Annotated in this window: 162 protein-coding genes, 1 tRNA gene, 7 pseudogenes and 1 riboswitch; of the genes and pseudogenes, 124 read left to right on the top strand and 46 right to left on the bottom strand. The window is 37.3% G+C overall.

The genetic code is table 11. The annotated features are described in order from the left end of the window. The 38 genes from ACIGHG_RS07705 to ACIGHG_RS07890 form a co-directional block, all read left to right on the top strand. The coding region (locus ACIGHG_RS07705) for an NADH-quinone oxidoreductase subunit C (RefSeq protein WP_396547893.1) at nucleotides 1-865 on the top strand (865 nt) is incomplete at its 5' end. A gap of 3 nt (nucleotides 866-868) precedes the next feature. Continuing rightward, nucleotides 869-1,969 carry an NADH-quinone oxidoreductase subunit D gene (locus ACIGHG_RS07710; RefSeq protein WP_336471901.1) on the top strand — a complete coding sequence of 367 codons (1,101 nt, stop codon included), beginning with the start codon at nucleotides 869-871 and terminating at the stop codon, nucleotides 1,967-1,969. Beyond that, a complete protein-coding gene (nuoH, locus tag ACIGHG_RS07715) occupies nucleotides 1,969-2,970 on the top strand; it encodes an NADH-quinone oxidoreductase subunit NuoH (protein WP_336472102.1) in 1,002 nt (333 codons plus the stop codon). The genes ACIGHG_RS07710 and nuoH overlap by 1 nt, the downstream gene beginning before the upstream one ends. 23 nt (nucleotides 2,971-2,993) lie before the next feature. Next, the gene (gene nuoI / locus ACIGHG_RS07720) at nucleotides 2,994-3,413 is read left to right on the top strand and encodes an NADH-quinone oxidoreductase subunit NuoI (RefSeq protein WP_336471902.1); all 420 of its coding nucleotides are present in this window, start codon (nucleotides 2,994-2,996) and stop codon (nucleotides 3,411-3,413) included. Then, a complete protein-coding gene (locus ACIGHG_RS07725; RefSeq protein WP_396547896.1) occupies nucleotides 3,410-3,934 on the top strand; it encodes an NADH-quinone oxidoreductase subunit J in 525 nt (174 codons plus the stop codon). The genes nuoI and ACIGHG_RS07725 overlap by 4 nt, the downstream gene beginning before the upstream one ends. After that, nucleotides 3,927-4,241, top strand: a complete 315-nt coding sequence (nuoK, locus tag ACIGHG_RS07730) for an NADH-quinone oxidoreductase subunit NuoK (protein ID WP_396547898.1) — start codon at nucleotides 3,927-3,929, stop codon at nucleotides 4,239-4,241. Before ACIGHG_RS07725 ends, nuoK begins: the two co-directional genes overlap by 8 nt. A gap of 29 nt (nucleotides 4,242-4,270) precedes the next feature. Then, nucleotides 4,271-6,136: an NADH-quinone oxidoreductase subunit L gene (nuoL, locus tag ACIGHG_RS07735; RefSeq protein ID WP_396547900.1), complete on the top strand. Its 1,866-nt coding sequence runs from the start codon at nucleotides 4,271-4,273 to the stop codon at nucleotides 6,134-6,136. Next, nucleotides 6,133-7,635 (top strand): NADH-quinone oxidoreductase subunit M, encoded by a 1,503-nt coding sequence (locus ACIGHG_RS07740; RefSeq protein WP_396547902.1) that lies wholly within the window; start codon nucleotides 6,133-6,135, stop codon nucleotides 7,633-7,635. The genes nuoL and ACIGHG_RS07740 overlap by 4 nt, the downstream gene beginning before the upstream one ends. 9 nt (nucleotides 7,636-7,644) lie before the next feature. After that, nucleotides 7,645-9,165, top strand: a complete 1,521-nt coding sequence (gene nuoN, locus ACIGHG_RS07745; RefSeq protein ID WP_396548058.1) for an NADH-quinone oxidoreductase subunit NuoN — start codon at nucleotides 7,645-7,647, stop codon at nucleotides 9,163-9,165. A 134-nt stretch (nucleotides 9,166-9,299) separates the two neighbouring features. Next, a complete protein-coding gene (locus ACIGHG_RS07750; RefSeq protein WP_090917823.1) occupies nucleotides 9,300-9,536 on the top strand; it encodes a DUF1146 family protein in 237 nt (78 codons plus the stop codon). A 70-nt stretch (nucleotides 9,537-9,606) separates the two neighbouring features. Continuing rightward, nucleotides 9,607-10,305 carry a YwmB family TATA-box binding protein gene (locus ACIGHG_RS07755; protein ID WP_396548059.1) on the top strand — a complete coding sequence of 233 codons (699 nt, stop codon included), beginning with the start codon at nucleotides 9,607-9,609 and terminating at the stop codon, nucleotides 10,303-10,305. Nucleotides 10,306-10,339: 34 nt separating this feature from the next. Next, nucleotides 10,340-11,644, top strand: a complete 1,305-nt coding sequence (gene murA / locus ACIGHG_RS07760; protein ID WP_336471907.1) for a UDP-N-acetylglucosamine 1-carboxyvinyltransferase — start codon at nucleotides 10,340-10,342, stop codon at nucleotides 11,642-11,644. A gap of 200 nt (nucleotides 11,645-11,844) precedes the next feature. Beyond that, nucleotides 11,845-12,867, top strand: a complete 1,023-nt coding sequence (gene spoIID / locus ACIGHG_RS07765) for a stage II sporulation protein D (protein WP_396547904.1) — start codon at nucleotides 11,845-11,847, stop codon at nucleotides 12,865-12,867. A gap of 516 nt (nucleotides 12,868-13,383) precedes the next feature. Next, a complete protein-coding gene (locus tag ACIGHG_RS07770; RefSeq protein ID WP_396547906.1) occupies nucleotides 13,384-14,994 on the top strand; it encodes a long-chain fatty acid--CoA ligase in 1,611 nt (536 codons plus the stop codon). Nucleotides 14,995-15,183: 189 nt separating this feature from the next. Beyond that, on the top strand, nucleotides 15,184-16,191 hold the full coding sequence (locus tag ACIGHG_RS07775; RefSeq protein ID WP_336471910.1) for a LytTR family transcriptional regulator DNA-binding domain-containing protein: 1,008 nt from the start codon (nucleotides 15,184-15,186) through the stop codon (nucleotides 16,189-16,191). A gap of 222 nt (nucleotides 16,192-16,413) precedes the next feature. After that, entirely contained in the window at nucleotides 16,414-17,256 is an 843-nt protein-coding gene (locus tag ACIGHG_RS07780; RefSeq protein WP_396547909.1) for an ABC transporter ATP-binding protein, read from the top strand. Beyond that, nucleotides 17,256-17,963 carry an ABC transporter permease gene (locus ACIGHG_RS07785; protein ID WP_396548061.1) on the top strand — a complete coding sequence of 236 codons (708 nt, stop codon included), beginning with the start codon at nucleotides 17,256-17,258 and terminating at the stop codon, nucleotides 17,961-17,963. The genes ACIGHG_RS07780 and ACIGHG_RS07785 overlap by 1 nt, the downstream gene beginning before the upstream one ends. Nucleotides 17,964-18,125: 162 nt before the next feature. Continuing rightward, nucleotides 18,126-19,181, top strand: a complete 1,056-nt coding sequence (gene spoIIQ, locus ACIGHG_RS07790; protein ID WP_336471912.1) for a stage II sporulation protein SpoIIQ — start codon at nucleotides 18,126-18,128, stop codon at nucleotides 19,179-19,181. Nucleotides 19,182-19,323: 142 nt separating this feature from the next. Further along, nucleotides 19,324-19,458 carry an ABC transporter ATP-binding protein gene (locus ACIGHG_RS07795; RefSeq protein ID WP_090917838.1) on the top strand — a complete coding sequence of 45 codons (135 nt, stop codon included), beginning with the start codon at nucleotides 19,324-19,326 and terminating at the stop codon, nucleotides 19,456-19,458. Nucleotides 19,459-19,779: 321 nt separating this feature from the next. Continuing rightward, on the top strand, nucleotides 19,780-20,052 hold the full coding sequence (spoIIID, locus tag ACIGHG_RS07800; protein ID WP_020061467.1) for a sporulation transcriptional regulator SpoIIID: 273 nt from the start codon (nucleotides 19,780-19,782) through the stop codon (nucleotides 20,050-20,052). Nucleotides 20,053-20,210: 158 nt separating this feature from the next. Next, on the top strand, nucleotides 20,211-21,212 hold the full coding sequence (gene mreB / locus ACIGHG_RS07805) for a rod shape-determining protein (protein WP_090917842.1): 1,002 nt from the start codon (nucleotides 20,211-20,213) through the stop codon (nucleotides 21,210-21,212). 485 nt (nucleotides 21,213-21,697) lie between these two features. After that, nucleotides 21,698-22,132, top strand: a complete 435-nt coding sequence (gene fabZ / locus ACIGHG_RS07810; protein WP_035430592.1) for a 3-hydroxyacyl-ACP dehydratase FabZ — start codon at nucleotides 21,698-21,700, stop codon at nucleotides 22,130-22,132. A 360-nt stretch (nucleotides 22,133-22,492) separates the two neighbouring features. Continuing rightward, nucleotides 22,493-23,167 carry a CpsD/CapB family tyrosine-protein kinase gene (locus ACIGHG_RS07815; RefSeq protein ID WP_396547912.1) on the top strand — a complete coding sequence of 225 codons (675 nt, stop codon included), beginning with the start codon at nucleotides 22,493-22,495 and terminating at the stop codon, nucleotides 23,165-23,167. A gap of 113 nt (nucleotides 23,168-23,280) precedes the next feature. Continuing rightward, nucleotides 23,281-23,829 carry a GNAT family N-acetyltransferase gene (locus tag ACIGHG_RS07820; protein ID WP_336471914.1) on the top strand — a complete coding sequence of 183 codons (549 nt, stop codon included), beginning with the start codon at nucleotides 23,281-23,283 and terminating at the stop codon, nucleotides 23,827-23,829. 401 nt (nucleotides 23,830-24,230) lie between these two features. After that, entirely contained in the window at nucleotides 24,231-24,974 is a 744-nt protein-coding gene (locus ACIGHG_RS07825) for a YveK family protein (RefSeq protein WP_336471915.1), read from the top strand. Further along, the gene (locus ACIGHG_RS07830; RefSeq protein ID WP_336471916.1) at nucleotides 24,964-25,668 is read left to right on the top strand and encodes a CpsD/CapB family tyrosine-protein kinase; all 705 of its coding nucleotides are present in this window, start codon (nucleotides 24,964-24,966) and stop codon (nucleotides 25,666-25,668) included. The genes ACIGHG_RS07825 and ACIGHG_RS07830 overlap by 11 nt, the downstream gene beginning before the upstream one ends. Nucleotides 25,669-25,732: 64 nt before the next feature. Continuing rightward, the gene (locus ACIGHG_RS07835) at nucleotides 25,733-26,500 is read left to right on the top strand and encodes a tyrosine-protein phosphatase (protein ID WP_396547915.1); all 768 of its coding nucleotides are present in this window, start codon (nucleotides 25,733-25,735) and stop codon (nucleotides 26,498-26,500) included. Nucleotides 26,501-26,752: 252 nt separating this feature from the next. Continuing rightward, on the top strand, nucleotides 26,753-27,634 hold the full coding sequence (galU, locus tag ACIGHG_RS07840; protein ID WP_336471918.1) for a UTP--glucose-1-phosphate uridylyltransferase GalU: 882 nt from the start codon (nucleotides 26,753-26,755) through the stop codon (nucleotides 27,632-27,634). A gap of 81 nt (nucleotides 27,635-27,715) precedes the next feature. Continuing rightward, nucleotides 27,716-28,330 (top strand): sugar transferase, encoded by a 615-nt coding sequence (locus tag ACIGHG_RS07845; RefSeq protein WP_396548063.1) that lies wholly within the window; start codon nucleotides 27,716-27,718, stop codon nucleotides 28,328-28,330. Between the two features lie 37 nt (nucleotides 28,331-28,367). Further along, complete coding sequence (wecC, locus tag ACIGHG_RS07850; protein WP_336471920.1) at nucleotides 28,368-29,609, top strand: UDP-N-acetyl-D-mannosamine dehydrogenase; 1,242 nt, start codon at nucleotides 28,368-28,370, stop codon at nucleotides 29,607-29,609. Beyond that, the gene (locus ACIGHG_RS07855; RefSeq protein ID WP_336471921.1) at nucleotides 29,606-30,592 is read left to right on the top strand and encodes a glycosyltransferase family 4 protein; all 987 of its coding nucleotides are present in this window, start codon (nucleotides 29,606-29,608) and stop codon (nucleotides 30,590-30,592) included. The genes wecC and ACIGHG_RS07855 overlap by 4 nt, the downstream gene beginning before the upstream one ends. A gap of 1 nt (nucleotide 30,593) precedes the next feature. After that, nucleotides 30,594-31,868, top strand: a complete 1,275-nt coding sequence (locus ACIGHG_RS07860; RefSeq protein ID WP_336471922.1) for a lipopolysaccharide biosynthesis protein — start codon at nucleotides 30,594-30,596, stop codon at nucleotides 31,866-31,868. A gap of 78 nt (nucleotides 31,869-31,946) precedes the next feature. Further along, nucleotides 31,947-34,154: an alginate lyase family protein gene (locus ACIGHG_RS07865; RefSeq protein ID WP_396547918.1), complete on the top strand. Its 2,208-nt coding sequence runs from the start codon at nucleotides 31,947-31,949 to the stop codon at nucleotides 34,152-34,154. Nucleotides 34,155-34,357: 203 nt separating this feature from the next. Next, nucleotides 34,358-35,638, top strand: coding sequence for a polymerase (locus tag ACIGHG_RS07870; RefSeq protein ID WP_396547920.1), 1,281 nt, complete (start codon nucleotides 34,358-34,360; stop codon nucleotides 35,636-35,638). Then, a complete protein-coding gene (locus ACIGHG_RS07875) occupies nucleotides 35,610-36,761 on the top strand; it encodes a GumK N-terminal domain-containing glycosyltransferase (RefSeq protein ID WP_396547922.1) in 1,152 nt (383 codons plus the stop codon). The genes ACIGHG_RS07870 and ACIGHG_RS07875 overlap by 29 nt, the downstream gene beginning before the upstream one ends. Before the next feature lie 10 nt (nucleotides 36,762-36,771). Then, entirely contained in the window at nucleotides 36,772-37,869 is a 1,098-nt protein-coding gene (locus ACIGHG_RS07880) for a glycosyltransferase (protein ID WP_396547923.1), read from the top strand. Beyond that, nucleotides 37,866-38,990 carry a glycosyltransferase family 4 protein gene (locus ACIGHG_RS07885; protein ID WP_336471928.1) on the top strand — a complete coding sequence of 375 codons (1,125 nt, stop codon included), beginning with the start codon at nucleotides 37,866-37,868 and terminating at the stop codon, nucleotides 38,988-38,990. The genes ACIGHG_RS07880 and ACIGHG_RS07885 overlap by 4 nt, the downstream gene beginning before the upstream one ends. A 54-nt stretch (nucleotides 38,991-39,044) precedes the next feature. Continuing rightward, nucleotides 39,045-40,418: a sugar phosphate nucleotidyltransferase gene (locus tag ACIGHG_RS07890; protein ID WP_396547925.1), complete on the top strand. Its 1,374-nt coding sequence runs from the start codon at nucleotides 39,045-39,047 to the stop codon at nucleotides 40,416-40,418. A 100-nt stretch (nucleotides 40,419-40,518) separates the two neighbouring features. Here ACIGHG_RS07890 and ACIGHG_RS07895 read toward each other — a convergent pair whose 3' ends face one another. Further along, on the bottom strand, nucleotides 40,519-41,502 hold the full coding sequence (locus tag ACIGHG_RS07895; RefSeq protein WP_396547927.1) for an LCP family protein: 984 nt from the start codon (nucleotides 41,500-41,502) through the stop codon (nucleotides 40,519-40,521). A 316-nt stretch (nucleotides 41,503-41,818) separates the two neighbouring features. Between ACIGHG_RS07895 and tagU the strand changes: the two genes are divergently transcribed. From tagU to ACIGHG_RS07965, 14 genes and pseudogenes are all read left to right on the top strand, one after another. Continuing rightward, entirely contained in the window at nucleotides 41,819-42,736 is a 918-nt protein-coding gene (gene tagU, locus ACIGHG_RS07900; RefSeq protein WP_396547929.1) for a polyisoprenyl-teichoic acid--peptidoglycan teichoic acid transferase TagU, read from the top strand. 98 nt (nucleotides 42,737-42,834) lie between these two features. Beyond that, nucleotides 42,835-42,946: pseudogene (locus ACIGHG_RS07905) on the top strand (SGNH/GDSL hydrolase family protein); the annotation flags it as partial. 38 nt (nucleotides 42,947-42,984) lie between these two features. Next, a pseudogene (locus tag ACIGHG_RS07910) lies at nucleotides 42,985-43,629 on the top strand (SGNH/GDSL hydrolase family protein); the annotation flags it as partial. Nucleotides 43,630-44,023: 394 nt separating this feature from the next. Further along, entirely contained in the window at nucleotides 44,024-44,692 is a 669-nt protein-coding gene (locus ACIGHG_RS07915) for a response regulator transcription factor (protein WP_396547931.1), read from the top strand. A 10-nt stretch (nucleotides 44,693-44,702) separates the two neighbouring features. After that, nucleotides 44,703-46,133, top strand: coding sequence for a sensor histidine kinase (locus ACIGHG_RS07920; protein ID WP_396547933.1), 1,431 nt, complete (start codon nucleotides 44,703-44,705; stop codon nucleotides 46,131-46,133). A 66-nt stretch (nucleotides 46,134-46,199) separates the two neighbouring features. Beyond that, nucleotides 46,200-46,982, top strand: coding sequence for a DUF3919 family protein (locus ACIGHG_RS07925; protein ID WP_396547935.1), 783 nt, complete (start codon nucleotides 46,200-46,202; stop codon nucleotides 46,980-46,982). Next, a complete protein-coding gene (locus ACIGHG_RS07930) occupies nucleotides 46,979-48,013 on the top strand; it encodes an ABC transporter substrate-binding protein (protein WP_396547937.1) in 1,035 nt (344 codons plus the stop codon). The genes ACIGHG_RS07925 and ACIGHG_RS07930 overlap by 4 nt, the downstream gene beginning before the upstream one ends. Nucleotides 48,014-48,032: 19 nt before the next feature. Next, the gene (pgtP, locus tag ACIGHG_RS07935) at nucleotides 48,033-49,373 is read left to right on the top strand and encodes an MFS transporter (protein ID WP_396547939.1); all 1,341 of its coding nucleotides are present in this window, start codon (nucleotides 48,033-48,035) and stop codon (nucleotides 49,371-49,373) included. A gap of 202 nt (nucleotides 49,374-49,575) precedes the next feature. Then, the gene (locus ACIGHG_RS07940; RefSeq protein ID WP_396547941.1) at nucleotides 49,576-49,968 is read left to right on the top strand and encodes a hypothetical protein; all 393 of its coding nucleotides are present in this window, start codon (nucleotides 49,576-49,578) and stop codon (nucleotides 49,966-49,968) included. A 463-nt stretch (nucleotides 49,969-50,431) separates the two neighbouring features. Beyond that, entirely contained in the window at nucleotides 50,432-51,619 is a 1,188-nt protein-coding gene (locus tag ACIGHG_RS07945; protein WP_396547942.1) for an efflux RND transporter periplasmic adaptor subunit, read from the top strand. Next, a complete protein-coding gene (locus ACIGHG_RS07950; protein WP_336471940.1) occupies nucleotides 51,616-52,296 on the top strand; it encodes an ABC transporter ATP-binding protein in 681 nt (226 codons plus the stop codon). Before ACIGHG_RS07945 ends, ACIGHG_RS07950 begins: the two co-directional genes overlap by 4 nt. Further along, complete coding sequence (locus tag ACIGHG_RS07955; protein WP_336471941.1) at nucleotides 52,293-53,492, top strand: ABC transporter permease; 1,200 nt, start codon at nucleotides 52,293-52,295, stop codon at nucleotides 53,490-53,492. The genes ACIGHG_RS07950 and ACIGHG_RS07955 overlap by 4 nt, the downstream gene beginning before the upstream one ends. A gap of 216 nt (nucleotides 53,493-53,708) precedes the next feature. Further along, complete coding sequence (gene yknW / locus ACIGHG_RS07960) at nucleotides 53,709-54,395, top strand: YknW family membrane protein (RefSeq protein WP_396547945.1); 687 nt, start codon at nucleotides 53,709-53,711, stop codon at nucleotides 54,393-54,395. A gap of 235 nt (nucleotides 54,396-54,630) precedes the next feature. After that, entirely contained in the window at nucleotides 54,631-55,107 is a 477-nt protein-coding gene (locus ACIGHG_RS07965; RefSeq protein WP_396547947.1) for a sigma-70 family RNA polymerase sigma factor, read from the top strand. Between the two features lie 84 nt (nucleotides 55,108-55,191). On the opposite strand, the gene ACIGHG_RS07970 is transcribed toward ACIGHG_RS07965, so the two are convergent. Beyond that, entirely contained in the window at nucleotides 55,192-55,698 is a 507-nt protein-coding gene (locus tag ACIGHG_RS07970) for a competence protein ComK (RefSeq protein ID WP_336471945.1), read from the bottom strand. A gap of 229 nt (nucleotides 55,699-55,927) precedes the next feature. On the opposite strand from ACIGHG_RS07970, the gene ACIGHG_RS07975 reads away from it, so the two are divergent. After that, nucleotides 55,928-56,317: a DUF4359 domain-containing protein gene (locus tag ACIGHG_RS07975; protein WP_090918074.1), complete on the top strand. Its 390-nt coding sequence runs from the start codon at nucleotides 55,928-55,930 to the stop codon at nucleotides 56,315-56,317. A gap of 29 nt (nucleotides 56,318-56,346) precedes the next feature. Here the strand turns inward: ACIGHG_RS07975 and ACIGHG_RS07980 are convergent, their stop codons facing one another. Together ACIGHG_RS07980 and ACIGHG_RS07985 are read right to left on the bottom strand one after the other, a co-directional pair. After that, a complete protein-coding gene (locus ACIGHG_RS07980; protein ID WP_336471947.1) occupies nucleotides 56,347-56,562 on the bottom strand; it encodes a DUF2922 domain-containing protein in 216 nt (71 codons plus the stop codon). 19 nt (nucleotides 56,563-56,581) lie between these two features. After that, nucleotides 56,582-56,806 carry a DUF1659 domain-containing protein gene (locus ACIGHG_RS07985; RefSeq protein ID WP_336471948.1) on the bottom strand — a complete coding sequence of 75 codons (225 nt, stop codon included), beginning with the start codon at nucleotides 56,804-56,806 and terminating at the stop codon, nucleotides 56,582-56,584. 111 nt (nucleotides 56,807-56,917) lie between these two features. Between ACIGHG_RS07985 and ACIGHG_RS07990 the strand changes: the two genes are divergently transcribed. Continuing rightward, nucleotides 56,918-57,403, top strand: coding sequence for a VanZ family protein (locus ACIGHG_RS07990; protein ID WP_336471949.1), 486 nt, complete (start codon nucleotides 56,918-56,920; stop codon nucleotides 57,401-57,403). A gap of 74 nt (nucleotides 57,404-57,477) precedes the next feature. On the opposite strand, the gene ACIGHG_RS07995 is transcribed toward ACIGHG_RS07990, so the two are convergent. The 4 genes from ACIGHG_RS07995 to ACIGHG_RS08010 all read right to left on the bottom strand — a co-directional run bounded on the left by ACIGHG_RS07995 (nucleotide 57,478) and on the right by ACIGHG_RS08010 (nucleotide 63,412). After that, entirely contained in the window at nucleotides 57,478-60,234 is a 2,757-nt protein-coding gene (locus ACIGHG_RS07995; RefSeq protein WP_396547949.1) for a DEAD/DEAH box helicase, read from the bottom strand. Next, nucleotides 60,218-61,837 (bottom strand): SWIM zinc finger family protein, encoded by a 1,620-nt coding sequence (locus ACIGHG_RS08000; protein ID WP_396547951.1) that lies wholly within the window; start codon nucleotides 61,835-61,837, stop codon nucleotides 60,218-60,220. The genes ACIGHG_RS07995 and ACIGHG_RS08000 overlap by 17 nt, the downstream gene beginning before the upstream one ends. Before the next feature lie 322 nt (nucleotides 61,838-62,159). Beyond that, a complete protein-coding gene (locus tag ACIGHG_RS08005; protein WP_396547953.1) occupies nucleotides 62,160-62,474 on the bottom strand; it encodes a DUF3910 family protein in 315 nt (104 codons plus the stop codon). 89 nt (nucleotides 62,475-62,563) lie between these two features. Then, entirely contained in the window at nucleotides 62,564-63,412 is an 849-nt protein-coding gene (locus ACIGHG_RS08010; protein ID WP_090918061.1) for a 3D domain-containing protein, read from the bottom strand. 703 nt (nucleotides 63,413-64,115) lie between these two features. Here ACIGHG_RS08010 and ACIGHG_RS08015 point away from each other — a divergent pair. Then, nucleotides 64,116-64,250 (top strand): hypothetical protein, encoded by a 135-nt coding sequence (locus tag ACIGHG_RS08015; protein WP_090918060.1) that lies wholly within the window; start codon nucleotides 64,116-64,118, stop codon nucleotides 64,248-64,250. A gap of 414 nt (nucleotides 64,251-64,664) precedes the next feature. Here ACIGHG_RS08015 and ACIGHG_RS08020 read toward each other — a convergent pair whose 3' ends face one another. From ACIGHG_RS08020 to ACIGHG_RS08035, 4 genes are all read right to left on the bottom strand, one after another. Continuing rightward, nucleotides 64,665-65,873: a NupC/NupG family nucleoside CNT transporter gene (locus ACIGHG_RS08020; RefSeq protein WP_336471953.1), complete on the bottom strand. Its 1,209-nt coding sequence runs from the start codon at nucleotides 65,871-65,873 to the stop codon at nucleotides 64,665-64,667. Between the two features lie 553 nt (nucleotides 65,874-66,426). Next, nucleotides 66,427-68,145 (bottom strand): C40 family peptidase, encoded by a 1,719-nt coding sequence (locus tag ACIGHG_RS08025; protein WP_396547955.1) that lies wholly within the window; start codon nucleotides 68,143-68,145, stop codon nucleotides 66,427-66,429. A gap of 211 nt (nucleotides 68,146-68,356) precedes the next feature. After that, nucleotides 68,357-69,229, bottom strand: a complete 873-nt coding sequence (locus ACIGHG_RS08030) for a D-amino-acid transaminase (RefSeq protein WP_396547957.1) — start codon at nucleotides 69,227-69,229, stop codon at nucleotides 68,357-68,359. 259 nt (nucleotides 69,230-69,488) lie between these two features. Further along, the gene (locus ACIGHG_RS08035; RefSeq protein ID WP_090918054.1) at nucleotides 69,489-71,411 is read right to left on the bottom strand and encodes an LTA synthase family protein; all 1,923 of its coding nucleotides are present in this window, start codon (nucleotides 71,409-71,411) and stop codon (nucleotides 69,489-69,491) included. A 641-nt stretch (nucleotides 71,412-72,052) separates the two neighbouring features. On the opposite strand from ACIGHG_RS08035, the gene ACIGHG_RS08040 reads away from it, so the two are divergent. Together ACIGHG_RS08040 and ACIGHG_RS08045 are read left to right on the top strand one after the other, a co-directional pair. Then, nucleotides 72,053-72,415, top strand: a complete 363-nt coding sequence (locus tag ACIGHG_RS08040) for a YkvA family protein (RefSeq protein ID WP_336471955.1) — start codon at nucleotides 72,053-72,055, stop codon at nucleotides 72,413-72,415. Between the two features lie 32 nt (nucleotides 72,416-72,447). Beyond that, nucleotides 72,448-72,939 carry a metal-binding protein gene (locus ACIGHG_RS08045; protein WP_336471956.1) on the top strand — a complete coding sequence of 164 codons (492 nt, stop codon included), beginning with the start codon at nucleotides 72,448-72,450 and terminating at the stop codon, nucleotides 72,937-72,939. A gap of 263 nt (nucleotides 72,940-73,202) precedes the next feature. On the opposite strand, the gene ACIGHG_RS08050 is transcribed toward ACIGHG_RS08045, so the two are convergent. After that, nucleotides 73,203-73,376 (bottom strand): hypothetical protein, encoded by a 174-nt coding sequence (locus ACIGHG_RS08050; RefSeq protein ID WP_170857764.1) that lies wholly within the window; start codon nucleotides 73,374-73,376, stop codon nucleotides 73,203-73,205. Nucleotides 73,377-73,797: 421 nt separating this feature from the next. Here ACIGHG_RS08050 and ACIGHG_RS08055 point away from each other — a divergent pair, with 421 nt between their 5' ends. Beyond that, nucleotides 73,798-75,459, top strand: coding sequence for a lactate permease LctP family transporter (locus ACIGHG_RS08055; protein ID WP_396547960.1), 1,662 nt, complete (start codon nucleotides 73,798-73,800; stop codon nucleotides 75,457-75,459). A gap of 58 nt (nucleotides 75,460-75,517) precedes the next feature. On the opposite strand, the gene ACIGHG_RS08060 is transcribed toward ACIGHG_RS08055, so the two are convergent. Together ACIGHG_RS08060 and ACIGHG_RS08065 are read right to left on the bottom strand one after the other, a co-directional pair. Next, entirely contained in the window at nucleotides 75,518-76,213 is a 696-nt protein-coding gene (locus ACIGHG_RS08060) for a DUF2642 domain-containing protein (protein ID WP_396547962.1), read from the bottom strand. A gap of 199 nt (nucleotides 76,214-76,412) precedes the next feature. Beyond that, nucleotides 76,413-77,771: an arsenic transporter gene (locus ACIGHG_RS08065; RefSeq protein ID WP_396547964.1), complete on the bottom strand. Its 1,359-nt coding sequence runs from the start codon at nucleotides 77,769-77,771 to the stop codon at nucleotides 76,413-76,415. 199 nt (nucleotides 77,772-77,970) lie between these two features. Further along, nucleotides 77,971-78,086, top strand: a riboswitch (TPP riboswitch). 247 nt (nucleotides 78,087-78,333) lie between these two features. Between ACIGHG_RS08065 and thiC the strand changes: the two genes are divergently transcribed. Beyond that, complete coding sequence (gene thiC, locus ACIGHG_RS08070) at nucleotides 78,334-80,094, top strand: phosphomethylpyrimidine synthase ThiC (RefSeq protein ID WP_396548065.1); 1,761 nt, start codon at nucleotides 78,334-78,336, stop codon at nucleotides 80,092-80,094. Nucleotides 80,095-80,521: 427 nt separating this feature from the next. Here the strand turns inward: thiC and ACIGHG_RS08075 are convergent, their stop codons facing one another. From ACIGHG_RS08075 to ACIGHG_RS08085, 3 genes are all read right to left on the bottom strand, one after another. After that, on the bottom strand, nucleotides 80,522-81,880 hold the full coding sequence (locus ACIGHG_RS08075; protein ID WP_396547966.1) for an arsenic transporter: 1,359 nt from the start codon (nucleotides 81,878-81,880) through the stop codon (nucleotides 80,522-80,524). Between the two features lie 460 nt (nucleotides 81,881-82,340). Continuing rightward, nucleotides 82,341-83,360 (bottom strand): cytochrome d ubiquinol oxidase subunit II, encoded by a 1,020-nt coding sequence (locus tag ACIGHG_RS08080; protein ID WP_396547968.1) that lies wholly within the window; start codon nucleotides 83,358-83,360, stop codon nucleotides 82,341-82,343. Then, on the bottom strand, nucleotides 83,353-84,708 hold the full coding sequence (locus tag ACIGHG_RS08085; protein WP_396547970.1) for a cytochrome ubiquinol oxidase subunit I: 1,356 nt from the start codon (nucleotides 84,706-84,708) through the stop codon (nucleotides 83,353-83,355). Before ACIGHG_RS08085 ends, ACIGHG_RS08080 begins: the two co-directional genes overlap by 8 nt. A 298-nt stretch (nucleotides 84,709-85,006) precedes the next feature. Here ACIGHG_RS08085 and ACIGHG_RS08090 point away from each other — a divergent pair, with 298 nt between their 5' ends. The 9 genes and pseudogenes from ACIGHG_RS08090 to chbG all read left to right on the top strand — a co-directional run bounded on the left by ACIGHG_RS08090 (nucleotide 85,007) and on the right by chbG (nucleotide 90,899). Then, the gene (locus tag ACIGHG_RS08090; protein WP_242216789.1) at nucleotides 85,007-85,150 is read left to right on the top strand and encodes a hypothetical protein; all 144 of its coding nucleotides are present in this window, start codon (nucleotides 85,007-85,009) and stop codon (nucleotides 85,148-85,150) included. Nucleotides 85,151-85,491: 341 nt separating this feature from the next. Further along, the gene (locus tag ACIGHG_RS08095) at nucleotides 85,492-85,794 is read left to right on the top strand and encodes a PTS sugar transporter subunit IIB (RefSeq protein WP_336471963.1); all 303 of its coding nucleotides are present in this window, start codon (nucleotides 85,492-85,494) and stop codon (nucleotides 85,792-85,794) included. Nucleotides 85,795-85,808: 14 nt separating this feature from the next. Then, on the top strand, nucleotides 85,809-87,113 hold the full coding sequence (celB, locus tag ACIGHG_RS08100; RefSeq protein WP_336471964.1) for a PTS cellobiose transporter subunit IIC: 1,305 nt from the start codon (nucleotides 85,809-85,811) through the stop codon (nucleotides 87,111-87,113). A gap of 6 nt (nucleotides 87,114-87,119) precedes the next feature. Continuing rightward, the gene (locus tag ACIGHG_RS08105) at nucleotides 87,120-87,437 is read left to right on the top strand and encodes a PTS lactose/cellobiose transporter subunit IIA (protein WP_336471965.1); all 318 of its coding nucleotides are present in this window, start codon (nucleotides 87,120-87,122) and stop codon (nucleotides 87,435-87,437) included. A 131-nt stretch (nucleotides 87,438-87,568) separates the two neighbouring features. Next, a complete protein-coding gene (locus tag ACIGHG_RS08110; RefSeq protein WP_090918026.1) occupies nucleotides 87,569-88,015 on the top strand; it encodes a LytTR family DNA-binding domain-containing protein in 447 nt (148 codons plus the stop codon). A gap of 4 nt (nucleotides 88,016-88,019) precedes the next feature. Further along, on the top strand, nucleotides 88,020-88,424 hold the full coding sequence (locus ACIGHG_RS08115; RefSeq protein WP_336472106.1) for a DUF3021 domain-containing protein: 405 nt from the start codon (nucleotides 88,020-88,022) through the stop codon (nucleotides 88,422-88,424). Between the two features lie 65 nt (nucleotides 88,425-88,489). Further along, nucleotides 88,490-88,582 (top strand): annotated as a pseudogene (locus ACIGHG_RS08120) (PTS lactose/cellobiose transporter subunit IIA); the annotation flags it as partial. Nucleotides 88,583-88,637: 55 nt separating this feature from the next. Further along, entirely contained in the window at nucleotides 88,638-89,963 is a 1,326-nt protein-coding gene (locus tag ACIGHG_RS08125) for a 6-phospho-beta-glucosidase (RefSeq protein WP_396547973.1), read from the top strand. Between the two features lie 231 nt (nucleotides 89,964-90,194). After that, nucleotides 90,195-90,899 carry a chitin disaccharide deacetylase gene (gene chbG / locus ACIGHG_RS08130; protein WP_336471967.1) on the top strand — a complete coding sequence of 235 codons (705 nt, stop codon included), beginning with the start codon at nucleotides 90,195-90,197 and terminating at the stop codon, nucleotides 90,897-90,899. A gap of 165 nt (nucleotides 90,900-91,064) precedes the next feature. Here the strand turns inward: chbG and ACIGHG_RS08135 are convergent, their stop codons facing one another. From ACIGHG_RS08135 to ACIGHG_RS08160, 5 genes and pseudogenes are all read right to left on the bottom strand, one after another. Next, complete coding sequence (locus ACIGHG_RS08135) at nucleotides 91,065-91,763, bottom strand: hypothetical protein (RefSeq protein ID WP_396547975.1); 699 nt, start codon at nucleotides 91,761-91,763, stop codon at nucleotides 91,065-91,067. A gap of 201 nt (nucleotides 91,764-91,964) precedes the next feature. Beyond that, a pseudogene (locus ACIGHG_RS08145) lies at nucleotides 91,965-92,654 on the bottom strand (RNA-guided endonuclease InsQ/TnpB family protein); the annotation flags it as partial. Between the two features lie 91 nt (nucleotides 92,655-92,745). Further along, entirely contained in the window at nucleotides 92,746-93,936 is a 1,191-nt protein-coding gene (locus tag ACIGHG_RS08150) for a chromate transporter (protein WP_396547977.1), read from the bottom strand. A gap of 705 nt (nucleotides 93,937-94,641) precedes the next feature. Next, nucleotides 94,642-95,406 carry a polysaccharide deacetylase family protein gene (locus ACIGHG_RS08155; RefSeq protein WP_336471970.1) on the bottom strand — a complete coding sequence of 255 codons (765 nt, stop codon included), beginning with the start codon at nucleotides 95,404-95,406 and terminating at the stop codon, nucleotides 94,642-94,644. 153 nt (nucleotides 95,407-95,559) lie between these two features. After that, complete coding sequence (locus tag ACIGHG_RS08160) at nucleotides 95,560-96,630, bottom strand: glycosyltransferase family 4 protein (protein ID WP_306199092.1); 1,071 nt, start codon at nucleotides 96,628-96,630, stop codon at nucleotides 95,560-95,562. Between the two features lie 410 nt (nucleotides 96,631-97,040). On the opposite strand from ACIGHG_RS08160, the gene galE reads away from it, so the two are divergent. From galE to wecB, 3 genes are all read left to right on the top strand, one after another. Next, nucleotides 97,041-98,027: a UDP-glucose 4-epimerase GalE gene (galE, locus tag ACIGHG_RS08165; protein WP_396547980.1), complete on the top strand. Its 987-nt coding sequence runs from the start codon at nucleotides 97,041-97,043 to the stop codon at nucleotides 98,025-98,027. Between the two features lie 114 nt (nucleotides 98,028-98,141). After that, nucleotides 98,142-99,467 (top strand): UDP-glucose dehydrogenase family protein, encoded by a 1,326-nt coding sequence (locus ACIGHG_RS08170; RefSeq protein ID WP_396547982.1) that lies wholly within the window; start codon nucleotides 98,142-98,144, stop codon nucleotides 99,465-99,467. 96 nt (nucleotides 99,468-99,563) lie between these two features. After that, nucleotides 99,564-100,679 carry a non-hydrolyzing UDP-N-acetylglucosamine 2-epimerase gene (wecB, locus tag ACIGHG_RS08175; protein WP_090918008.1) on the top strand — a complete coding sequence of 372 codons (1,116 nt, stop codon included), beginning with the start codon at nucleotides 99,564-99,566 and terminating at the stop codon, nucleotides 100,677-100,679. A 60-nt stretch (nucleotides 100,680-100,739) separates the two neighbouring features. On the opposite strand, the gene ACIGHG_RS08180 is transcribed toward wecB, so the two are convergent. Further along, a complete protein-coding gene (locus ACIGHG_RS08180) occupies nucleotides 100,740-101,984 on the bottom strand; it encodes an LCP family glycopolymer transferase (protein WP_396547984.1) in 1,245 nt (414 codons plus the stop codon). Between the two features lie 23 nt (nucleotides 101,985-102,007). Beyond that, complete coding sequence (locus ACIGHG_RS08185; protein ID WP_396547986.1) at nucleotides 102,008-102,649, bottom strand: YigZ family protein; 642 nt, start codon at nucleotides 102,647-102,649, stop codon at nucleotides 102,008-102,010. Between the two features lie 340 nt (nucleotides 102,650-102,989). Between ACIGHG_RS08185 and ACIGHG_RS08190 the strand changes: the two genes are divergently transcribed. From ACIGHG_RS08190 to ACIGHG_RS08210, 5 genes are all read left to right on the top strand, one after another. After that, nucleotides 102,990-103,832: a DegV family protein gene (locus ACIGHG_RS08190; protein ID WP_396547988.1), complete on the top strand. Its 843-nt coding sequence runs from the start codon at nucleotides 102,990-102,992 to the stop codon at nucleotides 103,830-103,832. A 111-nt stretch (nucleotides 103,833-103,943) separates the two neighbouring features. Further along, nucleotides 103,944-104,258, top strand: a complete 315-nt coding sequence (locus ACIGHG_RS08195; protein ID WP_020062835.1) for a winged helix-turn-helix transcriptional regulator — start codon at nucleotides 103,944-103,946, stop codon at nucleotides 104,256-104,258. Between the two features lie 472 nt (nucleotides 104,259-104,730). After that, nucleotides 104,731-105,930 (top strand): C40 family peptidase, encoded by a 1,200-nt coding sequence (locus ACIGHG_RS08200; protein WP_396547990.1) that lies wholly within the window; start codon nucleotides 104,731-104,733, stop codon nucleotides 105,928-105,930. 129 nt (nucleotides 105,931-106,059) lie between these two features. Next, nucleotides 106,060-107,406, top strand: a complete 1,347-nt coding sequence (locus ACIGHG_RS08205; RefSeq protein WP_396547992.1) for an ATP-dependent helicase ComFA — start codon at nucleotides 106,060-106,062, stop codon at nucleotides 107,404-107,406. Beyond that, nucleotides 107,406-108,113: a ComF family protein gene (locus ACIGHG_RS08210; protein ID WP_396547994.1), complete on the top strand. Its 708-nt coding sequence runs from the start codon at nucleotides 107,406-107,408 to the stop codon at nucleotides 108,111-108,113. The genes ACIGHG_RS08205 and ACIGHG_RS08210 overlap by 1 nt, the downstream gene beginning before the upstream one ends. A 1,763-nt stretch (nucleotides 108,114-109,876) precedes the next feature. On the opposite strand, the gene ACIGHG_RS08215 is transcribed toward ACIGHG_RS08210, so the two are convergent. From ACIGHG_RS08215 to ACIGHG_RS08225, 3 genes are read right to left on the bottom strand one after another with little or no spacing between them, the layout of a single operon-like run. After that, on the bottom strand, nucleotides 109,877-111,100 hold the full coding sequence (locus ACIGHG_RS08215; RefSeq protein ID WP_396547996.1) for an MFS transporter: 1,224 nt from the start codon (nucleotides 111,098-111,100) through the stop codon (nucleotides 109,877-109,879). After that, nucleotides 111,097-111,372, bottom strand: coding sequence for a nitroreductase family protein (locus ACIGHG_RS08220; protein ID WP_336471979.1), 276 nt, complete (start codon nucleotides 111,370-111,372; stop codon nucleotides 111,097-111,099). The genes ACIGHG_RS08215 and ACIGHG_RS08220 overlap by 4 nt, the downstream gene beginning before the upstream one ends. Further along, nucleotides 111,318-111,503: a hypothetical protein gene (locus tag ACIGHG_RS08225; RefSeq protein ID WP_396548073.1), complete on the bottom strand. Its 186-nt coding sequence runs from the start codon at nucleotides 111,501-111,503 to the stop codon at nucleotides 111,318-111,320. The genes ACIGHG_RS08220 and ACIGHG_RS08225 overlap by 55 nt, the downstream gene beginning before the upstream one ends. Nucleotides 111,504-111,953: 450 nt before the next feature. On the opposite strand from ACIGHG_RS08225, the pseudogene ACIGHG_RS08230 reads away from it, so the two are divergent. Next, nucleotides 111,954-112,154, top strand: a pseudogene (locus ACIGHG_RS08230) (IS4 family transposase); the annotation flags it as partial. A 27-nt stretch (nucleotides 112,155-112,181) separates the two neighbouring features. Here ACIGHG_RS08230 and ACIGHG_RS08235 read toward each other — a convergent pair. Both ACIGHG_RS08235 and ACIGHG_RS08240 read right to left on the bottom strand, forming a co-directional pair. Next, a pseudogene (locus ACIGHG_RS08235) lies at nucleotides 112,182-112,324 on the bottom strand (DUF3967 domain-containing protein); the annotation flags it as partial. A gap of 51 nt (nucleotides 112,325-112,375) precedes the next feature. Beyond that, nucleotides 112,376-112,597, bottom strand: a complete 222-nt coding sequence (locus ACIGHG_RS08240) for a hypothetical protein (RefSeq protein WP_336471980.1) — start codon at nucleotides 112,595-112,597, stop codon at nucleotides 112,376-112,378. 1,895 nt (nucleotides 112,598-114,492) lie between these two features. On the opposite strand from ACIGHG_RS08240, the gene ACIGHG_RS08245 reads away from it, so the two are divergent. The 14 genes from ACIGHG_RS08245 to ACIGHG_RS08310 all read left to right on the top strand — a co-directional run bounded on the left by ACIGHG_RS08245 (nucleotide 114,493) and on the right by ACIGHG_RS08310 (nucleotide 129,985). After that, a complete protein-coding gene (locus ACIGHG_RS08245; RefSeq protein WP_396547999.1) occupies nucleotides 114,493-116,091 on the top strand; it encodes a lipase family alpha/beta hydrolase in 1,599 nt (532 codons plus the stop codon). A gap of 119 nt (nucleotides 116,092-116,210) precedes the next feature. Next, nucleotides 116,211-116,411, top strand: coding sequence for a cold-shock protein (locus tag ACIGHG_RS08250; RefSeq protein ID WP_336472107.1), 201 nt, complete (start codon nucleotides 116,211-116,213; stop codon nucleotides 116,409-116,411). 321 nt (nucleotides 116,412-116,732) lie between these two features. Further along, complete coding sequence (gene hpf / locus ACIGHG_RS08255) at nucleotides 116,733-117,275, top strand: ribosome hibernation-promoting factor, HPF/YfiA family (RefSeq protein WP_090920283.1); 543 nt, start codon at nucleotides 116,733-116,735, stop codon at nucleotides 117,273-117,275. A 275-nt stretch (nucleotides 117,276-117,550) separates the two neighbouring features. After that, on the top strand, nucleotides 117,551-120,061 hold the full coding sequence (secA, locus tag ACIGHG_RS08260) for a preprotein translocase subunit SecA (protein WP_336471982.1): 2,511 nt from the start codon (nucleotides 117,551-117,553) through the stop codon (nucleotides 120,059-120,061). 440 nt (nucleotides 120,062-120,501) lie between these two features. After that, nucleotides 120,502-121,603 (top strand): peptide chain release factor 2 gene (gene prfB, locus ACIGHG_RS08265; protein WP_336471983.1). Its coding sequence is split into 2 segments (ribosomal slippage): nucleotides 120,502-120,573 and nucleotides 120,575-121,603, totalling 1,101 coding nucleotides; the frame shifts between segments, so codons are not numbered across the junction. A 548-nt stretch (nucleotides 121,604-122,151) separates the two neighbouring features. Continuing rightward, nucleotides 122,152-122,481: a cytochrome c551 gene (gene cccB, locus ACIGHG_RS08270; RefSeq protein WP_336471984.1), complete on the top strand. Its 330-nt coding sequence runs from the start codon at nucleotides 122,152-122,154 to the stop codon at nucleotides 122,479-122,481. 481 nt (nucleotides 122,482-122,962) lie between these two features. Next, nucleotides 122,963-123,649, top strand: a complete 687-nt coding sequence (gene ftsE, locus ACIGHG_RS08275; protein WP_090920293.1) for a cell division ATP-binding protein FtsE — start codon at nucleotides 122,963-122,965, stop codon at nucleotides 123,647-123,649. Then, the gene (ftsX, locus tag ACIGHG_RS08280) at nucleotides 123,639-124,532 is read left to right on the top strand and encodes a permease-like cell division protein FtsX (protein ID WP_090920296.1); all 894 of its coding nucleotides are present in this window, start codon (nucleotides 123,639-123,641) and stop codon (nucleotides 124,530-124,532) included. The genes ftsE and ftsX overlap by 11 nt, the downstream gene beginning before the upstream one ends. 123 nt (nucleotides 124,533-124,655) lie before the next feature. Next, nucleotides 124,656-126,086, top strand: coding sequence for a S41 family peptidase (locus ACIGHG_RS08285; protein WP_396548003.1), 1,431 nt, complete (start codon nucleotides 124,656-124,658; stop codon nucleotides 126,084-126,086). A gap of 333 nt (nucleotides 126,087-126,419) precedes the next feature. After that, a complete protein-coding gene (locus ACIGHG_RS08290; RefSeq protein ID WP_336471986.1) occupies nucleotides 126,420-127,622 on the top strand; it encodes a PDZ domain-containing protein in 1,203 nt (400 codons plus the stop codon). 208 nt (nucleotides 127,623-127,830) lie between these two features. Then, nucleotides 127,831-128,163 carry a DUF1904 family protein gene (locus ACIGHG_RS08295; protein ID WP_336471987.1) on the top strand — a complete coding sequence of 111 codons (333 nt, stop codon included), beginning with the start codon at nucleotides 127,831-127,833 and terminating at the stop codon, nucleotides 128,161-128,163. A 158-nt stretch (nucleotides 128,164-128,321) separates the two neighbouring features. After that, nucleotides 128,322-128,636, top strand: coding sequence for a heavy metal-binding domain-containing protein (locus ACIGHG_RS08300; protein ID WP_090915904.1), 315 nt, complete (start codon nucleotides 128,322-128,324; stop codon nucleotides 128,634-128,636). Nucleotides 128,637-128,746: 110 nt separating this feature from the next. Then, entirely contained in the window at nucleotides 128,747-129,163 is a 417-nt protein-coding gene (locus ACIGHG_RS08305) for an RrF2 family transcriptional regulator (protein WP_336471988.1), read from the top strand. A gap of 114 nt (nucleotides 129,164-129,277) precedes the next feature. After that, nucleotides 129,278-129,985: a nitroreductase family protein gene (locus ACIGHG_RS08310; protein WP_090915908.1), complete on the top strand. Its 708-nt coding sequence runs from the start codon at nucleotides 129,278-129,280 to the stop codon at nucleotides 129,983-129,985. A 100-nt stretch (nucleotides 129,986-130,085) separates the two neighbouring features. Here the strand turns inward: ACIGHG_RS08310 and abc-f are convergent, their stop codons facing one another. The 4 genes from abc-f to ACIGHG_RS08330 form a co-directional block, all read right to left on the bottom strand. After that, entirely contained in the window at nucleotides 130,086-131,723 is a 1,638-nt protein-coding gene (gene abc-f, locus ACIGHG_RS08315) for a ribosomal protection-like ABC-F family protein (protein WP_396548007.1), read from the bottom strand. Between the two features lie 281 nt (nucleotides 131,724-132,004). Continuing rightward, the gene (locus ACIGHG_RS08320) at nucleotides 132,005-132,541 is read right to left on the bottom strand and encodes a flavodoxin family protein (protein WP_396548009.1); all 537 of its coding nucleotides are present in this window, start codon (nucleotides 132,539-132,541) and stop codon (nucleotides 132,005-132,007) included. Between the two features lie 6 nt (nucleotides 132,542-132,547). Next, on the bottom strand, nucleotides 132,548-132,907 hold the full coding sequence (locus ACIGHG_RS08325) for a MerR family transcriptional regulator (RefSeq protein WP_090915914.1): 360 nt from the start codon (nucleotides 132,905-132,907) through the stop codon (nucleotides 132,548-132,550). 50 nt (nucleotides 132,908-132,957) lie between these two features. Continuing rightward, nucleotides 132,958-133,851 (bottom strand): LysR family transcriptional regulator, encoded by an 894-nt coding sequence (locus ACIGHG_RS08330; protein ID WP_396548069.1) that lies wholly within the window; start codon nucleotides 133,849-133,851, stop codon nucleotides 132,958-132,960. Between the two features lie 448 nt (nucleotides 133,852-134,299). Between ACIGHG_RS08330 and ACIGHG_RS08335 the strand changes: the two genes are divergently transcribed. The 5 genes from ACIGHG_RS08335 (at nucleotide 134,300) to ACIGHG_RS08355 (ending at nucleotide 137,341) form a co-directional block, all read left to right on the top strand. Further along, nucleotides 134,300-135,313: a YeiH family protein gene (locus tag ACIGHG_RS08335; protein WP_396548071.1), complete on the top strand. Its 1,014-nt coding sequence runs from the start codon at nucleotides 134,300-134,302 to the stop codon at nucleotides 135,311-135,313. Nucleotides 135,314-135,428: 115 nt separating this feature from the next. Continuing rightward, nucleotides 135,429-135,626, top strand: coding sequence for a helix-turn-helix transcriptional regulator (locus ACIGHG_RS08340; RefSeq protein WP_336471993.1), 198 nt, complete (start codon nucleotides 135,429-135,431; stop codon nucleotides 135,624-135,626). A 13-nt stretch (nucleotides 135,627-135,639) separates the two neighbouring features. Continuing rightward, nucleotides 135,640-135,864 carry a hypothetical protein gene (locus ACIGHG_RS08345; protein ID WP_336471994.1) on the top strand — a complete coding sequence of 75 codons (225 nt, stop codon included), beginning with the start codon at nucleotides 135,640-135,642 and terminating at the stop codon, nucleotides 135,862-135,864. 107 nt (nucleotides 135,865-135,971) lie between these two features. After that, nucleotides 135,972-136,730, top strand: coding sequence for a MerR family transcriptional regulator (locus ACIGHG_RS08350; protein ID WP_336471995.1), 759 nt, complete (start codon nucleotides 135,972-135,974; stop codon nucleotides 136,728-136,730). Beyond that, nucleotides 136,730-137,341 carry a hypothetical protein gene (locus tag ACIGHG_RS08355; RefSeq protein WP_396548012.1) on the top strand — a complete coding sequence of 204 codons (612 nt, stop codon included), beginning with the start codon at nucleotides 136,730-136,732 and terminating at the stop codon, nucleotides 137,339-137,341. The genes ACIGHG_RS08350 and ACIGHG_RS08355 overlap by 1 nt, the downstream gene beginning before the upstream one ends. A gap of 18 nt (nucleotides 137,342-137,359) precedes the next feature. On the opposite strand, the gene bcaP is transcribed toward ACIGHG_RS08355, so the two are convergent. Beyond that, nucleotides 137,360-138,769, bottom strand: coding sequence for a branched-chain amino acid transporter BcaP (gene bcaP / locus ACIGHG_RS08360; protein WP_336471997.1), 1,410 nt, complete (start codon nucleotides 138,767-138,769; stop codon nucleotides 137,360-137,362). Nucleotides 138,770-139,024: 255 nt separating this feature from the next. Between bcaP and uvrB the strand changes: the two genes are divergently transcribed. The 16 genes and pseudogenes from uvrB to ACIGHG_RS08440 all read left to right on the top strand — a co-directional run bounded on the left by uvrB (nucleotide 139,025) and on the right by ACIGHG_RS08440 (nucleotide 154,934). Then, nucleotides 139,025-141,007, top strand: a complete 1,983-nt coding sequence (gene uvrB, locus ACIGHG_RS08365; protein ID WP_336471998.1) for an excinuclease ABC subunit UvrB — start codon at nucleotides 139,025-139,027, stop codon at nucleotides 141,005-141,007. Nucleotides 141,008-141,012: 5 nt separating this feature from the next. Next, nucleotides 141,013-143,883: an excinuclease ABC subunit UvrA gene (gene uvrA / locus ACIGHG_RS08370; protein ID WP_396548014.1), complete on the top strand. Its 2,871-nt coding sequence runs from the start codon at nucleotides 141,013-141,015 to the stop codon at nucleotides 143,881-143,883. A gap of 222 nt (nucleotides 143,884-144,105) precedes the next feature. Beyond that, nucleotides 144,106-144,417 carry a magnetosome magnetite crystal formation protein family gene (locus ACIGHG_RS08375; RefSeq protein WP_336472000.1) on the top strand — a complete coding sequence of 104 codons (312 nt, stop codon included), beginning with the start codon at nucleotides 144,106-144,108 and terminating at the stop codon, nucleotides 144,415-144,417. A gap of 150 nt (nucleotides 144,418-144,567) precedes the next feature. Beyond that, complete coding sequence (locus ACIGHG_RS08380) at nucleotides 144,568-144,942, top strand: phage holin family protein (protein WP_090915932.1); 375 nt, start codon at nucleotides 144,568-144,570, stop codon at nucleotides 144,940-144,942. Between the two features lie 172 nt (nucleotides 144,943-145,114). Beyond that, on the top strand, nucleotides 145,115-146,044 hold the full coding sequence (gene hprK, locus ACIGHG_RS08385) for an HPr(Ser) kinase/phosphatase (RefSeq protein ID WP_090915934.1): 930 nt from the start codon (nucleotides 145,115-145,117) through the stop codon (nucleotides 146,042-146,044). A 52-nt stretch (nucleotides 146,045-146,096) separates the two neighbouring features. Continuing rightward, nucleotides 146,097-146,909, top strand: a complete 813-nt coding sequence (gene lgt, locus ACIGHG_RS08390; RefSeq protein WP_336472001.1) for a prolipoprotein diacylglyceryl transferase — start codon at nucleotides 146,097-146,099, stop codon at nucleotides 146,907-146,909. A gap of 153 nt (nucleotides 146,910-147,062) precedes the next feature. Then, nucleotides 147,063-147,710, top strand: coding sequence for a pyrophosphatase PpaX (gene ppaX / locus ACIGHG_RS08395; RefSeq protein ID WP_396548017.1), 648 nt, complete (start codon nucleotides 147,063-147,065; stop codon nucleotides 147,708-147,710). Between the two features lie 15 nt (nucleotides 147,711-147,725). After that, nucleotides 147,726-148,238 (top strand): acyltransferase, encoded by a 513-nt coding sequence (locus ACIGHG_RS08400; protein ID WP_090916134.1) that lies wholly within the window; start codon nucleotides 147,726-147,728, stop codon nucleotides 148,236-148,238. A gap of 122 nt (nucleotides 148,239-148,360) precedes the next feature. Continuing rightward, nucleotides 148,361-149,872, top strand: a complete 1,512-nt coding sequence (locus ACIGHG_RS08405; RefSeq protein WP_336472003.1) for a tetratricopeptide repeat protein — start codon at nucleotides 148,361-148,363, stop codon at nucleotides 149,870-149,872. An 84-nt stretch (nucleotides 149,873-149,956) separates the two neighbouring features. Then, nucleotides 149,957-150,907: a thioredoxin-disulfide reductase gene (gene trxB / locus ACIGHG_RS08410; RefSeq protein ID WP_139207673.1), complete on the top strand. Its 951-nt coding sequence runs from the start codon at nucleotides 149,957-149,959 to the stop codon at nucleotides 150,905-150,907. Nucleotides 150,908-150,966: 59 nt separating this feature from the next. Continuing rightward, nucleotides 150,967-151,092, top strand: a pseudogene (locus tag ACIGHG_RS08415) (LUD domain-containing protein); the annotation flags it as partial. Nucleotides 151,093-151,279: 187 nt separating this feature from the next. After that, nucleotides 151,280-151,738, top strand: coding sequence for an NUDIX hydrolase (locus tag ACIGHG_RS08420; protein WP_028411235.1), 459 nt, complete (start codon nucleotides 151,280-151,282; stop codon nucleotides 151,736-151,738). A gap of 18 nt (nucleotides 151,739-151,756) precedes the next feature. Continuing rightward, entirely contained in the window at nucleotides 151,757-152,638 is an 882-nt protein-coding gene (gene rapZ / locus ACIGHG_RS08425; protein WP_090915944.1) for an RNase adapter RapZ, read from the top strand. 3 nt (nucleotides 152,639-152,641) lie between these two features. Further along, the gene (locus ACIGHG_RS08430; RefSeq protein WP_396548020.1) at nucleotides 152,642-153,595 is read left to right on the top strand and encodes a gluconeogenesis factor YvcK family protein; all 954 of its coding nucleotides are present in this window, start codon (nucleotides 152,642-152,644) and stop codon (nucleotides 153,593-153,595) included. 109 nt (nucleotides 153,596-153,704) lie between these two features. Next, on the top strand, nucleotides 153,705-154,655 hold the full coding sequence (whiA, locus tag ACIGHG_RS08435) for a DNA-binding protein WhiA (RefSeq protein WP_090915945.1): 951 nt from the start codon (nucleotides 153,705-153,707) through the stop codon (nucleotides 154,653-154,655). Nucleotides 154,656-154,676: 21 nt separating this feature from the next. Beyond that, on the top strand, nucleotides 154,677-154,934 hold the full coding sequence (locus ACIGHG_RS08440) for an HPr family phosphocarrier protein (protein WP_090915947.1): 258 nt from the start codon (nucleotides 154,677-154,679) through the stop codon (nucleotides 154,932-154,934). Between the two features lie 533 nt (nucleotides 154,935-155,467). Here ACIGHG_RS08440 and clpP read toward each other — a convergent pair. The 8 genes from clpP to ACIGHG_RS08480 form a co-directional block, all read right to left on the bottom strand. Further along, on the bottom strand, nucleotides 155,468-156,049 hold the full coding sequence (gene clpP / locus ACIGHG_RS08445) for an ATP-dependent Clp endopeptidase proteolytic subunit ClpP (protein WP_090915949.1): 582 nt from the start codon (nucleotides 156,047-156,049) through the stop codon (nucleotides 155,468-155,470). 377 nt (nucleotides 156,050-156,426) lie between these two features. Then, complete coding sequence (locus ACIGHG_RS08450; RefSeq protein WP_336472007.1) at nucleotides 156,427-157,302, bottom strand: DUF421 domain-containing protein; 876 nt, start codon at nucleotides 157,300-157,302, stop codon at nucleotides 156,427-156,429. A gap of 20 nt (nucleotides 157,303-157,322) precedes the next feature. Continuing rightward, complete coding sequence (locus ACIGHG_RS08455) at nucleotides 157,323-157,529, bottom strand: DUF1657 domain-containing protein (protein WP_090915953.1); 207 nt, start codon at nucleotides 157,527-157,529, stop codon at nucleotides 157,323-157,325. 11 nt (nucleotides 157,530-157,540) lie between these two features. Continuing rightward, the gene (gene spoVAE, locus ACIGHG_RS08460) at nucleotides 157,541-157,891 is read right to left on the bottom strand and encodes a stage V sporulation protein AE (protein ID WP_090915955.1); all 351 of its coding nucleotides are present in this window, start codon (nucleotides 157,889-157,891) and stop codon (nucleotides 157,541-157,543) included. A gap of 3 nt (nucleotides 157,892-157,894) precedes the next feature. Beyond that, nucleotides 157,895-158,905 (bottom strand): stage V sporulation protein AD, encoded by a 1,011-nt coding sequence (gene spoVAD, locus ACIGHG_RS08465; protein ID WP_336472008.1) that lies wholly within the window; start codon nucleotides 158,903-158,905, stop codon nucleotides 157,895-157,897. Further along, nucleotides 158,906-159,382 carry a stage V sporulation protein AC gene (gene spoVAC, locus ACIGHG_RS08470; RefSeq protein ID WP_090915958.1) on the bottom strand — a complete coding sequence of 159 codons (477 nt, stop codon included), beginning with the start codon at nucleotides 159,380-159,382 and terminating at the stop codon, nucleotides 158,906-158,908. Nucleotides 159,383-159,416: 34 nt separating this feature from the next. Then, nucleotides 159,417-159,911 (bottom strand): YhcN/YlaJ family sporulation lipoprotein, encoded by a 495-nt coding sequence (locus tag ACIGHG_RS08475; protein ID WP_090915960.1) that lies wholly within the window; start codon nucleotides 159,909-159,911, stop codon nucleotides 159,417-159,419. 117 nt (nucleotides 159,912-160,028) lie between these two features. Continuing rightward, a complete protein-coding gene (locus ACIGHG_RS08480) occupies nucleotides 160,029-160,235 on the bottom strand; it encodes a DUF1657 domain-containing protein (protein ID WP_090915962.1) in 207 nt (68 codons plus the stop codon). Between the two features lie 326 nt (nucleotides 160,236-160,561). Here ACIGHG_RS08480 and ACIGHG_RS08485 point away from each other — a divergent pair, with 326 nt between their 5' ends. Together ACIGHG_RS08485 and ACIGHG_RS08490 are read left to right on the top strand one after the other, a co-directional pair. Further along, nucleotides 160,562-162,475, top strand: coding sequence for an APC family permease (locus tag ACIGHG_RS08485; RefSeq protein WP_336472009.1), 1,914 nt, complete (start codon nucleotides 160,562-160,564; stop codon nucleotides 162,473-162,475). A 296-nt stretch (nucleotides 162,476-162,771) separates the two neighbouring features. Next, nucleotides 162,772-162,847: transfer RNA gene (locus ACIGHG_RS08490), tRNA-Arg, on the top strand. 134 nt (nucleotides 162,848-162,981) lie between these two features. Here ACIGHG_RS08490 and ACIGHG_RS08495 read toward each other — a convergent pair. From ACIGHG_RS08495 to ACIGHG_RS08505, 3 genes are all read right to left on the bottom strand, one after another. After that, entirely contained in the window at nucleotides 162,982-164,118 is a 1,137-nt protein-coding gene (locus ACIGHG_RS08495) for a tyrosine-type recombinase/integrase (RefSeq protein ID WP_396548025.1), read from the bottom strand. Between the two features lie 30 nt (nucleotides 164,119-164,148). Next, nucleotides 164,149-164,553 carry a hypothetical protein gene (locus ACIGHG_RS08500; RefSeq protein ID WP_396548027.1) on the bottom strand — a complete coding sequence of 135 codons (405 nt, stop codon included), beginning with the start codon at nucleotides 164,551-164,553 and terminating at the stop codon, nucleotides 164,149-164,151. A gap of 73 nt (nucleotides 164,554-164,626) precedes the next feature. Continuing rightward, nucleotides 164,627-165,019: a helix-turn-helix domain-containing protein gene (locus tag ACIGHG_RS08505; RefSeq protein WP_396548029.1), complete on the bottom strand. Its 393-nt coding sequence runs from the start codon at nucleotides 165,017-165,019 to the stop codon at nucleotides 164,627-164,629. A gap of 164 nt (nucleotides 165,020-165,183) precedes the next feature. Here ACIGHG_RS08505 and ACIGHG_RS08510 point away from each other — a divergent pair, with 164 nt between their 5' ends. The 10 genes from ACIGHG_RS08510 to ACIGHG_RS08555 all read left to right on the top strand — a co-directional run bounded on the left by ACIGHG_RS08510 (nucleotide 165,184) and on the right by ACIGHG_RS08555 (nucleotide 170,287). Then, nucleotides 165,184-165,414 (top strand): helix-turn-helix transcriptional regulator, encoded by a 231-nt coding sequence (locus tag ACIGHG_RS08510; RefSeq protein ID WP_396548031.1) that lies wholly within the window; start codon nucleotides 165,184-165,186, stop codon nucleotides 165,412-165,414. 34 nt (nucleotides 165,415-165,448) lie between these two features. Next, nucleotides 165,449-165,682: a DUF771 domain-containing protein gene (locus ACIGHG_RS08515; RefSeq protein WP_396548033.1), complete on the top strand. Its 234-nt coding sequence runs from the start codon at nucleotides 165,449-165,451 to the stop codon at nucleotides 165,680-165,682. A gap of 156 nt (nucleotides 165,683-165,838) precedes the next feature. Further along, complete coding sequence (locus ACIGHG_RS08520) at nucleotides 165,839-165,994, top strand: DUF6906 family protein (RefSeq protein ID WP_396548035.1); 156 nt, start codon at nucleotides 165,839-165,841, stop codon at nucleotides 165,992-165,994. A gap of 17 nt (nucleotides 165,995-166,011) precedes the next feature. Continuing rightward, on the top strand, nucleotides 166,012-166,686 hold the full coding sequence (locus ACIGHG_RS08525; RefSeq protein WP_396548037.1) for a Rha family transcriptional regulator: 675 nt from the start codon (nucleotides 166,012-166,014) through the stop codon (nucleotides 166,684-166,686). A gap of 24 nt (nucleotides 166,687-166,710) precedes the next feature. Beyond that, nucleotides 166,711-167,589: a hypothetical protein gene (locus ACIGHG_RS08530; RefSeq protein ID WP_396548039.1), complete on the top strand. Its 879-nt coding sequence runs from the start codon at nucleotides 166,711-166,713 to the stop codon at nucleotides 167,587-167,589. A gap of 35 nt (nucleotides 167,590-167,624) precedes the next feature. Continuing rightward, the gene (locus tag ACIGHG_RS08535; protein ID WP_396548041.1) at nucleotides 167,625-167,768 is read left to right on the top strand and encodes a hypothetical protein; all 144 of its coding nucleotides are present in this window, start codon (nucleotides 167,625-167,627) and stop codon (nucleotides 167,766-167,768) included. A gap of 94 nt (nucleotides 167,769-167,862) precedes the next feature. Then, nucleotides 167,863-168,690, top strand: a complete 828-nt coding sequence (locus ACIGHG_RS08540) for a conserved phage C-terminal domain-containing protein (protein ID WP_396548043.1) — start codon at nucleotides 167,863-167,865, stop codon at nucleotides 168,688-168,690. Between the two features lie 11 nt (nucleotides 168,691-168,701). Beyond that, nucleotides 168,702-169,583 (top strand): ATP-binding protein, encoded by an 882-nt coding sequence (locus ACIGHG_RS08545; RefSeq protein ID WP_396548045.1) that lies wholly within the window; start codon nucleotides 168,702-168,704, stop codon nucleotides 169,581-169,583. Then, nucleotides 169,580-169,798 (top strand): hypothetical protein, encoded by a 219-nt coding sequence (locus ACIGHG_RS08550; protein WP_396548047.1) that lies wholly within the window; start codon nucleotides 169,580-169,582, stop codon nucleotides 169,796-169,798. The genes ACIGHG_RS08545 and ACIGHG_RS08550 overlap by 4 nt, the downstream gene beginning before the upstream one ends. Nucleotides 169,799-169,801: 3 nt before the next feature. Then, entirely contained in the window at nucleotides 169,802-170,287 is a 486-nt protein-coding gene (locus tag ACIGHG_RS08555) for a hypothetical protein (RefSeq protein ID WP_396548049.1), read from the top strand. Nucleotides 170,288-170,292: the final 5 nt, after the last annotated feature.

Here is a 170,292-nt window from a genome sequence, read left to right on the forward strand (position 1 = left end):
GGCAGCAGCGGCGGCCAAAGCAAAGGCGGCAGCGTTAGCGAAGCAGAAAGAAAAGGAGAAAGCAGCCGAGCCGGAAGATGTGGAGAAAGAGAAAGCGATCGCAGTAGCGAAGGCAAAGGCAGCAGCGGCGGCCAAAGCAAAGGCGGCAGCGTTAGCGAAGCAGAAAGAAAAGGAGAAAGCAGCCGAGCCGGAAGATGTGGAGAAAGAGAAAGCGGTCGCAGCAGCGAAGGTAGCGGCGTTAGCGAAGCAAAAAGCATCTGAAGATGGAAGCATAGATGCTGAGAAAGAAAAAGCAATTGCGTTCGCAAAAGCAAAAGCTGCAGCGGCAGCAAAGGCCCGCGCTGCTGGAGGAAAGAAAGAGGAAGAAGCGAAAGTAGACAAACCTTCGCAAAATCAGCCGTATTTAGATGTGTATGTTCAGGCAGTTACAGTGAAACTTGGCGAAGGTGTGCTAGAAGATTGCTATATTAATAGGTTGTCTAAAGATGTTCCAACGCTCGTTGTGAAATTAGCGCATTACTATGAAGTGATGGAGCTGTTAAAGAAAGATCCTGAATGTGCATTCAATTATATGTCAGAATTGCATGCAACAGATTTTGGGGCGCATATGGAAGTGTATGTGCATTTATTTTCTTACGGCAAGAAGCAATCTGTAGCGGTAAAAGTAAAACTTGACCGGGACGAGCCGAGAGTGCCTTCTATTGCATCGCTATGGAGCGGGGCAGATTGGCCGGAGCGCGAGGCGTATGATTTACTTGGTGTTATGTTTGAAGGGCATCCAAATTTAAAGAGGATTTTGATGCCAGATGATTGGATTGGTCATCCGCTGCGAAAAGATTATGAGCCGTTTGATGCGGGGGTGTAAAACATGATTCGTACAGAAGAAATGCTTTTAAATGTAGGGCCGCAGCATCCGAGTACGCACGGTGTGTTTCGGCTCGTCATTAAAATTGACGGGGAAATCATTAAAGAAGCTACGCCTGTAATTGGCTATTTGCACCGCGGCACAGAGAAAATTGCGGAAAGTTTGCAGTATACGCAAATTATTCCGTACACAGACCGAATGGATTATTTAGCAGCGATGACCAATAACTATGTCATCTGTCACGCAGTTGAGACGATGATGGCGCTTGAAATACCAGAGCGTGCTGAATATTTGCGCGTACTTGCAATGGAGCTTGGTCGCGTGGCGAGTCACCTCGTTTGGTGGGGGACCAATTTGCTTGATATTGGAGCAGTCAGTCCATTTCTATATGCATTTCGCGAACGCGAGATGATTATTAACCTACTGAATGAATTATGCGGAGCGCGTTTAACATTTAATTATATGCGTGTTGGTGGGGTGAAGTGGGATGCGCCGGACGACTGGATTGAAAAAGTGCGTGAGTTTGTTCCATATATGAGAGAGCAGTTAAAGGGATATCACGACCTTGTGAGCGGCAATGAAATTTTCTTAAACCGTGTGAAGGGAGTCGGTATTTACTCGGCAGAGGATGCCCTGCAATATTCGTTAAGCGGAGCAAACCTGCGCTGCACAGGCGTGAAATGGGATCTTCGCAAAGATGAGCCGTACTCTATTTATGACCGTTTTGATTTTGACGTTCCGATTGGTAAAGTGGGCGATGCTTGGGACCGTTATATTTGCCGAATGGAGGAAATTGAAGAGTCACTGAAAATTATTGAACAAGCGGTAGAGCAGTTTCCGAAAGAAGGAGCCATTTTAGCGAAGGTGCCAAAGATTATTAAACCACCAAAAGGTGAAGCATTCGTGCGAATTGAGTCACCGCGCGGCGAGATTGGCTGTTACATTGCAAGTGATGGAAAGAAAGAGCCGTATCGCTTAAAGTTCCGCCGCCCATCTTTTTATAATCTGCAAATTTTACCGCATATCTTGAAAGGTGAAAATATCGCAAACTTAATTACCATTTTAGGTGGCATTGATATTGTACTTGGGGAGGTTGATGGGTGATGATACAAAACCTCTTAGAGTCACCCGCAAGCTGGACGAATTTTCTTATCTTTTTCGGATTGGCAACGTTGTTGTTGTTTGTTGTTCTTGGCTTTGTTACATATGGGATTTTAGCAGAACGAAAAGTAATGGGATTTATGCAAGGGCGTATAGGACCGAACCAAGTGGGCGGCCGTTTTGGACTCTTGCAAACAGTAGCAGACGTGCTAAAACTTTTGCTAAAAGAAGATACGATTCCGAAATTAGCCGATAAACCGCTCTTCATATTAGCACCGGTCATTGCGTTTGCGCCGGCATTTATGGTACTCGCAGTTATTCCGTTTACAGATAAGTTGCAGTTTGCCGATATCGGCGTTGGCTTACTGTATTACATTGCAGTCTCAGGTATTACAACAATTGGTGTTGTAACGGGAGGCTGGGCGTCCAACAATAAATATTCGTTACTCGGCGGAATGCGAGCTGCAGCACAAATGATTTCCTATGAAATTCCACTTGTGATGAGCGTAATTGGGGTCATCCTTCTAACGGGTAGCTTGAATTTAAATGATATTGTAAAAGCGCAAGAAGGGGTTTGGTACATTTTCGTGCAGCCAATTGGTTTTATTGTCTTTTTAATCGCAGCTGTTGCTGAATTGAACCGAACGCCGTTTGATTTACCGGAAGCCGAATCGGAGCTCGTCTCTGGATATCATACGGAGTATTCGGGATTTCGCTGGGCGTTCTTTATGCTTTCGGAGTATGTGTATTTCTTTGGAATGGCATCGCTTATGACGGTACTATTTTTAGGAGGTTGGCAGCCAATTTCGTTTCTAGCGTTTATTCCAGGAGCTGTTTGGTTTGCGCTCAAATTTAGCGCGGTTGTCTTTCTATTAATTTGGTTCCGCGTGACGTTCCCGCGTATACGAGGCGATCAATTAATGGAGTTTGGCTGGAAAGTATTATTGCCGGTAGCACTTGCAAATATTTTCTTAGCAGCATTGATAAAAGAGTTGTTCTTCTAATCTAAAAGGGGGGCAGGAGTACAATGAAGGGATTACTTAAAGGTTTAAAGTATACACTTAGCAATTTAAGTAAGAAAAAAGTAACGTACGACTATCCAAATCAACCACTACCACTCCCAGATCGCTTTCGCGGTATTCAAAAGTTTTATCCAGAAAAATGTATCGTTTGCAATCAATGCGCAAATATTTGTCCAACAGATTGTATTCAACTAACAGGGAAAAAACATCCAGATCCAGAGAAGAAAGGGAAAATCATTGATACGTATGATATTAACTTTGAAATTTGTATTCTTTGCGATCTTTGTACGGAAGTTTGCCCGACAGAAGCGATTGTGATGACAAATAACTTTGAGCTAGCCGAATATTCGCGTGATGATTTATTCAAAAACTTACAGTGGCTTGATGAAAATAATCAACATGTGAGAAAGGAGAATAAAGCATGAGCGGCGAGTTAGTAGCATTTTTGGCATTAGCCCTGCTTGCGATTATGGGCGGTGTACTTATGCTGAACTTAACGAAAGTGATGCATATGATGCTCGCTCTAGTGTTTACCTTCCTTAGTATTGCTGGGCTTTATTTTATGTTATCAGCAGAATTTGTTGGGGTTGCTCAAATTTTGATTTATTCCGGTGCGATTACGATTATTATGATTTTTGGCATTATGTTAACGAAACATAATGATGAAGAAGAAGCACGTTTCGGCTTTCGTAAATTGATTGTTTTTCTTGCTGTTGTAATCTTTGGTGTGGTGATGTATTTTGCGGTGAATAATGTGGACTTTGAAAATGGACGTGTTCAAGATGGTATCGTACTTCATGAACAAAATACACGTCATATCGGTGAATTGTTGTATTCGAAGTATATAATACCGTTTGAGTTAACATCTGTTGTATTACTTGTTGCTCTTGTTGGTGCAATTGTACTTGCGAAGAAGGATGAGAAAAAGGAGGATTCGCATGAATAGTATTCCAGCTTCTGCATACTTGACGCTTGCGATTATATTGTTTTGCATCGGCTTATTTGGAGCGTTAACGAAGCGTAATACAGTAACTGTATTAATTTGTATTGAACTTATGTTAAATGCGGCGAACTTAAATTTAGTTGCCTTTAGTAAATTAGGAATGTTTCCAAATTTAAAGGGACAAATTTTTTCATTGTTCACAATGTCCGTCGCTGCGGCAGAAGCAGCGGTGGGTTTGGCAATTTTAATTGCTCTATATAGAAACCGCGAAACGGTCAATACAGATGAAATGGATTCGTTAAAGCATTAAGATGATGATCGAAAAGGGGGGAGGAATTCATGATGGATTATGCATGGCTAATACCGCTTTTCCCGCTTGTGTCTTTCGTTTTACTCGTGATGTTTGGCAAGAAGTTAAAAGAAGGAAGCAGCTGGCTCGGCATCTTGCTCACCTTTCTTTCATTTGTGGGTGCGGTACTTGTATTAATAGAACGGCTATCATCAGAAACAGTAAAGCAGCAATGGACTTGGCTCCAAATTGGGGATGTGAATATTTCTTTTGGCTTTGAAGTAAATGCATTAAATGCATTAATGCTCTTTATTGTCACACTTGTGAGTTTGCTCGTTCATATGTATTCGAAAGGGTATATGCATGGCGATGAAAGACTCCATATTTTTTATGCATACTTAGGGCTGTTTACATTTGCGATGCTTGGACTTGTCATCTCTACTAACTTATTACAGCTTTATATATTCTGGGAGTTAGTAGGGCTCGGCTCCTTTTTATTAATTGGGTTTTATTTCTTTAAAGAAGAGGCAAAGGCAGCTGCAAAAAAAGCGTTTATTATGACGCGTATCGGGGATGTCGGCTTGTTTATTGGAATGATTCTATTATTCTGGCAAGTTGGCAGCTTTGATTATGAGGTAATCTTTCAGGCCGTACAAACTGGAGAGATTTCGGGGACGATGATTACATTAACGGCGATTTTAATCTTTGTCGGTGCAATTGGGAAATCAGGTCAGTTTCCGCTGCATACGTGGCTTCCAGATGCGATGGAAGGCCCAACACCAGTATCGGCGCTAATCCACGCAGCGACGATGGTTGCTGCTGGGGTATATTTAGTTGCTACTATGTTCCCGCTTTTCGCAGCGAGCGAAGCAGCGATGCAAACTGTTGCAGTTATTGGCGGTATTACGGCAATCTTTGCGGCATCTATTGGTATCGTACAAACAGACATTAAGCGTGTATTAGCCTACTCCACGGTGAGTCAGCTTGGTTATATGATGCTTGCGCTCGGTTCTGCTGGGTACGTGGCGGGGGTTTTTCATTTAACGACGCACGCTTTCTTCAAGGCATTATTATTCTTAGCTGCCGGAAGCGTCATTCATGCGGTGCATACGCAAAACATCGAGGAAATGGGCGGTCTGTTTAAGAAGATGAAAGTGACCGGCTTATTGTTTTTAATTGGTACGTTTGCGATTAGCGGCGTTCCGTTATTTTCTGGATTTTTTAGTAAGGATGAAATCTTAGCGGTGACGTGGGAACGCGGCAATTACGGTTTATTCGTCCTTGCGGTAATCGCAGCTTTCTTCACTGCTTTCTATATGTTCCGCTTGTACTTCCTTGTCTTCACGGGAGAGGCGCGCGGGGAGCAGAAACATGTGCGTGAGTCTCCAAAGATAATGACAGTGCCAATGATGGTTCTTGGCGTCCTAGCGATTGTGGCTGGTTATGTGAATACACCTTGGTTCGGAACTTTTCTTGGGGATTGGCTTACAAAAGACGCGGCGTTTCAAGTGAGAGAGGTTCATGGCCCGGCCTGGATTATGATCGTGGCAACGCTCGTTTCAGTGGCTGGGATTGGTTTAGCATATTTGATATATGGAAAACGTACCATTCCACATGATTGGCTTGGCGGGAAGAATACTGCCATGTATAGCTTGCTCCAGGAGAAATATTATATTGATGAATTGTATAGCAAAACGGTGCTTCCGCTCGTTAAAGGAATTGCATATGTTCTATATTTCTTTGAAACGTATATTGTGGAAGGAACCATGCAGTTTATTAGCGGCATCGTAAAAGGTGTAAGTACGATTGGCTCGAAACTACAAAACGGACAAGTGCAAATGTACGGCACAGTTACAGCGGTTTGCTTAGCTGCACTCGTAATGATTCTGTTATTGACAGGGGGGTATGGACAATGAGTTCCTTTCTATTATCTTTCTTCATTTTCTCCCCGCTGCTTTGTATCATACTGCTGGCATTTGTACCGAAGAAAGAGGAAAGAGCAGCGAAGATTGTTGGTTTGCTTGGAACATTACTTCCGCTTGGGTCCGCGCTCTTTATCGCAAGTACATACGCATCGGGAAAAAGTTTAACGATGTTTGCAGAAAAGGTAAAGTGGATTCAATTTGGAAACTTTCCAAGTGTAGAGAAAGAACTGTTTACCATTTATTACGAACTTGGCATTGATGGCTTCTCACTCGTTATGATGTTTCTTACGGCATTATTGGCGACATTGGCAGCTATTACAGCCTTTTCCGTTACAAAGCACGTAAAAGGTTTCTATATGTTACTGCTTATGCTTGAAATCGGTATGCTTGGCGTCTTCGCTGCAGAAAACTTGCTACTGTTCTTCATGTTCTTTGAAATTACACTGCCAGCTATGTTTTTACTTGTTGGGAAATGGGGCAAATTTAGTAGTGAAAAAGCGGCGTACAGCTATTTAATTTATAACGGCATCGGTTCAGCGATTTTACTTATTGCTTTTTCCATTTTATTTGCAAGAGCAGGTACAACGAATATTGCAGAGCTGCAAGTCGTTTTAGCAGGAAAAGAAATGACGACGGTTGGTGAACTGTCTAACTCCTTGCAGCTTGGTTTATTTCTAGCGATTATGATTGCGTTCATGATTAAACTTCCAGTCTTTCCGCTGCACCGCTGGATGGTGAATGTCCACGTGGAGGCGCACCCAGCGGTAGTCATGCTGCATGCAGGTGTTCTCTTAAAGATTGGAGCATACGGAATTGTGCGTTTTGGAATGGGACTTTTCCCGGAGCAGTTTGAAAAATTCGCGGTGTTCTTAGGAGTTTTAGGAGTTATCAACTTGCTGTACGGGGCACTCTTAGCACTTGTTCAAACCGATTTCCGAAAGGTGCTCGCATATTCAAGTATTTCGCATATGGGAATTGTATTAATCGGTTTAGCTGCGCTGAACACGGCGGGAATGAAGGGGGCATTGTTCCAAGTCGTTTCCCACGGTTTAATTGCGGCGCTGTTGTTTTTCCTGCTTGGTATAATCGAGCAGCGCTTTCATACTTCTGATATTACAAAACTTGGCGGCTTAGCGAAGCAAGTGCCGGTGCTTAGCGGATTCTTGTTAGCGGGAAGTATGGCTTCGCTCGGACTTCCTGGAATGTCCGGCTTTGTGAGTGAATTTCTCGCATTTCTTGGCTTGTTTCAGGAGCACCGGGTATTAGCGGCAATCGGAGTAATCGGGATTATTTTAACAGCAGTGTACGTACTCCGGGCAGCTATGCAAGTTATATTTGGAAAAAGCGAATGCGAAGCGAAGGGCGATATACACGGGTGGGAATATATTCCGGTGGTGATCTTGCTGGCATGTATTCTCATCATTGGTATTCTGCCAGATGTACTAGGTGAACCGCTTCGTGACACATTACAATCGTTAGGAGGTAGGTAGAAGATGGATATGAAAACATTACTAGACTTATCATGGCATCTAATGACGCCGGAATTCATCCTGCTTGGCGGGGCTATTCTTCTATCACTTCTTGATTTGTTTGCAAAACAAACGTTTGAGCGCCGGAATTTATCGTACGGGGCAATTGGTGTGGTCATACTCGCACTTGTGGCGCTTGTTACATTATACGGTGCACCGGCTGGAGAGATTTTAGATGGATCTTTTGTATTAGACGGATTTTCAAAAGCATTTAAAACGCTCTTATTGCTCGGCGGCATTCTTGTATTACTTCTTGCGGTAGAAGATGATGATAAGCAGCCGATTGAAGACCTGGGAGAGTATTATTACTTATTTTTAACAGCACTTCTTGGTGCGATGTTTATGGCATCTAGCAGTGATCTTATTACACTGTTTATCGGTCTTGAATTATTGTCGTTGTCTTCGTACATTTTAGTCGGTATTCGTAAGAAGAATAAAGCTTCGAATGAAGCGGCAATGAAGTATGTAATAAATGGTGGTATTTCTACGGCAATTACGTTGTTTGGAATGAGTTATTTGTACGGACTGACGGGTTCAACAAATATTTTAGATATGCAGCGTTTATTTATGCAAGGTGTGAGCGGCGATATACAACTGTTGTTGTCACTTGCGTTTATCCTGCTTTTTATCGGTTTGTCTTTTAAAATTGCAACTGTCCCATTTCATATGTGGGCACCTGATGTGTATGAAGGAGCAGTAACGCCTGTTACGGCATTGTTAGGAACCGTATCGAAAATTGCTGGATTTGTAATGATTGTTCGCATTTTTTTAGTCATTTTCGCAGCTATTCCTGTGCAAAATGGGGCAGCATCACTATTTAGCAATATGAGCATCTATATTGCCGTTCTTGCAAGTGTAACGATGATTGTTGGGAATAGCGTTGCTTTAAAACAGCATAGTATAAAACGGATGCTTGCGTATTCAGGAGTGGCACATGCTGGTTATTTACTCGTACCGCTTGTTGCGATGTCGCCATTTCTTATGGATAGTATGTGGTTTTATATGTTTGCCTATGTACTGATGAATATCGGAGCATTTGCAATTATCCACGGAATAATTTTACGAACAGGGCAAGAAAATATATCTGCTTTTGCTGGTTTATATAAACGATCACCGTTTGCTGCAATCATGATGACAATTTTTATTTTGTCACTTGCTGGTATTCCTGGGACAGCTGGATTTATCGGGAAAATTAACATCTTTTTAGGGGCCTTTATCGTTCAGCCAGCTCATTACGTGCTAGCATCGATAATGATGGGAACAACGGTTATCTCATTCATCTACTATTTTCGCATCTTGCAGCAAATGTTTTTTCGCCGGGCAGAAAGTGAGGAGCGTATCGTTCTTCCGGTTAACTTGAAAATCGTTGTAAGCCTTTGCGCAATTGCAACAGTTGTGCTCGGGATATTACCAGCCAGCGGTTACAATTTCTTTTATAATTATTTTCCGCTTATGAAAGATTTCTTCTTTCTTGGGAATATGGTACAATAGTACAAATTGAAAGTGTAGAGCATAAACTCTGCACTTTTTATTTTGGTAAATTTTCTTTTACTACATAAGTAGTAAGCAGTCTGGTTCATACGGGGAGTTGCCCGTTAGAGCAGGATAAAAGGGGTCGATTTGTTATGGCACAAATTTTAGGGCAACAAGCACTCATTGCAATTGTGTCGCATTTACTGTTTATTACCATTACGTGGTGGGCACTGCAAGGTCTTCACCTAGAACGCTTAATGAAGCCGGGAAAAGTACTGCAAATGAAGGTGCTTCTTATTTTTGTAACGATTGCCATCGGTGCATCTGTAAGTAATTTTCTCCTTGATTATTTAGGCTATTCAAAGAGTTTAACGTACCTTGTAAAGTAAAAAAGTACAACGTATAGAACCATCCTTCTCCGTCAACAATGGGGACTAGGAGGGGATGAACGTGAAAAAAATGCAAGCCATGATGTTGATTATCGTGAGTGTGGTTGTATTTTTAGCTGGATATAGAGAGATGAAACCTGTGAGCGACCAGGAAAAAATGGAGAGCATGATAGCTGTTTTAGAGAAGAACGGTACTAATGTTCAGCGTTGGTCTTGGTTAGCAAGGGAAACGAAGACAATTTCAAATATACATACGTTTGAAGAGTTACTAAAGCAACTGAAGGAACGTGCAAATGTAGAAGAATGGGAAATTGAGCAGTCTAAAGATGGCTACAAGGCAACTGCACAAAAAAAATTTTCTTCTTATGAAGAAAGACTGGTAGTTACATGGACAATGGAAAATACTAAAGAAAACACTTTCATTATATATGAAGTGAGCGGAGAAAAATGGAATCCTAAATATATTAATAAAATGAATCAAATTTTTGATACAAAACCAAAAATTTATACTTGTATTCAAGGGGCGCTCAATGATAAGATTGAAGGTGTTTTGCAAGATAAAGTAAATGAAGTTTTGAAAGATCTTTCAGCAAAAATGATTGAAAAAGTAGAAGAAAGAGCATTTGTGTCAGTCTCCGCATATAATAAAAAATGGAATGACGCTCTTTCAACAAATAAAGAGAAAATCAATGTGCAAATAGCAATACGTTCTACAAACAACAAGAATACAATTGTGGTTGGCACACCGATCATAACTTCTGAGTATTGAATAGATGTGAAAAAAGGACACGGAGGGGAATAACTTGGAAAAGATCATCGTCCGTGGCGGAAAGCGGTTGAACGGCACAGTGCGCGTAGAGGGCGCAAAAAACGCTGTATTACCTATAATCGCTGCAGCCCTATTAGCGAGTGATGGAAAGAATGTACTATCTGAAGTACCAGAATTATCAGATGTATACACAATTAATGAGGTATTACGTCATTTGAATGCAGAAGTATCTTTTGCAAACAATGAAGTAACAATTGATGCATCAAAAGAATTAAACATCGAAGCACCGTTTGAATATGTACGTAAAATGCGTGCGTCCGTTCTTGTAATGGGGCCGCTTTTAGCACGTAATGGTCGTGCACGTATTGCACTTCCTGGCGGATGTGCAATTGGTTCACGTCCAATTGACCAACATTTAAAAGGCTTTGAAGCAATGGGAGCAAAAGTAAAGGTTGGTAATGGATTTGTTGAAGCATATGTAGACGGTAAGTTAACTGGTGCGAAAATTTACTTAGATTTCCCAAGTGTAGGGGCAACAGAAAACATTATGTCTGCCGCTGTATTAGCAGAAGGGACAACAATTCTTGAAAACGCAGCAAAAGAACCAGAAATCGTAGACTTAGCGAACTTCTTAAATGCAATGGGAGCAAAAGTACGCGGTGCTGGAACTGGCACAATTCGTATTGAAGGTGTCGATAAATTATATGGTGCAAACCATTCGATTATTCCTGATCGTGTTGAAGCAGGAACATTTATGGTTGCAGCAGCAATTACAGGCGGAAACGTGTTAATTGAAAATGCTGTACCAGAACATTTACGTTCTATTACAGCAAAAATGGAAGAAATGGGTGTTACAATTATTGAGGAAAACGAAGGTGTACGCGTTATCGGCCCTGAGAAGTTAAAAGCGGCTGATATTAAAACGATGCCACACCCAGGATTCCCAACAGATATGCAATCACAAATGATGGCATTATTATTGAAAGCAAACGGCACAAGCATGATTACAGAAACAGTATTCGAAAACCGTTTCATGCATGTGGAAGAATTCCGCCGTATGAATGCAGATATTAAAATCGAAGGTCGTTCTGTAATTATGAATGGGCCAGGTAACCTGCAAGGCGCTGAAGTAGCAGCAACAGATTTACGTGCTGCAGCAGCGTTAATCTTAGCCGGTTTAGTATCTGAAGGTCATACGCGCGTAACGGAATTAAAACATCTTGACCGCGGATATGTAAACTTCCACGGCAAGTTAGCTGCATTAGGTGCAGATATTGAACGTGTAACTGAACAAGTGGAAGAAGTAGTAGAACAACAAGTATCTGATCTTCACGCTTAATAGGGATAGCTTCTATGCAAAGGCATGGAAGCTATTTTTTATGTACTCTTATTGTTATAGTCAAGAAACATAATATTTATGCCTGTTTCATTAAAAATTCTAAAAATTTAAATAAGAATTAGGTAAAAAAGAACGTGTTCTAAATGCTTGTCTTACTCCATAAGAATGAAATGAGTCTAATTTCATAGTGGAGGAAGATAATGAAAACGACAAAGCCCATTATCGTCATCATAGTGCTGTTAGTAGCGTTAGTGATTATTGTACCAAGCGCGCTTGTTTTTCCGTTTGGAAAAGTTAAAGAAGGCAAGAATCATTCACCTTCTGCTCCCAAGTCCACACAAGACATGCCAGCTCCCTCTCCTACAAAAACTGATGTGCAAGTATCTGTGTATCGCAGTCAGCAAAAAAAGACCGAAACTGTTTCAATTGAAGACTATGTTGCCGGCGTTGTTGCTGCAGAAATGCCGGCAAACTTTGAAATGGAAGCATTAAAGGCACAGGCATTAACAGCGCGTACATTCGTTGTGAAGCGTATGTTAAGCGAACAAAGGCTTCAAAGTAAAGCGGACGTAACAGATACGGTAGACAATCAAGTGTACAAAAGTAAAGCGGAGCTAAAAGAACAGTGGGGCAAAGAGTACGAAGGCAAAATGAAGCGTATTGAAGAGGCGGTATCAAAAACAGCCGGACAAGTTTTAACGTATGAAGGCAGCCCGATTACAGCGTCATTTTTCTCGACAAGCAATGGCTATACAGAAAATGCCGCCGATTATTGGGGCAGTGACTATCCGTATTTAAAAAGTGTAAATAGTCCTTGGGATCAACAAGCACCAAAATTTACGAGTGAACAAACTTTTACTGTTGCTGACTTTCAAAAGCGTCTTGGTGTAAAAGTGTTAGAAAATGGAAATATTGGCAACATTAAAGAACGCACAGAAGGAAAGCGTGTTAAGGAAGTTGACTTTCAAGGAAAGACATTAACAGGAAAAGATGTGAGGGACAAATTAGGCTTACGTTCCTCTGATTTTACGTGGAAGCAGCAAGGGAATCAAATTGTTATCACAACGAAAGGATATGGTCACGGCGTTGGAATGAGCCAATACGGTGCAAACGGAATGGCGAAGGAAGGGAAGGTATATACAGATATTGTTGCGCATTATTATAAAGGTGTGGCAATTTCACCGCTGAATCAGTATGAGGGGAAATTGACGGCGAAGAAGTGAAAGCATAGTGCGGCGGCGCTATGCTTTTTTATATATGGATGTTTCGTTTTATCGAACGATCTTTACAGTGTGTCGAACGGTAGCCCTGATAAGAATACATTGCCTTAAATAAAGTGAAACTTTAATCAGTGGGGGTTTTCTTCATCCCCCACTGATTATTAGCCCTCCCAATCGGGCTTTTACGGGCAGTTTATCTCCCACCTAACTTCTTAAAAAAAGTGGAAGTGGCTCGTTCAGAATGTGAGGGGGATGGAGCTTCTGACGTAGAGGGTTTTTTTACCTCGTAGGAAGAAGCGAAGCCACCGAACATTCTAGCCACTGGAGCTGGACAATGCTTTTGCTGAATTTTGAGGCGGGAGTATTACTGCCCACGAATAGCGGGATAAATAGAATTGTTGTAATTCTGTGTCAGACTTTGTAGAAAAGGTAGGAAAGATTGTTGATTTTTGCACATGTTTGTCATGTTATAATACAGTTGTATCTTTAAATATACAATGATAACAGGGGGCATGTAAGATGATGATGGATGTACCGCTTCTCATTCCGGCAATGATGGAACGGGCAGAGAAGTATTTTTCAAAAAAGGAAGTTGTCTCGCGTACGGCATCGCGCATTCAAACATTGACGTACGGAGAAATTGCAAAGCGGACAAGAAAGCTTGCAAGTGTATTAAGGAAAATGGGAATTGAGACAGGAGATAAAGTAGGAACAATTGCCTGGAACCATCACCGCCATTTAGAAGCATATTTTGCGATTCCAGGAATCGGAGCTGTATTACATACAATTAATTTGCGCCTTTCTGCAGAACACATTTCCTACATTATTAACCACGCCGACGATAAAATTATTTTCGTAGATGAAGATATGGTTCCTATATTAGAAAGTATTCGAAACGAAATTCCTCATGTGAAAGCATTTATTATTATGACAGATGACGATGCACTACCTCATACAACATTATCACCAGCATATCACTATGATAAACTCCTCGAAGAAGGCGATGAAACATTTCAATTTGTAACAGATTTAGATGAGAAAGCACCTGCCGGCATGTGCTATACTTCCGCGACGACAGGAAAACCGAAAGGCGTCGTGTACACGCATCGTAGCATTGCACTCCATAGCTATACGCTTGGACTTGTAGACGGAGGGGGCATATCAGAAGCAGATACGTGTATGCCTGTTGTTCCGATGTTCCATGTAAATGCGTGGGGACTTCCATTTGCAAGTACATGGTTCGGTACAAAGCTTGTCTTACCAGGACCGCACTTTACTTCGGAAATTTTAGCAGAGTTAGTTGAACGTGAGAAAGTAACGATTACTGCTGGCGTCCCGACCATTTGGATTAGTTTACTGCAAGAGCTTGAAAAGTATCCGTATGATATTAGCAGTATTCGTACGATATGGTCAGGCGGATCGGCAGCACCAAAAGGTATGATTCGCACATATGAAGAAAAATATGAAATTGCGTTCAGACAAATCTACGGAATGACGGAAACAAGTCCGGCTGTTGTCATTAACTGTCCGAAATCGTATCAACGTGATTTACCGAAAGAAGAATATTATGAGCTTCGTTCTCGCCAAGGTTATTTATTCCCAGGCCTTGAAATGAAGGTAATTGGTCAAAACGGTGAGATTAAGTGGGACGGTGAAGAAATGGGAGAGCTTTGCCTTCGCGGATCATGGATTGCCGGTAGCTATTATAATGATGAACGCACTGAAGAATCGATGAAAGATGGTTGGCTGCACACCGGCGATATCGTAACAGTGGACCCGGAAGGCTTTATTAAAATTGCTGATCGCACGAAAGATTTGATTAAAAGCGGCGGCGAATGGATTTCTTCCGTCGATTTAGAAAACGCTTTAATGACACACGAAAAAGTATTAGAAGCATCTGTCGTTGCTGTTCCACATGAAAAATGGCAAGAGCGTCCTGTTGCATGTGTCGTTTTAAAAGAAGGAGAAATGGTCAATCAAGAAGAGCTCTACGATTTATTAGAAAGTCAATTTCCAAAATGGTGGATGCCAGACGATATTTTATTTGTAGAAGAAATCCCGAAAACATCTGTCGGGAAGTTTTTGAAGCGAGCACTTCGCGATCAGCTGAAGAGTTATATGGTGAAGTAAAAAGGTAAAAGTAGGCTACCTCGATGTGAGGTAGCCTATTTCCATGAAAGGAATAGATGATGTGGTTTTGCAAATCTGTTCCCCTCGCATTATGTATGAATTGTAATCTTATAATATTGGGAATTTTATCACAGATTTCCATATAACGTCTGATATAATGGAACAAAAAACCAACATAGGGGTGAGAGGATGGCGTTATTAGAACTGAACCAATTGGCAAAGACGAATGTTTTGCCATCTATTCAGTTAGAAATCGAGAATGGACAGTGTGTTGTGCTGCAATGCAATAATCATATTGGTAAAACGTTGCACCGCATTATTATGGGAGAAGAAGAAGCATCGACGGGGACTGTGTTATTTGATGGACAGCCGCTTGGGAAACATTCTTTTTCTCGAATCGGCTTTTGTTTTTTAGATGATGAGGCGTACGAACGCTTAACGGTAAAAGATTACTTTATTTTTTTGAGAGGATTATATGGTAATGGATTATCGGTAGATGAAGTTGTCCAGCTTGTGGGTCTTCTAGATAAAAAAGAGGTGAAGATAAAGGAATTAACCTTTTCTGAGAAACGTCGCCTTCATATTGGAAGGAGTATGATACATAATCCAGACCTTGTTATTTTGGAAGAACCAGAACAAAACGTAGATATTGAAAGTACAATCATTATTCGAAATGTCATTACAAAATTAAAAGAGACAGGAAAAGCGATTTTTATTACTTCTGCCTTTCTTTCGGATGCTTTATCTTTAACGGAGGACGTGTATGTGTTACATCAAGATGGTGTGAAAAAAGTGGAAATCGAGCAAGAGGAACAGGGGGAAGTGGAAGACGAAAAGGTAATCGAAATGATTCCGCAAATGAAATTAGAACGTATCCCAGCAAAAGTAAACGATAAAATTATTTTATTGGATCCAATGGAAATTCAATTTATTGAAACACAAAATGGAATTACACATATTCATGTGCGTGATGGAAATTATATTTGCGCGCTTACGTTAAGTGAATTAGAAGAGCGTCTAAAAGGATTCGGATTCTTCAGGTGTCACCGCTCTTACCTCGTGAACTTACAACGTGTGCGAGAAGTGATTACATGGACGCGAAACAGCTACAGTTTAATTCTTGATGATGAACGAAAAACATCGATTCCGCTGTCAAAAGGAAGAATGGATGAATTGAAAGATGTAATTGGATTGTAAACGTATGCTGCGTTAACCCCAATAATTATTTCACTCGCCTTTTATGTTGTTTCAATGAGCTAAAACTATGCTCCATTCACCGGTAAAAATACTCCTTTTACCGGTATTTTACTGCAAGGCCCCTTTGTTTTTCATATGATTGACTCAAGAAAAACGAAACGAACAAACGAAATTCGCTGAAGCGAGTTTCATCTATAAATGAAAAGCAAAGGGGATGACGTAATGACGTTGGCAATTGAAATGAAAGACGTGATGAAAACATTCGACAGCAAAACAGCGCTTCGCAATGTAAATATTGAAGTGAAACAAGGAGAAATCTTCGGGTTTCTTGGTCCGAGTGGATCTGGAAAAACAACAACTGTAAAAATCTTAACGGCTCAGTTACTTCATAGTGTAGGAACGGTAAAAGTGCTAGGACATGATATTGTAGGACCAGAAAGTATTGATTATAAACGAATTGGTATTTTAACAGATAACAGCGGTCTATATGAAAGACTTAGCATTTATGATAACTTACTATTATTTTGTGACTTATACGACTGTCCAAAAGAACGAATTGATGAAGTGTTAGCACAAGTGAACTTATTAGACGATAAAAAAACACAAGTGAAAAAGCTGTCAAAAGGAATGAAGCAGCGTGTAATGCTAGCAAGGGCGATTCTTCATAAGCCGGATATTCTCTTCTTAGATGAACCAACTTCTGCACTTGATCCAGCAAATGTTCAAAACATTCATAACATCTTAAGAGATTTAAATAAAGAAGGGACAACAATCTTCTTAACAACACACAATATGGATGAGGCAGAAACACTTTGCGAGCGCATCGCATTCTTATGCGGCGGGGAAATTGTCGCGCTTGATACGCCAGAAAACCTCCGTTTACAATACGCGAAAGATAAAATTGAAGTTGTGTTAAAAGATAAGAAAAAAGAAACAGTGCAAAAAGATGAATTAGGAGCAAAACGTATTTCAGAATGGATGAAAAAAGGTGAATTACTATCGATTCATTCTTATGAGCCGACGCTCGGGGATATTTTCATTGAAGTAACTGGGAGGGGATTATGATGACATTTTCTATGAAGAGGTTTTCGGCGATTTTACGGAAAGAGATGCAAGATTTAAAAACGAATGCACAAGTATTATTAATGGCGATTTTACCACTTGGTTTAGCGTTATTTTATCAACAAATGAGGGGCGAGAAAGAGCTTCTAGCGGGAATTGTAGTTATTATGGTATTGAGTATGGTGACAACAATTACACAAGCGACTCTGATTGCAGAAGAAAAAGAAAAACATACTCTTCGCGTTATGATGCTATCACCAGCTTCTCCTATAGAAGTCATTTTAGGGAAGTCTTTGCCAATTATGGTTTTATCGTTCTTTTTAAGTATAATAAGTTTATTTTTGTTAGATACGTTAAAGGGAAATGTCTTTTTATTAATGATCGTTATTTTATTGGGAGTACTGCTATTTATTATAATAGGGACAATGATTGGTCTTTTAGCTAAAAACCTAGTGCAAGTTTCTGTACTTGGCACACCGATTATGATGATTTTTTTTGCAGGGCCTTTATTGCATCTCTTTGTGAAGAATGAAATCGCAAAAAAAATTCTCTATCATATCCCGACAAATCATATTTTTAATGCAATTACAGGTGTATTAGAGGGAAAAGGCTTTTCTGCATTGAGTGAAAATGTAATAAATATCTCCGTTTGGATTTTGATTACGTTTATTCTGCTTCTCCTCGTCTACAAAAAGAAACAACTAGACTAAAAAACTGAGCCGAAAATGCTCAGTTTTTTCTTTTTTCATCATTTCCTCGGAAATTTTTCGTTTTTTATGCATAATTTTACAAACTTTGTCGAAAAGTAATTAGTTGTAGGTTGTATAGGATGCGTGAATCTTGTTCAAAATGATTGCTGAGGTGATGATAGAATGAGAGAGAGGGAAAACAAGAAGTCTTCTCGAAAAGTAGTACATTTATTTCAAAAGCGTTGGGTATTCCCGACACTATACATTGTGTGTGCAGCAGTCATTTTAACAGTTGCATTATGGTATCAGGCAACGAATACGAAAAAGATGCCTGAGAAAAATGAAGCAACGCAGCAAAGTCAAGGTGAAAATCCAACAATGCCAGTAATCAAATCTTCAGAAGTCGTGAAGATGCCAACTGCAAATGGTATAGAAGTTGTTGTAAAGAAGAAGTTTTACGAAGATAAGGCAGCAGCTGAGGAGCAAGAACAAGCACTTGTTTTTTATAACAACACATACTCTGCGAATACAGGAATCGATATCGCAGCGAAAAATGGTAAAGAATTTGATGTAACGGCAGCATTAAGCGGAACAGTTACAAAAGCGGAAAAAGATCCACTTCTTGGCTATGTTGTAGCAGTTGACAACGGCAATGGTATTACAACGTTTTACCAAAGCTTAGGAAATGTAAAAGTGGAAAAAGGCGCGAAAATTAATCAAGGTGAAGTGTTAGGAAAAGCAGGATTAAGTGAAGTGAATAAAGATGCAGGTTATCATGTTCATTTCGAAGTTCGTAAAGATAATGTTGCTGTAAACCCAGAGCGTTACTTTGACAAATCTGTTGCGGATATTAAAGTTGAAAAACAAGAAAAGAAAAAAGAAGAGAAATCAACAAGCGGCTCAGCTGAAGATAAGCAAAAAGAAGAGAAATCAACAAACGGCTCAGCCGAAGATAAGCAAAAAGAAGAAAAATCAACAAGCGGCTCAGCTGAAGATAAGCAAAAAGAAGAAAAATCAACAAGCGGCTCAGCCGAAGATAAGCAAAAAGAAGAGAAATCAACAAGCGGTTCAGCTGAAGATAAGCAAAAAGAAGAAAAATCAACAAGCGGTTCAGCTGAAGATAAGAAAAAAGAAGAAAAATCAACAAACAGCTCAGTTGATGATAAGAAAAAAGAAGAAAAATCAACAAATAGCTCAACAGAGAACGAAAATACATCTTCTCCTGAGCAAGCAGAGTAATATACAAAACCATCAACTCTTTATGCGAGAGTTGATGGTTTTATTTTTATATAAAAATAAAATGTATCTCTAAAAAACCTTGTAACGGCAAGGAAATTGGACAGAATTCTCGAATATATATTACTAAAAGGAGGGGATTGTGTTGTCGTTATTATTTGTTGTGTCAATTGCACTTATTTTATTATTTGTTTTATTTTCCTTATATTATTTAATTGCAAGTAAGAGAGAAGTCCCCCATCAAAGCCTTTTGGAAGAAGAATTTGATCAAGAGGAATGACGCTTTTTAGAAGGCGTCATTTTTTTGTTGCCTGTGTACAAAAAGGAAAACTTTCATTTTTCACCGATTTCTCAAAAAAAAATGTAATTTTTGTCACTGTAGTCCGCAAAAATGGAGAACTTGTAGCATATAAATACAGTGCGGGCAATACAATGGTATAAACCAAAGCAAAGAGAGTGTTTGAGGTGAGAAATCGTGGATCATTTCATTATAAATCCCAGAAAGTGTAGCGCTTACAAACAGCACTCGAACTTACAGCCTAGTCACATGCAGCGAGTCTCATTTCACCCTTCTCACATCCAATTTAGGGAGGCGAGTGGTGTGCACGATTACATCAAAGAGAGAACAATCAAGATTGGTAAGTATATCGTGGAGACAAGAAAAACAGTTCGTGTTATTGCGAAGGAGTTTGGTGTATCAAAAAGTACTGTGCATAAAGATTTAACAGAACGATTACCAGAAATTAATCCAGAGCTCGCAAATGAAGTGAAGGAAATTCTTGATTACCATAAGTCAATTCGTCACCTTCGAGGCGGCGAAGCAACGAAGCAAAAGTATCAAAAAGAGGATACAGAAAAAATCGTGCGTCAATAATCTGACACTTAGCAAACATTCCTAAGAAAAGAGAACTTTTTTAATATAATTCAATTCTTCAATATTACGTTTCAGAAAAGAATATGATAAAATTAGGAATTAGGTGCAAAAGAATACGGGGTTAACCTGATTTAGATATTGAGGAGGAAAACATAGGGATGTTTGCAAGAGATATCGGAATTGACCTTGGCACGGCCAATGTATTAATTCATGTAAAGGGTAAAGGAATTGTATTAAATGAACCTTCTGTTGTGGCAATTGACCGCAATACAGGAAAAGTATTAGCGGTAGGTGAAGAAGCAAGACGTATGGTAGGGCGTACACCTGGAAACATTGTAGCGATTCGTCCGCTTAAAGATGGTGTAATCGCTGACTTCGAAATTACAGAAGCGATGTTAAAACATTTCATCAACAAACTTGACGTAAAAGGCTTTTTATCAAAACCGCGCATTTTAATTTGCTGTCCAACAAACATTACATCTGTAGAACAAAAAGCAATTCGTGAAGCTGCTGAGAGATCTGGTGGTAAGAAAGTATACTTAGAAGAAGAACCAAAAGTAGCTGCTGTTGGTGCTGGTATGGAAATCTTCCAACCAAGTGGAAACATGGTTGTAGATATTGGCGGAGGTACAACGGATATTGCAGTACTTTCTATGGGCGATATCGTTACCTCCTCTTCCATTAAAATGGCGGGCGATAAGTTTGATATGGAAATCTTAAGCTATATTAAACGTAAGTATAAGCTATTAATTGGGGAACGTACATCAGAAGATATTAAGATTAAAGTAGGTACAGTGTTCCCAGGTGCACGTAGTGAAGAACTTGAAATTCGCGGTCGTGACATGGTAACAGGCTTGCCTCGCACAATTACAGTATGCTCTGAAGAAATCACAGAAGCATTGAAAGAAAACGCAGCTGTTATTGTACAAGCTGCAAAAGGTGTATTAGAACGTACACCACCTGAATTATCTGCTGATATTATTGACCGCGGCGTTATTTTAACAGGCGGCGGTGCATTATTACACGGTATTGACATGCTTCTTGCAGAAGAGTTAAAAGTACCTGTATTAATTGCGGAAAATCCAATGCACTGTGTAGCGGTTGGAACAGGTATCATGCTTGAGAATATCGACAAATTACCACGCCACGCTTTGCGATAAGAACGTAATTTAATCAGTGGAACCAATCGAAAGAATGAAAAACGTTAGGTATACATCCTAACGTTTTTTTAAAATTTATATATTTATTTATCTGTTTTTAAAAATATAGAACTTTTATGAAAAATAAAGAAAGATAAAGAAAAAAAGAGAAAAGTCGACCTAAATTGAAAAAAATGTAGAATTCCGTCGTTTTTAGATTGTAAATAATTATAATATAATGAATTCAAATACGACAAATGAGGTAAATATGCCTTTGGTATATTGACTTCTCCTAACTTGGGCATATGCTTTTTCTATCTCCGTGTGAACTGTAATTATGCTTGTTATACCAAAGCTTGTGAGAAGAAAGAGTGTATGCATTTTTTTGAAATGATACGAAGCAGAAAAGTCTGCTTCGTTTTTTTGTAATGACAAATAATAAACAAAATGGGATAATATATATAACCTAGTACTAAGACTAGTAACTAAAAAAGGGGCGAGATGTGATGTTAAACATAGAGCAAATTAAAGAAATTATCCCGCATCGCTATCCATTTCTACTTGTTGATCAAGTTCTTGAAGTAGAAGAAGGAAAACGTGCGGTCGGTATTAAAAACGTATCTGCAAATGAAGAATACTTTAACGGTCATTTCCCTGACTACGCAGTAATGCCTGGTGTACTCATTGTAGAAGCATTAGCACAAGTTGGCGCAATTGCTGTTTTAAAGAAAGAAGAAAATCGCGGCCGTCTTGCCTTCTTTGCTGGCATTGATAACTGCCGCTTTAAAAGACAAGTACGCCCAGGTGATCAGCTTCGCTTAGAAGTAGAAATGACACGTGTACGCGGTCCGATTGGCAAAGGAAAAGCAGTTGCAACTGTAAATGGTGAAGTAGCATGTGAAGCGGAAATTACATTTGCGCTTGGAGATAAGAAAGAGTAAAACCGTCATAACGATGACGGTTTTTTATTTATCCCGCTATTCGTGGGCAGTAAGATCCCTACCTCAAGATTGAGAGGGAAGCAAAGAAGATAAGTGGGGGGATGAAGAAAACCCCCACTGCCGGAAGTTTCACTTTATTTAAATTTTTTAAATTTAAACTATATTCAAAAATATCGTTGTTAATATAAGTAAAATATTGTATGATTTGGTATGCGATGTTTTCTTAGGAAGAAATTGTTGAGTAGCTTGCGATTTCTTATGCTAGGGAAATGCATATTTCGCTATTGTCACCTTAAGAATAGAAAGAACTTCTAGTATGTGCTGATGAAGGTTTCACTTTATATGAGGAGGATGTCGTATATGTTTTTTCGTAAACGTCTGCAATCGAAGCGGAAACTTATTGCATATGAAAAGCCGCAATCTGTTCTTGCTGAACAATATCGTAATATCCGAACAAATATACAATTTGCTTCTATTGATCAAAAGATTCGTTCTCTTGTCGTTACATCGGCAAATCAAGGAGAAGGAAAAACAACGACGGCTGCCAACCTTGCTATCGCTTTTGCACAGCAAGGAGAAAAAATATTACTTATAGACGCGGACTTACGAAAACCAGTTCTTCATCAACTATTTCGAGTTGATACTGTTTTTGGATTAACGAGTGTATTATCGAAACAACGAACGTTACAGGAGTGCATTGCAACAACAGATATAGAAAATGTACATTTGTTAGCATGCGGACCTATCCCGCCAAATCCAGCAGAATTATTAGGATCAACGATGATGGGTGAATTATTACAAGAAGCAAAGGAATATTATGACCTCATTCTGTTCGATACACCACCTGTTCTTGCCGTTACAGATGCTCAAATTATTGCAAATCAATGTGAAGGTACAATACTTGTACTACGCAGCGAAAAAACTGAAAAAGAGCAAGCGCTAAGAGCAAAAAATGTATTACACCATGCAAACACAACATTGCTCGGCGTTGTGCTTAATGCGAAACCTCAATCCGAACATACATATGGATATTAGTAATTAAAAGGCTCTGTTAAAGGATATTATTGATTTTTGAAGCCTTTCTGTGGTTTTGATATAAAATTGAAAACAAGGGAAACTAATCGATTTTAGTACAAGGGGGAGCAAATATGGCTATAAAATTAAAATCTGAGCGTCTATGTATAGAACCCTTTACCAAGAATGATGCATGTAGGATCAAAGAATTGGCTAATGACAAGGAATTAGCAGATATTCTTGGGCTTCCGTACCCATATGAATTGAAGTTCGCACAAGATTGGATTGATATTCAACCAGAACTTATAAGGCAAGGAGTCGAATACCCTTTAGGAATCATTTCTAAAGAATCAGGAGAAATTGTAGGTACGATTACTCTAAGAATTGATAAGGTTAACAATAGAGGGGAACTTGGCTATTGGATTGGTCAGGACTATTGGGGAAAAGGTTTTGCAACCGAAGCTGTAACCAGAATGATTAATTTTGGTTTTATCGAACTGGGTTTAAACAGAATTTGGGCATCTGCTATCTCCAGAAATAAATCATCAATAAGGGTGTTAGAGAAGTCTGGCTTACGCAAAGAAGGAACTTTGAGGCAGAATAGACTTTTATTAGATACATATGAAGATGTTGATGTTTATGGACTTTTAAAGACAGAATACAACGTTATAACTCGCAAATAAAATTGACAATGTGATGACAAAGGAAAGCCATTCAGAACTGGACTTCCCTTTGTATCTCTTAAAAATCAACATTGTAATTTAACAGAGCCAATCAAAAAGTAAGAAACCTAGGTGAAATCCATTGACTCCTAGGTTTTTTGTATATATAAATATTATAGATATATAAAATATACGATATTTTATTAGACGTTTATTGACAAATTCACGAGAGGATATTGTCAGATTTAATCGGATTTTGTAATATTAAATTAGGTTTGTTTAAAATTGCAAAATGGATACAAGTACCATGAGTAGACAATGACGTAAAGGTTTTTATAAAAATCTTATGTTTTTATAAAAATCTTATGTTTTTTTTATGTTATACTCTTTGTTATGTAAATTTATGAGAGCTGGAGGAGCTTATGGAAGAAACGGTTAGTTTAAAAGAGTTATTTCAAGTTTTACGAAAGCGCTTCGCGATGATCCTTTCTATTACATTTGGAGCAGCAATCATTAGTGCGATTGTGAGCTTTTTCTTTATGACACCAATCTATCAATCTTCAACGCAAATTCTTGTTAACCAAAAGAAACAAGAAGGAGCAGCGATTCAATTTAATGAAGTTCAGACGAATGTTCAATTGACCAATACATATAAGGTTATTATTAAAAGCCCTGTTATTTTAGATCAAGTGAAAGAGAAGCTAGGTTTACATATAACAACGCAAGAATTAAATGAAAAGATTGAAGTTGCTAATGAGAAAGATTCGCAAGTAGTAACGGTAACAACACAAGATAAAGATCCAAAAGTAGCACGTGATATCGCAAACGCAACAGCGGAAATATTTAAAGTTGAAGTTGCTAAAATTATGAGGGTAGATAACGTAACTGTTTTATCAAAAGCAGAAGTGGCAGAAAATCAATCTCCAATCAAGCCGCGTCCGATGATAAATGTTGCAATTGCGCTTGTCGTAGGATTAATGGCATCTGTTGGACTAGCATTCTTACTAGAATATTTAGACAACACTGTAAAGAAAGAAGAAGACGTAGAGAAATTACTAGGATTACCAGTCCTCGGTATCGTTGCACGTATGGATGAGGAAGAAGTAGGGAAGAAATCACGTGCAGCGTCAGCGAAGAAAGTGAGGGGACAAACAATTGGTTCTTAAAAATTTATTTCAGAAAAAGAAACATCATCGTCAACGTCGTCAATTAATTGCATACCATCAGCCAAAATCACCAATCTCTGAGCAATATCGCAACATTCGTACAAATATTGAATTTGCCTCAGTAGATATGAAAATTCATTCTTTAATGGTGACGTCTGCGAATCCAAGTGAAGGGAAAACGACGACAACATCAAATATTGCCGTTGTATTTGCCCAGCAAGGAAAGCGCGTATTACTTGTCGACGCAGACTTACGAAAACCAGCAACGCACCAAATGTTTCAAATTGAAAACATTTTTGGTTTAACAAATGTATTAACAGCTGGTGAACAATTAGAAAAATGCATTCAAAAAACAGCAGTAGATAAATTAGATTTTCTTCCATCTGGTCCGATTCCGCCAAATCCTGCAGAACTACTTGGATCAAATGCGATGAAAGAACTGCTTAGTCAAACTTTCAGCTTATATGATCTAGTAATCTTCGACTTGCCGCCAATCTTACCGGTAACGGACGCACAAATTATGGCGAGCCAATGTGATGCATCTGTACTTGTTGTACGTAGTGAACAAACAGAAAAAGAAGCAGCATTAAAAGCAAAAACATTATTAGAATCTGCAAAAGGTAAATTGCTAGGTGTTGTTCTGAACGATCGTGAACGTGAACAGAGCTTATATTATTACTACGGTGCAAACTAAAGAGACGTGCGCGCGGCGCACTTCTCTTTCATCTTGAAAAATATAAGAAGAAAGGGTGAGGACAATGATCGATTTACATTGTCATATTTTGCCTAGTATCGATGACGGGGCCGGGACGTTAACGGATAGTCTAGCGATGGCACAAAAAGCAGCGGCAGAAGGCATTCATACGATTGTTGCAACTCCGCATCATCAAAACGGCAAATATATTAATGAGCGCGCAGAGATTTTTAATCAAGTAAAACAATTAAATGAAGCGCTCCAAGAACATGATATTCCTCTAACTGTGTTACCAGGTCAAGAAGTTCGTTTATACGGGGATTTATTAGCAGATTATGAAGCTGGTAAAATTCTCACATTAAATGAAACCAATAAATATATATTAATTGAATTTCCATCCAATCACGTACCACGTTATGCTGAACAAATGTTATACGAATTACGAGTAAAGGGTATGATTCCGATTATTGTTCACCCCGAACGTAATGCCGAGTTAATCGAGCAGCCAGATAAGTTATATAACCTCGTAAATAAGGGAGCGTTAACACAAGTAACAGCAGGGAGTTTACTTGGAAACTTCGGTAAAAAAATTAAAAAATTCTCACTGCAACTCGTTGAACATAACTTAACACATATGATAGCATCGGATGCGCATAACACAACGACAAGAGCATTTCATTTACAAGCCGGATATGATGTAATTGAAAATGAATTTGGCACAAATACGCTTATTGATTTCAAAGAAAATCCTTATTTGTTAATAAGTGGTAAAAGTATCTATAAGGAAGATCCACAACAAATTCGTCGTAAAAAATTATTTGGTATTTTTTAAAGTAAACAATGGTGATGTCTCCTAACCATTATCAACGGAGGCACTCGGTTGTGCTGTGGGTAGAAATTTTATTTCAACCTACCTTAGACGCTTGTCGTCGGGAGCATGGCGTGAGGATGGGTTAGATGCCCAATATGATTTATAAAAACTCTAGCTATGGAGTTGTGTATAAGGACACTGTAGCTAGGGTTTTTATCGTTTTAATATTATTATAAATGGATATGAAAAAGAGTGTGGTTAGGGGGACTTATTTTGAAACAAGTAAAAAAAGCAATTATTCCAGCAGCCGGAATGGGTACAAGATTCTTACCAGCAACGAAGGCAATGCCGAAAGAAATGTTACCAATTGTCGATAAACCGACAATTCAATATATCGTTGAAGAAGCAATTGAATCTGGCATTGAAGACATCATTATCGTAACAGGAAAAGGAAAACGTGCAATTGAAGATCATTTCGATCATTCCTTTGAACTGGAAGAAAACTTATTAGCAAAAGGTAAATATGAAATTTTAGGAAAAGTACAGGAATCTTCAAAGATTAATATTCATTACATACGTCAAAAAGAACCGAAAGGATTAGGACACGCAGTATGGTGTGCCCGTAAATTTATCGGAAACGAACCATTTGCAGTATTACTTGGCGACGACATTGTGCAAGCGGAAACACCATGCTTACGTCAGTTAATAAATGAGTATGACGCAACAAGCGCTTCTGTCATTGGTGTTCAAACAGTACCAGAAAACGAAACACATCGCTACGGTATTATCGATCCAATTATGCCAAAGGGTCGCCGCTACCAAGTACGTCAATTTGTAGAAAAGCCAGCACAAGGAACAGCGCCATCTAACTTAGCAATTATGGGCCGTTATATTTTAACACCAGAAATCTTTATGTTCTTAGAAGATCAGCAAACAGGTGCGGGCGGAGAAATTCAATTAACAGATGCCATTGAACGTTTAAATGAAATTCAAAGAGTGTTTGCTTACGACTTTGAAGGAACACGCTATGATGTTGGAGAGAAATTTGGTTTTATTAAAACGACAATTGAAATGGCACTTCAGCATGATGAACTAAAAGAAGAATTGATGAAGTATATAAATGAATTGGTGCAGAAAGAGAATGTGCATGTATAAGGGAGGTAGATAAACTTGGAAAATCAAGGTGCGCTAAGTGAGTCTGTACAACAAAGTGCTACTGGAGTAAACAAACCTAGTATTGTGTATTTATTCTTAAAAAGAATAATAGATATTGTCGGTGGAGTTATAGGTTTGCTTATTTTTTCCCCTGTATTTATTCTTATTCCAATCTTATACATGCGAGGAGATAATAAAGGACCAGTATTCTTTAAACAAGTTCGCATAGGAAAAAACGGGAAGGTATTCCATATTTATAAATTTCGTTCGATGGTTGTAAATGCTGAACAAAAATTAAAACAGAATGAAGTATTATATAAAAAATATATAGACAACAATTATAAGCTTGAGCCAGAAGAAGATCCACGTATTACCAATCTCGGTCGCTTCTTAAGAAAAACAAGTCTCGATGAATTACCACAATTCATTAATGTGCTTAAGGGGGAAATGAGTTTAGTTGGCCCAAGACCAGTAGTGCAAGAAGAACTTAAAGAATACGGATCTAAGACATCAGATTTCTTATCTGTAAGTCCTGGGTTAACGGGTTATTGGCAAGTAAGTGGTAGGAGTAATGTAGGATATCCAGAACGGGTAGACTTAGAATTACATTATGTATATAATGCTTCTCTATTTTTTGATATAAAGATTCTATTTTTAACAGTAGTAAATGTGGTATTAAGAAAAGGGGCTTATTAAGTAGTTTTATTGGTTTAACACAGAAAGGATGTCAGATATGAACGAAAAAGTTTGTGTAGTAGGATTGGGTTACATTGGATTACCAACAGCTAGTTTATTAGCGACCAAAGGGTTTCAAGTATATGGAATAGATGTTAATACAGATGCTGTAGAAATGATTAATAGCGGAAAAGTACATATTTATGAACCAGATTTGGACATTATGGTAAAAGCCGCTGTACAAAGTGGGAATCTAAAGGCTGGAATAGAACCAGAAGTAGCTGATGTATTTATACTAGCTGTTCCGACACCTTTTAAAGATAATCATAAACCAGATTTAACATATGTCGAGCAAGCGACAAAAACAATAGCACCATATGTAAAACAAGGGGACCTAGTAATTTTAGAGTCTACAAGTCCAGTGGGAACGACAGAAAAAGTTACAAAATGGATTTTAGAAGAACGTGAAGACTTAACTATAACTGAAGAATTAAATTCAAATAAAGGTGTTTTCTACGTATCACACTGTCCTGAAAGAGTACTTCCAGGACATATTTTAAGGGAGTTAGTAGAAAACGATCGTATTATCGGTGGTATTAATTCTGAGTCTACAAAGAAAACGGTAAATTTTTATAAGAAATTTGTAAAAGGTAAAATACTTGAAACAAATGCTAGAACAGCGGAAATGGCAAAACTAACGGAAAACTCATTCAGAGATGTAAATATCGCATTTGCTAATGAGTTATCTATGATTTGTGATGAGCTAAATATTAATGTTTGGGAACTAATTAATTTAGCAAATCGACATCCACGTGTAAATATTCTACAACCAGGACCAGGAGTAGGGGGGCATTGTATCGCAGTTGATCCTTGGTTTATTGTAGATGCGGCACCAGAGCAAGCAAAACTTATTCATACAGCGAGAATAGTGAATGATTATAAACCAGGTTACGTAGTAGATAAAATACGTGAAAAAGCAGATAAATTTAAAAATCCTGTTATTGCTTGTTTAGGTTTAGCATTTAAGGCTAATATTGATGATTTGCGTGAGAGTCCGGCAGTTGAAATAGTAGAGTATTTAGCTAAGCAACAATTGGGGGAAATTATAGTTTCTGAACCGAACATCCAAAAATTACCTGATAAACTAAGCGAGTTAGGCATTGAACTAGATTCTATAGCATCTACTATATCTAAAGCGGATATTATTGTATTACTGGTAGACCATGACTCATTTAAGGATATTGATCGTTTAACATTAAATGAAAAAGTTGTTATTGATACAAGAGGAATTTGGAGATGAATCAAAAGAAATATTTTTTGATAGGGCCTTATCCCCCTCCTTTAGGGGGAGTAAGTGTCTATATTTACCGTTCTAAAAAAAGGTTAGAATCAATGGGGATTCAGGTTGAAGTAATAGATTTTTCGAGATTGTCTCTTTATGAGAAATTAAAATTTTTATTTATTACAAGCTTTTTATCGCCTTCTCATCATACATTTCATTTAGACGGTTTTAAATTCCCTTTAATGCTAATGTTGATATTTAGGCCTTTTAAAGCTCAAATTATTTTACATCATCATTCAATAAGAAGATTAGATAATCTTGGGAAGATTCAAAGATGGATTGCTAGCCTATTCGTAAAAAAAATAGATGAATGTATTATGGTAGGGGAGCATTTGAAGGATGGCTATGTGAAAAACAATTTGCCATTACCAAAGAAGATAACTATACAATCTCCTTTCGTACCTCCTCCAATGGAAGATGAAGAAAGAATTATGAATACTTATTCATATGAAACGAAAGAGTTTATAACAAAAGCAAGGCCTCTTATGGTGGGGAATGCTTCTATAATTACATTTCATGATGGATTTGACTTATATGGTTTAGATATAAGTATTAAGATGGTTGCTAAGTTGAAAGAAAAATATGAAGATATTGGATTGGTTTTTGCAATTGCAAAAATCGGTGATGAGAATTACTTTAATGAAATGAAAGAAACAATAAAGTTAAGTGGGCTTGAAAATAATATTCACTTTATTACTGGACAAAAAGAATTATGGCCACTTTTTAAACATGCAGACTTAATGATACGTCCAACATATAGTGATGGATATGGGATTAGCATAGAAGAGGCTATATACTTAGGCTGTCCAGCAGTTGCAAGTGATGTATGTAAGAGACCAAAAGGGACTGTATTGTTTAAAAATAGAGATTTAGATGATTTTGCAGCTAAAGTAGATGATTGTATAAGTAAGATGAATGAGGCATTGAAGGAGAAAGTATAAAATGAATGATCGTTTAATAGCCCTTGGCAATAAAGTCCGTAATAGTTTGGTTCAACTAGGAAAGAAGGGTTTTTTTAGTTTATTACTTACTAAATTCTTGGTTCAGTTTTTAGGATTTGGAAGTATTATATTAGTTGCTAAATTTATCACCCCCGAAAGTATGGCACAAATCAGAAGTTTACAAACGTATTTAACACTAGCGGTCATACTTGGAACTTTTGGTCTAGATACAGCTATATTAAAATTTGGTGCAGAAAAGCGAGACGATAGCCAGAAAGATAAAATTCTTGCTTATTCCGTGCGAAATAGCTTGTTGTTTTCTACGCTATCTATTTTGCTATTTAATGTATTCTTAATTTTTATTTCTAAACAATATTCGATTCATTGGAGCATATATACTTTATGCGTACCTATATTAGCTTTAACAAATATATTAATGAATTATTTACTAGCTTTAAAAAGGGTTAATAAGATGGCAAGTATGCAAGCGATTATAAAAGTACAGAGTGCATTACTCATAATCGTTGGTACTTGGTTATTTGGTGTAAAAGGTTTTATTATTGCCACTGTTTTAGGGTTAGCTATTGGGTTATATCCTCTATTTAAAGAAGTAAAACCTGCTAAGAGACTAAATGACATGAGCATAGATATACCTAAGCAATTTTGGGGAATTGCTTTTTTTAGTTTTATGGCTAATTTTGTAAACAACATAGGGAACTATGCGGATATTATTATTATGGATAACTTTGTAACTGATCGTGTTGAAATGGGATACTATTCAATTGCTACGATATTCCTGTTAGGTGCTACTCAAATTACAGCCACGCTGCAAAGTATATACACACCTTACTTAACAGAAAAAAGTAATAACTATAAAGATTTAAAGAAAATGGCCTTTAATATTCAGAAAAAGGCAATATTTTTAAGTATATTTGCAGGATTAGCGGTATATATAGTTTCCCTAGTATTTGTTCCTCTCTTTTATGGGGATACATATAAAAGCACAATCACATACACTGGTATATTAATGATTAAATATGTATTGTATTCATCGTATGCCATTATGGGTGTCACGCTACTGGCATTAGGTAGAATGAAAGAAAATTTTTATGTAACTGCTGTTTCGGCACCTATTGCTTTAATAGTTAATTATGTGATTTCGCAAAATTTTGGTGTTATAGGAATTGCATGGGCGCAAATATTTAACGGTTTTATAATGTTATGTTTACAATATGCAATCGTATTTCGTGTGTTTAATAAATTAAAAAAACAATAATGGCACAAAAATCTTTCTTTGAATTGTTACAGAAATATATTATCCAAATAGGAGAAGAGTCTTTTTATGTCTTATTATGTGAAAAAAGTTAAGGAATTAACTCCTAAAGAAATAGTAGGTAAAATTACCAGAAAAATAAAGCAAAAAGTATTAAAAAGAACGGAGGCTTTAAAAGATAGTGGAGCTTCTACATACTCGCAAACATTAAATACATACGAGATAGAGCGTATATTATCAGATTCTATAGTACATGATTTTTCCAAAATGGAAATTTTACAAACTAAAGAGTTATCAACATTGTATTTGAACCATTCTTTTGATTTATTAGGATCTGGTTGGATAAATATAAAATATAATATGATTTGTAATGGCATAGAAGAATTCAAATATAAAGCACCTATAGTAGATATCAGTGAGGATATTTCATGTCTTATTAATAAGAAAAATAAGCTATATAGTAAAAAGATAAGAAATATGATAACTAGCAACTATAGTCCAATTGACTGGCGTTTAGACTTCAAATCGGGTTACTGCTGGGATTCAAAGTTACACTATTCTCAAATTCGTTACGGTCAGGACTTAGGTGCAGACATTAAAGTTCCGTGGGAATTATCACGTATGCAACATTTAGTTCAATATGTATGGGCATATATGTTAGCTAATCAAGGAAAAGAAGATTTCAAAGAGCCAGAAATATATGTGGCTGAGTTTCAAGATGAAGTGTTAGATTTTATATCCATGAATCCACCCAAGTTTGGAGTGAACTGGGTTTGTGCAATGGATGTTGCAATTAGAGCCGCTAATTGGTTGTTAGTATATGATTTATTCAGAGCGCAAGGGGTAACGTTTACCGAAGAGTTCGAAAAAGTATTTAGTCTTTCTATATATGATCATGGGAAATTTATTTATAATCACTTAGAACGTAATGGTGAAGTGCGTAATAACCACTACTATTCTAATATTGTAGGTCTATTTTTTATTGCCGCATATCTTCCTATTACAGAGGAAACGAAGGAGTGGTTATGTTTTGCATTCCAAGAAAGTATTCAAGAAATGCATGCACAATTCTATGATGAAGGTGCAAATTTTGAACATTCCACTGCATATCATCGACTATCAGGAGAATTAGCACTATATGTTACCGCCTTAGGATATGCATTACCAGAACATAAAAAGAATATACTAAAGAATTATAATGTAGAGCAGCATAATATAATTTGTAAGAAAAAGGGTTTTAATCTTAATGCAAGTTGTTTTTGGAAAATAACAGATAGAAAAATTTTCCCTGATTGGTATATAGATAGATTAGAAAAAATCGCAGAATTTACTGTGGCTATAACGAAACCAAATAAGGAAATTATACAATTTGGTGATAATGATAGTGGGAGATTCTTTAAAATACAACCGATATATCAGTTATTGTCTGTAAAAAAAGCAAAAGAAGTATATTTAAATTTACAAAATTATAGTGTGCGTGACGATGGGGATTATTGGGATGAAAATTTCTTGGATCACCGTTATTTAGTAGCTGGAATTAATGCTTTTTTTGAGAGAGACGATTTTGATCAGTATGTAGAGGTTCCTTCTATAGAGAATAAGATTATTAAAGGTCTAATAAAAGGGAATTTTAATAAAAAGGATAAAAGTAATCAACAAGTAATGATTAATAATGCATTGATAAAGTCATTAAATAAAGAAGATGAGGAAAGAATACAGTCATTAAGAAAGCAATCACAATTTGTTGAATATGTATATCCATCAAATTCAAATTTAGTAGAAGATTTAAAAGTAGTTTCTTACCCTAATTTTGGAGTATACATTTACTCTTCAAAAAATCTGTATTTAGCTATTAAATGTGGACCTCTTGGAAGTAACGGGAAGGGTAGTCATGATCATAATGATCAACTTAGTCTTGAATTAGTAATTGATGGGAAAGAAATTATAAAAGATCCTGGAACATATCTATATACAGCAATTCCAGAGAAACGAAATGTATTTAGATCTACGAATGCTCACTTTACTATTCAAATTAATAACAAAGAGCAAAATGAATATTATCAAGGATTACCTGGGTTGTTTATGTTAAAAGAGGGCACAAAAAGTGAGTGCTTGGAGTTAAGTTCAATAAGATTTATGGGATGCCACAATGGTTTTGGTACGAAAGTATATAGGGTAATAGATATTATGAGTGATAGAATAGTTATCTCTGATTATGGATCTAACCAAAGAATTGCTCATTTTAATTATTATTCAAATGGTTATGGAAGAATAATGAGTTTAATTTAATATATGTTTTGAGATGAAATGATGTGGATAGAAAAGTAGAGCATTTATATAATTAACGGACTGTTGAATAGAAAGGTCATCTTTTTATAAATGAAGTATTATTCATCGCACCCATAGGTCAATATTTTATTGAAAATAACGTCCTAATTATAGGGGGATTTTTTTAATACAGTATCAATTTAAATATTTTAATTGTAGTTAGGATGATTAATTTGCAAAATCATAACGCTATTACGAACAGCTTGGTCATCAAAATATTTATACTCATAGCAGCTTTTTTAGCTTTTTTAACACTAGAGCCTTTTTTTGTATGGGGAAATAAATTAAAAGAAGTAGTAGGTGTTGTTTATATTTCCTGTTTTTTTCTAATTTCCATTAAATATAATATTATTTCTAAAAAAAATATAAAATTGGCATTTGGTGTATTTTTTTTAGTATTACTATATAGCTTTAGATATGAAGAAGTATACAAAATTTTATATAGTCTTTTATTTTTATGCGCTGTACTAGTTCCTTTTGTACTATTAACCAATGAAATGAAGTTAAAGATATATGATAATTTCATTAAAATAATAGCTATTTCGTATATTCCTGCAATAATTGTTGCTCTGTTATTGCTGATAGGTATTGATTTGAATTGGGATAATTTAGTTGCTTATTCTACGAGTAAATCATATTATCGTCAGTATTTATGGAGTGCGAATTACGCAGTGTATCATAACATTTCTGAGCAGTATTTCTTTTCGTATGGAGGAAGTATTGATAGAATGTGTGCCATGTTCAATGAACCTGGTGTAGTAGGAACCGTGAGTGCTTTAATTTTAATTTCAAAAAGATTTAAATTAAATAGATTGTACGAAAAGATAATTCTTATAGCGGGAATTTTATCTCTATCTATGGCATTTTATATGTTAATTGGCTTATATCTTCTACTAAGAAGTAAAAAATATTTCTTTTTATTTATTATTTCATATATTCTTATTTTCTCTCTTACTCCTAAAGATTCGTATCTGTATAATAGAATTCTCTATCGATTTGAAATTACCGATAATGGTTTAGCTGGGAATAATCGAACTAATGACGGGTTTACTTATGTATATAATGATTTTAAAAATAGTAGTATAAGAGAACAGCTTTTTGGGATGGGCGAGAAAAAGTATTTTGATAAAGCTTTGAATTATAAATCAGATGCTTTGTCGTGGAAAACTTTCACAATTATTAATGGATATTTCCTATTGATACTACACTCGTTATTCTTTCTTTATATATGCCTTAAAGAAAAAAATAAAACAGCAATGGTTTTTGCATTATTTTATTTCATGTCCATATACCAAAGGCCTTTTGATTTTTCATTAGGATATTGGTTAATATTCTTTGGTGGGATTCTACTTAGTTTAAATATTCAAACGAACGAGGATAAAGTTAATAATATAGAGTTACCAAGGAGAAATTTAAATGAAAAAGAAAGCATTGTTTGCAACTAGTAACTATTGGAACTCTCCATTTCAAGTAGGGACACATCACATTGCTAAAGAATTAGTGAAAAAGGGCTGGGAGATTGCGTATGTTTCGGCCCCTATTTCACCGGTTCATAGAGTATTTTCACCTACTAAGGAGTTTTATGATCGATATGAAGTGTATAAAAAGGGTGGAGAGATGTATGAAGATGGACAAGTTTGGTCGTATGTGCCGGGAGCATTATTATCACCTAATAATAAACCAATCTTAAGAAGTGAGTTTATATATAATAACTGGAATAAGCTTACTTACCCCAATATTAATAAATTAATAGGGTCCAAAGGGTTTAGAAAAGTGGATTTACTTTATTTCGATAATGGTCTTCAAAATTACCTGTTAGACTTTATTGATTGTAAAAAATCGGTTTTTAGAATGGCAGATAAAAACTCTGGTTTTTCTAATCATACGAACGCATTAGGGAATGCGGAAGCTAAGTTATCTCAAAGTGTAGATCGTGTTTTATATACGGCCCATACATTAGAAGAGCATGTAAATAGCTTAGGGCCTAAAGATACATTATATTTTCCAAATGGTGTTAATCTAGATCATTTCTTGCAAAAGCAGGAACAACCGATTGAATATAAATCAATTGATAAACCAATTGTTGTCTATGTAGGTGCTATAGAAGAATGGTTTGATTTTCATTTATTTAATGAAATGGCGAAAATGATGCCAGATATTGCATTTGTAGTTATTGGACCTGATCAATTAGCGAAAGAACATATTGATGATCGTGAAAATGTTCATATTTTAGGTAGAAGAAGCTATGATCAACTGCCAGCTTATCTTCAACATGCTAATGTAGGGATTATACCGTTTAATGTTAAAGATTATGCACACTTATTGGACTATGTGAATCCTTTAAAGCTGTATGAATATATGGTTTGTGGAATTCCAGTTGTTAGTACAAAGTGGAAAGAGCTGGAGTATATAAATAGTCCAGCTAAATTAGCTGAAAACCTAGAGGGGTTTGTGGAAGCAATCAGAGAAACGGTACAAGATACTGATAAAGATAAATATATTAGTTTTGCTAAAAAACATAGCTGGACTAGTAGGGTGGATAATCTGCTAAAAGAAGTCTTAGAATAGGTGATTAATTGTGAAAAAAAAGGTGTTATTAATAACAGTTAGGGCAGATTATGGCGGGGGACCTGAACATGTATATCGCTTAATGAAAAATATGGATAATGATATAGAATTCTATGTCGCTTGTCCACAAGAAGAACCATATTGGGATAAATATAAACAATTATTAGGTGAGGAGAAGTTAATAAAAATTCCTCATAGAAAGTTCGTTTTAAAATCCCATTTAGAAATATTGAAATTTATAAAGGACAATAATATCGATATTATTCATTCGCACGGTAAAGGCGCTGGCATTTACAGTCGCTTATTAAAGGTTCTTTCTCCTAAGAGAGTAAAAATAGTGCATACTTTTCATGGTATACACTTGGATTATAAAAATGTAATCAATAAAGTTTATATATTAATTGAACGAATTCTATCTCGCTTTACGAATGAGTTTATTTGTGTATCAGACGGGGAACAAGATAAGGTTAATACGGTAAAGTTGGTACAAAGTAATAAACTGAATGTTATTGTGAACGGTGTAGAAATTCCCGAAGATAGAGTGATTAATGAAAATAAAACTTTAAAGGTTGTATCTGTTACAAGATTTGATAATCAGAAAAATTCTAAGCATTCTATAGAAATAATGGAAGAGTTAATTAAAAAACCTGATTTTGAGAATGCAACGCTAACTTTTATAGGACAAGGTTCTCAAATGAAGGAACTGCAAGAGTATGTAAATAAAAAAAATATAAATAATAACATTTTATTTTTCGGTCCAACTCAGTATGTAATAAAAGAAATGAAAAATTATAATATTTATTTGTCATCTGCTAAATGGGAAGGGATGCCATTAGCTGTGTTGGAAGCTATGTCATTAGGATTGCCAGCTGTCTTATCTAATGTAGTTGGTAATAGAGATATTGTGGATCACGGTAAAGAAGGATATTTATATGATTTAGAAGATGTAAATGGAGCGGTTGATGGAATGATTGAGCTGCACGAGAAAGAAAAGTGGATAAACATGTCAAATGGATCTAGGGAAAAGATTGTTAATAAATATAGCGTGCAACAAATGGTAAAGTGTACAAAACAAATATATTTTAAGATTAGTGGTGTATCTAAATGAAAATAGCAATAGTACATGATTGGTTTGTGACATATGCAGGAGCTGAAAAAGTTGTAGAGCAAATGTTAGAAGTTTTTCCAGAAGCGGATTTATTTAGTGTTGTAGATCACTTAGGAGATAATAGAGAATTTATAAAGAATAAAGAAGTGAAAACTACTTTTATTCAAAAGTTACCTTTCTCGAAGAAGAAATATAGAAACTATCTACCTTTAATGCCTTTGGCAATTGAACAGTTAGACTTATCTAAATATGATGTTATTCTTTCTAGTTCCCATGCTGTAGCAAAAGGGGTTTTAACCGGACCAGATCAGTTACATATCTCTTATGTTCATTCACCTATTCGTTATGCATGGGATTTACAACATCAATATTTAAAAGAAGCAAATTTAGAAAAAGGAATTAAGGGATTCATTACAAAGACTATCCTTCATAAAATAAGAAATTGGGATTACCGTACTGCCAATGGTGTTGATCATTTTGTAGGTAACTCTAAATTTATTGGACGCAGAATATGGAAAGTATACCGAAGAGAGTCAACAGTTATTTATCCGCCTGTTGATATTACTGCATTTACACTACATGAACAAAAGGAAGATTTTTATGTAACTGCATCCCGTATGGTTCCTTATAAAAAAATTGATTTAATTGTAGAAGCTTTTGCATCTATGCCAGATAAAAAGTTAGTTGTAATTGGTGATGGACCTGATTTTGAAAAGGTAAAGTCTAAGGCAAAAGGAAATGTTGAACTTTTAGGGTATCAATCTTTTGAGGTATTAAAAGATTATATGCAACGTGCAAAAGGTTTTGTATTTGCTGCGGAAGAAGATTTTGGTATTACACCGGTAGAGGCTCAAGCATGCGGAACACCTGTTATTGCTTATGGTAAGGGTGGAGCAATGGAAACTGTATTAGATTTAAGTCATGAAAAACCAACGGGATTGTTCTTTAAAGAACAAACTGTAGAAAGTATTGTAAAAGCAGTAGATGAATTTGAACGAAACTATGATCAGTTTAGTTCTTCTAATTGTAGAGAAAACTCTATTAGATTTTCTCCAGAGAGATTTAAAGAAGAGCTAAAAAATATGGTAGAAGAACGATATAAGGAAAGATTTTCTAAGTGAAGGAAGCATATCCTTCACTCTTTTAATTTTTATGAAAAGAGGTAGAAGTATTATATGAAATTAATATTATTATCAGGTGGATCAGGGAAACGTTTATGGCCGTTATCTAATGATTCACGTTCAAAACAATTTTTAAAAGTTCTTAAGGCAGATAATAATGAGCTACAATCTATGGTTCAGAGGGTTTGGGGGCAATTAACAGCACTTAGATTGGAGAAAAATACTGTTATTGCAACAAGTAAATCTCAAGTAGATATGATTAATAGTCAATTAGGACAAAATGTACCGATTATTATTGAACCAGAACGTCGAGATACGTTTCCTGCTATTGCTTTAGCAGCTTCTTACTTATACTCAAAACAGAATGTGGACACAAATGAAATTATCGGGGTGTTGCCTGTAGACCCATATGTAGAGGATAATTTCTTCGAGAGACTATTGGATTTAGAGAAAGCATTACAATCTTCAGAAGCTGATTTGGCTTTAATGGGAGTTACTCCTACATATCCTTCTGAAAAATATGGTTATATCGTTCCTAATGTAAAGGAAAGTCATTCGAATTATATTCAAGTGAGTCATTTTAAAGAAAAACCAAAACAAGAAGAGGCGATTAAACTTATTGAATTGGAAGCACTTTGGAATTGTGGTGTTTTTGCATTTAAATTAGACAAAATTATTTCGTTATTAGATCAAAAAGGATTTCCAGTTCAATATGATCAATTATTAAAACAATATAGTGATTTGCCTAAAATAAGCTTTGATTATGAAGTAGTTGAGAAAACAAAAGATATTATTGCTCTTCCTTATAATGGATCTTGGAAAGATCTTGGGACCTGGAATACACTTACTGAAGAAATGGGAACAAGTATGATTGGAAAAGGAAATATGAGTGAAGAATGTGAGAACAATCATATTATTAATGAATTAGATATTCCTGTCTCTGTATTAGGGCTTTCCAATATTATTATAGCAGCAAGTCCAGATGGTATTTTAGTTTCTGATAAGGAAGCAAGTCCACGAGTGAAAGAGTTAGTGGGAGATTGGGATCAACGTCCAATGTATGAAGAACGCCGTTGGGGCTGGTACCGTGTATTGGATTATACAAAATATGAAAATGGAAATGAAGTGTTAACAAAACGCATTGGCATTACAGCTGGAAAAAATTTAAGCTATCAATATCATAATAATCGTAGTGAAGTATGGACAGTTGTAAAAGGTGAAGGTGTGTTTGTGTTAAATGATAAATTTAAAGTTGTTCGCCCAGGTGATGTATTAGAAATTAAACCTGGTGAAAAGCATGCCATTAAAGCAGTAACAGATTTAGAATTTATTGAAGTACAATCAGGCAGTGAACTGATTGAAGAAGATATTGTTCGAGTTTATATGCAATGGGAAGAGATTGAAAAATTTTGTTATACAATAAAGTAAGTACAGAGGGATATGAAAAACAGTGCTATTCTTATAGCACTGTTTTTCAGGCTGTGGAGAAAGCCTTCTCCACGCCCTTTTTTGTATTCTTTTTTATTGCTTAGTTCATAAAATATTGTGAAACAACTTGCTTCAATTGTTCCTTATCCATTATTAATTGATCGTTATTATTCTTTAAAATGTCATCATACATGGACTTCCACTGTCCGCTAATTTGATGATATTTTAATTGTTTTGTAGGATCAAAGTCTTTTGCAGCCATTCCCAAACTTAGCATATCTGCTGTCGTCATATTGGATGCGATTAAGAAGTTTGGAATCTGTTTAACAAATGCTGGCAGTTTCGTTACGTTTGAAGGCTGCAGTGTTTTCTTTGCGATTCCTACTAATGCTTCTTCCTGTAATCTTTGACGATCATACTCCCCGTTTTTAAGAGAATAGCGCTCATGTACAATTTCTGTTACCATTTTGCCATCCACTGAATGTGTGCCGGCATTTATCACTTTATTTTTATTTTCTGGGTACCAAGGATGTGTAAGTTTTACATCAAACGGTACATTCATTTCAATGCCACCAATTGCATCTACCATTCCTTGCAATCCTTGATAGTTTGTTTCTACGTAGTAGTTAATATTTACACCAGTTAATTCAGTAATAGCTTGTATTGCAGCTTCTATACCCTTTTGTTGCCCATCTGTCGCTTGCTTGATGTATTGTACGCTTGTCAATTTTGTATAACCGTAGCCATCAAGATGTACGCGTGTATCACGAGGAATACTCATCGCGTGATATTCTTTTTTATTTAAATCTACATGAACAATCATCATGGAATCAGAGTGACCGACGTTTTGTCCTTTTCGCTCATCTGAACCGATTAATAAAATGTTAAAGACACCGTTTTGTACTTTTGTGTCCTGACTTGAATCTGTCTTTTTATTAGAGTTGGCATTTACCACAGGAACATTTTTGAAATGGTTCTCAGGCTGCAGTTGCTTGTAGGCATAAGCGCCTCCCCCTACAGCAATAATGAGTATTGCTAGCAAGCTGAAACCAATAATTTTCCATATTTTCTTTCTTTTTTTCATAGGAGCCTCCACTGTGTTCTAGTTATCTAGATATATATAAATAAACTTGTTGAATACACATGAAATAATTCTACTATATAATGAGTGCGTTTTTCTACCTCGTTTTCTTGTATTTTGAATTTGTAATAAATATAAATATCGAAGATTCATCAAGAAAGGAAACTCTCGTGGAATAATAAAATCTGTTAGGCGTACAATAAGGAATGTTACTGGATAGTTCTATTACATATAATTTCGAAAAATAACTGTAAAATTCTTTCTTTTGCGATAAATGTTGTTAATACCCTATTAATTAAAAGGAAAGAAGGAATAAAAGATGAAAAAGAAAATTTTATTCTGGATTCTAGGCATTATAGGTCTTCTTTTAGTTGCTGGAGGAGCTTATGCGTATCATGTTTATTCCAATGTATCAAATACGTTAGAAGCAGTTCATAAGCCATTAAATCGTGAGAAATCAGAGAAGCGAGGGCAAAAAGTAGATGTTGTAGATCAAAAGCCTATTTCAATTTTATTAATGGGTAGTGATCAACAAAAAGGTGAAGTTGGCCGTTCGGATTCTTTAATGTTATTTACGTTAAATCCAAAGACAAATTCGATGAAAATTGTAAGTATTCCACGTGATTCTTATACAGAAATCATTGGCAAAGGTAAGAAAGATAAAATTAATCATGCGTATGCATTTGGCGGAATTGATATGGCTGTGAAAACAGTGGAAAACTTTCTTGATGTTCCTGTTGACCATTATATTGAAGTGAATATGGCTGGATTCAAGGATATTGTAGATGCTGTTGGTGGTGTAGATGTTTACAATGATATGGACTTTACAATTGACGGAGTTCATTATGCAAAGGGAGATTTACATTTAAATGGTGATAAGGCTCTTCTATATACTCGTATGCGCTATGAAGATCCCCGCGGCGATTTCGGACGTCAAATGCGTCAACGTCAAGTAATTCAAGCTGTAATTAAAAAAGGAGCAAATGTTTCTTCACTTGCAAACTACGGTGATGTATTACAAGCAATTCAAAAGAATATAAAGACAAGCTTAACGCAAGATCAAATGTTTGATATTCAAAAGAATTATAAAGATTGTATGAAAAACAGTGAAGAAATTCAAATTCCTGGTGATGGTCACAAAGCTGAGGATGGTATTTGGTACTACTTTGTAACAGATCAAACTCGTAAAGATTTATCAAATAAGTTAAGAGAGCATCTTGAGTTGCCTAAGAAATAATTTTCCATAAACCAACTACCCTTACAGCAGTTGGTTTATTTTTGTATGCTTTTATACTAATATATATGTTGTATTAGATGAACAGATGGGGTGAATGAATGAATAAAAAAGCATTCCTTGTGCTTTTTGTTTTTGTGTTGTTTGTTGCTTCTGTTGTGAGTGGTAAGTTGTATTGGAATAAAAAAGTTGCCAATGCAACGCAGCAAACGGCAGTAAGTACACAAAAGCAAAGTGCACAGACAGATAAGAAAAAAACGGAAACAAAAGGCTCTTTTAATGAAGCATATGCAAAGAATTTACCTGATGCGGTAAAGGAAAAGTTGAAGAAAGCAGCAGCTGATAAGAAGGCTGTGAATCTTGTGATTGTTGGGGATCAAGCTTCGGGGGCTGGTGCTTGGCCAGCGAAGGTGACTGCTAATTTAAAGCAGGCGTATGGTGAATCGCTTTGGAACGTTACTATAAAAGAGTTTAAGGATGAGAGTACAGACGATTTAATTGCGAAGAAGCGTGATAAAGAAATTGCAGAAGCAAAGCCGGACGTGATTTTATTTGAACCACCGTTTGTGACAGATAATAGTAAAATGGGTAACAGCAATTCTGTAGCGAATACGCAAAAGTTTGTACAAGCACTTCAAAGTAGTGCGAAGGATGCTACGATTATGATCCAACCGCCAAATCCAGTGTATAGTGCAAAGAATTATCCGAAAGCTATTACTGCATTGAAGCAGTTTGCAGAGCAAAACGGTTATACATATATTAATCATTGGGAAGTATGGCCGGATCCAACGACGAAGAATATCTTGCCATATTTACAAGATGAGTTTGGCTTCCCAAGTGCAAAGGGTTATGAGCTATGGGCGCAGTATGTGACGAATTATTTTGTTGCAAAATAATGATAGTTTAGCAGAATGATTATTGAATGTAATAGAGGGAATTGTCGTCAATATATAGTCGATAATTTCCTCTATTTTCATTTCTGATGTTTGCTATACTATATAAATCACAAATAAGTTGCTGGTATCTGAAATACTTTAAACCCTGTATGTGGAAAGAAAAGGGTTTTTCAATTTGTATATATGAATCCATTTCATTTTAATTTTTCGGGATATAGATTGCAGCAAGGGAGAAAGAAAGGAGCCTGCACTCGCTTTCTCTCTTTGTTTTAAACTATGCATGTGGCAGGAAAAGGCCCTGACTGCTTCAACGCGCGGTCAGATGCCCTCGTCCACCCTAAAAAGAAAAAGGTTTTTATATCTTTTTTTATATAGCTTCGAAAGGAGGAACTCCATGAAAATACTTGTAGTTGATGATGAAGCTAGCATTTGTAATTTAATTCGGATGCAGTTAGAGATGGAAGGATATGAAGTACTTACAGCGGCAAATGGAAATGAGGCGCTGCAAAGATGGGAAGAGAAGCCCGATGTATTGATTTTAGATGTGATGCTTCCTGATATAGATGGTTATGAACTTCTTCGGCTGTTTCGAGAGAAAGATTGCGATATTCCAGTGTTAATGTTAACGGCGAAGAGTCAGATGAATGATAAGTTGCTTGGTTTGCAGCTCGGTGCTGATGATTATGTAACGAAGCCTTTTCATTATGCAGAGCTGCTGTTGCGTGTGAAAAATATGACGCGGCGTGTGCAGAAGAAGGAAACAATTCATCATGAAGTGATTCGGGCCGGTGAGTTTGTCATTTGTCCAAAGGAACGAAAGCTGAATGTGAATGGAGTAGAAATTCATTTGACGTACCGCGAGTTTAATTTATGTCAGCTGTTTGCGACAAATCCTCAGCGTGTCTTTATGAGAGATGAGCTGTTAGAGAAAGTATGGGGTTTTGAATATATTGGAAATACGAGAGCGGTTGATATTATGGTGCAGCGTCTACGGAAGAAGCTTGGAAGTAGCGGAGAGAGTATTAAAACGATTTATGGCGTTGGCTATAAGTTAGATTGTTAAAGGTGATTTGATGTCATTAAAACGAAATATGGTATTTGGTATAGTGGGATTATTGATCCCCATTTTGTTCCTTCTTTACATGGTAATTTATATTGTACTTGAAAAGAATATGTATCGTAATGCTGCAGGTTCGTTAGAGAAATTAAGTGTAGAAGCACAAATATACACAATGAATTATTTAGAGAAGGAGGCGGAAGTGGAGACACTAGGGCCAAATTCATTGTTAATTGCTTCTTATTTAGCAAAGCGGATGGATGTCCGTGTCCAGATGATTGGGAAGAACGGAGAAGTTGTGGCAGATACGCAAAAAGGGGCACTGCTTTATCGGAATGTTGATATTGAGCATTCACTGCAGGGAAAGAAGGCTTATGTTGTTGAAAATAGTGATCCAGCTCCGTTGTTATTGTTTTCAAGTCCAGTTTATTATGGGAATGAAGTTATTGGGGCAATCCGGTTTGTGGATGAACTGCGTGATGAGAAGGAAGTATTAATGAATGTAAGTTGGACATTTGTAGTGACATCTATTTGTTTAGTGGCAGGCGGAATTTTCTTTGCGATTCGTTTGGCGAAGTCGCTGCATAAGCCGATTGATCAATTGAGGCAAATGGCAAAACGTCTCGCAAATGGTGATTATAAAAATAAAATTGAACTAACAGAGTATGTGGAGATTGCTCAGTTATCAGCTTCTTTTAATGCGATGGCTGATGCAATTGAGCTACATATGTCGCAATTACGGGAAGAGAAGGAGAAGCAAAAAGATTTCTTGGACCGTATTACGCATGAGTTAAAAACACCGCTTACTGCCATTATTGGTTATATAGATTTAATTCCGAAGTTACAGCAAGAACAAGAGATAAAGGAAAGTCTTCATTATGTTTCGATAGAGAGTCAGCGTTTACTCTCTTTAGTGGAGGAGCTCTTGCAATCTTCGAAGTATGGAACGAGTACGTTTGAAGTTTCTCCGACGATCGTGGATATAAAGCAAATTGTGGATGAAGCTGTTTCGATTGTAAAGCCACGCTTGCAGCAATATGAGATCAAGGTTGTGAATGAATTATATTCTACATATGTTGTGGCGGATTTTGATAAGACGAAGCAGATTTTCTTAAATGTATTTGATAATACGATTAAATATAGTGATGCCTCGCAGATGAGAATTAGCGCTGTTGTGAATGGACATGAAGTAAAGGTGTTAATTTATGATGATGGAATTGGAATGGATGAAGAGGTACTTGCAGAATGGAATCGTTCTTCTAAGGAGAAGGTGTTACCTTCTAGTTATGGGAATGGATACGGTTTGTTGATTTGTAAGGAGATTATGAATAAGCAAGGAGGGCGTATGCGTATCGAAAGCAGTGAGAATATGGGAACGATGATATATATGACATTTCTGTTGCCAAGGTATATGGAAGATATAAAAAATTTGAAAGCGATTAAATGATACATTTATGAAACATTTATGCAGTATTTTCGAAACAACGTTTTTTTATCTTGGAGGTAGGCAGAAATGAAAAGGCTATCATTTCAAGTTTTCTTGTTTGTCTGTTGTATGATGCTTTTTGTTCTTTTGTTTTATTTTATAGAAGAGCGGTTATATGGCCGCGTCACAATCGTAGATGACAAGCAAGCAGTTTTAAAAGGAGCAAATGAATCTGTTCCTACTGAAGTAAGAGTAAAGCATGAAAAGTGGGGAGAGCTCGTTGTCACAGACGAAGTTCGTCTGCATGCAATTATCTCATTTTTTGATCGAATTCGCATGGAAAAGAATCATGCAGATGCCTTAGAGAAAGTATTTACTGGAGAAATAACGTACTTGAACGGACATAAGCGTACGTTCGCAGTAGGTGATTTGTTTCAGTATGAGGCAGATGTGTACGGAAAGATTGGTACAGATCCAATGATCTCCGCGTTGCAAACGTATTTGTTAAGTTTATATTATACGCCTGAGAGAATTAGTGATTTCTTTGCGAATGCAAAGGAAGTGGTTGTGCGGCAAGGTGATGATGTGCGTGCTGCTGAGTTGGATTCGATACTTACGCGAATCCGGCAAGCGAAACAAATTACGGATTATGCAGAAATTCAAAATTTGCTGTATGCACAGAAAAAACCAATCGCTTATATAACCGCCTATCAAAATGGAAAACAAATTAAGAATAACCGTGAGGATATTCTTACAATCTCTGTATATAGAGATTATTTTGTTGTTCAATATCTCGGCGATAATAATGGAAATGTGATGTATATGAAAGGCTCCCTAGCATTGTTATTTGTAAAGGAGAATCATTCATGAAAAAGATAGCCTTTTTCTTCTTTTTGCTAGTAATTGGAGGAGCGATGTCTAGTTGCTCTCGAGACACTACCACTATTAAATATGATAAGAGCGGTCTTCCAATCTTAAAAGACCGTCATCTCGTTGCTTATGTAGCAGCCCGTGAAGAGATTGGTGAGGCCTTGTTATCGTCTTTTTGCAGGGAGCGCGGGTGTACGTATGAATTTATTCGTCTTTCTACAGAGGAGATGTTAAGAAGAGTAGAAGCGGAAGCCGATAATCCAAAAGCAGATGTCATTATTGGAGGCACAGTCGATGCTCATCAAACGATGAAGCGAAAGAACATTTCGGTTCCTGTCACAAGTCAGCATGCCAATAACATTTCAAAAGCCGTAAAGGATCAGGATGGCTATTGGTATGGCTATGAAGTAGAGCAGCTGGCGATCGCTATTAATAAGGAGCGATGGAAACAGGAAATGGAACCGCTTGGACTTTCGTATCCGTCAGAGTGGAAAGATTTATTACATCCTGCTTATACTGGGAAGATCGTCATGCCTGATCCGAATGTATCAGGAACAGCGTATACGTTGTTTCAATCACTACTGGATACGTTTGGAGAAAAAGAAGCAAACAATTTTGCTCTCGGACTTGCCAAACAAGTTGCAAAGGTAACGGTTAACGGCTATATGCCTGTGGAATATGTTGCGAGCGGCGAAGCGATCATTGGCATTAATTTCTTAGGAGACCAGCGTATGTTGCAAAAGCAAGGCTTTCCAATTGTAAGTAAGGTACCGAAGCAAACAGGGTTATCTGTTAATGCGATTTCTAAAATAGAACATGCACCGAGTGGTATTATAGCGGATTTATTTATTGATTATTGTTTATCAGAAGAAGCGGGGCATATTTTAGAAAAGGTTTCGTTTGGCGTACCAACGATGCTTACAGAACGGCAGCAAGAAGTGCAAGGTCAGCCAGTTGGAAACATGAATCAGTCAGTATCAGATAGTGGAATGATCGAGTTATGGAATAGACAACGTCTCTCTCAAAAGTGAAAAAAGGAGAAGAGATGATATGTTGAATTGGCTTAAGCCTGCACCAGCAATCGAGCGTTTGCCAGCGAATATGATTGACAAAGTATACAAACTACTACGTCTTCGTGTGTTACTGGGAATTTCGGTTGGGTATGCAGCGTATTATTTAGTTCGCAGTAACTTTACGTTATCTAGTACGTATTTAATAAAAGAATATGGTTTTACTACAACGGAATATGGTTTATTAGGTTCCGTTACGGCGATTGTGTATGGATTAAGTAAGTTCTTTATGGGAAATTTATCAGATAAAGCGTATGCGCAGCGTTTTATTGCAGTTGGTTTATTCATATCAGCAATTATAAATATTTGTTTCGGTTTTGCATCTTCATTTGGAATGATTTTAACATTATTAGTTTTCAATAATATTTTCCAAGGAATGGGAGCACCACCTTGTAGTACTGTAATGACAAAGTGGTTCTCGAAGAAAGAGCGCGGTACAAAAACAGGACTTTGGAATATTTCACATAATATTGGTGCGATGCTTGTACCACCGCTTGTTGGAATTGGTGTTGGTATTTTCGGTGAAAGTCATTGGCAAGCCGGCGTGTTTATCTTCCCGGCGATCATTGCAATGGTCATTTCAATTCTTATGTGGATAAATGCGAAGGATACACCAGAATCTGTCGGTCTTCCACCAATTGATGAATATCGTAATGATTATGAAGATCTTGAGAAAGCAGACAATGCCAACAAAATGTCACCAAAAGAAATTTTGATGAAATATGTAGTGAAAAACAAATTCATTTGGTATTTATGCATTGCGAACGCATTTGTATATTTAATTCGTTTCGGTGTTATTAACTGGGTACCAATTTATTTAACAACAGTTAAAGGATTTACAAAAACAGAGGCGCATGCAGCGTATTCCATTTTTGAATTTATGGCAATTCCAAGTTCATTAATCGTAGGTCTGTTAAGTGACAAGTTATTTAAAGGAAAACGTATGCCACTATGTGTGTTTAGTATGGTTGGTGTTGTTATCGGAACGCTAGTATACTGGCAAGCGTCGAATATACTTGTTGTAAGTGCGGCAGTTTCGATTATTGGTTGCTTAATTTACGTACCACAATTTTTAATTGGTTTAAGTGCAATGGAGTTAGTACCAAAATTCGCAGTAGGTACAACAGTTGGTATGTGCGGCTTGTTCGGTTATTTAGGAGGAAGCTTAGTTGCAAACGCAGCGATTGGTGTTATCGTTGATCGTTCTGGTTGGGACGGCTGTTTCATTCTATTATTAGCAGGCGGTATTTTATCTACTGTATTCTTATTCATCGTTCAATTTGGTCATGAGAGAAAAGAGTCTAAGAAGCAAATTGCTTAATGATTTAGGAGAGGAGAATCTATCAATGGATAGATTCTCTTTTTTAATTAAACGTTTGTTTAAAGGAAATACTACTTTTTTCGGTCATATGTAAGTCGTTTTTGTTCTGTGAAATATAGAAAAAATTACAATTCATTCACAATATCTTAACCTTTAATTGTTAAAATTAGGTAATTAACAATGTAGAAGGTGAGATGTTGATATGCAAATGTTTACTACTGAAGTGGAAAGAATTTATCGTTGTACGGCAATTGTTGTAACAGGTGAGAATATGTATGAATTTAGACTGCGCAGTACAGAAATGGGGGTTGTAGTTCACTTGTTGGATGAAGAGAAAGAAGAATGGTCACCGTTATGTATCGAAACATTTATAGATGTTTCAGGATCTGCTTTTCCTGATGAAGAATCGAAGGAACGATTTCGAGTAGAATGTAATAGTGAAACGGGTTGGATTTTACAAATGTACGGTGAGGATTTTGGAAGTGAGCATCAACGACCAATGACGCCTGGCGAATTCAAGGCGTTCGAGTTTGTGAATGAAAATATACCAGATGAGATAGTGATTGCACCGAAACAAGCGATTATGTGGCAATAAGAGAATGAAATATAAACTGAAAAAACGACATCGGTATTTTAGGCAGGCAAGAGCATCTGACCATGCGTAGAAGCGGTCAGGGCCTGTTTCTGCCACGTGCAAAGGTAAAACAGTGCAGGTCATGTTTTGCTTTGCATAGCAGCAATTTATATGTTGAAAAGTCAAAATAGATTTGTTCATATAATTAGAAAAGGGCGTAGTTTAAGGCCCTTTTTTTGTTTCGAATAACGGGGGTTCTAAAAGTGGATAAATCATTTTTCTTAATCAAACGTTTGTTTAAGAAAAATATGCATATATGCATATTAGTGAGTATTGAATTTTAAAACATGCCATTGTTTGATACAATTTATAATATATAAACTATGCAATGTAAATGCAAGAAATGTCGGATGTTTGTTGAGATATTTTGGAAAAGTTTGTATAATTTAATTATATTAACGATTTAAGTAAAAGGAGAGAGACAATGTTACCAAATACGGTTCGTACTCCGAATAAAAAGAAAAAATGGATTATCATTGGAGTTATTGCTCTTATTATTATCGTAGCTGCTGCAAATATTTTTATGATGCAGAGTAAGAAAAAAGGGAGCACAGAAGATGTGAAGTTTAGGGAAGTAACAGAACGTCAGCTCAATAATACAAAACTTGTTTCTGGTCAAGTGAAACCAGGGAATATTGAGAGTTTCTATGCGGATGCGACTAAAGGAAAAGTAAAAGATATTGCTGTAAAAGAAGGACAAGAAGTGAACAAAGGGGACAAGTTGTTCTCTTATGATAATGAAGAAATTAATTTGCAAGTGAAGCAAGCAGAAATAGAACAAAAAATGACTTCTATGCGCTATGATCAAGGGAAGAAAAAAATAGATTCATTGAAACAAGATATTAAAAAAGCGAAGGATAGCGGAGCGACGAAAGAGATGATCGATCCGTTAGAATCCCAATTAAATGAATTGGAAATGCAACAAAAAACAGCTGACCTTGAAAAAGAAAAAGTGAATCTTCATATAGAAGAATTAAAGAAAAAACAAGGTGAGCTTACGGTTTACAGTAATTTTTCCGGTGTTGTGCAAAAGTTTGATAAAGATGCTTCGCAAGGTTCTACGCCAGTAATGGGTGGACAAGGGAAAGCATTTTTACAAATCGCCTCTAAAGATCCATTCCAAATTCAAGGTACATTAACTGAACTACAAAAATCACAAATCCAAAAAGATCAAACGATTACAGTGACGGCAAAGGCAGCGCCGAAGAAGAAGTGGACTGGGAAAGTTACAGAGGTAAGTGAATATCCGACAAGTGCGGAGGCAAATATACAAGCTCCAGCAGGCGGAGAAGCAGGACAAAATATGTCTTATTATACATATAAAGCATCACTAGATTCCCAAGATGGATTATCACCAGGATATCATGTATCTATTCAAGTAAACTTAGAGAATAGGAAAATGGTTGCTGTTCCTCATAAAAGCATTGTAGAGGAAAAAGGTGAATCATTTGTGTATGTAGAGGATAAAGGAAAGCTTCGCAAGCAAATTGTGAAGAAAGGTTCAAGCGATGGAGATTGGGTTGAAGTAGCTGAAGGCGTAACAGTAGGACAAAAGGTGGTTGAAAATCCTTCCGATAAAGTGTTTGACGGAATGGAAGTGAAGAAAAAATGATTACCTTAAGCAATATTCATAAAACGTATTATCAAGGGAGTTTAGCTGTACCAATTTTACATGGTATTAGTTTAAAGATTGATAACGGTGAGTTTGTTTCGATTATGGGACCGTCTGGATCGGGGAAATCAACGCTTATGAATATTATTGGTTGTCTCGATCGGCCAACAGAAGGGGAATATATGCTGAATGATGTGAATATTTTAACGGCAGATGAGTCCAAATTGGCACTCATTCGAAATGAATACATCGGTTTTGTGTTTCAGCATTTTAATTTACTGCCTCGTCTTTCAGCGGTGGAGAATGTAGAGCTTCCGCTTGTTTACGGCGGTATAAAGAAAGCAGAGCGCCGCGAGCGGGCATTAGAGGCATTAGGGAAGGTAGGACTCGCGGATCGCGTACATCACTTGCCAAATGAATTATCAGGTGGACAAAAGCAACGCGTCGCAATTGCACGTGCGATTGCAAATAATCCAACGTTTATTATGGCTGATGAACCAACAGGTGCACTTGATACGAGGTCAGGTGAACAAGTTATGAATATTTTCACCCAGCTGAACAAAGAAGGTACAACGATTGTAATGGTTACGCATGAGGAGGAAGTAGCAGCGTATTCATCTCGCCGCATTGTGCTCAGAGATGGGAAAATTACAGAAGATAGAAGGTGTGCTGTATGAGTTTACTAGATAGTATTAAAATTGCTCTTTCTTCTATTCTAGCTCATAAGTTGCGCTCCGCACTGACAATGCTTGGGATTATTATCGGTGTTGGCTCTATTATTACTGTCGTTGCAATTGGGCAAGGCGGAGAAGCAATGCTGAAGTCCCAATTTGCAGGTATGGGTAATAATGTTATTCCAATTCAGTTTCATACGGATATCGATGATCCATTTACGCAGGGACTAGGAGAACGTCCTGCATTAACAGATGAAGATATTTTTGCACTGAAACAATTGCCAGAAATTAATCATGTTGTTACGACAAATGCGGGTATGGAACCGCTCGATATTAATGATAAAAAGGACATGACTAATATTATTGGACTTGATAGTGAATATTTTGCGGTGAATAAAATCAAATTGGTTGAAGGCCGCTCTTTAAATGAATCAGATGTTGAGCGTGGTAATAACGTTGCGATAATTAGTACGAAAGCAAAGGATACTTTTTATCCGAAAGAAAATCCTGTTGGAAAAATTATCGAGTTAAAAGGCCAGCCATTGCAAATTATCGGGGTGTATAAATCTGATAATGAATTTATGGGCATGGGGATATCGGAAATGTTAATTCCAATTTCTCTTTGGCCAACACTATATGGGAAAAGTGAAATTCAAAATATTTCGGTGCAAGTGAAGAATGTTGATCAAATGGAAGCGGCAGGGAAAAAAGCTGTTGGCGTTTTAAACGATCGGAAACCAAATGATGTTCCGGGGAAGTATGAAGTTCTCGACCTTGAGAAAATGCAAGCAAGCATTTCAAAGGTAACGAGTATTATGACGATGATTATCGGTGGTATTGCGGGTATTTCCCTTGTCGTTGGCGGCATCGGCGTTATGAATATTATGCTCGTATCTGTTACGGAACGTACGCGTGAAATTGGTGTTCGTAAAGCGCTCGGTGCAACGCGCGGGAAAATCTTGCTTCAATTCTTAATCGAGGCCGTGATGTTAACACTTCTTGGTGGCTTGATTGGAATTGGCCTTGGATACGGAGGCGCATATATCGTTTCTACCTTTGCGAAATGGCCACCGCTCGTTTCATGGGAAGTTGTGCTTGGCGGCGTCCTATTCTCGATGACGCTCGGCATTATTTTCGGACTAATTCCAGCGAACAAAGCAGCGAAATTAGATCCAATCGAAGCATTGCGCTATGAATAAAGTGAAACTTCTCTCAGTGGTGGACTTTATTCCCTGCTGAGAGAAAGCCCACCCAATCGGGCTTTTACGGGCAGTTTTCTTCCCTGCTATTATCCAGCCTTTACTGTCCACGAATAGCGGGATAACACCCAGTTCTTGTGGGTGGTGAATCCCTGTTTGAAAAAGTGGGGATTCACCACCCGTTAGAACGGGTATAAAATAAAGGAGGTTTTACATATGGAAGCGAACGTAAACACGCAGAAGGTAAGCGGAGAGAAGCCCTCATTATTTGGAATGATTACCTCACCTAGCTTGCAGTTTCAGAAAATGAGAAGTAATGCACCGGTGTGGGGCGCGTTTTTCTTAATGGTTGTATTAGGCGGTATTATGGGAGCTATTGGTACATATTTATATTCTATGGACCCTGCAATTGTCGCGAAAAATAAAGAGCTTGGCGTAGAAGTGCCTATGGCATTTACATTAGGTAGTGGGTTTGTATTTGCAGCAATTATTTTTATGTTCACATTCTTTATTAGTGCAGCTCTGTATAAAGTACTTATGATGTTTATGGGCAATGATACGTCTTATAAAAAGTTATTAGCGATTATTGTTTATTCTAGTATTATTACAGTTCTTGGTGGCATTATTAATATGGTATTAGCATGGATTTTTGGCGGAAATGGTCAAGAAATGTATACAGGATTAGGAATGCTATTTGCTTCTACTGGCGGTGTTGTACATGGCATTGCAAAGGCATTTGAAGTTTTTGCGATTTGGGGATTATTTGTAACGGGATTAGGGCTGCACATTACAGCAGGGTTAAGCAAGAAACAAGCAACAATTCTTGTTGTAGTTTTCTTTATCATATCATTGGCATTTGGCGCAATTGGTGGCTTTCTTGGTGGCTTAGTCCCAAAAATGTAATATAAGATCATGTTTATCAAAACGGCTCATGTAGAGCCGTTTTTTTATGGTGCTGAAGGTAAATTTACTATGGAATTTCACATAAGACTAGCAGAATTTTAAATACTGCATAGGTAAATTTGGAATTCTGTTAGTCTGTCATGAAATGCAGTGCAGTGAAGGGGATATCATTTTCTTATAAGGTAAAGATACCGCGGAATAACAAAGAGGTATACCTTTTAGAAGTGGGTCAAATGTGAAGCCAGTTACCTTTACGGAAACCGTAGCGCTGTATGAGAAGATGATTAAAAATCAAATAAAGAAACTGTGTATTTACCGAGATTATGAAGAGTATTATCAATGCGGGCTCATTGCACTTTGGCGGGCGTATGATAAATATGATGAGAAGAAGGGGAGTTTTCCGGCATATGCGCTTGTGACGGTGCGCGGTTATTTGTTAGCACAGTTAAAGAAGGAGCGTCGTTTTCAAGACCGTGAGACTTGTACGGAGCAGTATATTTTAGAAAGTATAAGTGGTGAAGAGAAGCGGACGGAGGTGTTTGAGTATATGAGTATGCTAGAGGAGAATGAGCGGTTTGTCTTATTTGAGCATTTCTACGGCGGAAAGAAAATGCACGAGATTGCAGATGAGTTAGGTATGACCTATCATCAAGCACGCTGGATATATAGACAAGAACTGAAAAAAATACGGGCGCATGCAGTGGAGAAATGATAGAAAAAAGAGGCGATATCGTATGATGCTGCCTCCCTTTTCTATATGTATGCAGAGTTTATTTTGCTTTAACAGAAAGTAACATTAAAGAGGAGGAAAAAAACGTTCTGCTGGCAGGAGTTTCATTTTATCTAGAAGATTGAGTTTTGCTAAAATATGACCAGCTTTTATCCACTGCTTCTCCATTTGATTGGGACTAATAGGGAAAATTTGATTTTTACCGTTACGAAAGTGTATGTTTGTGTGGCGTGAATCATGACGTTCAAGTCTCTCTATGTGAGCATAAAATATCCAGGAGCATGGCCAAGATGAAGGTGACTTTGTAGGAATGGCGCAAATGTAGTGTTGGTGGTCAATAGGGATTGGGATGTTTTGTTTAAAGTGGCAACATTCTTGAATGGCTAATCGTTTTCCTTCATAAGTAGAGTAGTTTCGCATAATGCAACTTTCACGAATGAGTTGTAACGGTGTTTTCACTGAAAAGATGATTCTTTGCGTTTCCAAAATTTTTGTTTGATAAACAGGATGAGCGTACGCCTCAAGTGCCATCGTTTGCGCTGAAATTTCATACCAATCAACTAAGTAAGTCAATGAAAAAGCCTCCTTGTATTGTAATAGATTACATTTTCTATTATAAAAATAAAACATAAAAATAACTTAAAGAATTTGTAAATTAATGTTAAAAAATGTATTTATTTACTGTTTCTTCCCGATATTTGTGGGAGGGATACCCGGCTAGAAATTTGTAACTATTTAGGTTGTCTAATTTGCAATGCGATTCCATATATATGAAAATGGAAAGGATAGGCGGTGAGGAAATATGAAATGGAAATATGTGCTTCTCGCTTTGGTTCTCGTGTTTTTCGTATATTTAGCAAATAGTAACCCGAGTAAAGGAGAATATACAGACTGGGCAGCAAAGCAATTTATGACGCGGAATGATATTCATAAGAAGTTGACGGAAGTTGAGCAAGAAGATAAAGAAGGGCTTCTTGGTGAGTTAGCTACAATTGGAAAGAAATTAGCGAAGAACTATGTAGAGCCGCAAGTTGGTTTATTAATTGATCACTATACGGAGCGCAATGACTATATTTTCTTCTCGACATATACAACAGAGTTTAAGATAGGGAAAGAAAATTATAAATATGTTTCAGTTGGTATTTCACATATCTTTATACCAGTTGAAATGCCAAAAAAGAAAGAGGAGTAGCCCATCGGTTACTCTTCTTTCTTTTTTGCTTATATGTTAATTTTTACTTCAGAAACGCTCTTCTGGATAATGCGTGCGCCTTTTTTGCGAGCATGCTGCCCAAGTGTTAGAAAAATACCAGTCGATATAATTGTGTCCATGACGCTAGTTACTGTTTGTTCGTTTACAGGTGTAACAGGATTTTCGATTGAGAAAGTTGTTGTTTTACCATCGTCTTTTAAGAAAACGAGTTCGAGTACTTCCATTTGTTATCCCCTCCTTTTGTTATAGGTTAGATACGTCAGTTGTGCTGACAAGCTGAACTGCGTCAAGCTTGTGCTGTTGTAGTGAAGCAATTGCAGCTGCAACTTCGTGTACTTTGCTTAAGTCTGCATCTGGTTTAACATTTTTAAATTGTTTGTTTTTCATGATAGCTTTTCCATTTTTGTCTGAACCACCGTTTAGGACAAGGCGTAAGCTCATATCGGATACAGTTGTTTGAATCGCCATGTTTTTCACCCCCTTTTCGTCATATATATAGGTGATAAGGTCACATTTTTGGCGTGAATTTTTTTCTTTTTTTTGATACGCTTAAAGGAAATAAAGTAAGGAGCTTTAAACATGAATCGTAAGTGGTTATTTTGGATTCCCGTTTTAGTATGGATGGGAGTCATTTTTTATTCATCATCTCAGCCATATCAAGAGCAAGATATGCGTCCAGATATTATGAAATATGTGAATGCGGAGTTTGTGAAAGAGCATTTTTCATGGGTATCCATTGATTACGGTGGGGGGACTCCTATTAGCATTGTGAACAAAGGGGTCGATGGTTTTATCGAATTTTTTATTCGTAAAGGTGCTCATTTTACTGTGTTCGGTATTCTTGGTGCACTGTCATATTTCGCGTTATTGCGGTGCGGGTTTAAGCGAAAGCAAGTTTTTTGGTTGTCGCTACTTCTCGTTGCTATGTATGCGAGTATGGATGAGATTCATCAATCCTTCACAGGTGACCGTACACCGATGTGGCAAGATTCTGTATTAGATACGTGCGGTGGCATCACAGGTATCTTAATAAGTCGTTTTGTTTGGAAAAGAAAAAGGAGCTGAAAAATAGCTCCTTTTTTATATATCGGCGTTTCGACACAATATAAAGACCCTCAGGCAACGTGCGACGCGACTACTTATACTCCTAATAGTTCTTTCAGCTCGTTTGTTGATAGTTCTGTAATCCAGTTTTCACTTGTAATAATCGCATTATTGAGCGATTGTTTTCGCTCGAGCATTTCATCAATTTTTTCCTCAAGTGTTCCTGTTGTAATGAGTTTATGCACATGGACAAAGCGCTTTTGACCGATGCGATAAGCGCGGTCTGTCGCTTGGTTTTCAACGGCAGGATTCCACCAGCGGTCGTAATGAATAACATGGTTGGCTGCGGTTAAGTTAAGTCCTGTTCCGCCCGCTTTTAAAGAGAGCAGAAAAATGCCGTGCTGTCCATTTTGAAACTGTTCAATCATTTTATCGCGTTCTTTTTTCGGTACACTTCCATTTAAGAAGATGACGCGCTCTCCGAAATGTTCTTCTAGCAATGTTTGCAGCATATTTCCCATTCGAATATACTGCGTGAAAATGAGGCAGCTTTCATGCTGATCACGTATGTTTTCAACGAGTTCTAATAATGTTTCTATTTTCATGGAACGCTTAATTAAGTTTGCGGGTAGCTCTTCTTTTAAATAGAGAGCAGGATGGTTACAAATTTGTTTTAGTTTATTTAACATGAGCAAAATAAAGCCGCGGCGCTCAATACCTGTTAATCCTTCTACATTCTTTAACGTATCTTGAACGAGTTGTTCATAGAGTGATGCTTGTTCTGCCGTTAACGCGCAGTATGCTTTTTGCTCTTGTTTATCTGGTAAGTTCAAGGCAACTGACTTATCTTGTTTCGTGCGGCGCAGTAAGAACGGTGCGATTAAGCGCTGCACTTGCTGAATCTTTGTTTCATCGCGATCTTTTTCAATTGGTGTCACAAAGCGGCGCTGGAACTGCAGTAAACTGCCAAGATAGCCGTGATTCAGAAAATCAAAGATAGACCATAATTCTGATAAACGGTTTTCCATCGGTGTTCCTGTTAAAGTGATTTTATGATTTGCTTGTAATTTTCGAACAGCACGCGATTGTTTTGTGTGCGGATTCTTTATATTTTGCGCTTCGTCGAGAATAATCGCATCCCAGCACTGTAAGCTGAGCTCTTCTTCATCAAGCTGCGTGAGTGCATAGGATGTCAGAATTACATCAGCGTCTTGCACGAAATTGGACAAATCTTCTCCCTTTGTTCGGTTGCCGCCGTAATGGAGTTTCACTCGTAAGCTCGGTGCAAAGCGCTCGAACTCTTTTTGCCAGTTACCGAGAACAGATGTAGGCGCCACAATAAGTGCTGGGCCTGTTTTTAGGTTGTGTTCTTTTATATATAGTAAGTAAGTAATGGTTTGGATACTTTTCCCAAGTCCCATATCGTCTGCTAGTAACGCACCGAATCCTAGCTCTCGTAAATAGAGAAGCCACTCGACTCCTTGTTGTTGGTATGGTCTTAATGTTGCTTGTAAGGAAGTTGGCACTTTTATAGATGGGATCTCTCCAATGTGCAGCAATCTTTCAAACAGCTTGTCATAATAATCATCGAGTTCGATTTCCATATCTGCAAATGGATTTTCTTCTTCGACTACTTCTGTTTCTGCACCTCGAAGTAATCGCTGCTGTACGACATCTTTCATTTCAAGTCCGTATTTGTCTGCTTTCTTCATCAGCTTTTTCACTTCTTCGATAAATGCAGGGTCAAGTCTCATCCATTGTCCGTTTATATGAATAAGACGTCTGTTTTGTTCAATGAGCGCGAGAAATTCGGCCTCTGATAAATCGATGCCGTTTGTAGAAATACGCCAGTCAAAATCTACGAGCGTATTCATTCCAAAGAATGCCTGTCCTGCTTTTGCATTATGTTTCACTTGGACGCGCAATTTTGGTTTATTTGCCTTCAAGCTTTGCCACCATGATGGCAGTAAAATATCAACACCAGCTGCTAGCAATTCATTGCTGGCTTCTGTTAAAAAGCGCCATGCTTCCGTTTCGTATAATTCACCTCGAAATATACCATCTTCCATTAACCAAGGTACGAGTTTGCCGAAACCTTCTTGCGTTTCAGTAATACGGGCTTCGTGGTTCAACCATCTTTTTGGCAGAGACCTGTCCTCTGTATATACGTATATTCGATGAGTGCCGCGCTTTGGTGTTAATATTGTTTCGAGCTGCCACGTTTCAAAATCATTCTCCGGTTCTTGGAGGCGGAGTCCAACTGTAAATGGTAGGTCATCTTCGAGATAGCCAATTTTACGCAGCCAATCGTTTTCATGAATGGCTGTTTCGAGCTGTCTTTTCGTAAAGTCATAATGCTCATATAAGCGTTTTGCACTCTCCCATGCCTTTTCAGAACGAGTATGATGGCGAAGTGTTTCATTAATTGCCTCTGAAAACAGTGTTTGCATCGTTTCATCTATTACTTCTTCATGAGCAATTTTCCAGGAGGGATATTGATGCCATTGTTTTATATCTGGAAGGAAGTCTCCGGTTGTATAAGCCTCCCACATTTTTTCTGCCAATGGCGCGAGTTCACTAATAGCTGCACTTGTTTGTAATTTTGTAAATGAATTTACTGGTTTTTTTGCAATATATTCAAATGCTTGAGTAGCGTTTAAAATGATACCGCTCCGCTGTTCATACGTTCCTTCTTGCAGAAGTGTCCCATAGAAAGAAGAGGAGTGCCATGTGAACGCATGTTGTTTCCAATTGATTAGAGGCAAACTGTTCCCTGTTTCATCTTCTGCCCAAAGAAACCAGTTTTGTTTCATTCGTTCAAGCCGAATGGTAATGTCAATTTGTGTTGTCATGGATCAACTTTCCTTTCCGCAGTTCTTCTTGTAATGCTCGTAGTCGTGAATGAGAGGTAGCAATGCTCATAATGAAGGACTCCCATTCGTCTATCCGTTTGAGCTTTTTGTAAAGTGTTCTTAGTTTTTTTAAGTAGCGAACAGCTCTGCGGTAAGATTTGCGATTCTTTTCCTCAATAGCTTGCATAGCAGCATAATGATAGAGCGGAAGAGCAGCTTCCGGTGCTTCTTTTTCAACTTCTTTTAACGGTTCTTTTAACAATTCAATGGCTTCAAATCCATACAGTAAATGAAGCTCTGTCCATGTGTGATATTGCTTTTTGGCGAGTACATATTGTTCATAGCTGGTAAAGCTATATGGTAATAATTCTTGAAGAATCATTTCATAGCCAGCTTGTTCGTTCGTATGCGTTGCATATGTTTCATACATTATCATAAATAAGCGGACAACATCTTTTACAAAGTATGAGTCGTGCTCGGTCGTTATCGTTTCTTTTACTCGCTTGTAAGTGAAGGACAGCCACCCTTTTGCCCGCTCCCACTGCATGGAACTTAATAAATCTTCAAGCCAATCAAAGTAAAGGCCAACAACTTGGGGTGGCTGTGCTCTTAGTACATTCATTGCTTCTTTATCTTTTCGCTGTAGAAAGAGAAGATGAGCAGATGCAAGTGCTTTTGATAAGGGATGCATTTTTGTTTCAATCCGCTGCTGTTCTTCCTCTATCCAAGCTGGTTCTACGAAAAGCTCTCCCCATAGATGGCGATAAATAAAAAATCGCTCCTGTGTATAAGAAGGGGCAGAGAAGAAGATTGTATGTAGCATTTCAGCAATGTTCTGCAGAAATGGCTGTAGTACATCTTGAAATGGTTCAGCTTTCAAATCTTGTACAATGTTTTCTATTTTATTAACAAAGAGCTGTACGATATTGATTGGCTGATGATAAGAATAGAGCTCATCTGCTTCAAAGGTTTGAATCTCCTCAAGCAGTTTTTGAAAAGAAAAGAGTGCTGCACTTAGTTTAAATAATTCATGAACTGTAACAATGCGCGGTGCTTTTCGTTCAATTTTCATATAGAACTCTGTGAAAATATTCATCAGAAAATACATTTGTTTGTATGAAAGACGTGCGTGTTCTTTAGCAAATGCATCGTACTCAGATGCAAAGTACGGAAGCCAGCTTTCATAATCTGTATCGTTAAAATCGGTCATTTGCAGCATTTGCCGTGCTGTGCGAATGGGCGGGAGCACCGGCCTCGTTTTCTTTTTAAATAAAGTTAGAATGTCTCCTACTTGTCCAAAACTTGAGGCTGCATATAGTAATACGGCGAGCATATGCTCACATTGTGTTGGTGAAAAGCAATCACAGTAACTTTCGGACACGTTTCGAATTGGAATATTTACACTATAAATATCCCCGTCATGTTCGACTGTCCCTGACAATGTATATCCATCGAAATCAACGTTATACACAAGGCCACTACGGTAAAGCTGAAGTGCATTTGATACTTGTTCTTTGTCAGTTGCTTGCTGTGGATCGAGTCCTTTTAAAAACTCATTGGCAATTTCCATAATTTCATCTTTCGTAATTGAATGTTGCAGCATAATGTTCCTCCGCGCAAAAGATTTCCTTCTTTTCTATTATAAAGTGAAACTTCCCTCAGTGGGGGTTTTGTTCTCTCCCACTGAGGGTTAGTTGAACCAATCGGGCTTTTAGGGGCAGTTATTCCCCGCCTATCTTCTTTGTCTTTCCCTGAATCTTGAGGTGGGGATTACTGCCCGTTAATGCGGGATAAAGTGAAACTTCCCTCAGTGGGGGAGTAGTTGAATTAACCAAGCTCTTATGGGCAGTTATCTCCTGATTTTCCCTTTTTCATTCCCTTAACATCTAATTGGACAGAGAAGTAATGTAAAAAGACTATCTCTTTCATGAAGAGGTAGTCTTTTGGTGTAATATGCTTTGCACATAAGAATCTTGCAAAATCATTTCGATTAAAGGAATCGTTTTATTTTTGAAGTAATGGCCAGTGTCGATTGGAAATGGCTTTTGGCTGCCAGGCTTGATGCCATATTGTATGATTTTGTATTCTACGTCCTCGCCGTGCTGTAAAATGATGAGTCTATACCGATTATCGTCATGTTCTAATGAAAAATCAATTGCAGTCGCATCGTATGTAACGGCATCTTTATATACATACGGAGCTGGTGTACCAATCCAGTCGACGTTTGCGTTTATATCCATATGAATGCCTCCTTTCTTCTATTATAAGAAAAATAAGAGCCAGCTCTCAACTGATGAGAGCTGGCTCGTTTTTTTAGTAACAATAGCAATTAGTCTAAAATTTTCACTTTTACAGTTTTACGTCCCCATTTGTTTGCAGCACTGTCAGAGCCTACTAGGACGTCGATACGATTTCCTTTAATTGCACCGCCAGTATCACCAGCAACTGCTTCCCCGTATCCTTCTACCCAAATTTTTGATCCAAGTGGAATTACTTTCGGGTCAACAGCAACCATTTTCATACCTGGATTTGCTGTTAGGTCATGACCCATTGCAGTTAATACACGACCGCCATGTGTGCCGCCATTTTCGCTTGGATGAGCTGTGTAAGCAGTTGCCACAACTGTTAATTCACGGCCATTAGCTTTCGCAGCTTTTGTTTCTGTAGCAGTCTGCGTTTCTTGAGCTTGAGCCGGTTGAGCTTTTGCTGGAGCAGGTGCTTGTTCTTGAGCTTTTACAACAGGTGCATCACCTGTTACATAAGGAACATTTACATAAGCTGTTTTTCCGTTATATTCAAATTGTAACCAATCGTTTTGAACTTGATGTGTTGTTTCGATCACATCATCTTTCTTTAATGTCCCCAGAATTTCTGAGTTTGTGTTTGCATCAGCGCGTACATTTAATACGTTTGCTGTTACATAATAGATGTTTTTCGTAAATTCTGAGCTTACGAATCCTTCTTTACCATTTAGGTTTACTTTTAGCCAACCGTTTTCTGTATTCTTAACATCTAATTTATGACCATCTAATACTTTGCCTACAACTTTTGATTCAATATTTGGGTTTTCTCGTACGTTTAGTACGTCTGTTTTAACAACTGTTTCCGCTTGTGCAGAAGAAGTGAAAATCCCAAGACCAAAAACTGCTACTGTTGCTATACCAAGTAATTTTTTCATGAATAGCCTCCAATGCTTTTGTTTTCGTGTTCTCATTATAGCAACTGATTTTTTGCGAAAATGGGAAATCACACAATTACAAACCATTCGTAACAGTTCATTAATAATCTGTAATATAAAAAGAAACATAAAAAAAATGCTTTTTTCTTATGTTTTAAGAGATTCTATTACATGTTTAAAGATTGGAAAAGCGAAATAAGATATTGCAAAGCAGTTAATCGTATTTCACTCACATTACAAGGTTATTATGGAAGTGTTGCATAAATAGAGGATTTTATTAATTTATAAGCAATATGGTTATAAAATTATAATCAATTTGTGTTATTTTTCACAATTTATAGCCCGATTTTAAGAAAAATCATCATTTAATTGTTACAAAAAAAGAAGGTGTCATAGAACAAATTTGGCTTGTTTCATTTCTGTAATAGTATGTGAATGAGATGATTGAAGGGCTTGGTTAGTAATATTTCTCAATATATGTGAGTAGATAAATGGCTTTGTAAAATATCATTTATGATTGCAAGCGAGAAGGCAGATAGAACGAATTAGAATCATCGTTAGGCATGGGATGTTTAATTTTGCATGATATTGACAAAAAAGTGTCGAAAATGTGTTGTCACTTCTTTCTATATGTGCTATATTATTTCCTGTAAGCGATTTCAATTTAAGTTTCATGGCAATCAAGGGGAGGACATCAAGAATAATGAAACGTTACGAACGAAAGTGGAAACATATTTGTTTAAAGCGTGCTACACAACGAGCGGTACATGAAAACGCAGAGCAGAAAATAGAGAAAACTACAGAAGAGCGAGAAAAGCAACTTGTCTCGCAAAAGTAGCATCCACTTTTTTTCGTATATATTATAAGAAAGTATTACGTTCATTGGGGGATGGGCGTGAAGTAACTTTCAACTAAGGGGTATTAGTTCGATATATAAGTTTTACGGCTAAAAATAAGCGCAGAGCATACGGCAGCTCTGCGCTTATTTTTTAACTTTTCCTATATATAAGTTAAAAAACGACATAAAAAACCCCTTTCTTTTTAGGGAAGGATGAGAGCATCTGGCCGTGTATAGAAACTCCTGCTACATGCGAGGTTAAAACAAATGAAGCAAGCAAGTAGCGGTTATGTTGTATTCTACATAGCAGCGATTTATATGTCGAAAAATTAAAATGGATATAGATAAGAACCAAGTGTAGATAAAAAGTCCCTCTTAAGTTAAAAATGAACTTAAGAGGGACTTGTTGATTTATTAAAACATCATACCTGCTACAGCAGCGTTTAAGAAGTTTGCTAATGTACCTGCAATTACCGCTTTAATTCCCAATTGCGCAATTTGTTGACGGCGTGAAGGAGCAAGTGTACCTGTCACACCTAATTGAATCGCAATAGATGAGAAGTTTGCAAATCCGCAAATTGCAAACGCTAAAATAATGTTTGTTTTATCAGAAAGCTCTGCCATATGCTTAGCTAAGTTTCCGTATGCAACGAATTCATTTACTGCAAGCTTTTGTCCGATATAGCCAGCAGCTTGAATCGCTTCATGAGGCGGAACCCCGATTAGTATAGCGAATGGAGAAAGGATGTAACCAAAAATTAAGTCAAGGCTTAATTTGATATCAAATAAAGAACCGATCCATCCTAGTAAACCGTTTAATACAGCGATTAATGCGATAAACGCCATAAGCATTGCTGCAACGTTAATAACAAGTTGCATCCCTTCAGATGCACCGCGTGCTGCTGCGTCAATAACGTTTGCATCTGTACGCTCTGTAGAAAGCTCTACGTCGTTATTTACTTCTTCTGTTTCAGGCATCATTAATTTTGCGATTAGTAAGCTTGAAGGTGCAGCCATAATAGCAGCTGCAAGTAAGTGTTCAAGTGGAATTCCCATTGCCGCATAACCAACAAGAACCGATCCGGCAACAGCTGTCATACCGCTCACCATAATAGCGAAGAATTCACTATTTGTTACGCGATCTAAGTAAGGTTTAATTAAAATCGGTGCTTCCGATTGTCCTAAGAAAACAGTTGTAACAGCATTTAAGCTTTCTGTTTTTGAAGTTCCAAGAAGTTTGCTTAACCCGCCGCCAATAATTGTAATAAACCATTGCATAATACCAAAATAATATAATACGGCTACGAGTGAACTAATAAATACAATTGGAAGTAATGCTTGAATAATAAAGACGAAGCCCCAAGGCCCTTTTGGGTTAGCTAAACCACCAACAATGAATCCAATTCCTTCATACGAGAAATTAATAAGAGTTTGTACGCCGTCAGCAGCATGCTTTAAAGCTGCTTTTCCTGCGTCCCATCTTAAGACGATGAAGGAGAAAGTAATTTGAAGTGCAAGCGCAATTGAAATTGTGCGCCAATTAATAGCTTTGCGATTGGAAGACAGTAAAACTGCAATTACCAAAATTCCAAGCACGCCGCCAATTCCCCATAAAACATTCATGCTTGTAAATCTCCTCTCTGAATTATCGAAACATTACAAATAGTAGAATTGCTCCGTTTCTCTGAAAACATTATCTTATGTAACTTATCACACCAGACATCAGAGGTCAAACGTCTGTAAAAAAGTCAGAATAGGAAAACAATAATTGGAGTAAACACATATACGATAAACAATTGAGATATAAATCCATTTTGATTTTTCAACATATAGGTTGCTGCTATGCAGAAGTAATTTGTACTCGCTTTCCTCCTTTGTTTTAACTCGTGCCAGAAAAACCATCTAAAAGGAAAAGGGTTTTATATCAGTTTTTCCATTTGTCCTTATATATATACTGATTTTTATTTTTCATCATCTGAATCGCTGCCACACAGAACAAAACAGGATCTGCACTCGCTATCTCCCTGTGTTTTAGCCCGTGCCCGTGGCAGGAAAAGATCCTGACCGCTTCTATGCATGGCCAGATGCTCTTGTCCATCTAAAAAAGAGGGGTTTTTCCATTTGTATATATAACAAAAGAGCCTTCTAGTAATCTAGAAGGCTCTGAAACTATTAATTAATAAGGCTTAGAATATCCTAAGAAATGGCTGCTCCAATATGAGTTACTTAATGATGCTACTTTAACTCCATTGTCCCCAGCTTGAATAAATCTGCCGCCGCCAAGGTAAATACCCATATGAGATGGACCAGATTTATATGTATTTTTGAAGTAAATCAAATCGCCTGGCTGTGGGTTAGATGTATGTTGGAAGCTGCTCCAATATCCAGCCACGCTTTGACGACTGATTGAATAACCAAACTTTTTATATACGTGATAAATGTAACCACTGCAGTCAACACCGTTTGCAGAAGTGCCGCCCCATACATATGGAACACCTTCCATTGATTGTGCGTATGCAAGTAGTGATGAAGTATCACGAGAGTTATTGCTTGTATTGTTATTATTGTTGTTGTCAGATGGTTTATTACTTTGTGCACCATTTACAAGCGTTTTAGATAAGAAGCGAGTTCCTACATAGCCAGTGCGGCCGTTATAGTTAATTTTGCTCCAGCCGTATTCGTTTGCAAGTACTTGTACTTTTTGTCCTTGCGGCAACGCGCCGATTACACTGTAGTCCATCCCAGCGCCGCCACGTACATTTAGTGCGCTTGCATTGACGTAATATTCTCCGCTTCCTTGAGATGAAGTTCCGTTGTTATTGTTGTTATCAGCTGGTTTATTATTTTGTGCACCATTTACAGGTGTTTTAGATAAGAAGCGAGTTCCTACATAGCTAGTACGGCCGTTATAGTTAATTTTGCTCCAACCGTATTCGTCTGCAAGTACTTGTACTTTTTGTCCTTGCGGCAATGCACCGATTACATCGTAGTTCATCCCAGCGCCGCCGCGTACATTTAGTGCACTTACATTGACGTAATATTCTCCGCTTCCTTGAGATGAAGTTCCGTTGTTGTTTGCTGGCGGATTAGATGTAGAAGTACCACCTTTTACAAATTTCACAAATTCGCTGCTAACATAACCTGTATTTCCGTTGTGCTTCACTTTGAACCAACCATTTTCAGCGCCAATAACGTTTAATGTTTGTCCGTTTAATACGCCGCCAATGATACTATGGTATGTAGCTGGGCCTGTACGAACACGTAAAGATGTAGCGTTTACAACATAAGTACCGCCTGTTTGAACTGTAACATTGTTGTTATTTTGTACAACGTTTGTATTAGAACCGCCTTTTGTTACATAGTCTTTGCTAACATAAGCGTTTTGTCCACCGTAGTTAATTTTGAACCAATCCTGTACTTCACCAATGACTTGTACAACTTGTCCTTTATGTATAGAGCCTAATTGTGTGTGTGACGTGCTAGGGCCTGTACGAACACGAAGGGAAGATACATTTACTGTATAGTTTCCACTTGCTTCTTTAACAGTTGAATTGCCTTGTGATTGAGAGCCTGTATTTACAAATTCGCCGCTAACGTAGCCGATTTTTCCATTATAGCTAATTTTGTACCAGCCGTTTTCTTGGCCAATTACGTTTAGTGTTTGTCCTTCATATACACGAGACGCAATGTCATAAGAGGTGCTAGGACCTGTACGAACGTGTAATACGTCTGCATTTACTGTGAATTTTGCATTACTTTTTGGAGCTGCTTTAGCTGTTTGCGTTGCGGGTTGTTGTGCATTTTGGTCAGGAGGTGCTGCTTGAGCTGTTCCCATTGCTGGGACTGCTGCACCTGCTACAGACACTGCTGCGAGACCAGCAAGATATTTTTTCATAGTTTGTCGATTCCTTTCTGTCTGTGTTTTAGGTGATGAAAAAATTACCAACTATAAAAAATTCTAAAATGGTTGTCGACTGATGTCAATGTTTATAACAAAATCCATATATGGTAAAAAAGGATATAAAAAAAGAAAGGTGCTAAATTGCACCTTATCTTGGGAATTAAATCTATATATTTACAAGAAATAGATATATCATTATTCGTTTTTAAGGTAAAAAGGCGTTGGAAGTCGAAAAGCTTTGCATAAATGTCTTTTGTAATAATTTTGTGACAGGACCTACTTGTCCGTTTTGAATAGGGGTTCCATCTAGATGGGTAAGCGGCATTACTTCAAAGGTTGTGCCTGTAAAGAAGCATTCATCTGCTTTATATACATCATGAATACTAAATAATTCTTCTTGCAGGGAAATATGTAATGTATGGGCAAGCGATATAACATATTGCCTAACAATACCATTTAAAATGAGATGGTTTGCAGGATGAGTGTATAGTATGTCATTTTTCACAAGAAAGAAGTTAGAATGACTACCTTCTGTGACAATGCCATTCCGAACGAGAAGAGCTTCTTTGCAGCCTTTTCGCTCTGCTTTTGTATTAGCTAGTATATTTGGTAACAAATTTAATGACTTAATATCGCAGCGAAGCCAGCGAATATCGGGTTCTGTAATCGCGCGAATTCCATATTCAATCCATAAAGCAGGGCGCTCTTTTTTTCGAATGTAAGCATAAATAGTTGGAGTTGTATCAAAAGAGAAGGCATGAACGCGAGGTTTGACACCGCGTGAAATTTGTAAATAAATGATGCCGTCTTCTTGAAATTGATTCTTTTCAAGTAGTTCGTATAAGGATGAGATAAGCTCAGCTTTTGAGAGAGTAAGGGATAGCTCAATTTCTTCCATAGAGCGGTATAATCTTGTTATATGTGGATCTAATAAGTGCAAAGTACCTTTGTAAATACGAATAACTTCATATATGCCATCACCGAACTGTAGAGCGCGCTCTTCTAAATCAATATGAGGTTGTTCTTTTTCTGTATCAATCATTTTTCCATTCCATAATACAAAGCGTTCAGGCTTCATGTTTTCCCCTTCCTTCTCCAAGTAGTGTTTGCACATACAAATTCGAAGGTTGAAAGACAGAATCCTGCTTTATGATACAAAAAAACAACGTTCTACTGTAGAACGTTGTATAAGGAGGGTAGCTTGTTTATTAGGGACAAAGCTTATATGTTTTATTATAGATATGTTTCGTGAATTTTATGTAAAATTTTGGTGAAGGTTGTGTAATGATTACGTAGCATTTTTCTTGAATTGATGTCACCGCATAAAAAAACGCTGATTACTCAGCGTTTTTTTCTTTAATGGTTGTTTTGACTGTACCTGTTTTTATTTTGTTGCCTTCATAGAAACGAAGTAAGTCGCCTTCAATAATTTTATCTGACATGTGCAGTTCATTTTGTGCACGGTCGATCATTGCCTGTGCTTCAGCTTTTGGTACTTGCACAACTTCACCTGTCAGGCGGTTATAGAATGTGTTATTTGTGTACGTGTATTGATCTGTGATGAAGCTTCCATCACGTAATACGACAAATGGTTTTCGATCTAGTGCAAACAAGTCATGCCCGAAGCGAATGTCATTTGTTGTATCAACACCTAGTAAGTGAAGGATTGTTGGTTTTACATCAATTTCTCCAGCAGGTGCCGTAATTGTTTTACCTTCTTTTTGACCAGGAACGTGAATGAAGAACGGTGTACGTTGTAAGTTCATATGGTCAAATGTTGTAATTTCTTCTTTTCCTAAGAACTGTGCCATTGCACGGTTATGATTTTCAGAAATACCATAGTGGTCACCGTAGAATACAATAACAGAGTTATCGTAAAGACCTTCTGCTTTTAAACGCTCAATAAAGTGTTTTAACGCTTCGTCTAAATAACGAGCTGTTACTACGTAATTGTCAAATACATCGTCACCAGAGTTATAAGGTTCAATTAATTTTGTTGCCTCATTATAATCAAATGGATAATGGTTTGTTAATGTAAGGAAACGTGTATAAAATGGCTTCTTAACATTTTTTAACATATCCACTGATTGATCAAAGTACTCAATATCTTTTAAACCCCAACCTAATTTTGTTTCAGGTGTAATTTTATAATCTAATTCGTTAAAGTAACGATCGTAACCAAGTGCTGGATACACGATGTTACGGTTCCAGAACGTTGCGTTATTTGCATGGAATACAGCCGTGTAATAACCTTGCTGACGCAAGATTTCTGGTGTTGCAATAAATTCATTGTTACCGTGTGTAAAGAATACAGCGCCGCGATCTAATGGGTATAATGAGTTGTCTACAAGAAACTCTGCATCAGATGTTTTACCTTGACCTGTTTGATGAAAGAAATTTTCAAAGTAGTAACTTTCTTTCATGAACTGGTTTAAGAATGGTGTCACTTCTTGGCCATTTACTTTTGAACCAAGTAAGAATGTTTGCATTGATTCAAGAGATACAACAATTACGTTTTTCCCTTTTGCTACGCCGAACATATTTGGATCTGGTTTTTCTTGTACTGTCTTCACATAGTTTTCTGTTTCTTGTAATTTACTTCCATCTGCAAATGCTTTTTGTGAACTTGATTTTGCTTGTAAACCAAGATCATATATTTGGTGTGTATATAAACCTAAGTTTTTCACGAGCATGACGCGGTCAAATGAACGCGTTAATAATTCAGGACGCTCTGTTTCTGCAAGTCCTAAGTTTGCAAAGAAAATTGCGATTGTTGATACAAAATATAGTGAGCGCATTGGACGTGAAACACGCTCTGTTTTTGCATAATCTTTCTTTTTCTTTAAAAGAATGAAGAAGAAGATAAGATCAGCAAACGCAACAACAATCTTGTAGTTAAAGAGCGATTTTACACTAGAACCAAGACTACCAAAGTTTGACGTTTGTCCAAGTACAGGTAATGTTACGAAGTCATTATAGAAACCATAGAACATTACGTTACCAACAAGAATAATGGTAAGGACAAAGTCTATTCCGAGTGCGATATAGTTTCGTTTCTTTCCTTTTGCAAATAATGCAAGACCCACTAGAAATAATGATGTTGCTAATGGGCTAATAAATAAAATAAATTCTTGCATGAAAGATTCTAATTTTAAGTCAAAGCTAGTACGTGTAATAATGTACGTTTTTAACCATAATGTAATGGCGATAAAGAACGTAAATCGTACGTTTTGAAATTGTAATTTCAAAGATTCCTTCATCCATTTTCACCCTTTCTCTATCAGGCTTGGTCAATTTTTGAGAGAACAATGCTAAAATAAAAAATACATAGTTTTCTTTGCCATGGATAGAGTTTTTTTCTTTCGTACATCCATATATGACTTGAACTATGCATACCTTTTGTTTTCCTGCTTCTATGTTGTTCCATAAGCACAACGTCATTTTTGTATTATACAACAAAATTTGGCTGTTAGGAACACACTGAAATCTTACATTTTTTTGTATTTTTTCCGTTGTAGCTGACAGTGAAAACTTTAACATTGGTTTATATGCTCGTCAACTAAAAAATATAACAAAAGTGGGAAAGAATATGTAGTGAGATTAAGTATTATAAATTGAGAAAAGTTTAAAAACACGAAACGAACACTTGTTCTTTTTGTGCTTATTTGTTATAATGAGAGCATATGATAAGTAACGTTGCCAAGCTAGAACCTTCACTATATTGTATGTGTGTAAAGTTTGCTTATGTTGTAAATAAACTCGGTATATATAGAAATAATGTGAAATTTCCATTAGCAGGAAATCCTCTCCTGCTAATGAAGTGCTCTTATCAAATTTCTTTATTTTGTCACAGATTGATCGCGAATAGCGGTATAAAAGAATAACGAGGGGAGATTTCATAGTGAGAGAGAAATTTTCGGTCGAAGCGTTTTGGAATAAAGTAAAATATGCGGCGATTAAGGCAGGACATTCGGTTATTTATACTAGTTTGCTCCTGTTTTATGTATTGCAAAAACGAGATGTTCCAAAACGAGTAAAGCTTGTAATTGTTGGTTCTCTTGCGTACTTTATTGCACCGCTTGATGCGATTCCTGATTTTGTAGCTGGACTTGGTTATACAGATGACTTAGGCGCATTAACAGCTGCACTCGTACAAGCTGCTATGTATGTTGACGAAGAAGTGAAAGAACAAGCGCGTACAAAACTGGGAGAATGGTTTGGTTCTGATGTGGATACGTCACTTATCGATCAAAAGTTAGATTAATGCAGTGAAACGTCTAACGGAAGGAATGGGATATGCCGTCAGGAAAAACACACACGAAGATAAACTTAGTTTCTCTTCCTATTGTATTATTTATGCTCGTTTCTTACGGGGTAACAAATTTTGATTTTTTGCTTACGTTTGCGATTGGATTTATTGTTGGAACTTATTTTTTAACACCCGATTTAGATATTCATAGTGCCGCTTATCGGAAATGGGGATTACTTCGAATCTTTTGGTATCCATATCAAATTGTGATGCCGCATCGATCACCGCTTACCCATACAATTATTATCGGTGATTTAATTCGTCTTCTCTACATGCTGCTTGTTTTCTCACCATTTTTATACATGTTAAATAAAACGGTGTTAGAGGGAAAGCTAGCAGAGATTGCAAAGGCACATGAGGTAGGGATTGTCACGTTTGTACTGGGTGTTATAGCTGCTAGCACATTACATATTATAGCGGACAGTGTGAATACAAGGCGGAAAAGGATGATGCACCGCAAACGGAGAAAGAGAAGATAGTAAAAGCACTTGCACACTGCAAGTGCTTTTATTTTTATATATACCGGATTATATTGAAAGTAAAATAGGGAGCTGACTAAAAAAGTTCATTTTTCGGTAAGATCCAGTTCAGCGGCTCGACTACTCATATGTTGAATATCATCGAAAGGTAGATATATTCTGTCGAAGTGTCGATATATCGGTGGACACGGAAAAAAGAACTGACTTCAAAAGGCACTTATGTGCCTTTTGGGCCAGCTCCTTGTTCCTTATATACAAATATACTATCTAGCTGTGACATCTTTCACTGCTTCAGAAATACGATCAACTGCTGCTTTTCCAGCATCTTCAACAGTATCGATAGCATTTTGCATTGCGTCACTTGTTGCTTCAATGCCGCGTTTTGTTTTATTACGCCCTTCGTCAATAGCAGATTGATTTCGGTCTTGCTTATCCATTCGCTATCCCTCCTAAAATCAGTTTTCAACTTTAGTATGAGAAAATATTATTTTACTATTCACGAATTAGAAAAGCTGTAAACAACACTGTTATTTGAACAAGTGCATCAGTTCCGGCTGTTATTTCCTATGTTTAGGTTATCATTTGTTGAAATTTGATAGAGGAAGATTTTCTTTATGTATTAAGTAATTAAAAAATGAACATATAATCATACCACAATTGTGAAGAAGTGAACAAAGAAATTGTGAATAAAATTCGAAAATAGGATTGTAAATAAAGGAAAATATGATAAAGTATAAATAGCACATTGATGAAAACGTTTTCTTAAACGTTTTATTTTTAGACATAAAGGTCTGATGACCTGGTGGTCTACTTATATGGTTGTTAGAGAACAGGGGATACTAGAGAGGAAGAGGGACTATGAGCACATGGACACAAATTTATGATCCGCTAGGTAACATTTGGCTTTCGGCAGCGGTTGCAATGATTCCAATTATATTTTTCTTTTTAGCGTTAGCGGTTTTTCGTATGAAAGGCTATGTTGCGGGATTTATTACAGTTGTATTAATAGTTATAATTGCACTTTTCGTTTATAAAATGCCATTTACGATGGCGATGGCAGCAACCGGTTATGGCTTTGCTTATGGATTATGGCCGATTGCGTGGATTATCGTTATGTCAGTGTTTTTATACAAAATCTCAGTAAAAACAGGACAGTTTGATATTATTCGTGCATCAGTTCTTTCTATTACAAGTGATCATCGTTTACTTGTCATCTTAATTGGCTTTTCATTCGGAGCGTTTTTAGAGGGAGCAGCCGGATTTGGGGCACCGGTAGCAATTACAGCAGCGCTTCTTGCGGGACTTGGTTTAAATCCGTTATACGCAGCCGGGCTTTGTTTAATCGCAAATACAGCGCCGGTAGCATTCGGAGCTATGGGGATTCCGATTTTAGTAGCTGGTCAAGTAACAGGTATTGACCCTCATAAAGTAGGGCAAATGGCTGGGCATCAATTGCCGCTTCTATCATTATTTGTTCCATTTTTCATCGTATTTTTAATGGATGGATTAAAAGGTGTGAAACAAACGTGGCCTGCATTATTTGTAGCAGGCGGCTCGTTCGGGGTTACGCAGTTTATTACAGCAACATACCTTGGGCCTGAGCTTCCAGACATTACATCGGCATTAGTAAGCTTAGTGAGTTTAGCATTATTCTTAAAAGTATGGCAACCAAAAGAGATTTATCGTTCTGGAAAAGGACAAGCAGAAGCTGCGGCAACGGTAGCTGCTGGTTCTACAATGAATTTAACAACAGGAAAAGTTTTAAAAGCATGGTCACCGTTTATTATCTTAACGGTAATGGTTGTTATATGGAGCCAGAAATTCTTTAAAGATTTATTTGTTCCAGGCGGCGCGCTTGAAAGCTTAGTGTTTAAATTTAAAGTTCCGGGTCTGCATAATTTAGTAATGAAGGCAGAGCCGATTGTTAATAAACCAACGCCGTATGAAGCTGTATTGAAGCTTGATATTTTATCGGCAACAGGAACAGCAATTTTGATTGCATGTATCATTACAATGTTTGTTTTAAAAATGAGTCCAAAACAAGCGGTAGCTACATTTAAAGAAACGTTGCAAGAATTAAAAATGCCAATTCTATCAATTGGATTAGTACTTGGTTTTGCATTTATCGCAAATTACTCTGGACTTTCATCAACGTTAGCATTAGCGTTAGCGGGAACGGGAAGCTTATTCCCATTCTTCTCACCATTCCTTGGATGGATTGGGGTATTCTTAACAGGATCAGATACATCTGCAAACGCATTGTTCTCAAACTTGCAAGCAATTACAGCGCAGCAAGTAGGTGTAAAGGAAGTATTACTTGTTGCGGCAAATACAACAGGTGGTGTAACAGGTAAAATGATTTCGCCGCAATCGATTGCAATTGCATGTGCGGCAGTTGGACTTGCTGGGAAGGAATCGGATTTATTCCGCTTCACATTGAAACATAGCTTATTCTTTGTAACAATCATCGGCATTATCACATATATTCAAGCTTATTATTTAACTTGGATGATACCTTAAAAGGTAAAGGAGCTGACTTAAAAGGGGGAGAATTTCCTCTTTTGAGTCAGCCCTTTCATTATTTATGATTTTGATACGGAAAATGAATTGCTTTAATATGGTGTAAATTAAAATGAAAATGCTGGTTACGTGCTGTAATAAGTTCAATTTGATTATCGGTCACTTCAACTAACTTTCCGATCTTATAATTTGTTGCACCTAAATCGAGTAAGATAATTTGTTGTTTTAGTTTTTTTATTTGCTCAGAAAACGTACGGGCAAGCGTAAGTTTGGAAGGTGCTGGCGATAGTTTCTCTCTTTCTAATCCATAAGGCGTTTCTGCTTCTTTATACGGAATAAGATATTTTACGTGATGAAATGGGATGTATAACGTTTGATAGACAGGTGAGAGGAAGACAAAATAGTCATTCATAATATGAGTGACATATCCATGTAAGAAATGTTCATATGATAATGCAAGTTCAATAAATTGTCCTTTTGCTACTTGTAATGTTTTTCGAAGCGAAATAGCGGATTCAGTTGATATCATATCTTGTGGTAATAGAGATTCTGGAATTGTCAGATTATCAAATTGTAATGAGTCAATTATCGGAGTTAAGTGTTGAATGTGTAAACTAGAGATATACATGTATTTTTCTCCATCGTACAATACAACAATATCTGATCCTTTATCAATCATAATCCCTTCAAATGGAAGGTTTCCAGACAGCGTTACTTGCACGGGTTGATTGATATATTTTTGTAAATGAAGCATAGTAATCTCCCTTCTTGTAATTACATACGTTTTTCTTCTAACTTTTAAGCTGCGAAGATAAAGTGAAACTTCCGTCAGTGGGGGTTTTCTTCATCCCCCACTGACGGTTAGTTGAACCAATCGGGCTTTTACGGGCAGTTATCCCCCACCTATCTTCTTTGTTTCTCTCTGAATCTTGAGATGGGGGTCTTACTGCCCGTTAATGCAGGATAAATGTAACCCAATAATATAAGCAAAATAGCGTGAAAATGACAGTTGGCGGAATGACGAGGAATGTAGCTTTCATATACGTGCCCCAGGTGATATTTACTTTTCCTTTCCTTGTAATAAACATCCACATTAAAGTTGCTAATGTACCGATTGGCAGTAGTAGTGAACCCATGTCACTACCGATGATATTTGCAAGATAAATCGTTTTCAATGTAATAGGATCTAGCCCCATTTCGGTAAGAGTGATTGTACCAATCATTAAGGCAGGATGGTTATTAAAAATGTTAGAGAGGACAGAGATTAAGCCTCCCATAATAAAGTTGGCATGAAATAAACTACTGGTGATGAGTGGATGAAGTTTTGTAACGAGCAGTTCAGTTAAACCGATGTTATGAAGTCCGTATACAATTACGTACATAGAAAATGCAAAAACTAACACATACCAAGGTGTTTTTTTAATCATATCAATCGGTGGGATGCGCAGTTTGTACCATCTCCACCCGAGTAAAATAATAGAGCCAATGACTGCTGTGATGGCGATGGAAAATTGAAAGTACGATGCGATAAACAAGCTGATACGAACGCATAGAACAAATAATAGAATTCTAAACATAAATCGTGTTCGCTTCCGATTTTCAGCTACCTCGGATCGTGGTTGCAAAGGATGAAAGGATTTTTTTACGAAATTTTCATCTAAATGTATCGGTAAGACCGGGAGTGTTTTCGGTAATTGTTTCTGATAGATGAGGAATAATAGGGACGCCATAAAGAGGAGACCTAAAGTGGCAGGTACAAACATCATTGCTGTATGCATGTATAAATCCATATGAACAATTTTTAAGGCAATTAAATTTACAATATTGCTTACGCCAATCGGTACACTTGAGGCAGTAGCAATGAGCGCACCGCTTACTAAGTAAGGTGTTTTTTGATTATGTGTAAGTCGTAAATGGTGTAACAAAAGCAGTAAAATGGGAGTTGTAATTAAGATGCTACCATCGTTATTGAAGAATAATGTCATGAGAAAGCATAGAAGATTTGTATACCAAAACAGGCGAATACCAGAGTTTTTTGCTTTTTTCGCAAGTTGAACGGCACACCAGTGAAAAAAGCCAAAACTCTCTAGTACGATTGCCATGACAATGGTAGCCATAATTGTTATGGCAGCGTCAATAATTTTTGAGCTAATATCACCTAAGTCGGTAAAAGAAACGGCACCGCTTAAAATGACAATCATTGCTCCAACTGTTGCTGGAATCGCTTCATTCATTCCTTTTGGTCGCCAAAAGATGATAAGCATAGTTACGAGAAAAGTGAGTATGGTTATAGTAGATTGTAGGTTTAGCAACTCTTTCACCCCCGTTCTTAAAGCGAAATGTCCGTACAAGACGTATGTCCTACACCAACTTATATTATATATGTATGAAGTGTGGATTCGGCTTGTACTAAGTGAAATAACTATTTTTTGAGTGAAAAAGAAAAAATGTAAATACCTTTGCATTTGTTAGACAATGATGTATGATAGGAGCGTAGTAAAAATTTAATCAGTGATAAACTAGGGGTGCCCAAGAGAGCTGGGCTGAGAGAGAAGCGTGTTGAAGCTTCTTAACCCTTTGGACCTGATCTGGTTCGTACCAGCGGAGGGAAGTTGTCGGCTTTACATAACAATGTCTTATGTTGCCAGGTCCTATTCTTTATTATGGGCCTGGCTTTTTTATTTGGGCATTGCTAGCCGCTAGTTCTCGTCCTTGTCGTAAGAAAGGTGGAGCCGACTGTTTAGACCCGTCGGCTAAGGTTCTTTCGCACAGAAAGCGCTTTTTGTTTTCTCGTGCGGAAGGTTCTTAGACGGAAGGGTTTAGGAGGCGAAACTGGATCTAAAGAAAAGCGAAGACACAGGGGAGGAAAAAATGATGAAACAATCTGTTTCAGCTGAGCAAATTGAGTTGAAGTCAAGTTTACCAGGAAGCAAGAAAGTATATGTAGAAGGTACGCGTGAAGGCATGAAAGTACCAATGCGTGAGATTGCACAAAGCGATACAAATGGTGTGCCAAACCCGGCTATTCGTGTATATGATACGAGCGGTCCTTATACAGATCCGAATTACAAAGTGGAGTTAGAAAAGGGATTGCAGGCGCCGCGCCGCTCATGGATTGTGGAACGAGGAGATGTAGAGGAGTATGAAGGTCGTGAAGTGAAGCCGGAAGATGATGGGGTGAAAGTAGCGTCTACACATACGCCTGTATTCCCGCAAATGGGACGGAAGCCACTCCGTGCAAAAGACGGGGCAAATGTTACGCAAATGCATTATGCGCGTAAAGGGATCATCACACCGGAGATGGAATATGTAGCAATTCGCGAAGGTATGGAGCCGGAGTTTGTGCGGAAGGAAATCGCTGAAGGCCGCGCTATTTTACCAGCAAATATTAATCACCCAGAAGCAGAACCAATGATTATTGGCCGTAACTTCCATGTGAAAGTAAATGCGAATATTGGGAACTCAGCTGTTTCATCATCTATCGCTGAAGAAGTTGAGAAGATGACGTGGGCAACGCGCTGGGGTGCTGATACAATTATGGACCTTTCTACCGGGAAAAATATTCATACGACGCGTGAATGGATTATACGAAATGCTCCTGTACCAGTTGGAACAGTGCCAATTTATCAAGCGCTTGAAAAGGTAAACGGAATTGCCGAAGATTTAACGTGGGAAGTATACCGTGATACGCTAATTGAACAAGCAGAGCAAGGAGTAGACTACTTTACAATTCATGCTGGTGTACTGCTTCGTTACATTCCGCTTACAGCAAAGCGTGTAACAGGAATTGTATCACGCGGCGGTTCGATTATGGCGCAGTGGTGTTTATACCATCATCAAGAAAACTTCTTATACACACACTTTGAAGAAATTTGTGAAATTATGAAGAAGTACGATGTTTCCTTCTCTCTTGGAGATGGGTTACGCCCTGGTTCAATTGCGGATGCAAACGACGAAGCTCAATTTTCTGAGCTTGAAACATTAGGGGAACTTACGAAAATTGCTTGGAAGCATGACGTTCAGGTGATGATTGAAGGGCCAGGACATGTACCGATGCATTTAATTAAAGAGAATATGGATAAAGAACTCGACATTTGTCATGGTGCACCGTTTTATACGCTTGGACCGTTAACGACAGACATTGCACCTGGTTATGATCACATTACTTCGGCAATTGGTGCAGCGATGATTGGCTGGTTCGGTACAGCCATGCTTTGCTATGTAACACCGAAAGAGCATCTTGGCCTGCCAAACAAAGATGACGTTCGTGAAGGTGTCATTACGTATAAAATTGCTGCACACGCTGCTGATCTTGCAAAAGGTCATAAAACAGCACACGAGCGCGATGACGCTCTTTCAAAAGCACGCTTTGAATTCCGCTGGCGCGATCAATTTAATTTATCATTAGACCCTGAACGTGCAATGGAGTATCATGATGAAACATTGCCGGCAGAAGGAGCAAAGACAGCGCATTTCTGCTCTATGTGTGGTCCGAAGTTTTGTAGTATGAGAATTTCGCATGATATTCGTGAGTATGCGAAAGAGAATGATTTAGAAACAACAGAAGCAGTTGAGAAAGGTATGAAAGAAAAAGCAGAAGAGTTTAAAGAAGCAGGTAGTCAGTTATATAGATGAGTAGAAAGACTGAAATGAAAAACCTGAAGTATATAAATGCAAATTGAAAAACCGACATAAAGATCCCTTTTTTAGGGGTGGGCGAGAGCGTCTGGCTATGCATAGAAGCGGTCAGTGCCTTATTCTGCCGTGTGCGATATAAAACAAAGGTAGAAGGCAAGTGGAGAGCCTGCTTTGTTTTGTGTGCTAGGGTTTTAAATAGATTTATGTAGAAAGTACCTTTCTGAACACCTTTTCAATCTATGATCACGTGTACCTAACCTAATATAGATAATCATCCCCCTGCTGAGCGAGAGCAGGGGGATTTTGCTTTTCTGTATACTCATTTGCGAAGGAGTGGTATCCGAAATTATCATTTTTACTTATCGCCTTACCTCTGTCACCGTTTTATAGGGCGTTAGTATACAGAGAAATAGGGTAGTTTGAGCTAATGAGTGAAGACAAGCTGTACCCAGTAGAATAAGAGGAAGAGGGTTACGATTGTGGTGAGTGGAATGACAATTAAGGAGACGTTCAAGTAATCTTTCCATTTTATTTTAATTTTATTTTGCTTTAGGATATGCATCCAAATAAGAGATGCAAGTGTACCGATTGGTAATAACAATGATCCTATGTCGCTACCAATGATGTTTGCAAGGTAGATTGTTTTGAGGGTAATAGGATCTAATCCCATTTTTGTTAAGGTAATGGTTCCAATCATTAGGGCAGGATGGTTGTTAAAAATGTTTGATAGAATTGAAACGAGTCCGCCCATGATAAAACTTGCGTGCAATAAACTTTGATTCACAATCGGTTCGCATACTTGCACAAGCCAAGTTGTTAATCCAGCGTTATGGAGTCCGTAAATAATAACGTACATGGAAAAAGCAAAAACGAGAATGTGCCACGGTGTCTTTTTTAATATATCGACTGGATTTGTTCGTAAATAATACCATCTCCATAGGAGCAGAACGAGAGAGCCGATTACGGCAACAATTTCAATCGGAACTGCAAAGAATGAGGCAACGAAAAGGAGACAGCGCATAAGAAAGACAAACAGTAACACTTTTAACATAAATTTGGAGCGTTTGCTTTTTGTATCAATAGAATCTGTCCCTTTTAATGGGTGAAACTGTTTTGTGAAAAAGACTTCTTCAATGTCATAAGCGGATGTTGGTAGTTTTTTCGGTAATTTCTTTTTCACAACCATATACATGAGCCATGACATAAAGAGGAGCCCTAACGTTGCAGGTACAAACATCATCGCTGTGTGCATATAGAGTGTCATATGAACAATATTTAGTGCAATTAAATTTACAATATTACTAACGCCAATTGGAGCACTAGAAGCAGTTGCAATTAATGCGCCGCTTAATAAATATGGAATTTGTTGATGTGGTTTTAATTGGAGGTTTTTCAGAAGCAAAATTAAAATTGGTGTTGTTATTAAAATACTACCATCGTTATTAAACAACAATGTCATGAGAAAACAGAGTAATTGAATGTACCAATATAGACGACGCCCGGAGCCTTTTGCTAAGTTTGCGAGCCTGGCCGCTGCCCAGTGGAAGAAACCAAAACTTTCTAATATAACAGCCATAACAATTGTGGCCAGAATGGTAATAGAGGCGCCGCCGATTTTACCAATGATATCTGCAATGTCACTGCGTGATACGAGCCCGGTAATAATGATAATCCCCGCTCCAACTGCAGCTGGCCATGCTTCATTTAATCCTCTTGGCCGCCAGAAGATGATGAGCATGGTGAGGAGAAAAACGAAAACCGTAATCCAAATTTCAATACCCATAGCTAGCCTACCCTTCTTGATTCTTTAGTTTGAACAAGGGGATTTCAACTTGTCCGAGACTTTCTACTTAATTATATTCAAATTGTTAAAAGAAGGCTTGAGGCATTACACTAACTATTGTAAATATGGGCGTTTGATACTTTAGGGAAAAGACATAGCATATAGGGAATATTGAATGAAAATAGGCGCATATCCAGTATGTGCCTATTAGGTATTTATAAGAGAAAAGTTGCTACGTGCATCTACCTAATTTTCTTTTGGTAGGTAAATGTGGAGAGAAATATGCTACTTATTTCGTGGTAGATGATGTTTGACTAAGTATTTTTATTATATAACCGATAAAAAACTTTTTTTTAGATGGGCGGGAGCGAGTGGAAGTTTCACTTTATATTTTGTTGAAACGCCGATATATCACAAATAACGTCGATATATCGGCAGCCTCTGTAGTGAACCGTTCGTTTCACTTTAAAAATGATCGATCTTTCAAGAATAAGTTCCAGAAGAAGATGAATCCTGGTAATAAAATTGCGATCCCGATTGCATAGAGGACGAGCAGTGCATAAAACGTTTCTGTCGTTGTAAAACTTGTGAACACGGTCACTTCTGGGTAAATAATATACGGAAGATGTGCAACGCCGTAAGCATAGCTTGCAAATCCATACTGGGCAACGACAGAAAGAACAGCGATACGCGGCCAGCCTAGTATTCCTTGTTTTTTGTTCGTCCACCAAAGTGAGGAATAGCCAATGATAAAAAAGATAATTGAGATTGTAAACCATAGGAACTGTTTAATTAAACCATCCATGAGCCAATGTGTTTCCGGTTCCATTACGACAAGTGCGATGATAGCGGTGACAAGCGTGGCAGGGCCGAGTAAGATGGCATTTCTTCGATAGAGACGATATGTATCTTGAGATCCTTGTTCGCTAGCAAAGTCAGCGAGAAAGAGTGCTGATAAAAAGAGTTCGGATGTTAAGCCAAAGAGCATGTACCAATATACGACCGGGCTTGATAATAACTTTCCATATAGTAGCGTTTCTTTCCCGTTAGCAGTCGTAATGAAAGCTCCTTCTGTTACAGGGAGAACTGTAATTAAGAGAGCCGGAATTAATAGACCTGTAATGCCTGAAATCGTGCGCAGTACACGCTCGTACTTTGGCACAGAGTAAGCGAACACCATAAAGGTACTGCGAATGGCAACGAGAATGAGAATTAAGGTAACAGGTACAAACATTGCTGTTGCAAGTGTAAATGCAGCCTTTGGAAAGAAGCCGAGAAACGCGACAACGACAAAGACTAGAAATGTATTCGTAACTTCCCACGTTGGAGACAAGTAGCGATTCGCAAGTTTTCCAGCAAGTGTTGGATGCTTTGCGTATACCATCCCCCAAAAGCCAGCTCCGAAATCAATTGAGCCTAAAATACTGTATACAAAAATGACAGCCCAGAGAATGATAATAGCGATACTTGCTTCATGCATGTGAATCCCCCCTGTTCGTTTGTAAGTCGGCCTTTAATGGATGGCGTTTAAAGAATGTTCGTAATACGAAAATAGTTAAAGCACCAAGTGCAATATAAAGGATGACAAATACGATGAATAATGGTCCGACGAAATCGGCGCGCGTGGCAGCATCTGTCGTCCGCTGAAAACCGTAAATCGTCCAAGGCTGCCGGCCGCTGCAGCTGAAAATCCAGCCGAATTCAATGCCAAGAAGCATAATCGGACCGCAAGCCGCAATGGCCCAAAGCATCCATTTTGGCAATTGTCCTCCTTTTTTTCGGTAAATGAAGTACCAATATCCAAGTGCAATTGCAGCGACGGCGAATGTAAATGTAGCCGCTCCGACCATTAAATCAAAGAATAGATGTGTGTAAAAAGGCGGCCACGTTTCTTGTGGAAATTCATTTAATCCTTTTACAACTGTATTTGGAGACAGACCGACTAACATACTGAGCAGGTTTGGAAATTCAATTGCGTATTTTAATTTGTTTGTTTCTGGATCGAGAATGCCTCCAACGGCTAGCGGTGCATGTGACTGTGTCTGAAATAATGCTTCTGCTGCTGCTAATTTCTCCGGTGAGTGCTCATGCAAGGCAATCGCAGATTCATGTCCAGAAAGCCACATAATTGCGCCTGTAATAAATGTGATGATTAAACCTAAATATAATCCTTTTTTATGATAGGTAATTTCCTGTGCACTTTTATTTCGTTTTAATAATTTAAACCCGGCAATCGAAGAGATGACAGCAGCTCCTGTTGCATAAGCTGTAATGACAACATGAATGGAGCTTGTGAAAAAGCTTGGATTAAAAAAGGCTTTCCAAGGATCAACATTATAGACTGAACCGTCTGCAGCCATTGAAAATCCCGCTGGTGTATTCATCCATGTATTTGCTGATGTAATAAGTACAGCAGATGCAGTTGCCCCGAACATCACAAAAAAGAGCGATATTAATCGCATAAATGGTGGTAATTTATCTGCAGCATACACATAAATGGACATGAACAATGCTTCTAGGAAGAAGGCAAAAATTTCAATTTGAAATGGGACGGAAATGACTTGTCCGACAATCTTCGCAAAGCCAGGCCAAAGTAAGGAAATTTGGACGCCCACAATTGTTCCTGTTGGAATGGCAACACCAAGAAGAATCGCAAATGCTTTCGTCCATCTTTTTGCCATCACAGAGTAATCGGGGTCCTTTTTCCAGTGATATAATACCTCGCTTATAAAAATCATTAAGGAAAGACCAATTCCTAGCGTTGCAAAAATAATATGGAAGGCTAATGATGATCCAAAGAAAGCGCGTGATAATGTAACAGTATCCATATGCCTACTCCTCTTCTTTTTTGCCATTATTTTCTTACCATTATGGAAAAATTATTCAAAAAAGTGACAAAAAATATGTATGTACTTTAGGAAAGATTATGATATTATAATGTTGAAATGTTCAGGGAATAAATAAAAAGAAGAATTAACATTTTAGAATTGTACTTTGAAGAAAAATATTTTATAATTCTTGTACGAACATAAGTTCTATTTGTTTGGTTTTTACAAACTATACAAGTCAGAAACGCTAATGTTTACTGGATTTAGTCTTATTCATGAAACGGAGGGGAAAGTTTTCATGTATCCAGAAATCATTAAAAAAATGGCATTTTCGAAAGAGCATAAAGATTTATTGTTAAAGCTATATAATAAAGAAATTACAAGGCGTGAATATGATCGTCTCGTACAAGCATTATATCGGCCGGCAAAAGAGAGTGTGTAAAATCCATTCCTAGTGATTGGATAACTTCATTCTATAGCAATAAAGGAAAAGAGGTAATCTGAAAAGGTTACCTTTTTTATATGGTGATGGTTGGTACCTTAACGAGGCACGTTAAAAACAGCAAGTAATGGCTACTTGCTGTTTTTTAATGCTATTTGCAAAATAGTAAGTCCTTCTTGATGGAAGCTTCACTTAATGATAAAGAAAGTGAGAGAAAGCGAATGTAGCATAGAGAATTTTTTGTTCATATGCTCGTCATATGAGAATTCCCCTAGACATATATATAGGTTAGCTTAACCTTATGGGGAGCTATAAGAGCTAATGAGAAAGGGGGGCGTCATATGAATATTTTGCTGTGCTGTGCTGCTGGCATGTCAACGAGTTTGCTTGTAACAAAGATGGAGAAAGCAGCAGAGGCGCAAGGGATAGAAGCTAGAATTTGGGCTGTATCTGGGTCGGAAGTGCGTAATCATATTGATGAAGCAGATGTATTATTACTCGGCCCGCAAGTGCGCTATCTATTACCGAAAATGCAAGAGCTCTGTAAAGAAAAAGGTGTACCCGTGAATGTCATTCAATCTGTACACTACGGACTTTGTAATGGGGAAGCGGTGTTACAAGCAGCATTGTCAATGAAGGCATAAGGGGAGTGGAGAGGATGACGGGATTTTTAGAGAGATACGTTATGCCTGTAGCAGGAAGAATCGCGGAGCAGCGTCATTTACAAGCTGTTCGAGACGGAATTATTTTAACGATGCCTTTCTTAATTATCGGATCCTTTTTCTTAATTATTAGTGCGTTGCCGATACCTGGATATAATGATTTTATGGCCAATTTATTTGGATCGGGCTGGCAAAAAGCATTAGGGTATCCGGTAAGTGCCACATTTAATATTATGTCTTTAATCGCCACTTTTGGAATCGCTTACAGATTGGCAGAACAGTATAAAGTAGATGCATTAGCATCAGGGGCGTTGTCACTTGTATCTTTCTTATTAGCAACACCATTTCAAGTTTCACATATTGCAGAAACGACGAAGGAAAGTATTTTAGTAGAAGGTGTGATTCCAACTGTACTTACTGGCAGCCAAGGTTTATTTGTGGCGATGATTTTAGCACTTATATCTACAGAAATATACCGCGTTATTATACAGAAAAATATTGTGATTAAAATGCCAGAAACAGTACCGCCAGCAGTGTCGCGTTCGTTTGTTGCACTGATTCCTGGTTTTGTTGTGATTACTGTAGTATGGATTTTACGGTTAATTCTAGAACACACTTCATTTGGAAGTATTCATAATATTGTGGGACAATTGCTACAAGCGCCGCTTAGCACACTGGGTGCTAGTATATTTGGAGCTGTGATTGCGATTATTCTTATTCAATTATTGTGGGCATGCGGGATTCACGGAGCGGCCATTGTTGGCGGAGTGATGGATCCAATTTGGCTCTCATTAATGGATCAAAACCGCGTCGCCTTTCAAGCTGGGCAGGAAGTACCAAATACAATTACAAAGCAATTCTTTGATTTATGGATTTATATGGGTGGTTCTGGTGCAACGCTCGCACTTGTCATAGCGATGTTACTATTTGCACGAAGTCAGCAATTAAAAAGTTTGGGCAGGCTATCTATTGGACCAGGTATTTTTAATATTAATGAGATGGTGACATTTGGAATGCCGATTGTGTTAAATCCCCTTCTTCTGATTCCATTTATCCTTGTTCCCCTTGTTCTAACGATTGTGACTTATTTTGCGATGGAATGGGGATTTGTGGCGCGGCCAAGCGGCGCAGCTGTACCGTGGACAACACCGATTCTGTTTAGCGGCTATTTAGCAACGGGCGGTAAGATTTCAGGTGTTGTGATGCAGTTAGTAAACTTCTGCTTAGCTTTTTTCATCTATTTCCCGTTCTTAAAAATGTGGGATAAGCAAAAGTTGGCAGAAGAAAAGGGGGAGCAATAGAGGGAAATGGATACGATAGAGACAACGGCTTTTCATTTAATTTTACATGGGGGAAATGCGAGAAGCTCAGCGATGGAGGCAATTCAATTTGCAAAACAAGGAAAACTTTCCGAAGCGGACGGAAAATTGCAAGAAGCAGACAGCGAGTTAAAGGAAGCGCATCGCTTACAAACAACATTGATTCAACAAGAGGCAGGCGGCGAACGGGTCGAACTTACGTTACTGTTCGTTCATGCGCAGGATCACCTTATGAATGCTATAACAATGAAGGAATTAGCGAGTGAGTTTGTTGATTTATATAGGAAGATGTTAGATAGAAAATAGGCCTTGCGGGTGCAAGGTCTTTTTTATGTATTGAAAATGACAAGTTAAACAAATAACTGGACCACTTATGTACATATCCATTTATTTTTTTCACATTTATGTAAAAATGAAGTAGTAAAGGGGGGGGCGATATGAAGGTTCATATTGATTTAGACCCAGCACATGAAGAACTAGAAATCGTGATAAGGACGAAAGAAATGACTGAAGATGTTCAGCACATTTTGAAAATATTAGAAGGGGGGACGATCAAGCAAATTGTTGGAATAGAAGATCAGCAGTTTTATTTATTGGAGTTTAAGGAAATATATTGGTTCTATTCGGAAGGCAGAAAGGTATTTGCCCAAACGACAAAAGGAAACCTTGAAGTAAAACACCGGTTGTATGAATTAGAGAGTGCCTTACAGCGAGAAGGATTTGTTAGGTTCTCAAAATCGACAATTGCAAATATAAAGCATGTGAAAAGTTTTGAAATGTCGTTTAGTGGCAGCATGTGTGCTCATTTTTCAAATGGGATGAAAGAGTACGTTTCGCGAAAATATGTTCCGCTTATTAAAGAAGTTTTGAATATAGGAGGTTAGTATGATGATGGATAGAATAGGTGCAAAGTTGGCAGCTGGTATGGGGATGGCGATGTTTTATAGCTTATTATTTTTGGGGATCGGTTATGCGAATGGGATGGAGACAATAGAGATAAGGACATTGTTAATTCAACTTGTTGCAGCAAATATAATTGGGATGATCTTCTCTGTTGCTTCTTTTGTTTTTGAGAGGGAAGAATGGAGCCTGTTAAAACAAACAATCATTCATTTCATTATATTACTAGGAACATTTCTTCCAGCGGCAGTATGGATGGGATGGGTTCCTAATCATGTAAGTGCCATTCTCATTTGCGTAGGAAGCTTTATTATCATTTACTTCATGATATGGTTTGCAATGACAATGTATTGGAAGAAAAAGATTGAGAATTTAAATAATCAGCTTAAATAGAAAAGAGAAAAAAGTACGCCAGGTGTGAAAAGCACTTGGCGTACTTTTTAATTGCTTTAGCTGAAGAAGCACGGGAAACGATGAATGAAGCGCATCATTTCCAATATGAGCTCATACAATCAGAAGCAAGAGGAGAAAAAATAGAAATTACAGTACTACATTGAATAAACTTTCTAGTTATAAAAAAATCAATGCGAAAGGGGAACGTGTAGTATGTGTGGAATAAAAATTACAACAATTGGCGGTGGCTCTAGTTATACACCGGAGTTAATTGAAGGTTTTATTAAGCGCTATCATGAACTTCCTGTTCGTGAAATTTGGTTAGTTGATGTGGAAAAAGGAAAAGAAAAGTTAGAGATTGTTGGTAACTTAGCAAAGCGTATGGTGAAAAAAGCAGGAGTTCCAATTGATATTCATCTTACACTAGATCGCCGCGAAGCGTTAAAAGATGCGGACTTTGTTACAACACAATTTCGCGTTGGGTTATTAGCAGCGCGCGGAAAAGACGAAGCCATCCCGTTAAAATATGATGTGATCGGCCAGGAGACAAATGGCCCTGGCGGTTTATTTAAGGGCTTAAGAACGATTCCTGTTATTTTAGATATTTGTAAAGACATAGAGGAGCTTTGTCCAAACGCATGGTTAATTAATTTTACAAATCCAGCGGGGATGGTAACAGAAGCTGTTCTTCGCTATACAAACATTCAAAAGGTTGTCGGGTTATGCAACGTTCCGATCGGGATTCATATGGGATTAGCAAAGATTCTCGATGTAGATCCAAGCCGTGTACATGTTGATTTTGCGGGTTTAAACCATATGGTGTATGGATTGGATGTCTATTTAGATGGTGTGAGCGTCATGGACCGTGTGCTGGAATTAGTAACAGATCCAGAGAAACAAATTACGATGCAAAATATTGCAATGCTTGATTGGGAACCCGATTTCATTCGCGCGCTTTGTGCAATTCCATGCCCATACCACCGTTATTACTACAAAACACGCGAAATGTTAGAAGAAGAAAAGCAAGCGTCACTGGAAAATGGTACACGTGCAGAAGTGGTGAAGAAGCTAGAGAATGATCTGTTTGAACTGTATAAAGATCCGAATTTAGATAGTAAACCACCGCAACTAGAAAAACGCGGCGGAGCATATTATAGTGATGCTGCATGCAGCTTAATTACGTCTATTTACAACAATAAAGGTGATATTCAGCCTGTAAATACAAGAAATAATGGTACAATCGCAAGTTTACCAGCTGATTCTGCTGTTGAAGTAAACTGCGTCATTACAAAGGATGGCCCAAAGCCGATTGCGGTTGGGGACTTACCAATACCAGTTCGTGGTTTAGTACAACAAATTAAATCGTTTGAACGCGTAACAATTGAAGCCGCTGTAACAGGTGATTACCATAAAGCGTTGCTGGCGATGACGATTAATCCGCTTGTCCCATCTGATAAAGTGGCAAAACAAATGTTAGATGAAATGCTGGAAGCTCATAAAGAGTATCTTCCGCAATTTTTCAAGAAAGTGGAAAACTAAAAGCGGCGCAGTTCAGCTCGCTTTTTTTCAGTTTGAATTCAAATTGAAAAAACCCCTTTCTTTTTTAGGTGGTCGAGAGGGACTGGCCGCGTGTAGAAGCGGTCAGGGCCTTTTTCTGCCACGTGTCATGTGAAAAAAAATGTAGGGAATGAGTGTAGGTGACTTTTTGTGTTGTGTACCAGGAAAGTATCTATTGAAGAATTAAAATAGATGTATATAGGAGGGGACGTAATGATTCAATTAATTGTAAACGCAGATGACTTCGGATTAACACGAGGGGTAAACTACGGTATTATTGACGCGCACGTGAATGGGCTTGTTAATTCTACAACGATGATGATGAATATGCCGGGGGTAGAACATGCAGTGCAACTAGCGAAGGAATATAAGACGCTTGGAGTTGGTGTGCATCTTGTATTAACTGCAGGAAAACCGCTTCTTTCTGATGTACTCTCTCTTGTGAAAAAAGATGGTTCGTTTCATTCGCAAAGTACCGTGTGGGAAGGAAGGATAGATCCATATGACGCCGAGCGAGAGTGGGCCGCGCAAATTGAAAAGTTTTTATCATATGGCTTAACACCGACGCATCTTGATAGTCATCATCACATTCACGCACTGCCAATTTTGCATGACGTCTTAGAGCGATTAGCAGAGAAATATCATCTTCCGGTGCGCCGCTGTGAACAAGAGTGTGCAGTACGCCCATTTTCTGATGTGTTTTTTCACGATTTTTACGGAGATGGTGTAACGAGCGATTACTTTACAAAACTAAATGGGCGTGTACAGGACGGGATAACCGTTGAAGTTATGGTGCATCCAGCTTATATAGATGCAGAGCTGGTGAAACGTTCGTCTTATGTCATGAAGCGTGTTGAAGAGTTACGTATTTTAACAGAGAGTAAGCTTCCAAGTGGGATGGAGCTTGTGAAGTTTTAGGAGTGGTAAAGGAATGAAATTGACCAAAAAAGTCCACTTTTCGGTGTGATCCAGTTCTAGTGAATGGGCGATTCGCATGTTGAACGTTGTCGTAAGGTCTTTATACCTTGTCGAATCGCCGATAAATGTATCATTTCCGCCGATATATCTGGTGTGCTCCTATTATTATTTTGTCCAAAGTTTTACTGATTCTAAATCACTAGTTGAATATTTCTTTTTTCCGTAACGGACTTTTTCATAGATCGGTATAATATTTGTTGGCTTATTAAGCCTTAATAGCCACTGCTGCAAGGTCTCACATGGTTTTCTTTTGTTATGTTTGGGTAGCTTTTTTTCCCATTTTATTAGTTCTAGTCGGATTTCATTGTGAATCGAATGGATGTCATTGTTATGTTCATCTGCTATTGTAGTAGTTTCTTTGTGAGTTTGTTGTATAGAATGTACATTAGAAATGGATTCGGCTGATTTCTTCTTTTTGAAATATAGGAAAGCAAGAATGATAGTTGATGTGATAATTATGATGGTTATCCATGATTTTTTGTTATTTTGAATGGTTTTATTAATAGTATCTAAAATCTTATCTAAAATCTTATCCTTCCACGACATTTGAATTGGGGATTCTTTATCGTTATCATCGCTTTCAATTTCTGTTGGGTCACCATGTGGTGCTGGTAGTTGTGGTGCCCGATCTACTTCATAGTCAGTGTATTGTCCCCAGCCTATGAATTTTCTAAACTCCTGTTGTGTAAATAAAGAAAATGTAGATAGTCCCCATGAAATGATTACAAACATCACAACAATAATCATTCGAGAGAACCAGAGCCGATTTTTAGGCATGCGCAATGCAACTGCTACTAAAAACATATACAAATGTATACTCTTAGAGTTTTCTTGCTTCTACGAACCCCATTTCGATACTATCTTGCTACTTTGGTTTATATGGTTCTCCACAGGCGTTAATTCCGATGTAACCCACCGTACATATATAAGTTAGTATGGTATATTCTTTTGCTTGTAAAAGGTTGATGGATGCGTTTAAATCTCTATCTATTTCATTTCCACACTCGCATGTAATTTTTGTACTCTAAGAATATTTTTATCTATATTCGCTCTTTTGTTAGTAGCAGATTTTTCACCTCTCTTTTTTAGATTTTTATACTTTCGCGATAAAGAGCGCTGCTCACGTTTTAATTTTCTTTCTAGCTTTCTTACTTTTCCTGTTTTGTTAATGTTTTCATGAACTTCCCCATTACTACAAATAGCAAAATCTTTAATCCCTAAATCAATCCCTAATCCTGTTTCTTCTAGCTTTGGTTTTACTTGTGTTTCCTCTACTTCACAAAGTATGGATACATAATATCTCCCTGCTTTTTGAGAAACTGTCCCGCTTTTCACAATGGCGTTTTTAGGGATATAACCTTACTCTTTCAATCTTACAAAGCCAAGAGTAGGTATTTTCACTCGATGTCTTTCAATCGTCCAGTCTGTTTTGTTATTTTTAGGGAAGTAGCATTTTACATCTTGCTTTTTCTTCTTTTTATACTTAGGGAATTTAGATAGTCCTTTGAAAAAGTTTTTAAATGCTTTTTCTCCGTTCATAATCGCTTGTTTTGTAGCTTTAGAAGATACTTCTTTTATCCAAGATTTATCTGGATTACTAGGTATAAATTCGTTGTTTAACCACTTGGAAAAATCCATACCACTTACAAATCTACCTTCTATTTCTAAATTTGTTTGCTGTATAGATCGTAACATAATTTGTAAGAACAATAAATTGAATATTAAGAAAACTATAATGATAAAATCCCCCATACATTTGATTGTAAGGAGGGCGTAAAACTAGCTTTTATAGTACCGACAAAATCATCCCGCTGATCGCACCAATTATAACAATAACCCCCGGCGGCATTTTCCAAAAGGCAAGCATTGTAAATAAGAGTAATGCGACAACGAAATCAGCGGGCTCTATAACCGAGCTTGTCCAAATTGGATGATAAAAAGCGGCGAGTAAAATGCCGACAACCGCTGCATTTATACCAAACATAGCTCCTTGTACGTACGGTTTGCGGCGCAGTGCATCCCAAAAAGGCAATACGCCGACAACGAGTAAGAAGGCGGGAAGAAAAATAGCAATTGTCGCAATTGTTGCCCCGGCGGCTCCGTTCATAATTGCTCCGATATAAGCGGCGAATGTAAATAATGGTCCAGGAACGGCTTGCGTCATTCCATAACCAGCGAGAAATTGTTCTTTCGTTATATAGCCATTTGACACAAATTCATTTTCTAGGAGCGGAAGAACAACATGACCGCCGCCAAAGACGAGAGAACCTGAGCGATAGAAACTATCAAACATAGCAATCCAGTGCGAGAAAGGGCGTAATATCGGTAATAGTATGAATAAGAGAAAGAACAAAGATAGGCATAGCGCTGCGACTTTGCGTGAGATGGGAATAGATATTTCTGTTTCAGTTGTTATTGTGTGCTCCCTGTATAAGAGCCATCCCACGATGCTCGCGAATAGAATAACGATGATTTGTATCCAAGATGTTTGGAATAATAGAACGATAGCCGCTGCGATAACTGCAATCGTTGCGCGGCTCCGGTCTGGTGTTAGCTTTTGCACCATTCCCCATAATGCATGAGCGACAATCGCTACGGCCACTAGTTTTAAGCCGTGAATCCATCCCGCGTGTGCAATATCAATCTGCTGCAGTAACGAAGCAAACAGGACGAGCGCAAGAACGGAAGGGAGCGTAAATCCAAGCCAAGAAACAATAGCTCCAAGTATACCACCCCGTGATAATCCAATTCCGATTCCAACTTGACTACTAGCGGGGCCGGGAAGGAATTGACAAAGTGCTACAAAATCGGCATAGCTTCTTTCATCCATCCATTTTCGCTTCTGAACGTATTCGTTATGAAAATAGCCAAGATGTGCAACAGGTCCTCCGAAGGAAGTGAGTCCAAGTTTTGTGGAAATGAGAAAGATTTCCGTTAATATTTGTAAGTGTTTTGCGATACTTTGTTTAGAATTCATAGTGATAGGAGTCACCTTTTTCTCGAATAAATTTTTCTATAAATCTAGCGACCGCTTCTATACACGGTCAGACGCTCTCGCCCACTAAAAAAAGGGGCAGTTTTCCAATTTGTACTTATATATCATATCGAATCTATGTAAATAGGAAAATGACAAGAATGTAATGAATATGTAAAATTGCATATTTGAGAAGTAACTTTTTATGTTACAGTGAAAACGTAAGAAGATAGCCTCCTAACTATCTTTGAGCCAACGGATAATAGTTCTGCAAAATGACTTGTCATTGAGAAAGAACGAAAGGAACCTCTTCATTGAGGTTTTTTTGTTTTTTTCTTCTTTCTGAACGAATTGATTTTTAATAAAGGAATTCATTATAAAAACCACTTCAATCAATTTCAAGTGCTTTTCAATTGGTTGAAGTGGTTTTTATTTTCACATGTTTTAAGGTATTTTTTGTGGTTATATCAAAATATATAAATATGATTTAATATTTCGACATATAAGTCGCTGTTATGCAGAATAATCATGACCTGCACTTGCTTGCTCCCTTTGTTTTAAAGCACTGCATGTGGCAGGAAAAGGCCCTGCCCACTCCTGTGCACGGCCAGATGCTCTTGTCCTCCCGTAAAAAGAAAGTGGTTTTATGTCGGTTTTTTAATTTATATACATATAAAAGTTGAACAGCTTTAGTAGAGGCTAAAGCTGTTACAATCTCGCATCCTTCCAAAAATTAACTTCTAAATGAGAGGAAGGATTGTAAGGGAGAAGTGTATATCCTTGTGAATGAAGATAGTCAATGACTTTTGGTAAGATTTGTACAGTGACATTTGAATCATGCATTAAAATGACTTCGACTGGATTATCACTTTGATTTATTACTCGTTCCAATACGGCAGATGGATTATGAGCGCTTTTCCAATCGTATGTATCGATTGTCCAGTCCCACATTTTATAGCGAGATGCAACGAGAGCGTCGCGATAATTTTTCTTTAAATAGGGCATGCTGCCATAAGGAACACGAACGAGGTGTGTGTCAATTCCAGTGATGACCCGAACAATCTCCCGAGCTTGTTCCATTTCAGAAACTAAAATAGAGGGATCACCATTATAGAGGTACTTTGCATTATGAGACATACTATGTAATCCGAGATAATGACCTTCTTCAATGATTCGCTTTGTTGTTCGAGGGTAACGAGAGACGCGTCCACCGATAACAAAGAAAGTTGCTTTTCCATTTTTTTGCTTTAAGATATTTAAAATTTGTGCTGTATATTTGTTTGGTCCATCATCAAATGTCAAATAAGCCACTTTTGTTTGCGGAGTAGCTGTATATTGATGAGGCAGTTGTGTTTCAAAATGAGAGATAGGGCGATTCTCATGTGAAGGTACAACAGCAGCCTGCATAGGTGATAGAAAACATAAGATGATAGTAGAAAACAAACAAATAAGTAAAAGTGTTCGCTTAATCATGATGCTCACCCTAATTTGAAGATTGTACTGTTATCTTGCTCCAAGGTGGGTATTCTCAAACGAACTATATTTTGGAAAACAAAAAAACAGGAGAATTTCTTTAGAGAGATTGTCCTGTTTGTATATTTTTATTGTGTATTGGTTATATTACTTTTATTCTTCACGTCTTTTTACTTTTTTATAGACTGAAATAATTGGTTTATAGCGATCATGGACAAGACCGATAATCTCTGCCACAATTTCAGTAATTAAAATAAGAAGGAATAGAAGAACAATGGAGAGCCATAATGTTGCTTTTGAAAAAATAATGGCATTCACACTAAAGAAAATACCAAATGCATAAATAATTAGCACCGTTGTTCGATGAGAGAACCCTATTGCGAGTAAACGGTGATGCAAATGCGATTTATCTGGTGCTGAAATTGGTTTCTTATTTACAACGCGGCGAATAATCGCAAATGTTGTATCAAAGATTGGTACCCCTAAAATAATGATTGGAACGATAAAGCTAAACAATGTTACGCTTTTGTATAGGCCAAGTAATGATAGTACCGCAATACAATATCCTAAAAACAGAGCCCCTGTATCTCCCATAAAGATTTTCGCTGGATGAAAGTTATAGAATAAAAATCCAATTGTACTTGCTAATACGATGAGTGCAAGCGGTAAAATGATTGCACTACCGGCACCAGTTACACTAGTAGCAGCCATGTAAGCTAACGTTGCAAGAACAATGGAAGAAATGCCAGCTGATAGTCCGTCAAGTCCGTCAATTAAATTAATAGCATTTGTAATACCAACAATCCAAAACACTGTAATTGGATAAGATAGCCATCCAAGTTCAGTTTCTCCTAAAATTGGAATGTAAAGCACTGGTATTTGTAAGTTTTTCACGATTAACAATGCGACTGCAAGTTGTCCGCCGAATTTTACTTTTGCAGATAATTCATACATATCATCTAATATCCCAATGATAATGATGATGACAGCACCTATACTAATCGATACGATCCGCTGTTCATACAAGCCGCTAACGAAGCATCCTATAACAACTCCGATAAAGATTGCCAGTCCGCCAAGACGAGGCATAATGTTTTGATGTACTTTACGAGCATTTGGCTTGTCTGTTGCCCCAATCTTAAAGGCTAATTTAATTACGAAAGGGGTAGCAATCAGTACGGTAATGAACGATGCCAAAACTGCATAAATAATTCGTGAGTCCATTAATACCCCACCTTTTATATTTTAACGTATTGAAATCTCTCTTTTACTTCAAAATTCAATATATGTTTTTGGCTCATAACATATGGTATCATAAAAAGAGTGGATTTCAATCTTTTTTTCGCGTGACTTTAAATTGTAATAACTGAAATATATGACATTTTTAAAGCGAATTATAGATGAAAAATTAGTCTTAATATGGATGTTTTACAGAAAAATATGTATGTTCCTTATTTAATTATATGAAGGTTATGATAGGATTGTGTAAATATATGTGTTGAGGGAATAGCAGAATAAAGGTGGATGCTTTTCGTGTTACGTGCTATTAGAAGAAGGTTGATTTTACAGGTAGGAATTGCTGTATAATTAATATAGAGCTATATAATGATATATTTTTTATAGGGGGAGAAACCATGATTTTAGTTGTTGGTGGAGCAGGATATATCGGAAGTCATACAGTAAAACAATTGTTAGATCAAAAATTTGAAGTGGTTGTATTAGATAACTTATCAACTGGTCATCGTGAAAGTGTTGATGAGAGAGCGATCTTAGAAGTAGGAGATTTAAGTAACGCGGCAGATTTAGATCGTGTATTTAGTAACTATTCTATTGATGCTGTTATGCATTTTGCGGCAAATAGTCTTGTTGGTGAATCTGTTTCCAATCCATTGAAATATTATAAAAATAACGTGACGGCAACGATTACGTTGCTAGAGAAAATGATGGAGCATGGGGTAACATCATTTATTTTCTCTTCAACAGCGGCAACGTATGGAATTCCGGAGACAGATATGATTACAGAAAAAACTGCAACAAATCCAATCAATACATATGGACGCTCTAAATTAATGGTTGAGCATATTTTACAAGATTTTCATGCTGCTTATGGCATGAAATATGTTGTACTTCGCTACTTTAATGCAGCGGGAGCTCATGTATCAGGAACAATTGGAGAAGATCATACGCCAGAGACACATTTAATTCCGCTTGTGCTGCAGCACTTATTAGGAAAACGTGAATCGATTGCTGTCTTTGGTACGGATTATGATACACATGATGGTACTTGTGTTCGCGATTATATTCATGTGACAGACTTAGCGGAAGCGCACATTTTAGCGCTGCAAAGTTTACAAAATGAACAAAAAACAAATGAAGTATACAACTTAGGAAACGGAAAAGGCTTTTCTGTAAAAGAAGTAATTGAAACGTGTGAACGTGTAACTGAGAAGAAAGCAAATGTGATTCACGCAGAGCGCCGCGCGGGAGATCCAGCAAGGCTTATCGCTTCATCAGAGAAGATTTATAACGAATTAGGTTGGAAGGCAAGGTATTCGCTTGAAGAAATGATTCAAACAGCTTGGGAATGGCATACATCCCATCCGAATGGATATAGTAAGTAAAAACAAGTCAGCTGCTTACCTGCAGCTGACTTGTTTTTTTACAAAAGCTTAAAAATGAAGCGAAGGATGTCTCATATAATAAAGTGAAACGAACCATAAGGAGGAGGTGTGTGTATGAAAATTACGGTGGTAGGTACTGGATATGTCGGGTTAGTGACAGGGATTGGATTAGCGACACTCGGGCACTCTGTGACTTGTTTTGATATTGATGAACAGAAAATACGGTTGTTAGAGGAAAATGAACTGCCGATATATGAACCGGGGTTACAAAAATTATTGGAAGATGCTGTTTTAAAGCAGAAGCTATCGTTTACTTCAAAGAGAGAAGAAGCTTACGAGGCAGTTGAGTATATTTTTGTGGCGGTTGGTACACCTTCCTACTCAGATGGATCTGCAAATTTAACACATATTGTAAATATGTGCAGTGATATTGGGATGTATGCTAAACAAGATGTGATCGTTGTGACAAAAAGTACGGTTCCTGTTGGAACAAATGATGCTATGAAAGAATGGATTCAGGCGGCATTGCAAACAGATATAAGTGTCCATCTTGTATCAAATCCGGAGTTTTTACGAGAAGGCTGCGGCGTGCACGATTTCTTTCATGGTGATCGTATTGTAATTGGAGCGGAAAAAACAGAGATTGCGAAGCGGGTTGCGAATCTTTATAAGTCGTTGTCAATTGAAGTGTTTACAACGGATATACGTAGTGCGGAGATGATTAAGTACGCATCGAATGCCTTTTTAGCGACGAAAATTAGCTTTATCAATGAAATTTCAAGTATATGTGAAAAAGTACAAGCTGATGTGACAGAAGTGGCAGCTGGGATGGGGATTGATAAACGAATTGGTCCTCATTTTCTGCAAGCGGGTATTGGGTATGGCGGTTCTTGTTTTCCGAAAGATACAAATGCACTTGTGCAAATTGCAGGTAATGTGGCTCATGATTTTAGGTTGCTAAAAGCGGTTATTGAAGTGAATAATAAGCAGCAAGCTTCACTTGTGGAAAAAGCAGAAAAGGTCATGAATTTACAAGGGAAACGAGTTGCTGTTCTCGGTCTTTCGTTTAAACCAAATACAGATGATATACGAGAAGCTCCGTCTCTTCTAATTATTGAGCAGTTATTGGCACGAGGAGCTCATGTTATTGTGTATGATCCGAAGGCGATTTTACATGCAAAGCGCATCTTTATGAACCGAGTACAATATAGCATGGATATAAGCGAAGCAATTATAAAAGCGGACGTAGCATTTATTGTAACGGAGTGGGAAAGTATTCGAACGTATCCGATTGCGAAATATGTACAGCTTATGAATGAGCCAATTGTATTTGACGGAAGAAATTGTTATGCATTAGAAGAAGTGGAGCAATATGCTGTTGATTACTATTCCATTGGTAGAAGGGTAATTCGAAAGCGAGATGTTTCACATATCTTTTAGGAAATATTTCCTTTTGTCATTTCAGATTCTCATATATAATAACAATTGTTATCGTACATGATGAATTGAGACATTGAAAGAAGAGAGGAATTGAATATGACAGAGCGCATTAAAGTAATGACGATTTTTGGAACGCGTCCGGAAGCTATCAAAATGGCTCCTCTCGTGTTAGAATTGCAAAAACATTCACAGCAAATTGAGTCTATTGTGACAGTAACAGCGCAACATCGTCAAATGCTGGATCAAGTGTTAGATATTTTTGATATTAAGCCGAATTATGATTTAAATATTATGAAAGACCGTCAAACGTTAATTGATATTACAACTCGTGGTTTAGAGGGTTTAGATAAGATTATGAAAGAAGCGAAACCAGACATCGTTCTTGTACATGGTGATACAACGACAACATTTATTGCAAGTCTTGCTGCCTATTATAATCAAATTCCAATCGGTCATGTGGAAGCTGGTCTTCGTACGTGGGATAAATATTCTCCATATCCAGAAGAAATGAACCGTCAATTAACAGGGGTAATGGCAGATCTTCATTTTGCACCAACAGCGAAGTCTGCAACAAACTTACAACAAGAGAATAAAAAAGAGACAAACATTTTTATTACAGGAAATACAGCAATTGATGCGTTAAAAACGACAGTAAAAGAATCGTATACACATCCGGTGTTAGAGAAGGTTGGAGATGATCGCCTTGTTCTCATGACAGCACACCGCCGTGAAAATTTAGGTGAGCCGATGCGTAATATGTTCCGTGCCATTAAACGTCTTGTTGAGACACATGAAGACGTGCAAGTTGTATATCCAGTACATATGAATCCTGTTGTTCGTGAAATTGCCGGAGAAATTTTAGGGAAGCATAATCGCATTCATTTAATTGAACCGCTTGATGTCATTGATTTCCATAACTTTGCAGCACGTTCATACTTAATGTTAACAGATTCTGGCGGTGTGCAAGAAGAAGCACCATCACTTGGTGTGCCAGTTCTTGTTCTACGTGATACAACAGAGCGTCCAGAAGGTATTGAAGCAGGTACATTAAAGCTTGCTGGTACAGATGAAGAAACAATTTTCAGCTTAGCAAACGAGCTACTATTAGATAAAGAAGCGCACAGCGCAATGGCAAAAGCATCGAATCCATACGGTGATGGTCAGGCGTCAGGGCGTATTGTGAAAGCAATTGTAGAATATTTTAATAAATAATAAATTTTATTTTTGGTAAGAGGAAAAAACAGCTGCCCCTGGAGAGGAGACAGCTGTTTTTTAGTGTGCGGACATTTGCCATTCTTCATCTGACTCATGATTGGATGGAGGTGTCTTTTGTGTATTTGAATTATGATTCGGTTTAGTTGTTTCTTGTTTTCCAGCCTGTGTATTTGAATTGTGATCAGGTTTAGTTGTTTCTTGCTTTCCAGCCTGTGTATTTGAATTATGATCAGGTTTAGACAGCTCTTGCTTTCCCTCGTCTGTATTTGAGTCATTAGCTGGTTTAGCTGGTTCTTTTGTTTCAGGTTGTTTTTGTGTATCCGGAGCAGGAGCTTGTGCTTCAAGTTCTAAGTTTTGCATAAAGGTCTGGCGAATTTCTTGAATGCTTACTTCGTTTGGAACGAAATAATAAATGCCATCTATTTTCGTATCTTCGCCTTCCAATTTTACGGTTTGAATGTTAGATGGATTAAAGCCAGAGAATTTCTTATAGAGTGCAAGACCATCGGATACAGGTATGTCAGTTTTGACATATTTCCCAATTGCTTTTGCGAGATCATTTATTTTAAATACAGTAGAAGCTGAATTTAACTCCTGTACGACCGCTGCAAGTACTTGACGTTGACGAGCGGCGCGTCCAAAATCACCATTTGGATCTTGCTTTCTCATCCGAACATAAGCTAATGCTTCTTCTCCGTTTAAATGCTGTTGTCCTTTTTTAAACTCAATCTTTTTGTAATAGTTCACATCAGATCGTTCCCAAAAATCAAACGGAACATCCACTGTAACGCCGCCAACAGCATCGACAATACCTTTGAACCCTTTAAAATCCAGTTTTACATAGTGATCCACAGGTACTTTTAAAAAGTTTTCGACCGTGTCTTTGGCCATTTTTTCTCCGCCATAGGCATGAGCTGCGTTTATCTTATCTTTTTTATCACGCCCCACGACTGTCACACGTGAATCACGCGGGATGCTCATTAAAGATACTTTTTGTGAATTTGGATTAATTGTCGCAAACATTAAGGAATCAGTTCGTCCATTTTCGCCGCCTGTTGCATAATCTTCAATTCCCATAATTAAAAGACTAAATGGTTTTTTTGTAATTTCTACATCTTCTGTACGGAGTTTAGATTTATCGTGCTGCAACCCGCTGTAAATTCCCATTAAGGAAGAATAGGAATTATAAGCATAAACTCCTCCGCCTCCAATAAGGAGAGCGAAAAAGAGGTATATAAGCCCTCTGCGTCTTCTTTTCTTTTTTGTTCTTCTATTTTGGAGATGACGATAACGATCTTCCATAAATAATCTCCTTTAAGTATAAATTAGTGTTGCACTATATCTTGTTCTAGATATAGCATCTCATCTTCGTTAATTGTACATTTCCCATTTGTGATTTCAATCATCCATTCTGTAAATGATTGTTTTTGATCTTCCTCCACATATGTATCGAACGTGACGTAATCTAAGTAGTGTATGTCTTTAATAGCATATATAGAGTTGCGTAGTTCATTTTCAACTTTTCCAAGCAATGTATAATCAATTTTTGTTTTCATGACGCGCATCAATTTTCGTTCAACGATGCCGACATAATTGAGACCTTCACTTGTACATTTCCCGTATGCACGAATTAAACCGCCTGCTCCTAGTTTAATGCCGCCGAAATAACGTGTGATAACGACCACAGTATCTTTTAAGTGCCGCTTCTTTAATACTTCTAGAATGGGTACACCAGCTGTGCCGCTCGGTTCTCCGTCGTCGTTTGCTTTTTGGATTTGGTCATGTTCACCAATTAAGTAAGCGGAGCAGTTATGGGTTGCATTCCAATTTTGTTTTTTTATTTTTTGGATGAATTCTTGTGCTTCTTCTTCTGTTGTTGCGCGGCTTACATAGCAAATAAAGCGAGATTTTTGAATAGCTATTTCATGTTCGCCATACCCTTTTACTGTGAAATATTGTAATAGCAATGATATACGCTCCTATCTTTGTAAATTGCAACTTTGACCCAAGCTGATCGTTAATCCTATGAAATCGGACTTTGATTCTATCTTAATTTTTTTCATTTCCTAGAAGGTGAAGGACTTACAAGATAAATAATCAGCACTTTTTATTCTAAAAGGGCTAGTTTTGAGTTTCAAATCTTTTTTGTAGAAGTTTAACTATTTCTATTATAATTTGAATTTTTTTATTGTAAATTGATGAGATAGTATTTATAATTTTAACCTCTCGTTTTTTCGTCAGTTAATGCACCTTTTTCCATTTTCATGTACAATAAATAATAAAACTGTTTATAAGGTAGGTACGAAAATGAAAATAGCTATTGTAACTGATAGTACGGCATATATACCAAAACATGTACGTGAAGAATTAAATATATATATGATTCCTTTAAATGTTATTTTAGGAAATGAATCTTATCAAGAAGAAGTGGAAATTACAGCAGAAGATTTTTACGAGAAAGTCAGGGGCCAAGAAGAACTGCCGAAGACATCACAACCAGCTATCGGGAAGTTTGTTGAGTTATTTGAAGAACTAGGGAAAGAGTATGATGCGGTGATTTGCATACATCTTTCTAGCGGTATTAGTGGTACATATCAGACGGCAACGACAGCGGGTCAAATGGTAGAAGGAATCGATGTATATACATATGACTCAGAAATTAGCTGTGAAGTACAAGGGTTTTATGCACGTGAAGGTGCAAAAATGGCGAGTGAAGGAAAAAGTCCAGAAGAGATTATTGCTCGTTTTAATGAAATGAAGAAAACAATAGAAGCGTACTTCGTTGTTGACGATCTACATCATTTGCAGCGGGGTGGACGTTTAAATGGTGCACAAGCATTTCTTGGAAGTTTATTACAAGTAAAGCCGGTATTATATTTCCGTGATAAAGTTATTATTCCATTTGAAAAAATCCGTACGCGTAAAAAAGCATTAAAACGTATTGTAGAAATCTTTGATGAACAAGCAAGTAAAGGTGTCCCGGTGGAAGCTGTTATTATTCATGCGAATCGAGAAGAAGAAGCAAAAGAATGGGAGCGGGAATTGAAAGAAATATACCCGCATGTTGAATTTCGAATCGGTTATTTCGGACCAGTAATTGGGACACATTTAGGTGAAGGTTCACTTGGATTAGGTTGGTATACAAAATAAAATGAAGCTCTCTTTCAAGTAGAGAGCTTTTTTGGGTAAAAATATAAAAAATAAGTTTTATTACTTACTTTTTATAAGAAACTATTTTATAATAAAGGTGAGGTGAAACATATGGAACATAATCCGTGTTTATGTCCAAAGTTCGAGTCTGCTTTTACACTTCTTAGTAAAAAGTGGACAGGTTTAATTATTAAATCATTATTAGAAGAACCGAAACGATTTCGCGAAATTGCTGATATTATTCCAAATATGAGCGATCGTATGTTATCAGAGCGCTTAAAGGAATTAGAGAGTGAAGGAATTGTTGTACGTGCCGTTTATCCAGAAGTGCCAGTACGTATTGAATATGGTTTAACAGATAAAGGGAAAGCGCTAGAGAGTGTCATGCAAGAAGTGCAAAAATGGGCAGAGAAATGGGTTCATTAATAAAGTGAAATTGTAATGAGTGGGAGCTTCATACTGGTCGTTGAATCACTCGGAATTTTATTGCTAAAAAGTGCAAGGCGGTGCCCTTGCACTTTTTATTTTTCATGGTGATGAAAGTATTTGGCCGTGCATAGCAGCGAATTATATGTTGAAAAATTAAAATGTTATATAAAAATAATAGAAAAAAGGTAGACTGGTAAATTATTCTATGTAATAATAAGGGAGTTTGAGTGTGTTACATAATTGTAAAAGAACTGAAATTATACGACAAAAGAAAAAGAATTATCACTCCATTTCCTTACTTATTCTACAAAAAAACACAATATTAGAATGGAAGTATCAAAAAACTACAAGCAGAATATTACATTTCTTTTACAAAACCGTAACATTACAAAAAAACATTGGTAATTATGGTATAAATTTATTAGATAAATTCGGGAAAATAAGAAAAAAGAAAGCGGTGTAAAACACAATGAAAAAAATAAAAATCGCATCTTGTGCATTAGCTGCAGGATTTATGATGTTTTCAGTAGTAACACCAAACGCATTTGCTGAAGATGTAAATACACAAATTCAACAACAAAAAGACACTTTACATAAACAACAACAAGAACGTGATGAAATCCAAAAACAAATGGATGAATTAAAGAAGAAAATTCAAGACTTGGATAAGTCTGTTCAAGATAACGAAGCAAAACTTGCTGAGACGGTAAAGCAAGTAGAAGAAGCGCAAAAACTAATTGAACAAAAAGATAAAGAAATTGCAGAGTTACAAACGAAAATTGCACAGCGTGAAGAACTGTTGAGAAAGCGCTTAGTTTCTCTTCAAGAGAAACCAAACACAAACGTTGTAACAGAAGTAGTTGTAAACTCTAAAAGTCTTGCAGATTTAGTTGATCGTTTAACTTCTGTTTCACAAATTCTTGCATCTGACCAAGATATTATGAAAATGCAACAAGATGATCAAGCTAAAGTGAAAAAAGATGTAGCACTTATAAAAGAAAAACAAAAAGATTTAAAAGATGCACAAGCGAAAATTGAAGCTGCGAAAAAAGAACTTGATACTGAGAAAGCGAAAAAACAAGCAGCAATAGACGAGTTAAGTGCAAAAATGCAAACGGTTGTAAATGGAATGACTAGCACAGAGGGTCAATTAAAAGATCTAGAAAAACAAGCTTTATATTTACAAAGCTTAGCTGAGAAAGCAGCGCAACCGGCACAACCAGCAGCGCAACCAGCACAACAACCAGCAAATAATGGCGGCGGACAAGCTAAACCGCCTTCTAATCCGAAACCAGCACCAGTAACTCCATTACCACCAGGTCCTACTCCTGATGTAGTTACAAAAGCACAACAATACCTTGGTATGCCATATGTTTGGGGTAGTGCAAGCCCATCTAACGGTGGATTTGACTGCAGTGGTTTCATTTCTTACATTTACGGTGTAGGTCGTCAAGATGTAGCTGGATACTGGAATTCTACTCAGCACATTAGCGATCCACAACCTGGTGATTTAGTATTCTTCCAAAATACGTATAAAGCAGGTCCATCTCATATCGGTGTTTATGCTGGTAATGGACAAATGATTCATGCTGGTGATAAAGGAATTGCGTATTCTAGCTTGAGCAGCTCTTACAACCAAAGTCATTTCTTAGGATACGGTAGATTCTAAGATTTATAATGAAATAAATTACGTGTATAAAGTCGATAGCTTACTATTTTAAGAGTAGGTTATCGGCTTTTTTGCTGTTTTACAAACTCTTTCCATGTTTTTATAGTAAAAGCAGAAAGGGGGAGGAGGATGCTAGAAGGTCGTCAATTATTGTTAGAGGAAGTATCTGTGTCAAAAGAAGAACTGTATCAGCTCGAGCGAGAAGGTTATATTCGTTATGAGAAAGGTGTTGTAAAGAAAAACTCTTGTTATATGTGTCAGCGCTGCGGAAATAAGGAGCGGCAATTATTTTTTTCATTTTTATGCTATCGCTGCAATAAGGTTTGTGCGTATTGCCGCAAATGTATCATGATGGGAAGGGTGAGTGAGTGTACAGAGCTCGTTCGTTGGACTGGTCCTATACAAAACGAAGTGATCACGAATTGTTTGGAGTGGAACGGTCAGCTATCAGAAGGACAGCAAAAGGCTGCGGACGGGATTGTCTGGGCGATAAAGCGAAAAGAATCGTTTTTCGTCTGGGCCGTGTGCGGTGCGGGGAAAACAGAGATGTTATTTTATGGTATACAAGAAGCGCTGCACCGGGGAGAACGAATTTGTATTGCCACGCCGCGGACAGATGTGGTCCTCGAACTTTATCCGCGTTTACAAGAAGTGTTCCCATCGGTTTCAATTTGCGCATTATACGGGGGAAGTGACGACTTATCTAAAAATGCGCAGCTTGTTATTTCGACAACGCATCAACTTCTCCGTTATTATAGAGCGTTTGATGTGATGATTGTGGATGAGGTTGATGCTTTCCCTTATTCAATGGACGACACGCTGCAGTACGCAGTTCGCTTTGCTAGTAAGGAAAACGCTTCGTTTATTTATTTGACAGCGACGCCGTCTAAAGAGTGGCAGAGAAAGCTTCGTAATGGAAAACAAAACGGCGTGATTATTCCGGCTCGCTACCATCGTTATCCTCTCCCTGTACCTATTTTTCGCTGGATCGGTAATTGGCGAAAATCTATTGAAAAGAAAACTTTACCTCTCATCATTTTGCGGTGGCTCCGTGTATATTTAGAAAAACAATATCCTATGTTTTTATTTGTTCCTCATGTTTGTTATGTAGAAGAAATCGTTTCTATTTTAAAATGTATCGATCATCGTATAGAGGGGGTACATGCGGAAGATGCAAAGCGGAAAGAGAAAGTGGCTTCGTTTCGAAAAGGAGAGATTCCGCTATTAGTAACGACAACGATTTTAGAGCGGGGCGTTACTGTTTCGAATTTACAAGTGGCAGTGTTAGGAGCAGAAGAGCATGTGTTTTCAGAAAGTGCACTCGTTCAAATTGCAGGACGAGCAGGGCGCAGTCGTCATGCTCCTTTTGGAGATGTCATCTATTTTCATTACGGCAAGACAGAGGCGATGGTTGCAGCGAAAAAACAAATTCAAATGATGAATAAACAAGCGAAGCAAGAAGGATTAGTTGACTAATGCATTGTCTTCTTTGCGACGATGTTGTCTCTGCTTTGCCAAGCTGGTTTTCTTTTTTTGTTGAACAAGATAAGAGATATGCATGCACGTACTGCGAACAAAAATTTTCTTATATTATCGGAGATATTTGTGCAGATTGCGGAAGATCGTTTCAATGTCTAGCAGATGAATATAAGAAAGGAGAGTATTGTCAGGATTGTTTGCGCTGGAGGCAAGATCCGTATTTTCAGCATGTATATGTAAAAAATCGTTCTGTCTATGTATATAATGATTGGATGAAAGAAGTGTTAGCTCGTTTTAAGTTTCGCGGTGATGCGGCTCTTGTGCAACTATTTGCTGCTGCTTTTGCGAATGCTTTTCGGCAGTATTTTTCGCATTGTGATTGTATTGTTCCTATTCCGCTTAGCTTATCACGTCAATATGAACGAGGATTTAATCAAGCAGAATTATTAGCGGCATGTTTATCTATTCCGGTGATGAAAACATCTCTAATGAGAAGCGATGCAGAGAAGCAAAGTAAGAAAACAAGAGCAGAGCGATTGAAGCGTTCTCGGTCTTTTTATTTTACGGCGGAAGAGTCTTTTCATGGAAAGAATATTGTCTTAATTGATGACGTGTATACAACTGGTATTACGGTGCGTCAAGCGGCGCAATGCTTCTACGAAAGAGGTGCAACGAACGTTTCGTCTTTGACGTTATGCCGCTGATTCTTCATTTGGTCTCCTTCTTACTCATGTATTTTGGCGCAAGTGGGCTTTCAAAGTGTTTCTATATAGGGAGAACAACACATCGCCATCAAGTTAAGAAATTCATTGTTCCCAAAAACGAAAAAACGCTATTCTTTTTGTAGAAATATGCAGAAAGGATGGCGTCTTTTTATTCTTGGGTGTAGTTACTATTTTTAAAACGCATTTTAATATGTAATATTGCATATTAAAATGTATTGATAAAAATGTAAGCGCTTACTATAATAAGAGTATAAAGATGAAACACATCGTAATACCACAAAAGAGGAGGAAATCATATGGCAATCGCAATGGCAGTTTTAAAATTTGTAGGTGGACTACTTCCATTCGTACAAGAACTTTTAAAAGCATTTATGTAAGTTTATATTCAGCAATCATTTATAAAAATGATCTGTATAGCAAAGATGAATTGATGTACAGACCAGAGGAGGAAACGTTATGGCAATCGCAATGGCAGTTTTAAAATTTATAGGTGGACTACTTCCATTTGTACAAGAACTTTTAAAAGCATTTATGTAAGTTTATATTCAGCAATCATTTATAAAAATGATTATACAAATAATCTGTATAACAAAGATGAATTGATGTACAGACCAGAGGAGGAAGCATTATGGCAATCGCAATGGCAGTTTTAAAATTTGTAGGTGGATTACTTCCATTCGTACAAGAGCTTTTAAAAGCATTTATGTAAGTTCATATTCAGCAATCATTTATAAAAATGATTATAAAAATGATCTGTATAGCAAAGATGAATTGATGTACAGACCAGAGGAGGAAATCGCATGGCAATCGCAATGGCAGTTTTAAAATTTATTGGTGGAGTACTTCCATTAGTAGCAGAACTTTTAAAAGCAGTAATGTAAGTTCATTATTCCGCAATTATTCATAGGAATTATCATACAAATAATCTGTATATCAAAGGTGAATTGATGTGCAGATCAGAGGAGGAAATCGCATGGCAATCGCAATGGCAGTTTTAAAATTTGTAGGTGGATTACTTCCATTCGTACAAGAGCTTTTAAAAGCATTTATGTAAGTTCATATTCAGCAATCATTTATAAAAATGATCTGTATAGCAAAGATGAATTGATGTGCAGACCAGAGGAGGAAATCGCATGGCAATCGCAATGGCAGTTTTATCATTCTTAGGTGGACTACTTCCATTAGTAGCAGAACTTTTAAAAGCAGTAATGTAAGTTCATTATTCAGCAATTATTTATAAAAAACTATCATACAAATGATCTGTATAGCAAAGATGAATTGTTGTGCAGATCATTTGTGTGAGCCAAGTCCCTTTAGTATTATGAAGGGATTTTTTTTAGGTTTCTATATACCTGGACTGCTGATAAGTATGATTATGGTAGTAAGGCAAAATCATATCCCAAAAACGAAAAATTTATCTTTCTGTAATTGTCCATGAGAATTCAGTTTATTTTTTCGTTTTGGGGGTATTTAATTTCGTTAGGTTGATGGGGATGCGGCGAGACCCCTAAAATGAAATGTTTACCTAAACAAAAAAGAATCCATTTTGATTAATCTTTGTTCAAAATGGAATTATTTTTTGTAACTATTCACATCTTTATCAAAAGTCATTACAAAAATGATTACCAAATACTTTTACCAAAAGATTTTCCAGGATTACCAGATACAATCGTCCACTAATAAAAGTATTATCTTACTTATTTTGTAGTTTACAGCAAGAATCCTATCACTAGGCCAATTAGTTAAACATCAGAATAATTATTTTTATTCTCGGTTGTATAACTTTTAGGGTTTACCTTAAAATCAATTATAATGGAGGAAACTAGAGTAAGAGTACATATACCTAACAAGACCATTAAACTTCTATATCCTATTTGATCTAGTAAAAATCCAATTAACACCAAGCATAGTTGCATAATGGTTCGATCTAACATCGTTTTAAATGAAAAAAATCTTCCATGAATACTTGCAGGAACCTTTTGTTGTGCATATGTGTATAAAAGAGGATTAAACATGCCATATGCCAAGCCAAATACACTAAAAGAGAAAATAGTTAGATAAAAATTTGTCAATGATAATAAAATTTGAGCTATACCCATCAAACAGCAAGCAAATAAAAGGATACGCACTTGCTTTTGATATCGTTTTATTATTTTTTTGATAAACAATCCTGCAATTAATATACTTGCCCCTTCCATAAAATAGAGTATGCCCATGATTGAACCTGGCTGTCCCTTTCCAATCTCAATAACAAATAAATTAAAGCCTGAAATAAAGATTAGAGGGATAATGGATAACGTAAGAACTACTTTAATAGAATGATTCTTCATAATAACAGGGAAAATATCCTTAAAATTAGTCTTGAGTTTTTTAGGATTCAATCGTACATCGTTTGGAATGACTAATAAAAAATTGATAAAGTATAAGGTTACATAAGCAATAAGAGCAATAATAAATAATGTATATAGAGGAGCGACTGTTAATAAAAGACCAGCTAATACAGCTCCAAAAATTCTTGATAAGGTGATAATATTTATATTGATAGCATTAACCGTAATTAAGTCATCTTCTTTAACTAAAGCGGGCAATATTGTTTGTATAGTGGGATTAAAAAAAGAGGCTGAGCAGCCAATTCCTATACTATAGATAACCATCCAATAAATTGATCCCGTATATATGGCAACTAACATTGATAAAACAGATGCAATTCTCATCAATCCGACTAATTGTAATACTTTTAATTTAGAAGTAGAATCTATATAACGTCCTGCATAAGGGCCTATTATAACCCCAAGGACACCACCGATAACAAGAAAAAAAGCCTGAAGAACATGAGATTTTATATGTATTTGTAAAAATTGCAAATTACCAATTGTACCGAACCATATCCCTAATTGAAAGACTAGTTGACTTCCTAATACAATGCATAAATTTTTATTATGTATAATGGCTTTAAAGGATTTCAATTCAAATTCTCTCCTCTAAATCTAAAATTTCTCCCATGTTTTTGAGCTTCATCACTAATATGTCCTATTCCAGAAAGTCCGCAAACAATTTCTTTTTCTTTATCTATACATAACCTTTCTTCTACTAATTCGTCTTTAAGGTGTCCAGTAAAAAACGCACCTAATTTCAACCATGAAGCAACTAAATAGAAAGTTTGACTTAAATGACCTACATCCTTCATAACAATACGATATCCCCTTGGAGTTTTATATTTCCACATAGGTCGTTCCATTCTTTGAATAAACCTAAGATAGGGAAAACGGAAAGCTCTAAGCTATATTGTTCGTGTCTAATAAAATCATCTATTATAAGATGACCATTTTTCCAAAAATATATCATATTTTCAGATATTTTTAACTGCATATCAATGTCTCCCAACTTAAAAAATATGTATATCTTTTTTAACGATAAATGACTGCCCTACTAGAGCAGTCATTTAAGCAATTCAATTATTTTGATGGAGAAGTCTCACCATGTTCTGAATTAATACGGTTTGCGTACTCATTTTCGCTAGGTTTGAAAATTTTCATTTTTCTCATCTTCTCTCAGTAATTAGAAAACTATTACAATTTGTATTTTTCCATAATAGTGTTTTTTTGTCAAATAATAGTTTGTAAATAATGTTTATTCGTAATTTTGGAACCGATAAAACCAACTAGGTTATGAAAAAAGAAGAGTTAAAGATTGTTTTTTTGTGCTTAGTTTATTGGGAGTATCATACATGTCCATTAAGCTAAAGGGGAATTGTATCCATAAAACGAAAAAAAACGCTATTCTTTTTGTAGAAATATACAGAAAGGGTGGCGTTTTGATGTGAATTTATCGATTTCTGATGAATTAAAATTGTTTTCTAAAGAATTGCAACGATATATGTCATCGCATGCTTTAGAACAGTTAGCTAGGGAAACAGGGTTTGTCCAACGAAGAAGTAAATACCGTGCACAAGATTTGGTGGCTCTGTGTGTTTGGTTAAGCCAAAATATAGCTCATACTTCATTAACACAACTATGTAGTGTGACCGCCAATCTTATTTAGCGGTTACATTACATCGTTCACTCTATACTTTCTATGGCCACGTTTGTTCTTTGTGAAGGTATATCCCTCTTTTTCTAAACATCTGTATACTTACGTAATATAGATGATTGGATACCTAATTGCTCCGCCACATCATTAGACGTCTTCATAGTGTTTCACCTCAAAAATATATTCGCGATATATTTCTTTATACGACAATTTCAACATACAATAACTTCAACGATTTTTACATGTGTAATATATTTACTTTGAATTATAGTGCCAAGCTTTTTGATGAGGATTGGCTTTTCCTTTTCTATTAAGCCTTCTATTGCCTTTAAGTATGTTTCTGGATCTTCATGATGTGTAATCCTCCCGCTTACTTCCTTACCGTTAGATAAATAAAAGGAAACACGATATGCATATTGTTGTTTTGACATCATAATCCCTCGCTTTCTAGATATAAAGATGTAAATATATATTCTTGCATAAAAAAGACATGCTAGTCCACGTCTTTTTTATAAGAAAAACTTTTTTCATTTGTCTGCAATCGTAATAAGACTAACTGTTCATCCAATACAAGTAGCGAAAAATATAAATAATGTCATGGTTTGCACCTCCTTTTTCTATTGGTGTAAACTGTCAGGTGGTCACAATATGTAATATTGCATATTAAAATGTATTGATAAAAATGTAAGCGCTTACTATAATGAGGGTATAAAGATAAACCACATCTTAACACCAAAAAAGAGGAGGAAATCATATGGCAATCGCAATGGCAGTTTTAAAATTTGTAGGTGGATTACTTCCATTAGTAGCAGAACTTTTAAAAGCAGTAATGTAAGTTCATATTCCGCAATTATTTATAAAAATGATCATACAAATAATCTGTATAACGAAGATGAATTGACGTGCAGATTAGAGGAGGAAATCATATGGCAATCGCAATGGCAGTTTTAAAATTTATCGGTGGAGTACTTCCATTCGTACAAGAGCTTTTAAAAGCATTTATGTAAGTTTGTTATTCAGCAATTATTTATAAAAATGATCATACAAATGATCTGTATATCAAAGATGAATTGAGGTGCAGATCATTTGTGTGAGCCAAATCCCTTTAGATATTATGAAGGGATTTTTTTAGGTTTCTGTATACTCGGACTGCTGATAAATGTGATTATGGTAATTTCATTTATATAGAATATACAATGTAAATTGGTTCACATATGTTAATGTGGAATAAAAAGTATTAAAGGGAAGTCTAGATGAAACAAATTTTGGGATATATTTCATTAGCATGTTTATTAGTTTCAATTTGCTCCTTTATTTGTTTAGTAAATGGATATTCGAAAGTTTCCATTCATGTTTAACTAGAAAAACAAAAAGAACTTATAGTAATAACTACAAGTTCTTTTTGAGATAATATTAATAAGAGTAAAACAAACTATCTTAATAAACAAAACAGGGGAAACCACCTAGGTGATTCTTTGATAAGTCTATTATATAACAAATATTAACATTTAAAGGTTATAGTTTTGAAAATTTTGTGAATTAAGGAAATCGAACAATTTATTACGTTTTTATTCATTCAACAAACTTTTTTCATTTCATATAAAAGTCTTTAAACCAACATCTATATAAATACAAATTAAAAAATCGACATATAAACCCTCTTTCTGTTTAGGTGGGCGAGAGCATCTGGCCATGCATAGAAGCGACTTATATGTCAAAAATTTAAAGTAGATTTATATATATTCGATTATTATTAATTACAACAACTAAATATAATTTTTCAATATGTATACAAAAACATTTTTTGTTATATCTAGCCTCACACAAATAATCTGTATATCAATTCACCTTTGATAGACAGATCATTTGTACGATAATTTATTATAAGTACGAGAAGATTAGATGAATGCTTTTAAAAGAGTTGTGATTAATGGAATTAATCCACCTAAAAATGATAAAACTGCAATTGCGATCGCCATAATAATTCCTCCTCTATTGTTTTCTGAATATTAATAATTTTATGATTTTATTTTATTATAGATTTAAGAATATGACAATATATTTTTTTATTTTTCTACTCTAGTTGGAAGAGAGAGTTTTATTCTTAAGAAGATGTATTTAAATCATGAAAAAAAGATTTTTACATATGAATACTAATGGTTAGCAAATTGATGGGCATGCAGGTGGTGAAATTAAATGTTAATAAGACTGAAGATTCTAACTTTTTATCATGTGTCTATTATTTAATTAACTACAAATGATGGGATGAACCTGGGCATAAGATAATTGTATGAAGGGTGTAATTTAAAATTCAATAAGGGGGTCTGTTATGTTGCATAAGTTCAAACGTTTCTTTGCATTATTAACTGTTTTTATTTTTATTTCTTGTTCTTTTCCTATTTCATCCGCTTTCGCTAGTTCTGTACAAATATCTGGGGGGATTTTTCCGCCATCAGAATCGTTTACTCCTGGGAGTTGGTTTTTAGGGGCAACTCCTGAGAATAGTTCAAATAAATCACCTATCGTATTTGTTCAAGGTAAGAATGGAAATGCTAAGAACTGGTATGGTGAAACAGTCTATCACGGTATGAACAATATGTATAACTATGCTTACGACGCAGGGTATCAAACTGTATTTGTTCAGCTGTATGATGCGGCGGGAAAAGGTTCAGCAAGTGAATGGGATAATGGGCGTTTGCTCGCTTCTATGCTGGAGCAAATCTATAATCATTTTGGGAAGAAGGTTAATATTGTTGCGCACAGTAAAGGTGGACCAGATACGCAAGCAGCGCTTATTCATTACGATGCCAGCCGTTTTGTTGGAAATGTAGTAACGCTTGCCTCACCGCATTATGGATCGAATCTAGCAGACTTAGCCTATAGCTGGTGGGCAGGGTGGCTTGCTTCCTTACTAGGACAGCAGGATGCGGGGACGTACTCTCTGCAGACAGGGGAAATGGCGCAGTTTCGTAATATAACGGATAGTAATCCAAAAGCTAAATTGAACCGTTATTATACAGTGGCGGGCACAAGCTGGGGACCAGCCTTCTCTGCATTGTCTATGGGTGGATTTTACCTCTCTTGGTATGGCGCTAATGATGGATTAGTTAACGAATGGAGTACGAAATTGCCTTATGGAAAACATCTATTCACAGATTCTAGTCTCGATCATGATAGCATTCGAATGGGATCAGCAGTATTTTCACGGATTGAGCCTTATTTGCGTAGTACTTCACCATCTCCTTCTATCGTAAATGAAAATATGTTAGAAGAATCAAAGGAAAGTCTAGATGCTAATGCTAATCAAACGGTATTTGGAGGGGAGCTCCCAGCAAATAGCTGGGTGGAAAAAAACTTTGCGGTGGATACTGTAACAGATGGAAGTATTTCTGTATTGACTGCAAATCCAAATGTGCAAATACAACTTATTGCTCCATCTGGTAAGGTATACACAAATCAAAATAGCAAAGCAACAATTGGAGAAGAGTATGCTTATTTTAATGGAGCAAACATCCGAACATTCCAAATGGACCAAATGGAAGAAGGTGAGTGGCGCTTGAAAATGATGTCAAAGGAAAAGAGCGATGCGTACATGATGCTCGCTAATTATAAACAAGCTGCACCTTTTACATTAGAAATGCCAGGTAAAGTTAAACAAAACAAAGCAGAATTTAAGTTAACGAAATCCCCAAAGCGCTCCTTAAAACAAGAAAACTTATCCTTTGATGTACACGTTGTAGATCGGAATGGGAAGTTAGTTTCGCAGTCTAATAAACTGCAAAAAGAAGATGCAGCCACATTCACCGGGAAGTTGCCAACTGTTGAGAAATCAGGTGTGTATAACGTAACGATCGATATTAAAGGGAAGAATAAAGAAGGAAAAGCATATACTCGGACGATTGTGCGTTCTGTGTATATTGAAAAATAAAATATGTCGAAAGGTACAATAAAAAGACGATAAGTCTTCTTTGACTTTCCATTTTCTAATTCGTTATAGTCAAAGTACGGGGCAGATGCCCTTACTTTAAGATTGAAGGGAATGGAACGATCATGCAAGGAAAAGTAAAATGGTTTAATGCAGAAAAAGGTTTTGGATTTATCGAGCGTGATGGCGGAGATGATGTTTTTGTTCATTTTTCTGCGATTCAGCACGATGGATATAAAACGTTAGAAGAAGGACAAAAAGTGGAATTTGAAATTGTAGACGGTGCGCGTGGTCCGCAAGCAGCAAATGTTGTAAAGTTATAATAAAAGTATCTAAGAAACATGGTGCGTTTTAAAGACCAGCGTTTCACATAGGAGAACCTCCGTTGCATAGCTAACGGAGGTTTTATCATAAAGAAAACGTTGTCAAAAAGTTGTAGCAATTTTGTAACTGATTCTTCATATCTACATACAGTAAGTATGATGTGAATAGGATAAAATAAGAGTAGGAAAGATAATATATTTTCTTTTCTACAAAAATCGATAAAAAATATCGATTTTATCAAAATTTTTTAAAATGTAGGAAGGGTTTTTGATACCTTTGTCGAAAATCTTATACATAGGCTTGAAAGGAGGAGTTCATCTATGAAATTCAACATTCGCGGTGAAAATATTGAAGTAACTCCAGCATTAAAGGAATATGTAGAGAAAAAGTTAAGTAAGTTAGAACGCTATTTCGATACTTTTCCAGAAATTAAGGTAAACTTAAAAGTATACTCTGACAAGCAAAGGGTGGAAGTAACAATCCCGTTTCCAGATTTATTACTTCGCGCTGAAGAAACAAATAGCGATATGTACGCTGCTATTGATTTAGTAGTAGATAAACTGGAAAGACAAATTCGTAAACATAAAACAAAAGTAAACCGTAAGTTACGTGAGAAAGGCTCTATAAAAGCAATGTTGATTCTTCCAGATCAACCAGCTGTGCAAGAAGAGGTTGCTGAAGATGAATTAGAGCTTGTCCGTACAAAACGATTTGACTTAAAACCAATGGATGTAGAAGAAGCGATTTTACAAATGGATATGTTAGGTCATAACTTCTTCGTCTTTACAAATTCAGAAACAAATGAAACAAATGTTGTATACGGCCGTAAAGATGGAAAGTATGGTTTAATCGAAACTAAATAATATAAAGGAAAACGCAGCTGTCATGGCTGCGTTTTTTTAGGTTCTATATGAATGTGAGCAGACGGCTTCTTTACTTTCCTGTAGATGCATTTGGCCGATTGTTGTCATACATATAAAACAAGTGTTACAATTGTTAGTAGGTTTATACTTTTTTAGTAGGCGAAAGAATTCTATTTTTCATACAAAAATGAAATTGAGTGTTATAGCGACCAAACAGTGAAAAGAAAAAAGACACTGATGGAAGTTTTATTTTAATAAAAGAGGAGCGTATTCTCATGATCGGTATTTTAAAAAAGGTGTTTGATACAAATGAACGTCAAGTAAAACGTATGCAAAAAACCGTGGATAAAATAGAAGCATTAGCAGATAAAGTGTCACCACTGACAGATGAACAGTTAAAAGGAAAAACAGTAGAGTTTAAAGAGCGATTAACAAAAGGTGAAACAGTAGATGATTTGTTGCCAGAAGCTTTTGCTGTTGTGCGTGAAGCGGCAACACGTGTACTTGGTCTGCGTCCATATCCTGTTCAATTAATGGGTGGTATTGCCCTGCATGAGGGAAATATCTCTGAGATGAAGACAGGGGAAGGTAAAACGTTAACTTCTACTTTACCAGTATACTTAAATGCTCTTACAGGAAAAGGTGTTCACGTTGTTACAGTCAATGAATATTTAGCACAGCGTGACGCAGGTGAAATGGGACAACTACATGAGTTCCTTGGTTTAACAGTTGGTATCAATTTAAATCATATGTCACGAGAAGAGAAGCAAGCTGCATATGCTGCTGATATTACATACAGCACGAATAATGAGCTTGGATTCGACTATTTACGTGATAACATGGTGCTTTATAAAGAACAGTGTGTACAGCGTCCACTACACTTTGCCATCATCGATGAAGTAGACTCCATTTTAATTGATGAAGCACGTACACCGCTTATCATTTCTGGACAAGCGCAAAAATCTGCAGAATTATATATATTTGCGAATGCATTTGTACGTACGTTAACAAATGAAAAAGAATATACATTTGATGTGAAAACGAAAAATGTTATGTTGACAGAAGAAGGGATCAACAAAGCAGAAAAATCGTTCCACATTGAAAACTTATTTGATTTAAAACATGTAGCGCTTCTTCACCATATTAATCAGGCGCTTCGTGCTCACGTTGTAATGCAGCGTGATACAGATTATGTTGTGCAAGAAGGCGAAATCGTAATTGTTGACCAATTTACAGGTCGTCTTATGAAAGGGCGCCGCTACAGCGAAGGATTGCATCAAGCGATTGAGGCAAAAGAAGGCGTAGAAATTCAAAATGAAAGTATGACGCTTGCGACGATTACATTCCAAAACTACTTCCGTATGTATGAGAAGCTTTCTGGAATGACAGGTACAGCGAAAACAGAAGAAGAAGAATTCCGTAACATCTATAATATGCAGGTTATTGTTATTCCGACGAATAAGCCGGTTATTCGTGATGACCGTGCAGATTTAATTTTTAAAACGATGGAAGGGAAATTTAACGCTGTTGTAGACGATATCGTTGAGCGTCATAAAAAAGGACAACCTGTTCTTGTTGGTACAGTAGCAATTGAAACATCTGAGTTAATTTCGAAGATGTTAACGAGAAAAGGTGTACGCCATAATGTCTTAAACGCGAAAAACCATGCGCGCGAAGCAGAAATTGTTGCTGAAGCAGGTCATCAAGGTTCAGTGACAATTGCGACAAACATGGCGGGACGTGGTACGGATATTAAACTAGCAGAAGGCGTACGTGAAATCGGCGGTTTAGCTGTTATCGGTACAGAGCGTCATGAAAGCCGACGCATCGATAATCAGCTGCGCGGTCGTTCTGGACGTCAAGGAGATCCAGGTGTGACGCAATTCTATCTATCAATGGAAGATGAACTGATGCGTCGTTTCGGTGCTGATAATATGAAAGCGATGATGGATCGTTTAGGTATGGATGATACGCAGCCAATCGAAAGTAAAATGGTATCTCGCGCTGTTGAATCTGCACAAAAACGAGTAGAAGGTAATAACTACGATGCGCGTAAGCAGCTTCTTCAATACGACGATGTACTTCGTCAGCAGCGTGAAGTTATTTACAAACAGCGTCAAGATGTAATGGAATCAGAGAATCTGCGCGGTATTATTGAAGGAATGATGCATTCTACAGTAGAGCGCGTGGTAGCTCTTCATACGCAAGATGAATTAGAAGAAGAGTGGAACATTGCTGGTCTTGTTGAGTACTTAAATACAACTCTTCTACGAGATGGTGATGTGAAAGAAGAAGAACTACGCCGCTTAGCGCCAGAAGAAATGATCGATAGCATCTTTGCGAAAGTGAAAGAGCGCTACGACGAGAAGGAAACGCAAATGCCAGAAGCACAAATACGTGAATTTGAAAAAGTAGTTGTATTCCGCGTTGTAGACTCGAAATGGATGGATCACATCGATGCAATGGATCACTTACGTGAAGGTATTCATTTACGTGCGTATGGTCAAATTGATCCACTTCGCGAATATCAAATGGAAGGCTTTGCGATGTTTGAGGCGATGATTGCTTCTATTGAAGAAGAGGTTTCTCGTTACATCATGAAGGCGGAAATCGAACAAAACTTAGAACGTCAAGAAGTAGCGCAAGGAGAAGCAGTTCATCCGAAAGATGGCGATGAACTTGCAAAAAAGAAACCAGTCGTAAAAGGTGACCAAACAGGCCGCAACGACTTATGCGCATGCGGCAGCGGGAAAAAATACAAAAACTGCTGTGGAATCGGGAGATAAAGAAAAGCGGAGCCGACTGTTTAGGCCTGTTGGCTAAGGTTCTTTCACACAGAAGTTGCTTTTTACCTTCTCGTGTGGAAGGTTCTTAGACATGAAGGCCTAGGAGGCAGAGCTGGACAAAAAAGAAAAGCGGAAGCGGCTCGTTCAGAATCGCAGGACGTTGGAGCTCCCGACAGAGAGGCGCTTTTTGCCTCGTCCGAGGGAGCGAAACGACCGGAGATTCTAGCCGCAGGAGCTGGATAAAAAGAAAAGCGGAAGCGGCTCGTTCAGAATATTTTTCTCATGAATGGAAAATTTTAATAAACATTCATATAATAACAAGAGATGAACTCTCTCTCGCAAAAGCAGAGAGAGTTTGCCTTGTTGTTAGGATAAAGTAGTGAAGGGCTTACTGCTCATTCATATGGGATAAATGAAGTAATTACATAGAGGTGACAAAAATGGAATTAGTAGAAATTAGACAAGAACTAGAGAAAATGGCTAAGAGATTAGCGGCGTTTAGGGGGTCTCTTTGACCTCGCTGGAAAAGAAAAGCGAATCGCAGAACTAGAAGAAATTATGATGGGAGCAAGCTTTTGGGATGATCAAAAGAGTGCGCAAACAGTCATTAATGAAGCGAATGCGTTAAAAGATATGGTTGGTAAGTTTAACACGCTTAATGAAACGTTTGAAAATCTGGAAGTAACACATGAACTTGTAAAAGAAGAATATGATGAAGAATTGCATGCAGAGCTTGAAACTGAAGTGAAAACTTTATCTGCAGATATGAACGAATACGAACTTCAACTATTACTAAATGAAGAACACGACAAGAATAATGCGATTTTAGAGTTGCACCCAGGTGCAGGTGGAACAGAATCACAAGATTGGGGTTCTATGCTGCTTCGTATGTATACACGCTGGGCGGAAAAACGCGGCTTTAAAGTAGAAACGTTAGATTATCTTCCTGGAGATGAAGCTGGGATTAAAAGCGTTACGTTATTAATTAAAGGACATAATGCTTACGGTTATTTAAAAGCAGAAAAAGGCGTACACCGTCTTGTACGTATTTCACCATTCGATTCATCTGGCCGTCGTCATACATCTTTCGTATCTTGTGAAGTGGTACCAGAGTTTAACGATGATATTGAAATTGAAATACGTACAGAGGATTTAAAAATAGATACGTACCGTGCAAGTGGTGCGGGTGGACAGCATATTAATACGACGGACTCAGCAGTTCGTATTACGCATATTCCAACAAATGTTGTGGTAACATGTCAATCTGAGCGTTCTCAAATTAAAAACCGTGAGCATGCAATGAAAATGTTGAAAGCGAAACTGTACCAACAAAAATTAGAAGAACAACAAGCAGAGCTTGATGAAATTCGTGGTGAGCAAAAAGAAATTGGCTGGGGCAGTCAAATTCGTTCATACGTATTCCATCCATACTCTCTTGTAAAAGATCATCGTACAAATACAGAGATCGGGAATGTGCAAGCAGTTATGGACGGAGAAATTGATGCATTTATTGATGCATACTTACGTTCCCGTATTTCGTAAAAGGATTATTTTTTATTAATAAAAAATGCCAACAGGGAGTTGGCACATACGAGAGAAAATCCGAAGTATACCTTCTATCTAGAGGGAGAGAAAGAGGAGAGAAGTTGTATGGCAACTTCTCTTTTTGGTGGGTGTAGTTGTAGCATACAAGCTGTATATTACTTTGTAAAAAGTAGAAAATAATAAAATGTTGAATGTGATAGAACAAAAAATAGAGTACATTTTAGATACTTTATACTATATAAATACAAATTGAAAAACCGACATAAAAATCTTTCTTTTTAAATGGGCGAGAGCATCTGGCCATGCTTTATTCTGCATAGCAACGATTTATATGTCGAAAAATCAAAATGAATGTATATAGAGAACATTTATGTTTTGCACCCTATCCATTTGTTCACGAAATTGAAACAATTACTGAGAAGCCTTGAGCCTGCAAGAGATTATCCATATTTAGGATAATACTGGGTATGCAGGTAAGTTTTGAAATTGCAGGGAAATCATTATAATGCTATTGAGGGATCAATTAACAGTGGGGAGTGATATAGATGAAAAAGAAATTATTGATGATTGTATTAGGCACATCGTTAGCTCTTACAGTAGGAGCATGTGGAAAAAAGGAAGAAAGTAAACCTTCTAGCCCTGGTCAAGGAGCAAGTGCTGATAGTGCTGAGAAAGTATTCCAAAAAAGCTGCGCAGGTTGCCACGGTAATGACTTACAAGGATTATCTGGACCAGCTTTACAAAAAGTAGGCGGAAAGTACGGGAAAGAAGATATTGAAAAAATTATCACGAAAGGCCGCGGCGCTATGCCAGCTGGTCTAATCCAAGGCGAAGATGCGAAAAAAGTAGCAGAATGGCTAGCAGAGAAGAAGTAAGAAAGAAAAGCGGAGCCGACTGTTTAGGCCTGTTGGCTAAGGTTCTTTCACACAGAAGGTGCTTTTTACCTTCTGGTGTGGAAAGTTCTTAGGCATGAGGGCCTAGGAGGCAGAGCTGGACAAAAAAGAAAAGCGGGAGCTGGACAGAAAGAAAAGCGGAAGCGGCTTGCTCAGAATCGTTTTATGGAATAAATGAGACCTTTTTGTATGAAGGCAGAAGGTCTTATTTGTTTGTGTCATGTCCTATCCTATATTTCGCACTGTGTAACATAACTGTAACAAACTTGTATCCGAATTTAAAACGGAATAATGGTACAATGTAGAGCGTAGTGCCTTTTTGTAGAATTTTGGAGAAAAGTTTTGCATATTTAGATGATGTAATAGTGAAAAAAAGTAGAAACGACCGAAGATTTTAGCAGCTATAGTTAAACATCGAAGAATAGAAAGTGTCGAAAAAATCATTAGTATTGGGTGATAAATAATGATAACAATGACGAATGTTTATAAGGAGTATCCAAATGGCATGAAAGCCGTTAATGGACTCACAGTAAAAATTAAGCAAGGTGAATTCGTATATGTAGTAGGACCGAGTGGAGCCGGGAAATCTACATTTATTAAAATGATGTATCGTGAAGAAAAACCAACCACAGGATCTATTAATATAAATGGTTTGGTAATTGAATCTTTAGCAGAGCGTGACGTACCACATTTCCGTCGTCAGCTAGGCGTAATTTTCCAAGATTTTAAGTTGCTTCCGAAGTTAACTGTATATGAGAATGTTGCGTTTGCCTTAGAAGTAATCGAAGAAGAACGAGAAGTGATTCGTGAGCGTGTTATGGAAGTATTAGCTCTTGTAGGTCTTGAAGAACGTGCTGATTCATTGCCAAGTGAGCTTTCTGGTGGGGAACAACAACGTATTGCAATTGCAAGAGCGATTGTGAATCGTCCGAAAGTTGTAATTGCCGATGAACCAACAGGTAACCTTGATATAGATACAGCGATGGATATTATGAGTATTTTCAAGCGCATTAATGATCGCGGTACAACAATTATTATGGCGACGCATAATGCAGATATTGTAAATACAATTCGTCATCGTGTAATTGCAATTGAAGGTGGAAAAATTGTTCGAGACGAGATTGAGGGAGGATACGGATATGAAGACTAAAACCCTTAGTCGCCATTTACGAGAAGGTATCAAAAATTTATCCCGTAACGGATGGATGACATTTGCTTCTGTAAGTGCAGTAACAGTTACATTACTACTTGTAGGTGTCTTTTTAACAGCGATTATGAATATGAACCATTTTGCAACGAAAGTAGAGCAAGATGTAGAAATTCGTGTACATATTGATCCAGCAGCTAAGAAAGAGGATCAAAAAAAATTAAAAGAAGATATTTCAAAGATTTCGAAAGTCGAGTCTGTTAAATATTCTTCTAAAGACACAGAACTAAAAAAATTGATTAAAAGTTTAGGTGATAGCGGGAAATCATTTGAGCTATTTGAACAAGATAACCCGTTAAAAGATGTATATGTTGTAAAAGCGAAAGAACCAACTGATACAGCTGGTATTGCAAAGAAAATTGGAAAAATGCAATTTGTAAATAAAGTACAATATGGACAAGGCGAAGTAGAAAAATTATTTGATACAGTAAAAGCCGGCCGTAATATTGGGATTATATTAATTGCAGGTCTGTTATTCACAGCGATGTTCTTAATCTCTAATACAATTAAAATTACAATCTATGCACGAAGCACTGAAATTGAAATTATGAAACTTGTTGGAGCAACAAACTGGTTTATTCGTTGGCCATTCTTGTTAGAAGGGTTATTCCTAGGTGCACTAGGTTCAATCATTCCAATTATTATGATTGTGACTTCATATAATTCGCTTCAATCTATGTTTAATGAGCAATTTGCAGGAACAATTTTTGAATTGCTTCCATACAGCCCGTTTGTTTTCGAGCTATCTGCATTGTTAATGCTAATCGGTGCATTAATTGGTATGTGGGGAAGCGTTATGTCAATCCGTCGTTTCTTAAAAGTATAAAGTGTAAAAAGTTGCAAACATATTTCGTACAAGCTTATCATATAGTAGAAATAGATAAAGGCATCGCACAACGTGTGATGCCTTTTCATACACCATTGTGTGTTCGGAAAGGGGAATTCCGCATTGAAACGTAGAGTTGCGATTATAGGAATGGTTGTAGCGTTTTTCATTGGCGCTGGCGGAATGTTTGCGGGTATATATTGGCTTGGTGGCCCTTATATCGCGCAATCTATTACAGGAAAAGATGCCAATGTAAAACAAGCGGATTTGGATAAAATTCGCGAAGCGTATACACTAATTGATTCACGTTATGTTGAGGATGTGAAGGATGACAAGCTAGTTGAAGGAGCTATTCAAGGGATGCTTGCAATGCTGAAAGACCCATACTCTACATACATGGATAAGAAAACAGCAGAGCAATTTGAGCAATCGCTTGATCCAGAACTAGAAGGAATTGGTGCTGAAGTAAATAAAACGGATGAGAAATTAATCATTGTGTCACCAATTAAAGATTCGCCGGCAGAAAAGGCAGGTCTAAAACCGAACGATCAAATTTTAACAGTTGATGGAAATGGTGTGAAAGACTTATCGCGCGAGGAAGCAGTTATGAAAATTCGCGGAAAAAAAGGGACAACAGTTACGCTTGAAGTGAAGCGTTCAGGAGTTACTGATCCGTTAACATTTAAAATTAAGCGTGATAAAATTCCGATTTTCACTGTATTTAGTTCTGTGAAGAAAGAGAATGGAAAGGATATTGGATATATACAAATTACATCATTCTCTGAAAAAACAGCGAAAGAATTTAAAGATCAGTTGAAAGAGCTTGAGAAGAAAAATATACAAGGGCTTGTCATTGATGTGCGCGGAAACCCAGGCGGTTATTTAACAAGTGTTGAAGATATTTTAAAAGTGCTTATGACAGATAAAAAACCAATGCTTCAAGTAGAACAGCGAAATGGTGAGAAGCAAAAGTTCTACACATCGTTAAAAGAGAGAAAACCGTATCCAATCTCTGTATTAGTTGATAAAGGTAGCGCCTCTGCTTCTGAAATTTTAGCAGGAGCGTTAAAAGAAGGAGAAGGCTATTCTCTTATTGGTGAGAAAACATTTGGGAAAGGTACTGTTCAGCAAGCTGTGCCGTTTACAGATGGCAGCAATATTAAATTGACAATGTTTAAGTGGCTAACACCAGAAGGCAACTGGATTCATAAAAAAGGAATTGAGCCGACGGTCGAAGTGAAGCAGCCTGATTACTACCATGCAACGCCAATTCAAATTGAAAAAACGTTGTCTTACAATGATAATGATGAGCAAGTGAAGCATGCACAAGAGATGTTAAAGAGTCTTGGATATGAGCCAGGCCGTGAAGATGGCTATTTTAGTAAAGAAACAGAAGCAGCTGTGAAAGCATTCCAAAATGCAAACAGTATGGATGCAACGGGTAAGCTTGATAAAAAGACAGCAGAGACAATCCAGAATAAAATTGTTGAAAAAATCCGTTCTGGTGAAAATGATCTACAGCTTCAAGCAGCACTAAAATTAATAACGAAATAAGAAAAGCTGCTGGGAAAACCCCGGCAGCTTTTCTTTATAAGTCGCTGCTATGCAGAATACAACATGTTCGCTACTTAAAACCTGGCATGTGGCAGGAAAAGGCCCTGAACGCTCCTATGTGCGGCCAGACGCTCTCGCCCTTCCCTAAAAAAGAAAGGGTTTTTATGTCGTTTTTTCAATTTGTATATATATATATTTTCAATGTGATAAGTACAATGTTCTGTATATTTTTTATGTGTTAAACAAACGTTTGATTAATTATGATAAGATAAAATGAAACGGAGTAAATCTTACATAAGGTAATGTGTACGGAAGAAATGAAATATCTTATAAATGGTGGTGAATCGTTTCGTGGAGAGTTGGTTATCAGAAATTGTGAAGGCAATCGTGCGTTTTTTAATGCATCCTGCTTTGTATGTTTTCTTTATAAGTAGTTTTTTTGTTGGATATTTACGAGTATTACGAGAGCGGAAAGATTTTTCCTTTAAGGTGTATGATGTTTGGTATGAACTACGTACATCTATATTTGCAGGAATTGGTTTAGGAATCATTTTATCATTGATTACAGTTGGAACAGGCCTTGTTGTATCACAAGCAAGTGTGTTTATAATGGCGATTTGGACGGGACTGTTTGCTATCATTGTTCAGTATAGATACTTATCACCTGCATATACGTTAGGGGTTGCCATTGTAGCAGCGATATTATCTTCGAAACTTCCGTATTCCTTCTTACAGCTTCAAGAAGGAGAAGAGAGTAGTATTGTATCATTAGCGATTTTACTTGGCCTCATGTTAGTTGTAGAAGGTTTACTTATTTCTAAAAATGCCACAAACTATTCAACTCCGAAATTGCGAAAAGGAAAACGCAGTTTAAATATTGGATTGCATGAATCAAACAGATTATGGCTGGTACCGTTATTCGTTCTTATACCAGGCGATACTTTAACGCAGTTTGTATCTTGGTGGCCAGTTGTCTCTGTTGGATCACAAAAGTTTTCTTTATTCTTAATTCCGTTTTTAGTTGGATTTACGAGAACGATTAAAAGCTTTGAACCAAAAGAAGCGTTGTTATTTACAGGACGGCGCGTGTTTGGGCTAGCTGCAGTTGTCCTTCTATTAGGAATAGTGAGTTATTGGTGGCATACATTAGCAATTGTAGCTATGGGAGTAGCAATTCTTGGACGGTTGACAATTGCTGTACAAGAGCGTTTGGAAGATGGACGGCGCCCTGCATACTTTTCTTCCCGCGATAATGGTCTAGTTGTACTAGGCACAATTCCAGGTACAGCCGGGGAGGCGCTGGACTTGAAACCAGGGGAAACCATTGTAAAAATGAACGGAGTCGTTCCAACAAATGTGGATGAGTTCTACAATGCGCTGCAATCAAGAACAACAGGTGCTTTTTGTAAAATGGAAGTTGTTGATACGAACGGTGAGCTTCGCCTTGTACAACATGCGATTTATGAAGGGGAGCATCACGAACTTGGGATTGTTTTTGTAGAACAAGAACATCAGTGGGATACGGAAGTTGGCTGATGCCGTTAAAAGAATGGCATATCAAAACGCATCTAAAGTTAGGTGCGTTTTTTTGTGCTATTTTTTCTATGATTTTTTATGTAAATCGTTAATTAATATACGATCGTTTTTAAGAATGTCATTGAAATGTACCGATACATTCTAGTACAGCAAAATAAATTATGCTATGATGTGAACAAATATAAAGCTATCTAACGGAGGGATTAACATGCCGCATGTTGTATTTCGTGGAATTACTACTGAACAATTAAAGGATATAAGTAAACCATTAGTAGAAGAGCTTGCAGAGATTTGTGAGTGTGGTACGGATAATTTTACGTTGGAACTACCAAGTTCTACATTTGTATACAATGGGGAAGAAATAGAAGCGTTTCCTCTTATTGAAGTAAAATGGTTCGAGCGTGGACAGGAAATTCGTGATCGATTTGCCAAGGCCATTACTACATATATAATGGATTTTGGACTTCCAGAAGTAGAGGTTGTATTTACGGTTTTCACAGAGTCAGCTTATTATATTAACGGGAAGCATTGTGCAAATTAGAGCTATTTGAAAGACTTTTGTAACATTCATGAGAGAGTAATGAAAGATTTGTTATGTATGATGAAGTTAAGGTTATTACCCAATATGATGTAATTTCATGAAAATAGGGTATTTTATACATAGGGTTATAAGCTTATATACATAGGAGGTAATCTATTATGATCGTTACAACAACTTCTGTTATTCAAGGAAAAGAAATTGAAGAGTATATTGATATCGTAAACGGAGAAGCAATTATGGGAGCGAATATCGTTCGTGATTTATTTGCTTCTGTTCGTGACGTTGTCGGCGGCCGTTCTGGTGCTTATGAAAGTAAGTTAAAAGAAGCGCGTGATATTGCAATGGAAGAAATGAAGCAGCTTGCAGCACAAAAAGGTGCAAACGCAATTGTTGGCATTGATGTTGATTATGAAGTAGTTCGTGAAGGTATGTTAATGGTAGCTGTAAGCGGAACTGCAGTTAAAGTTCGATAAGAGAATGATTTTTTGAACCCTTCCTCAACTAAGAGGAGGGGTTCCTTTTATATGGGCTTTAAGTTGTCTTTTCAGTAAAATCGTTTAGACTAATAGAGAGGTGAAAACGAATGAAAGAGAAGGTTTCAAGTACGAAATGGTTCGGACTTGCTGTGCAATCTTTATTGGTACTAGCAGATTATGACGGTATTTGCCCTAGTGCAATTATGGCTGAAAAGTTAGGAACAAAGTCACTCTTTTTGAGGAAAATCCTTACTCATTTAGTTAAAGCGGAACTGATTGCAGCGAAAGAAGGACGAGATGGCGGTTATTATTTAGCTAGATCTGCAAATGAAATTACATTAGTAGAAGTTTATGATGCGATAAGAGCAGACCCATATTCAAAAGGATTCCTTGATGTAGATGGGAAAGAGTGTTTTTCTCCTTCGACATGTTCAGCGTTATATGAATTAAGAGATGAAATGGAAAGATGGCTTGTAGATGGACTGGCAAAGAAAAAGCTAGCTGATTTACTTCCGAAAGAATGAATAAAACGGAACTGTAGTTTTCGTTTTATTTTTTATAATTAACTGTTCTTGACAAAGGAACAGTTAAAAGAATATACTGTTCTTAAAATCAGAACAGTTAAGGGGAGAAATATAATGTCTGCAAAAAGATCAGCAACAGAAGAGTATTTGAATAAAATCCATGAGCTTACTACTCATACGGAAGCTCCGAAAGAAATTACGGACACAGATTTCTTTACTATCGCTAAGGAGCGCCAATCTGTACGTCATTATGATTCACATTTTAAAATGGATGAAAAAGATATTCGTGAAATTTTAGAGCTCGCAACTTTAGCTCCGTCATCGTCAAACTTACAATCATGGAGATTTCTTGTTGTGCAAGATGAAGCAGCGAAAGAAGAGTTATTACCAATTGCAAACAATCAACAACAAATTGTAGATGCTTCTATTGTCATTGCTGTTTTAGGAGATAAACAGGCCTATAAGAATGCTGAGAAAATTTACGGAGAAGTAGTGAAAAAAGGAAGAATGACAGAAGAAACGAAGAATTTCTATGTCAATTCAATTGTTGAAAACTATGGAAAATTCTCTAATGAACAAGCTACTCGCGTGGCGATGATTGATGGTGGCTTAGTAGCGATGCAGCTTATGTTAGCCGCAAAAGCAAAAGGTTTTGACACTGTACCAATTGGTGGTTTCCATCCGCAGAAATTTGTAGAAGCTTTTCATGTTCCAGAAAATCTTGAACCTGTCATGTTAATTTGTGTAGGGAAAGCAGTGCAGGCTGGGTTTGAAAAAGTTCGCCTTCCACTTGATGATGTGTTAACGTGGAATAAATTTTAATCGAAAAAAAACGGGGCTGACCCAGGTCAGCCCTCTTTAGTGTGTGCAGAGTGTCTAATGTTGCCTGTGGGTCTTTATACTATGTCGAATCGCCGATATATCAGAGGACAGATGTTTTACATTCTTGAATTTGATGTAGCAACTGCTCGTATTCACTTTCCAGAGCAATCACATCATCGTGACGTCCTGGCATCGAAATGCGTCCGATTACTTCCGTTAATTTTGTTTGCAGACGCAATAGTTCCTGCTCTGTTGGATTGATAGAAGACTGTTCAGTTCGTTTCGTATATTGCTTGTAATTGCCTTGAAAGATCCGCGGTTCGTCTTCATCTAGGTGTAAAATGTGATCAGCAATTTTATGAACAAATGTGCGATCGTGACTAATGAACAACACAGTACCAGGATAATCTTTCAGCATGTGCTCTAGTTCTTCTTGAGTGGCAAGATCTAAATAATTTGTCGGTTCATCAAGAAGAAGCATATTGTAGTCTCCTAAGAAGATTTTTGCTAGTGCGACCTTTACACGTTCGCCGCCGCTTAATACGTTTACTTGTTTATACACATCTTCTCTTCGAAATAGTAGGCGAGCAAGGATTGTTCGTACAAAAGCTTCGTCATAACGCGTTTCTTCCATCACGTTTTGTAAAATGGTTTTGTCTTTTTGCAGAATGGCTAATGTTTGTTCAAAATAACCAATTTTACAGCTTTTTGAAAGCTGAATTCCTCGTTCCTTTGCTTGAATCAGATAAAATAGCGTTGTTTTTCCACTTCCATTTTTTCCGAGAATAGCAAGCTTTGCACCTGGAGCTATACTTCCGTTTATATTGTGAAAGAGGGTGCGGTTGCTGATTTTTTTCGTAATTTTATTAAATTTCACAGCTGTTTTACTATGAATGGGTGCATGGTATTGTACATCAAACTTTGTATGCACAATTTCTTTTGGTTTTTCTTTCTTTTCTAGTTGTTCTAATCTTGTTTCTAGTGCTTTTGCGGCTTTTTGAACATTGCCTTGGCTATAAGCTGCTCCCGATTTATATAGCCTAGATTCAGAAGAACTAAAACTTGAACGAATTTTTGTCATACCGGAAGCTCGCTGTAGTCTGCTGGCGATTGCTGTTTCTAAGCGCTGTTTTTCTTTCGTATACTTTTCATATTCCGCTTGCTGGTGCTGCCTTTGCTGACCTTTTTGCCCCCGGTAGTTTGTGTAATTTCCTTTATATTCCCGAACGGTACCGTCTTCAATCTCGATTATCTTTGTACAAATGGCATCTAATAAGGCGCGGTCATGGGAAATTAAAATAATTGCTCCTTTATAAGATAGTAATGCCTGCTCTAGTTGTTCTGTGCCATGCATATCGAGATGACTTGTTGGTTCATCAGCAAATAAGATAGATGCTTCTTGTTCAAGAGCATGAGCAATTTTTAAACGCCCGCGTTCGCCGCCGCTCATATTCGTTGTGACGTGAGAAATACCCCATTGTCCTTTTGCAATAGAAGAGGCTGTTTCCAATGTCTCCTCATGGAATTGTGGAATGATAGCGATCGAACCGTAATGAGTAATTGTTCCGCCATCAGGTTCTATTTCTTTACTTAATATTTGTAATAGCGTTGATTTTCCGGCGCCGTTTACACCGACAATTCCAATGCGATCATGGGCGTGGATATCAAGTGCTTGTAACGTAAATAAAGTGCGGTCACCAAAGCTTTTTTCAATGTTTCGTGCTGTTAAAATGGTCATAAAAAACCCTCCCTAGTTTCACTAGAGAGGATAGATTTCACCCGTAGCATGTAAAAAAGAGATGCACAAAAAACTGTACACGTATTTTTTACATGTTCCTGTCAAAAGAAAGTTATCGACAAAAGGGCAGACTAATCCTCTTCTAGTTTTCATCATTTTGTTTCACTATTTGTGATGGATGAATAAAAAAGAGAATTAGAACTTCATTGGCCGATGTACCTTCCTTTCATAATTTCACCTTTATTGTATGAATTTGGATGTTAGTTTGTCAAATCATTCTGTTAATTTTTCTTAAAAATTTGATTATATAGTTTTGCCTTTTCGATTGTTTCTTTGTCATTCACAATCTCTCCTGGTGCATTGGCAGATCCAATTATATAACCTTCAAAGGAAGCATCGACAAAATCAAAAATGTACTGGAACTGTGCAATGAGCGGAAGCGCTTTTAATTTTGGATTGTCGCCGCCGACAATGACAACATACATTTTCTTATCTTTCATACGTTCTTTAAAATGAAGGGAGGCATCTCGTAAGCTTTGCGACCAACGATCGACAAAGTTTTTCATATATCCGCTCATCCCGTACCAATAAAGCGGCGTTGCGAAGACAATAGTATCATGCTCAAGCATTCGTTTGACGATGCCCTCGTAATCATCATCAATTGGTTGAAAGCCCTCGGCATCGTGACGCTGGTCTGTAATGGGCTTGATGGTATGATTGCGTAAATATACTTCTTCCGTTTGGACGCCTTCTAACAGCATATGCGTTAATTGTTCTGTATTCCCATTTGAACGTGAACTGCCGTGTAAAACGAACATCGTATATCAATTCCTTTCTTTTAACAACTTAATGTGTTTTTGTAAATTCGCCTCGATATGAGAAAGTAACGAAATCTGCTTTTTTACTTCCGCAAGCTTATCCTCGTAAAGTGTGATGATACTGCTGCACGGGTTATCGTATAAGTGCGGCTCTATTTCTAAACAACGCAATATTCTAGCGGTTTCTTCTAAATTTAGCCCAAGCTGCAAATACATTTGAATGAGCTTTACTTGTTCAATCGTCGTCTCATCAAAATCACGATAGTCATTTGCAAGTCGTTTTGAAGTCAATAAGCCTTTTTCCTCATAATGCCGTAATGAACGTTCGCTTACGCCTGTACGTTTCGATAATTCTCCGATGCGCAAATCTATCACTCCTTCTTTTCTTATTTTAAACCTTCACATTAGTGTAAAGGTCAACGCTGCTGATTCGCAAAGTTTTGCACATGATCTAAAAATACTTGAATCGCTTTAGAAGGAATAAAATATTTTCCCCGTACAATGGAGAACGGGCGCATGAGCTTTTCGTTTGGCACAGGGATGTGACATACTTCACCAGCTTGCAATTCCTTACGTACTGTCCAGTCTGATAAAATGGCAATTCCGAGTCCGGCCGCAACGGCTTCTTTTACACTTTGAATGCTGCTAAATGTGAAGTAACGCTTCATTTTTAAATGATGGTCGTGAATAAAGCGGTCGCTGTAAGCCCTTGTTCCTGAACCGGTTTCGCGGAGCACCCATATTTGATCTTGCAGCATGTTTGTCTGAATTGGGTTTGTCATCGTCAGAGGATGATTTGGCGGAACGACAAGCTTCATTTCATCCTCCATAAATGATTCTACGTCTACATCTGTGTAGATGACTTGCCCTTCTACTAGGCCAATATCTAGCTGATTTGAGCGAACTCCTTGTAATACCTCTTCTGTATTCGAGATAAAGGTATGAACTTCAACGCGTGGATGTTCCTTTGCATAGTTTGCTAATATTTTAGGAAGAAGATATTCTCCAATTGTAAAACTAGCGCCAATACGCAGCGTCCCCGTAACGATATTATGAAGTTCATTAATTTCTTGTTTTGCTTCTTCGTACAGTGTAAGCATTTGTTTTGCATGTATGTATAAAATGTTTCCTGCTTCTGTGACTTGGACATGTTTCGGTGAGCGCTGAATGAGCGTTGTGTCGAATTCATTTTCTAAATTGCGAATGTGCATGCTTACCCCTGGCTGGGAAAGATTCAGCATTTCGGCAGCTCTTGAAAAATGTTTTTGCTCTACGACTGTTACAAAAATTTTTAAAATGTCGGTGTTTATGAGACTCATTCCTTTCGTTTTTTAAATTTTATCGTAACTACTTAGCCATACATTTCATTTAGAAATTTGGTAAGGGGTATGATTCCAGTGAAAATACGCCTCTTATTACCTATAGAAAGTTATGTTCATTTTTCAGCATATAGATTGCTGTTATGAAGATAAAAATAGACATACACCTTGCTGCCTTTCTTTGTTTTCAAACTTTGCGCGTGGCAGGAAAAGGCCCTGACCGCTCCTATACATAGCCAGTCCCTCCCTGGCCATTTAAAATAATGCCTTTCTGCCTTTTTTTCATAGAGTGACTGAGTAGTTACATTCTATCATAAGTTTTCTTGATGATTTAAATAGCATATTAGTATTAAACTTATGATTAAAATGCTCTTATAATGAAAGTAGAACGAACATGCATGTTACAAGATAGTTATTGGAGTGGTACAAAGTGAATCAAATGATAGCCTTACAAAAGGAGAAGCGTTTCGGATTCGCGCAGGGCATTGGGATTACGTTACTTATTGCTATTGTTGCAAAATACTTGGCGCAGCTTCCATTTTTAAGTATTATGGGCCAATTAGTAATTGCTATTCTAATCGGAATGATATGGAGAGCGGCAATTGGTGTACCGAATCAAGCGATTGCAGGAACGAATTTTTCGAGTAAAAAACTACTGCGTCTAGGGATTATATTACTCGGTATGCGATTAAATTTAGTTGATATTGCGAAGGCTGGTCCAAAGGTATTGGTCATGGCCGCAATTGTCATTACATTTACGCTTACTGTTGTATATGCATTAACGCGTTTTTGTAAAGTAGAGAAGAAACTTGGCATTTTAACGGCATGCGGAACAGCGATTTGCGGGGCGGCAGCTGTTGTGGCAATTGGACCGCAAGTAAAAGCAAAGGATGAAGAGGTCGCAGTTAGTGCAGCGATCGTTGCGATTTTAGGAACAATTTTCACATTAGCATATACATTGCTGTATCCTGTGCTTCATTTGTCTCCGTATGGATATGGTGTTTTTTCTGGGGCAACATTGCATGAAATTGCTCATGTCATTGCAGCAGCAGCACCTGGTGGAAGTCAATCGGTTGATATTGCGGTAATTATGAAGTTAACGCGCGTTGCCTTTCTTGTACCTGTGGCCATTTTAATTGGCATATGGTTTCAGCGTGGAGAAGAAACGGGACAAAAAAAATCTTGGCGTGACATTCCGATTCCGTGGTTTATTTTTGGTTTCTTAGCAGTGAGTGCGTTTCATTCATTAGGAATTGTACCTGAAAAAATCGCAAGCGATATCGTTGTTATTTCTTATATGCTTATGGCTATGGCCATGGCTGGGCTTGGCTTAAATGTAGAATTTAAGACATTTCGTAAGCTAGGAACGAAAGCATTTATTGCAGGGCTCATTGGATCGGTATTACTTTCTGTTCTTGGGTATACGCTTTTGTATGTGTTGCATTTTGTGTAGAGGACTTGCTGGGCAAGTCCTTTTTTATTGGGGATTTTGTAAAGATATCTTTACTTGTTCTGGAAAATATTTATAATAAAAGTAAAGATATCTTTACTTTTTGAGGGTGGGTTCTATGGGGGTACAAAACAGAATTAAAGAATTAAGAAAGAAAAATCATATTACGCAAGTTGAGATGGCAAAAGCAATGCAAGTGACGCGTCAAACAATTGTTGCGATTGAAAATCATCATTACAATCCGAGTTTGGAGTTGTCATTAAAGATTGCGAAGTATTTTAAGATGAGTGTGGAGGAGATTTTTACGTTGGAATAGGGGGAATTGAATCATGAAAAGACGAGTCGATGAATACGAATGGCACATAACAGGAAAAGCTTCTAGATACACCTTTATGTTTTACAGTACATGCTTATTAATTTGGACATTTTATGACATGATAACGAAAGGGAAAACAGGTTGGGAGTTTCCAATTATGGCAACTGGTAGTGCAATCTTTTTTGCGATTTGTGCATGGGAGAAACGAAAGCTTAAAAATCTTGAAGATGATGAATAAGAATGATTTCGATAAGAGCTGTTTACATGAAGATGTAAACGGCTCTTTTTTATAAAACCTCTTGAAACTAACGTTACGTCACCTTTTATAATGAAAACGAGAGGGTGATGGAAATGATTTCTATTCAACAGTTAACGAAGGAAACAAGTGTTACAGTAAGGACGCTTCGGTATTATGATCAGATCGGTTTGTTAGAGCCGAGCGGAAAGACGGAAGGCGGGCACCGATTATATAGTGAACGTGATGTATGGAAATTGCAGCAGATATTGTTTTTAAAAGAAATGGGATTCCCTTTAAAAGAAATTATGAATATGTTAGAAACAGAGCGTGTAAATGTTAAAGAGTTTTTGCAACAGCAATTGTTGTTCGTAAGAGAAGAGCAGCAGAAGTTTTCACGTATGGAGAAAATGCTGCAAGCTGTCTTGTATTCTAATGAGCTAGAAGGAGAGCTGAATTGGGATATGATGTTTGAGCTTATGCAGCTCTCCCAGCAGTCCCCGCGAATGCGCCAGCTATTTCAGCAACAAGTATTTTCACAGGAAGAAGAACATTTGCTTAAAAATTTGCCAAACATGAGTGAGCAAAATGCAGAAGTGCAAGAGTGGATTATTTTATTAAAGCGAATGCGGCAACTCATGCAGAAGAAAAAAGCACCAAGTGATGCGGAAGTACAAGGAATTACTGGAATCATTTTAGAAAAATGCAGGGAGATGGCAAACGGTGATGAAGCGTTTTTAGATAAATTGTGGGAAGTACGTAAATCAAAAGAAGAGTCGAAAAGGATGAATATGTATCCAATTGAAGAAGAGCTTTTGCAGTATATGGATACGGCTTTTGAAGTGTATATAGAAGGAGAGGAGAAATAATGAATATACTAATCGAGTATCGCTGGGCATTTTTAATTGGCGCTGAAATTGTGTTTTGGAGTGCAGTGATTAGTTTCTTTTTGTTAAGGTATGCCTTTCAACTGCATAAAGCAAGTTTCATTGTAGGGATTGTATTATTGTTAAATGAATTATTTATTTTAACGTTAGGTGTCGTTGATTATTATGAAACAGGGAAGTTTTCTCAATTTCAAATTATTATCGTCATCATCTTATTGTATGCTGTTTTTTATGGAAAGAAAGATTTAAGGAAGCTAGATTTACGTATACAACGAATGATTGCAAAGTGGCGGGGAGAAGCACTGCCAATGACACAAGAGGAAGTAGAATTAACAGGCTGGGCATATACGAAGCAAGAGTTGTTACATTGGGGGATTCACTTTATTGTATTTGCGGGTGTGCACATTGTGTTTTTCTTTCTGTATGGATTAGTACCACTTGAAAACATATCAAGTTTGGATGCTGATATATTTTTAAATGAAACTGTGAATCGTGTAAGTAAAGTGTGGAGAATCGTTTTCGGTGTAGATACGCTTATTACTCTTTCTTACGTTATCTTTCCGAAAAAGAAAAAAGAAGTGTTGTCTCGTTAAAGACAACACTTCTTTTTATTAGGCAACGTCTTCTTTTTGCTCATTTTTCAGCGTACTATTTTTATAACCGTAGCTGAAATATACAACTAATCCGATAATTAACCAAACGACAAAGCCGATCCATGTTGTTGCAGGAAGTTGTAATGTTAAGTATCCGCAGAATAGAATTGCTAATATCGGAACCAATGGTACGAATGGTACTTTAAAAGCACGCGGCAACTCTGGTTGTTTTTTTCGTAAGATGATAACGCCGATTGATACAACGATGAATGCGAATAATGTACCGATGTTTGTTAGCTCTGCTAGCTTGTCCAATGGAACAAATCCAGAAAAGAAAGCAACCATAGCTGCTGTAATCCAGCTGTTCATAACAGGTGTTTGCGTTTTTTGATTTACGCGAGAAAATGCTTTTGGTAGTAAGCCATCACGGCTCATTGCATAAAATAAACGAGTTTGTCCATATAGCATAACGAGTAATACTGTTGTAATCCCAGCAATTGCTCCTAAAGAGATAAGTCCAGCAATCCAATCTTGATGAATATATTGCAAAGCATATGCAACAGGGTTCTTTACGTTTAATTGGTTGTAGGGAACGATTCCTGTCAATACTAATGAAACAACGATATATAAGATTGTGCAGATTGCTAAGGAAGCAATAATACCAATTGGCATATTACGCTGTGGATTTTTTACTTCTTCAGCAGCTGTTGATACAGCGTCAAATCCGATATAAGCAAAGAATACAGTTGCTGCTCCAGTTGTTACGCCAGAGAAGCCAAATGGCATGAATGGCGTCCAGTTCTCGGGTTTTACATAGAAAGCACCAACGCCGATGAATAGAAGAACAACAAAAATTTTGATAGCTACCATAATGGCATTGAAGCGAGCTGATTTTTTTGCGCCTCTTGTTAATAACAATGTCATGATAAAAATGATACAAATTGCTGGTACGTCTACGTATGTGCCAGCTGCAGGATTATAAGCGCTGGTTAAAGCGTGAGGCAATTTAATACCAAATCCAGCTAATAATCCTTGGAAATATCCTGACCAACCAGATGCAACGGCTGAAGATGCCAATCCGTATTCTAGAATTAAGTCCCAACCTAAAATCCAAGCAATGATTTCTCCAAATGTTGCATAGCTGTAAGTGTAAGCACTACCTGATACCGGTACAGTTGAAGCAAATTCGGAATAACATAATGCCGCAAATACACAGGCTAAACCGGATAAAATAAACGATAAAATAAGTGCTGGTCCTGCATGTTTTGCTGCTGCAACGCCGGTAAGAACGAAGATGCCTGTTCCAATAATAGCGCCGACTCCTAACATTGTTAAATCAAATGCACCTAGCTCCTTTTTTAAAGAAGCGCCTTTCTGCTGCGATTGCGCTAGCAGTGCAGAAATCGATTTTTTTCGAAATAGATCCATATAAGCTCCCTCACCCTCTAGTTGTTGTAATATTCTGAACTTTACGTTCGATTTGTCGTATAATGTCGAATCTTTAAACGTATTGTAATATGAAAAGTGGGTGTTGTAAATATTAATTTTTTAGAAAATTCTACCTATACAAAAAATAATTCGTTGTCGAATTGTTTATCGAATATTTGTTCGTTTTTTTGGTTTTTTCATGAGTGTTCGTGTTAAAATGAAAATACAGATTTTTTACGAGGAGGGCGGATTTATTTGGAACATCAATTTGAAATTGTCTCAGAATATTCTCCGCAAGGTGATCAGCCAAGAGCGATAGAGCAGCTGGTAGCTGGGATCAAAAATGGTAAGAAACATCAAGTGTTGCTTGGAGCGACAGGAACGGGTAAGACATTTACGATTTCAAATGTCATTAAAGAAGTGAAGAAGCCAACACTTGTAATGGCTCATAATAAAACGTTAGCAGGACAGTTATACAGTGAGCTCAAAGATTTTTTTCCGAACAATGCGGTTGAATATTTTGTTAGTTACTACGACTATTATCAACCGGAAGCATATGTACCACAAACAGATACATTTATTGAAAAAGACGCAAAAATTAATGATGAGATTGATAAATTGCGTCACTCGGCGACATCGGCTTTATTTGAAAGAGATGATGTTATTATTGTAGCGAGTGTGTCTTGTATTTACGGTTTAGGTTCTCCAGAAGAATATAGTGAACTTGTTGTTTCTTTACGCGTTGGTATGGAGAAAGATCGCAATCAATTGCTTCGTGAACTTGTTGATGTGCAGTATGGCCGTAATGATATTGACTTCCAGCGTGGGACGTTTCGCGTGCGCGGTGATGTAGTTGAAATCTTCCCGGCATCTCTTGATGAGCATTGTATCCGAATTGAATTTTTTGGTGATGAAATTGATCGTATCAGGGAAGTAAATGCATTAACAGGTGAAGTATTAGCAGAACGTGAGCATGTGGCAATTTTTCCGGCATCTCACTTCGTTACACGCGAAGAAAAGATGAAAGTTGCCATCGAAAATATTGAAAAAGAATTAGAAGAACGCTTAAAAGAATTAAATGATAACGGTAAATTGTTAGAAGCGCAGCGGATAGAGCAGCGGACACGTTACGATTTAGAAATGATGCGTGAGATGGGCTTTTGTTCAGGGATTGAGAACTACTCCCGTCATTTGACACTTCGCCCAGCTGGTTCAACACCGTATACATTATTAGATTATTTTCCTAAAGATTTTCTCATCGTGATGGATGAATCGCATGTATCAGTGCCACAAGTAAGAGCGATGTATAACGGAGATCAGGCGCGTAAGCAAGTGCTTGTTGATCATGGATTTCGTCTGCCATCAGCGCTTGATAACAGACCGCTTATGTTTGAAGAGTTTGAAGAGAAAACGAATCAAGTTGTGTATGTATCAGCAACGCCGGGTCCATATGAGCTTGAGCATTCACCAAAAGTGGTGGAACAAATTATTCGTCCAACAGGGCTTTTGGATCCAAAAATCGATGTTCGTCCAATAGAAGGACAAATTGATGATTTATTAGGAGAAATTCATGACCGAATTGCCAAGAATGAGCGTGTGCTAATTACGACATTAACAAAGAAAATGTCGGAGGATTTAACTGATTACTTGAAGGATGTTGGCATTAAAGTAAACTACTTGCATTCTGAAATTAAGACGTTAGAACGAATTGAAATTATTCGCGATCTTCGATTAGGAAAGTTTGATGTGCTTATTGGCATTAACTTACTTCGTGAAGGACTAGACATTCCCGAAGTATCGCTTGTAGCTATATTAGATGCAGATAAAGAAGGATTCCTTCGTTCAGAGCGTTCGCTTATTCAGACGATTGGTCGTGCAGCTCGTAATGCAAACGGTCATGTTGTGATGTATGCAGACCGAATTACAAAATCGATGGAAATTGCAATTGAAGAAACGAAGCGTCGTCGTCAAATTCAAGAAGCATATAATGAAAAGCATGGCATTACACCGAAAACAATTCAAAAAGAGGTGCGCGATGTCATCCGTGCAACGATGGCTGCGGAAGATACCGAAACGTATGAGACAGCATCACTAGTTTCTAAGAAAATGACGAAAAAAGAACGAGAAAATGTAATTGCAAAAATGGAAGCGGAAATGAAAGAAGCTGCAAAAGCGCTTGATTTTGAGCGAGCAGCTGAGCTTCGTGATTTATTATTAGAACTAAAAGCAGAAGGGTGAAGGCAATGAGTAAAGATTTTATCGTTGTAAAAGGTGCGAGAGCCCACAACTTAAAAAATATAGATGTCACCATTCCGAGAAATCAGCTTGTTGTTGTAACAGGGCTATCCGGTTCAGGGAAATCGTCGTTAGCGTTTGATACGATTTATGCAGAAGGACAGCGCCGTTATGTAGAATCGCTATCGGCGTATGCACGTCAATTTTTAGGGCAAATGGATAAACCGGATGTCGATGCAATTGAAGGGTTATCGCCGGCGATTTCAATTGACCAAAAAACGACGAGTCGCAATCCGCGTTCAACAGTTGGAACGGTGACGGAGATTTATGATTATTTACGTTTATTATTTGCGCGTGTCGGAACACCGATCTGTCCAAATCATGGCATTGAAATTACATCGCAAACAATTGAGCAAATGGTAGATCGTATTTTAGAATATCCAGAACGTACGAAGCTGCAAGTGCTCGCACCGATTGTATCGGGACGTAAAGGTGCGCATGTAAAGCTATTAGAAGATATTAAAAAGCAAGGATATGTCCGCGTTCGCATTGATGGAGAAATGCTTGATATATCGGAAGAAATTACGTTAGATAAAAATAAAAAACATTCCATTGAAGTCGTGATTGACCGTATTGTGGTGAAAGAAGGAATTGCAGGTCGCCTTGCCGATTCATTAGAAACGGCTTTGAAGCTTGGTGAAGGCCGCGTTTTAATTGATGTGATTGGAGAAGAGGAGTTGCTGTTTAGTGAGCATCACGCTTGTCCGTATTGCGGGTTCTCCATCGGTGAACTTGAGCCGCGCATGTTTTCTTTCAACAGTCCGTTCGGTGCGTGTCCGTCTTGTGATGGCCTTGGTTCAAAGTTAGAAGTAGATCTTGATTTAGTCATTCCAAACTGGGATTTATCATTAAATGATCATGCAATCGCACCTTGGGAGCCAACAAGCTCACAATATTATCCGCAATTGTTGCAGTCTGTTTGTAACCATTATGGCATTGATATGGATGCATCAGTAAAAGATATTCCGAAGCATTTGTTTGAAAAAGTGTTGTACGGAAGCGGAGAAGAAAAAGTGTATTTCCGCTATGTGAACGACTTTGGCCAAGTGAAGGAAAGCGAGATTATTTTTGAAGGTGTAATTCCGAACATTGAGCGCCGTTACCGAGAAACGAGCTCCGATTATATTCGTGAGCAAATGGAAAAATATATGGCGGAGCAAGCTTGTCCAAAATGTAAAGGCGCTCGTTTGAAGCCGGAAACTTTAGCTGTTTTTGTAGGTGGAAAAACGATTGCGGAAGTGGCGCAGTTTTCTGTGCAGGATGCGCATGAATTCTTTACAAATATTGAATTAACGGAAAAGCAACAAAGTATTGCGAAACTTATTTTGCGTGAAATTAAAGAGCGTCTTAGCTTCTTAATTAACGTGGGACTTGATTATTTAACGCTTAGCCGTGCAGCTGGAACATTATCGGGCGGAGAAGCGCAGCGTATTCGCTTAGCGACGCAAATCGGTTCGAGCTTAACGGGCGTATTATATATTCTTGATGAACCTTCTATTGGTTTACATCAGCGTGATAACGATCGCTTAATTCAAACACTGAAAAATATGCGTGATTTAGGAAATACGCTTATCGTTGTTGAGCATGATGAAGATACGATGATGGCTGCGGATTATTTATTAGATATTGGTCCTGGTGCAGGTATTCATGGCGGGCAAGTTGTTTCAGCTGGGACGCCGCAAGAAGTAATGCATGATGACAATTCGTTAACAGGACAATACTTATCAGGTAAAAAGTTTATTCCGGTTCCGCTGGAGCGCCGCAAAGGTGATGGGCGTAAGATTGAGGTTATTGGAGCGAAGGAAAATAACTTGAAAAATGCGAAGATGTCATTTCCGCTTGGTACATTTGTTGCTGTAACGGGTGTATCTGGTTCAGGGAAAAGTACATTAATTAATGAAGTGCTATATAAAGCAGTGGCTCAAAAACTATATAAATCGAAGAGTAAGCCTGGTATGCATAAGGAAATTAAGGGCCTTGAGCATTTAGACAAGGTAATTGATATTGATCAATCACCAATTGGGCGTACACCGCGTTCTAACCCAGCAACATATACAGGTGTGTTTGATGATATTCGTGATGTGTTTGCGCAAACGAATGAAGCAAAGGTACGCGGTTATCAAAAAGGCCGCTTTAGCTTTAACGTAAAAGGTGGCCGCTGCGAAGCGTGCCGCGGTGATGGGATTATTAAAATTGAAATGCACTTCTTACCAGATGTGTACGTTCCGTGTGAAGTTTGTCACGGAAAACGTTATAATCGTGAAACATTGGAAGTAAAATATAAAGATAAAAACATTTCTGACGTGTTAGAGATGACAATTGAAGATGGGGTAGAGTTCTTTGCGAATATCCCAAAAATTAAACGTAAGCTCCAAACGCTTGTGGATGTAGGGCTTGATTATATGAAGCTCGGTCAGCCGGCAACGACGTTATCGGGCGGAGAAGCACAGCGCGTGAAGTTAGCATCTGAGCTGCACCGCCGTTCAACAGGCCGCACGTTGTACATTTTAGATGAACCGACAACGGGGCTTCATGCACATGATATTGCGCGTCTGTTAAAAGTGCTTCAGCGTCTTGTTGATAATGGTGAAACTGTACTTGTTATTGAACATAACTTAGATGTCATTAAAACGGCAGATTATCTGATTGACCTTGGTCCTGAAGGCGGAGATAAGGGCGGACAAATTGTTGCTACAGGTACGCCAGAGCAGGTTGTGAAAGAAGAGCGATCTTACACAGGAAAGTATTTAAAAGGTGTTTTAGAACGTGATAAAGCACGTATGAAAGAAAAAGTAAAAGAAGTAGAATTAACACAGTAAAGAAACATGTAACAGAGGGGCTGTGCTTCTCTGTTACATGTTTTCTGCTATCCCGCATTAACGGGCAGTAATCCCCCACCTCAAGATTGAGAGAGAAACAAAGAAGATAGGTAGGGGATAACTGTCCGTAAAAGCCCGATTGGTTCAACTAACCATCAGTGGGGGGGAAAACTCCCCACTGATGGAAGTTTCACTTTATATGCATCCAAAGGAGATGAGGATGTGGATTCTACCCAAAAAGTGTTAGCATCTTGTTGTTATTTTAGTATTTTTGTGGCTCCGCTATTATTTCCGATCATTGTATATTTTGTTGTTCCTCACGAAGAAGTGAAATGTCATGCAAAGAAAGCTTTCATTTCGCATTTACTACCGTTCTTTTGTTTATTTCTCATTTTTCTACTTGTATTTGTTATGAACACACCAGAACAAATTGGTGCAATCGTACTTATTGCGATGTTGTTATTTGGATTTGTGAACCTTGTTATTTTCATCTGGAATATTGTGAAAGGTGTACAATTGCTTGTGAATGAGTAAATAACTTTAAAGAAGAACTGTTCGTAAGAGGAATCTTATGTGTGTTTTCATTTCATTTGTTCTTGGTAATCTTTGCGGATTTCAAGTATTATTGTTGGTATATGTAGTTTGGGTATTCATTGTCCCTAGTGAAAAGGAAGTGTAAAGAACATGAGATGGATTATATCACTTATTGTAAACAGTATTGTGCTAATCGTTGTATCAGGTCTTCTCAAAATATTTGCACCAGGTGCGTTTGAAATAGCAAATATACAAACAGCAGTGATTGCGAGCGTTATTTTGTCTCTTCTAAACGTATTTGTTAAACCGTTATTAATTTTAATTACGCTGCCAATTACTGTGTTAACATTTGGATTTTTCTTAATTGTTATTAATGCGATTACGCTAGAAATTACAGATTCGATACTTGGTGATGCGTTCAATTTATCTGGATTTGGCGCAGCGATTATTGCGGCAATTTTCATTTCAATTTTAAATATGTTGATTGAGAAAGTGATTATTGAACCGTTATATGAGAAAGAATAATCGGAAGGCAGAAAGTATCCGACAAAACGTAAAACATTTTGCGCAAAGCGTGGAATGTTTTTTTTCTTTTTCAAAAGAAAGCGTGTTTCGTGTTTTCAGAAAAAAATGGTACAATAGCGGGTAGAGTGGTAGTACGCTGCTTAGATACATTCCGCAACGTGGAGGTTTATATATGCCAAAAGTTCGAACGAAAGATTTAATTGAACATTTTCAGTTAGAGTTAGTAAGTGGTGAGGAAGGAATTCACCGTCCAATTGATACAAGTGATTTATCACGCCCTGGAATTGAAATGGCAGGATTCTTTACATATTATCCAGCTGATCGTGTTCAGCTTCTTGGGAAAACAGAGCTTACTTTTTTTGATACGTTAACAGAAGAACAAAAGAAAATGCGCATGCAAGCGCTTTGTACAGAAGAAACACCGTGCATTATCGTAACGCGCGGTCAAGATGTACCAGAGGAGTTAATGCAAGCATCTCGTCAGACTGGCGTACCGTTATTATGCTCGCCGTTAAAAACAACACGTTTATCGAGTCGTTTGACGAATTATTTAGAAAGTAAATTAGCGCCAACAACAGCTATTCACGGTGTGTTAGTTGATATTTACGGTGTTGGTGTAATGATTACAGGACAAAGTGGTGTCGGGAAAAGCGAAACAGCACTTGAGCTTGTGAAGCGTGGACATCGCCTTGTGGCTGATGATAGTGTAGAAATTCGTCAAGAAGATGACGATACATTAGTCGGGAGTTCACCGGAGTTAATTGAACATTTACTTGAAATTCGTGGACTTGGCATTATTAACGTTATGACGTTATTTGGTGCAGGTGCAGTGCGTAACCATAAACGTATTTCACTTGTAATTAATCTTGAGATTTGGGATCAAAAGAAAAATTACGACCGCCTTGGTTTAGATGAAGAAAAAATGAAAATCATTGATACAGAGATTACAAAGATCACACTTCCAGTACGACCTGGTCGAAACTTAGCTGTTATTATTGAGGTAGCAGCGATGAATTTCCGTTTAAAACGTATGGGTGTCAATGCAGCGCAGCAATTTTCAGAGCGTCTTATGAGTGCGATTGAACTAGGGAATCAAAATTAAATACAAATGAAATTTCCATTAGTAAAGGATAAAAAGAAAGGGAGTGGAGAGTATGCTATTAGGATCTGTACCGCAGCTTGATCGCGTGGCAATTCAGCTTGGGCCGTTTCCGATTTATTGGTATGGTGTCATTATTGGTACTGCTGTTTTGCTCGGATTGTGGCTCGCAACCCGTGAAGGAGAGCGTCTTGGTATTCCGAAAGATACATTTATTGATTTGGTCCTAATTGCAGTGCCGCTTGCAATCCTTTGTGCACGTGCATACTATGTTATTTTCGAATGGGATTACTATTCGCACAATCCAAGTCAAATTATTAACATTCGTCAAGGTGGTTTAGCGATTCATGGCGGATTAATTGGTGCGGTTCTTACAGGAATTGTATTTGCGAAAAAACGCGGTCTGTCTTTTTGGAAGCTAGCGGATATTGCAGCGCCGAGTATTTTACTTGGACAAGCGATTGGACGCTGGGGAAACTTTATGAACCAAGAAGCTCATGGCGGTGAGGTAACGCGTCAATTTCTTGAAAGTTTACATTTACCACAATTTATTGTGAATCAAATGTATATTGATGGTGTATATTACCATCCAACATTTTTATATGAATCGTTATGGGATTTTGCTGGGGTTATTTTACTTCTACTTCTTCGAAAAGCGAATTTACGACGCGGGGAACTATTTTTTACATATTTAACTTGGTATTCTATCGGTCGCTTCTTTGTAGAAGGATTACGTACAGATAGCTTAATGCTTGGCCCGCTTCGCATTGCACAAGTTGTATCAATTACCTTAATTCTCGTTTCTATTATTTTTGTGTTTGTGAGACGAAAAATGGGGTATGCGGATAAACGATATTCAGAACAATAAGGATAGAACTTCAGAGGTGAATGAGAAAAAGTAGCGTCAAACATGCGGCGCTGCTTCTTTTCTTATCCTGCTATTCGCGGGCTTCCCATCGGCGGGATAAAATCGCTGATGGAAGTTTCACTTTATCATACAACAACTAAGGACGTGGAAAAAATGAGAATAAATACAGTGTTATTTGATTTGGATGGAACGTTGATTAATACGAACGAACTTATTATCTCTTCATTTTTACATACTTTAGAAAAGTACTATCCAAATCAGTATAAGCGTGAAGACGTACTACCGTTTATTGGTCCATCATTGCACGATACATTTAGTAAAATTGACGAAAACCGAGTAGAAGAACTCATTCAATGTTACCGCAATTTTAATCATGAACATCATGATGAGTTAGTAGAAGAGTATGAAACAGTGTATGAAACTGTACAAGAGCTTCGGAAGAAAGGTTATAAAATTGGGATTGTAACAACGAAAGTGCGCCAAACTGTCGAAATGGGATTAAAGCTATCGAAATTAAAAGAGTTTTTTGATGTTGTGGTGACAATTGATGATGTAGAGCATGTGAAGCCGCATCCAGAACCGATTCAAAGAGCACTGCAATTATTAGGAGCAAAGCCAGAAGAAGCTTTAATGGTAGGGGATAATCATCACGATATTGTTGGCGGACAAAATGCTGGCGTGAAGACAGCGGCTGTTGCATGGACAATTAAAGGACGCGAATACTTAGAGTCTTATAAACCGGACTATGTGTTAGAAAAAATGAGTGACTTGTTAACAATCTTGCCTCATGAATTGAGTTGACAAGGGGAGAGAATGGTGCGACGGACAACACGCTATCCTGTGTCAGGAGCAAATTCATTATGGAACGTATATAAGACAGTTTCATTTTGGAAAGTGATGAAAAACTTCATTGTCATTCAAATTGCACGTTATACTCCATTTTTACGGATGAAAAATTGGTTATATCGCACATTTTTGCGAATGAAAATTGGAGAGCAAACTTCTTTTGCACTTATGGTTATGCCAGATATTATGTTTCCAGAGAAAATTACAGTTGGGCATAATTCGATTATTGGTTATAATACAACATTATTAGCTCATGAATATTTAATTACAGAATATCGCCTTGGTGAAATTACAATTGGAAACGAAGTAATGATTGGAGCAAATTCGACTATTTTACCGGGTGTTGTCATTGGAGATGGAGCGATTGTTTCAGCGGGCACACTTGTTCATCGTGATGTACCGAGCGGTGCTTTCGTTGGTGGAAATCCGATGCGTGTTATTTATACGAAAGAGGAAATGGCAGTGAGAGAAGGGAAATGTTAGAAATGTAACATTTTCCTTTTCTTTTCGGGAATGAAAAGGAAATATTTGCGTATAATATACTGTTTTGTTTTTAGAAGAATCGTTTATACTTATAGATAGAAGAATGAAATAATGGAGGATCTATGGGGAAAAATCAAGAAATTCATAAAGATAACGGACAAGTTATTTCTTTTAATCAATTAGCCGATTTCTTTTATGATAAAGGAATGAAGGCTTATCGCAATCATCATTTAGAAGATGCAATTAAATATTTTAAAAGAGCGGCACAAAATCAGAAAGAGCCGTTTATTTTATGTCAATTAGCAACGGCATTATCAGAAGCGGGAGAATATCACGAATCTAATCAAATTTTATTACAAATTGTTCGTACGGGTGAACAAATAGAAGAATGCTATTATTTTATGGCAAATAATTATGCGTATCTTGGTCTATTCCAACAAGCAAAAAAGTATGCAGAGCGGTATTTAGAAATTGCGACGGATAAAGAGTTTATTGCGGAGACGATGGAACTTTTAGAGATTATTGAAGAAGAAGAAATGGATGCGCCGGAATTTGAAGATGAAGATGGATTAATTGTGATGCAAGAGCAAGCGAATCATTATATTCGGAACGGTCAATTAGAAGAGGCGATTGCGACGCTTGAAGGGGTTATAACGGAATATCCGGAATTTTGGTCGGCACATAATAATTTAGCGATTGCTCATTTTCAGCTTGGAAATGTTGATCAAGCATTGAAAATGACAGAGCTAATTTTAGAGAAGAATCCAGGGAATATTCATGCTTTATGTAATACGCTTATTTTTCTATATTCCGTTGGGGAATATAAGCAAGTAGAAAAGTTAGCAGAGCAATTGGAGACAGTGTATCCGATGTCGTTTGAACATCGTGTGAAATTAGGGACAACATTTGCAACAATTGGTCGTTTCGAAAGTGCATATAAATGGTTAAAAGTTTTAAAGCGTCAAGGTTACGAAGGTGATGTTAGTTTTTATTATTGGTTTGCATATTCTGCTTATATGGTAAATGATGAACAAACAGCAGAGAAAATGTGGGCGCATGTTGTAGAGTTACATCCTGATAAAAAAGGAAAGGAGCCTTGGAATGCTATTAATTTAGCAGATGAAGGCCAAAATATTTTATTTCGAGAACTGCAGCAATCTTTTCAGCAAAGTGAAACGTTAGAAGAACAAATGCTAGCTTTATATTTAATGAATGAGCTGACAACACCAGAGAAAATCGGTTTTTTCTTTGATGTGATGCAATCTCCTAAGCGTGTTCCGATTGTATCACAGCTGGCGCACTATTTCTTTTTAATTAATAGTCATAAAAATATTCCGCAGGAGCTTCAGCCGTTTGAACAATGTGTCCGTATTGCAGATGCTTTATACAATTATACAAAAAAAGATGATGAGCTGATTGAAGAATGTTTACATCTTTGGTTTTGTACATTTATACGCTTATACACAAGCGGAACGGCGTTTACAAATGTATACGGCTGGTCAGCGGCAGTTGAATATATTGTAAGAGGCGAATGTCAAAATAAATTGACGCAGGCAGAGCTTGGGAATATATATAATGTATCGGTAGCAACTGTACGAAAGTATGTGCAAGCAGTAAGATGTGTGCATGCATAAGCGCGAGCAAATCATTGGGAAAAAAACATTACCGACAGTATAATGAGGGTATCAAAAGAGCGATAAGAACAGGAGATGAAGAATATGGCAGAAGAAAAAATTTATGATGTAATTATTATCGGAGCTGGTCCGGCAGGGATGACAGCAGCTGTGTATACCTCTCGCGCAAATTTAAGTACGTTGATGTTGGAGCGTGGTATCCCGGGCGGACAAATGGCAAATACAGAAGAAGTAGAAAATTATCCAGGTTATGATCATATTTTAGGACCGGACTTATCAAATAAAATGTTTGAACATGCGAAGAAATTCGGTGCAGAATATGCATATGGTGATGTGAAACAAGTTATTGATGGAAAAGAATATAAAACAGTAATCGCTGGAAAGAAAGAATATAAAGCACGCGCAATTATTGTGGCGAGCGGTGCGGAATATAAGAAAGTTGGCGTGCCAGGCGAGAAAGAACTTGGTGGACGCGGCGTGTCATACTGTGCAGTATGTGACGGTGCATTCTTTAAAGGAAAAGAACTTGTCGTTGTTGGCGGCGGCGACTCAGCTGTTGAAGAAGGTGTGTATTTAACACGTTTTGCAACGAAAGTAACGATTGTTCACCGCCGAGATCAATTGCGTGCACAAAAGATTTTACAGGACCGTGCTTTCCAAAATGAAAAAGTTGATTTCATTTGGAATCACACTGTAAAAGAAATTAATGAAGCAAACGGAAAAGTAGGCAGCGTAACACTTGTAGATGTAAATAGCGGTGAAGAGCAAGAGTTTAAAACAGAAGGCGTATTTATTTATGTTGGTATGTTACCACTTTCTAAACCATTTGCAGAATTAGGTATTACAAATGAAAATGGTTATATTGAAACAAATGAACGTATGGAAACAAAAGTTCCTGGTATTTTCGCAGCTGGTGACATTCGTGAAAAAATGCTTCGCCAAATTGTAACAGCAACAGGTGATGGAAGTATTGCAGCGCAAAGTGCACAGCATTACGTGGAAGAGCTGTTAGAAGAATTGAAAGTAGAAAAATAATGAACAAAAAAGAGAAGCTGTCTTTATTGAGACAGCTTTTTTCTATATAAATACAAAGGGAAAACCCTCCATCCTGTTTGAATTTCATCTCTGGTCCATCAAACAGTGCTGATATTGAAATGAATCTTGTCGTAGGTGTACATGGACCAATAAGAACAGCGTATATTATTGTAGATGATCAATAATTTCTATCTAAATCATTATGAGATATGCAGTTTTTTATTTTTCTGAATGGTGATGGGAATAGTCTCCCATCATCTTTTTCATTTGCTTTAGACAAGAGGTTCATTCGTTGTGACAAACTGTATTTGATAGTATAATGAAGGAAGTATATAATGGGGATTTCTCCGTTAATAGCTGAGGTGAAGAAGCTTGCAAAGAGTGACAAACTGTGTGTTAATCAAGGATAATGAAGTTCTTTTATTACAAAAGCCTCGTCGAAATTGGTGGGTTGCCCCAGGCGGTAAGATGGAACGCGGGGAAACAGTAAGAGAATCGGTTGTTCGCGAATATCGCGAAGAAACGGGGATTTATTTGAAAAATCCAGCATTAAAAGGTGTCTTCACTTTCGTAATCCAAGAAGGAGACAAGGTTGTTTCCGAATGGATGATGTTTTCTTTCTTAGCGACAGATTTTGCAGGAGAAAATAAACTGCAAAGCGAAGAAGGGATAATAGGCTGGCATACATTTGATAAGATTGATGAGCTGCCAATGGCACCAGGAGATTATCATATTATTGATTATTTAATTAAAGGAAATGGCATTATTTACGGTACATTTGTATATACACCAGACTTTGAATTACTTTCGTATCGGTTAGATCCGAGTTAAACCATGAGGGGGGATATAATGGACGCGCATAATGATATTAAAATGGTTATTATTACAGGAATGTCTGGAGCCGGGAAAACAGTTGCTTTGCAAAGTTTTGAAGACCTAGGATATTTTTGTGTGGATAATTTACCGCCCATGTTGTTGCCGAAGTTTGTTGAATTAATGGCAGACTCGAAAGGCAAAATGAATAAAGTAGCGCTCGGTATTGATTTACGCGGACGAGAGTTCTTTGATCATTTATGGGGAGCGCTTGATGATTTAACAGAACGCACATGGATTATTCCGCATATTTTATTTTTAGATGCAAAAGATAGTACGCTTGTAACACGTTACAAAGAAACAAGGCGTTCACATCCACTTGCTCCAACAGGTCTTCCATTAAAAGGAATAGAAGCAGAACGTACGCTATTAACAGATATGAAGGCGCGTGCAAATATTGTACTTGATACGTCGGAATTAAAGCCGAAAGAACTAAGAGAAAAGATTATTCAATTATTCTCAACAGAGGATGAACAAGCATTTCGCGTAAACGTAATGTCATTTGGATTCAAATATGGTATTCCAATTGATGCTGATTTAGTATTTGATGTTCGTTTTTTACCAAATCCATACTATATTCCACACATGAAGCCATTAACAGGTCTTGACGAGGAAGTATCATCATATGTGCTGAAATTTAATGAAACGCACAAATTTTTGGAGAAGTTAACAGACCTTATTTCCTTTATGCTTCCGCATTATAAGCGCGAAGGAAAAAGTCAGCTTGTTATTGCCATTGGATGTACAGGAGGACAACATCGATCCGTTACACTTGCAGAATATTTGATGAAACATTTGAAGCAAGAATATACAACCCATGTGTCTCATCGTGATGTGGAGAAAAGAAAGGGACATTAAGTGATGGGAAAAGAGAAGAAACCGAAAATCGTTATTATGGGAGGCGGAACTGGTCTATCCGTTTTATTACGCGGTTTAAAAAAGTATCCAGTCGACATTACCGCGATTGTAACGGTTGCTGATGATGGGGGAAGCTCTGGGAGACTTCGTGATGAGTTAGAAATTCCGCCTCCTGGAGATATTCGCAATGTGCTTGTTGCATTGTCTGATGTAGAGCCACTTGTGGAAGCGTTATTTCAACATCGTTTTACATCAGGAGAAGGATTAACAGGACATGCGCTTGGGAATTTATTGTTAGCTGGAATGACAGCTATTACAGGTGATTTTTTTCATGCTATTACGGAAACAAGTAAAGTGTTAAATGTAAGAGGACGTGTACTTCCGGCTGCGAATCAAAGTGTTGTGTTGCACGCGGAATTGGAAGATGGGCAAATTGTAAGCGGGGAATCGAAAATTCCGTATTACGGTAAAAAAATTAACCGTGTCTTTTTAACACCGGGAGACGTAGAACCGCTTCATGAAACATTAATGGAAATTCAAAAAGCTGATTTACTTGTATTTGGACCAGGAAGTGTGTATACGAGCATTTTGCCGAATTTAATGGTGAAAAAAATCGGGGATGCGGTTCTTCAGGCAAAAGCGAAGAAAGCATACGTTTGTAATGTTATGACCCAAGCTGGTGAAACAATGGGATATACAGCATTTGACCATGTGAAAGCATTGCATGATCATCTTGGAGAAGTGTTTATCGATACAGCAATAGTGAACGATGAACCAATTCCATCTGAACTATTAGGGCGTTATGCAGAAGAAATGTCGGAGCCAGTTGCGATTGATGAAGATCGCTTTACCGCGCATAATATTAAGTTGATTAAAGGTTGTTTAGCAAAGTATGATGATCAAGTTGTACGTCATGATACGATAAAGTTAGCTTCGATTTTATATTCATTAATATAACTTGTAAGCTTGAAAAAGTTTGCATGGTAGAAGGCGTTACTTCTTTGAGGTAACGCTACAAGTTCATTTAGGGCATAAAAGTAATTATGACTGTTAGGAGGTGGAACTGTTGTCCTTTGCATCAGAAACAAAGAAGGAGCTGACAAAGCTCGAAATGAAGGAATGCTGTGAGAAGGCAGAGTTGTCAGCATTACTTCGTATGAATGGTTCACTCTCCTTTTCAAACCGCCGTGTAATCATTGACATTCAAACGGAAAATGCAGCGATTGCTCGGAGAATTTATACATTATTGAAAAAAGGATATAATGTGACAGTTGAACTACTTGTCCGTAAGAAAATGCGTTTAAAGAAAAATAATGTATACATCGTTCGTTTAGTTGAGAAAGTACGTGAAATTTTATTGGATTTGCACATTGTACGAGAGGACTTTTCGTTTATTCGTCATATTTCACAAGAACTAATCGAGAAAAAGTGTTGTAAACGGTCATACTTACGCGGGGCTTTTTTAGCGGGGGGATCTGTTAATAACCCAGAAACATCATCGTATCATTTAGAAATTTTCTCATTATACAAAGAACATAATGACGCGATATGTGAGCTTATGAATGAATTTGCATTAAATAGTAAAACGTTAGAAAGGCGAAAAGGGTACATTACATATTTAAAGGAAGCGGAAAAGATTACCGAGTTCTTAAATATTATTGGTGCTCATACCGCTCTTTTGAAGTTTGAAGATATTCGTATTGTGCGCGATATGCGTAACTCTGTAAATCGTCTTGTGAATTGTGAAACAGCAAACTTAAATAAAACGATTGGTGCAGCTTTAAGACAAATTGAAAACATTCGTTATATTGAAGAGACTGTTGGACTTGATTTTTTACCAGATAAATTACGTGAAATCGCAGAATTGCGTATCAATTATCAAGATGTTACATTGAAAGAATTAGGAGAAATGGTATCTGGGGGAAACATTAGTAAATCGGGTATCAATCATCGTTTGCGTAAAATTGATGATATTGCTGAGAAATTACGCGCCGGTGAAGCGGTTATAAAAAAATAATAGGCAAAGGGGAATGGAACAGTGGTTCAAAAACGGGTAGAGGTGCTGTTGAAGACTGGATTACAAGCACGTCCGGCAGCGTTGTTTGTACAAGAGGCAAATCGTTTTCAAGCTGATATTTTTATGGAGAAAGATGGTAAAACGGTTAATGCTAAGAGCATTATGGGGATTATGAGCTTAGCTGTTGGATCTGGATGTGAAGTTACAATTACGACAGAAGGATCAGATGAGACAGAAGCATTGGAAGCACTCGTTGCTTATGTGCAAAAAGAACAATAAAAAGGGCTATCGCAATGTGCGATAGCTTTTTTATTGTGAATGGAGTGACTGTGGCTGGGCTACTTTCCTGTCGAACGTGGTCGAAAGGTCTTTATCCCGCATTAACGGGCAGTAAAGGCTGAGGAAATACGGGGAAGAAAACTGCCCGTAAAAGCCCAATTGGTTCAACTAACCATCAGTGAGAAAAGCGTCACTGATGGAAGTTTCACTTTATCCCGTGTCGAATCGCCGATATATTGAAAAAAGCGCTGATAAATGAAAAAGAGCTATCGCAAATGATAGCTCTTTTCTTCTGATCCAGCTCCAGCGGCTAGAATCTCCGGTCGTTTCGCCCCCTCGGACGAGGTAAAAAGCACCTCTCTGTCGGGGGCTCCAACGTCCTACGATTCTGAGCAAGCCGCTTCTGCTTTTCTTCTGATCCAGCTTCAGTGGCTAGAATGTTCGGTGGCTTCGCTTCTTCCTACGAGGTAAAAAAACCTCTACGTCAGAAGCTCCATCCCCCTCACATTCTAAGCGAGCCACTTCCGCTTTTCTTAGCGATTTGTAAAGATTTTATCAATTAAGCCGTATTCTAACGCTTTTTCTGCTGTCATGAAGTTGTCGCGTTCTGTGTCGCGCTCGATTACTTCTAATGGCTGACCTGTACGCTCAGAAAGAATTTTGTTTAGTTTATCGCGTAAGAATAGGATGCGTTTTGCAGCGATTTCAATTTCTGTCGCTTGTCCTTGTGCACCGCCAAGTGGTTGGTGAATCATAACTTCACTGTTTGGAAGAGCGAAACGTTTTCCTTTTTCACCAGCTGCAAGTAAGAAAGCACCCATAGATGCAGCCATACCGATGCAAATTGTAGATACGTTTGGTTTAATAAATTGCATTGTATCGTAAATTGCCATACCTGCTGTAATAGATCCGCCAGGACTGTTGATATATAAATGAATATCTTTTTCTGGGTCTTGTGATTCTAAGAATAAAAGCTGAGAAACGATAGAGTTTGCTACGTTGTCATCAATTGCGCTGCCAAGCATGATGATGCGGTCTTTTAATAAACGAGAGTAAATATCGTAAGCACGTTCCCCGCGATTTGTTTGTTCAATAACTGTAGGAATTAAATTCATGTGTAACTTCCTCCTTTAACACATTTGTTAATTTTATAATACAATTATGGTCAATAAAGGTCAAACGAAACCACTTCAGTTTTAAAAAATATGTAGGTGTATCATGTTAATTCGCTATAAATAAGGAATTCCCTTTTTCTATATCTTCCTCATGATAACCGAATTGGGTGAATTTAAACATATTTATAGAAAACCCCTCTTTTTTAGGTGGGCGAGAGCATCTAGCCATGCATAGAAGCGGTCAGGAACTTTTTCTGCCACGTGCGAAGTGAAAACAAAAAGAGAAAGCGAGTGCAGGTTCCTTGTTCGCCGCATGGCAGTGATTTATATAAGCACAAAAAAGAACGCCGTTACATATATAAGCGTTCTTTTTCATACTATTCTTTAAGTAAATAAGTTACTTTATTTAAAATTTCCTCTAACTTCTTGGCGTTGTTTGCATACATGCTCGCGGCGGTACTTGATTTCGTTTCTAAAGAAAAGAGTTCAAGATCAGCATGACACTTCTTTAAGGAAGCGAGTAATAATGGTTTGTCTTGAGGAGAAGGCATTTGAATTTTATCATTGTATATGTCGACAGTTAGTTGGCCGTAGGAGTCGATTTGTCCAATGAATACGTTGTCTATTGCAACTCCTATTTTTTCGAGTTCAGTGCGAACCCAAGCTCGGTTATGACCGCTTGCTGCAAGAGGTTCATCCATTATGTTTCCATCCATAATGACTGTGTGCGTTTCTTTTTCATTTGGTAGTTTTAATCCGATATCTTTTGCAGTTAATGGTTGTTTGTCTTTCTTTAATAATACGTTTAATTCACCGCTTGGCTCTAATATAGCGAATTCAACATCGTTTATGTTGAATACATCTTTTTTTCTTAGGAGCTCTAGTAGTTCGTCGCTCGTATATTTTTCCTTTTTTAAATTATCTTCGAGTACTTTGCCATCTTTTATGAAAATAGTGGATTTACCCTCTACAAAATCTCGTACCGTCTTATTTTTTAAGGAAACTAGTCCTGCGAAAAAAGGTATGATAGCAAAAACCATCATACTAGAAATACCGTGGAAGAAGTTTTGTTCCAACCCTGTTGATACTTCTGCAGCGATATCACCAATCGTCATACCTGCTATGTACTCAAAAAAGGAAAGTTGAGAGATTTGTCTTTTTCCAAGCCATTTCGTAATGGCAAATAAAATAATTAAGACAAATAAAGAACGTATAATGACAAGCGGCCATTCTGGTATGTGAATGTCAGGCATATATATTCCCTCCAGTCTTCCTAGAATCCTTTATATTGTGGTTCTTCTCGTTCTAATGCTGAGACTCGCCCTTGTAAATCAGCAATTACACTATCCATCTCTAACATACATTCATGAAACACGCGTTTCGCTTCGTCGTCAGCAGCATTTTGTGAAAGTGCACTTAAACTTGCTTGTGCACCTTTCAAACTAGCAAGGCATGTTTTTACACTTGCAACAACGGTCATGAGAACACCTCTTATCCTTTTGGTTTGAATAATAAAGCACCGATAAATCCGAAGATAATTGCGGCGGATACACCGGCGCTTGTTACTTTAAACATTCCTGTTATAACGCCAATGATGCCATGTTCAGCCGCTTCTGCCATTGCACCGTGAACGAGAGCGTTCCCAAAGCTTGTAATAGGAACTGTTGCACCTGCTCCAGCAAAATCAATTAACGGTTCATACAAATTAAATCCATCTAATATGGCGCCAATGACAACAAGTGTCGCCATAGTATGAGCAGGGGTGAGTTTGAATACGTCGAACATAATTTGTCCAATAACACAAATGAGGCCGCCAATTACAAAAGCCCAAAAAAAGATCATGTATTATACACCTCCAACTTCAATGGATACTGCATGGGCGATACAAGGAATCGTTTCTTGTTGCTGGAAAGTTAATGGAGAAAGTAAAGCTCCAGTAGCAACTACAAGTATTTTGCTAAACTCTCCTTTTTTCATTCGGTTTAATAAATGCCCATACACAACAGTTGCTGAGCAGCCTGGACCGCTTGCTCCTGCTAAAATAGGTTGATCGTCTCTGTAAATGAGTAATCCGCAATCTAGAAATTGTTCGCTTTGTATTGATGTTCCTTGCTTACGTAGTAAGTCAAAGGCAATTTCGCGTCCTACATGGCCGAGATCGCCCGTTACAATTAAGTCGTAGTAGGATACGTCGATTTGTCGTTCTCTTAAATGTGCTTCAATCGTGTCGACAGCAGCAGGAGCCATAGCCCCGCCCATATTAAACGGATCGGTTAGCCCCATATCGATCACTCTTCCAATTGTTGCTGACGTTACGCAAGGTCCATCTCCTTGATCACTTAATAAGGCAACACCGGCCCCTGTTACTGTCCACTGCGCAGTAGGGGGTTTTTGTCCTCCGTATTCAGTTGGATATCTGAACTGTTTTTCTACAGCAGTATTATGACTTGATGCTCCTGCTAATAAATATTTTGCTCCTTTTGCATTTACGATGCTTGCACCTAAAGCAAGTCCCTCCATCGAGGTAGAACAAGCCCCGAATAATCCGAGATAGGGAGTACCGAGTGTCCGGCAAGCAAAGCTGGAAGGAGTAATTTGATTAATTAAATCTCCAGCCAGGATAAATTGAATATCGTCTTTCCGTAGTTTTGCTTTTTCAGTTGCCCTGCTGCAGGCTTCTTCGAATAAAACTCGATGCGCTTTCTCGTAGGAGTCTTGTCCTAACCATAAATTGTCGTGCAATGTATCGAAATCATCAGGGATTTTGCCGTTCGCTTCAAATGGTCCGCCAATGACACCAGTTGATATAATCACGGGTTTGTTTTCAAATACCCATGTTCGGTGGCCTTGTAACATTTAAAACCCTCCCCATTGGATTAGAATCGTTCGAATCAGTGCGATTACAAAAGCGGAAAATACGCCAAATAAAATAACAGATCCGGCTAGTTTAAACATATTCCCGCCCACTCCAAGAACAAAACCTTCCGTACGGTGCTCGATACAAGCTGATATGACAGAATTTCCAAATCCGGTAACAGGAACGGCTGTACCTGCCCCGCCAAACTGAGCTAATCGATCGTATACACCAAAACCTGTTAGAAGCATAGAAATAAAGATCATTGTAGCTACAGTCGGATTACCTGCAGATCGTTCAGTAAAATCGAAATAAGTAATATAAAATGTGGAGATAAGTTGCCCGATTAAACAAATGAATCCGCCAACAAAAAAAGCTTTTATACAATTTTTTAGAACTGGACGCTTTGGTTCACGCTGCTGTTCAAATTTTTTATATTCTTGCTGCATTGGTGTTAAATCTTTGTTTTGGCTTGACATACGAATCCATCCTTTTCTATGTTGAAAAGTATTATTAAATATCGGAATGCATTTCTTCTTTTACTACTTTTAGTTGTTTTTTTATTTCTTTTTTATCTGCTTCTTTGTTTTTAATCTTTGTTTCTAATTTATCTAGCAACATTAAAATTTTTTTATCCATACTGACATAAACTTTTAAATTAGGATACATCTTTTCTAATGTCTGTTTCATTTCTTTTTTTAATTTCTTGATTTGAAAGCGTTCGTGGTGCTCTGGCTTCGCGGCTACATATAGTTCGTTATTGAAATTAACCGCTTTTACTTCAATTACTTCTTCCATATTAAGAATCTGATCTTTCGCTTGATTTGCTATGGATTGATCAACAGTCTCCATGCTGACTTGTGTTAATTGTGTATCTTTTTTAGTTGTTTTGTGCTCTTCTTTCTCATTCGCTTCTTTTTTTACTTTTTTATCTAGAGGACTGTTACAGCCGCTTAGGAAACTGAAGAAGAGAAGGAATAACAAAGTAATGATCCTGAATTTTCGCATTGTATCATTCCATTTCTATAGCTCTATGTAATTTGAGGGGAAAAAAGGATGATATTGTATCACCCTTTTTTCGATTCAGCATAAAGTGGGTATCATTATGTTTGCTTTAAGTGCCCTTTACTGCTGTGTATATTGAGGTTCTTCTTGTTGAACCTCTTGAACGCGCGGATTTAAAGATTCAATAATTGATTGCGTTTGCTGTGCTGCACTTTGAAATAATTGCTTCGCTTGTTGGTTATCGGTATCAAGAGCGAATCCCTCTAAGCTTGCTTGTGCGCTTTTTAATCCTGAAACAGTTTGTTTAAGTTTTGTAATTACAGTCATAACGTAATTCCTCCTCTAAGTGAATTGAATTTCAATCATTAGAATTTGTGAATGTGTGTTGAAATATAATTACCAATTTTAGGTTCCTTTCGAAATCTAAACTTTCATCCATATGTAATTTGAAAATATAAGGATTTATGATGACGAATTATAATATCAGTAGTTATGTTTATTTAAGAATAACGATTATATATGTATTTGTAGAACTTTAATTGAGGGTATTTTCAGGAAGTACATATTTTATATTTCGTTGTTTAAAATATTATGTATCAATTTAAATTAGGAGAATAAAAATTAGCAAATAGCGATTAAAAGGAGAAAGGGTTATGGATCATCATACTTTAGTTAGATGGCTGGAAGCAGTGTTAATTATATTCGCATTAATTGCAATTTGGTTTTCTGCAAGTAATTTCAGTAGTGTGAAGCGCTTTTTAATTGGTCGTCCTATGCGAACGTCAGAGCTTCATGCGCACCATAACAAATTATTTTGGTTAATTGCGCTGCCTATCCTTTCAGCGGATCTGTATTCATCTGTTGCTTATGGACCTGAATCAGGAATGACAGAGCTTGCAGGACTTGGCCCTGATGCGAAATGGTTGATTTTTCCTATCACCATTTCTACTATCGTTCTTTTGGCAATTTTGATTGTATCGTATATTATGGGGATTTTGGCATATCCAAATGGCGGAGGGGCGTATGCCATTGCAAAAGATAATTTCAAGCCGCGCTGGGTTTCTCTTGTTGCTTCTAGTTCCTTGCTTGTTGATTACGTGTTAACCGTAGCGGTATCTGTATCAGCAGCTATAGAAGCGGTTTCTTCTGCGTATCCTGTAGTCGCTCCATATGAAACAATTTTGGCAATCTTATGCGTCGTTATCTTAGTACTTGTGAACTTACGCGGAGTAGCAGAATCAGCTCGCGTATTTGCTTGGCCGACATTCGGGTTTATGATTTGTATGTTAATTTTAATTTTTACGGGATTTTTTGATGAACTTCGTCACGGGTTTATTCAACCAAGTACACCGAGCTTTGGAACAGTTCCAGAAGGCTTAACAACTTTATTAGTTTTGAAAGCGTTCAGTTCAGCCTGTTCAGCACTTACAGGAATTGAGACGATTTCAAATGCAGTTCCTATTTTTAGAGAACCACAGCAAAAAAACGCAATTAGAACGTATATTGCTTTAGGTTCTATCACAGCTGTAACACTTTTAGGATTTTCGTATCATCTGTATGCGAAAGGTGTTACACCAGATCCACACAATACGATGTTGTCGCAGTTAACTGGCATGTATTTTGGACATGGAATTTTATATCAAGTAATTATATGGTTTACGTTTATTGTGTTGATTTTAGCGGCAAATTCTACATTTACAGGATTTTCTCAGCTTGCTGCAATTGTGGCGGCAGACGGATTTTTGCCTCGAAGTTTAACAAATCGTGGAGACCGTTTAGGATATTCAAATGGAATTATTGTGCTAGCATCACTAGCATGTATTTTGATTATATCGTTTCGTGCGCATACGAATGCGTTAATTCCGTTATATGCAATCGGTGTTTTCCTTTCGTTTACAGTAGCGCAAATTGGTTTGATGCGGCGCTGGAAACGAGTAAAAGGATCAAACTGGAAAGTTAAGTTTACGATTAATACGGTTGGTGCTGTAATTACATCAATCGTTGCTGTTATTTTTGCTGTTACAAAGTTTACGGGCGGCGCTTGGGTTGTATTAGTTGTCTTGCCTATTATGATTTTTATCTCAATGTCAATTCACAGTCATTATGAAGATGTTGCAAAAGAATTGCGCATCGATATGCAAACGATACGTCCAGTAGCAAGTGATGTAGTCACACTCGTTTTAGTGTCAGGCGTTCATCGTGTTGTGAACAACACGATATCCTTTGCGAAAAGTCTAGATGTTGATCCGATTGCTGTATACGTTGGTTTCGATGAACAATCTATAAATAAAATGGAGAAAAAATGGAAAGACTGGGGAACTCCTTGTAGACTGGTAGTTCTTCGCAGTAAATATCGTTCTCTTCTTGAACCGCTGAATCGCCTTATTAAAACAATAGAGGCGAAACAAGAAGCAGGGGGGCATATCCATATTATTATTCCGCAGTTTATTGCGCACAAATGGTGGCATAATGCATTGCATAACCAAAGTGCACTTCTTTTACGCATGTGGTTTATACGCAATAAAGATATCGTGATTACAACGGTTCCGTATCACTTACATAAATAATATTGTTTTATTATTGATAATTTGAGTTATGTGGTCTACGTCGTTGTGCGATGTAGGCCGTTTGTTTTATCCTGCTATTAGTGGGGAGTAAAACCACCATTGATGGAAGTTTCACTTTATTGTATAAAGAGAATTTACGTTCAGGTAAAAAGATGATTCTTTCATATTGATGTCTAAGATGTAGCTCTGTAAACTGCGATATTAAGAAATAATTGCTTCCAAAACGAAGATATCGTATAATAAACAGTGCGCGATAGGGTAAAAAGGTGTCCTTTTGCCGTAGAGTGTATTATAATGCGCCCATAGCTCAGTTGGATAGAGCGGTGGTTTCCGGTACCACGTCTGCCGGGGGTTCGAATCCCTCTGGGCGCGTTTTTAGATTTTCAAATAATTACTCATTCTTTTTTAAACCCTAGATAAGATTGGGTTTGTAAGACAGTATAGAAATTGTCTATTACAAATAAACTTAAACATTTAGAAAAAATTTTGCACGTTTTTTGCACGTTTTAGATAACTGATTGAAACAAATTCAGTATGGTTTGATCGACGATTCTGGATTCTTTTTGTTCCATCTCATCTAAGACGTGTGAATATGTTTGCAGTGTAATGACAATATCTTTATGTCCAAGTCTTCTCGAAATGTACTTTATATTTACACCATTGTATAACAGTAAAGAGGCATGCGTATGGCGTAATGAATGACATGTTATAGTTTTAACATTACATTTGGCACAAATCTTTTTGAGAACCTTGTTTACAGCGTTATTTGTTATAATTTCCATTTGATTATTAATAAAACACAAGTTTTTGGTATTTCTTAAACCTGTTTTCACTGCGTGTTCTTTTTGGTGTTTTTGTAAATGATTTAACATATTAACCGTCTCTTTATCGATTGTTATTGTGCGTACAGATTGATAGTTTTTAGTGTTACCGAAGTCATTCTTATCACGATAATCCCATGTCTTATTGATTGTAATTGTTTTATTGTCTAAATCTACACAATCCCAGGTCATTCCCATTATTTCACCGAATCTTGCTCCAGTGGCTATTGCGAAAAGAATTATATATCTTGAAATGTATTGTGGTGTCAAATTTGAACGTAATTCATCTACTATTTTTTTCATCTCTTCCTGGTTGATAAACTTTAATTCTTCTGATTTCGTCTCATTTTCTCCGTGTATAATAGCTTTGTAAGTGGGATCTTTATGCAAAATTCCATCTTCGATTGCATATTTTATACACGCTTTAACGCAGTTATGTTTTTTCTTGACTGTCATTTTGGCGCGGTTTTTTGATAGTTCATTTAAAAAGTTCTGATACATAATCCTATTTAAGTCTTTCATACGAACGCCAACAAAATGTTCTTCGACTAGTTTTATAGTTTGTAAAAGGTTTTTTTCGTGCGATAAACTATGCTTACCTTTTTTATAAACTTCAAACCATTCCTTCATATATTCGGAGAATAGTTTGTCTTCTGCATTAAAATTGTGTCCACGACTTATTTTTTTTTCTAATTCACTCGCTGCAATTGCTGCCTCTTTCTTGGTTGAAAATCCACCTTGTGTTTTTGTTTTATATTTATCCCCATCTTTATAAGAAACTCGAAATCTCCAACCTGTTGCTCTTTTTTCAAAACTCGCCAAGTTACTTTCCTCCATTCAAAATAGAAATTATTATAATTTTTGAATGTTTATATGTGTATCTGTTAAGAAATGAACTCGATAATTTTTATGATAAAAATATACTCCTTTTGTTATTCGAATATATTCAAATGCATCCATAACGCAAGATGTTGTAACTTCAAGTTCGTCGGCTATATCCCAAGGTGTTAGGATTCCTTTTTCATAACAAAGTATTAAATTATCAATTGTAACAATTCGGAGGCAACCTAATTTTCGTGCTTGTACTTCTTGTTGACGGTCGGTAATTGTTTCCTGCCTGATTATATTACCGACTCCTTTCTCGTAGTGTGCTATTTCCTCACTAACTGTTACATACTTTTCTGCAGTAGTTTTATTAAGATTATTATTAATATATATTTCGTTACCAACACAAAGGCCACTTAAAACATTAGGCATTTTATTATTAAAGTTGAAAGTTATCTCTGGATATTGTGCTATAAGTGTTTCCAACTTGTTCATATCAATGCACCTATTTTCTCTTACTTTTTACAAAATCAATAAAATCCATTACCTCTTGTAGTTCTTCTTTACTTAGATTATCGTCCATATGAGCTGCGATTACCATATGAGGGTCATTTTCTGGTTCCCGAATCTTGTTTATAGAAATAACTCCTAACACATCATCATCTGTAATTGATTCCCCGTTTTCAAGTTTTTCAGCTATCGTAAAGAAACTTTGAGGACTTACATTTAATGCTTTTGCATAATTTTGTATATCTAATTCATCAAGTGTGCTATTTCTATTTTCATGACCAGAAATAGTGCTTTGTTTATAACCAGTTAATTTTTCTAACTCCTTTTGAGTCATTCTTCTGTATTTACGCAAATATTTGATCGCTGGACCTAGAATATTTTTTTTCAATTTCAAGTCACCTCCATCTATTGATACGATAAGGATAGTATACTCTAAAATAACGTGTGATACAATAAAAATATTGCACTGCATAATATTATTTTTGTATATAGCTTGAATAATATCGAGTTATGCGATATTATTTGAACATCGAATAATTCGGAGGTGACACAATGACTGTTAAAGAAGAAATTAGAAAGAAATATTTAAAACCAAAACGAATTTTAAAAAGGGAAAGAATGGCACGTGATATAACAATTGCAGAAATGGCAATAGCATTGGGAATCAACAGGGATGCGTATTCTGCAAAGGAAAAAGGAAAATTTTCCTTTTCAGATTATGAGATGCAAGTTATTAAAAAGAAATTAAATCTACCGATTGAGTATCTTTTTTTTATAGACTAATATCGAGTATCTCAATATTGCGGGAGGGATCTAAGTGGAAAAAGAAAAAACATGGTGGGAAATGAAAGATTTAAAAAAGGCTACTGGGTATAGCTATGGTTGGTTAACGCAAAATATTCTTTACAAACCTTGTTATAAAAAAATTTTGGATATTAATAACGGTGGATTTGTTTATTATCCAGAGTCCAGGGGGAAAAAGTGGTTATTTATAGCTGATAGAATGCAAGAGTTTCTTGAAAGGCATTTTAACCACATTATGAGTGGATAAAAGTAGGTTAACTTACATATAATCATCAATTCAAAAAATATTAAGGATGCTGAAGCGATGGATAATCCTGCATTGTTAATCGCTATAGAATTGGAAGCAAAGAAACGATTGTATGAAATGAACCATAAGGTTTCAAATTGAGGGGAGGTGAGTTAATTGAAAAACGGCAAAAAACCAACTAAGAGAGAAAAGATTCATATCAAATCATACAATTTGAATCCTGATAATTGGTTGATTTATAAGAAAGTAGATGGAGAATTGCACTTAGTTCATCGTAATACATTTGTTAAGCGTGTAATTCCAAATTCATAGTTTAGGAGTGATTAATCGTGGATCAATTAACAGTGATAAATGAAGAATTAACATTATCAAGCTTGGAAGTAGCTGAAATGGTAGGTAAGGCACACAAGGAGTTATTGAGAGACATAAGAACATATATTGGTTATTTGGAAGACGGAGAGATAAGCGCAAAATTGCGCCCAACTAATTATTTCAAAGAAAGCTCATACCTAGATACTTTAAATCGAAAAAAACTTTGTTACGAAGTTACTAAAAAAGGATGCGAATTAATAGCGCACAAGATGACTGGACAGAAAGGAATTTTGTTCTCAGCAGCTTATATAGAAAGATTTCATGAAATGGAAAAACAAATCATAAAACAACCTATTATTCCATCCGATCCATTTGTCCAGATTCAATTAATTGCTCAAGGAACAGGGGTGCTTGATGAACGTGTAACATCATTGGAAAACATTGTCCATGAACAATTGACTATTGATTACGGTCAACAAAGAATCCTCCAAAAAGCAAAAGCAAGACGTATATATGCTTTATGGAATGATGGTCATGTAAATAAAGAAGTGCATAGTTCAACTAATAAGTTATTCGGATTACTTGGAAGAAATCTTAAAGATGCATTTACCGTTAATAGTTACAGGAATATTTTGAAGAAGGACTTTAAAGAAGCTTTGAATTTTATTAACGGATGGAGACCAATGGTTTAACTAAAAAAGAGGAGGAATATTCCTATGGAATTGATCAAGAACAAACAAGTTTTTAAAGATATTAAAAAGCAATCAACAAAAATTTCTATAATTCCAGATCAACTACAGGTAGAACAATTACAAAACGACTTGATATTTAAGGAACATAAAGGCGAGTACCTTTGTTTATATAAGATGAATGACAAAATACATTTTATTTCTGAAACGTTCGGAAAAGGTGAGGTAATAAATAAGATAGAGTTTTTTAAGGTGTTTGGTACTGAATGGAATAAACGGTCATATAAAATGATGGTCTTAAACGCATTAATTTGGTACAAACGATGGTTAAAGTCCATTTTTAAAAATATGGAAGAATTAAATAAACAAAAGAGAGGTCTACAAAAACATCACGAGTGGTTAATGGAAGTTGGAGAAATACAGAAAGCCAGTGAAAAGCTACTCTTAATTAATGACATTAATGGGGTATTAAAAAGTATTAGAGAGCAAGTTTTAAGCATTGGTAGGAAGGTTATAGATATCGTTCATTTTTGGGATTTTAATGTTAACGAAGTATGTGTTCTTCTTGGTGGAAATGAGGTAGAGGGACAACGTTTATATAGAGAATATCAAGAATATAGACAGCATCAGGATACATTTAAAACATTCTTAGAATTCGCTTTACATAGAGGGTTAGAGTACCGACATCGGAAAGAGCGAATGAAAGATATGTATGATTGTCCATATTATGAAATGCCTTTCTATTGGGCTGTAAATAAGGTGATTTTGGATGCTATAGATAACTCACCAAAAGCAAAAGAAAACATACGTAACTTTTTTAAAAACGAGATGGGATTGACTATGTATAGAACAGTTGAAGATTTAGAAGGCAATATTTTAGGTGTTGTGAAGGATGATGAGAATTGAAATCATTATAAATAAATGAGAGGGGGGTGAACGTTGTGTATATTGACTACAAGGACGCTAGGGTATCAGATTACTTGTATTTATTAAACGCCCAAAAGAAAGGCGGACGGGTTCGGTTATTAGCAGAAATACGAATTACGTGTTTGCATGCAGCTATTCGTAATGAAAGAAAAAAGTAACTTGCGTCAACAAGTTACCATACAAAAATACCATTTATAAAATACCTATCGAAAGTATAGCATAAATGCCTAGTTTATGAAAAGAGGTGCGGTTATGGCTATTTTTAGACCAGTCCAAACAGATTTCTGGACAGATGTGAAAGTTTCGGAGGATATGACTCCAGAGGATAAGCTATTTATGGTTTATCTTCTGACTAATCCCCACACTACGCAGTTAGGTGTATATGAAATCACACCTAAAATAATAGCATTTGAAATTGGTGTTTCGATTGAATCGGCAAGAGCATTACTTGATCGCTTTGAAAATCATCATAAATTAATCAAATACAACAAGAAAACACGTGAAATTGCTATCAAGAACTGGGGTAAATATAACTTAACAAGAGGCGGAAAACCGATTGAAGATTGTCTTAAAAAAGAGATCGATAAGGTGAAAGACTTGTCTCTAGTGCAATTCATTTTAGAGAAAACAGAGAATGAAAAGTTAGTAGAGAAAATCAGTGTTTATGCGGGCTTTGACGATACGTCGACGATACGTGGTACGTCACGTGGACAAAAAGAAGAAGAAAAAGAAGAAGAAAAAGAAAAAAAATATATTGTCGAGATAGTAAACTATCTCAACACCGCCTGTGAAAAAAATTATCGAACATCAACTAAGAAAACTCGAACTTTAATCAAAGCTCGGTTAGCAGAAGACTATACAGTTGCAGATTTAAAAAAAGTAATAGATATAAAGAAATCTCATTGGTTTAAAGACCCAAAGTGGGATGAATATTTAAGACCAGAAACTTTATTTGGCACGAAATTTGAAAGCTACTTGAACAGTAAAGCAAAAGTGAAACAAGGTTCTGAAATGACAGCAGAAGAACGATTAAAACATTTTGAACAGGAAGCAGCTGAACAAGATGACTTACCTTTCTAGAGGTACTTTGAATGAATAGAGAGGAGTTATTTCAAAAAGTATTTAATAGTGATCGTGCTGTCAGAAACTCGATTAACGTAAATGAATTAGTAGAAGCCATGTCTCTTGAAGGAGAAGGCGCTTGGTGTAAGACGTGTAAGGTCTATATACCAATGATGCAGCTACCAATACACATGTTAACAACGTTAAAAAAAGTACCTGGTATAAGCTCTACTGGTAAAGTACAACCTGTTTGTCCGAAATGTTTTAGAAAACCATCTGCTGAAGAAAATGAAATAAGGTATCAAGATGTTGTTGCAGCTGCTCAGAAACGTTTGCAAGACGGTGAAAAAAATCGTTACTTAATGCCTACACCTGAGAGATATATCGATGCTGCACTTGAAAACTTTGAAATGCGGCAAGGTACAGAGAAGGCTATCAAAGGAGCAATATATTTCATTGAAAAGATTCCGACCAAGAAAGAAAAAGGTTTATTCCTTCAAGGTGGATTTGGTTCTGGAAAAACAAGATTGTGTTATTCCTTAAAACACACATTAGAAAGCATGGGAATAAAAGTGATTGTTTATAACGTTACTCAATTGTTGGATCGTATCCGTTCAACATTCAATAACGATAAAGAGAGTAAGCAAGAAATTATGGCTATGCTTATGAAATGCGATGTATTAATACTCGATGATCTAGGAGCAGAAAAGCCTAGTGAGTTCGCAGCCGAGTTTTTATATACGATCATCGATTATCGTTACAGTACTTGGAGACGGATGGTTATTACAAGTAACTGCAGTAATGAAGAATTACAAGAACGTCTTGGTCATTTGCAGGGTGGAAGAATTTTAGATCGGCTAAAAGAAGCGTGTTACAAAATACCAATTACGGCGGGGAGTGCAAGACAATGAAAGAGAGCAAAAGTAATGTTATGAGTAGTGAAATACTAGAGGAATTAAAGATCGTTTTAAAGGAACTAATCATTATGTCTTATACAAATGAAACAGTGCGGCACTTCTTAGATGATCTACATGAAGTATTGATAAAGAACAAAGAAACAGCGTCTGAAGATTTATCAACGGCATTAAAAAAGCTTCAAGAAAAGCATATTCCTGATGGTGTTTAAATTATGGTAACCGCAATAAAAGCAAAATGTATTGATACAAATTATTCACCTGTTTTGCAACAAGGAGAGGAGTATTTCGTTTTTCCAGCCAAACAGAATTTTTACTATGTTAGTCGATTCAATCATGTACATGCTCATTTTGGTTGTTATCCAAAAGAGAGATTTCAACTAATAGAAAAAGGTGTTTGGTCACCAGAGCCTAATGTGAAAATACCTGATTTAGATCAAGATACATTTTACAGGGCGCAGCTTATTTGGAGGGCAAAGGGTTATAGAAATAAGCCACTTAAAGATTATGTGATTCAACCTAAACAGACCCATTGCTTTTTCTGGCATGATCGAAAAAGAGAACAGTTCTGTGGTTGTTTTCCATTACATTGGTTTACTAATTTTGAGCCGATTGTAGAACAGCAAAAACAACAAGAAGAGGTAAAAGAGAATCCTATTACGTTAATAGAAAGGTTCGATGGGCAGTTGGCATTCTTTTAAGGGGA

It is taken from the genome of Bacillus sp. NPDC077411 (assembly GCF_044543425.1).
Lineage (GTDB): Bacteria > Bacillota > Bacilli > Bacillales > Bacillaceae_G > Bacillus_A > Bacillus_A bruguierae.

Excerpts from the sequence above, each read along its gene's own strand:
- ACIGHG_RS07775 (WP_336471910.1), top strand. The coding sequence starts at position 15,184 with ATGGCGTTATTAGAACTGAACCAATTGGCAAAGACGAATGTTTTGCCA.
- ACIGHG_RS08210 (WP_396547994.1), top strand. The coding sequence starts at position 107,406 with ATGCATTGTCTTCTTTGCGACGATGTTGTCTCTGCTTTGCCAAGCTGG.
- ACIGHG_RS08310 (WP_090915908.1), top strand. The coding sequence starts at position 129,278 with ATGTCTGCAAAAAGATCAGCAACAGAAGAGTATTTGAATAAAATCCAT.
- hprK (WP_090915934.1), top strand. The coding sequence starts at position 145,115 with ATGCCAAAAGTTCGAACGAAAGATTTAATTGAACATTTTCAGTTAGAG.
- ACIGHG_RS08245 (WP_396547999.1), top strand. The coding sequence starts at position 114,493 with ATGTTGCATAAGTTCAAACGTTTCTTTGCATTATTAACTGTTTTTATT.
- ACIGHG_RS07785 (WP_396548061.1), top strand. The coding sequence starts at position 17,256 with ATGACATTTTCTATGAAGAGGTTTTCGGCGATTTTACGGAAAGAGATG.
- ACIGHG_RS08085 (WP_396547970.1), bottom strand. The coding sequence starts at position 84,708 with ATGGATACTGTTACATTATCACGCGCTTTCTTTGGATCATCATTAGCC.
- uvrA (WP_396548014.1), top strand. The coding sequence starts at position 141,013 with ATGAGTAAAGATTTTATCGTTGTAAAAGGTGCGAGAGCCCACAACTTA.
- ACIGHG_RS08135 (WP_396547975.1), bottom strand. The coding sequence starts at position 91,763 with ATGTTTTTAGTAGCAGTTGCATTGCGCATGCCTAAAAATCGGCTCTGG.
- ACIGHG_RS08075 (WP_396547966.1), bottom strand. The coding sequence starts at position 81,880 with ATGGGTATTGAAATTTGGATTACGGTTTTCGTTTTTCTCCTCACCATG.
- ACIGHG_RS08545 (WP_396548045.1), top strand. The coding sequence starts at position 168,702 with ATGAATAGAGAGGAGTTATTTCAAAAAGTATTTAATAGTGATCGTGCT.
- ACIGHG_RS08355 (WP_396548012.1), top strand. The coding sequence starts at position 136,730 with ATGAATATACTAATCGAGTATCGCTGGGCATTTTTAATTGGCGCTGAA.
- ACIGHG_RS08455 (WP_090915953.1), bottom strand. The coding sequence starts at position 157,529 with ATGACCGTTGTTGCAAGTGTAAAAACATGCCTTGCTAGTTTGAAAGGT.
- ACIGHG_RS07895 (WP_396547927.1), bottom strand. The coding sequence starts at position 41,502 with ATGAAAAAAAGAAAGAAAATATGGAAAATTATTGGTTTCAGCTTGCTA.
- ACIGHG_RS08110 (WP_090918026.1), top strand. The coding sequence starts at position 87,569 with ATGAAGGTTCATATTGATTTAGACCCAGCACATGAAGAACTAGAAATC.
- thiC (WP_396548065.1), top strand. The coding sequence starts at position 78,334 with ATGAAACAATCTGTTTCAGCTGAGCAAATTGAGTTGAAGTCAAGTTTA.
- ACIGHG_RS07725 (WP_396547896.1), top strand. The coding sequence starts at position 3,410 with ATGAGCGGCGAGTTAGTAGCATTTTTGGCATTAGCCCTGCTTGCGATT.
- ACIGHG_RS07945 (WP_396547942.1), top strand. The coding sequence starts at position 50,432 with ATGTTACCAAATACGGTTCGTACTCCGAATAAAAAGAAAAAATGGATT.
- yknW (WP_396547945.1), top strand. The coding sequence starts at position 53,709 with ATGGAAGCGAACGTAAACACGCAGAAGGTAAGCGGAGAGAAGCCCTCA.
- ACIGHG_RS07855 (WP_336471921.1), top strand. The coding sequence starts at position 29,606 with ATGAATCAAAAGAAATATTTTTTGATAGGGCCTTATCCCCCTCCTTTA.
- ACIGHG_RS08180 (WP_396547984.1), bottom strand. The coding sequence starts at position 101,984 with ATGGAAGATCGTTATCGTCATCTCCAAAATAGAAGAACAAAAAAGAAA.
- ACIGHG_RS07835 (WP_396547915.1), top strand. The coding sequence starts at position 25,733 with ATGATCGATTTACATTGTCATATTTTGCCTAGTATCGATGACGGGGCC.
- ftsX (WP_090920296.1), top strand. The coding sequence starts at position 123,639 with ATGAAGACTAAAACCCTTAGTCGCCATTTACGAGAAGGTATCAAAAAT.
- ACIGHG_RS08350 (WP_336471995.1), top strand. The coding sequence starts at position 135,972 with ATGGAAATGATTTCTATTCAACAGTTAACGAAGGAAACAAGTGTTACA.
- ACIGHG_RS08530 (WP_396548039.1), top strand. The coding sequence starts at position 166,711 with ATGGAATTGATCAAGAACAAACAAGTTTTTAAAGATATTAAAAAGCAA.
- spoVAE (WP_090915955.1), bottom strand. The coding sequence starts at position 157,891 with ATGATCTTTTTTTGGGCTTTTGTAATTGGCGGCCTCATTTGTGTTATT.
- ACIGHG_RS08060 (WP_396547962.1), bottom strand. The coding sequence starts at position 76,213 with ATGCTTCATTTACAAAAATATATCAATCAACCCGTGCAAGTAACGCTG.
- ACIGHG_RS08340 (WP_336471993.1), top strand. The coding sequence starts at position 135,429 with ATGGGGGTACAAAACAGAATTAAAGAATTAAGAAAGAAAAATCATATT.
- ACIGHG_RS08000 (WP_396547951.1), bottom strand. The coding sequence starts at position 61,837 with ATGCTGCAACATTCAATTACGAAAGATGAAATTATGGAAATTGCCAAT.
- ACIGHG_RS08160 (WP_306199092.1), bottom strand. The coding sequence starts at position 96,630 with ATGGACTCACGAATTATTTATGCAGTTTTGGCATCGTTCATTACCGTA.
- ftsE (WP_090920293.1), top strand. The coding sequence starts at position 122,963 with ATGATAACAATGACGAATGTTTATAAGGAGTATCCAAATGGCATGAAA.
- ACIGHG_RS08540 (WP_396548043.1), top strand. The coding sequence starts at position 167,863 with ATGGCTATTTTTAGACCAGTCCAAACAGATTTCTGGACAGATGTGAAA.
- ACIGHG_RS08305 (WP_336471988.1), top strand. The coding sequence starts at position 128,747 with ATGAAAGAGAAGGTTTCAAGTACGAAATGGTTCGGACTTGCTGTGCAA.
- ACIGHG_RS07940 (WP_396547941.1), top strand. The coding sequence starts at position 49,576 with ATGCAAATGTTTACTACTGAAGTGGAAAGAATTTATCGTTGTACGGCA.
- ACIGHG_RS08090 (WP_242216789.1), top strand. The coding sequence starts at position 85,007 with ATGTATCCAGAAATCATTAAAAAAATGGCATTTTCGAAAGAGCATAAA.
- ACIGHG_RS08170 (WP_396547982.1), top strand. The coding sequence starts at position 98,142 with ATGAAAATTACGGTGGTAGGTACTGGATATGTCGGGTTAGTGACAGGG.
- ACIGHG_RS08150 (WP_396547977.1), bottom strand. The coding sequence starts at position 93,936 with ATGAATTCTAAACAAAGTATCGCAAAACACTTACAAATATTAACGGAA.
- ACIGHG_RS07815 (WP_396547912.1), top strand. The coding sequence starts at position 22,493 with ATGTTTTTTCGTAAACGTCTGCAATCGAAGCGGAAACTTATTGCATAT.
- hpf (WP_090920283.1), top strand. The coding sequence starts at position 116,733 with ATGAAATTCAACATTCGCGGTGAAAATATTGAAGTAACTCCAGCATTA.
- ACIGHG_RS08010 (WP_090918061.1), bottom strand. The coding sequence starts at position 63,412 with ATGAAAAAATTACTTGGTATAGCAACAGTAGCAGTTTTTGGTCTTGGG.
- ACIGHG_RS07890 (WP_396547925.1), top strand. The coding sequence starts at position 39,045 with ATGAAATTAATATTATTATCAGGTGGATCAGGGAAACGTTTATGGCCG.
- ACIGHG_RS07755 (WP_396548059.1), top strand. The coding sequence starts at position 9,607 with ATGCAAGCCATGATGTTGATTATCGTGAGTGTGGTTGTATTTTTAGCT.
- cccB (WP_336471984.1), top strand. The coding sequence starts at position 122,152 with ATGAAAAAGAAATTATTGATGATTGTATTAGGCACATCGTTAGCTCTT.
- ACIGHG_RS08290 (WP_336471986.1), top strand. The coding sequence starts at position 126,420 with ATGGTGGTGAATCGTTTCGTGGAGAGTTGGTTATCAGAAATTGTGAAG.
- ACIGHG_RS08025 (WP_396547955.1), bottom strand. The coding sequence starts at position 68,145 with ATGAAAAAATATCTTGCTGGTCTCGCAGCAGTGTCTGTAGCAGGTGCA.
- ACIGHG_RS08405 (WP_336472003.1), top strand. The coding sequence starts at position 148,361 with ATGGGGAAAAATCAAGAAATTCATAAAGATAACGGACAAGTTATTTCT.
- ACIGHG_RS08240 (WP_336471980.1), bottom strand. The coding sequence starts at position 112,597 with ATGATGTCAAAACAACAATATGCATATCGTGTTTCCTTTTATTTATCT.
- lgt (WP_336472001.1), top strand. The coding sequence starts at position 146,097 with ATGCTATTAGGATCTGTACCGCAGCTTGATCGCGTGGCAATTCAGCTT.
- ACIGHG_RS08555 (WP_396548049.1), top strand. The coding sequence starts at position 169,802 with ATGGTAACCGCAATAAAAGCAAAATGTATTGATACAAATTATTCACCT.
- ACIGHG_RS07955 (WP_336471941.1), top strand. The coding sequence starts at position 52,293 with ATGAGTTTACTAGATAGTATTAAAATTGCTCTTTCTTCTATTCTAGCT.
- ACIGHG_RS08095 (WP_336471963.1), top strand. The coding sequence starts at position 85,492 with ATGAATATTTTGCTGTGCTGTGCTGCTGGCATGTCAACGAGTTTGCTT.
- spoVAD (WP_336472008.1), bottom strand. The coding sequence starts at position 158,905 with ATGTTACAAGGCCACCGAACATGGGTATTTGAAAACAAACCCGTGATT.
- nuoL (WP_396547900.1), top strand. The coding sequence starts at position 4,271 with ATGATGGATTATGCATGGCTAATACCGCTTTTCCCGCTTGTGTCTTTC.
- ACIGHG_RS08055 (WP_396547960.1), top strand. The coding sequence starts at position 73,798 with ATGAGCACATGGACACAAATTTATGATCCGCTAGGTAACATTTGGCTT.
- ACIGHG_RS08500 (WP_396548027.1), bottom strand. The coding sequence starts at position 164,553 with ATGCCTAATGTTTTAAGTGGCCTTTGTGTTGGTAACGAAATATATATT.
- ACIGHG_RS07920 (WP_396547933.1), top strand. The coding sequence starts at position 44,703 with ATGTCATTAAAACGAAATATGGTATTTGGTATAGTGGGATTATTGATC.
- ACIGHG_RS08550 (WP_396548047.1), top strand. The coding sequence starts at position 169,580 with ATGAAAGAGAGCAAAAGTAATGTTATGAGTAGTGAAATACTAGAGGAA.
- ACIGHG_RS08380 (WP_090915932.1), top strand. The coding sequence starts at position 144,568 with ATGAGATGGATTATATCACTTATTGTAAACAGTATTGTGCTAATCGTT.
- ACIGHG_RS07980 (WP_336471947.1), bottom strand. The coding sequence starts at position 56,562 with ATGGAAGTACTCGAACTCGTTTTCTTAAAAGACGATGGTAAAACAACA.
- ACIGHG_RS08220 (WP_336471979.1), bottom strand. The coding sequence starts at position 111,372 with ATGGAACGACCTATGTGGAAATATAAAACTCCAAGGGGATATCGTATT.
- ACIGHG_RS08105 (WP_336471965.1), top strand. The coding sequence starts at position 87,120 with ATGGATACGATAGAGACAACGGCTTTTCATTTAATTTTACATGGGGGA.
- nuoI (WP_336471902.1), top strand. The coding sequence starts at position 2,994 with ATGAAGGGATTACTTAAAGGTTTAAAGTATACACTTAGCAATTTAAGT.
- bcaP (WP_336471997.1), bottom strand. The coding sequence starts at position 138,769 with ATGGATCTATTTCGAAAAAAATCGATTTCTGCACTGCTAGCGCAATCG.
- ACIGHG_RS08005 (WP_396547953.1), bottom strand. The coding sequence starts at position 62,474 with ATGGATATAAACGCAAACGTCGACTGGATTGGTACACCAGCTCCGTAT.
- pgtP (WP_396547939.1), top strand. The coding sequence starts at position 48,033 with ATGTTGAATTGGCTTAAGCCTGCACCAGCAATCGAGCGTTTGCCAGCG.
- chbG (WP_336471967.1), top strand. The coding sequence starts at position 90,195 with ATGATTCAATTAATTGTAAACGCAGATGACTTCGGATTAACACGAGGG.
- ACIGHG_RS08345 (WP_336471994.1), top strand. The coding sequence starts at position 135,640 with ATGAAAAGACGAGTCGATGAATACGAATGGCACATAACAGGAAAAGCT.
- ACIGHG_RS08450 (WP_336472007.1), bottom strand. The coding sequence starts at position 157,302 with ATGCCTGACATTCACATACCAGAATGGCCGCTTGTCATTATACGTTCT.
- fabZ (WP_035430592.1), top strand. The coding sequence starts at position 21,698 with ATGTTAAACATAGAGCAAATTAAAGAAATTATCCCGCATCGCTATCCA.
- ACIGHG_RS07780 (WP_396547909.1), top strand. The coding sequence starts at position 16,414 with ATGACGTTGGCAATTGAAATGAAAGACGTGATGAAAACATTCGACAGC.
- celB (WP_336471964.1), top strand. The coding sequence starts at position 85,809 with ATGACGGGATTTTTAGAGAGATACGTTATGCCTGTAGCAGGAAGAATC.
- ACIGHG_RS08195 (WP_020062835.1), top strand. The coding sequence starts at position 103,944 with ATGGAACATAATCCGTGTTTATGTCCAAAGTTCGAGTCTGCTTTTACA.
- wecC (WP_336471920.1), top strand. The coding sequence starts at position 28,368 with ATGAACGAAAAAGTTTGTGTAGTAGGATTGGGTTACATTGGATTACCA.
- ACIGHG_RS07870 (WP_396547920.1), top strand. The coding sequence starts at position 34,358 with ATGATTAATTTGCAAAATCATAACGCTATTACGAACAGCTTGGTCATC.
- ACIGHG_RS08115 (WP_336472106.1), top strand. The coding sequence starts at position 88,020 with ATGATGGATAGAATAGGTGCAAAGTTGGCAGCTGGTATGGGGATGGCG.
- ACIGHG_RS08475 (WP_090915960.1), bottom strand. The coding sequence starts at position 159,911 with ATGCGAAAATTCAGGATCATTACTTTGTTATTCCTTCTCTTCTTCAGT.
- ACIGHG_RS08155 (WP_336471970.1), bottom strand. The coding sequence starts at position 95,406 with ATGATTAAGCGAACACTTTTACTTATTTGTTTGTTTTCTACTATCATC.
- ACIGHG_RS08335 (WP_396548071.1), top strand. The coding sequence starts at position 134,300 with ATGATAGCCTTACAAAAGGAGAAGCGTTTCGGATTCGCGCAGGGCATT.
- secA (WP_336471982.1), top strand. The coding sequence starts at position 117,551 with ATGATCGGTATTTTAAAAAAGGTGTTTGATACAAATGAACGTCAAGTA.
- ACIGHG_RS07990 (WP_336471949.1), top strand. The coding sequence starts at position 56,918 with ATGAATCGTAAGTGGTTATTTTGGATTCCCGTTTTAGTATGGATGGGA.
- ACIGHG_RS07975 (WP_090918074.1), top strand. The coding sequence starts at position 55,928 with ATGAAATGGAAATATGTGCTTCTCGCTTTGGTTCTCGTGTTTTTCGTA.
- ACIGHG_RS08510 (WP_396548031.1), top strand. The coding sequence starts at position 165,184 with ATGACTGTTAAAGAAGAAATTAGAAAGAAATATTTAAAACCAAAACGA.
- nuoH (WP_336472102.1), top strand. The coding sequence starts at position 1,969 with ATGATACAAAACCTCTTAGAGTCACCCGCAAGCTGGACGAATTTTCTT.
- nuoK (WP_396547898.1), top strand. The coding sequence starts at position 3,927 with ATGAATAGTATTCCAGCTTCTGCATACTTGACGCTTGCGATTATATTG.
- ACIGHG_RS08300 (WP_090915904.1), top strand. The coding sequence starts at position 128,322 with ATGATCGTTACAACAACTTCTGTTATTCAAGGAAAAGAAATTGAAGAG.
- ACIGHG_RS08020 (WP_336471953.1), bottom strand. The coding sequence starts at position 65,873 with ATGAATGTTTTATGGGGAATTGGCGGCGTGCTTGGAATTTTGGTAATT.
- rapZ (WP_090915944.1), top strand. The coding sequence starts at position 151,757 with ATGGACGCGCATAATGATATTAAAATGGTTATTATTACAGGAATGTCT.
- ACIGHG_RS08125 (WP_396547973.1), top strand. The coding sequence starts at position 88,638 with ATGTGTGGAATAAAAATTACAACAATTGGCGGTGGCTCTAGTTATACA.
- tagU (WP_396547929.1), top strand. The coding sequence starts at position 41,819 with ATGAAAAAGAAAATTTTATTCTGGATTCTAGGCATTATAGGTCTTCTT.
- ACIGHG_RS08045 (WP_336471956.1), top strand. The coding sequence starts at position 72,448 with ATGCCGTCAGGAAAAACACACACGAAGATAAACTTAGTTTCTCTTCCT.
- ACIGHG_RS07915 (WP_396547931.1), top strand. The coding sequence starts at position 44,024 with ATGAAAATACTTGTAGTTGATGATGAAGCTAGCATTTGTAATTTAATT.
- ACIGHG_RS08320 (WP_396548009.1), bottom strand. The coding sequence starts at position 132,541 with ATGTTCGTTTTACACGGCAGTTCACGTTCAAATGGGAATACAGAACAA.
- ACIGHG_RS08295 (WP_336471987.1), top strand. The coding sequence starts at position 127,831 with ATGCCGCATGTTGTATTTCGTGGAATTACTACTGAACAATTAAAGGAT.
- ACIGHG_RS07925 (WP_396547935.1), top strand. The coding sequence starts at position 46,200 with ATGAAAAGGCTATCATTTCAAGTTTTCTTGTTTGTCTGTTGTATGATG.
- ACIGHG_RS08035 (WP_090918054.1), bottom strand. The coding sequence starts at position 71,411 with ATGAAGGAATCTTTGAAATTACAATTTCAAAACGTACGATTTACGTTC.
- ACIGHG_RS07710 (WP_336471901.1), top strand. The coding sequence starts at position 869 with ATGATTCGTACAGAAGAAATGCTTTTAAATGTAGGGCCGCAGCATCCG.
- ACIGHG_RS07740 (WP_396547902.1), top strand. The coding sequence starts at position 6,133 with ATGAGTTCCTTTCTATTATCTTTCTTCATTTTCTCCCCGCTGCTTTGT.
- spoIIQ (WP_336471912.1), top strand. The coding sequence starts at position 18,126 with ATGAGAGAGAGGGAAAACAAGAAGTCTTCTCGAAAAGTAGTACATTTA.
- ACIGHG_RS07985 (WP_336471948.1), bottom strand. The coding sequence starts at position 56,806 with ATGGCGATTCAAACAACTGTATCCGATATGAGCTTACGCCTTGTCCTA.
- ACIGHG_RS07875 (WP_396547922.1), top strand. The coding sequence starts at position 35,610 with ATGAAAAAGAAAGCATTGTTTGCAACTAGTAACTATTGGAACTCTCCA.
- ACIGHG_RS08485 (WP_336472009.1), top strand. The coding sequence starts at position 160,562 with ATGGATCATCATACTTTAGTTAGATGGCTGGAAGCAGTGTTAATTATA.
- clpP (WP_090915949.1), bottom strand. The coding sequence starts at position 156,049 with ATGAATTTAATTCCTACAGTTATTGAACAAACAAATCGCGGGGAACGT.
- wecB (WP_090918008.1), top strand. The coding sequence starts at position 99,564 with ATGACAGAGCGCATTAAAGTAATGACGATTTTTGGAACGCGTCCGGAA.
- mreB (WP_090917842.1), top strand. The coding sequence starts at position 20,211 with ATGTTTGCAAGAGATATCGGAATTGACCTTGGCACGGCCAATGTATTA.
- ACIGHG_RS08480 (WP_090915962.1), bottom strand. The coding sequence starts at position 160,235 with ATGACTGTAATTACAAAACTTAAACAAACTGTTTCAGGATTAAAAAGC.
- ACIGHG_RS08190 (WP_396547988.1), top strand. The coding sequence starts at position 102,990 with ATGAAAATAGCTATTGTAACTGATAGTACGGCATATATACCAAAACAT.
- ACIGHG_RS07885 (WP_336471928.1), top strand. The coding sequence starts at position 37,866 with ATGAAAATAGCAATAGTACATGATTGGTTTGTGACATATGCAGGAGCT.
- ACIGHG_RS08200 (WP_396547990.1), top strand. The coding sequence starts at position 104,731 with ATGAAAAAAATAAAAATCGCATCTTGTGCATTAGCTGCAGGATTTATG.
- ACIGHG_RS07930 (WP_396547937.1), top strand. The coding sequence starts at position 46,979 with ATGAAAAAGATAGCCTTTTTCTTCTTTTTGCTAGTAATTGGAGGAGCG.
- ACIGHG_RS08030 (WP_396547957.1), bottom strand. The coding sequence starts at position 69,229 with ATGAAGCCTGAACGCTTTGTATTATGGAATGGAAAAATGATTGATACA.
- ACIGHG_RS08015 (WP_090918060.1), top strand. The coding sequence starts at position 64,116 with ATGAAACGTTACGAACGAAAGTGGAAACATATTTGTTTAAAGCGTGCT.
- ACIGHG_RS07825 (WP_336471915.1), top strand. The coding sequence starts at position 24,231 with ATGGAAGAAACGGTTAGTTTAAAAGAGTTATTTCAAGTTTTACGAAAG.
- ACIGHG_RS07750 (WP_090917823.1), top strand. The coding sequence starts at position 9,300 with ATGGCACAAATTTTAGGGCAACAAGCACTCATTGCAATTGTGTCGCAT.
- ACIGHG_RS07770 (WP_396547906.1), top strand. The coding sequence starts at position 13,384 with ATGATGATGGATGTACCGCTTCTCATTCCGGCAATGATGGAACGGGCA.
- ACIGHG_RS08430 (WP_396548020.1), top strand. The coding sequence starts at position 152,642 with ATGGGAAAAGAGAAGAAACCGAAAATCGTTATTATGGGAGGCGGAACT.
- trxB (WP_139207673.1), top strand. The coding sequence starts at position 149,957 with ATGGCAGAAGAAAAAATTTATGATGTAATTATTATCGGAGCTGGTCCG.
- ACIGHG_RS07995 (WP_396547949.1), bottom strand. The coding sequence starts at position 60,234 with ATGACAACACAAATTGACATTACCATTCGGCTTGAACGAATGAAACAA.
- ACIGHG_RS08080 (WP_396547968.1), bottom strand. The coding sequence starts at position 83,360 with ATGCATGAAGCAAGTATCGCTATTATCATTCTCTGGGCTGTCATTTTT.
- ppaX (WP_396548017.1), top strand. The coding sequence starts at position 147,063 with ATGAGAATAAATACAGTGTTATTTGATTTGGATGGAACGTTGATTAAT.
- nuoN (WP_396548058.1), top strand. The coding sequence starts at position 7,645 with ATGAAAACATTACTAGACTTATCATGGCATCTAATGACGCCGGAATTC.
- spoVAC (WP_090915958.1), bottom strand. The coding sequence starts at position 159,382 with ATGTCAAGCCAAAACAAAGATTTAACACCAATGCAGCAAGAATATAAA.
- ACIGHG_RS07820 (WP_336471914.1), top strand. The coding sequence starts at position 23,281 with ATGGCTATAAAATTAAAATCTGAGCGTCTATGTATAGAACCCTTTACC.
- ACIGHG_RS08205 (WP_396547992.1), top strand. The coding sequence starts at position 106,060 with ATGCTAGAAGGTCGTCAATTATTGTTAGAGGAAGTATCTGTGTCAAAA.
- ACIGHG_RS07950 (WP_336471940.1), top strand. The coding sequence starts at position 51,616 with ATGATTACCTTAAGCAATATTCATAAAACGTATTATCAAGGGAGTTTA.
- ACIGHG_RS08050 (WP_170857764.1), bottom strand. The coding sequence starts at position 73,376 with ATGGATAAGCAAGACCGAAATCAATCTGCTATTGACGAAGGGCGTAAT.
- ACIGHG_RS07860 (WP_336471922.1), top strand. The coding sequence starts at position 30,594 with ATGAATGATCGTTTAATAGCCCTTGGCAATAAAGTCCGTAATAGTTTG.
- abc-f (WP_396548007.1), bottom strand. The coding sequence starts at position 131,723 with ATGACCATTTTAACAGCACGAAACATTGAAAAAAGCTTTGGTGACCGC.
- spoIID (WP_396547904.1), top strand. The coding sequence starts at position 11,845 with ATGAAAACGACAAAGCCCATTATCGTCATCATAGTGCTGTTAGTAGCG.
- galE (WP_396547980.1), top strand. The coding sequence starts at position 97,041 with ATGATTTTAGTTGTTGGTGGAGCAGGATATATCGGAAGTCATACAGTA.
- ACIGHG_RS08225 (WP_396548073.1), bottom strand. The coding sequence starts at position 111,503 with ATGCAGTTAAAAATATCTGAAAATATGATATATTTTTGGAAAAATGGT.